At 53.6% G+C, this 230,686-nt stretch carries 226 protein-coding genes, 3 pseudogenes and 1 riboswitch (1 of these 230 cut by a window edge); of the genes and pseudogenes, 43 read left to right on the forward strand and 186 right to left on the reverse strand.

Annotation, left to right across the window (positions count from 1 at the left end):
* Window positions 1-129: 129 nt before the first annotated feature.
* From SK3146_RS05540 to SK3146_RS05575, 10 genes and pseudogenes are all read right to left on the reverse strand, one after another.
* Complete coding sequence (locus tag SK3146_RS05540) at window positions 130-342, reverse strand: hypothetical protein (RefSeq protein WP_249864142.1); 213 nt, start codon at window positions 340-342, stop codon at window positions 130-132.
* Between the two features lie 64 nt (window positions 343-406).
* Entirely contained in the window at window positions 407-1,060 is a 654-nt protein-coding gene (locus tag SK3146_RS05545; protein ID WP_249864143.1) for a flagellar brake protein, read from the reverse strand.
* 184 nt (window positions 1,061-1,244) lie between these two features.
* Entirely contained in the window at window positions 1,245-2,600 is a 1,356-nt protein-coding gene (gene ypeB, locus SK3146_RS05550; RefSeq protein ID WP_249864144.1) for a germination protein YpeB, read from the reverse strand.
* A gap of 280 nt (window positions 2,601-2,880) precedes the next feature.
* Window positions 2,881-3,042, reverse strand: coding sequence for a hypothetical protein (locus SK3146_RS05555; RefSeq protein ID WP_249864145.1), 162 nt, complete (start codon window positions 3,040-3,042; stop codon window positions 2,881-2,883).
* A gap of 52 nt (window positions 3,043-3,094) precedes the next feature.
* Complete coding sequence (gene prsW / locus SK3146_RS05560) at window positions 3,095-3,736, reverse strand: glutamic-type intramembrane protease PrsW (RefSeq protein WP_434006886.1); 642 nt, start codon at window positions 3,734-3,736, stop codon at window positions 3,095-3,097.
* Window positions 3,681-3,815: pseudogene (locus SK3146_RS35245) on the reverse strand (hypothetical protein); the annotation flags it as partial. The gene prsW and the pseudogene SK3146_RS35245, both read right to left, overlap by 56 nt.
* A 203-nt stretch (window positions 3,816-4,018) precedes the next feature.
* Window positions 4,019-4,193, reverse strand: a pseudogene (locus tag SK3146_RS35250) (glutamate dehydrogenase); the annotation flags it as partial.
* Between the two features lie 112 nt (window positions 4,194-4,305).
* The gene (locus SK3146_RS05565; protein WP_249864147.1) at window positions 4,306-5,817 is read right to left on the reverse strand and encodes a DnaB-like helicase C-terminal domain-containing protein; all 1,512 of its coding nucleotides are present in this window, start codon (window positions 5,815-5,817) and stop codon (window positions 4,306-4,308) included.
* A 120-nt stretch (window positions 5,818-5,937) separates the two neighbouring features.
* A complete protein-coding gene (locus SK3146_RS05570) occupies window positions 5,938-6,540 on the reverse strand; it encodes a genetic competence negative regulator (RefSeq protein WP_249864148.1) in 603 nt (200 codons plus the stop codon).
* Window positions 6,541-6,741: 201 nt separating this feature from the next.
* Complete coding sequence (locus tag SK3146_RS05575; RefSeq protein WP_249864149.1) at window positions 6,742-7,098, reverse strand: hypothetical protein; 357 nt, start codon at window positions 7,096-7,098, stop codon at window positions 6,742-6,744.
* A gap of 108 nt (window positions 7,099-7,206) precedes the next feature.
* On the opposite strand from SK3146_RS05575, the gene SK3146_RS05580 reads away from it, so the two are divergent.
* Window positions 7,207-8,127, forward strand: coding sequence for a polysaccharide deacetylase family protein (locus SK3146_RS05580; protein WP_249864150.1), 921 nt, complete (start codon window positions 7,207-7,209; stop codon window positions 8,125-8,127).
* 30 nt (window positions 8,128-8,157) lie between these two features.
* Here SK3146_RS05580 and SK3146_RS05585 read toward each other — a convergent pair whose 3' ends face one another.
* Together SK3146_RS05585 and SK3146_RS05590 are read right to left on the reverse strand one after the other, a co-directional pair.
* On the reverse strand, window positions 8,158-8,370 hold the full coding sequence (locus tag SK3146_RS05585; RefSeq protein WP_249864151.1) for a hypothetical protein: 213 nt from the start codon (window positions 8,368-8,370) through the stop codon (window positions 8,158-8,160).
* Complete coding sequence (locus SK3146_RS05590; protein ID WP_249864152.1) at window positions 8,371-8,964, reverse strand: CPBP family intramembrane glutamic endopeptidase; 594 nt, start codon at window positions 8,962-8,964, stop codon at window positions 8,371-8,373.
* Between the two features lie 198 nt (window positions 8,965-9,162).
* Between SK3146_RS05590 and SK3146_RS05595 the strand changes: the two genes are divergently transcribed.
* Complete coding sequence (locus tag SK3146_RS05595; protein WP_249864153.1) at window positions 9,163-10,086, forward strand: hypothetical protein; 924 nt, start codon at window positions 9,163-9,165, stop codon at window positions 10,084-10,086.
* A 109-nt stretch (window positions 10,087-10,195) separates the two neighbouring features.
* Here the strand turns inward: SK3146_RS05595 and SK3146_RS05600 are convergent, their stop codons facing one another.
* Window positions 10,196-10,522 carry a rhodanese-like domain-containing protein gene (locus SK3146_RS05600; protein WP_249864154.1) on the reverse strand — a complete coding sequence of 109 codons (327 nt, stop codon included), beginning with the start codon at window positions 10,520-10,522 and terminating at the stop codon, window positions 10,196-10,198.
* Between the two features lie 601 nt (window positions 10,523-11,123).
* Between SK3146_RS05600 and serA the strand changes: the two genes are divergently transcribed.
* A complete protein-coding gene (gene serA, locus SK3146_RS05605; protein ID WP_249864155.1) occupies window positions 11,124-12,710 on the forward strand; it encodes a phosphoglycerate dehydrogenase in 1,587 nt (528 codons plus the stop codon).
* Window positions 12,711-12,848: 138 nt separating this feature from the next.
* Here the strand turns inward: serA and SK3146_RS05610 are convergent, their stop codons facing one another.
* The 10 genes from SK3146_RS05610 to SK3146_RS05655 all read right to left on the reverse strand — a co-directional run bounded on the left by SK3146_RS05610 (window position 12,849) and on the right by SK3146_RS05655 (window position 22,736).
* Window positions 12,849-14,705, reverse strand: a complete 1,857-nt coding sequence (locus SK3146_RS05610) for a HAMP domain-containing sensor histidine kinase (RefSeq protein WP_249864156.1) — start codon at window positions 14,703-14,705, stop codon at window positions 12,849-12,851.
* Window positions 14,706-15,422: a response regulator transcription factor gene (locus SK3146_RS05615; protein WP_249864157.1), complete on the reverse strand. Its 717-nt coding sequence runs from the start codon at window positions 15,420-15,422 to the stop codon at window positions 14,706-14,708. It abuts the gene before it with no gap.
* Between the two features lie 38 nt (window positions 15,423-15,460).
* Window positions 15,461-16,696, reverse strand: coding sequence for a c-type cytochrome biogenesis protein CcsB (gene ccsB, locus SK3146_RS05620; RefSeq protein ID WP_249864158.1), 1,236 nt, complete (start codon window positions 16,694-16,696; stop codon window positions 15,461-15,463).
* Window positions 16,696-18,381: a cytochrome c biogenesis protein ResB gene (gene resB, locus SK3146_RS05625; protein ID WP_249864159.1), complete on the reverse strand. Its 1,686-nt coding sequence runs from the start codon at window positions 18,379-18,381 to the stop codon at window positions 16,696-16,698. The genes ccsB and resB overlap by 1 nt, the downstream gene beginning before the upstream one ends.
* Before the next feature lie 205 nt (window positions 18,382-18,586).
* A complete protein-coding gene (resA, locus tag SK3146_RS05630) occupies window positions 18,587-19,117 on the reverse strand; it encodes a thiol-disulfide oxidoreductase ResA (protein WP_249864160.1) in 531 nt (176 codons plus the stop codon).
* Window positions 19,118-19,183: 66 nt separating this feature from the next.
* Window positions 19,184-19,930, reverse strand: a complete 747-nt coding sequence (locus tag SK3146_RS05635; protein WP_249864161.1) for a pseudouridine synthase — start codon at window positions 19,928-19,930, stop codon at window positions 19,184-19,186.
* 21 nt (window positions 19,931-19,951) lie between these two features.
* Window positions 19,952-20,293: a peptidoglycan recognition protein family protein gene (locus SK3146_RS05640; protein WP_249864162.1), complete on the reverse strand. Its 342-nt coding sequence runs from the start codon at window positions 20,291-20,293 to the stop codon at window positions 19,952-19,954.
* A 58-nt stretch (window positions 20,294-20,351) separates the two neighbouring features.
* The gene (locus SK3146_RS05645; RefSeq protein ID WP_283942809.1) at window positions 20,352-20,885 is read right to left on the reverse strand and encodes a spore maturation protein; all 534 of its coding nucleotides are present in this window, start codon (window positions 20,883-20,885) and stop codon (window positions 20,352-20,354) included.
* 6 nt (window positions 20,886-20,891) lie between these two features.
* Window positions 20,892-21,512 carry a nucleoside recognition domain-containing protein gene (locus tag SK3146_RS05650; RefSeq protein ID WP_249864164.1) on the reverse strand — a complete coding sequence of 207 codons (621 nt, stop codon included), beginning with the start codon at window positions 21,510-21,512 and terminating at the stop codon, window positions 20,892-20,894.
* Between the two features lie 51 nt (window positions 21,513-21,563).
* A complete protein-coding gene (locus SK3146_RS05655) occupies window positions 21,564-22,736 on the reverse strand; it encodes a D-alanyl-D-alanine carboxypeptidase family protein (protein ID WP_375295510.1) in 1,173 nt (390 codons plus the stop codon).
* Window positions 22,737-23,023: 287 nt separating this feature from the next.
* On the opposite strand from SK3146_RS05655, the gene SK3146_RS05660 reads away from it, so the two are divergent.
* Window positions 23,024-23,500, forward strand: a complete 477-nt coding sequence (locus SK3146_RS05660) for a helix-turn-helix domain-containing protein (RefSeq protein WP_249864165.1) — start codon at window positions 23,024-23,026, stop codon at window positions 23,498-23,500.
* A gap of 153 nt (window positions 23,501-23,653) precedes the next feature.
* Here the strand turns inward: SK3146_RS05660 and SK3146_RS05665 are convergent, their stop codons facing one another.
* Together SK3146_RS05665 and SK3146_RS05670 are read right to left on the reverse strand one after the other, a co-directional pair.
* Window positions 23,654-24,955, reverse strand: a complete 1,302-nt coding sequence (locus SK3146_RS05665) for an IS1380 family transposase (RefSeq protein WP_024982794.1) — start codon at window positions 24,953-24,955, stop codon at window positions 23,654-23,656.
* A gap of 137 nt (window positions 24,956-25,092) precedes the next feature.
* Window positions 25,093-25,856, reverse strand: a protein-coding gene (locus SK3146_RS05670) for an IS5 family transposase (RefSeq protein ID WP_249864166.1) whose coding sequence is annotated in 2 segments (ribosomal slippage) — window positions 25,093-25,520 and window positions 25,520-25,856 — 765 coding nt in all. Because the reading frame shifts where the segments join, the coding sequence is not laid out codon by codon here.
* Between the two features lie 52 nt (window positions 25,857-25,908).
* Between SK3146_RS05670 and SK3146_RS05675 the strand changes: the two are divergent.
* A pseudogene (locus tag SK3146_RS05675) lies at window positions 25,909-26,793 on the forward strand (IS3 family transposase); the annotation flags it as partial.
* Window positions 26,794-26,870: 77 nt separating this feature from the next.
* Here SK3146_RS05675 and SK3146_RS05680 read toward each other — a convergent pair.
* The 22 genes from SK3146_RS05680 to SK3146_RS05785 form a co-directional block, all read right to left on the reverse strand.
* A complete protein-coding gene (locus tag SK3146_RS05680; protein ID WP_249866190.1) occupies window positions 26,871-27,557 on the reverse strand; it encodes an SOS response-associated peptidase in 687 nt (228 codons plus the stop codon).
* Window positions 27,557-28,654, reverse strand: a complete 1,098-nt coding sequence (locus SK3146_RS05685) for an HD-GYP domain-containing protein (RefSeq protein WP_249864167.1) — start codon at window positions 28,652-28,654, stop codon at window positions 27,557-27,559. The genes SK3146_RS05680 and SK3146_RS05685 overlap by 1 nt, the downstream gene beginning before the upstream one ends.
* A 386-nt stretch (window positions 28,655-29,040) precedes the next feature.
* Window positions 29,041-29,517 (reverse strand): GerW family sporulation protein, encoded by a 477-nt coding sequence (gene ytfJ / locus SK3146_RS05690; protein WP_249864168.1) that lies wholly within the window; start codon window positions 29,515-29,517, stop codon window positions 29,041-29,043.
* A gap of 194 nt (window positions 29,518-29,711) precedes the next feature.
* A complete protein-coding gene (locus tag SK3146_RS05695; protein WP_249864169.1) occupies window positions 29,712-31,247 on the reverse strand; it encodes a sulfatase family protein in 1,536 nt (511 codons plus the stop codon).
* Window positions 31,248-31,327: 80 nt separating this feature from the next.
* Window positions 31,328-32,872, reverse strand: a complete 1,545-nt coding sequence (locus SK3146_RS05700; RefSeq protein ID WP_249864170.1) for a type 2 periplasmic-binding domain-containing protein — start codon at window positions 32,870-32,872, stop codon at window positions 31,328-31,330.
* Between the two features lie 215 nt (window positions 32,873-33,087).
* Window positions 33,088-35,445: an AraC family transcriptional regulator gene (locus tag SK3146_RS05705; protein WP_249864171.1), complete on the reverse strand. Its 2,358-nt coding sequence runs from the start codon at window positions 35,443-35,445 to the stop codon at window positions 33,088-33,090.
* Window positions 35,446-35,525: 80 nt separating this feature from the next.
* Window positions 35,526-36,395 carry a carbohydrate ABC transporter permease gene (locus SK3146_RS05710; RefSeq protein ID WP_249864172.1) on the reverse strand — a complete coding sequence of 290 codons (870 nt, stop codon included), beginning with the start codon at window positions 36,393-36,395 and terminating at the stop codon, window positions 35,526-35,528.
* A gap of 45 nt (window positions 36,396-36,440) precedes the next feature.
* Window positions 36,441-37,403: an ABC transporter permease gene (locus SK3146_RS05715; RefSeq protein WP_249864173.1), complete on the reverse strand. Its 963-nt coding sequence runs from the start codon at window positions 37,401-37,403 to the stop codon at window positions 36,441-36,443.
* Window positions 37,404-37,446: 43 nt separating this feature from the next.
* Window positions 37,447-40,761 (reverse strand): glycosyl hydrolase, encoded by a 3,315-nt coding sequence (locus SK3146_RS05720; protein WP_249864174.1) that lies wholly within the window; start codon window positions 40,759-40,761, stop codon window positions 37,447-37,449.
* Between the two features lie 323 nt (window positions 40,762-41,084).
* Entirely contained in the window at window positions 41,085-41,762 is a 678-nt protein-coding gene (locus tag SK3146_RS05725) for a DUF2953 domain-containing protein (RefSeq protein WP_249864175.1), read from the reverse strand.
* Between the two features lie 140 nt (window positions 41,763-41,902).
* On the reverse strand, window positions 41,903-42,511 hold the full coding sequence (gene scpB, locus SK3146_RS05730; protein ID WP_249864176.1) for an SMC-Scp complex subunit ScpB: 609 nt from the start codon (window positions 42,509-42,511) through the stop codon (window positions 41,903-41,905).
* On the reverse strand, window positions 42,480-43,319 hold the full coding sequence (locus tag SK3146_RS05735; RefSeq protein WP_434006859.1) for a segregation and condensation protein A: 840 nt from the start codon (window positions 43,317-43,319) through the stop codon (window positions 42,480-42,482). The genes scpB and SK3146_RS05735 overlap by 32 nt, the downstream gene beginning before the upstream one ends.
* Window positions 43,320-43,379: 60 nt before the next feature.
* Window positions 43,380-43,847: a 6,7-dimethyl-8-ribityllumazine synthase gene (ribH, locus tag SK3146_RS05740; RefSeq protein WP_249864177.1), complete on the reverse strand. Its 468-nt coding sequence runs from the start codon at window positions 43,845-43,847 to the stop codon at window positions 43,380-43,382.
* Window positions 43,848-43,908: 61 nt separating this feature from the next.
* Window positions 43,909-45,117: a bifunctional 3,4-dihydroxy-2-butanone-4-phosphate synthase/GTP cyclohydrolase II gene (locus tag SK3146_RS05745; protein WP_249864178.1), complete on the reverse strand. Its 1,209-nt coding sequence runs from the start codon at window positions 45,115-45,117 to the stop codon at window positions 43,909-43,911.
* 55 nt (window positions 45,118-45,172) lie between these two features.
* Window positions 45,173-45,835: a riboflavin synthase gene (ribE, locus tag SK3146_RS05750; protein ID WP_249864179.1), complete on the reverse strand. Its 663-nt coding sequence runs from the start codon at window positions 45,833-45,835 to the stop codon at window positions 45,173-45,175.
* Window positions 45,835-46,953: a bifunctional diaminohydroxyphosphoribosylaminopyrimidine deaminase/5-amino-6-(5-phosphoribosylamino)uracil reductase RibD gene (gene ribD, locus SK3146_RS05755; RefSeq protein WP_249864180.1), complete on the reverse strand. Its 1,119-nt coding sequence runs from the start codon at window positions 46,951-46,953 to the stop codon at window positions 45,835-45,837. The genes ribE and ribD overlap by 1 nt, the downstream gene beginning before the upstream one ends.
* 244 nt (window positions 46,954-47,197) lie before the next feature.
* A riboswitch (FMN riboswitch) is annotated at window positions 47,198-47,355 on the reverse strand.
* Window positions 47,356-47,438: 83 nt separating this feature from the next.
* Complete coding sequence (locus SK3146_RS05760) at window positions 47,439-48,575, reverse strand: phosphodiester glycosidase family protein (RefSeq protein WP_434006887.1); 1,137 nt, start codon at window positions 48,573-48,575, stop codon at window positions 47,439-47,441.
* A gap of 192 nt (window positions 48,576-48,767) precedes the next feature.
* Entirely contained in the window at window positions 48,768-49,199 is a 432-nt protein-coding gene (locus SK3146_RS05765) for a peptidylprolyl isomerase (protein WP_249864181.1), read from the reverse strand.
* Between the two features lie 205 nt (window positions 49,200-49,404).
* A complete protein-coding gene (lysA, locus tag SK3146_RS05770; RefSeq protein ID WP_249864182.1) occupies window positions 49,405-50,736 on the reverse strand; it encodes a diaminopimelate decarboxylase in 1,332 nt (443 codons plus the stop codon).
* Window positions 50,737-50,879: 143 nt separating this feature from the next.
* Window positions 50,880-52,619 (reverse strand): spore germination protein, encoded by a 1,740-nt coding sequence (locus SK3146_RS05775; protein ID WP_434006860.1) that lies wholly within the window; start codon window positions 52,617-52,619, stop codon window positions 50,880-50,882.
* Window positions 52,620-52,677: 58 nt separating this feature from the next.
* Window positions 52,678-53,103 carry a stage V sporulation protein AB gene (locus tag SK3146_RS05780; RefSeq protein WP_249864183.1) on the reverse strand — a complete coding sequence of 142 codons (426 nt, stop codon included), beginning with the start codon at window positions 53,101-53,103 and terminating at the stop codon, window positions 52,678-52,680.
* Window positions 53,100-53,732, reverse strand: coding sequence for a stage V sporulation protein AA (locus tag SK3146_RS05785; protein WP_249864184.1), 633 nt, complete (start codon window positions 53,730-53,732; stop codon window positions 53,100-53,102). Before SK3146_RS05785 ends, SK3146_RS05780 begins: the two co-directional genes overlap by 4 nt.
* 162 nt (window positions 53,733-53,894) lie before the next feature.
* Here SK3146_RS05785 and SK3146_RS05790 point away from each other — a divergent pair, with 162 nt between their 5' ends.
* On the forward strand, window positions 53,895-54,104 hold the full coding sequence (locus tag SK3146_RS05790) for a DUF378 domain-containing protein (RefSeq protein ID WP_249864185.1): 210 nt from the start codon (window positions 53,895-53,897) through the stop codon (window positions 54,102-54,104).
* A 115-nt stretch (window positions 54,105-54,219) separates the two neighbouring features.
* On the opposite strand, the gene sigF is transcribed toward SK3146_RS05790, so the two are convergent.
* The 8 genes from sigF to SK3146_RS05830 form a co-directional block, all read right to left on the reverse strand.
* A complete protein-coding gene (sigF, locus tag SK3146_RS05795; protein ID WP_249864186.1) occupies window positions 54,220-54,975 on the reverse strand; it encodes an RNA polymerase sporulation sigma factor SigF in 756 nt (251 codons plus the stop codon).
* A gap of 11 nt (window positions 54,976-54,986) precedes the next feature.
* Window positions 54,987-55,433, reverse strand: coding sequence for an anti-sigma F factor (gene spoIIAB / locus SK3146_RS05800; protein ID WP_249864187.1), 447 nt, complete (start codon window positions 55,431-55,433; stop codon window positions 54,987-54,989).
* A complete protein-coding gene (gene spoIIAA, locus SK3146_RS05805; protein ID WP_249864188.1) occupies window positions 55,430-55,783 on the reverse strand; it encodes an anti-sigma F factor antagonist in 354 nt (117 codons plus the stop codon). The genes spoIIAB and spoIIAA overlap by 4 nt, the downstream gene beginning before the upstream one ends.
* A 154-nt stretch (window positions 55,784-55,937) precedes the next feature.
* A complete protein-coding gene (locus SK3146_RS05810; protein ID WP_249864189.1) occupies window positions 55,938-57,125 on the reverse strand; it encodes a D-alanyl-D-alanine carboxypeptidase family protein in 1,188 nt (395 codons plus the stop codon).
* Between the two features lie 132 nt (window positions 57,126-57,257).
* Window positions 57,258-57,635 carry a cupredoxin domain-containing protein gene (locus SK3146_RS05815; RefSeq protein ID WP_249864190.1) on the reverse strand — a complete coding sequence of 126 codons (378 nt, stop codon included), beginning with the start codon at window positions 57,633-57,635 and terminating at the stop codon, window positions 57,258-57,260.
* A 215-nt stretch (window positions 57,636-57,850) separates the two neighbouring features.
* A complete protein-coding gene (locus SK3146_RS05820; protein ID WP_249864191.1) occupies window positions 57,851-58,171 on the reverse strand; it encodes a flagellar protein in 321 nt (106 codons plus the stop codon).
* Between the two features lie 625 nt (window positions 58,172-58,796).
* Entirely contained in the window at window positions 58,797-60,314 is a 1,518-nt protein-coding gene (locus SK3146_RS05825) for a sensor histidine kinase (protein WP_249864192.1), read from the reverse strand.
* Entirely contained in the window at window positions 60,311-60,997 is a 687-nt protein-coding gene (locus tag SK3146_RS05830; protein ID WP_249864193.1) for a response regulator transcription factor, read from the reverse strand. The genes SK3146_RS05825 and SK3146_RS05830 overlap by 4 nt, the downstream gene beginning before the upstream one ends.
* A 265-nt stretch (window positions 60,998-61,262) precedes the next feature.
* On the opposite strand from SK3146_RS05830, the gene SK3146_RS05835 reads away from it, so the two are divergent.
* Genes SK3146_RS05835 through galU form a run of 7 tightly spaced genes read left to right on the forward strand, consistent with a single transcriptional unit; the run spans window position 61,263 to window position 67,807 of the window.
* Window positions 61,263-61,610, forward strand: a complete 348-nt coding sequence (locus tag SK3146_RS05835; RefSeq protein ID WP_249864194.1) for a hypothetical protein — start codon at window positions 61,263-61,265, stop codon at window positions 61,608-61,610.
* Between the two features lie 37 nt (window positions 61,611-61,647).
* A complete protein-coding gene (locus tag SK3146_RS05840) occupies window positions 61,648-62,661 on the forward strand; it encodes an FAD:protein FMN transferase (protein WP_249864195.1) in 1,014 nt (337 codons plus the stop codon).
* A 31-nt stretch (window positions 62,662-62,692) separates the two neighbouring features.
* Window positions 62,693-63,268 (forward strand): ferric reductase-like transmembrane domain-containing protein, encoded by a 576-nt coding sequence (locus SK3146_RS05845; RefSeq protein ID WP_249864196.1) that lies wholly within the window; start codon window positions 62,693-62,695, stop codon window positions 63,266-63,268.
* 48 nt (window positions 63,269-63,316) lie between these two features.
* The gene (locus SK3146_RS05850; protein WP_249864197.1) at window positions 63,317-65,470 is read left to right on the forward strand and encodes an ArnT family glycosyltransferase; all 2,154 of its coding nucleotides are present in this window, start codon (window positions 63,317-63,319) and stop codon (window positions 65,468-65,470) included.
* Between the two features lie 36 nt (window positions 65,471-65,506).
* On the forward strand, window positions 65,507-66,490 hold the full coding sequence (locus tag SK3146_RS05855; RefSeq protein ID WP_249864198.1) for a glycosyltransferase family 2 protein: 984 nt from the start codon (window positions 65,507-65,509) through the stop codon (window positions 66,488-66,490).
* A complete protein-coding gene (locus SK3146_RS05860) occupies window positions 66,483-66,884 on the forward strand; it encodes a GtrA family protein (RefSeq protein ID WP_249864199.1) in 402 nt (133 codons plus the stop codon). Before SK3146_RS05855 ends, SK3146_RS05860 begins: the two co-directional genes overlap by 8 nt.
* Complete coding sequence (gene galU, locus SK3146_RS05865) at window positions 66,884-67,807, forward strand: UTP--glucose-1-phosphate uridylyltransferase GalU (protein ID WP_283942830.1); 924 nt, start codon at window positions 66,884-66,886, stop codon at window positions 67,805-67,807. The genes SK3146_RS05860 and galU overlap by 1 nt, the downstream gene beginning before the upstream one ends.
* Window positions 67,808-67,891: 84 nt before the next feature.
* On the opposite strand, the gene SK3146_RS05870 is transcribed toward galU, so the two are convergent.
* The 4 genes from SK3146_RS05870 to ald (SK3146_RS05885) all read right to left on the reverse strand — a co-directional run bounded on the left by SK3146_RS05870 (window position 67,892) and on the right by ald (SK3146_RS05885) (window position 71,313).
* The gene (locus SK3146_RS05870; RefSeq protein WP_249864201.1) at window positions 67,892-68,719 is read right to left on the reverse strand and encodes a purine-nucleoside phosphorylase; all 828 of its coding nucleotides are present in this window, start codon (window positions 68,717-68,719) and stop codon (window positions 67,892-67,894) included.
* 83 nt (window positions 68,720-68,802) lie between these two features.
* Entirely contained in the window at window positions 68,803-69,777 is a 975-nt protein-coding gene (xerD, locus tag SK3146_RS05875) for a site-specific tyrosine recombinase XerD (protein ID WP_283942810.1), read from the reverse strand.
* A gap of 103 nt (window positions 69,778-69,880) precedes the next feature.
* Window positions 69,881-70,114: a DUF4227 family protein gene (locus SK3146_RS05880; RefSeq protein ID WP_249864202.1), complete on the reverse strand. Its 234-nt coding sequence runs from the start codon at window positions 70,112-70,114 to the stop codon at window positions 69,881-69,883.
* Window positions 70,115-70,161: 47 nt separating this feature from the next.
* Window positions 70,162-71,313, reverse strand: a complete 1,152-nt coding sequence (ald, locus tag SK3146_RS05885) for an alanine dehydrogenase (protein ID WP_249864203.1) — start codon at window positions 71,311-71,313, stop codon at window positions 70,162-70,164.
* A 214-nt stretch (window positions 71,314-71,527) separates the two neighbouring features.
* On the opposite strand from ald (SK3146_RS05885), the gene lepB reads away from it, so the two are divergent.
* A complete protein-coding gene (lepB, locus tag SK3146_RS05890) occupies window positions 71,528-72,079 on the forward strand; it encodes a signal peptidase I (protein ID WP_249864204.1) in 552 nt (183 codons plus the stop codon).
* A gap of 55 nt (window positions 72,080-72,134) precedes the next feature.
* Here lepB and SK3146_RS05895 read toward each other — a convergent pair whose 3' ends face one another.
* The 4 genes from SK3146_RS05895 to SK3146_RS05910 form a co-directional block, all read right to left on the reverse strand.
* Window positions 72,135-72,584: a ferric iron uptake transcriptional regulator gene (locus tag SK3146_RS05895; RefSeq protein ID WP_249864205.1), complete on the reverse strand. Its 450-nt coding sequence runs from the start codon at window positions 72,582-72,584 to the stop codon at window positions 72,135-72,137.
* 139 nt (window positions 72,585-72,723) lie between these two features.
* Window positions 72,724-73,365: a stage II sporulation protein M gene (spoIIM, locus tag SK3146_RS05900; RefSeq protein WP_249864206.1), complete on the reverse strand. Its 642-nt coding sequence runs from the start codon at window positions 73,363-73,365 to the stop codon at window positions 72,724-72,726.
* 104 nt (window positions 73,366-73,469) lie between these two features.
* A complete protein-coding gene (locus SK3146_RS05905; RefSeq protein WP_249864207.1) occupies window positions 73,470-74,657 on the reverse strand; it encodes an endonuclease Q family protein in 1,188 nt (395 codons plus the stop codon).
* A 1-nt stretch (window position 74,658) separates the two neighbouring features.
* Window positions 74,659-75,225, reverse strand: coding sequence for an NUDIX domain-containing protein (locus SK3146_RS05910; protein ID WP_249864208.1), 567 nt, complete (start codon window positions 75,223-75,225; stop codon window positions 74,659-74,661).
* A 202-nt stretch (window positions 75,226-75,427) separates the two neighbouring features.
* On the opposite strand from SK3146_RS05910, the gene SK3146_RS35255 reads away from it, so the two are divergent.
* Entirely contained in the window at window positions 75,428-75,700 is a 273-nt protein-coding gene (locus SK3146_RS35255; protein WP_434006888.1) for a Z-ring formation inhibitor MciZ, read from the forward strand.
* Here SK3146_RS35255 and SK3146_RS05915 read toward each other — a convergent pair.
* Entirely contained in the window at window positions 75,594-76,739 is a 1,146-nt protein-coding gene (locus SK3146_RS05915) for a DUF3866 family protein (RefSeq protein WP_249864209.1), read from the reverse strand. The two genes, SK3146_RS35255 and SK3146_RS05915, sit on opposite strands and share 107 nt — an antisense overlap.
* A 301-nt stretch (window positions 76,740-77,040) precedes the next feature.
* Window positions 77,041-78,174, reverse strand: coding sequence for a M20/M25/M40 family metallo-hydrolase (locus tag SK3146_RS05920; RefSeq protein WP_249864210.1), 1,134 nt, complete (start codon window positions 78,172-78,174; stop codon window positions 77,041-77,043).
* Window positions 78,175-78,242: 68 nt separating this feature from the next.
* On the opposite strand from SK3146_RS05920, the gene prli42 reads away from it, so the two are divergent.
* Window positions 78,243-78,341, forward strand: a complete 99-nt coding sequence (gene prli42, locus SK3146_RS05925) for a stressosome-associated protein Prli42 (protein WP_249864211.1) — start codon at window positions 78,243-78,245, stop codon at window positions 78,339-78,341.
* 30 nt (window positions 78,342-78,371) lie between these two features.
* On the opposite strand, the gene SK3146_RS05930 is transcribed toward prli42, so the two are convergent.
* The 4 genes from SK3146_RS05930 to lpdA form a co-directional block, all read right to left on the reverse strand.
* Entirely contained in the window at window positions 78,372-79,739 is a 1,368-nt protein-coding gene (locus SK3146_RS05930) for a dihydrolipoamide acetyltransferase family protein (protein WP_249864212.1), read from the reverse strand.
* 99 nt (window positions 79,740-79,838) lie between these two features.
* Window positions 79,839-80,819: an alpha-ketoacid dehydrogenase subunit beta gene (locus SK3146_RS05935; protein WP_249864213.1), complete on the reverse strand. Its 981-nt coding sequence runs from the start codon at window positions 80,817-80,819 to the stop codon at window positions 79,839-79,841.
* Window positions 80,819-81,832 (reverse strand): thiamine pyrophosphate-dependent dehydrogenase E1 component subunit alpha, encoded by a 1,014-nt coding sequence (locus SK3146_RS05940; RefSeq protein WP_249864214.1) that lies wholly within the window; start codon window positions 81,830-81,832, stop codon window positions 80,819-80,821. Before SK3146_RS05940 ends, SK3146_RS05935 begins: the two co-directional genes overlap by 1 nt.
* Before the next feature lie 108 nt (window positions 81,833-81,940).
* Entirely contained in the window at window positions 81,941-83,362 is a 1,422-nt protein-coding gene (gene lpdA, locus SK3146_RS05945) for a dihydrolipoyl dehydrogenase (RefSeq protein WP_249864215.1), read from the reverse strand.
* 175 nt (window positions 83,363-83,537) lie between these two features.
* Here lpdA and SK3146_RS05950 point away from each other — a divergent pair, with 175 nt between their 5' ends.
* Entirely contained in the window at window positions 83,538-83,807 is a 270-nt protein-coding gene (locus SK3146_RS05950; RefSeq protein WP_249864216.1) for a DUF2627 domain-containing protein, read from the forward strand.
* A 29-nt stretch (window positions 83,808-83,836) separates the two neighbouring features.
* Here the strand turns inward: SK3146_RS05950 and SK3146_RS05955 are convergent, their stop codons facing one another.
* The 4 genes from SK3146_RS05955 to SK3146_RS05970 all read right to left on the reverse strand — a co-directional run bounded on the left by SK3146_RS05955 (window position 83,837) and on the right by SK3146_RS05970 (window position 87,410).
* Window positions 83,837-84,769, reverse strand: a complete 933-nt coding sequence (locus SK3146_RS05955) for an MraY family glycosyltransferase (RefSeq protein ID WP_249864217.1) — start codon at window positions 84,767-84,769, stop codon at window positions 83,837-83,839.
* Entirely contained in the window at window positions 84,763-85,461 is a 699-nt protein-coding gene (locus SK3146_RS05960; RefSeq protein WP_249864218.1) for a glycosyltransferase family 2 protein, read from the reverse strand. Before SK3146_RS05960 ends, SK3146_RS05955 begins: the two co-directional genes overlap by 7 nt.
* Window positions 85,462-85,474: 13 nt before the next feature.
* Complete coding sequence (gene steA / locus SK3146_RS05965) at window positions 85,475-86,584, reverse strand: putative cytokinetic ring protein SteA (protein WP_249864219.1); 1,110 nt, start codon at window positions 86,582-86,584, stop codon at window positions 85,475-85,477.
* A 538-nt stretch (window positions 86,585-87,122) separates the two neighbouring features.
* On the reverse strand, window positions 87,123-87,410 hold the full coding sequence (locus SK3146_RS05970) for a hypothetical protein (protein ID WP_249864220.1): 288 nt from the start codon (window positions 87,408-87,410) through the stop codon (window positions 87,123-87,125).
* A 110-nt stretch (window positions 87,411-87,520) separates the two neighbouring features.
* Between SK3146_RS05970 and SK3146_RS05975 the strand changes: the two genes are divergently transcribed.
* A complete protein-coding gene (locus SK3146_RS05975) occupies window positions 87,521-87,835 on the forward strand; it encodes a hypothetical protein (protein ID WP_249864221.1) in 315 nt (104 codons plus the stop codon).
* A 96-nt stretch (window positions 87,836-87,931) separates the two neighbouring features.
* The gene (locus SK3146_RS05980; protein WP_249864222.1) at window positions 87,932-88,114 is read left to right on the forward strand and encodes a DUF2524 domain-containing protein; all 183 of its coding nucleotides are present in this window, start codon (window positions 87,932-87,934) and stop codon (window positions 88,112-88,114) included.
* 57 nt (window positions 88,115-88,171) lie between these two features.
* Here SK3146_RS05980 and SK3146_RS05985 read toward each other — a convergent pair whose 3' ends face one another.
* Window positions 88,172-88,438 carry a hypothetical protein gene (locus SK3146_RS05985; RefSeq protein WP_249864223.1) on the reverse strand — a complete coding sequence of 89 codons (267 nt, stop codon included), beginning with the start codon at window positions 88,436-88,438 and terminating at the stop codon, window positions 88,172-88,174.
* A gap of 102 nt (window positions 88,439-88,540) precedes the next feature.
* Here SK3146_RS05985 and SK3146_RS05990 point away from each other — a divergent pair, with 102 nt between their 5' ends.
* On the forward strand, window positions 88,541-88,783 hold the full coding sequence (locus SK3146_RS05990; protein ID WP_249864224.1) for a zinc ribbon domain-containing protein: 243 nt from the start codon (window positions 88,541-88,543) through the stop codon (window positions 88,781-88,783).
* A 175-nt stretch (window positions 88,784-88,958) separates the two neighbouring features.
* On the opposite strand, the gene SK3146_RS05995 is transcribed toward SK3146_RS05990, so the two are convergent.
* The 7 genes from SK3146_RS05995 to SK3146_RS06025 all read right to left on the reverse strand — a co-directional run bounded on the left by SK3146_RS05995 (window position 88,959) and on the right by SK3146_RS06025 (window position 98,334).
* The gene (locus SK3146_RS05995) at window positions 88,959-90,425 is read right to left on the reverse strand and encodes a sulfatase (RefSeq protein WP_249864225.1); all 1,467 of its coding nucleotides are present in this window, start codon (window positions 90,423-90,425) and stop codon (window positions 88,959-88,961) included.
* 2 nt (window positions 90,426-90,427) lie between these two features.
* The gene (locus tag SK3146_RS06000) at window positions 90,428-92,251 is read right to left on the reverse strand and encodes a cache domain-containing sensor histidine kinase (RefSeq protein ID WP_249864226.1); all 1,824 of its coding nucleotides are present in this window, start codon (window positions 92,249-92,251) and stop codon (window positions 90,428-90,430) included.
* A 13-nt stretch (window positions 92,252-92,264) separates the two neighbouring features.
* On the reverse strand, window positions 92,265-93,281 hold the full coding sequence (locus tag SK3146_RS06005; protein WP_249864227.1) for a response regulator transcription factor: 1,017 nt from the start codon (window positions 93,279-93,281) through the stop codon (window positions 92,265-92,267).
* 101 nt (window positions 93,282-93,382) lie between these two features.
* Window positions 93,383-94,249, reverse strand: a complete 867-nt coding sequence (locus SK3146_RS06010; RefSeq protein ID WP_249864228.1) for a carbohydrate ABC transporter permease — start codon at window positions 94,247-94,249, stop codon at window positions 93,383-93,385.
* A 1-nt stretch (window position 94,250) separates the two neighbouring features.
* Window positions 94,251-95,210, reverse strand: coding sequence for an ABC transporter permease (locus SK3146_RS06015; RefSeq protein WP_434006889.1), 960 nt, complete (start codon window positions 95,208-95,210; stop codon window positions 94,251-94,253).
* Between the two features lie 74 nt (window positions 95,211-95,284).
* On the reverse strand, window positions 95,285-96,820 hold the full coding sequence (locus SK3146_RS06020; protein WP_249864230.1) for an extracellular solute-binding protein: 1,536 nt from the start codon (window positions 96,818-96,820) through the stop codon (window positions 95,285-95,287).
* Window positions 96,821-96,846: 26 nt separating this feature from the next.
* Window positions 96,847-98,334 (reverse strand): sulfatase family protein, encoded by a 1,488-nt coding sequence (locus tag SK3146_RS06025; RefSeq protein WP_249864231.1) that lies wholly within the window; start codon window positions 98,332-98,334, stop codon window positions 96,847-96,849.
* A 263-nt stretch (window positions 98,335-98,597) separates the two neighbouring features.
* Between SK3146_RS06025 and SK3146_RS06030 the strand changes: the two genes are divergently transcribed.
* Window positions 98,598-99,974 carry a sulfatase family protein gene (locus SK3146_RS06030; protein WP_249864232.1) on the forward strand — a complete coding sequence of 459 codons (1,377 nt, stop codon included), beginning with the start codon at window positions 98,598-98,600 and terminating at the stop codon, window positions 99,972-99,974.
* 171 nt (window positions 99,975-100,145) lie between these two features.
* Here SK3146_RS06030 and SK3146_RS06035 read toward each other — a convergent pair whose 3' ends face one another.
* The 28 genes from SK3146_RS06035 to SK3146_RS06170 form a co-directional block, all read right to left on the reverse strand.
* A complete protein-coding gene (locus tag SK3146_RS06035) occupies window positions 100,146-100,571 on the reverse strand; it encodes a GNAT family N-acetyltransferase (RefSeq protein WP_249864233.1) in 426 nt (141 codons plus the stop codon).
* Window positions 100,572-100,787: 216 nt separating this feature from the next.
* Window positions 100,788-101,588: a sporulation transcription factor Spo0A gene (gene spo0A, locus SK3146_RS06040; protein ID WP_249864234.1), complete on the reverse strand. Its 801-nt coding sequence runs from the start codon at window positions 101,586-101,588 to the stop codon at window positions 100,788-100,790.
* 209 nt (window positions 101,589-101,797) lie between these two features.
* A complete protein-coding gene (gene spoIVB / locus SK3146_RS06045; RefSeq protein ID WP_249866194.1) occupies window positions 101,798-103,102 on the reverse strand; it encodes a SpoIVB peptidase in 1,305 nt (434 codons plus the stop codon).
* Window positions 103,103-103,244: 142 nt separating this feature from the next.
* Window positions 103,245-104,939: a DNA repair protein RecN gene (gene recN, locus SK3146_RS06050; RefSeq protein WP_249864235.1), complete on the reverse strand. Its 1,695-nt coding sequence runs from the start codon at window positions 104,937-104,939 to the stop codon at window positions 103,245-103,247.
* Window positions 104,940-104,954: 15 nt separating this feature from the next.
* Entirely contained in the window at window positions 104,955-105,404 is a 450-nt protein-coding gene (gene ahrC, locus SK3146_RS06055) for a transcriptional regulator AhrC/ArgR (protein WP_249864236.1), read from the reverse strand.
* 45 nt (window positions 105,405-105,449) lie between these two features.
* Complete coding sequence (locus SK3146_RS06060; RefSeq protein WP_249864237.1) at window positions 105,450-105,935, reverse strand: hypothetical protein; 486 nt, start codon at window positions 105,933-105,935, stop codon at window positions 105,450-105,452.
* A gap of 238 nt (window positions 105,936-106,173) precedes the next feature.
* Window positions 106,174-107,007 carry a TlyA family RNA methyltransferase gene (locus SK3146_RS06065; protein ID WP_249864238.1) on the reverse strand — a complete coding sequence of 278 codons (834 nt, stop codon included), beginning with the start codon at window positions 107,005-107,007 and terminating at the stop codon, window positions 106,174-106,176.
* A gap of 26 nt (window positions 107,008-107,033) precedes the next feature.
* Window positions 107,034-108,920 (reverse strand): 1-deoxy-D-xylulose-5-phosphate synthase, encoded by a 1,887-nt coding sequence (dxs, locus tag SK3146_RS06070; protein ID WP_249864239.1) that lies wholly within the window; start codon window positions 108,918-108,920, stop codon window positions 107,034-107,036.
* The gene (locus tag SK3146_RS06075; protein WP_249864240.1) at window positions 108,892-109,527 is read right to left on the reverse strand and encodes a CNNM metal transporter family protein; all 636 of its coding nucleotides are present in this window, start codon (window positions 109,525-109,527) and stop codon (window positions 108,892-108,894) included. The genes dxs and SK3146_RS06075 overlap by 29 nt, the downstream gene beginning before the upstream one ends.
* 445 nt (window positions 109,528-109,972) lie before the next feature.
* On the reverse strand, window positions 109,973-110,878 hold the full coding sequence (locus SK3146_RS06080; protein WP_249864241.1) for a polyprenyl synthetase family protein: 906 nt from the start codon (window positions 110,876-110,878) through the stop codon (window positions 109,973-109,975).
* A complete protein-coding gene (xseB, locus tag SK3146_RS06085) occupies window positions 110,875-111,129 on the reverse strand; it encodes an exodeoxyribonuclease VII small subunit (protein ID WP_249864242.1) in 255 nt (84 codons plus the stop codon). Before xseB ends, SK3146_RS06080 begins: the two co-directional genes overlap by 4 nt.
* Window positions 111,104-112,480, reverse strand: coding sequence for an exodeoxyribonuclease VII large subunit (gene xseA / locus SK3146_RS06090; protein ID WP_249864243.1), 1,377 nt, complete (start codon window positions 112,478-112,480; stop codon window positions 111,104-111,106). The genes xseB and xseA overlap by 26 nt, the downstream gene beginning before the upstream one ends.
* A gap of 3 nt (window positions 112,481-112,483) precedes the next feature.
* The gene (folD, locus tag SK3146_RS06095) at window positions 112,484-113,353 is read right to left on the reverse strand and encodes a bifunctional methylenetetrahydrofolate dehydrogenase/methenyltetrahydrofolate cyclohydrolase FolD (protein ID WP_249864244.1); all 870 of its coding nucleotides are present in this window, start codon (window positions 113,351-113,353) and stop codon (window positions 112,484-112,486) included.
* 53 nt (window positions 113,354-113,406) lie between these two features.
* Window positions 113,407-113,859, reverse strand: a complete 453-nt coding sequence (gene nusB, locus SK3146_RS06100) for a transcription antitermination factor NusB (RefSeq protein ID WP_249864245.1) — start codon at window positions 113,857-113,859, stop codon at window positions 113,407-113,409.
* A 108-nt stretch (window positions 113,860-113,967) separates the two neighbouring features.
* Window positions 113,968-114,207: a DUF2273 domain-containing protein gene (locus SK3146_RS06105; protein WP_249864246.1), complete on the reverse strand. Its 240-nt coding sequence runs from the start codon at window positions 114,205-114,207 to the stop codon at window positions 113,968-113,970.
* A gap of 14 nt (window positions 114,208-114,221) precedes the next feature.
* Window positions 114,222-114,782: an alkaline shock response membrane anchor protein AmaP gene (amaP, locus tag SK3146_RS06110; protein ID WP_249864247.1), complete on the reverse strand. Its 561-nt coding sequence runs from the start codon at window positions 114,780-114,782 to the stop codon at window positions 114,222-114,224.
* A 75-nt stretch (window positions 114,783-114,857) separates the two neighbouring features.
* Window positions 114,858-115,268, reverse strand: coding sequence for an Asp23/Gls24 family envelope stress response protein (locus tag SK3146_RS06115; RefSeq protein ID WP_249864248.1), 411 nt, complete (start codon window positions 115,266-115,268; stop codon window positions 114,858-114,860).
* Window positions 115,269-115,465: 197 nt separating this feature from the next.
* The gene (gene accC / locus SK3146_RS06120; protein ID WP_249864249.1) at window positions 115,466-116,824 is read right to left on the reverse strand and encodes an acetyl-CoA carboxylase biotin carboxylase subunit; all 1,359 of its coding nucleotides are present in this window, start codon (window positions 116,822-116,824) and stop codon (window positions 115,466-115,468) included.
* A 244-nt stretch (window positions 116,825-117,068) separates the two neighbouring features.
* Complete coding sequence (gene accB, locus SK3146_RS06125; protein WP_249864250.1) at window positions 117,069-117,575, reverse strand: acetyl-CoA carboxylase biotin carboxyl carrier protein; 507 nt, start codon at window positions 117,573-117,575, stop codon at window positions 117,069-117,071.
* A 262-nt stretch (window positions 117,576-117,837) separates the two neighbouring features.
* A complete protein-coding gene (locus SK3146_RS06130; protein ID WP_249864251.1) occupies window positions 117,838-118,638 on the reverse strand; it encodes a SpoIIIAH-like family protein in 801 nt (266 codons plus the stop codon).
* Window positions 118,639-118,674: 36 nt separating this feature from the next.
* Window positions 118,675-119,289: a stage III sporulation protein AG gene (spoIIIAG, locus tag SK3146_RS06135; RefSeq protein ID WP_434006890.1), complete on the reverse strand. Its 615-nt coding sequence runs from the start codon at window positions 119,287-119,289 to the stop codon at window positions 118,675-118,677.
* Between the two features lie 52 nt (window positions 119,290-119,341).
* Window positions 119,342-120,100 (reverse strand): stage III sporulation protein AF, encoded by a 759-nt coding sequence (locus SK3146_RS06140; RefSeq protein ID WP_249864253.1) that lies wholly within the window; start codon window positions 120,098-120,100, stop codon window positions 119,342-119,344.
* A gap of 32 nt (window positions 120,101-120,132) precedes the next feature.
* Window positions 120,133-121,365 (reverse strand): stage III sporulation protein AE, encoded by a 1,233-nt coding sequence (spoIIIAE, locus tag SK3146_RS06145; RefSeq protein ID WP_249866195.1) that lies wholly within the window; start codon window positions 121,363-121,365, stop codon window positions 120,133-120,135.
* Window positions 121,366-121,395: 30 nt separating this feature from the next.
* A complete protein-coding gene (gene spoIIIAD / locus SK3146_RS06150; protein ID WP_249866196.1) occupies window positions 121,396-121,785 on the reverse strand; it encodes a stage III sporulation protein AD in 390 nt (129 codons plus the stop codon).
* A gap of 18 nt (window positions 121,786-121,803) precedes the next feature.
* On the reverse strand, window positions 121,804-122,007 hold the full coding sequence (gene spoIIIAC / locus SK3146_RS06155) for a stage III sporulation protein AC (RefSeq protein ID WP_089199203.1): 204 nt from the start codon (window positions 122,005-122,007) through the stop codon (window positions 121,804-121,806).
* 41 nt (window positions 122,008-122,048) lie between these two features.
* Entirely contained in the window at window positions 122,049-122,567 is a 519-nt protein-coding gene (gene spoIIIAB, locus SK3146_RS06160; protein WP_249864254.1) for a stage III sporulation protein SpoIIIAB, read from the reverse strand.
* Window positions 122,561-123,673, reverse strand: a complete 1,113-nt coding sequence (gene spoIIIAA / locus SK3146_RS06165) for a stage III sporulation protein AA (RefSeq protein WP_249864255.1) — start codon at window positions 123,671-123,673, stop codon at window positions 122,561-122,563. Before spoIIIAA ends, spoIIIAB begins: the two co-directional genes overlap by 7 nt.
* Before the next feature lie 70 nt (window positions 123,674-123,743).
* Window positions 123,744-124,010: a YqhV family protein gene (locus tag SK3146_RS06170; protein WP_249864256.1), complete on the reverse strand. Its 267-nt coding sequence runs from the start codon at window positions 124,008-124,010 to the stop codon at window positions 123,744-123,746.
* Between the two features lie 175 nt (window positions 124,011-124,185).
* Between SK3146_RS06170 and SK3146_RS06175 the strand changes: the two genes are divergently transcribed.
* From SK3146_RS06175 to SK3146_RS06185, 3 genes are all read left to right on the forward strand, one after another.
* Entirely contained in the window at window positions 124,186-125,022 is an 837-nt protein-coding gene (locus SK3146_RS06175) for a phosphosulfolactate synthase (protein WP_249864257.1), read from the forward strand.
* Window positions 125,023-125,061: 39 nt separating this feature from the next.
* Window positions 125,062-125,799 carry a 2-phosphosulfolactate phosphatase gene (locus SK3146_RS06180; RefSeq protein WP_249864258.1) on the forward strand — a complete coding sequence of 246 codons (738 nt, stop codon included), beginning with the start codon at window positions 125,062-125,064 and terminating at the stop codon, window positions 125,797-125,799.
* 88 nt (window positions 125,800-125,887) lie between these two features.
* Complete coding sequence (locus SK3146_RS06185) at window positions 125,888-126,352, forward strand: DUF441 domain-containing protein (RefSeq protein ID WP_249864259.1); 465 nt, start codon at window positions 125,888-125,890, stop codon at window positions 126,350-126,352.
* Between the two features lie 38 nt (window positions 126,353-126,390).
* Here the strand turns inward: SK3146_RS06185 and SK3146_RS06190 are convergent, their stop codons facing one another.
* The 8 genes from SK3146_RS06190 to SK3146_RS06225 form a co-directional block, all read right to left on the reverse strand.
* Complete coding sequence (locus SK3146_RS06190) at window positions 126,391-127,647, reverse strand: aspartate kinase (protein WP_249864260.1); 1,257 nt, start codon at window positions 127,645-127,647, stop codon at window positions 126,391-126,393.
* Between the two features lie 87 nt (window positions 127,648-127,734).
* Window positions 127,735-128,310, reverse strand: coding sequence for a histidine phosphatase family protein (locus SK3146_RS06195; protein WP_249864261.1), 576 nt, complete (start codon window positions 128,308-128,310; stop codon window positions 127,735-127,737).
* A gap of 31 nt (window positions 128,311-128,341) precedes the next feature.
* On the reverse strand, window positions 128,342-128,803 hold the full coding sequence (locus SK3146_RS06200) for a VanZ family protein (RefSeq protein WP_249864262.1): 462 nt from the start codon (window positions 128,801-128,803) through the stop codon (window positions 128,342-128,344).
* A gap of 91 nt (window positions 128,804-128,894) precedes the next feature.
* Entirely contained in the window at window positions 128,895-129,527 is a 633-nt protein-coding gene (locus SK3146_RS06205; protein WP_249864263.1) for a histidine phosphatase family protein, read from the reverse strand.
* A gap of 338 nt (window positions 129,528-129,865) precedes the next feature.
* A complete protein-coding gene (efp, locus tag SK3146_RS06210) occupies window positions 129,866-130,423 on the reverse strand; it encodes an elongation factor P (protein WP_249864264.1) in 558 nt (185 codons plus the stop codon).
* Window positions 130,424-130,459: 36 nt separating this feature from the next.
* Window positions 130,460-131,533: a M24 family metallopeptidase gene (locus tag SK3146_RS06215; protein ID WP_249864265.1), complete on the reverse strand. Its 1,074-nt coding sequence runs from the start codon at window positions 131,531-131,533 to the stop codon at window positions 130,460-130,462.
* 2 nt (window positions 131,534-131,535) lie between these two features.
* On the reverse strand, window positions 131,536-131,982 hold the full coding sequence (gene aroQ / locus SK3146_RS06220; protein WP_249864266.1) for a type II 3-dehydroquinate dehydratase: 447 nt from the start codon (window positions 131,980-131,982) through the stop codon (window positions 131,536-131,538).
* Window positions 131,983-132,084: 102 nt separating this feature from the next.
* Window positions 132,085-132,588 carry a YqhR family membrane protein gene (locus tag SK3146_RS06225; protein WP_249864267.1) on the reverse strand — a complete coding sequence of 168 codons (504 nt, stop codon included), beginning with the start codon at window positions 132,586-132,588 and terminating at the stop codon, window positions 132,085-132,087.
* A gap of 263 nt (window positions 132,589-132,851) precedes the next feature.
* On the opposite strand from SK3146_RS06225, the gene SK3146_RS06230 reads away from it, so the two are divergent.
* Together SK3146_RS06230 and SK3146_RS06235 are read left to right on the forward strand one after the other, a co-directional pair.
* Window positions 132,852-133,733, forward strand: a complete 882-nt coding sequence (locus tag SK3146_RS06230) for a DUF1385 domain-containing protein (protein ID WP_249866197.1) — start codon at window positions 132,852-132,854, stop codon at window positions 133,731-133,733.
* Window positions 133,734-133,757: 24 nt separating this feature from the next.
* Window positions 133,758-134,030 (forward strand): hypothetical protein, encoded by a 273-nt coding sequence (locus SK3146_RS06235; protein ID WP_249864268.1) that lies wholly within the window; start codon window positions 133,758-133,760, stop codon window positions 134,028-134,030.
* 49 nt (window positions 134,031-134,079) lie between these two features.
* Here the strand turns inward: SK3146_RS06235 and SK3146_RS06240 are convergent, their stop codons facing one another.
* The 8 genes from SK3146_RS06240 to SK3146_RS06275 all read right to left on the reverse strand — a co-directional run bounded on the left by SK3146_RS06240 (window position 134,080) and on the right by SK3146_RS06275 (window position 142,685).
* Window positions 134,080-135,054, reverse strand: a complete 975-nt coding sequence (locus SK3146_RS06240) for a patatin-like phospholipase family protein (RefSeq protein WP_249864269.1) — start codon at window positions 135,052-135,054, stop codon at window positions 134,080-134,082.
* 194 nt (window positions 135,055-135,248) lie between these two features.
* Window positions 135,249-137,474: a transglutaminase TgpA family protein gene (locus SK3146_RS06245; RefSeq protein ID WP_249864270.1), complete on the reverse strand. Its 2,226-nt coding sequence runs from the start codon at window positions 137,472-137,474 to the stop codon at window positions 135,249-135,251.
* Window positions 137,471-138,718 carry a DUF58 domain-containing protein gene (locus SK3146_RS06250; RefSeq protein ID WP_249864271.1) on the reverse strand — a complete coding sequence of 416 codons (1,248 nt, stop codon included), beginning with the start codon at window positions 138,716-138,718 and terminating at the stop codon, window positions 137,471-137,473. The genes SK3146_RS06245 and SK3146_RS06250 overlap by 4 nt, the downstream gene beginning before the upstream one ends.
* A 2-nt stretch (window positions 138,719-138,720) precedes the next feature.
* Complete coding sequence (locus SK3146_RS06255; RefSeq protein ID WP_249864272.1) at window positions 138,721-139,680, reverse strand: AAA family ATPase; 960 nt, start codon at window positions 139,678-139,680, stop codon at window positions 138,721-138,723.
* Window positions 139,681-139,956: 276 nt separating this feature from the next.
* Window positions 139,957-140,307 (reverse strand): stage V sporulation protein AE, encoded by a 351-nt coding sequence (gene spoVAE, locus SK3146_RS06260; RefSeq protein WP_249866198.1) that lies wholly within the window; start codon window positions 140,305-140,307, stop codon window positions 139,957-139,959.
* A gap of 14 nt (window positions 140,308-140,321) precedes the next feature.
* Window positions 140,322-141,332, reverse strand: coding sequence for a stage V sporulation protein AD (gene spoVAD / locus SK3146_RS06265; RefSeq protein WP_249864273.1), 1,011 nt, complete (start codon window positions 141,330-141,332; stop codon window positions 140,322-140,324).
* Window positions 141,333-141,337: 5 nt separating this feature from the next.
* A complete protein-coding gene (spoVAC, locus tag SK3146_RS06270; protein WP_249864274.1) occupies window positions 141,338-141,811 on the reverse strand; it encodes a stage V sporulation protein AC in 474 nt (157 codons plus the stop codon).
* Between the two features lie 16 nt (window positions 141,812-141,827).
* Window positions 141,828-142,685, reverse strand: coding sequence for a DUF421 domain-containing protein (locus tag SK3146_RS06275; protein WP_249864275.1), 858 nt, complete (start codon window positions 142,683-142,685; stop codon window positions 141,828-141,830).
* Between the two features lie 182 nt (window positions 142,686-142,867).
* Here SK3146_RS06275 and SK3146_RS06280 point away from each other — a divergent pair, with 182 nt between their 5' ends.
* Window positions 142,868-143,074 (forward strand): DUF1657 domain-containing protein, encoded by a 207-nt coding sequence (locus tag SK3146_RS06280; protein WP_249864276.1) that lies wholly within the window; start codon window positions 142,868-142,870, stop codon window positions 143,072-143,074.
* Between the two features lie 353 nt (window positions 143,075-143,427).
* Window positions 143,428-144,696 (forward strand): glucuronate isomerase, encoded by a 1,269-nt coding sequence (locus SK3146_RS06285; protein WP_249864277.1) that lies wholly within the window; start codon window positions 143,428-143,430, stop codon window positions 144,694-144,696.
* Window positions 144,697-144,814: 118 nt separating this feature from the next.
* Here the strand turns inward: SK3146_RS06285 and SK3146_RS06290 are convergent, their stop codons facing one another.
* From SK3146_RS06290 to SK3146_RS06360, 15 genes are all read right to left on the reverse strand, one after another.
* A complete protein-coding gene (locus SK3146_RS06290) occupies window positions 144,815-146,422 on the reverse strand; it encodes a response regulator transcription factor (RefSeq protein WP_249864278.1) in 1,608 nt (535 codons plus the stop codon).
* Window positions 146,423-146,596: 174 nt separating this feature from the next.
* Window positions 146,597-148,264 (reverse strand): cache domain-containing sensor histidine kinase, encoded by a 1,668-nt coding sequence (locus tag SK3146_RS06295; RefSeq protein ID WP_249864279.1) that lies wholly within the window; start codon window positions 148,262-148,264, stop codon window positions 146,597-146,599.
* Between the two features lie 212 nt (window positions 148,265-148,476).
* Window positions 148,477-149,349 carry a DUF1932 domain-containing protein gene (locus SK3146_RS06300; protein WP_249864280.1) on the reverse strand — a complete coding sequence of 291 codons (873 nt, stop codon included), beginning with the start codon at window positions 149,347-149,349 and terminating at the stop codon, window positions 148,477-148,479.
* An 80-nt stretch (window positions 149,350-149,429) separates the two neighbouring features.
* The gene (locus tag SK3146_RS06305) at window positions 149,430-150,266 is read right to left on the reverse strand and encodes a carbohydrate ABC transporter permease (protein ID WP_249864281.1); all 837 of its coding nucleotides are present in this window, start codon (window positions 150,264-150,266) and stop codon (window positions 149,430-149,432) included.
* Window positions 150,259-151,146 (reverse strand): carbohydrate ABC transporter permease, encoded by an 888-nt coding sequence (locus SK3146_RS06310; protein WP_249864282.1) that lies wholly within the window; start codon window positions 151,144-151,146, stop codon window positions 150,259-150,261. Before SK3146_RS06310 ends, SK3146_RS06305 begins: the two co-directional genes overlap by 8 nt.
* 63 nt (window positions 151,147-151,209) lie before the next feature.
* Window positions 151,210-152,544, reverse strand: coding sequence for an ABC transporter substrate-binding protein (locus tag SK3146_RS06315; protein WP_249864283.1), 1,335 nt, complete (start codon window positions 152,542-152,544; stop codon window positions 151,210-151,212).
* 261 nt (window positions 152,545-152,805) lie between these two features.
* The gene (locus SK3146_RS06320) at window positions 152,806-153,504 is read right to left on the reverse strand and encodes a 4-carboxy-4-hydroxy-2-oxoadipate aldolase/oxaloacetate decarboxylase (protein ID WP_249864284.1); all 699 of its coding nucleotides are present in this window, start codon (window positions 153,502-153,504) and stop codon (window positions 152,806-152,808) included.
* A complete protein-coding gene (locus tag SK3146_RS06325) occupies window positions 153,504-154,241 on the reverse strand; it encodes a PIG-L deacetylase family protein (RefSeq protein WP_249864285.1) in 738 nt (245 codons plus the stop codon). The genes SK3146_RS06320 and SK3146_RS06325 overlap by 1 nt, the downstream gene beginning before the upstream one ends.
* A 32-nt stretch (window positions 154,242-154,273) precedes the next feature.
* Window positions 154,274-155,161 (reverse strand): DUF6282 family protein, encoded by an 888-nt coding sequence (locus SK3146_RS06330; RefSeq protein WP_249864286.1) that lies wholly within the window; start codon window positions 155,159-155,161, stop codon window positions 154,274-154,276.
* Between the two features lie 239 nt (window positions 155,162-155,400).
* Window positions 155,401-156,042, reverse strand: a complete 642-nt coding sequence (locus SK3146_RS06335) for a GntR family transcriptional regulator (protein ID WP_249864287.1) — start codon at window positions 156,040-156,042, stop codon at window positions 155,401-155,403.
* 372 nt (window positions 156,043-156,414) lie between these two features.
* Complete coding sequence (locus tag SK3146_RS06340; protein ID WP_249864288.1) at window positions 156,415-157,359, reverse strand: metallophosphoesterase family protein; 945 nt, start codon at window positions 157,357-157,359, stop codon at window positions 156,415-156,417.
* A gap of 236 nt (window positions 157,360-157,595) precedes the next feature.
* Window positions 157,596-160,448, reverse strand: a complete 2,853-nt coding sequence (locus SK3146_RS06345) for an RCC1 domain-containing protein (RefSeq protein WP_249864289.1) — start codon at window positions 160,446-160,448, stop codon at window positions 157,596-157,598.
* Window positions 160,449-160,497: 49 nt separating this feature from the next.
* Window positions 160,498-163,641: an efflux RND transporter permease subunit gene (locus tag SK3146_RS06350; protein ID WP_249864290.1), complete on the reverse strand. Its 3,144-nt coding sequence runs from the start codon at window positions 163,639-163,641 to the stop codon at window positions 160,498-160,500.
* Window positions 163,638-165,707: an efflux RND transporter periplasmic adaptor subunit gene (locus SK3146_RS06355; RefSeq protein ID WP_249864291.1), complete on the reverse strand. Its 2,070-nt coding sequence runs from the start codon at window positions 165,705-165,707 to the stop codon at window positions 163,638-163,640. Before SK3146_RS06355 ends, SK3146_RS06350 begins: the two co-directional genes overlap by 4 nt.
* A 294-nt stretch (window positions 165,708-166,001) precedes the next feature.
* On the reverse strand, window positions 166,002-167,231 hold the full coding sequence (locus SK3146_RS06360; protein ID WP_249864292.1) for a threonine synthase: 1,230 nt from the start codon (window positions 167,229-167,231) through the stop codon (window positions 166,002-166,004).
* A gap of 201 nt (window positions 167,232-167,432) precedes the next feature.
* On the opposite strand from SK3146_RS06360, the gene panD reads away from it, so the two are divergent.
* The gene (gene panD, locus SK3146_RS06365; RefSeq protein WP_249864293.1) at window positions 167,433-167,831 is read left to right on the forward strand and encodes an aspartate 1-decarboxylase; all 399 of its coding nucleotides are present in this window, start codon (window positions 167,433-167,435) and stop codon (window positions 167,829-167,831) included.
* Window positions 167,832-168,112: 281 nt separating this feature from the next.
* Here the strand turns inward: panD and SK3146_RS06370 are convergent, their stop codons facing one another.
* From SK3146_RS06370 to SK3146_RS06410, 10 genes are all read right to left on the reverse strand, one after another.
* On the reverse strand, window positions 168,113-168,526 hold the full coding sequence (locus SK3146_RS06370; protein ID WP_375295494.1) for a L,D-transpeptidase: 414 nt from the start codon (window positions 168,524-168,526) through the stop codon (window positions 168,113-168,115).
* A gap of 215 nt (window positions 168,527-168,741) precedes the next feature.
* The gene (locus SK3146_RS06375; RefSeq protein WP_249864295.1) at window positions 168,742-169,536 is read right to left on the reverse strand and encodes an AraC family transcriptional regulator; all 795 of its coding nucleotides are present in this window, start codon (window positions 169,534-169,536) and stop codon (window positions 168,742-168,744) included.
* 456 nt (window positions 169,537-169,992) lie between these two features.
* Window positions 169,993-170,826: a sugar phosphate isomerase/epimerase family protein gene (locus tag SK3146_RS06380; protein WP_249864296.1), complete on the reverse strand. Its 834-nt coding sequence runs from the start codon at window positions 170,824-170,826 to the stop codon at window positions 169,993-169,995.
* A 79-nt stretch (window positions 170,827-170,905) separates the two neighbouring features.
* On the reverse strand, window positions 170,906-172,066 hold the full coding sequence (locus tag SK3146_RS06385; RefSeq protein WP_249864297.1) for a dihydrodipicolinate synthase family protein: 1,161 nt from the start codon (window positions 172,064-172,066) through the stop codon (window positions 170,906-170,908).
* Between the two features lie 12 nt (window positions 172,067-172,078).
* Window positions 172,079-173,269: a Gfo/Idh/MocA family protein gene (locus SK3146_RS06390; RefSeq protein WP_249864298.1), complete on the reverse strand. Its 1,191-nt coding sequence runs from the start codon at window positions 173,267-173,269 to the stop codon at window positions 172,079-172,081.
* 322 nt (window positions 173,270-173,591) lie between these two features.
* Window positions 173,592-175,082 (reverse strand): L-arabinose isomerase, encoded by a 1,491-nt coding sequence (gene araA / locus SK3146_RS06395; RefSeq protein WP_249864299.1) that lies wholly within the window; start codon window positions 175,080-175,082, stop codon window positions 173,592-173,594.
* Window positions 175,083-175,110: 28 nt separating this feature from the next.
* Complete coding sequence (locus SK3146_RS34970) at window positions 175,111-175,239, reverse strand: hypothetical protein (protein ID WP_283942811.1); 129 nt, start codon at window positions 175,237-175,239, stop codon at window positions 175,111-175,113.
* A gap of 778 nt (window positions 175,240-176,017) precedes the next feature.
* Window positions 176,018-177,688 (reverse strand): ribulokinase, encoded by a 1,671-nt coding sequence (locus SK3146_RS06400; protein ID WP_249864300.1) that lies wholly within the window; start codon window positions 177,686-177,688, stop codon window positions 176,018-176,020.
* A gap of 100 nt (window positions 177,689-177,788) precedes the next feature.
* Complete coding sequence (gene araD / locus SK3146_RS06405; RefSeq protein WP_249864301.1) at window positions 177,789-178,478, reverse strand: L-ribulose-5-phosphate 4-epimerase; 690 nt, start codon at window positions 178,476-178,478, stop codon at window positions 177,789-177,791.
* A 125-nt stretch (window positions 178,479-178,603) separates the two neighbouring features.
* Window positions 178,604-179,707, reverse strand: a complete 1,104-nt coding sequence (locus tag SK3146_RS06410; RefSeq protein WP_249864302.1) for a GntR family transcriptional regulator — start codon at window positions 179,705-179,707, stop codon at window positions 178,604-178,606.
* Window positions 179,708-179,968: 261 nt separating this feature from the next.
* On the opposite strand from SK3146_RS06410, the gene SK3146_RS06415 reads away from it, so the two are divergent.
* Window positions 179,969-180,379, forward strand: a complete 411-nt coding sequence (locus SK3146_RS06415) for a ribonuclease (RefSeq protein WP_375295583.1) — start codon at window positions 179,969-179,971, stop codon at window positions 180,377-180,379.
* 23 nt (window positions 180,380-180,402) lie between these two features.
* On the forward strand, window positions 180,403-180,675 hold the full coding sequence (locus SK3146_RS06420; RefSeq protein WP_249864304.1) for a barstar family protein: 273 nt from the start codon (window positions 180,403-180,405) through the stop codon (window positions 180,673-180,675).
* A gap of 165 nt (window positions 180,676-180,840) precedes the next feature.
* On the opposite strand, the gene SK3146_RS06425 is transcribed toward SK3146_RS06420, so the two are convergent.
* The 9 genes from SK3146_RS06425 to SK3146_RS06465 all read right to left on the reverse strand — a co-directional run bounded on the left by SK3146_RS06425 (window position 180,841) and on the right by SK3146_RS06465 (window position 190,253).
* Window positions 180,841-181,560, reverse strand: coding sequence for a glycerophosphodiester phosphodiesterase (locus SK3146_RS06425; protein ID WP_249864305.1), 720 nt, complete (start codon window positions 181,558-181,560; stop codon window positions 180,841-180,843).
* Between the two features lie 15 nt (window positions 181,561-181,575).
* Window positions 181,576-182,703: a hypothetical protein gene (locus SK3146_RS06430; RefSeq protein WP_249864306.1), complete on the reverse strand. Its 1,128-nt coding sequence runs from the start codon at window positions 182,701-182,703 to the stop codon at window positions 181,576-181,578.
* 48 nt (window positions 182,704-182,751) lie between these two features.
* Window positions 182,752-183,582 (reverse strand): carbohydrate ABC transporter permease, encoded by an 831-nt coding sequence (locus tag SK3146_RS06435; RefSeq protein WP_249864307.1) that lies wholly within the window; start codon window positions 183,580-183,582, stop codon window positions 182,752-182,754.
* An 11-nt stretch (window positions 183,583-183,593) separates the two neighbouring features.
* Window positions 183,594-184,544, reverse strand: coding sequence for a carbohydrate ABC transporter permease (locus tag SK3146_RS06440; RefSeq protein WP_375295584.1), 951 nt, complete (start codon window positions 184,542-184,544; stop codon window positions 183,594-183,596).
* A gap of 20 nt (window positions 184,545-184,564) precedes the next feature.
* Window positions 184,565-185,875 (reverse strand): ABC transporter substrate-binding protein, encoded by a 1,311-nt coding sequence (locus SK3146_RS06445; protein ID WP_249864308.1) that lies wholly within the window; start codon window positions 185,873-185,875, stop codon window positions 184,565-184,567.
* A gap of 349 nt (window positions 185,876-186,224) precedes the next feature.
* Window positions 186,225-187,001, reverse strand: coding sequence for an MgtC/SapB family protein (locus tag SK3146_RS06450; RefSeq protein ID WP_249864309.1), 777 nt, complete (start codon window positions 186,999-187,001; stop codon window positions 186,225-186,227).
* A 14-nt stretch (window positions 187,002-187,015) separates the two neighbouring features.
* Window positions 187,016-188,656 (reverse strand): glycerol-3-phosphate dehydrogenase/oxidase, encoded by a 1,641-nt coding sequence (locus SK3146_RS06455; protein WP_249866200.1) that lies wholly within the window; start codon window positions 188,654-188,656, stop codon window positions 187,016-187,018.
* A gap of 227 nt (window positions 188,657-188,883) precedes the next feature.
* Complete coding sequence (locus SK3146_RS06460; RefSeq protein WP_249864310.1) at window positions 188,884-189,438, reverse strand: glycerol-3-phosphate responsive antiterminator; 555 nt, start codon at window positions 189,436-189,438, stop codon at window positions 188,884-188,886.
* 44 nt (window positions 189,439-189,482) lie between these two features.
* Window positions 189,483-190,253, reverse strand: a complete 771-nt coding sequence (locus SK3146_RS06465) for an HAD-IIA family hydrolase (protein ID WP_249864311.1) — start codon at window positions 190,251-190,253, stop codon at window positions 189,483-189,485.
* Between the two features lie 310 nt (window positions 190,254-190,563).
* On the opposite strand from SK3146_RS06465, the gene SK3146_RS06470 reads away from it, so the two are divergent.
* Window positions 190,564-191,316 carry an MBL fold metallo-hydrolase gene (locus SK3146_RS06470; RefSeq protein ID WP_249864312.1) on the forward strand — a complete coding sequence of 251 codons (753 nt, stop codon included), beginning with the start codon at window positions 190,564-190,566 and terminating at the stop codon, window positions 191,314-191,316.
* Here SK3146_RS06470 and SK3146_RS06475 read toward each other — a convergent pair.
* From SK3146_RS06475 to SK3146_RS06495, 5 genes are all read right to left on the reverse strand, one after another.
* Window positions 191,306-192,295, reverse strand: a complete 990-nt coding sequence (locus SK3146_RS06475; protein ID WP_249864313.1) for a serine hydrolase domain-containing protein — start codon at window positions 192,293-192,295, stop codon at window positions 191,306-191,308. The genes SK3146_RS06470 and SK3146_RS06475 overlap by 11 nt on opposite strands.
* A gap of 133 nt (window positions 192,296-192,428) precedes the next feature.
* Window positions 192,429-193,613: an alanine racemase gene (gene alr / locus SK3146_RS06480; protein WP_249864314.1), complete on the reverse strand. Its 1,185-nt coding sequence runs from the start codon at window positions 193,611-193,613 to the stop codon at window positions 192,429-192,431.
* A 27-nt stretch (window positions 193,614-193,640) separates the two neighbouring features.
* Window positions 193,641-194,753 carry an alanine dehydrogenase gene (gene ald, locus SK3146_RS06485; RefSeq protein ID WP_249864315.1) on the reverse strand — a complete coding sequence of 371 codons (1,113 nt, stop codon included), beginning with the start codon at window positions 194,751-194,753 and terminating at the stop codon, window positions 193,641-193,643.
* Window positions 194,754-194,928: 175 nt separating this feature from the next.
* The gene (locus tag SK3146_RS06490; RefSeq protein WP_249864316.1) at window positions 194,929-196,179 is read right to left on the reverse strand and encodes a PucR family transcriptional regulator; all 1,251 of its coding nucleotides are present in this window, start codon (window positions 196,177-196,179) and stop codon (window positions 194,929-194,931) included.
* A 203-nt stretch (window positions 196,180-196,382) separates the two neighbouring features.
* The gene (locus tag SK3146_RS06495) at window positions 196,383-198,155 is read right to left on the reverse strand and encodes a glycoside hydrolase family 35 protein (protein ID WP_249866201.1); all 1,773 of its coding nucleotides are present in this window, start codon (window positions 198,153-198,155) and stop codon (window positions 196,383-196,385) included.
* 454 nt (window positions 198,156-198,609) lie between these two features.
* On the opposite strand from SK3146_RS06495, the gene SK3146_RS06500 reads away from it, so the two are divergent.
* Window positions 198,610-199,506 (forward strand): helix-turn-helix domain-containing protein, encoded by an 897-nt coding sequence (locus SK3146_RS06500; RefSeq protein WP_249864317.1) that lies wholly within the window; start codon window positions 198,610-198,612, stop codon window positions 199,504-199,506.
* Window positions 199,507-199,523: 17 nt separating this feature from the next.
* Here the strand turns inward: SK3146_RS06500 and SK3146_RS06505 are convergent, their stop codons facing one another.
* The 3 genes from SK3146_RS06505 to SK3146_RS06515 form a co-directional block, all read right to left on the reverse strand.
* Entirely contained in the window at window positions 199,524-201,947 is a 2,424-nt protein-coding gene (locus tag SK3146_RS06505; RefSeq protein WP_249864318.1) for a S9 family peptidase, read from the reverse strand.
* A gap of 76 nt (window positions 201,948-202,023) precedes the next feature.
* Window positions 202,024-202,806: an MFS transporter gene (locus SK3146_RS06510; RefSeq protein ID WP_249864319.1), complete on the reverse strand. Its 783-nt coding sequence runs from the start codon at window positions 202,804-202,806 to the stop codon at window positions 202,024-202,026.
* Window positions 202,788-203,258, reverse strand: coding sequence for an MFS transporter (locus SK3146_RS06515; RefSeq protein WP_249864320.1), 471 nt, complete (start codon window positions 203,256-203,258; stop codon window positions 202,788-202,790). Before SK3146_RS06515 ends, SK3146_RS06510 begins: the two co-directional genes overlap by 19 nt.
* A 172-nt stretch (window positions 203,259-203,430) precedes the next feature.
* Between SK3146_RS06515 and SK3146_RS06520 the strand changes: the two genes are divergently transcribed.
* Both SK3146_RS06520 and SK3146_RS06525 read left to right on the forward strand, forming a co-directional pair.
* Window positions 203,431-203,889 (forward strand): MarR family winged helix-turn-helix transcriptional regulator, encoded by a 459-nt coding sequence (locus tag SK3146_RS06520; RefSeq protein ID WP_249864321.1) that lies wholly within the window; start codon window positions 203,431-203,433, stop codon window positions 203,887-203,889.
* Window positions 203,890-203,926: 37 nt separating this feature from the next.
* On the forward strand, window positions 203,927-205,186 hold the full coding sequence (locus tag SK3146_RS06525; protein ID WP_249864322.1) for an MFS transporter: 1,260 nt from the start codon (window positions 203,927-203,929) through the stop codon (window positions 205,184-205,186).
* 225 nt (window positions 205,187-205,411) lie between these two features.
* Here SK3146_RS06525 and SK3146_RS06530 read toward each other — a convergent pair whose 3' ends face one another.
* The 3 genes from SK3146_RS06530 to SK3146_RS06540 are packed head-to-tail and all read right to left on the reverse strand — an operon-like array spanning window position 205,412 to window position 209,482.
* The gene (locus SK3146_RS06530) at window positions 205,412-206,929 is read right to left on the reverse strand and encodes a LysM peptidoglycan-binding domain-containing protein (RefSeq protein ID WP_249864323.1); all 1,518 of its coding nucleotides are present in this window, start codon (window positions 206,927-206,929) and stop codon (window positions 205,412-205,414) included.
* Window positions 206,930-206,966: 37 nt separating this feature from the next.
* A complete protein-coding gene (locus SK3146_RS06535; RefSeq protein ID WP_249864324.1) occupies window positions 206,967-208,043 on the reverse strand; it encodes a nucleotidyltransferase domain-containing protein in 1,077 nt (358 codons plus the stop codon).
* A 5-nt stretch (window positions 208,044-208,048) separates the two neighbouring features.
* Window positions 208,049-209,482: a serine hydrolase domain-containing protein gene (locus SK3146_RS06540; RefSeq protein WP_249864325.1), complete on the reverse strand. Its 1,434-nt coding sequence runs from the start codon at window positions 209,480-209,482 to the stop codon at window positions 208,049-208,051.
* 167 nt (window positions 209,483-209,649) lie between these two features.
* Here SK3146_RS06540 and SK3146_RS06545 point away from each other — a divergent pair, with 167 nt between their 5' ends.
* Entirely contained in the window at window positions 209,650-210,969 is a 1,320-nt protein-coding gene (locus SK3146_RS06545; RefSeq protein WP_249864326.1) for an ATP-binding protein, read from the forward strand.
* 33 nt (window positions 210,970-211,002) lie between these two features.
* Here the strand turns inward: SK3146_RS06545 and SK3146_RS06550 are convergent, their stop codons facing one another.
* Window positions 211,003-211,242, reverse strand: coding sequence for a hypothetical protein (locus SK3146_RS06550; RefSeq protein WP_249864327.1), 240 nt, complete (start codon window positions 211,240-211,242; stop codon window positions 211,003-211,005).
* A gap of 205 nt (window positions 211,243-211,447) precedes the next feature.
* Between SK3146_RS06550 and SK3146_RS06555 the strand changes: the two genes are divergently transcribed.
* Window positions 211,448-212,455, forward strand: coding sequence for an aldose 1-epimerase (locus tag SK3146_RS06555; RefSeq protein WP_249864328.1), 1,008 nt, complete (start codon window positions 211,448-211,450; stop codon window positions 212,453-212,455).
* Between the two features lie 131 nt (window positions 212,456-212,586).
* On the opposite strand, the gene SK3146_RS06560 is transcribed toward SK3146_RS06555, so the two are convergent.
* The 7 genes from SK3146_RS06560 to SK3146_RS06590 are packed head-to-tail and all read right to left on the reverse strand — an operon-like array spanning window position 212,587 to window position 215,037.
* Entirely contained in the window at window positions 212,587-213,042 is a 456-nt protein-coding gene (locus tag SK3146_RS06560; RefSeq protein WP_249864329.1) for an Hsp20/alpha crystallin family protein, read from the reverse strand.
* A 43-nt stretch (window positions 213,043-213,085) separates the two neighbouring features.
* Window positions 213,086-213,298 carry a spore germination protein gene (locus tag SK3146_RS06565; RefSeq protein ID WP_249864330.1) on the reverse strand — a complete coding sequence of 71 codons (213 nt, stop codon included), beginning with the start codon at window positions 213,296-213,298 and terminating at the stop codon, window positions 213,086-213,088.
* Window positions 213,299-213,327: 29 nt separating this feature from the next.
* Window positions 213,328-213,705 (reverse strand): spore germination protein GerPE, encoded by a 378-nt coding sequence (locus SK3146_RS06570; protein ID WP_249864331.1) that lies wholly within the window; start codon window positions 213,703-213,705, stop codon window positions 213,328-213,330.
* A 24-nt stretch (window positions 213,706-213,729) separates the two neighbouring features.
* Complete coding sequence (locus SK3146_RS06575; RefSeq protein ID WP_249864332.1) at window positions 213,730-213,903, reverse strand: spore gernimation protein GerPD; 174 nt, start codon at window positions 213,901-213,903, stop codon at window positions 213,730-213,732.
* 1 nt (window position 213,904) lies between these two features.
* Window positions 213,905-214,570, reverse strand: coding sequence for a spore germination protein GerPC (gene gerPC / locus SK3146_RS06580; protein ID WP_249864333.1), 666 nt, complete (start codon window positions 214,568-214,570; stop codon window positions 213,905-213,907).
* Between the two features lie 18 nt (window positions 214,571-214,588).
* Window positions 214,589-214,786 carry a spore germination protein GerPB gene (locus SK3146_RS06585; protein ID WP_249864334.1) on the reverse strand — a complete coding sequence of 66 codons (198 nt, stop codon included), beginning with the start codon at window positions 214,784-214,786 and terminating at the stop codon, window positions 214,589-214,591.
* Window positions 214,783-215,037: a spore germination protein gene (locus SK3146_RS06590; RefSeq protein ID WP_249864335.1), complete on the reverse strand. Its 255-nt coding sequence runs from the start codon at window positions 215,035-215,037 to the stop codon at window positions 214,783-214,785. The genes SK3146_RS06585 and SK3146_RS06590 overlap by 4 nt, the downstream gene beginning before the upstream one ends.
* 193 nt (window positions 215,038-215,230) lie before the next feature.
* Between SK3146_RS06590 and SK3146_RS06595 the strand changes: the two genes are divergently transcribed.
* The 3 genes from SK3146_RS06595 (at window position 215,231) to SK3146_RS06605 (ending at window position 219,257) form a co-directional block, all read left to right on the forward strand.
* Window positions 215,231-215,473: a hypothetical protein gene (locus SK3146_RS06595; protein WP_310944679.1), complete on the forward strand. Its 243-nt coding sequence runs from the start codon at window positions 215,231-215,233 to the stop codon at window positions 215,471-215,473.
* Between the two features lie 222 nt (window positions 215,474-215,695).
* On the forward strand, window positions 215,696-217,453 hold the full coding sequence (locus SK3146_RS06600) for an ABC transporter ATP-binding protein (protein WP_249864336.1): 1,758 nt from the start codon (window positions 215,696-215,698) through the stop codon (window positions 217,451-217,453).
* Window positions 217,434-219,257, forward strand: a complete 1,824-nt coding sequence (locus tag SK3146_RS06605; protein WP_434006861.1) for an ABC transporter ATP-binding protein — start codon at window positions 217,434-217,436, stop codon at window positions 219,255-219,257. The genes SK3146_RS06600 and SK3146_RS06605 overlap by 20 nt, the downstream gene beginning before the upstream one ends.
* 343 nt (window positions 219,258-219,600) lie before the next feature.
* On the opposite strand, the gene SK3146_RS06610 is transcribed toward SK3146_RS06605, so the two are convergent.
* The 3 genes from SK3146_RS06610 to SK3146_RS06620 all read right to left on the reverse strand — a co-directional run bounded on the left by SK3146_RS06610 (window position 219,601) and on the right by SK3146_RS06620 (window position 222,668).
* Window positions 219,601-221,298, reverse strand: coding sequence for an alpha/beta fold hydrolase (locus tag SK3146_RS06610; RefSeq protein ID WP_249864337.1), 1,698 nt, complete (start codon window positions 221,296-221,298; stop codon window positions 219,601-219,603).
* 161 nt (window positions 221,299-221,459) lie between these two features.
* Window positions 221,460-222,032 (reverse strand): YdcF family protein, encoded by a 573-nt coding sequence (locus SK3146_RS06615; RefSeq protein ID WP_249864338.1) that lies wholly within the window; start codon window positions 222,030-222,032, stop codon window positions 221,460-221,462.
* A 27-nt stretch (window positions 222,033-222,059) separates the two neighbouring features.
* Entirely contained in the window at window positions 222,060-222,668 is a 609-nt protein-coding gene (locus SK3146_RS06620) for a zinc dependent phospholipase C family protein (RefSeq protein WP_249864339.1), read from the reverse strand.
* Between the two features lie 488 nt (window positions 222,669-223,156).
* Between SK3146_RS06620 and SK3146_RS06625 the strand changes: the two genes are divergently transcribed.
* The 3 genes from SK3146_RS06625 (at window position 223,157) to SK3146_RS06635 (ending at window position 225,713) form a co-directional block, all read left to right on the forward strand.
* A complete protein-coding gene (locus SK3146_RS06625; RefSeq protein WP_249864340.1) occupies window positions 223,157-223,606 on the forward strand; it encodes a hypothetical protein in 450 nt (149 codons plus the stop codon).
* 81 nt (window positions 223,607-223,687) lie between these two features.
* Window positions 223,688-224,989 carry an IS1380 family transposase gene (locus SK3146_RS06630; RefSeq protein WP_024982794.1) on the forward strand — a complete coding sequence of 434 codons (1,302 nt, stop codon included), beginning with the start codon at window positions 223,688-223,690 and terminating at the stop codon, window positions 224,987-224,989.
* Window positions 224,990-225,281: 292 nt separating this feature from the next.
* Window positions 225,282-225,713: a phosphotransferase gene (locus SK3146_RS06635; protein WP_434006862.1), complete on the forward strand. Its 432-nt coding sequence runs from the start codon at window positions 225,282-225,284 to the stop codon at window positions 225,711-225,713.
* Between the two features lie 78 nt (window positions 225,714-225,791).
* Here the strand turns inward: SK3146_RS06635 and SK3146_RS06640 are convergent, their stop codons facing one another.
* The 5 genes from SK3146_RS06640 to SK3146_RS06660 form a co-directional block, all read right to left on the reverse strand.
* Entirely contained in the window at window positions 225,792-226,592 is an 801-nt protein-coding gene (locus tag SK3146_RS06640; protein ID WP_349655213.1) for an ExeA family protein, read from the reverse strand.
* Complete coding sequence (locus SK3146_RS06645) at window positions 226,585-227,940, reverse strand: DDE-type integrase/transposase/recombinase (protein WP_249860729.1); 1,356 nt, start codon at window positions 227,938-227,940, stop codon at window positions 226,585-226,587. The genes SK3146_RS06640 and SK3146_RS06645 overlap by 8 nt, the downstream gene beginning before the upstream one ends.
* A 37-nt stretch (window positions 227,941-227,977) precedes the next feature.
* Window positions 227,978-228,628: a DUF6431 domain-containing protein gene (locus SK3146_RS06650; protein ID WP_349655214.1), complete on the reverse strand. Its 651-nt coding sequence runs from the start codon at window positions 228,626-228,628 to the stop codon at window positions 227,978-227,980.
* Between the two features lie 551 nt (window positions 228,629-229,179).
* Window positions 229,180-229,584, reverse strand: coding sequence for a hypothetical protein (locus SK3146_RS06655; protein WP_249864341.1), 405 nt, complete (start codon window positions 229,582-229,584; stop codon window positions 229,180-229,182).
* Window positions 229,585-230,271: 687 nt separating this feature from the next.
* A protein-coding gene (locus tag SK3146_RS06660) for a GNAT family N-acetyltransferase (RefSeq protein ID WP_249864342.1) crosses the window boundary here: on the reverse strand, window positions 230,272-230,686 show its 3' portion. 68 nt of this gene lie beyond the right edge of the window; only the last 415 of its 483 coding nucleotides appear in the window; the start codon falls outside the window, past its right edge — the gene reads right to left on this strand; its stop codon occupies window positions 230,272-230,274.

Here is a 230,686-nt window from a genome sequence, read left to right on the forward strand (position 1 = left end):
AAAGTAAACGATGAAGACAATGAAGAACGAAACAGGCCCTGCCTGTGACCAAAGAAAATTATACCATAGGTGAGAGAAGGATTGCAAAAAACTCTTCACGCCGTTTCGTCACGAAAGCGTCGAATCTTATCATGATGAACGCGAAAAAGGGATTCCTTCCAACTGCTCCACCTTCACCATATAATAGCGAAGAAACGGCACCTGCAGCAATAATTGCGATGCGACCAGCAAACAAAGCAGCAAAATGAGTATTCGTTTGGCCCACATTTCAATAATGGAAGAAAAAATAAGAAATAGGTCTTCGTACCTATCCGAAGCATTAGGCTTTTCGTTTCGTTTCATGGCTACCACTCCGTAGAACGCATTCTTTTGGTGGTAGCTTGTCCATCCTTCGACAAATTATGCGCTATCTTTTACGAAATTCCAGCTGGCGTTCGAAGCAATATCGAATAATTTTTTGTCTGTCTCTATCCGTGATCTCGGCAAACTGCAGCATCACCAGCTGCCTGCCGGTTTCCAGCGGCTTGATCCGCACAAGCTCCCCCTTGAACGAAACATGCTCCAGTATGCCGTTCTTGTACTGGATAAGCAGCCAGCATTGAACGGTTTGCTGTGCTGCCAGCGGAATGTAGCCGTCGCACAGAAACGATACGCCTCCGCCCCCGACGTCCTCGGTGACGGCGACGAACTGCAGCTGTTCGGAGTAAGTCACGGCGATATCCAGCTCAGCGGGCACCCGCAAAAAATTGCGCCGCTGCACCTTCGTGATCGTCTCGGGCTCCGGCTTCTTAATATGAACCAGGCGGATGACATCGTCGGAGAATCCAAGCACGGACGTTGTAAAATAGTTTTTGATTCCGCCGTCGGTAAGGAAATAAGCCGACATCTCGTCTCCCGCAAACAGCCGTTTCAATCTTCCGGTATGCTCGTTGATGGGCACCTCCATGCTGATGACGCGGTCCTTGATATCGGCGATTCTCGACTTGTACTCCTGCTTGGCTTCTTCCTCGTCGATCGAATTGATTTGTATATGTAAAATCTGATTAACTTTCGGCAGCAAATAAGCGCACCTCCCCGTGATGTTGACCAAAAACCAGTACCTAAGCACTATTTTATCTTTAATATTATAACATGCGGCTCCATATTGGGAAGCGAAAAAATGCCCCGGCACCGCAGAACCCGCTGACGGCGGCCGCTCGCACAAAAAAAAGAAGGAGCTGCGCGAGCCCCTTCTCTCTTCCGGCTTACGTTTGGGTGACCTGCTGCTCGTCTTTGCCCAAACGTTCTATTTTCTCCTCGACGCCGGTATCGCCGTTAATATAGACTCTGTACACTCCGCCGTTGATGCGGCCGGTGTATTGATAGCAGAGAACTTCCTCCCGCAGGTCGTTGCGAATGAGAGCCATAGCTTCGCTATCTACTTTCATGTTCGGATTGAGCACCTTGCGCGCCTCTTCGGCCTTTAATTTAGGCGCTTGAAGCTGGCGCTCTTTATGATCGAATACATAATCGTTAGCCTGCATGCCCAAAATTTCGCCGTTGTCCATTGCGACCTTGACCGCAACCTTGTCCAGATAATTGATTACGTCGTTGCTGCGGCTGGCAAAGGTAATGTTTGCGGTGTTGCTGTATTCGTCGTAGCTGACGGCCGTCATATTTTTATAGTCGTGCCCGTCCAGAAATTCGGCGGCCGTATCGCGCGCCCGGCGCAGATCGAGCTTCTTCTCCGGAACGTCGCGCGAGGCGGAGAACCACAGCAATTGCCCGCCTTTGGTGCTGTAATCCATATGGACCCCGTCCGGGCGGTCGCTTCTGGGCGCGGACACGCTGAAGGAATGATACTCCGTCCCGGCCCCGTTCTCTACTACCTGCAGCGAGGCGGCATCGGTATTTAAGAACTTCGCCGCTTTTTGCCGAATTTCCTCGGCCGTAACGTCGCTGCCCGACAGCATATTCATATCCCGCGTCTGAAACGCGCTTAATACCGAGGGACTCCATTTGACGTCGGAATATTCGGCGACCTTCTTATCCACAGTCTGGAACCCGTCGATGATCGTATTATCGAGCGGCTCCTTTTGCGTCGCCAGCGCTGTCTCCACGTCCATCCAGCGCAAATTGTTCTGCATTACTTTCGTCTGCATCGCGCGCAGATCGGTCGAAATCTCCGACGCGTGAGAATACAGCGCATTGAGATTGGACAGTTCTTCCTCGGAGAGCGGCTGCTTGTTCAAATCGCGAGTCGCCGCGCGGTACGAGAAATTGGCCATATTGGCCAAAAATTCTTCCGTCTTGTTGAAGGGCAGCAGAGATAAAGGCAGCTGATTGATTTCGCTTTGCGCCTGATTCGTTATGCGCCATACGTTGACAAGGCCCTTCCTGTAGCTGTCCTGGGAAGCCGTATTGTAAGCCAGCGTATTGCCCAGCTCGCTTTGCAGCTTATCGACATGGAAGGACAGATCGTGAAAGGCTCTCTGGTATTGATTTTCCGCTTTGATCAATATAGCATTCTTCTCCTGATGCTCCAAATATCCCCAGACCCCGGCTCCGATCAAGGCAACCAGCAAGACGGGAAACATGACGATGCTTAATCTTTTGTACATGTTCGTGAAATCTCCCTTCATCAGCCAAACTTGGCTTTAGTTTTCGCTCAAGGAAGAAGTCTTATGCACGAATACGCTGTTAAGCAGAATAAGAAACCGGCTTTGTCTTAAGTATGATAGCAGCAGAACAAATCCCCCAAAAGCCATCCATGCCGCTACGCGGCACCACAGACAATGGAAATGGGGTACCAAGAGTAATTTCCAGGGTAGTGACATGTGTCAAAAAAGCCCGCGCCGGTCTCCCCCCTTCAGCGAGAGGATGACCGCGCCGGCTTTCCGGTTAAAAATCGTGAGGCTCGATTTCGAAATCACTTTCGTTGTTGCAGATGCATTGTTTGAACCCCGTATCGATTCTGCCTTTATCCCGCCTGCCTTTCAAGATAAAGCGCTCGCCGCACCAGTTGCAGCGGATAGTTACTTTCACTCTTTCGTTTAACGCCATGCATACCCTCCGGTTTTTTTGGAATCTATACTGCTAAGTATAGACAAACCGGTCAAATTTTAACCTGCTCTTCGGAACGAACCACGCGCAGAGGCGAGGTGGCGTTGGCCCGGTTCACCTTCCGCAGGCTGCGGACCCACAGGAACGCCATGAGCGGTATCATAAACCAGATCCAGTACGTTTTGGTCGTCGCAAGCACATAATCGAACACTCCGTGCCAGAAGATCGGCAGCATCAAGGATAACGCCAAGTGCCTTCTGGTCAAACCCGGATTAAATTTAGCCTTGCCCAGATGATATCCCATGATGACCCCGAACATCGCATGACCCGATACGGGGAGCAAAGCCCGGAACAACAAGCTGGAAATCGAGGCCGAGTTGAGCAGGGCGTAGAATACGTTCTCCAGCGTAGCAAAACCGAGCGAACCGGCTACGGCGTATACGATGCCGTCATAAGGCTCGTCGAACGAAGTGTGCTTATATATTACGAAATAAATAAGAAACCACTTGAGAAACTCTTCGACGCCGGCCGAAATGATAAAGCTGAAGACAAAGGGATTGTCGCCGAGCCCGTGCACGAACGCCCTTTGCAGCACCATGACCGGAAACACAAGCAGCACGCCGAAGAAAAACACTTTCATCACAAGATGAACAGGTTCCGTATCGTAACGATCCTTCAAGTAAAAATAAGCCAATAGAGCGACACCGGGCGCTATCGCCGCCGCTAGGACTGAAAAGACGCTCACGTGTCCCCCTCCATTCCCGGTTTTTGATAACAGAAGCGCGCGAACTCTCAGGTTAAGAACAAGAACACCGGCCTCCGGCCGCTGTTGAAAATGGATTCATCTGAACGACGATAAAAGTTACAATCCATTTTCAAAGGCTGCACGTAAACTCTCCGACTTGCTGTTCTGTTCTCCGCCTTTTCGTTCGGCAGGAGCTTCATGTCAAAAACCTGCCGTATTATTATAATGAACCTACCCTCTGAACCGGGCGGCTTCTGCCATTTTACGAACGCCGACCCTATAAGCGGCCAAGCGCGTATCGACATTTCTCGCAATACGAATATTATAGACATTTTCAAAGCCTTTTTCCATCACTTCTTGCGCTCTGGCATGCACTTTTCGCTTCCGACCAGTAACATCCTTGATTCCTCGCCTCTAGCGTCGGAAATTCCGACCGCCTTGGCGCGCCCGGTCGTTACGCCGTTCGCCCTAAGCCTTCTTGCTGCCGCGCGAAACGCCGAGCACCATGCGTAAAACGTTTATTGCTCCGTAAACACGGCTTTTTGCTGCTGAAAATCGAGCGGAATATGCGCCGGAGTGCCGTTTCTGTTTTTAACCAGATCGAGCGATACGGAGTGAACGTTATCATGATGAGCCGTCCCCTCACGCTTCAACATCATTATGACGTCCGCGCAGGCCTCCATTCCGTCGGGAATGCGCTGCTGCTCGTATTCTCCCGGCAATGCGGCGACGATCACGGCGCTGCTCTCCTTGGACCACTGCTTCAAGGCATAAGCGATATACGTCTGCCGCTCGGTTAAGGTCGCCGCGGGAGCATGATCCTGGACCATCCGAACGGGAACCCGCTTCAAGTGATCGATGAAGACGACGGGCGTTTTGCCCGCCAAACCGGCGATTTTCCCGATGGAGGCCAGCACCTTGTCCAGCGTCGTGTCCGGCGAGCATTCGAGCGTCCACATATTTTTGCTGACCGGCATATAGCTTTGGATCGCCTCGTTGATTCGTTCCGGGTCCAGCTTGCCGTTCAATATTTGTTGCGGCTCGACGCCAAGCGTCCGGGCGATGCTGCGAGCCCACAGCTCGAAGCCGGTCATATCCCACGATACGTATACGACCGGATTTTGCAAGCCGGCTATATGATCGGCCATCTGCTTCATCAGCATCGTCTTGCCGCTCGACGCGGCTCCGCATATCAGATACAGCCCGCTGCGGAACCCTCCGTAAAGCGCCTTGTCGAGTCCGTAGAATCCGCTGGACAGCCCGTAGACTTGTCCGCGGTACCGCTTCATGTACTCCTCGGCGTAGACCGTCAAATTTTTCACATCCGGCGCGACCGGAACCAGCATCGCTTCTTCCATCGTATGATTCAAGATCTGCATGAACGTGTCCAGCGGATTTTGCGCCCTGACAAAGAAGTCGTTAAGATCGCGGATCGTTTCCGGCAAATTCACAATATAAGCTTCTTGCGCCGTTTCGTGAAGCAGGGTCTGTATTCTTACACTTTCCCGGCGGCCTAATTCATCGTTTCCGAGACAAATAAATACGCGCTTGCCGCTCAGCTTGACCGCATGCTGTTCCTTAAAACCGAACCAATGGGGTACGCATACCGCCGGCAACCGGGCTTGGTACAGACTGAGAACGTCAAACACGCCGTTGCATAAAATAACGTCCTCGGTTTCCGCGAGAATCTGCTCATTGAACATGTAATCCTCTACGCCGATCAAGGTTTTATACTTCGGCTCGCGGTGATCGATAGACCTGCCTATCAGATCAACGGTCTCCTCGTCCGCGTTGGTAACGGGAATAATAATCCGGTTGGCAAAAAAATCGCTGACGAAATGCTCGCTGACATGAAACCCGATTTTGCCCGGGGCGTATCCGATCCGGTACTGCTCGATCGTCTCCAGCTCGATCCCTCTTTTTTCCAAATAGGCATAAGCCGCCTCGCCCAGCTGCTTCTGATATTGACCGACCATTTCTTCAAGGTCGACTGACGATTTAACGGTTTCCATACTTATGTTTTTTACCATAGTGCGCCCCCTTGTCCGAACTTCGCATCCGCATCGCAAAAAAGGCACTCCGCAAAAACAAGACTGTTTTTGAAGAATGCCTTCGAACATTGTGATCGATTCTGTAAAGCACCAAGATCATTATTTAAAATGTGCGCATAGCACTTTAACGGCGTTTTCAGCAATGACCGTCTTCCCATACTCCTCCAGCACAGCTCTAGTCACAGTAGCAGCCTCACCGAACTCCGACAACACGGCAATGACAGCCTGGTATCCGTTCTCATCCATTTCGTCGGCATTAAGCAGCAAGAACCATTTGTTCTTATAAGCAAACAGGCTCCCGCCCTCTGTGACTAACGGATTCAAAACCTTAGCCATGCGAAGCATATCTTCAAAATCATGGAACATGTAGGAAATCTGATCGGTTTGCTCCAGCGTCACTTCAAGCTCATACATCTCCTCGACTTCCTCGTCATACGACTCGACGGTTTGCTGGAAATCGACTTTGCCGCGGGTTACGATGACAACCATGCCCTGAGCAGGAAGCTGCAGCACCTCCACGGCCAGCGGGCCGGACGGTTCAAAGCCCAGCTCGGTATAAGCCTGGTCCATCATGTCGCTGAACAGTTCGTGCACTTTAGGAATTTCTCTCCACATGTCATCCTTTTGAATGCCTCGCTCCGTCAAGTCGTCGAATGTGAGGAAAATCCGTATCTTGTCCTGACTTAAACGCTCCATTTTCATACAGGATTCCTCCTTGCCGACGCGTATATTAATAGCTTATGAAGTAAGGTTAAAAAGGTGAGTAAGCAATTATAGCTTGTATTCAATTATATGTCTATTATATCACAACATAACAATAAATGTACGAATGACTGTAAAAAAACAAAAAGCACAAGCAGCGCTTTCCTGCCTGTGCTCTTTGCAAGCGCCCGCTCCAGACGGTCACTGCGTATGATATACTTCTTTTTGTTGATTTTCGGCCAAAATTTCGTCGACGGTCGACTTCAGCTCGGGGTCTTGGCTGATGATCTCCTCCACCTTGCTGAGCGTCGAGCCGGAATGGCTGCCGTCCTTCTCATGGGAGGAGCCGGAGTCATGGGAAGCTGCTGCAGACGCAGGCTTATGCTTCTCCTCGTGCACCGAGTCCTTGCGCCGTTCCTTCGATTTGTCCGTCATTTGTCCGAGCGACTGATTGTTGCTGCTGAAAGCGGAAAATAGCATGGATTTGCTTTTATTATTAAAATACATAACGGCAGCCGCGCCGACCAAGCCGCCTAGCAAGAACGAACCGATCTTCATGGTATCCATCCCTCCATCAGTTTGCTTACAATCGTATTTTCCGCTATGAAGAGGGGAACCATGCATGATAAAATTAGGAAACCAGCAAAGAATAGGAGTTTTTATGCGATGAAAAACAAACTGCTCTGGGCGCTTGCCGCCTGCCTGATTTTAACGGCAACCGCCTGCCGCAATTCCGCCGAACCATCCGCCGCGCCTCCGGCCGGACTAGCGCAGCCTGACAGTACCGGCACAGCGTCCTCCCCTGCGTCTTCGAACGCAATCGATCAAGCAGCGCAGGCTCAGCCCCCGCAAGCGGGGCAAGGAGGCCCTCAGACCGGACAGGCCGCAGTACCTCCCGCCGGGCAAGACAAGCAGCAGCAAGCGGCCGCCGAGAAACCGGCTCCCAAACTGTACAAGTTGAACGCCAAAAGCTATGATATCGTTCCGATCGATCCGGAAGCGACGAGCAAGAAGGTCGTCCTGCTCACCTTTGACGACGGCCCGAAGGATAAAGACATGCTTGAGCCTCTGCTGGATACGCTCGACAAACATCATGCCAAGGCGATTTTCTTTGTGAACGGGTACAGGGTCAAGCAGCATCCCGAGCTGCTGAAGCTCATTCAAGAACGCGGACAAACGATAGGCAACCATTCCTGGGATCATATCGATTTGAAAAAAGAGGGTGAAGAAAAAGTCGATCAACAAATCGGGGACGTACAAGCGATCGTGAAGGAAGCGACCGGCAGCTCGCCGCAGTTTTTCCGGCCTCCGTTCGGGTCGGGAGGAGATATCGTTCGCGCGAAGGTCAAAGAAGAGAACATGCTGTTTATGACGTGGTCCAACGGTTCGAAGGATTGGGAGATGTCGACCAAAAGCAATGATCCGGATAAAGTGGTCGCGAACGTGCTTGAACAGCTCCGGCCGGGCAGTAACATTCTGATGCATGAGCTTCCCTGGACGGTCAAAGCCCTCGACAAGCTGCTTACCGAGCTGGAGGGGAAGGAATACGGATTCGTAGACCCTTCCTCCATTGATATCGGCTTGTAATCCGAGCCGGACGCGCTTCAATCCTCAAGGTCATGTATGGCTGCGGACGTAACGCCAGCCCCATACCAGTAAGCTTACGACAAGTAAAATGAACAGCCAAAGCAAGGTCCGGTAAAAAATCGGGAGATATTTTTCTCTTTCCGTCGGGTGCACCGTTTTGCGCGGCGGGAGGAAATGCTCCTCCCGTTCTTCTTCCGGTCCTTGCTCATTCGGCATGTTCAGCTCTTGTTGTCTGGAATACATTTAATCCTCTCTCCTGTAACGAATGATACAACCCATGATGAAATCGATGACGAAGTGCGCAATGATCGGCGCCCACAGAGAGCCGGTCTGTATATAGATCCACCCCAGCCCGTAGCTGATGCCGAACACCAGCCCCGTCATCAGCCAATGCTGCAAATAGCGGATATGGATCGCCGCAAATAAAATGCTCGTCCAGTAAGGCCCCCAGAATGATTGGATCGCTCCCCGGAACAGCCATTCTTCGCAAACCGCCACAATAAACGACATGACCGTAATATGCCACAAAGGGCGGTTTCTGAACAGCATTTCGTTGATGCCGCCGTCGTCGGTGACCTCGGGCGGAACCCACCGCGAGATCAGAACGTCCACGATCAGCACGACGGCCGCCAAAGCGACGCCCCAGAGCGGAATGGCTATCCCCTGCTTCCATGAAAACATCGCGGCAAGCGATGGCCTATGAAACAGCATAATGATGGACCCAAGAACCAATACCAATAATTGCGTTACGTACAAGTTCATGATCAAGTATCGTTCGTCGATTTCATCCACTCTCAGCGACCGAAACTTGAACTGCTTGAAGTTAAATTTTTTCATCCGGATTATTCCTTTATTCGACAAAATCACCTATACTATCAGTGGGGTGGCCGCCGCTTCGCGCCTGTACGCGACAGCTGCCGCAAGCAGTGAAACCGCAGATTGCCGGTCACCCGGACAATGGGTTCGCCGCAGGCAGTCTCGCGGACGCGAACCCCGCTTTCCTACGCGCAAAAAAGACTACAAGGAGCATGCTTAATGGAGAAACAGTTGACCCGTTCTGATTACTTATTTGTTCTCATCTTTATTTTTATGCTGGTACTGGCCCTCGGAACTTTTTTCCTCGGCGTACGATTGGGTCAGGAACGTTCCGAAGCGAAGTATGCCGAACTGTTCTCCAAACAGACAAATGCCGCCCAAGAGTATTCCGCCTATCATCAACAGTATTTGGTGTCTTATTATCATACCATTTATCAGCCGTATAGGGAATTTCAGAACAGCTGGTTCGATAAATTAAACGCGCTCGAGCTGAACCGTTCCGCCGACGTCTCCTTGATATTGAAAGATTTGGCCAAGCTGGCCAAGGACAAATACGGCGAAGTCAGCAGCGCGTCAATGCCGGACTCCTCGCCTTTGCTGCAGGAAGGCCAGCAAAACTATGCGAAAAGCCTTAAGCTCTTTAACGAAGCCTTAAGCGGATTTCAATCCAAAGCCAATGCGATTCCCGCCGCTCAAGCGCTGGATGAGCTGAACAAGGACGCGTATATTGTCGAAGCGAAAAAGTTCGCTCTGACCGCACAGCAAAATTATTACGACGCCATCGTAAAATGGAATGCCGCCGATCACCCCGACATTAAGCTCGCCGACCCGGCCAAGCCGCTCAATGTGACGGACTGGAGAGCGCTGTCGTTAAACGCCAAAAACGACTACGTCGCCGCCATGCTTGCCGCTTCACAGACGTTCAGACCGTTTACGCCCCAGGACATGACCAGCCGGATCGATGAGATGGTGGCGACGGGGCAAGCGGGCAAAATGAATTTGAATCAGGTGCAGCCCGTAGCGGACGTTCTGCTCGCCACGGACGCCGTTCGCGCCGGCGACTTTATCCGCAGCAAGAGCAGATGGTATGCGGGCGAAACGCTGCCGCAGCTCCCCTTCTTCATCGACGAGCCGCAGCCGTGATTCGCGCGGAAGCCAATGTGCCGCGCCATTACAGCAAAAGCCGCCTCGCGGGCATCGCAGTTAACCTGCTTGCCGCTAGCGGCTTGTTTGCCGTTCTAACATTTCGGCCTCAGTCGTATTGAAAACCGCGCAGCATGGCCACGGCCGCCATCCCGCCTTCCACATTGATCACCTGCTCATACCCGTGCTGCCGCAAGTAATAGCATACGTTTGCGCTTCTCAGGCCATGCGCGCATACGATGTACAGCGGCTTGTCCTGGGGAAGCTCGGGCAAGCGGGCGGGAATCGTATTCATCGGTATCAGCTTGGCCTCTTCCAGATGATAATAATCCCACTCCATCGGCTCCCGGACATCAATAATCAGAGCATCGCCCAATCGCTTCCCGTCCACCTTCTCCAGAAACTCTCTTGGCTCGATATATTCGAACGATTCCATAAGGCTGGTCCTCCTTTTTTCGCGGCTGTAATGAAGAATAACGAAAAATTCACAATTGATCAAGTAAAAACCATTGCAATCTAAAGCAATTTGCCATAAAATATGGTTTGTATCCGGATAAAGACGAACAATTAGCAGTAAATATCCGGTAAGCGTACGTAGATTGCCCTAAGAGGTCTAGGCTAATTCAACGGCTGAAACAATCGTTTCGACACCTATTGACACGACCTGAAAGGCATGGTACGCTAATGAAAAATTTCAACTAGCCAGCAATGACATTGACGGAGACAATGTAAACCGGTAATGCGCAGAGAGCCGACGATCGGTGCGAGTCGGACATTATCATTTACGTGGAGCACTCCCGAGTCGCTGTTTTCGAAATGGCCTTCGCTTTAAGCGAAGATCTGTGTAGACTCAGCCGCCTAGAACCCGTTATCGTTCCGAGTCGACAGACTCATGAGGCTGCGCGTGCGAGCGTGCAGCGAATTAGGGTGGTACCACGAGAGCAGCTCTTCGTCCCTTTTATACGGCAATCGTATGGGGATGAGGAGTTTTTTTATGTTCTTTTTTCAAATTATAATAAAATGGAGGTCTGTAAACAATGTTTAAAGTGTTAGTTATGGATGGCATCAGCGATATGGGGATTCAAATGCTGTACGACGCGGAAGATGTCGAGGTTGACAAAAAATCCGGCCTTTCCGAAGCCGAGCTGGTCGCTATCATCGCCGATTACGACGCTTTGATGGTACGCAGCCAAACGAAAGTGACCGAGAATATCATGGCTGCAGCTTCTAAGCTGAAAGTCGTCGGCCGCGCCGGCGTCGGCGTCGACAACATTGATCTGGAAGCCGCAACCAAACGCGGAATCGTCGTCATCAACGCCCCCGACGGCAACACTATCGCCACTTGTGAGCTGACCTTCGCTATGATGATGTCGGTCGCTCGTTCCATCCCGCAAGCGTACAAGAAAACCGTCGGCGGCGAATGGGACCGCAAAACGTTCGTAGGCGTAGAGCTTCGCAACAAGACGCTGGGGATTCTCGGCATGGGCCGGATCGGCAGCGAAGTAGCCAAGCGCGCCAAAGTGTTCGGCATGGACGTGATCGGCTACGACCCGTTCCTGACGGAAGAACGCGCCGAAAAAATCGGCGTAAGACTCGGCACCGTCAACGAAATCGCGGCGCAAGCCGACTTCATTACCGTGCATACGCCGCTGACTAACGAGACCCGCCACATCATCTCCCGTCCGCAATTCGAGCTGATGAAAAAAGGCGTAAGAATCGTTAACTGCGCGCGCGGCGGAATTATCGACGAAGGAGCTTTGGTCGAAGCGATCGACGCAGGCATCGTAGCCGGAGCGGCATTCGACGTATTCGAAGAGGAACCGCCTCGCGCCGAGCATCCATTCCTGAACAATCCGAAAATTATCGTAACGCCTCACCTCGGCGCATCGACCGTAGAAGCGCAGGAGAACGTAGCGATCGACGTGTCGGAGGAAGTGCTTCACATCTTGCGCGACCAGCCGTTCAAAAACGCGGTGAACATGCCTCCGGTACCGCCGACCGTGCTCAACAAGCTGCAGCCGTACTTCGGTCTCGGCGAGCATCTCGGACAATTTGCCGGCCAAATGACCGATGGCGCGGTGAACGAAATCGTCGTCAATTACTCCGGCGATTTGAGTGACGTCGACACCACTCCGCTCACTCGCTACATCGTTAAAGGCATTCTCGCCAATCAGCTTGAAGGCGTCAATATCGTTAATGCCATGCACCTGGCCAAAACTCGCGACGTGAACATCGTAACGCAAAAATCGACGGCATCCAAAACGTTCACCAACCTCGTATCCGTCACCTTGAAGACGAAAAACGAAGAGCGCACTTTGGCTGGAACGCTGCTGTCCGGCTACGGCGAACGGATCGTGCAAATCGATCAATACCCCGTCGATATCGCGCCGCAAGGCAACCTGCTGTTGATCTCGCACAACGATAAGCCGGGTATTATCGGCAAAGTGGGCACGCTGCTCGGCAGCAACGACGTCAACATCGCGACGATGCAGGTAGGACGCAAAGTATACGGCGGTTCCGCCATCATGGTGCTGACAACCGACAAACAAGCTTCCAAGGATGTCCTGGATCAGCTGATCAAGCTCCCCGAGCTGACGAACGTCCGCGAACTGACTTTGGAATAGTACGGTTCGGCCCCGATTTGTTTCACGGACAACAAGATTTAGCTTCTTTTTTCAACAAAAATAGCGAGCTTCCGATATCGTATCGGAAGCTCGCTTCGTTGTTTCGAGCCGTTTCGCGAAAATGTCTGAAAATTCCCATTAGTTAGAAAACGACTGTTGTTTTGGCAAAATGACCGTAAACGTCGTGCCCTGCCCTACGGCGCTCTTCACTTGCACCGTGCCGCGATGGGCTTCCACGAGGTTGCTGACGATGGACAACCCCAGCCCCGTCCCTCCGGTAGTCCCGCGCGTACGCGCTTTATCCGCCTTGTAGAAGCGCTCGAATATATACGGCAGATCCCCGGCCGGAATGCCTTGTCCCTGATCGGTAATCTCCAGTATTACCGCCTCTTTGCCTTCATACACGGAGGGGGCCGCCTTCATCTGAATTTGCGCGCCGGCCGGCGTATGCCGGATCGCGTTATCCAGCAGATTCGTCATCACCTGCTCCAGGCGGTCTTCATCCGCGTCCGCAACCAGCGGCTCGCCCTCCGGCAGCTCGCAGGTCATCGTAATGTCCTGCTCCTTCGACAGCACGGCGAACTTGCGGTGCATCCGCCGCATGAAGCCGGCGATATCAACCTCGCGGAAGTGAAGCTCCAAATTGCCGTTTTCCATCTTGGCGAGGTCGAGCAAATCTCTGACGAGTCTGCCCATGCGGAGCGACTCGTCGTGTATAACCTGAGCCAGCTCCTTGCGCTCTTCCGGCGACGAGGCGATATCGTCGATCAGCGCCTCGCTATAGCCTTGCAGCATCGAAAGCGGCGTTCGCAGCTCATGCGATACGTTGGCTACGAAATCTTTGCGCAGCTTGTCGAGCCGAAACTCCTCGGTTACATTGCGCATGACCGCAACGACGCCTCGTACGACATCCCGCGAGTAGAGCGGCGCCATCACAATGGACCATACCTCATTTTGCACATGCAGCTTCGTGGCAATTTCCTTGGCTTCGTTGATCACCTGCTCGAACAGCGGTCTTACCGGCGCAGGAATCGTATCGACCCGAATCCCGTCGCCCGCTTCCTCCCCGCCATCCGTATCGAATTCTTCCCACTCGATTTGGTTCCAGTCCCTGACGATCATATAGCCTTGCGGATTGGTCAAAATCACCATTCCGTCCGCATCGAACGTAATCACCGCATCCGCCATACTGCGCAGCACGCTTGACAGATGTTCTTTCTCATGGTTAAGCGCCTTGATCGTATCCGACAGCTCTTCTCCCATCCGGTTGAACGTTTTGGACAGCTCGCCGATTTCATCGTCCGAAGAGATCGGCACCCGCGTACCGTATTCTCCATGGGAAATAAGATCCGCCGCTTTCCTAAGCTGCTGCAGCGGCTGCGTAATCCGGGTGAGCAAGAAGAACGCGAAAAACGTCGTCATCAAAAACCCCGCCATCGACACATAAGCGAATAGTCTCATGACATACGCCTGCGTCGCTTCGACCGATTGCGTCGATTGGTACAGCACGGCGGCTCCGATCACCTTCTGCTGCGCCGAATCCCTCAGCGGCACGGCGACTGCGGAATACAAGCTGTTCGTGCGCTGCTTCACGCCGCCTTTGCCGGCTACCTGATTATCGATGATCGTTCCGTTAAATACGTTCTGCATATCCTGCTTGCTGAAAAAATCATTATAATGCAAATCATCCAAGCTGCCCGCTTCTTCCGAAAACCCGGATTGGTTGAAATCCGTATCGACGATAAATACGGTCGCCTCTTGAGCGCTTAGCAAATCGTTGACCATCATAATATAATGGTCGTCCTCGCTGTGAACCGAAATCCCGTTCGACACCTTCAAAGCGAGCTTATGCAAATTCTCGATCTGGTCCTGCGACTTGGGAAAGGAAGTTTGGATATATTGAAACAGAAACAAGCCCAATACCATCAAGATGACGGCGACCAGGCCGATAATCGTGATCCACAGCTTACCGACTATGCTTCTGAGTATGAACACTTATTTAGGCACCTCAAGCTTGTAACCGACGCCCCAGACGGTGGTGATCATCGAAGCGGCGTCCGGAGAAACCTTATTGAGCTTTTCGCGAAGCCGTTTGACATGCGTGTCGACCGTCCGCAGATCGCCGAAAAATTCGTAATTCCATACATCCTTAAGCAGCTCCTCCCGGGAAAATACTTTATCGGGAGATACCGCCAAGTAGTGCAGAAGCTCGTATTCCTTCGGCGTCAGCGCCACTTCTTGCCCGCCCGCCGTAACGCGGTGAGCGTCGTGCTCGATGACGAGATTCGGGAAGACGATATTGTTGCTCGAATTTACCTCTTTGGACAAATAGGCGGTTACCGACGATCTGCGCAAAATCGCTTTGACCCGATAGATCACTTCGCGCGGACTGAACGGCTTGACGACGTAATCGTCGGCTCCTACTTCAAAGCCCTGCACGCGGTTCGTTTCCTCCCCTTTGGCGGTTAGCATGATGACCGGGGTAGATTTGACCTGGCGCAATCTGGCGCAAACTTCATTGCCGTCGATCCCCGGCAGCATAATATCGAGTAAAATGAGGTCGTAGTCGGTTTCCAACGCTTTCTTGAGCGCGCTTTCGCCGTCTTCCGCTTCCTCGATCGTGAAATTTTCTTTCTCCAAGTACATTCTCAGTAAACGGCGAATGCGCTCTTCATCGTCGACTACCAAGATGGTCATTTTTCTATCCGACATCGGCCCCAACCCTTTCTAAATGAAATGCACTCTCTTCATTATACGCCTGCATACGAGTGAAGCCCAGCGATGACCAGATTAACGCCGATCAACGTGAACATCACGACGAGAAATCCGATAACGGACAACCATGCCGATTTTTTGCCGATCCATCCTCTGGACAAGCGAAGATGCAAATATGCGGCATAAAATAACCATGTAATTAAAGCCCATACCTCTTTGGGGTCCCATCCCCAGAAGCGTCCCCATGCTTCCGCCGCCCAAATCATGGCGAAGATGAGCGCTCCCAGCGTAAAGATCGGATAACCGATCGCAATCGCGCGGTAGCTGATCTCATCGACATCATCCGCGTCGATCCCGTTCATCAGCGGGCTGATGGCAGCGGACAGCGACCGGCGCGCGATTAACCGAAGCAATCCGTACAGGATCAACCCGCCGAGCACCGACCAGATGACCGTATTCAGCTTTCTGGCGGCATTGCTGCCCTTAAGCCATGAAGGGGATTCCATAGGAGGTGTCGTCATGCCGAGGAACGGCTTCATCTCCAGCACCTGAGCGTCCGCAGGCTGCACGAGCGGCGGCAAAACGTAATCGACCGTCTGCTGCACCGCCGTTTCCGCGCCCTCTTCCATTGGCAGAGCGAATTTGGCGTGATAGCCCGACGCATTGAAGCCGAAAATCGTAACGACGAAAGCAATGATCACGACAAGGAAAAACATCGTGAACTCGACGCCCTTTTGTTCCCGGCGATCCGTCTTCGAGGTTCCCTTAAAATTAACGCTGCGCAGCAGGTACATAAGGCCGGCCGCGAAGCCGACGGCGAAGAACGCCTCTCCCGCCGCCGCCGTCGTCACGTGGATTTTCAGCCAGTAGCTTTGCAGCGCCGGAATGAGCGGCTGCACTTCTTTCGGGAATACCGACGCGTACGCGATAATGATAATGCCCACCGGAAGCGCGAAAACGCCGAGCACCGGCGCGCGGTAGATCAAGTAGACGATAATAAACGCGAGCATGATCATCATGCCGAGGAAGGTCATAAATTCGAACATGTTGCTCGTCGGAATATGCCCCGCCTCAGCCCACCTTGTGAAGAAGAAGCCGGCGTGACAGGCTAAGCCGATAATGGAGAAAATAAGTCCTGTTTTCCCCCATCGTTTCACATGCCCTTCCGGATCGTCCCGATTCCAACTTTTCCCGGCAATAGCAAGAACGAAGATAAGAAACGCTACGTTGTATACAATGAAAGCAAGTAGCAATAACGTGCTGCTGTTCACTACGACACCCCTCCAGCCTCTAACGTTTTGGGATCCGCGTCAATCCCCGATTTGTGAAGAACCTGGGCGACCTCCTTACGGATGCCGAACCAGTTTTTGTTCGTATGCGCGCCTAACGACAGCTGTCCGTCGTCGATGCGCAGCCATATTCTGCGGTGATGCCAGTAAAAGCCCATGACCAGCCCGATCATGCTGATTCCCGCCCCGACCCATATGAACGGAAGCGCGCGGTCCACGCGAATGTTCAAGTAGCTCGTATATTCCGAGAACTGCACGTCATCCATCGAGTTAACGGACAGCTCGAACTTGGAAGCGATAGCTCCGTTAATTTGATCCTGGGAGAACGCTTCTTTATCCACCTGGCGCGGGAAATACATGTACGGCTGCCCTTCGGGAGCCAGTCCCGGCCCTTTGATGTAAAAAATAAACGCAGGCGCTTTCGGCTCGTTCGATTTGGTCATCGGCAGCCCTTTTTCGTCCAATCCGAATTCGGGGAAGTAGCCCTTCAGCGTCAATTCATACGGTCCGGCCTGATACTTGTCGGCAGGACGGGTCATGGACAGGTCCAATGCGCCGTACACTTCTCCGGTCTGTTTATTTTTCAGGGACGGCTTGACCGAAATCAGCAGCGGATCTTGCTTGAAATCGTACTGATAGGCCAGCAGACCTTTATAATTCAACGGCTCGTTCACGATAATATTTTGCCGGTGCACCTCTTCCAGCTTCGGCTGCTTGAGAGGATCGTCGCAATCGGCCGTGCATTTGTACAAAACCGCTTTCGTTTCGTAAACTTTCGGCACGGCCTGCTCCTTCGCCCGGAATCCCGGCGACATCTCGTCCTCGCTATAAAACTCCAGCGTAAACTTCTCATTTTTCAAATAATAAGAGGTTTCCGGAATTTTGACGATTTGCCCTTCGGGAAAGGCGACGTATTGGTCCATATTCCATCCGGGAAGACTCCTCATTAAGACGGCCAACAAAAAGATAATAAGCCCGATATGGTTAATATACGGCCCCCAGCGGCTGAATCGGTTTTTCTCGGCCAACAAGGCCGTTCCGTCGGTATGTACGCGATAATGCTGTTTCCTTAACGCTTCGGCCGCTTGCTCGACCCATACTTTTGCAGCCTCGTCCGCGCTTTCACAGGATGGACCGCTCGTCGGCAGCGGCCCCTTGTAGGATACCTTCTGGCGCAAAATAAAGTTGGTATGCTTGCGAATCTGCTGCTTGTTCAGCGCGCGGTACAACGGAAGCACCCGGTCCAGACTGCAGACGACAAGCGAGGTGCCGAGCATCAGCAGCAAAGTAATAAACCACCAGGATTGATATGTATGAGATAGCCCCAACTGGTAATAAATCTCGCCGATCGTTCCGTAGGTGTCTTTGTAATAGGTGGACGGATCAAAATTGACGAAGTTGCTCTCCTGGGTAAAGATCGTGCCCAGCGCAGCTCCCAGCAGAGTAATGATAATAAGATAGATGGCAATTTTGACGGAGGAGAAGAAGTTCCACACTTTGTCGAGCAAGCCCGGATTTTCCCTCTGTGAACGTCTTGCCACGCCATCGTAGCGCATCTCCAGCGGAGCCGACCCATCGTCGTCGAACAACGGCTTCCCGCACGATTCGCAAAGCACGGTTCCGAGCAAATTCTGGTGACCGCATTCGCATTTGGTATTCTGAATCATGATGTCCTCCTAAAGCGTCTGACTGATGGCCGAGCGGCCGGCCCGCGCTTCTGCCCCGTTCATGCCTTTCGTTCGCCGCAAAAGAGGGCTCCTGTTCACGGCAACGGTCGGAAACCCTCTTTTCATAGACGAATAGTGCGGATGAACAAGAATTGCGGCACAAAACGCCGCTAACGATGGACTGCCATCAGACGTAAGCCAGCCGTTATTTACTCGAAGCGGCAATGGTTGCAAGTGTTTGCTCTATGTAAGCTTCATCCATTTCGCCGATCCTGATCGTAGCGATTTTGCCGTCGGGAGCGATGAAAAAGGTTGTAGGATACTGCATGACGCCATACCGCTTCCGGGTTTCTTCCTTGTCGTCAAGCAAAATCGGAAAATGAATCTTGTACTGGTCGATGAAACTTTGCACCGTGATCTTGCTCTCTCCAAGGTTGACGCCAAGAAAATCGGCGTTCTGCTTATTCAGCTTATCGTACTGCTGCTGAATGGCCGGCATTTCGTTCTTGCAGGGCGGACAAAACGTCCCCCAGAAGTTGACCATAACCGTTTTCCCCTTATAATCGGAAAGCTTATGCTGTTTGCCGTCCAGTCCGACGAGGGTAAAGTCGGGGGCCTTGGACCCTTCGACAGGCTTCTTGTCCGTGGCGTATAAATTGTTGAACAGCGTAAACGCCCCGATCACAACGACCACGGCAAAAATGGCCAACTGCACCCAACGTTTATTTTTTCCCATTATGTCACACCTCAAACAATCGCTATTCGAGTCTAACCTCATTATATCGAAATTTGACGCCAGCGCTTATTTGCCTTTTTGAATTTTATGTGTCTTGAGAGCGCTATCGATAAGCTCCTTCACTTCCTGCGGCTTTAAATGACGGAATTTGCCCCGAGGCACGCCGGTCAGCGGAATCGGCCCGAATTGAACGCGTCTCAGCTTGATTACGGGATACTGAATCGCTTCGAACATACGCCGGACCTGGCGGTTACGCCCTTCATATATCGTAATCGAAACTACAGTTTCATTCTTTTCCGGATTGATGTCATAATATTCAACCTCGGCGGGGGCGGTCAGACCGTCCTCCAGCTCGATTCCCTCTCTCAGCTTGTCCAACAGCGTTCCGTGCGGAACTCCCTTGACCGTGGCATGATAAGTACGCGGGACATGATGCTTCGGATGCGTCAGCAGGTTGGCAAATTCTCCGTCGTTGGTTAGCAGCAGCAAACCTTCGGTATCGTAATCGAGCCGCCCTACCGGATAGATCCGCTCTTTGACCGCTTTAAGAAAATCCGTAACGATTTTTCTTCCGCCCGGATCGGATGCGCTTGTAATAACCCCTTTAGGCTTATTAAACAGAACGTACACTTTCTTTTGTTGACGAATAGCCCGTCCATCCACTTTGATCACATCCTTCTGAGCGTCGACCTTCACTCCCAAGGTTGTGATCACTTCATCGTTCACCTGCACGCGGCCTGCAGTGATTAATTCCTCGCACTTTCTTCGGGAGGCCACTCCCGCTTCTGCCAACACTTTTTGTAGTCTTTCCATTGGACTCTATTCACCTCAACCCTAATGATACCTATCATCGGGTGAAATCACAAGCTGAGACCAAGGGAAATAACCGCCGGGACACGAAATCGTATGCGGAAATATGTCGTCGGACTGAAATTCGTGCTTCTCCGCAAGCCGAAGAATCAGCTTATTCAAGACGAACAGCTGCTCCTTCTCCTGGGCTGTGAAGGCTCTGCGGGGCTCGGAGTAATCTCCTTCCAGGCAAATATGGATATATAGCGGATCGGTCTGCTCGGAGGCAGGAATAATGGACCCGTCTCGGGCTATAAAAAAATCATAGCCTTTTCCGTTAATGGAAGAACATGCGGAATGATGAATGACAACGCCGTAAAACTGCACTCAGCTCACCTCTTATCCGTTCGCTGGTACAGTATATGTGCGGAGAAAATCGGGGGTTCTAGGCGAAGACCAAATAACAGATGACGACCGAGGCGAGAAAGCCGACCGCGTCGGAGATCAGACCGACCTTGAGCGCATAGCTGGCCTTGCGGATGCCGATGGCGCCGAAGTACACGGTGATGACGTACATGGTCGTGTCCGTGCTGCCTTGAATCGTCGAGGCGATCCGGCCGATCAGCGAATCGGGGCCGAACTGCTGGATCAAATCCGTAGTGAAGGCCAGCGAGCCCGCTCCTGTAATCGGCCGCAATATGGCCAGCGGCAGCACCTCGCTGGGCAGCCCGAGCATCTCGCAGAACGGGCGAATCCAGCCGATAAGCAGCTCCATCGCTCCGGATGCGCGAAATACGCTGATGGCGACCATCATCCCAACCAGATGCGGAATGATCCGGATGGCGGTATCGAAGCCGTCTTTGGCTCCTTCCACGAAGGACTCGTAGACAGGGATTTTACGGTAGGCGGCGAACAGGGGGATAAACACGATAATAACGGGAATCGCCCAGGCCGAAATCATATTTATCCAAGAGTACAATGGAGATCATCCTTTCCCTTTCGGATTGTTCCTCCGGTTCTTAGGTATCACGGTGCTGCGCTGCCGATACCACTTATCCACGAGGATGGCGGCGAGCGTAGAGATAAAGGTTGCAAGCAGCGTCGTGCCTACGATCTCCGCCGGATTGGCGGAATTGAAGTTCATCCGGATCGCGATCAGCGTCGTCGGTATCAGCGTAATGCTCGCCGTATTCAGCGCAAGCAGCGTGCACATCGCGGGACTTGCCGTATCCTTGTCCGGGTTCAGCAGCTGCAGCTCCTGCATCGCCTTGATTCCCATGGGAGTGGCCGCATTGCCGAGACCGAGAATGTTGGCGCTCATGTTCGACATGATGTAGCCGATGGCCGGATGATCCTTCGGAACGCTCGGAAACAGGAAGCGGACGATCGGGCGGAGCAGGACGGCCAGCTTCTGCAGCAGCCCCGCGTCCTCCGCAATCCGCATCATGCCGAGCCAAAACACCATAATGCTGATAAGCCCGAAGCATACCGTCACTCCGCTTTTGGCTCCGTCGAACGCCGCCTGCGTGACGAGCTCGATCTTCCCCTGGAAGGCGGCGACGGCGAATCCCGCTACGATGAAAAACAACCATATAAAATTGACCATTTCCGCTGGCTCCCTTCCCGCCGGCATTTGGCGCTTTGGCTTAGCTTTGGCTTAGATCGCGCGTCCCGTAAACAATACGCGGACGAGAAATTGCATAATATACAGCCATTTCTCGGTGAACGACGCTTCCCATTCATCGCTCGCCGAAAATGACATGGACGAGCTTTCCTTTTCCTTCAGACGGGAACTGCCCTTCTCGTACAGCGGAACGTTTCCGATAGGCTTGCCGTTCAAACTGAACTCCAGTTTTCCCATCTCGCCGAGCCGGTAGTTGATAGAAGCAGGATCATTCAACTGCACCTTGGAGCTGAACTGGCCTTGCTCCGAATCCAGAGCCGGATAAGAGAAGGCGTTGCCCGCGACATAATCCGTCCCCTGCACAGGATCGCCCTTGGCGGTCAGTTTCTTCAGGGGGAAGTTCTGAAAGCCGTAATCGAGCAGCTTCGCATGATCCGCCCAATCATCGCCGTCGTTGAGCGTAACGACAGCGAGCTGCTGGCCGTTGCGCGTAGCGGACGAGACGAGACAGCGCTTGGCTATTTTCGTGTAGCCTGTCTTGACTCCGTCGGCTCCTTCGTACAAGCTGAGCATCTTATTTTTGTTCATCCACGTGTAATCCCACGGATCGTTCGGGTTCGGCGCCTTCTTCACTTTGGTTTTCACGATATCCCGAAATACCGGATTTTTGAGCGCATAGGCGGCCAGCAGCGCCATATCGTTGGCGGTCGAATAATGCCCCTCCGCATCCAGTCCGCTCGGATTTTTAAAGCTGGAATTGCGCATGCCGATGAGGCGCGCCTCTTCGTTCATCATGTAGGCAAAGCCCTCGACCGTTCCGCCGACATGCTCCGCTATCGCCGTTGCGGCGTCATTGCCGGAGCGGAGCATCATGCCGTACAGCAAATGATGCAGGCTCATTTCTTCGCCCAGCCGCAAGTAGATCGACGAGCCTTCTTTGCCGAACGCGTTTTTGCTCACTTTCACCACGTCGGACAAATTGCCCTTTTCAATGGCGACGATCGCCGTCATAATTTTGGTCAGACTTGCGATGCGCATCGGTTTGTCCCCCTGCTGGCTGTACAAAATCCGCCCCGAAGTAACATCGATCAAAGCCGCCGTCTCCGCGTGGGTCGATACGGGCGGGGCTGCTTCTGCCGGTGTTGACCCGTTCATTACGGTAAAGGTCAAAACGATTGCCATGATGAGCGATCCCAATCTTTTCATGTGGCTCCGGTCCTCCTAAACTTGAGTACTCCCCGTCTTACTCCCTGCTTGTACTTTTTGTCGGGACAGCGCAGCGGCGGCTCCCCGAGGAAACTATTCTTAAGTCGGCAAGCGGGACATCTTGTACATGTATATGCTTAAAGAGCCGCGTTATGTCCTCTTCCTTATCGGCGTATGAAACCGGCTTTATTTCGAAACAGCGCAAAAAAACCTACGGGGAACCGTTAAAGTTCTGAACTGCACCCCAATTGTTAGACACAAGCTAACAATTGGAGGTGCAGTTTTTTATGAGTAGATTCAGTGTGAAGGAGAAGTTCCAGACCGTACAAGATTATTTGTCAGGAAAAGAATCCTATTCTGAGATCGGGGCACGCATTGGAATCGATTACAAGTCCGTTATTAAGTGGGTAGCTTTCTATCGTGCACATGGTATGGAAGGTTTAGCTGCACGGTATACAACGTACTCGAAAGAGTTTAAAATGGACGTACTTCGATTTATGAACGAATCAGGAGCGTCTCTTTTAGAAACTGCCGTAACGTATAACATCGCGGCACCTTCAGCCATATCGAATTGGAGAAGGATTCTGGAAGAAGAAGGCGAAGACGCCCTGGAACCAATGAAAAAGGGGCGTTTATCTATGAAAAAAGAAAAGAAAGCAACTCCTGTTGAAGGTTCGATTGAGGCATTACAAGCCGAAATACAGCATCTGCGGATGGAGAATGCTTATTTAAAAAAGTTGAACCTGAATTTCGAAAGCGCATAAGAATGCGGTGGCGATCATCCAGGAGCGGATCAACAACTGTGAATAAGTGGGAGTGGGACCAGCGAAATTTTGAAACCAATATCCACATGGGGATAACTCCCCCCTCCCCAGAAAAGGGGCATTGTTGTTTTCCATGTGAAATGTTGGAAGCCGTCACTCCAATTGAACCACTTTGGCTTCGATTCGTTTCCATGCATGACGACCGTCGAAATCCTTGATCAGCTTGAGCACGACCGCGCGACTATGCCGAACAAGCGTCGCCGCGCAATGAAAGAACTCCAGTCGGAATCTTGCAATCGTATAACCCTGATGCATCGGTTCGCAACAATCGCGCTTAAAGCGTTCGAACAAATTGTAGGCCAGCAACTTGATCAGCAGATCGACTTCATTCGCTTCAAAATCACTGGTCGCGATCCGGTCCATGGAAAAACCGTCTTTCGCCTCTTTGATGTAATTTTCCATGCAGCAACGCTGGTTGTAAAAGCGCCATAGGTCAATTGGTTCCCACTCCAGGTTGGTTACAATCGCTTCATACTGCCAGTCCTCGTCGAATACGATGCGGCCTTGACCGTCTTCGCAGACTTGCGTCTTACGAATGACCGCTACGCGACGGGGCTTTTTCCAGGACGTAGCTTTGTAAATCAAAGTGATGCCCTCGATGATCCAGTCCTCGTCGACATAGCGCGTCCAGTAGCGACAAGCCGCCACGTCGCTTGCGAGGCGTTTGGTCCATTTCATTTTGCCGACGTAACCGATCTTGCGGCCTTCCCACAGTTGGTAGAAATCCTCGCCGCCAAAGCCTTTGTCGAACCGGGCGTACGCCACTTGGCGCTCGCCGAGCAGTGCGAAGGTTTGCTGCAAAAAGTCGATTGCGTCGGTTGAAGAATGCGTGTTGCCGGGGCGAAGCCTCGCATTCAGATTCAAGTGGGTTTGCCCTTCAAAAGCCAGCAACGGATGGTAGCTGTTTCGTCCGGGCTTATGCGGATTGGTGCCTTTGGCCGCGCCGGCCTGCTCCCCGTATACCGTCTCCACCGAGGAGTCCAGATCAAGGATTGGCTTGGACGGCAAGCAGAGATGAATGATTTCCATATTCAGCTTGCGCAGTTCCGTCGGGAGCTGCGGGCAGGATCTGCCCAGACGCGCGAGCTCCTTGTACAGCAAACTGTGATGCGGCAGACGGCCTCCCAGAAAACGACAAAGCAACACATCGTGCTGTAACTTGCGGAAATGAAAAATACGCCCGCAGCCCAGCATCCAGCCAACCATTAGATAGAGCAGGATGCGATGAACAGGAAAAATGGCGTTGTGCGCTTTGCCGCCGGAAAGGCGCTGCATGGCCTCGGCGAGCTTGATTTTTTCGAGATAGGCCAAAAAGATTTTGACGCCGCCGAAACTCGTGGCGTTCTGCAGCGAAAATTCGCTCTTGATTTTGCTGACCGGTGTGGTAGACTTCACCTAAAAGGTGCTCCTCTCTTTGGGTGATGTTGTCCTGGACAAACACCATTCTACCAAAGATTTGGAGCCCTTTTTATGTTTTTAATGCGCAGTACTTTCGAAATTCAGGTTGAATGCCTTAGAGCCTGTCTTCAAACTTAAGCCATCCATATCATAATCGAAACTAATGTCAAAAAAGCCTTGAACGTACAGGCTAATTTCTCAAACCGTGTAGCAATGCGACGATAATGCTTAATTTTATTAAAAAAACATTCTACCCCGTGGCGTTCTTTGTAAAGCCACCAGTCGCAATCTCGCTGAACACGGCGAGACTTTTTACTGGGAATCACGGGATTGGCTTGTTGACCCTGTAGAAGATCAAGGATTGCATTCGTATCGTATCCTCGATCCGCCAAGACATTGGTTCCAGTAAGTTCCATGGACTTCAGCATTTCGTAGCCCGTCATACAATCATGACTTTGTCCGCCGGTGAGTTCAAAACGCAAAGGGTTACCCAGTGCGTCTACGATGGCGTGGATCTTGGTCGTGAGTCCGCCTCTGGATCGCCCGATGGCTTGAAATTGCTGCCCCCTTTTGCCCCGGCTCCATGCTGATGAACGCGAACGATGGTTGCATCGATCATCACATTCTCGAAGTCGGGTTCTATCGAAACATGCTCTAAAATCTGCTCCCACACCCCAGACATTTGCCAGCGGCGAAATCGGGTGTATACGGTTTTCCAGGAACCATAATACTCCGGTAAATCGCGCCAAGGCGCGCCGGTTCTTGCAATCCACAGCATGGCATTCAACATCGTCCGATTGTCTTTTGCTGGCCTTCCGCCTTGCTTTTTTCGCTCGGAGGGCAGCAAGTCTTTAATAATTTCCCATTGTTCGTCGTGTATTTCGTATCGTCTTCTCATACCCTGATTCTACCATTATTTTTACTTGATTAATAGTTTGAAGACAGACTCTAGTTCAAAGCAAGGAAAAGTTACAAAACAAGTCAAAGCGCAAGTAGTGTTTGAACTAAGGCATGAATTCCCTATTACAGCCTTGCTGCAGCTGGCCCAGATTCCACGTAGTAGCTACTACTATTGGGTAGCCACCTTGGAAAGGCCGGACAAAGATGCCGATGTAAAAGCCCGCATTAAAGCCATATATGATGAGCATCGAGGCCGATATGGATACCGCCGTATTCGGGATCAATTACACAATGAAGGGCACCAGATCAACCATAAGAGGGTGCAGCGAATGATGGGCGAACTCGGTCTGAAATGTACGGTCCGGATGAAAAAGTACCGCTCGTATAAGGGGAATGTCGGGAAAATAGCACCGAATGTTTTAGATCGAAATTTCAAAGCGAAGAAGCCCAATGAGAAATGGGTAACCGACATTACAGAGTTCAAATTATTCGGTGAGAAGGTTTACTTATCCCCGATGTTGGATTTATTTAGTGGAGAAATTATCACCTATACAATAGAATCACGCCCTGTCTATTCCCTTGTTTCCAAGATGCTGGACAAAGCGTTTGAACATATAAATGACGGAGATCAACTGATGATTCATTCAGATCAAGGCTGGCACTATCAAATGGGGCCATATCAGCAGGCATTAAAGAAACGTGGGATCACACAAAGTATGTCACGCAAAGGAAACTGCTATGACAATGCGGTTATTGAGAATTTCTTCGGTATCTTAAAATCCGAATTTTTATATAGACAAGAGTTTGAAAGCATGGAACACTTTAAGAAAGAGCTCAAACAATATATCGATTACTACAATCACAAACGGATTAAGGCAAAATTAAAGGGTATGAGCCCGGTTCAATACCGGATTCACACCCTAAAGGCTGCTTAAACTTTATAGTGTCTAACTTTTTGGGGTCACTTCATTCCTCATAGGTTATCGAGTTAGCTCATAGCAAAAAAATACGTTTAAAGCAGCGTGCGCATAGGTTCTATGCAGTCCGGTGCGTCATAGCGCGAATTGCCGACCCTCGCATCCACTTCATAGGACGTCATCTTATCGGCCGGATAAGGCGTTAGCAGAGGCAGCAGCGGGCGTACATCGGCAACGGTTCTGTCGAGCCAAATCTTTTCGGCTTCCCGCGGCAGGATGACGGGCATCCGGTCATGCACGCCGGCGACGACCTCGTTCGGCGACGTTGTGATGATCGTACAAGTATGAAGCTTGCCGCCGCTCGGATCGACCCACGTATCGTACAGCGCAGCCATGCCGAACGGGGAGCGGTCCTTCATGACGAAGCGGACGGGCTGCTTCGCTCCATTGCCCGTTTTCCTCCACTCATAGAAACCGTCGGCCGGAATTAGACACCGCTTGCGCATGAGCAGCCGCTGAAATCCGGGCTTCTCGCCGACCGTCTCCGCACGCAAATTGATCGGCTTGGGACCGCCGCCCGCTTCTTTCGTCCAGCCGGGCACGAGTCCCCAGCGCAGCTCTCCCAACCTTCCCGGCGCTCCCTCGCCGCCTCCGAGGATCGCCGGAATCCACTGTCCGGGAGCTACGTTATAACGCGGGCCGTAACTTGCCGGACCGCTGCCCAGCAAAAAATGGAGCATCAGCTCCTCCAGCGAAACGGTTATGGTGTAACGGCCGCACATCAGCTTGTCCCCCATTCATCCACTTTGCTTACAAAAACAGTCAGCTTTTCGGACAAATCGATCTCGTACAGCTGAGTCAGCTTCCTTCCGTCCGCCTCTTCCAGCACGCGAACCGTCGGCCTTTGCGGAACCGCCGGATTGATGCGAACGACGACGCCTTTTTCCCCGGTGCTTAAGGTGACGGTAAGTCCCAGCGGATAGATCGCTACATTATCTCTGAACAAAGCGACCTTCTTATGCTCGTAAAGGGTACCCACTCCGGCAAACAATACTTCCATCGCCTGATGCGGCAGCATCGCCAGCCGATGCGGACGATGCGTCGTCATCGAATCGTAGCTGTCGACGATAGCGATCCATTTGGCATATTCGTGAATCTCATTGTCTTTGATTCCCCGGGGATAACCGCTGCCGTCCAGCCGCTCATGATGCTGAAAGGCGCAATGCGCCGCCAGCAGCGGAATATTCGGCTCGTCCTTCAGCAGCTTGAAGCCGAATTCGGCGTGCTTCTGCACCTCCGCCTTTTCTTCGGCCGACAGAGGGCCCGCTTTTTTTATAATATCCGGGTTGATTTTCGTTTTCCCGATATCGTGCAGCAGCCCGCCGAGCCCGATCGTCGCGAGCTCGTCGCGGCCGTAGCCGTACGCCATGCCGAGCATGGTGGCGTATATGCACACGTTCAACGAATGCTGATACAAGTAGTTGTTAAGCACGTTCATATTCAACAGCATGATCAGCGGACTTTCCCGCGAATCCAAATCGTCCATAATCATCTTCATCACGTTGCCGAACGCCTTGCCCATAAACTGGCTTTTGGAAAATTTGGCCTTGCCGCTGCTCTCGACTATCATTTTGAAATGATTGCGAATTTCGGACAGCGCCTTGATACGGGTTTCATCGGAAATAGGCTCTTCTATGACCACGTCCGCCGTCGCTTCGTCTTCGATGTATAAAAAATCAATGCCCAGCTGCTGCAGCCGATTGATCAGCGTTTGCGATAACTGAGCATGCTCCTTTAATAAAATGATGCCCTCTTCGTTAAAAATACATTTCCCCAGCTTCATGCCGGGAACGCAGGAACGCGTGGGAATTAACCGCACAAAAATACCTCTTTCGTCGTAGGCTTTAGCTTAAATATAAAAGAAAGCCAGGCAAAGAGCAACTATTTTGCACGCAAGGAACAAATCCCCCAAAAGCCATCCATGCCGCCGACGCGGCACCACAGACAATGGAAATGGGGTACCAAGAGTAATTTCCAGGGTAGTGACGTGATGCTCTGAAGCTTATTCCGTTCGCATCCAGGCTAAGCTGGATCGGCGTCTAACCATTCCTCTGGGATCGTTCTATGGTTAGACATTCCAATCGGGGGAGGATATCCACTAGAAATTGCTGCGCATCATTTCCTAAACAACAAAGAAAGCCGCCCGGAAGAGCGAGCGGCCGAAAGGTAAGATGAATCCGGTGCAGAAGCGGGGACGCTCCTGCTTTAAACGATAAAGTTTTGATTCTCGATATTATTGGTGACATGCGCTCCGTTGGCCGGATTCTCTGCGCCCGGCTTGGAGTTTTTCATCATGCTCTGAATCCGGTCAACGACCGTCGGAGCGGAATCGATCAACCGTTCAAGCAGATGGGTTTGATTATCGAGCGGCACAATCTTGACGCCATGCTTGCCTACAACGAGGAAGGCGATCGGCGTAATGGACACTCCGCCGCCGCTGCCGCCGCCGAACGGAAGAGATACTTGGGCGTTCATCGAGTCGTTCTTATGCGTCCCGGACCCTTCTTCGCCGGAAAATTCGCTGCCCCCCGCCGCAAAGCCAAAACCGACTTTGGAAATAGGCATAATGACGCTGCCGTCGGGAGTTTCCACCGGATCTCCTACGATCGTATTGACATCGACCATTTCCTTAATGTTTTCCATGGCGACTTTCATTAAGCCTTCGATAGGATGTGCTGTCATATTTCCTCCTCCGTTTCGTGTAACTGTGAAAAGCATAAGGATTCCTTTTGCATCATTAGCTTTTCCCCTAACGAAAGAAGCTATGTATCCATACCGAAATTGCTGCGCATCATTTCCTAAACAAAAAAAACGGGCGTTCATCGAAACCAGAGGCTTCGTAAACGTCCCGGTGCAGGCAGCATCCATATAATCGCTTATTGAGCCGCGTTCTCCAATGCTTCCAGGCCGTGCCGATCGTAGAAAAACGGCCCTTTCGCCCAAACGCATGCCAAATGCATCAGCAGCTCGGCCGTCATCCGTTCCCGGATCGCCGAATACGCTTCATCGTCATATAAATTATTCCATTCGTTAGGATCATCCGTCAAATGATACAGCTCGCCCTGAAACCGATCCACGCGGCCGATGGCGTCCTCGATGGCTCCCGGCAAATACATGATCAGCTTCCACTCTTTTTTGCGCCACATAAGAGACGGCGCCGAATGAACGGACAGCTTGTTCGAATATCCTTTGCCGTGGAACTCGCAGAACGTTCCCGCCCGCTGTCTCGCTCCCAGCAAATCCAGCCCCGGCAGCTGCGGATTGCGAGGCGATCCGGCTACTCCGGCAAGCGTCGGCACCAGATCGACCAGCTCGGCCGGGCGCTCGTCTATCGTTCCGCGCAGCGGTTCGGGAATATACGAGCCCGACAAAATCATCGGCACCCGAACGCTGCTGTCATACAGACAATATTTGCTGAATCGGTAAGCCCGTTCTCCCAGCATCTCTCCGTGATCGGATACGAATACGATCAGTGCGTTATCCAGTCTGCCTTGGCTCTCCAGCTTCTCCAGCGCCCGCCCGAAATAATGGTCGAGCCAGGAGCAGTTCGCCCAGTACCGCAGCGTCGTGCGCTTCCTCTCTTCCGGTGTCATCTCGCTCCACACTTGCTTTTTCTCCAAATACTGCTGCCGGCTCGACTCGCTCACTTCATCGGTTGCAGCCAGGTGAGTGCCGTTCTCGTCCTCCCATGGCGGCTGGGGAATATCCGGAATATCGTTGATGTCGTATAAGTCCTCGAATTGTTTGGGTACATTAAATCCTGCATGGGGCTTCAAAAACGATAAATACAAAAATAACGGCCGCTGCGGGTCAAGCCCCTCGTCAAGAAACTCGAGACACTGCTCGGCTACCCAGCCGTCGCGGTGAAGATGCATGGGCAGCTCGCTCGTGCAGCCGATATACCCGTTCGCATTTTCTTCTCCGCCTCCATAGGATTTCGTCTCTTCATAATATTGCCTGAGCCCTTCGGGTTCCACGTCGCCCATCATAACGGCGCCCTCTTCATAATGCCCGCTGTCTCTGGCCAGTCCGACCGCCCGGACTTCGAACCCTCGGGCCGACGGATTGTCCGTCTTCAGCCCGTGATTCCAATGCGTCTTGCCGAAGCCCGCCGTCTGATAACCAGCCTTTCTCATTAATTCGGGCAGCGGGTCGCTCGGCAGCAGCTTCTCGTCGTACAATCCTCCATGGTTCGTTCTCACTCCCAGTTGGGAAGGGTAATAGCCGAACATCATCGAGCTGCGGCTCGGCACGCACATCGGAGCCTGGCAAACCGCCTGGCTGTATACGATGCCCCGCTCCGCAAGCTTGTCGAGCGTCGGCGTTTTAATATGCGAATTGAACTTGCCGATACAATCCCAGCGCTGCTGGTCGGTCATAAAAAATATAATATTCGGTTTGGACGTTTCCATATCTTCCTCTCCCCTGTTCCGGCAGCAATGAAAACCAGCACCCTCGGCATGTCTGCCAAGGATGCCGGTTGTTCCCGGTATTATTTTCCTATGCGTTTGTTATAAGCATCGGTCATTTCCTGAGTCATTTTCACAACGTTCGGATCGTTTTTCATTTTGTTCACATAATCGTCCCACGCTGTGATCGGAGCGGCGCCGAGCAAAATTTTCGTTTTCAAATCGGTCATATTTTTAATGAATTCCGGCAAAAACTGCTGGGCCGTCGGCGAGTACAAGCCCGTCGAAATGTCTGCTACGCTGTTTTTCGTACGCTCGTCTTGAATTTTGGCATACAGCTCATTCGCTTCTTTGGAGAAGAAGTTTTTCGTCGAGCTCGCGTAAGGGTCGGCGACATAAACAATTTGGTTGAACTCCGGACCGTGGTGTTCGGACAGCGCCTTCGAATCGACGACCTTCACGCCGTCCTTCACGACATGATCGACCCCTTCAAAACCGTAAGTTTGAATATCGAACACATCGTCGTTCATCCATGTATCGACCATCTTCAGAATCTGTTTCATTTTTGCCTCAGGCACCGTCTTAGGAATAGCGAGCGTGCCCGCAAAGCCCGGTCCCTTCGGATTGTAATTGTTGATGGAGGTCAAAGGATAGAAATCGGTATCTTTGAACGTCGGCGTAATTTTGTTGATGTCCGGATAATAGTTTTGCATCGTACCGGCTTTTTCCGCGATCATTCCGGCCTTGCCCGCTTTGAACAAATCGCTGACTTGCGTACCCTTCATGGATGCAAAATCTTCAGGAATCAGCTTTTCTTTTACCAGCTTGCTCATAAATTCAATAGCTTGCTTCTCTTCGGGAAGGAATGCGGCGAATACCATTTTTCCGTCCACATATTTCCAGTTCCCGTTCACGCCTGTGAAGGAATTTTCGATATGGCCCAAAGAACCCATCGGTGCTGCGGAGTTGCTCGGATCGATATTGGCGGTAAACGGAATCGTATCGTTTTTACCGTTTTTGTCCGGATCTTTTTCTGCAAACGCCTTCAGAACCGTGTACAATTCATCGGTCGTTGTCGGCGGTTTCATGCCGAGCGCATCCAGCCAATCCTTACGGATAATGAAGAAGGAATCGGCTTCGGACGGACGAGGACGCGGAATCGAATAATTTTTGCCGTCCTCCATTTTCGTCAAATCCCATGCGGTTTTGGATATTTTGCTCGAAAGATTCGGATAATCTTTTACCAGATCGGTAATATCCCAGAATCCGCCCTGCTGCACCATCGTACGGAATACAGGAGAGAACGGATCGTTAATATAGATCAAATCCGGAATATCTCCCGAGGCCAAGGTCACGTTCAGCTTGTCGGGATAGCTGTTACCCGAAACCCACTGAATGTTCATCTTGGAATTGGTCGCCTTCTCGATGGCCTGCTTAATCGGATTGTCGTCCGGCGGCGGTGTAGGAGTTAATAGAATCGTCATAATACTTACGTTAAGCACGTCATTTGCCTTGCCGCTTTGATTGCCCGCGGATTTGGATTCGCTGCCGCCTCCGCAAGCCGACAATAATCCGCTTAGCAGCATGATTGTCGATAAACTTAGCGCAACTTTTTTCTTTCTCTTCATAATCTTGTGACTCCTCCTTTTGATGGCTGATGCTGATCTGATGCTGATTCGTGTTGATGTAAAGCGCTTGCTGTGACTCCACTGTAAGACAAGGGGCGTCTTCGCACAATCAGACTTTCTTGCAGCCGCCAAAATCGGGCTTTAAGACTTTGTTGCAGGACCAGTAGTAAACGGAAAACGCGCGTTTTCCAGCAGAATACGCGCGTTTCCCCCGTTCATCGTTCCCTGACCCTTTCCCTGAATTGGCTCGGCGTCACGCCTTCGTATTTTTTGAAAATCCGGTTAAAATAGCTCTGCTGATAGCCTACCCGCTCTGCGATCTCCGTAATTTTCAATTCGCTTTCGCGCAGCAGCTGTTTGGCTTTGGCAAGCCGGATATTGGTCAAGTAGTCGATAAAATTGAGTCCCGCGATTTGCTTGAAGGCGCGGCTCAGCGTATAAGGACTCGTGCCGAAATGGTCGGCGCACGAATCAAGCGATACATCCGTCATAAACCGTTCGTTCAAATAGAGCATCACTTGCTCGACCATTTGCTTAAGATGAAAATCCTGTTTGCTGATCAGCTCCTGCACGAACGTCCCGATCACTTTATGCTTGAACCATGTCAGCATTTCCTCCGGCCCCTGCTGCATGCTCAAATGGTCGAACAAATTCGCCCCTTCGAACAGCTGCACCGGGTTCAAGCCGGATTGCACCATGGCGTTCAATATGCTGCCCAGCAGCTGCAGCATCCCCTGCCTGATGACCAGTTCGGTAGAGCCTGCCTTCGAAAGCTCCCGCAAAAACTGCTCGATCAGCTCAGCCGCTTCCTCCTCGGAGCCGAGGCGGATCGAATGAATAATTTCTTTTTCCAGCGCAAAAGGATACGTAAATTGACGCTGCGAGTCGGCCTTGTTCAGCTGTTCCAGATCGATAATCGGGTTCTCCTCGGATAATTCGCGGTAACTGAGCGCCTGGCGCGCTTCGTCGAACAAATAAGGAATCTGCTTCATATGCGGCGTCGGCCCGCTGACCGAAACGATCATTTGCAGCTTGAGCGTCCGGTCCACCGCCGAAACCAGCTCCTGCAAAAACTCAAGCAGCCCGGCCCGCACTTGTTTGGGGGAACGATCTTGCGGTTGGAACAAAAGCATTCCTATCGTCAAGTCGTGAAAATTGACAATTTCCGCTTCGATTCCCCAACTTTCCTTCAATTCTTCGACAATATTCGCAACCGCGAACGCAACAAGCCCTTCATCATCCGATGAAAAGCGCCCTTCATGCCCGGAAAGCCCTCTTACCTGCAGCAGAGCCGCAATAAACAGCCGGTTTTCGGTATTTCTGCCGAAATGCTGAAGCCGGTCGCGAATATCGCGCTCCGAATACGAGAACAAATATCCTTGAACCAGCTGCAGCATGTACCCTTCGCGGACAAGCGGCATTTGCTGGCTCAATGTGTTGCGCAGCGACTCGCTCTCGCTCATGAGCGATTTCCAGTGATTGCTGATAAGCTCAAACTCGTCTTTATGATCGGACCGGGCCGACAGCCCTTCTTCGTCATCGGCAAGAAGCCCGATCAAGCGGCCGACCGGCGTATACAAACGATACGTGCCGAGCCAGGAGAGCGTGAGCGCCAGCAGCAGCCCGGCCAAGCTGATAACTAGAATGATCTTGGAGATGAACAACACCGGCGACGTAATCGCCGTAACAGGCGCTGCAGACAAATAAGTCCAGGTACTGCCGAGCCGCGGGAATGATCCGGAAGAAACGGAATACGTGATTTTGTCGTGCGTAAACAGAAATGAGCTCTCTTGGCCCTCGCGCTTCTCGTACTCCTGCTTCAAGGCGTAATCCAGCTCGGATGGCTTGCCGCCGCCGGTGATAAGCCAGCTCCCCGTGTCCGCCATCAGAATGGACGACCCTTCGTCATAAGGGGTGAGCGTCCGGAGCAGCTTGCTCAGCTTGCTTTCGTCCAGCGAAGCGACCAGGACGCCGAACGGCTCCGGACTGCCGCCGGGGAATTTGGTCACCAGATTCAGGTTGAATTTCCCGTCGCTGTCTTCCGGCGAGCCGGCCGACGCATCCGTCCAAAATATCGTTTTCGGCTGTTTCAAGTAATTGGCATACTTCTTAATCTGATCCGGATTCAAATAAACGTACTTTTCCTTATTCATGACAAACGGCCGGGGCTGGTTCAAAAAAAACTCGGCCTTCTCAATCAACGGATGAGAGCCCTCGATGACGACCATCGTCCGGTAAAGCTCCTGCACTCTGTCGTACTTGTCGGTAAAATTGATGTCCTTTAGCTTTTGATCGAACTTCGGATCGAAGGACCAATGGGAGAAGGTCATCTCCAGGAAGGAGAGCTGATCGTCTATGTTCTCGGCGCGCTGCTTGATCTGGTTCTGATGCAGCCGCTGCAGCTCGCCCTCGATTTTACCGGTGGTAAGCCAGTATATGCCTGCCCCCGTAATTAATCCGGGAATGCAGGCAATCAGCAAAATCATCATCAAGCTTCTGCGGTAAAAGCTGTGCTTGCGGCCGTAAATTTTCTTTCCCGCCGTCAGCCAGCGTAGCTTCGTCTTCTGGTACATCTGCACACCTCCATAGGAGTTATCACACTGCTTGAGAGTGGTTAACTTCTACGAAGGTGTGATAAATCCCTTTATTCAATCTACCCCTTAACCGAGCCAACCATGCCTCCTTTGGCAAAATGCTTCTGCAGGAACGGGTAAATGGCCAGGATCGGAGCGGTAGCGATAATAACGGCGGCCATTTGCAGAGTCGTCGACGGAGGCGCTTGCGCCGCTGTAGAAGAGATCATCAAATCGCTGTTATTGGCGCTCAGCAGCATATTTTGCAGCATTACCTGAATCGGCCATTTGGCCGCATCGTTCAAATAAAGCAGCGCATTGAAATATTGGTTCCAATAGCCGACCGCGTAAAATAATCCGAAGGCCGCGAGCGACGGCAGAGACAGCGGTAAAATAATCCGGAAAAAGGTAGCGATATCGCTGCTTCCGTCAATTGCCGCCGATTCTTCCAGTTCCACCGGAAGGCTGTCAAAAAAGCTTTTCATCAAGATAATGTTCCAACCGCTCGCCAGAGAAGGAATAATCAAAGCCCATACGCTGTTAATGAGTCCGAACTGGCGTACGATCATATAGTTCGGAATAATGCCGGGGCTGAACAAGATCGTGATCAAGATCAGCAGCATGAAAATTTTGCGGCCTCTAAGACGCTTGCGCGACAAGGCATACGCAATTCCCGCAGTAACGACCAAGCTGAGAGCCGTCCCTACCGTCGCCAGAAAACCGCTGTTGCCGATCGAGCGGATAAACGATTTGGAAGACAGCATGTACTCATACGAAGCGAGAGACCAATGCTTCGGCAGCAGCACGAAAGGCTTTTGCAAAAATTCCGAAGGCTCTGTAAAAGAAACGACAATAACGTAATACAGCGGGAAGAAAGTAATGGCGCCAATGATCGCGAGCAATGCAAGATTGGTTATATTGATGACACGGTCGCCCATGTTCTCTCTCATACGGATTCACCCCTGAACCTATTATGGTGCCGGCCGAAGCCGGTATTAATATACGCCTTCTTCGCCGAATTTTTTGGCCACTTTATTGGACAGAATGACCAAAACGAGGCCGACAAGCGATTTGAACAAGCCGACGGCCGTGCTGTAGCTGAACTGCGCTTGCTGGATACCGACCCGGTAGACGTACGTATCGAATACCTCCGCTACCTGCGACACGGCCCCGTTATACATCAGGAAAATTTGTTCGAAGCCGACGTCCATAATATGACCTAGCCGCAAAATCAGCAGCACGACGATCACGCTGCGAATGGCGGGAAGCGTAATGTGAAACATTTGCCGGAATCTCCCGGCGCCGTCCATGCGGGCCGCCTCGTAGAGCTGCGGGTCGATGCCGGCCATCGCCGCCAGGAAGATGATGGTGCCCCAGCCGGCTTCCTTCCAGGCGGACTGGATCGTGACCATAATCCAGAATATATTCGGATTGGTCAGAAACCCGATTCGTTCCATACCGAAGGCTTCGAGCATTTTGTTCACGACGCCTTCCCCTTTGGCCAGCAGCAGGAAAGTCAAGCCGGCAATAATAACCCAAGAGAGGAAATGCGGCAAGTAAACGATGGATTGCACGACTTTTTTATAAATTTCGTTTTTCACTTCATTGAGCATAAGCGAGAGCAGAATCGGCACCGGGAAGAAAAAGACCAGATTCAGCAAGCTGATCGCCATCGTATTGCGAAACAGCATCATGAAATCGGGGTTGGAGAAAAACCGGATGAAATGATCCAGTCCAACCCATTTGCTTTTGAAAATTCCCAGCAGCGGCGAATAGTTTTGAAATGCGATCACAACCTCGGCCAGCGGGATATATTTGAATAAAAGCAGGAACAATAGCCCCGGCAGCGCGAGCAAATATAAATATTTGTCCCGCCTTATATCCTTCCAAAACCTTCTCTGCGAAGACGCTTTATCTGCTGCTCTGTGTACAACCTTCTGAGTATGTGCTTGATTCATAGGGCCAGCTCCCTTCCTTAAGTTCGTGTAATGAGATATGCCTTCATGTCTGCCGGCCTTCAACCGGGTCGACGGAATGGTCGCGATAGTTGAAATATTTGCCTTCCAACAATCCGATCAACGTTCCGGTAACCCGAACTTCGACGGTATTGGAGCCGCTGCGCAGCATCGATGCAGGACCGCGCCATACATACGGCGACCAGGAACGAACGCCCAAAGCGCGCCCGTTGACCGTCACTTCTACCGTATCGTGCTGCTCCCAATCCGGGAAGCTTAATTCGAACGAATCGCGGGCGTGCGCATCCGTTATTTCAAAGGATCTCTCGTAGCGGATGGCGCCTGCGTAATACGGGTATCCGGCACTGTATTCCGACGGCAGCGACGCCGCCGATTCCGGCTCGGCCGTCAATGCCGGCAAACCGGAAGAATCCCACTCGACGCCGAACGGTCCCTGCAAATAAATCGCATCGACAACGCCGTCCCAATCATGCTCCACCTGCACGTTGACCTTTATTTCGTTGATTCCCGGTTGGATAAACGGGAGAATGTCGCAGGCTATATTTTGATAATCGTATATTTCATGCTTGGCGAAGGAAGCGCGCGTCAGCGTATGCCCGTTAATGCTCAAGGTCCATTCCCCGGAAATCGCCGATGTGTCCATAAACATCCGGCACGCCTGCGGCATCCGGTCGATCCGCACCTCGGTACGGTAAGCGCAAGCGAACGGATAATCCATACTTAGCTTAAGCGGAGTCCCGAACATTTGCCGCAGCTTGACGGGGAACTCCCGTTGTCCGGCGATGTCATCGCACTGATCGATGAACGTTTTGGCTTTGACCTCGTAAGCGGGCAAATCCTCGCCCGGCTCCCCCGCTCTGCCGATCGTGAGCCGGAATGTTTCCAGCCGGAGCGTATTGTCGGACTCGGCTTTCATCGTCCACGGCCCGCGGCTCTCCAGCTCCAGCTGCAGCGACGGTGGAACGAGCGGTCTTTCTTCCTCCGTCTCCCGGTCCGCTTCATTCGCCTCCCATTCTACGGCATAAGACTGGTATGGCGCGAAAGCCAGCGGCAGCGCCCATTCGCCTTCGCGAAGCGTGGCCTCGACCGGATGAGCTTGTCCCGTCTCCAGATTGAGCAAGCGGAAATGGAGGCTGACCGGCGCGCTCTCTTCCGTCCCCACGCCGCGCAGTCGCTGCGGGTCGATACATAGCTGCGCCGAATGGCTGCCGCCCTCCTGATTGCTTACAAAGACGACGCCGCGGCGTTCCGTCAGCTTGCGGCTCTGCATCAGGAACGGCAGCGTATCGCTGTCGGCCGTCAGGCGAACGGCGGACGGCGCGACAAGCTCCAGCAAGGAAAGCAGCACAGCCGGCATATTCTCTGTATTCTGACCGGCAAACGCAGGAATGAAGTAAGCCTCGCGTTTCCCTTTGGTCCAGCCTGGCTGCGGCTTCAAGCCGTTCTCGTTCGACGGCCCGCGGCCTCCCCAATACTGCTCCTGCGTCCGGAAGCCCTCGGCTCCGAACAGTGCAGCCGCTTCCCGCTCCGCGGGACTGCCCGCTTCAATCGCTTCATGCGGAAGCAGGCCGAGCGCGATCACGATGCCGCCATGTTCCGCGAATGCTTGGATTTGCTTCCAAGCGAGTGCTTCCAAATTCGTTATCGGCGGAATGATCAGCACCTCATAAGCCGCATCGCCTATGTTCAGACGGCCGTTCGCAAGCTCGGCCGACGCCAGCAGCTCGGGATCGAGATGATCGAAATCCCGGCGGTTTCGGAGCAGCTCGATGCCGATCGCTTCCCAATCGCCGCGCAGCCGCTCCAGCCGCTGCTTCTCGGCCGGGTCCTCTCCCCCGTATCCGAAGTTATGGAACGGATTGCCGAGCTGCGTCCACAGCGAAGTCGTCGGGTCCAATACGGCGATGCGGATGTCGGCGATGCCTTCGCTCATCAGCCGGCTGATGCGTCCGGTATAATCGCCCAACTGGCGGAAATACGGCCAGTACGGATTTTGCAAAAACTGCGACGGCGGCGCATCATGCTGGGCCAAACCGTCCAGCGTATAGAAAAAGGCGTGAAAGTTATAAAAATTGGCGCCCAGCGCAGCCAATCGGTCGATCATCCATTTGGCGTCCTGAAGCGTCATCGACCAGCCGACGCTGTGGAAGCATTCCACTAGATTGCGCTTGCGGCCGAGCTGCCTAGCCAATGAGCTGATCATCTTCGGGTTATACCGGAGGCTGTTGGCATACCGCTTAAGAATCCATTCCAGCGGCCGGCCCAGCTTCTCGTGTCCCGAATCCCCTCCCGGCACATGGCTGAACGCTTGCGTCGTCATCCGTACGGAAGGCACTTCGGCCACATACTGAAGTCCGTGCTCCTCGCACCAGTCATGGACCTGCTTGTGGTAGGCCTCCCGCAGCAGCAAATGGATCGACTGGTAATACTCGTAACGGATTCGGGCCGCGTCCGGGCTGTCCGCATAGGCGAGAGCGGTCAGGCGCTCCTTCAAATCCAAGCCTGTCCGTTCCTTGAAGTAGCCGGGAAGCTGGTTGGACCATGGCATATTGCCCAGCAAGCCAATCTCGTCCGTAAACATCCCCTTGATCGTGTGCCCGAAAAACTCGCCGACGTAGCGGGCGTACTGTTCATGGGTCATGCGGATGAACGCAGCCATCGCCTCGCGGTTAAGCGGGTCGACGAAGGTGCCGTAATATTTGAAATCCTCGATCTCTTTCTCCAAAAAGACGACCACTTCCCATTCACCCGGCGGCACGTCCCAAATCATTTTATAAATTGTGCGGTAGGTGAAAAATCGTTTGGCGTTGTAGGCGGTCAGCCCTGCTTTTTGAAATAAAGGATCGGCCTGATAATTGCCGATGGTATGGCGGACATCGATCGCCTCTTCCCATCGCTTCTCGCCGTTTTCCGAAACCGGCACCGCCTTGGCGGACAAGATCCGGGCCCAGGGAAGCTCCATCGTATGAGTGGTTCCTCCCGATACGCGTTCGGCTTGATGAACCAGATAAGTATGCTTCGCCTCCGGATGCTCCAGGGTAACCTCGCCGCCCGCAATGCCGCTCGGATACGGGTATTCGTCGTACAGCCATACATGCATGCCGTACCCTTTGGCGCATTCGGCCGCCGTGCGCACCTTCTCAAACCAGGCCTTCGACAAATAAGGAATTTTCAAGCCTTGGCGCGGGCATATAAAAAAACCGCCGACCCCTTTATCGTTCATCTCGGCAATTTGCCGCCGAATTTGTTCATCCTCCATATCCCCGTTCCAAAACCAGAACGGATGAATACGATATTCTGCAGCCGGGTTCTCCATCCATTCTATTGTATCCGCATACATACCGGACAGCCTCCTTCATTGCAATGGCCGTTTCTCGCCTTGCTTCTTATTTCTTATGCTACTCACTGTACCGAATCATGTTCCAAGCGGCAATTGTACTTTTCTTGTAGAGGACCAAAGGGGTTGTGCACTTTCTTGCACAGATTAAACATCCTTGCAGAAGGCCGGTTTTTCAGGCTTTTTACTTGTTGTCGGCTTCTTCCCGCAAATAAAAATGCACTCTCTGGAATCGTCAGCGGAGCATCCGGTGACCGTTTCCAAAGAGTGCTGCTTATTGCGCGTTGATGAATAATTAGATGTCTTGGCTTATAACCGGCGGCAGGCTACGATGCTTTGAACAGCACCCGGCGCCATGTTCTGAAGCCGCCCTTCACTTTCAATATCCGCGACAGCAGGCGCAGCATCGCCAGCAAGACATAAAACACGCGGATTTTGGCTAAAAATTGAATTTCCGATGCCAGCATAACTTTATTATATTGCGGCACGACTTGAATGACCGGCCTCGTTTCCAATTGGATGTAACGAAACAAAAATCCGAGCAGCGATGACTTAAGCCCCCACACCATTCCGGCCGTCATTGCCGTCTCCGCCGCGTCGCCTACTCCCACATTGGTTTTCCAGTGCAGTCGCGTACAGCGGAGATGACTCATCGTAGAGCGCAGCCAATGGTGGAATTGAAAGCAGTTCGCCAGCAAAATCTGCATATTCTCGAACGCTTCCCTAACTTTTTTGCTCGTAATATTCTCTTTCCCGTCCTGTTTCAGCTGCTCGTTCATCTTGTCGACAACCTCGGTTTTCAGCTTTACGCCTTCCTCCATATTCAAAAACTTAATGACCGGAATGGCCAGTTTTCTCTTGACGAGTCCGTACATCGTATGCACGTCCAATATGATCTCGTCATCCTGTTCCATGCGCATGATCGTGAACCGCAGCTGGATGCTGCTGGAAACAAAAATGATGAGCAGGACAACCGCCGCACCTGCAATCCAAGGCCAAATCATGTTCTACCTCCCACGGGCGCTACCTTTCCCGAATACGCCAAAAAACCCCTCATGGCGAAGCTTCGCTTCCGTACATTCAGGAGTTAGTATAGCCCAGCGATGGTAAAACATTCGCAGGAATTATATGTATCGACCGCGATCTATTCCGGTTTGCCGATATCTTCGAAGGTCATCTGCTGCGCGTCGAGCTTCTCGAACAGCAGCCTGGTTTCCTCCTCCAAATTATCATCGGTCTGGAACATCGTCGTTTCCGGCAGCTCTTCGATGCTGCTTAAGGCGAAATAATCGAGAAACGCTTTCGTCGTGCCGTATAAAATAGGCCGTCCCGGCGCATCGGCGCGGTCCACTTCGATAATCAAATCTTTGGCGACCAGCGTCTGCAGCGCTCGCTCCGCTTTGACGCCGCGAATTTCCTCGATTTCCACGCGGGTAATCGGCTGTTTGTAAGCGATAATGGCGAGCGTCTCCAATGCCGCTTGCGACAAGGACGAGCGGGATGGGGAGTAAGCCAGCCGTTCAAAGTAAGGGGCGTGAGCAGGAAGCGTCGTCAATTGAAATGCGCCGGCCATCTCGACAATTTGCAAGCCGCGGCTCTGACGCCGGAAATCCTCCTGCAGCTCCAGCACAAGTTCGCGAATGAAATCAGCATGCTGATCCAACACCTCGGCGAGCTGCTTGGCATCCAGACCTTCGTCCCCTGCCACGAACAGCAAGCCCTCAATAACTGATTTCATCTGTTGAAAATCCATGTGCCTTTCCTTCCTCTCTAGCCTGTATGACAATATCCTCAAACAATCCGTGCTGGTAACAAACAATCGCTTTGACCTTCATAAGCTCCAGCAATGCCAAAAATGTCGTTACGAGACCTTCTCTGGATTCGCTGCGGTCTATCAGCCGCGAGAACATGATCGAGCCGCCGGATTGCTCCAATATGTCCACGACCTCGCGCATCCGGTCTTTGACCGAAATTTCGTCCTTGCGGATTTTGGCGACGAGATTTCGGCTCTCCATCCGCCGCAATGCCCGCTGGAACGCGTACACCAAGTCCGCAACATGAAGCCCTTTCACAGGATTCTCCACGACTATAGGCACATAAGGAGTCAAATCCTCAGGCTCGCGGGTATAAATAAGACTGCGTTCCAGTTCCTTGTCCCGGAGATGGTCCGCAATCGCTTTATACTTCCTGTATTCGACCAGCTTGGCGACGAGTTCTGAACGAGGATCGTAATCCTCGTCCATCATGTAGTCGTCATATTCGAACTCGATGACAGGCGGCTTCGGCAGCAGCATTTGGCTCTTGATCGACAGCAGCGTCGCCGCCATCACCAGAAATTCGCTTGTAATGTCCAGCTCCAGCTCCTGCATAGCGTCCAGATATTCCATGTACTGGTCGGTAATCTCTTTAATCGGTATGTTATAGATATCGATCTCTGATTTGTCTATCAGGTGAAGCAGCAAATCAAGGGGGCCTTCAAACATATCCAGCTTGTATGTCACTTTCTCCAAGTAGAATTTCCCCCTAAAAGTTTTGCGAAGCAAAACTGTCTTCGTAAGCATAAGCTTTGAGTTTTGCGAAGCAAAACCGCCGATAAATTTCGACATCTTACCTATTGTAAATTAGGAAAGCTGTTTGGTCAAATTCGCCATCTCGATAGCCGTCGTGGCAGCCTCCCAGCCTTTGTTGCCGGCCTTCGTTCCGGCGCGCTCCACGGCTTGCTCGATCGAATCGGTCGTCAGCACGCCGAAGATCGTCGGAACGCCCGTCTTCAGACTGATTGCCGCCACGCCTTTGGCCGCTTCGTTGCAGACGTAATCGAAATGAGGCGTTGATCCGCGAATGACCGCGCCCAGCGTAATGACGGCGTCGTACTTGCCGCTTTCCGCCATTTTTAGAGCGATCAGGGAAATTTCGAACGCGCCCGGCACCCAAGCGATTTCCACTTCATCATCCGTTGCGCCGTGACGCTTGAGCGCGTCCAAAGCGCCTCCGAGCAGCTTGCTCGTAATAAATTCGTTAAATCTGCCGACGACGATGCCGTACTTTAATCCTTTGGATACTAAATGTCCTTCGTATACTTTCGCCATGTTTGTTCAACATCCTTCCGAATATCATGTTATTTTTTACGCTGAGTGCAGCCGATCGTCGTTAAAAACGGAGCATGTGACCGAGCTTCTCCTGCTTGGTGTGCAAGTAATTCGAATTCGATTCGTTCTCTTCCATCTGGATCGGAACCCGCTCGACCACTTTCAGACCGTAGCCTTCGAGCCCTTTAATCTTGCGCGGGTTGTTGGTCAAAAGCCGGATTTCCGTGATGCCGAGATCCTTAAGAATTTGCGCGCCGATGCCGTAATCCCGCAAATCCGGGGCAAAACCGAGCTTCAGGTTGGCGTCGACCGTATCCAGCCCCTGCTCCTGCAGCACATACGCTTTCAGCTTATTGATCAGCCCGATGCCGCGGCCTTCCTGACGCATATACAGCAATACGCCTGAGCCCGCTTCGTCGATCTGCTTCAGCGCGGCATTCAGCTGCGGCCCGCAGTCGCAGCGGTGCGAATGAAACACATCGCCGGTCAAGCATTCCGAATGCACCCGCACGAGCGTCGGCACACTGCCGTCGATCGTTCCCTTGACCAGCGCGACATGCTCCTTCTGATCGAGCACATTCGTATAAGCGATGGCGGTAAACTCGCCGTAATCGGTCGGCAGCTTGGCCTCGACTTCGCGCTTGATCAGGTTTTCCTTATGATTGCGATACTGGATCAAATCTTGAATCGTAACGATCTTCATATCGTGCTTGCGGCTGAATTCCATCAGCTCCGGCACCCGCGCCATTTCGCCGTCTTCCTTGATGATCTCGCAGATGACGGCCGCGGGATACGAGCCGCACAGTCGCGCCAGATCCACCGCCGCTTCCGTGTGGCCGGCTCTTCTGAGCACGCCGCCCTGCTTGGCGATCAGCGGAAAAATATGCCCCGGACGGCGGAAGCTCTGCGCCTTGGTCGTCGGATCGATCAGCGCTTGGACCGTGTGCGAGCGCTCGGAAGCGGAGATACCCGTCGTCGTCTCCGCATGGTCTACCGACACCGTGAACGCCGTTCCGTGGTAGTCGGTGTTGCGCGTCACCATCGGCGGCAGCTCCAGCTCCTGCGCGCGCTCCTGGGTAATCGGCGCGCATACGAGTCCGCGGCCTTCCTTGATCATGAAGTTGATCACCTCCGGCGTCGCTCTCTCCGCCACCGCGATAAAATCGCCTTCGTTCTCGCGGTCCTCGTCGTCGACGACGATCACAATTTTGCCCTGCTTCAAATCTTCGACGGCTTCCTCGATCGTATGAAATTGAAACGAAGTATCCATGGTCCTTCCCGCCTTTCGTTCGTATCGGTTCGTTAAATTCGCTCAGATGCAGCCGTTACATGAATCCGTTCTCCGTCAGAAAAGCTTCCGTAAGCCCGCCCTGCCTGCGCGCCGGCTCCTGTTTGGACCTGCCGAGCAAAAGCTTCTCCATATATTTGCCCAATACGTCCGCTTCAAGATTCACTTCGTCCCCGGGCTTTTTGTTCTGCAGCACGGTTTGCGCCAGCGTATGCGGTATGATCGATACGGTAAAGCTCCGTTCGGTCACATCCACCAGCGTCAGGCTGATGCCGTCGACCGTGATGGAGCCGTGGGGAATCATATACTTCAATATGCCCTTATCTTCGGGCTCGATTTGAAATACGACTGCATTCTCCTCCGGCGTCCTTCCCGCAATCGTTCCCGTCGAATCGACATGCCCCTGAACGATATGCCCTCCGAAGCGTCCGCCCGCCAGCATAGCCCGCTCCAAATTGACCGGGTCCCCTGCATGCAGCTTGCGCAAGGTCGTACGCCGGAACGTCTCCGGCATGACATCGACGGTAATCGAAGCCTCGTCGTACTGAACGACCGTCAGGCAGACGCCGTTCACGGCGATGCTGTCGCCGAGACGAACGTCCTCCAGAATCGTCCGGGCCCCGATGGTCAAGATCATCGCCTGCCCCTGCTTCGAGATTCTGCGCATCGCGCCGATCTCTTCGATGATGCCTGTGAACATTAGCTGGCTCCCCCTCGCTTTTCGTAATTAGGATACCCGGCTATGCAGACATCCTCTCCGAATTGCCGCACCGTCATCCGCTCCAGCCGGACGGCATCCTGCATCCGTTCGAACCCTTCGAACTCGAAATTCCCCGATGCGTCCTTTCCTCCGATGATCTTCGGAGCAAAGAACAGCAGCAGCTTATCGATGAGCCCTTGCTCCAGCATCGATCCGTTTAACCGGCCTCCGCCCTCCAGCAGCACGGAGGAAATCTCGTGCTCGCCGACAAGCGTCATCGCCCGCTTCAGGTCGACTCGGGGGCCGGCTCCCGCCGCCCATACCAGAACCCCGGCCTGCTCAAGCTGGCGCCGCTTCGTCTCATCGGCCCGCTCCGTCGTCAGTACAATCGTCTGCGCCGACCGGTCCCGGACCACCTTCGCGCCCAGCGGCAGCCTTAAGCCGGAATCGACGATAAGCCGGGTCGGATTCAAAGCCGGCACATCCAAGCGGGTCGTCAGCAGCGGATCGTCGCTGAGCACGGTTCCGATGCCGACCATAATGGCTTGATGGCGATGCCGCAGCGTATGTACATACGCTCTCGATTCGGCGTTCGTAATCCATTTGCTATCCCCCGAACGCGAAGCGATCTTGCCGTCCAGCGTGCTTGCCGTCTTCAAGGTGACGAACGGCTGCTGCGTCCGGATATACTTGTTGAACGCTTCGTTCAAACGGCACGCTTCCTCCTGAAGCACGCCCGTTGTGACTTCGAGCCCGTGCTGCCGTAATCGCTCGATCCCCGTCCCGGCGACGACCGGATTCGGATCGGTGCAGCCGACGACCACGCGCTTCACCTTTTCCTTGATCAGCCGGTCGCTGCACGGAGGCGTTTTGCCGTAATGGCTGCACGGCTCCAGGGTGACGTAGGCGGTGCTCCCTTCCGCTTCGGGTCCGGCCATCTGCAGCGCGTGAATTTCCGCATGCGGCGTGCCGCGCTTCAAATGGGCTCCCATGCCGACAATGCGCCCGTTCTTCACGAGGACGCAGCCTACGGCAGGATTGATTCCGGTTTGGCCTGCAGCCCCTTCGGCCAGCTGCAGGGCCAGCTTCATGTAATATTCGTCGTTTAACAGCTCCACCGGAACCGCCCCTTTCCTTCGATCGCATTTCGAATCGTACTCAAATAAAGCCCGCTTCTCCAATCAGGAAAAGGGGCTTTGACTTTTTGACAGGCATACGCAAAAACACAGAACCGTAGCGTCAAGCTGCGGCAGCCTTGCAACCAATAACGGACAACGCAAAACTAAACAGTGCAAACTGCCTGTTTTGAAAAAAAGTCCGTTCTGTTTCAAGAACATCCGCTGCAATACAACGCCGTTCGCATTTTTCCTTCTCCCATCCAGACTATACTGTCGGTCTCGGAGTTGCACCGAGTCAGCCGGCCGCGGATACCGCGGCTCGGGTCACGGACTGAGCGACAGGCGCAAAGCGCGCCTCGCATCACCGCCGGTGGGGAATCTCACCCCGCCCCGAAGGAAACCTTTATTCAACTAAACGATACCGCCGGCCGAATCACCGACGTTGTGAGAAATAATATCATCAACACCGCAAAATTGCAACATGTTTATGGTTTGCTTGAACCGCTGCCGTCGGCAAAAGGTTTGTACGACGAATTAAAATGATCCATGTCGATGCCGTCCCAAATGTTCTTGACGTTGACCTTTCCGGGATCGGCGAATACAAGAAACGCCGTGGGCAAATAGCGCATTCCGTAGCTGCTTGAAGGCTTGTTCACGACCTTATTGTCCTTCACCAGCACCGAAGAGGAGCCTCCGTCCAGATTGGCGGCCGTCACCGCCCCGCGCTCCAGCAGCAGCTTCTGCACGTCATAGAGCGTGGCCCCGATCGAATATCCCGGCTGTCTGCCGTCGATGACGACGAACATGATCGTGCCGTCCTGCTTCTGCGCCATGCATGTGCGCGGAGCGATCCCCCAGCCGTCGGCCTCGTTCTTGATCAGGCCTTTGCCGTTCACGATAAATTTGGGCTGAAACGTTACGGCGTCCCGCACGCCCATATCGAGCAGCTCGGACGGCTTGTACCGGCCCGCCACCATCAGCCCGTTGCGGTCGATGCCGACGACATTGACCGGATCGTTCATCCCAGCGTCGCTGTACAGCAGCTTGCCTCCCGACATGACGATGCCTGCGGGCTTAAAGCCGTTGCCGTCCCAGTTCGGATCGTCGAAGGCGCCGCCGTTCACCCCGGCGATAGCTCCCGTCCGCTGCACCATGCTAAGAATTTGCTCGCCCTGCCCGACGATGCTCGTCGTGACGACGCGAATCATCTTCGGATCGTGCACATACAATATTTGGCCTTTAAAACTTTTCCCTTCGACCTGCTCCACTTCCACTTGCTTGCTCGCCTGCGCAGCCAAATCGATATTGTGCTGATCCTTCACCTGGGCCATCTCATCGAAGCGCTTCTCGTAATCGGCCACGCGCCGGTCCAGTTCCGCCTGCCCGATCAAATATTTGGCCCACTGCCGATGCTGCGTCGTAATCAGCGTATCCGCAGCCATATAGCGCAAGGTCGAGCCCGAAGCCGTCAAATAGAACCATCCGACGCCTCCGAGCCCTACCCCAAGCAGCACGATCAGCGCGTACAGGAAACCGCGTCTCTTCCGCCTGCGAACGGCCTTGCGTTTCCTCTTGCCGACGCTTGTTTGAACCGATAATCCTTGGTTGCTTTGCAAGGAAATAACCTACTTTCATTCTAGTAATCTGGCTGCCTAATAGATATTAAAACAATACCATGAAAAAAACATGAAAATGAACTGGTAATGAAATGAATCATAGCGTTTTCACAAGAAAAAGGCCGAGTCATCCCTTGAAGACAAGGGTCTCGGCCTGGCTTGTACAGCTTAAAAAGATGCGCAGAATGCGCCTTTTACTTATACTTCGACGACTTTGACCGATTCCATACGGTCTCTGCCTTTGAACTCGTCTACGAGCTCCATGCCGGAGACGACTTTGCCGAACACAGTATGCTGTCCGTCCAAATGCGGCTGCGGCTGATAGCAAATATAGAACTGGCTGCCCCCGGTATTGCGGCCTGCATGCGCCATCGCGAGGGAGCCGCGCTCGTGCTTGTTCGGGTTGATTTCGCAGTTGATTTGGTATCCGGGACCGCCTGTGCCTGTTCCTTGCGGGCAGCCGCCTTGAGCTACGAAGCCGGGAATAACGCGGTGAAACACCAGCCCGTCGTAGAAGCCTTCGTTAGCCAGCTTCTCGAAGTTCGCTACCGTATTCGGCGCGTCCTTTTCAAACAGATCGATAACGACTTCGCCGCCAGCGGCGAGCTTAATATGTGCTTGTTTTGCCATAATGTATGTACACTCCTTTTAGAGGCCCGGTAATGTGCGGCCGGCGGCCGCCTTTTCCCGGACTTTTATATGTTCAATGCTTCTTATTGTACTATAAACGGGGCACCGTTCACAAATCGTTTGTTTACAACAAAACAAAACAGCCGGTCCCTTGCTGTTAGCGCAAGGACCGGCTGCTCTAGAATACGGCGGATAGGCGCCGCGGTTAGACGGTTTTGGACACCTGCTTCATGCGCGACGGAACGACGTCGTTGCCGACGATATTGTCGTAGGACTCCCGCTTGACGACGATGTCCGCTTCGCCGTCCTTGACGAAAACGACCGCCGGACGGCGAATCCGGTTGTAGTTGCTCGCCATCGCGTAATTGTAGGCTCCGGTGCACGATACGGCCAAAATATCGCCGCTGTTCACCTTCGGAAGCTGAATGTCCCAAATCAGCATATCGCCGCTTTCGCAGCATTTGCCGGCGATCGAGACGAGCTCATCCTCGGCCTCGCCCGCGCGGTTGGCCAGCATCGCCTCGTAGCGAGCTTCGTACAAAGCCGGCCGCGGGTTGTCGGCCATTCCTCCGTCGACGGCGACATATTTGCGAACGCCGGGAATGTCCTTGTAGGTTCCGACCGTATACAGCGTCGTACCGGAATCGCCTACGATACTGCGGCCCGGCTCCACCCAAATTTCCGGAACGGGATAGCCGTACTTCCCGAAATTTTCTTTGACGGAGCTTGTAATAGCCTCCACGTACTTCGCTACCGGCAGCGGCGTATCGCCATCCACGTAACGGATGCCGAAGCCTCCGCCAAGGTTGACGACCGAGAACAGCACATCCAGCTCATCGCGGACTTTGGCGGCGAAAGCGATCACTTTATCCACCGCCAATTGAAAGCCTTCGACTTCGAAGATTTGCGAGCCGATATGGGAATGCACGCCGAGCAGCTCGATGTAAGGAAGCGCGATCGCTTCCTGCACCGCGCGGTAAGCGGAACCGTTATCCAGATCGAGACCGAATTTGGAATCGATCTGGCCTGTCGAAATATATTCGTGCGTATGCGCTTCTACGCCCGGAGTGAGACGGAACAAAATGTTCACCTTCTGCCGCTTCTCTCCGGCAATCGCGTTCAGCATATGCAGCTCTACCATATTGTCTACGACAAAGCAGCCGATTTGCGCGTCGATCGCCATCTCGATCTCCTGAGGCGATTTGTTGTTGCCGTGAAAATGGATGCGTTCGGCCGGAAATCCGGCCTGCAGCGCCGTATACAGCTCTCCGTCGGAGACGACGTCAAGGGACATTCCCTCCTCTTCGGCGATGCGGCACATCGCCATGACGCAAAACGCCTTGCTGGCATAGGCCACCTGAAATTTCAAGCCCGATGCGCGGAACGCCTCCACGTATTCGCGGCAGCGCTGACGGATTAACGCTTCATCCATCACATAGAGCGGGGTGCCGAAACGCTCGACCAAGTCGATGGTGTCGCAGCCGCCGATTTGCAAATGCCCTTTGTCGTTGATTTTACTGGTTCCATGTAAGTACATTATCCGTTTTCCCTCTTCCCCTGAACATTAACTCTAAGGTACCATAATCGGCGGCCGGCTGACAATGAGAAAAACCGGAGCGGCCGCCCAAACTGTCGGCCGCTTCTCCGGTACAACACACTTCCCCTTCTCCCGCTTGCCGATCATACCTTCGGCTGGCGGGTGCTGTCCTGCGTGCGGGTCAGACTCATCCGCGTTTTCGCGGTCAGGAACGGACGGCGGACCAATATTTCGTTCAGCGCCTTGAAGTTGAACGGAATGAACGGCCACATATATGGCGCGTTATACGATCTGCGGCTTGCCAGGTACAGCAGCCAGACCGTGAAGCCGATGACGACTCCGGGCACCTTGAAGACGGCGGCGGCGACGAGCAGGACGAGCCTGGTCAGCCGATTGGCGAGACTAAGCTCATAGCTCGGGGTTGCGAACGTCCCTACTGCGGCGATCGCCAAATACAGAATGACCTCATTGACGAACAAACCGCTCTTGACGGCGACATCGCCGACCAGAATGGCCGCCACCAAGCCCATCGCGGTAGCCAGCGGGGTCGGGGTATGGACTGCGGCCATCCGCATCAGATCGATCCCAAGCTCGGCGATCAGAAACTGGGCCAAGAGCGGCAGCCGTCCGTTTTTCTGCGGCCCGATGAATTCAAGCCCGGCCGGCTTCAGCTCCGGCGAAGTCACGAGCAGAAACCATAGCGGCAGGAGGAAGATCGAGGCGGCGATCCCGATAAACCGCACCCAGCGAAGATACGTGCCGACGGTCGGCGTCTGCCGGTATTCCTCGGCATGCTGTACGTGATGGAAGAACGTCGTTGGCAAAATAATAACGCTCGGCGACGTATCGACGAAGACGGCGACATGCCCTTCGAGCAAATGGACGGATACGATGTCCGGCCGCTCCGAATACCGGACCATCGGATACGGGTTCCAGCTTTTCCCGATGATAGCCTCTTCCAGCTGCTTCTCCGCCAATGGCAAGCCGTCCACATCGACCTGCTGGATTTTGTCGCGGATCGCCTCCACGAGCTCGGCATCGCAAATGTCGTCGATATAAGCCATGCAAATATCGGTATGCGTGCGGCGTCCGGCCCGCAGCATTTCCAGCTTCAGCTTGGGGTCGCGAATCCGGCGGCGGACGAGCGTCACGTTCGTCAGCAGCGTCTCGACGAAGCCGTCTCTGGCGCCCCGGACCACGCGCTCCAGATCGGGTTCCTCCGTCGAGCGGACCGGGAAGGACTTGGCGTCCACTACAATCGCCGTCGTCGAGCCTTCGAAGAAGAAGCCGGAGGCTCCCATCGACACGTTATCGATCACTTCGCTGAGCTTATCGGTCTCCTTAACCTGAATGTGCGGGATGATCGCATCCATGAAAAATTGGACCGCGTCCTGACCTTCGCCGCTTTGAACCGTATGGGCCACCGGCGATTCGCTCAAATCTCCGTCCAGCGTCCGGTTCCCGATTTCGGCTGCGGACATCCGGTCCAAAATCATCGTCAGAACGGTATCTTTAGCGAAGCCGTTATAATAGAAAATGCCTGTCTTATGCCCGCCGAACACCATTTCGCGGAAGACGACGTCGAAGCTTTGATTCAGGCCGACCTGTTTTTCCAGCTCTTTCTTCAGGTCCTTGAAATCCGCAGCGATGCGATCCTTCTCATCGTCTGGGCCCTTGCGCTTCGCCGAGCGTTCCGAATCGTCCCGTTCCGGCTCGCGGCCTTCCCGCTTCTCTTCCTCATCCTCTTCTTTAAATTCGGGCGGACGCCAGTCGTAGGCAGAGGGGAGAATATTGCCTTCGCGATCGATTTCAAGCTTCGGCTCCTCCGCGGGCCGGTCTTCATGACCGGACAACGGCTTCGGTTTGATAGGCATTTTTTTCATAAGCAAGACAACTCCCTTCTTCTGGTAAATAAATCCGCAGCTTGCTGATCAGCCGCCGTCAGCCGAGAAAATTAAGCCAATCCAGCAGAGAACCGAGCACTTTCCCGAAAATCATCGCCATAAGCAGCCAGATCATGTAAGATCCCATCCCTATTCGCTTGGCCAATATAGGCAGCACGTTGACGACCTCGGTAAGCGCTCCTGCCAGCATTCCCACGAAACAGCCGGCCAGCAAGCCGAATAAAGCCGCAGCCAGCGGAAAGAAGGAATAAGACCAATTGAAAAAATCGGACAGCGTAAAAAACAGCGAGCCGACAATGACCGAGCCTTCATACCACCGGATCATATGGTACGAGCGCGATATTTGGGCCAGACGCGGAATCACGTCCAGCACGACGAGGAAAGCGACCATCCCGCTGCCGACGGCGATTCCTCCGGCCAATCCGACAAATAGCTGCAGCGGCACCGACCACCATCCGCTCATGGCCTTTCCTCCGTTTCGTGAATTTTGGCGTATTCTTCGGTGATCACGTAAGTGTTGACATTTTCCTGATACAGGAACATTTCAACCTCCAGCGGGCTCGGCTCTTCGTTGAATTTCTTTTTGAACAAATGGTTGAAAAAAATAATCATCCCGACGCCGATTCCCACCGAATACGGAATTTGCAGCAGCAGCGGATGCTCCACCCATCGGCCTGTAAGCAGTTGATAAATGCGCTGGTGAACCTCGGCCATGCTGACGTCGGCATGAAAGTTCATAATAGCCAGACCCGAGCCTACAAATAAAAGAAGCCAGACCGCAATAATCTGGATCATATTAGGCGGCTTCCGCGCTTCATATACTTCCACAAGACAGTGAGGCTCGCCGAACAGCTCGATTTGCATGTGCGGCTGCAGCCTTCTTACTTTTTCCGCAATCAGCATCATATCGATTAATATTTTGTTACCCTCGCGTTCCTTGGGCTGATGAAGCAGCAGCCGGTTTAGCGGCGTTTCGTATTCGGGATCGACCAACAGCTGTGCTATCCGGCCAAGGTAAATTGGCTCGCCCCGGCGTACGCAGATTCGTTTGCGCAAGCGGATATACAAGGTTGGATTGGAGTTTGTTGTCATCCCATTCACTCCCTTGTGCATTTATCCCATAGTATGAATAGATCGGCGCTCCCGTAGTCGCTTTTGGCCCCTGCCAATAATTCACTTATCGCCGTGTATAATGGAGCCGTTTTTTTGAAAAATTATAAGCAACACTCCATTTCCCGAGAAAGGATGTTTCTTATGGGTAAAGTCGCATTGACATTGGTGATTATAGGGGCGCTGAACTGGCTGCTTGTCGGTTTGTTTCAATGGGATCTGGTGACGGCCATTTTCGGCGGGGAAATTCATCGGACTTCGTCCGGCATCAGCCGAATCGTATACACGCTCGTCGGATTATCCGGCTTGTATTGCCTGAAATATTTGTTTATGGACGAATCGCGGGCCAGATAACGCGCTCCTGCCGCGATTGGCCGGACAGCGCAAACAGACCGGGTGAACGGCAAGAAGGCCGCGACCGGTCTGTTTAACGGCAACGCAAAAGGCACGAGAAAAAACCAAACAGCCGCTATTGGGCTATTTGGTCCTTGATGGATTGCAATATTTTCTTCTCCAGCCTTGACACCTGAACCTGGGAGATGCCGAGCCTGCTTGCCACCTCGGACTGCGTCTGGTCGCGGAAATAGCGCAAATAGACGATCAACCGCTCCCTCTCCGACAAACTCCCTATCGCTTCGTTCAAGGCCAGCTTCTCAAACCATTTGTCCTGGGCGTCGTCGGCAATCTGATCCATCAGCGTAATCGGATCTCCATCGTTCTCGAAAACGGTCTCATGGATCGAAGACAGAGGCTTGTTCGCCTCCTGCGCAAAAACGACGTCCTCAGGGGAAATCTGCAGTTCGTCGGCCACTTCCGTAATCGTAGGCAGCCGGCCGTGACGCTTGGACAGCTCATCCTTCGTCTTGCGAATTTTGTTCGCGAGCTCCTTCAGCGATCTGCTGACCTTCAGCGTCCCGTCATCCCGCAGAAATCGTTGTATTTCGCCAATGATCATAGGCACTGCATAAGTAGAGAACTTGACGTCGTAAGACAAATCGAATTTGTCCACCGATTTCAACAATCCAATGCAGCCAATTTGGAACAAATCCTCGGCTTCGTAACCCCGATTCAAAAAGCGCTGCACTACGGACCAAACCAGACGGATGTTGCAATTCACCAGCGTCTCTCTGGCAAGCGCGTCTCCGGATTGACTTAAAGCAATTAACCTTTTGACTTCGGCATCATCCAAATAGCTGTGGGAGGCATGTTTCAAATCGACATCCATAGATCAGACCCCTAATTGAACAAAGCTTTTTTAGATTCAATTCGCTTTTTCATTGTTATTTTGGTACCCGCTCCAACGGCAGTCTTGACTTCGATCTCATCCATGAAATTTTCCATAATCGTAAAGCCCATTCCCGATCGCTCCAGCTCCGGCTTCGAGGTGAACAGAGGCTGTTTGGCCTGCTCCAGATCCTCGATTCCGGCTCCTTGATCCTCAATGGTCAAATAAACGGTGTCGTCGTCCATTTCGGCGTGAATCGTTACGATGCCGTCCGGGCGGTTGTCGTACCCGTGGATAATGGCGTTGGTAACGGCTTCGGAGACGACGGTTTTCAAATCCGTCAACTCATCCAGAGTCGGGTCCAATTGAGAGAAGAATGCGGCGACAGTAACGCGGGCGAATGACTCATTCTCGGAACGGCTGGCAAATTGCAATGTCATAAAATTTCGTTCACTCATGATACGACCTCCAAACTGGTGAGAGCTTGTCTTTCGTTATCCTGGATGGACAAAATTTTAAACAAACCTGACATTTCGAACAGACGGTATACGGACGGGTTGACATCGCAGACGACCATCTTGCCGCCCCTGGCCGTAATTTGCTTGTAGCGTCCGAGAATGACTCCCAGCCCCGAGCTGTCCATGAAGGACAATTGCTTCAAGCTCAGGATAATATGGCTCGTTTCGCCTTTCTCCAAGGCTTCCTCCATACGCGCTTTCACGATGTCCGCGGTATGATGGTCCAGCTCACCGCTCAGCCTGACGATTAACGCCTTGCGGTGATGCTCCAGTTCAATATGCAGACTCAAGCTGCTCACTCCTTCCCTTTCATGCACACTCATTTCTACATCCGTTTTGCCTTTTCCTGCCCCCCGACAAAACTAGAAGAAATGCGCTACAAAAAGAAGAAATGCGACATTTTGCGCTGCAAGAGCTTGCGCTTATGGAACCGGAGCCTTCCGGTTAATCGATAAAGAACAAATGCTTGGCCGACCGTTTCATCAGCAGCCAGAAGCCGGCCTTTTGCACGTCGACCGGAGAGGTGAGCGGGAACTCGCTCAGCATTTGATCGCCTTTGTACACGACGATTTTGCCGATATCCTGGCCTGCCGCGATTGGCGCCTTCAAGTTATCGTTCAGCTGCACCTCGTGGCGGATTCCTTCGCCGGCCTCGCCTTTTTTCAGCAAAATGCTGTAGCGCTGCTCAGCGGTCAACGGAACCTCAGGCTGGACGCCTTTGCTGACCTTGAATTTTCCGAGCGAATCTCCTTTGTTGAAGATCGGCACATTCGTGTATTGCGAGAAAGCGTAGTCGAACAAATTGGATACTTCGGAATTGCGCGTTTTCGTATCCGGCTCGCCCATGACGACGCTGATGACGCGCAGATTATCGCGTTTGGCCGTGGCGGACAAGCAGAACTTCGCTTCGCCGGTATAACCTGTCTTCAGGCCGTCCGCTCCGCTGTAGAAGCGAACCAGCTTGTTCGTATTGACGAGCCAAAACGGCTTCGGCGTATCTTTGCGCAAATAATCCTGGTACGCGCCCGTAAACTGGGTGATTTCCTCATGTTTTAGCAGCTCACGGGACATGATGGCAATATCTTGGGCGGAGGAATAATGATTGTCCGCAGGGAGGCCGTTACAGTTGGCAAAATGGGTGTTCTTCATCCCTAACTGCTGGGCGCGGTCATTCATCATTTGGACGAAGGCTTGTTCGGAGCCGGCTATCTTTTCCGCCATCGCTACCGACGCATCGTTCCCGGATGCCATGGCAATTCCCTTGAGCATGTCCTGAACCGTCATCTCTTCCCCGGGCTCGAGGAAAATTTGCGAGCCTCCCATGGACGCCGCATACTCGCTCGTACGCACTTTATCGTCCATTTTGATCTTGCCCTGATCGATCGACTCCATGATGAGCAGCATCGTCATAATTTTCGTAATGCTGGCCGGAGGAAGCTTGGCGTCTTTATTTTTCTCAAAAATCACCGTCCCGCTATCCGCATCGACCGTAACGGCCGACATGGCGTTCGGAGCCAGATCAACCGCAGGACTTGGGGCCGGGGCCTTCTTCTCCTCAGCAAACGCCGCCGGCCATGCTAAAGACGCAAGCAGCGAGATAGAAACGAACAGCTTAAGCACCTTGTTGAACATACCTTTCTACCCCTCCAAAATGAGTTATACTACTGCTTATCAGTGTTGACGATTTTCATTCAAAATATTCCCAGATGAAGGAAAAGAAAAAAGGAAGCCTCTGATTGAGGCTCCCTTTTGCTGCCGTATGTATTATTGAACGATCAATTTGGTCTTCATGTCCTGGTGGCCAGGTCCACAAGGAAGAACGCAGTGCACTTCATATTCGCCCGGCTTGTCGAATGTCATATCCACAGATTTGGTATTGTTGTCCAGCTTAACATCCAATCCGACGATCTCCATCGCATGAAGACCTTCTTTGTTCAAGAACGAAACCGTTACCTTCTCGCCAGCTTTCACTGTATATTCAGGCTTGTCGAATTGATAGTTCGAGGCTATGAATTTCAATTGCGGTCCGGCATGAGCTTCCGCGGCTTGCTCTGCTTGACGTACGGAAATCTGTTGGAATAACACTCCTGCGCCTAAGAGACAGGCTACGATGAACAAACTAAACATGATCCACTTTTGCATTTCGGAAATATCCCCCTTACAGTTTTGCCATCCAATGTATAGCCTTATTTTACATAATGAAACGTGCTTTACCTATTCCTTTTCGAGGGGTTCCGGTGAAAAATTTGTGACAATTTTTCGTCTTGCCCGTTTCATATGCCATTCTAACACAATTTTTTGTAAAAACAAAAAGCCCTGCAAAACGGCTGCAAAGGCTTGATTTCTTAATGAGCGCGTCAGCGGAAGCTATGGAAACCGACGCCTTGAACGGTTTTTCGCTCATCGAGCCATTTCAATCCCCTGATTTCCTTCGTCAGATTCGTGCTGCAGGAGACGCATAGCCGGTGCTCGCGGATCGGAGAGGAGCAGCTGCTGCAAGGATAAGTCAGGTTCGGAAAATCCGAAGTAGACAACCGTTTGTCTCTGATCCATCCGGTCAACCGCTGAACCGAAACCCCGGTCGCCCGACTCAATTCCCCGGTGGAAGCTTTACGGTTATGCAGCATGTATCGATAGCAGGAATCAAACTCATTGTCGATCGTGGAAATACAATCCATGCAAAGATTACGCAGGTTTCTTTGGAACACTCTCCCGCAACCCGGACAATTGGCCACCGCCAAAATGCTCATAACCATCACTTCCCGCCGCTTTTTTAGTTCTTAATGCCCAGATTATAACATGAACGCAACAAGGATCAAAGGCCTATGTTAGATTTTTTTCCCGCTTCGGAGCGTTTAGGCTCATCCAAGCATCAGAGCCAAACTGAAAATCATCTCCCAACGGCATAAAACGCCGCCTCTTGCACACGGTCCTGCAGCCTGGAACGGGCTTGCCTCGTCCGCTCATAGTCATGTATATGCGCAAAGACGGCTTGTCATACTATAAAAGCTTGTTCCACGATAATCAAGCAGCTGCGGAGGTGACTTCTTATGTCGGATAAGCAACAAGGACACGGCAACCAAAACACGACGACCCGTACAAGCGACAAGGGCGCTAAAAAATCTAACAAACGATAAGCGAAGGCGCGGCGGAGCAAGGCGTGTTCCGCCGTCCATCGCGGCTGCTTGCAGCAAGCTTAGAGATAACAAAAAGAACCTGGCTTCCGTGACGGTGCCAGGCTCTTTTTGTTCATCGCTGCGGGAAAACGATGCGCTTGGGTATTGCAGAGCAAGTCCGGGAAGGTCATGCCCTGCCGTCTTCCGGTTCCTTCGCGCGTTCTTCCTCCTGCCCTTCATAATGCTCGGGAATCCAGATTCGAAACGCGCTTCCGCGCCCTACTTCGCTCTCAACGTCGATGGTTCCTCCGTGTATCTCGGCAATGGTTTTCGTAATGGATAGACCTAAGCCTGCGCCGCCGTATCTGCGCGCGCGCGAAGTATCGATCCGGTAAAACCGGTCGAACAAATGAGGAAGATGCTCTTCCGGTATGCCCGAACCGTTATCCCTCACGGTCAATTCCACTCCGCCCCGGACGCGCCCGAGCTCAACATCGATATGACCGGTCGCGGGATTCGTATGCTGGACCGCATTATGGAACAGGTTGAGCACGACCTGCTTCATTTTATCCTGATCGAACATGCAAGTCATATGCGGCTCCAGCTTGAAGCCGACCGAACGCTCTCCCGCCAAAAGCCGCAGCTGCGGCTCCATGCTTTGGATGACCAAGTCGAGCTCCCCCTCCTCCAGTTGAACCGTTGGGGAACGGTCGAGCCGCGCCAGCATCAGCAGATCCTGCACCAGCTTATTGATTCGCTCGGATTCCGAATACATGCTGGATAACGCTTTATGCAGCTGATCGGGCTGGCTAGCCGCGCCGCGCAGCAATATTTCCAGAAACCCGTGGATCGAGGTGAGCGGCGTCCGCAGCTCATGCGAAGCGTCGGCGATAAACCTGCGCATCCGTTCCTTCGCTTCTTTCTCCGCCTCGAAGGAGGCCTCCAGCCTCTCCAGCATATGATTGAAGGAAAGGGAGAGCTTATCGATTTCCAGTTGGTTCTGCCTCTCGGGCAGCCGTTCGTCCAAATTGCCGGCATCGATCCGTTCTACGGTTCCGACCATTTTGGACAACGGCACCAGCGTCCGCTTCAATACAGGCAAAAACGTAAACAAGCCGAACACAAGCGCGATCGTCGCCAGTGCAATGAACGTCAGAAGCTGGCCAAGCAGCACTTCCTTCATCGGTGCCGTCCAGGAGCTGACCTGGACGAGCCCCGTCGTCTTGCCCCTGCTGTTGATCTGCTGGAGCACGACGAGCTGCTCGACGCCGTCATCGCCTTTGACGATCAAATAGCGAAAATCCGGCTTGCCCTGCAGCGCATTTTCATACTCTTCCTGCGAAAGCTGGACGGACGCTCCGCTGTCCGGCGGTTCTACAATAAGAGTATATTTCCCTTCCGTATCGATAAAGGCTACCGAAGAGTCGGGCGAGAAAAACATGAGCCGCATCGGCGGATCTCTTCGAGCTCCCTGATTGTTGTTGCCGCCCATCATAGGCCAAGCTTCTCGAGGTATGGACATAATCTGGCTGTGGATGCTCTCGGCCTTGTTTTTATAAATAAACTGCTTCATGTACAAATATTGAAAAAAACCGATAAGCAGCAGCAGGCAGGCCAGTATGAGCAAGGACCGCGATAAAAGCTGGTAGCGCAAAGAGCGCGGAGCGATAAAGCGGGTTATGCTGCCGATGGCTTTTTGCTTCATGGCAAATCGACCCTATACCCCGCCCCGCGCAAAGTACGTATCAGACGGTGCTCCTTGTCGCTCAGCTTGTCCCTCAAGGAGCGAATATACACCTCGACGATGTTTTCTTCTCCTCCAAAGTCATAACCCCATACTTTATCCAATATTTTACTTTTGCTTAACACAAGCCCGTGATTTATGACCAGAAACGACAGCAGCTCATATTCGGTCGGCGACAGCTCAAGAACCCGGTTATCGTAGCTGATTTCCTTGCGGCGGTCGTCGATGCGAAACGGACCGATCACTACCTCGCCGAGCAAATTCGGAAAGTGATTGCGGATTCTCGCATGAATGCGGGCCAGCAGCTCTTCAAAGCTGAAAGGCTTCACCATATAATCGTCCGCGCCCAGCGTAAGTCCTTTCACCCGGTCTTCGACTTCCTCTTTGGCCGTCAGCATGATGACCGCGATATTCTCCGTTTTCTTCAGCATACGGCACACCTCGAAGCCGTCCATGCCCGGCATCATAACGTCCAAGATCGCCAAATGCGGCTGGAACTGTCTGGCGACCGTAATAGCCGCAAACCCGTCTTGAGCCGTTTCCACATCAAAGCCCTCGTTTTGCAGCCCCAGCTCCAAAAATTGCAATATATTAGGTTCATCGTCTACCAATAAAATTTTAATTCCTTTTAACTGATGGTTCATGCCCAATCCCCCCGAATTCCATTGTACACCATTTTTTCCGAATTGCCTTCCTATTATCCGACACCGAGCTGAATACCGTCTGAAGCTAAGCTGAACGCCCGCTGAAAATGTTTCGCCCCCGCGTCCTTCGGCATTCTGCGGTCCGGGAAGACGCTTCTCAGCAAACATTCAGCGCAGACTCAAGTTGGATTAAGGTTGCTGATTCATAATGAAAATCACTTGGAAGCAATGTATTGCAGCCGCAATCAAAATGAGGTGTTCCATCATGAATAAGTCCAAATGGTTTAAATGGAAGATCGGCGCCGTCAGCGCATTATGCATGGGAATCGTCTTCCATCAAGTGAAAGCAGGCCCGGCCTTTGAGTCTGCTCACGAAAAGGCGGTTGCCGAAAAATCAGGCGCTGCCGCCCAGGAGCAGTCATCGGACAAAGCGACAGGACAGCCGCAAGTAAAGGGTCTGGATCGTGCGACCGGCGATGCGCGTTCCCGCAATCATCGCGGAATCGCCGGCGGAGACGCCTCTTCCGAAGGCGGACAGAGCTGGAGCGGCTCGCCGGGAAGCGGCGATCCGTCGCCGCAAACACGTACGCAAACGCGCACGGGACGTTCTTGAAAATAAGGTATGAAGCGATGCGAAGGAGGAGTACACAATGACCGACACGACGGATCAAAGCAGCTTCATTATGCACCGGTTCCGCTTTCGCGCAATGGGCTCCAACGTTGAAATAGCCGTACGCTGCGAACCGGCCGATATTCAGCGCGTCGAACAATTGGCCAAAGACTGGTTCGAAGCGGCGGAAATGCGATTCAGCCGGTTTCGCCCCCATAGCGAGCTTTCCCGGTTAAATCGCTTGGAAGGCGGGCGCTTCCTGATTTCCGACGCCATGCTGGAGGTGCTTCTGCTCGCCGAAGCATTCCATCTTCAGACTGAAGGGACTTTTGACCCGTTTATATTGAATGCACTGCGCCATGCAGGCTATGATCGGACATTCGATGAAGTCAAGCGGCGAACCGAGCCGCCGGCAAGCTCAGCCCCGGTCAGGCCGGACACCAAACGGCAACTGCTCGTTGATCCGGTCATGAAATCGGTCAGGCTTCCGCTGAACATGGAGATCGATCTGGGCGGTATCGTCAAGAGCTGGACCGTCAAGCGTCTGGAAAGCTATTTTCAGGATAAGCTGGCCATTACCCGCGGCTTCATTAACGCAGGCGGCGATTTGACCGTCTGGAGCAAGCCCCGGGGCGAGGATGAGCCTTGGCTCATCGGGATCGAGAACGCCTGGAAGCCTGAAGCCGATATCGGGACGCTCGCGATTTCGAACGGTTCCGCAGCCACATCAAGCAAGCTGGGAAGGACATGGCCGGCGGCAGACGGAATCATGCGTCATCATCTTATCGATCCGTCCACGATGCGGCCGAGTCAAAGCGACGCAGTGCAATGTACGGTCAGCGGCTGGGATATTATCGGCTGCGAGATATGGGCCAAGACGATCTGTATTTTGGGAGTAACCGAAGGGCTATCCCTCTTGGCCCGCAATAGCCGCAACTATGAAGCGCTGGTATTTACCGATAAGCATGAGGTCGTCTACTATGGCAGCAAGCTGTCCCTCGGCAAGCAGTGGAACGGTCTGACGATCGACCACTATCATTACGCGGATGCATAAATCCGCTGATTAACAGAATGGAGAGATACCTATGGCGGAATGGATAGCCGCTTGGCCTTCATGGCAAATCATTCGCACACTGGGCGTTATCGCCTATATGCTGCTCGCAGCCGGCATCTGTCTGGGCATTGCGTACAGCTTCCCGATCTGGTCCGGCAAACGGAAGGCGGCTTTATACAAGCTGCACATGTATGTCACCAGCACCGCGATGATCCTCGGGTTACTGCACGGCAGTATCACCGTCATCGACGCCTACGCCCCGTTTCAGTGGAGGGAAGTACTTGTCCCGTTTACGGCCAGATCTTCACCGATGCTGACCGGGATCGGATCGCTGTCCGAATACGGTTTGCTGCTGGTCATATTCACTTCGGATTTTCGCCATAAATTGAAAAAGAAGCTGTGGCGCTGGATTCATTTGTTATCTTATCCGATTTTCGTCATGTCGTTCGTACACGGTTATTTCCTCGGAACCGATACCGCTTCGACCGGGATACGCTGGATGTATTTGCTCACGATCATGGCTGTGATCGCGGTGACGCTGACCCGTTTCCTCGCTTTTCCGAAGCAGGGCGAGTCTATGAGCTCGAAACGCAAATGGGCCTCATGACTTCCGGCATATAGAAGCTTAAATTGACAATCAGGAGTGGAATTCGAGATGAAACGACAACGAACCCGGAAAGCGGATATGGTTCTTCTTGCTATTGCGCTCCTGTCCGCTTTTCTTAACCTGTTCGATATATGGAAGGAAAACTACGTCAATGCTTACTACACTTCCGCCGTACGCAGCATGCTGCAAAGCTTTCACAACTTCTTCTACGCATCGTTCGACCCGGCGGGATATGTTACGGTCGACAAGCCTCCGGTAACCTTCTGGGTACAAACCTTCAGCGCCTATTTGTTCGGGCTTCACGGCTGGAGCGTCATCTTACCGCAAGCTTTGGCCGGCGTAGGCTCCGTTCTGCTGATTTACTTTCTCGTCAAGCCCTCCTTCGGCTTGGCGGCGGCCCGGCTGGGCGCTCTGGCTATGGCCGTCACTCCCGTCGCTGCGGCGGTTGCCAGAACCAATAACGTGGACAGCCTGCTCGTCTTCACCCTTCTGGTTGCCGCCTGGCTGTTGTTCAAAGGCGTGCAGAAGCAGAAAGCAAGCTGGATGATCGGCGCCTTCACCGTCATCGGCGTCGGATTTAATATGAAAATGATGCAGGCTTATATGGTCGTGCCCGCTTTCGGCTTATTGTATTTGCTCGCCTACAAGGTAAACTGGAAAAAGAAGCTGAGCATCGGCGCCGCCGCAGCGGCCGTGCTCCTGCTCGTGTCGATGTCCTGGGCCGTCGTCGTCGACTCCGTTCCCAAGGAAGACCGCCCGTATATCGGCAGCAGCCAAACGAATTCGGTGCTGGAGCTGGCCTTCGGTTACAATGGGATTCAGCGGCTCACCGGACGGGGCGGAGGCAAAGACGGCGGAGGCGCGATGAACGAGAACCGCTCGCCGGGGGAACGCCCGCAGAGCGGGACCGACGGCGAACGCCAGATGGGATCGCAGGCGGAACGCACGGCCGGCGGCAGCCAAAACGGGCAAATGCAGGCGCGCCAGGATGGCGGAAGCTCATTCGGAGTTCAGCCCGGACAGGATGGCGGCGCTCAACCCGGGCGGCAGCAGCCGGACGGCGCACGCGGCCAGATGCCCGATGCTCCCGCAGGCGGGACGGACGGCCGCATGAACGGCGGCCCTATGGGCGGAGGTGCCGGAGGCGGCGGAGGCATGTTCGGCACCGGCAATCCCGGCCCCCTTCGCCTGTTCCAATCCGGGCTGTCCGGTCAAGTCAGCTGGCTGATCCCTTTCGCGGCCTTCGGATGCGTCGGCCTGCTGGCCGGGATGCGAATCCGCAGAGGGTTCCGCTTCACGGATCAGCAGAAGCAAACCTTGTTCTGGTTAAGCTGGCTGATCCCCGGCATGATCTTTTTCAGTGTTGCAGGCTTCTTCCATCAATATTATCTCATCATGCTGGCTCCTCCTGTCGCGGCGCTCGCCGGCGCGGGCTGGACGCAGCTGTGGGGTCTGTACAAGCTGCGCTCAGGCTGGGCGTCCTGGCTGCTTCCGGCGGCGGTGCTGGTCACAACGGCGGTTGAGACGATCGTGCTGTATGAAAATCGTCAAGCGATCAGCGCCGTCTGGATGTACGGCGTCGGAGCGGTCGGCGCCGCCGTTACTCTTGCCCTGCTTGTGGTAAGACGGAAACAGCCGTCTTGGACCTACTATACGGCCCTGGGCAGTCTGTTCATCCTGCTGATAGCGCCTCTGTACTGGTCGGCAACGCCGATCCTGTACGGACAAAACAGCAAGCTGCCGCAAGCCGGCCCTCAAGCGTCCGGCGCCAGAGGCGGCATGCAGCCGGGTGCCGGCGACGATCAGGTCAATGCGAAGCTGATCGAATACTTGACCAGCCACAACACGGGCGAAACGTATTTGTTCGCCACGACCAACGCGACGACGGCGGCGCCGTATATTATCGAAACCGGCAAAGCGGTTATGGCCATGGGAGGCTACAGCGGCAGCGACCCGATTATGACGGTCGACAAGCTGAAGCAGCTGGCGGCAAGCAAGCAGCTCAAATACGTCCTGCTTTCCGGCGGCGGCTTTGGCGGTCCCGGAGGAGGAGGCAGCTCCGAGGCGCTGCAGTGGATCAAGGAGAACAGTACTGTAGTGCCGCAATCCGAATGGCAATCCGCGGCTCAGGACGAATCCTCGGCGGGCGGGCGATCGTTCGGAAGAGACGGCAATATGACTTTATACGAACTCAAATCTTGACGGCCGATAGCCGCGTAAAGAAGGAGGCGCAGGAAAATGGGCGCACAGATACGCTATTCCGTTGTTATTCCGGTATATAACGAAGAAGCGGTCGTTCACGAGACATACCGCCGCCTCAAAACGGTCATGAACGGCATGGGCGAAACGTACGAGCTGCTCTTCGTCAACGACGGCAGCCGCGACCGGACGGCGGAAATCTTGATGGAATACAGTCAGATTGACGATACGGTGAAGCTGCTCGATTTCTCCCGGAATTTCGGACATCAGATCGCCATTACGGCGGGCATGGATTATGCGGCCGGAGACGCCGTCATCGTGATCGACGCGGACCTCCAGGACCCGCCTGAGCTGATTCCGGATATGATCGCCAAGTGGAGGGAAGGCTTCGACGTCGTCTATGCCAAACGGACGAAGCGCAGAGGCGAATCTTGGTTCAAAAAACTGACCGCCCGGATGTTTTACCGCCTCCTCCGTTTATCGACCGATATCGCCATTCCGCTGGACACCGGAGATTTCCGGCTGCTCGACCGGCGGGTGTGCGACGAAATGAAACGGATTCCCGAGAGCAACCGCTTCGTGCGCGGACTGGTCAGCTGGATCGGCTTCCGGCAGACATCGGTCGAATACGAGCGGGATGAACGCCATGCCGGACAAACCCATTATCCGCTGAAGAAAATGCTCAAGCTGAGCTTGGACGGCATCACTTCTTTTTCCTACAAGCCGTTGAAGCTGGCCGGCTATCTCGGCTTCCTGCTTTCCGTCTCGGGCTTCATGTATATGCTGTACGTATTTTACGCGAAGCTGTTTACCGACGCCGCCATTCCCGGCTGGACGTCCATCACGATTATTCAGCTGATCTTTAACGGCTTTATTCTGATCATTCTCGGTATCGTCGGCGAATATATCGGACGCATTTACGACGAAACCAAAGGACGCCCTCTTTACATTATCCGGAAAAGCAGCGGCATCGATATTAAGCAGCATCGGCTGCCGAAGGCGGCGGGGTCCGGCTATGAATAAACCGTATGTCCGCTTTCTAAAATTCAGCGCCGTCGGGGTGATGAACTCCTTAATCGACCTGGCGGTGTTTACCGTTCTGACGTATTTTCAAATGTATTATCTCGCTGCCCAATGCATCTCGTTTTTGTGCGGCGTGCTGAACAGCTATGCGTTCAACCGGTCGTGGACGTTCCAGCGCACCGGCCGCATCGATCGCAGGGAATTCCTGAAATTTCTGACGCTGAATACAACGGTGCTGCTCCTGACTTCAGGCGTGCTGTCTTTCCTTTATACGCAGCTGGATTTGCCGCTGCTCGTCAGCAAGCTGGGCTCTGCCGCCGCGGGCGTCTGCATCAACTTCGCCGGAAGCCGGCTCTGGGTGTTCCGATTATCTCAAGATAGGAGTGGACCATGATGAAGATTAGAAAAGCCGTCATTCCCGCAGCCGGGCTCGGCACCCGCTTTCTCCCGGCCACTAAGGCGCAGCCCAAGGAAATGCTGCCCATCGTCGACAAGCCGGCGATTCAATATATCGTCGAGGAAGCCGTTCGCTCCGGCATTGAAAGCATTATTATCGTCACCGGCCGCAACAAGAAATCGATCGAGGATCACTTCGACAAGTCTTACGAGCTCGAACAGACGCTGCTTGAGAAAGGCAAGCACGGCCTGCTGAGCGAAGTGCAGCGCATCTCCGACATGGCTGCGATTCATTATATTCGGCAAAAAGAGCCGCTTGGACTCGGTCACGCCATCCTGTGCGCCCGCCAGTTTATCGGCGACGAACCTTTCGCCGTTCTGCTCGGCGACGATATTATGGTGTCGGAGAAGCCGGCGCTGCAGCAGATGATCGACGTGTACGAAACCTATGACGCCCAAGTGATCGGGGTGCAGTCCGTCGAGCTGTCCGATGTGAGCAAATACGGCATCATCGCCCCGGCCAACGCCTATCAGCCGATATACGAGGTCAAGGATTTGGTGGAAAAGCCGCAACCGCAGGACGCGCCCTCGCAGATTGCCGTAATGGGACGGTATATTTTGAAACCGTCGATTTTCCCCGTCCTGGAGCAAATCGACCGCGGCGCGGGCAACGAATACCAGCTGACGGACGCGCTGCGGGAAGCATGCCGGCGGGAGCCGCTGCTCGCCCTGGATTTGACGGCGGACCGCTACGACATCGGCGATAAATTCGGCTACATGAAGGCGATCGCCGAAATCGGCTTGCGGCGCGAAGAGCTTCGCCCCCAGCTGCTCGCTTATTTGAAGGAGCTGGTGCGGCGGGAATCGGAGAAGGAACGGCTGCAGCTCCGCTATCGCGGCCATTCGATCGAGGTGTATTAATATGAACATGTCAAAAGGACGAAGAGCCGCCCTTCTATCCAAGAAGCGGCATCTTCGTCCTTTATCCTTGCTATGGCATGCGCTTTACAATTTGCCTACGATACCCAATATAAGCTGGAGAAACTTCGGCTTCACGCGTTCCGTCGTCTCCATCACTTCCTCATGCGACAGCGGCTGATCCAGAATGCCTGCGGCCATATTGCTGATGCAGGAGAAGCCCAGCACTTCGATACCCGCATGACGGGCGACGATGACTTCGGCCACTGTGGACATTCCGACCGCGTCGGCGCCAAGCGTGCGCATCATACGGATTTCAGCGGGTGTCTCATAGGACGGACCGAGCAGGCCGATGTAGACGCCTTCTTGCAGCTTCACGCCCTGCTCCGCGGCAACCTCCTTGGCGGTTTGACGCAAGGAACGGCTGTAAGCCTCGGACATATCCGGGAAGCGCGCGCCCAGCTCGGGATAGTTCGGTCCGATGAGCGGATTGCGGGACGTAAAATTGATATGGTCCTTGATCAGCATCAAATCTCCCACTTCATAGGACGTATTGATGCCGCCGGCCGCATTCGTTACAATGAGCTTCTGCACGCCCAGCTCTTTCATTACCCGCACAGGGAACGATACGACGTCGACCCCGTACCCTTCGTACATGTGAAAACGTCCCTTCATCAAAAGCACATGCTTGCCTTGAATCGTGCCGAGCAGCAGCTCGCCTGCATGTCCTTCAACCGTCGAAACCGGGAAGTGAGGGATGTCCTCATACGAAATTACCGTTGCATTTTCCACCAGATCGGCGATAACTCCAAGACCGGAGCCGAGAATAAGCCCGATTTGCGGGGCATCCGCGTACTTGCTGCGAATATAAGCGGCGGCCTCTTTAATGTTGTTTAATATGTTGGAGTTTTCCATCGTTTTCTACCTCTCCTTGATCGTGTTTTAAGGTTTAGTGATTGATTAGAGCGCCATCCGCTCTCATTTTGCCATCTTATGTATTATCGCAAATCGACCGTTCGTTTGCAAAAGAAACAGCCTGCTCTCTGCAAGCAAGCTGCCCTGTTACCGGTCGGCCGCGTCCCGCTTCGCTCGGGATGAGCCTTATCGTATACTTCCTTCATTTTCCCCCGGGCTACCTGGGCGTAAATTTGCGTGGTAGATATGTCGGCATGACCGAGCATTTCCTGGACCGACCTCAAATCCGCTCCGTTCTCCAGCAAATGCGCGGCAAACGAATGACGCAGCGTATGCGGCGTAATTTCTTTGACGATTTGCGTTTCGGCGGCATAGCGCTTAATAATTTTCCAGAAGCCCTGCCGCGTAATCCGGGTGCCCAAATGATTGACGAACAGCGCTTCCTCTTCTTTCGATTGCTTAAGCAGTTTCGGACGCATCGTTTCAATATAACGTCCGGCATATTCGGAAGCGATTGCTCCGAGCGGTATAATCCGCTCCTTCGCCCCCTTGCCGATACAGCGGAGAAAGCCCATATCAAGGCGCACATGCTCCACGTTCAGCGATATGAGCTCGGAAACGCGGATTCCGGTGGCGTAGAGAAGCTCCAGCATCGCCTTATCCCGCATACCGTTAGGCGCGGAAATTTGCGGAGCGTCGAGCAAAGCTTCCACCTCCCGGATCGTCAGCACCTGGGGCAGACGCTTTTCTATCTTCGGCGTTTCTATATGTACGGTAGGGTCTTGATCCAGTCGACGCTCTCGAACCAGAAACTGGTAAAAAGCCCTTAAAGACACGATAGTGCGGGATTGCGTCGCTGCGGCTCGGCCTAATCGTTTCAAGTGCAGCAAATAATTTGCGACTTGCAATTTTTTCGTATCGGCGAGAGAGGCGATGCCTTGCGATTGCAAATAATCGAGATACTGGACGATATCTCTTTCATAGGAATCCATCGTATTTTTCGCCAAACCCCGTTCGTCGGATAAAAACCGGACAAACGAGTCCAATTCCTTTTTCATGCTAATTTCCCTTTCTATGTCAGTCCCCGTGTTTGCCCGTGTTTGCACAGTCAGTTAGTAAATTCAACGCGCGCGAAAAGAATCCTGCTTGCGCTTCAAAAGCTTATTCTCCGATCCAGTAAAAAAGCTTCAAACGTTCGCCCATCGGAACGCTGTCGCCGAGCGGAACATGCTCCTGAAACACTTTGACGGCCCTGCCCTCGGGCTGCTTGTACCTCTCGGCGGGATCGATCCAGTGACTGACGGCAAGCAGCATATGATACAGCGCATACGTGAAGACGATAAAGACCGCGGCAAATTTCGCCCGTTCCACAAGCTTGCGAAAAGAAAAGATCATAGCCTGTACCTCCCTCTTAAGGTTAGACTATGATCGATAGGGGTCAATTATGATGGATCGTTCATCGTGGTTACGAGCAGCCGGTCCAGATCGATATAAGCCCCTCCCACCGCTTCCGCGACGGCGGCATGAGTGATATTCCCTTGGAACGTATTGACTCCGCGCTTCAGCTCCGGATGCACCATCAGCGCATGGACGACCCCTTTGTCGGCCAGCTCCACCGCATAGTTCAGCGTCACGTTCGTCAAGGCCAGCGTAGAAGTGCGCGGCACGGCGCCGGGCATATTGGCTACGGCGTAATGGATGACTCCGTGCTTGACATAGACCGGATCGCTGTGCGTCGTTACGCGGTCTACGGTGGCGATCGTGCCGCCCTGGTCAACGGCTACGTCGACAATCACCGCTCCCGGCTTCATCTGTTTGACCATATCCTCGGTCACCAGCTTGGGCGCTTTGGCTCCGGGTATCAGCACCGCGCCGATCAGCAAATCCGCTTTTTGCACGGCGCTTGCGATGTTGTAGGGATTGGACATCAGCGTGCGGATGCGGCCGTGGAACACATCGTCGAGGTAGCGCAGCCGCTCCGCGTTCCGGTCGATAATGACGACATTCGCTCCCAGCCCCAGCGCCATCTTGGCCGCATTCGTGCCGACAATGCCTCCGCCCAAGATGATGACGTCCGCAGGCGGAACGCCCGGGACGCCGCCGAGCAGAATCCCTCTGCCGCCGTAAAACCGCTCAAGGAACTGCGCCCCGACCTGAACGGACATTCTCCCGGCCACCTCGCTCATCGGCGTAAGCAGCGGCAGGCTTCCGTTTGCCAGCTGAATCGTTTCATAAGCGATCGCCGTTACTTTACTGTCCACCAACGCTTCCGTCAGCGCCGGCTCCGCCGCCAGATGAAGATAGGTGAACAAAGTCAGATGCTCGCGGAAATACCCGTACTCGGAAAGAAGCGGCTCCTTCACCTTCATGATCATATCCGACTGCGCCCAGACATCGGCCGCGTGTTCTACGAGCTCTGCGCCCTCTCTCGCGTAATCCTGATCGCTAAACCCGCTGCCTTCTCCCGCACCCGCTTCGATCAAAACCCTGTGCCCGTGCTGATGAAGCATCCCGGCCCCTCCTGGCGTTAAGGCGACGCGGTTCTCGTTGTTCTTGATTTCCTTGGGTACTCCGATAATACGCTGTGTATCCATTCTTGACCGCTCCTTCATCATAGCGTTCGTGCAAGCTCCTATGCGTTAATTTCCCCTGCAACAGGGCAATTTAACCGCCTGAGACCGCGTCAGTGAACTTGGCCGATGATTAGGCGCCGTCCGTTTGGAGAGAGGCCAATCATCTCCTTTGGCTCTTTGCGCAGCCTCATGGTATACTCTATTCAGCAGTTCAATTCGGGGAAGGGGAACGATCATGAAAAATTTAGGTGCCGAGATTCGAAGCTGGGCAGGTTCTATAGGGGCTGCCATCGTCTGCGCGCTGCTTATAGGCATATTCGTTATACAGCCGACCAAGGTGATGGGGCATTCAATGGACCCGACGCTTCACGACCAGCAGCGGATTTTTATCTCCAAGCTATCGCATACGTTCCGGTATGAGCCCAAATACGGCGATATCGTCATTATCGACAGCCGCGTAGACCGCAGCCGCACTCTTATGGACGATATTGAAGAGCATCCGCTCATTTCTCTGTTTACAGGTGAAGGCGAGAACGAAATTATTTATGTCAAGCGGGTCATCGGCAAGCCGGGGGACGCTCTTGAGTTTAAAGACCATAAGGTTTACCGCAACGGCGAAGCGCTGGACGAGCCTTATCTTAACGAAACGATGAATTATTCCAGCAACGAGAAGCTCGTTGTTCCCGAAGGCCATATTTTCGTCATGGGCGATAACCGCAACAACAGCAAGGACAGCCGCAGTATCGGATTCATCCCGCTCGATCATGTGCTCGGAATCAAATTATAAGGGAACGTAAAAAACCTCCTGTCCCGTTGGCAACGGAATGGAGGTTTTGTTCGATTTAGCTTTTGTTTTTATCCCTGCAGCGGTGGCAAATTCCTTGAAAATCGAGACGGTGGTCCAACACCTGGAAGCCGTACTCCTTCTCAAGCCGCTCTTCCAACGGAGTCAGCCAGTCTTCCATAATCTCATCCACGGCGCCGCATTGCACGCAGATCAAATGATGATGATGATGATGATTGCTGTCGCTGCGCAAATCGTAACGGGCTACGCCGTCGCCGAAATTCATTTTCTCGACTACATGCAGTTCGCTCAATAATTCAAGCGTCCGGTATACGGTAGCGAGGCCGATTTCGGGAGCTTTATCCTTTACGAGCATAAATACGTCTTCCGCGCTCAGATGATCTTCTTCGTTTTCAAGCAGCACACGAACCGTAGCCTCCCGTTGAGGAGTTAGCTTGTAGCCCTGTGACTGCAGCTGTTGTTTGATTTTTTCAATGCGAGATTCCATGCTACTCCCCCTACGGGTTTTGCCCAATGCAAAACCTGCTGCGTAAGTCTGCGCCCAGAGAAATGAACAAAAAAAGCTGTAACAGCTTTTGGGGCTTCATCTTACATTATAGGTGGTGGTCGGCCGGAAAGTCAAACATTTAAGGAGACATTGTCATCAGCATCGGCGTTACCCATTTCATCATGACCGGCGAAACGTAGGCTTCGAACATCGCCACCCCGGCCAGCAAAGCGCCCGACAACAGGATCGTAGCCGAGTAACGCATAAAGGGCTCGTAGAACGATCCCTTGCGCATCATAAAACGGTGTTTCACCATGTGAATCGAGAAGGCCATTGCGGTTACGCTGCATACGATAAGAGCCGGAATAATAACGATATTTTGCGGCGCCACCGATACGAGCGCGAACAGCAGCCCTTTCCATGACAGCTGTCCGACCAGGTAACCGACGGAAAAGCCGACCAGAACCCCCTTGAGAAAATCAAGAATCAATATAAGAGGAAGCCCGATCACGGACATTCCGAGTATCCATATGATAAGAATCCATTTGATATGCAGAGCGAAGGATTGCTCGAACGATTGTCTGACATCCGTAAAATCGCCCTGTTCGACCGAAGAAAAAAAATTGCTCAAATACCGCATCATTTCCTGCTTTTGTTCCAAAGACAGCGCATTGACCATGACCGCTCCGAATACGACTCCTATTATAAAAATGATTCCGACAAAAACGTACAGCGACAGATGCTCCTTGATATAGAGCTGTAGCGAACGATTACGGTTCATGCTGCATTCCCTCCCCTGCATCATTAGTACAAGCATATGAGAGGGAAGACCGCGATATGACCGTAAGATGCCGCCCGCTTTTCGCCGCTTCCTCGCGGTCGCCGTTATTTGCCGGCTACTTTGCCGTATTTGCCGCCGCCGCCGACCTCCAGCACGAGCTTATCCTCGCGCGCCTTCATGATGAAGTCGGCGATGTCCGGCCCCGCCGTGCGCTCCAGATCTTCCCGGGCGACGCGGTGCAGCAAATTCATCTCGGTGCCGTATTCCGCAAGCAGCGCATCCAGCTTTTTCGGGCCGAGGCCGGGGATATATTCGAGCGGCACCTGATAATAATAGGGCGGCCGGTTTTGCGGCACGAACGGCCCGGTCTCCTTGCGGTCGCTAATGTCGAGGATGCGGTCCATAACGCCGCGGACGATCTTGGCGCTTCCGCAGTCCGGGCATCGCTCCGGGGCCAGTTCTCCTTCGCCGGCAACGGCGTTGCAGACGGAGCAATAGGTGCGGTGGTATTTGCCAAGCCGCGGATTCAGCCCGTAATTGGCCAGCACGCCTCTGCCATTCTTTCCGGCCAGCGCCTGCCGCAATTCGGCGAAGCTCGGTTCGGCGAGCTGGAGTTTATTGTATTCCCTGCCGATTTTGGCCAGCGAATGGGCATCGGAATTCGTCAGGAACGTATAGCGGTCCAGCTCCGACAAATAGCCGGCCATTTGCGAATCGGCGCTCAAGCCGAGCTCGACGGCGTCAATGCCGTCCAGCTCCAGCAGATGCTCCATCCGCGAGGAGCTGCTGCCGTAGACGCTCTTGTGCGGCGTGAAAATATGAGCCGGAACGAACAGCCCCCCGCGGCCAAGCACTTCCTCCTGAAGCACCCTCGCCGGCACGTAAATGCGCTGCGAGCTGAGCCCGACATTCTTCATATGCTTGTCAAGCCAGCCGGTAAAAGCCTCCATCGCTTCCAGCGTTGGCATATAAGCAAGCAGATGGGCCGGGCCCATGCCGGGGTCGCGAACCTCGATTTCACTCCCCAGAATGACGGTGCTCCGGTGATAACGGATGCCGCCCCCGGGCAGTTCCTCCATCTCCCCCCGCTCCAAATAATGGCGGATGTCCTTCTGTACGGAAGGAGACTGGCAATCGATAATGCCGATCATATCCATCCCTTTGCGGGAGGAAGCTTCGTGAGCGATATTATAAAAAGTTAACTGGTCCGATGCGCTGATTTTTACGGCCTTTCCTTCTTCGGTTCGTCCAATGTGAATGTGCAGATCGGCGTAAAACGGTCGCAATGTCATCTTAGAACCGCCCCGTCAGCGTATAAGCCTGCCAGGCGTACACCGCGGTAATCGTCTTCGCGTCGCTGATACGCCCCTCCCGGATATATTGCTGCGCTTGTTCGAGAGTGAGAGCCTCGCATTCGAGAAACTCGTCGTCATCGAGACGAACCTCGCCTTTGGTCAGTTCCTCCGCCGCGAACAAATGCAGAATTTCATTGGCAAATCCCGGCGACGTGTAAAAAGAACAAATAGGCCGAATCGTGCCCGCACGATAACCGGTTTCTTCCTCCAGCTCTCGTATCGCGGCCTCCAAAGGCGCTTCTCCCGGATCGAGCTTGCCTGCCGGAATCTCAACCTGGCTTTTCTCCAGCGGCTTACGGTACTGCTCGACGACCAGCATCTTGTCGTCCTTCAGCGCCAGCACGGCCACCGCGCCCGGATGCTTGACGATTTCTCTCTGTGCGGTTTCCCCGTTAGGCAGTCTGACCGTATCCACTTGAAGAGAGATGACTTTTCCTTGAAAAACCGGCTGCGAGGAGATCGTCACTTCCTCGAATTTTTTGGCGTTATGCTTTGTCTCGCTCATGAAGCTGTTCCTCCTTATATGTTTAGGCAGCCGAAGCAGCGCTTCAGCCGCGGATATCTATAACTGCTTTCCTGTCTATTATATCATATTCGCGCATTCATAGTTTTCCCGGTAAGGTTTAGCATATCTTGTCCTTGGGCAGCATAGGGTGTATCAGGTGAAATCAATTCGGGAAAAGAGGGAACAATCTATGAAAACGTATATGTCCGAAAAGCAAATTCGTCTGGTAGGCCGCGTTTGGGAGATTCGCCGTTATTTGAAAATGGCTCAGCAGCATTTGACGACCGATGTGAGCCTGCTCGCCTTCCTGTCGCAGCAGACCGGCCATTCTCATCAGCGTGCGGGCGGATTGATGCTGGACGGAGAGCTTACCCTTCCCGCCTGCTCCGAAGGCTCCACGCCCTATCCGCCGCAGCGCCAATCGCCGCAAAAAACGCCGGATCTTCGCGTAATCCCCTTCCCATCGAAACAATAGGCTCTCCGTACGCCTCAAGCGCCGCGAGCCATTCTTCCTCTCCCGCCGGCTTATGCCAGGTTACGGTATGCTTGCCGCCCAGCCCCGTCCGCTCGATCTGCTGCCGCAGCGCTGCGCCCTGGGCCGAAGCCAGCTCAGGCAGAGCCAGCTCGGCGGGGAGCAGAGCAATCTCCAGCAGGGCGGTGATCGTATGATGGCTGATTCCCTGATGCCGTTCGCGCCGGTCGGCAAAGCCGATCCGGGGAATTGCCACCGGTCGTCCGTGAAGAAGCCCCGCCGCGTTGATCAATTCCCCGGCCTCCGTACCGCTAAAGCCGAGCAGCGTATTCGTGCCGACCGTGCCGGGGCCGGGAAGAACGATAGCCAGATCCGCAGCCAGAATATGTTTGGCCGCAAGCAGAGCCGTAAATTTGTTCACCGTCTCCACATCGCCGCCGTAAGCCTGGCCGTAAGTGACGGTACCGTCCAGCCAGCCGAGCTGGCGGAGACGACGCACATGGTTGCTGAAGGCAAGCGGGAGCGCCCCGCCGTCGGTCATAATATAAGCGATGCGCAGCTGTGCCGATTCGCGGTGCATTCGCTGCCGGAGGCGGCCGATCGCGGCCGGAAGCATGCTGTGCAGCTCGCCGATCAGTACCGGCATGCCTTCCAGCGAACGCTTCCCGGCAAACACCTCATGGTGCGGACTCGCAGGCTCCTCCGCCGCCAGTACCGGCCGTTGGAGGGACGTATATTTGAGCTTCATAATATGACCCGGGCCTCTTTCCGTTTGATCTTCGGCAGGCAACCCGCCGGCGCGGGAAGCCCGCGACAGCAGCGCATGGACAAAATGCACGCCGCCGGTGCCGAGTCCGAGCTTACCGGCCGTCGTATTCAGCAGCACCCGATCCCCCGGCACAAGAACGGGGATCTGCTCGCCGTAATGAATCGCCGTCCCGACCGAGCCATCCTCGCAGCGCACAACTACCACCTGCTTTCCTGCCGCCGGCCTTTCCGTCTCCGCCGCTTCGATCACTTCCGCCGCCACCCAATCGATCACTGCGAACCTCCCCTTACCCGTTCCTGTACTCTATCATCTCCAATATATGCCGCCAGCCGTATCTGCATGAACAAAACGCAGCCGCTAGTGAGTCGTACACAGGATGCGCGCTTCCCATCATTTTATCCCACTAGGCGCTATCGCTATACTGGCGTTAATATGCTAAAATAACCCCACAAAGTGAGGCCTTGGCTTCGAAGCTGATTCAGGTAATTTGCGGGGAGCCCCGAAATTTGTAAAATCTGGCTGTCAAAAAAACCGCCACCTGTGAAAGTGACGGTTCCGCATGATGCTATTGGTTTTAAGAACGGGCGACCTGGCGGATCAGCTGCACGACGACTTCGGCGACTTTGACCAAATCCTTGATCGCGATATTCTCCTGCGTCGTATGGATGTTCTGGTAGCCTACAGCAAGGTTCACCGTCGGCACGCCCAGTCCGTTGAAGACGTTAGCGTCGCTGCCTCCGCCGGTATGGAACGTCCGAGGCTTGCAGCCGACTTGCTCCAGCGCCTGCATCGCAGTCTTAACGACCGGAGCGCTCTCGTCGTACATATAAGCGGGGTAGATCACATCGGCCTGAAAATCGACCTCGGCGCCCATCTCGGCAGCGACGTCGATGCACGCCTTGCGCATCGCTTCCACCTGGCGGTCGAGCTTCTCCTGCACGATGCTGCGCGCTTCGCCTTCCAGCTCCACGCGGTCGACGACAATATTCGTCGCGCCGTTCACGCCGCCGGCGAAGCGTCCGATATTCGCCGTCGTTTCCTTGTCGATGCGGCCCAGCGGCATTCTCGCCACCGCTTTGCTGGCGACGGTAATCGCGCTTACGCCCGCCTCGGGATTGACGCCGGCATGGGCGGACCGCCCGGTGAAGGCAATGTTGATTTTGGCTTGCGTAGGCGCGGCCACGGCAATGGCGCCGACTTCGCCGTTTGAATCGAGCGCGTAGCCGAAGTCCGCCTGGAGCCGCTTGGCTTCCATCGCCCGCGAGCCTTTAAGCCCGGATTCTTCTCCCGCGGTAATGACGAATTGAACTTGACCGTGCTTAATATGATGCTCCTTCAGCACGCGAATCGCTTCGAACATCGCGGCAAGCCCCGCCTTGTCGTCGCTGCCGAGAATGGTAGTTCCGTCGCTGCGGATGATGCCGTCTTCGCCGATGATCGGCTTGACTCCGCGGCCCGGCGTCACCGTGTCCATATGCGACGTGAAGAACAGTCTTGGGCACGCTTGTTCGCTCGTTGCCGCCAGCGTGCAGATCAGATTGCCGGAACCGTGTCCCGTTTTGGCCGCGGAATCGTCCTCCTCCACCGTCAATCCGAGGGCGGCGAATTTCTCCTTCAGCACCCGGCTAATTTCCTGCTCGTGGCGGGTTTCGCTGTCCACCTGCACGAGTTCGATAAATTCGTCGACCAATCGTTTTTCCTGAATCATCTCTTTCCTCCTATGTACCATTTAAGTTAAAATAGAATTGCTTGTACCGCAATAAAGAGGAGTTGATTATGATGCGCAATAAATTACTGTTTAAAATCATCGTTTATGTGATGCTTGGCTGCATGCTGTTATCTTCGATATTATTTACCGTTAACATGTTTATTTAGTCCTAGCCCGATTCATGCAAAAAGAAACCGTCAATACAACTTGGTTTCCTGATTGTACGATTCCATGTTTTCCTTCACGCGCTGCAGGAAGCGGCCGCATATGACCCCGTCCAAAATACGGTGATCCAGGGACAAGCACAGATTGGCCATAGAGCGGACCGCTATCATGTCCTGAATGACGACAGGCCGCTTCACGATCGATTCGAACGTAATAATCGCCGCCTGAGGGTAGTTAATAATCGGCTGCGTCGAAATCGACCCGAACGAACCGGTATTGTTGACGGTGAAGGTACCGCCCTGCATATCGTCGAGCGACAGCTTGCCGGCTCTGGTTTTGCGGGACAATTCTTCGATTTCCCGCGCTATCCCGGCGATATTCTTCTGATCGGCGCGTTTGATAACCGGCGTTAAGACCGAATCCTCCGTCCCGACGGCCAGCGAAATGTTGATGTCCCGCTTCACGATAATTTTGTCGACCGCCCATACGGAGTTCATGATCGGGTAATCCTTGATCGCGCTGACGACCGCCTTCATCATAAAGGAAAGATATGTCAGATTGACGCCTTCCTGCCGTTTGAATTCATCCTTCAGCTTATTGCGAAGAAGCACCATATTCGTTACGTCGACCTCGATCATCATCCAGCCGTGAGGAATTTCCGTTACGCTCTGACGCATGTTCCGCGCGATTGCGCTGCGGATCGGCGTCACATCCACCAAATATTCTCCCCTGCCTTCAAGCGGCTGCCCCTCCACTTCGATCCGCGGCAGCGGCGGATTTTCCGACAGATGGATTCCCGTCGAACGCAGCGGCCCCTTCGGAGGGCTGGAGAGAAACAGTTCCTCTTGCGCCTTGGCGGCAGGACGCTCGGACGGCGCCGGCGCAGCAGGCTGTTGCTTTGGAGCGGCGCCGGCCCGGCCTTGGCTTCCCGAAGCGACGAACGCCTCGATATCCTTGCGCGTAATTCTTCCGCCGAGCCCCGTGCCCTGAACATCCTCCAAGCGAATCCCATGCTCGCCCGCCAGTCTTAACACGGCCGGGGAGTAGCGGCTGCGCATCGATTCGTCCGACCCGGAAGACGGATCTTCGGCCGCTGTCTGAGAATGGCCCGCCTGCGGCGTCCCTGCCGCTTCAGCCGAACCGGAAGACGGCTCCTGTATGAGGCAGATCGCTTCGCCTACGGCCGCCGTCTCTCCTTCGGCTACCAGCAGCTTGGTTAGCCGTCCGGCTACCGGCGAGGGCATCTCCGTCGTCACCTTTTCCGTAATCAGTTCGCACAATACGTCGTACTGCTCTATGTAATCGCCCGGCTGCTTCAGCCATTTGCCGATCGTCGCAGAGACAAGACTCTCCGCAAGATGCGGCACAGTAACTTCGGTTTCCCGTTGGTTTTCGGTCATTGGGTTCATTTCCTCCTATAACAATGTGATGAATAAAACCGCTATAAGCATGAACTGAGCTTTGCCGAAGCAAAACTCAGTTTCATCATGCGGGCCGTCTTAAAATGCGGCGAGTTCTTCCATCGCAGCTTTAATTTTGTCGGCGCTGAGCAGGAAATATTTTTCCATGCTGGGGTTCATCCCTACGGCAGGAACATCCGGCGCGCACAGACGCTTGATCGGCGCATCCAGCTCGAACAGCAGCTCTTCGGCGATGATGGCCGAAACCTCGGAGCCGACGCCTCCGGTTTTATTATCTTCGTGAACGATCAGCACTTTGCCTGTCTTCGCCGCGGCCGCCAAAATAGCTTCCTTATCGAGCGGTTGAATCGTCCGCAGGTCGAGAATATGCGCGCTGATCCCTTCCTTGGCCAGCTCTTCGGCCGCCTGCAGCGCATACTGCACGGTCAGGCCGTAGGAGATGACGGTAATGTCCGTCCCTTCGCGCTTCACATCGGCTTTGCCGATCTCCACGATGTACTCGCCGTCGGGAACTTCTCCGGTTACGCCCAAATAACATTTTTTATGTTCAAAATAAAGCACGGGATCTTCGTCGCGGATCGCCGCCTTCATTAGCCCTTTGGCATCGTAAGGATTGGAAGGGGCTACGATCTTTAAGCCCGGCGTTCCGAAAAACACCGATTCCGGACATTGCGAATGATACAGCGCCCCGCCGCTGGTCGCCCCGTACGGAGCGCGAACGACGATCGGACAGTTCCAGTCGTTATTGGAACGGTAGCGGATTTTGGCCGCTTCGCTTACGATCTGGTTCGTCGCCGGGAAGATAAAATCGGCAAACTGCATTTCGGCAATCGGCCTCATCCCGTACATGGCCGCCCCGATAGCGCTGCCTACGATCGCCGACTCCGACAGAGGCGTATCCAGAACGCGTTCCTCACCGAACAAATCCCGCAGTCCTTTGGTAGCGTTCAACACGCCGCCCTTGCCGACGTCCTCCCCAAGAACGAATACATTATCGTCCCGTTCCATTTCTTCCTTCATTGCGGAACGAATGGCTTCCAAATAACTGATGACCGCCATTACCGCACCTCCCCTTCTTCCGCATACACATGGCGCAACGTATCCTCGGGCAGCGGATAAGGAGCCTGATCGGCGTACTGGGTCGCTTCGTTGATTTCCTGCTTCAACTGCTCGGCCAGCTCGGCTTCCTGCTCCTCGCTCCATAAGCCGCAATCGGTCAAATACTGTCTATATTTAGGAATGCCGTCCTTCGCCCGGTTGGCCTCGACTTCTTCCTTCGTCCGGTACAGCATATCGTCGTCCGACGTGGAATGTGGGGAAATCCGGTACATGACGGACTCGATCAGCGTCGGCCCCTCGCCGCGCACCGCGCGCTCGCGCGCTTCCTTCACCACCCGGTACACTTCCAGCGCATCGTTGCCGTCGACCTTAATGCCCGGGATGCCGTAGCCTGCGCCGCGTTCCGCCACGCTTCCCGCTATTTGTTTATGCAGGGGCACCGAAATGGCGTATTGATTGTTTTGGCACAAGAAAATAGCAGGAAGCTTATGCACGCCGGCAAAATTCAAGCCTTCATGAAAGTCCCCCTGATTGCTCGAGCCTTCTCCGAAGGTCGCGTACGATACGAAGTCCCGTTTCTTCATCTTGGCGGCAAGAGCGAATCCGACCGCATGAGGAACCTGGGTCGTGACCGGGCTCGATCCGGTAACGATATTCAGCTTCCTGTGACCGAAATGGCCCGGCATTTGCCGGCCGCCGCTGTTCGGGTCTTCGGACTTGGCGAAGACGGACAGCATCAATTCCTTCATGGTCATGCCGACGGAGAGAACGAATCCATAATCGCGATAATAAGGCAAAAAATAGTCCTTTCCTTTCTCCAAAGCGAATGCAGCGGCAACCTGAGTAACCTCTTGCCCGATACCGGATACGTGAAAAGCGATTTTACCGGCACGCTGGAGAAGGTATGATCTCTCATCGAACTTTCTTGCTTTCTGCATAAATCTATACATATCGACTGCCTGTTCGTCAGACAATCCAAGCTTGCGATGCTTCATAAGCTGGCCGATGGACATGGGTTCAACCCCCTTGTTCAATTGGAATTATTACTAGGTACTAATACTAGCCCCTATAAGTATATTATAAACGGTTTCCGGTATGAATACAATTTCAAAAAATCGGCGTTATATCCCCATCGATCGGCCGTCCACCGCAAGCATCGCTTCGCCCAAAGCTTCCGATAACGTCGGATGAGGATGGATCGCTTGTCCCACTTCCCACGGCGTAGCGTCGAGAAGCTGCGCCAGCGCCGCTTCCGAGATGGAATCGGTGACATGCGGCCCGATCATATGAACGCCGAGAATATCGTTTGTTTTCTTATCGGCGATGACTTTCACGAAGCCTTCCGACTCGCCGTAAACGACCGCTTTACCGACGGCCGAGAACGGAAACCGGCCGATCTTCACATCATAGCCGCGTTCGGCGGCCTGCTGTTCGGTCCATCCGAGCGATGCCACCTCCGGTCTCGTATAGACGCAGCGGGGCACCTGATGCTGGCCGAACGGATGCGGCTTCAAGCCGCAAATATGCTCCACGGCGACGATGCCCTCGTGTCCGGCGACATGCGCCAGCTGCAGTCCGCCGTTGACGTCGCCGATCGCGTAGATATGCGCCTCGGCCGTCTGCATCGTTTCATTGACGCGAATGAAGCCGTCCGTCATTTTCACGTCGGTGTTTTGCAGGCCGATGTCTTCGATATTCGCCTGACGGCCAACGCATACAAGCGCTTTGTCCGCCTGCAGATGCTGCAGGTCTTCGCCGCGCTGCACGTCCAGCGTCACCGCGCCGTCATCCTTCTTCACCGTCTCGGAGAGCACCTTGGCGCCGGTGACGATCCGAACCCCTCGTTTTTTAAGCAGCCGCTCCAGCTCGCGGGATATGTCCGCATCCTCCGCAGGCAGCAATCTCGGCGCATATTCGACCACAGTGACCTGTACGCCGAAATCGCTTAGCATGGAAGCCCATTCGACGCCGATCACCCCTCCGCCGATAATGATGATCGACTTGGGAATCTCCTCCATTTGGAGCGCGTCGTCGCTGTTCAATATGTATTGGCCGTCCGTCTCCAGCCCCGGAAGGCTCTTCGGTCTTGAACCGGTGGCGATAATCAGCTTCTCCGGAACGAGGGTAATGATGTCGCCGTCCTCTCGCTCCACCGATACGGACCCCGAACGCGGCGAGAAGATGCTCGGAGACAGCAGTCTGCCGTTGCCGTAAAACACTTGTATATTATGCTTTTTCATCAGAAACTGCACGCCCTTGTGCATTTGCTCGACGATGCTTTGCTTGCGGGCTTGTACGCCGGGAAAATGAAGACGCACCGAGCCGGCCTCTATGCCGTACCGCTCGCTCTCTTGCATCGTTGCGTACACCTCGGCGCTGCGCAAAAGCGCTTTGCTCGGAATACATCCGCGGTGCAGACATGTGCCCCCCAGCTTGTCGCGCTCGACGACGGCTACCGATTTTCCCAATTGCGCAGCGCGGATGGCGGCGATATAGCCTCCGGTTCCTCCGCCGAGGACGACGATATCAAATGCTTGCGTCATGTTCCAACCTCCTGAAATCTATCATTCTTTCTTTCACTCATGTTTCTTTATTGTAACCTCTTTCGATGTGATAAATATAGCACAATTTGCGAAAGATCATGAAATGTTGCCGATTATATGATAACTTAATGGATGAGATATTTATACCGCGACCGCTTAAGGTAAAGGAGTTCACATGAAAACGATGTTTTTTCGTTTTGTTGCCGTCATGCTTCTGGTCATTCCGGGAGTTATGGCGACTTACGGGTTTTTGGCGATGAAGGACGCTTGGTTCGCCCAATTCGGCCCCTTGGAAGCGAATCCGCACGTGCTATGGGGCAAGCTGGCGCTCGGTCTCGTCTTATTTTTGTGCGGCGTCGCTTTTATCGGCGGCTGGATCTTTTTCCGCGACCGCAAGCGCAACTATGTCGCCCCGCGCTTTAAAGCCAAACGCCCGAAAAAATAGGAGCCGTTCCGCATCCCGCGGAAGGCTCCTTATATTTTGCCGGCCGTATCTCTTCCGAGCCAATCGACCCATTGCAAAAAACGGTTGCGCTCAATCAGCTTCGACAATGAAAGCCGCCATGTTACCGCGTGCAGTCCCGCTAGCAAAAGAACGGCGGCAGCCTGCAGCTTCCATCCGAAGCACAGCGCGATCCAGGCCCCGAGCAGGAAGCCGAGCAGATTGGAGCCCGTATCCCCCAGCATCAGCTCCCCCTTCAAATCGGGCTGCGCGAGAACGGCGCAGGCGGCTATGACCGGCAGCAGAGACGGTATGATTCCGCCGCCGAAACCTTCCTTGTTTGCGGACGCCGCCATGACCGCCAGCAGGACGGCCGCGATCAGGGCGAAGCCCTTTAGCGCCCGTCCGGGCCTCGTATCCAGCAGATTGATCGCATTGGTCGTCAGGCCGATCAATAACCATTGCAGCGCAAGCCCGAGCACCGCCGGACCGGCTCCGCTGCCGCCCCCCTCGGGGACGATGATCCATAGCGCCGCTATCCCCGTCGCCCCCGCTTTAACGGCGCCGGTGCTGATAACTCTGCGCTCCTTCCACAATCGGAAATGGCCTGCGAAGCCTTTGTAGGCTTTATGCCCTACTGTGTCGTCAATAAAACCTGCCAGCGCTACCATGCTGGCCGCCCCGGCCAGAGAAACGGGCAGCTTCTCCGCCAAAGATGCGGCCCCGGTGCCCATTGCGGCTTCGGTCAACCCGAAGGCAGCCGCAAGCTTATACCAAAGCGCCTGACATACTAGCAGCAGCCAGATCATCAGCCCTCCCGACGTCGGGATCGACTCGCCCCTGTAATTGCGGTCGGTCAGGCCGTGCGCGCTCATAAACTTCATCGCCGCCGGGAGCAGCGCTTTGCCCAGCATAACCCAACAGACGAATTGCATCGCCCAGCCCATCCAGACCGTCCCTAGCATATCGGCTGCCTCCAGCGGCTCCACAGCGTTCCGCCGACGGCGCACAGCTGCTTGCCGCGATGCATCCAGCCTCCGATATCCCGACCCGACACTCTATGAGCGAACGGCACATCCAGCTCTTGCACGCGGTAGCCGAGCTTAACCGCATCGATGGTGAGCCCTACCTCCACGCCGAAGCCGCCGGCAAACCGGCCGATATGCTCCAGCACCCCGCGATGCGCGGCGCGCTGGCCGGATAAAGGTGCGACCGGCTCGAAGCCGGACAGGCGATGCACGCCTTTCCTGGCGAGCTTTTTAACCAAGCCGAAGCCGCTTTTCTTCTTCACCGGAGGCAAACTGGCGATCACCATATCCGATTGTCCCAGCAGCAGCGGTTCAACCAAGGAAGGGAACCGCTCGGCCGTCGCTCCAAGATCCGCATCAAGGAAGACGAGTATGCGGCCATGCGCCATTTTGCAGCCCGTGTGAAGAGCCGTTCCTTTGCCGTACGACCGGGGATGCTGCACGACCAGATCCGAGAGCGGCATCGCCAGCTTGAACGTGCCGTCGCGGCTTCCGTCATCGACCACAACGATCTCGGTACGCCTGTCTCTCAGCGCCGCGCACGCCTTGCGGATCGAACGCAGCGTCTCTTCTATGTACCGCTCCTCATTGAACGCCGGTACGATGACCGACACTTCTGGCATCATCATAGTTTGACCCCCCTCACGTTTTGCTAATCCGCAGTTTGCGCAGCAAGCTGCGGGCCGCTTGTTTCCATGAAGCTTTCTTCCATAAAGCTTGCTTCCGGAGCCGCTTATCCAAGCCGCAGTTCAGCAGAGCAATGCCCTTGGCGTCCGTCAGTTTGCTTCCGATTTTCATCCGGACGAGCACGGTGCTTCCCATCCCTTTCCGCCCTTTTTCCAGAAAATCGAACATATGGCTGTGCCCGCCTACGGTCACGATTTTTTCGCATTGATGATCGTATGCCAGGAGTAAGGCAATGTCTTCGCTCGTTCCGCATGAAGACAGCACCGCCGCCTCCAGGCCCAGCTTCCTGATTCTGCCCAGGCCCGGAGCCTCCCCGTCCGGATACGCGTGCACGACCAGCTCCGCTCCGCAGCGCAACGCTCGATCCGACGCGCTGTCCATATCCCCGATAATCAGATCGGGCCTGTAGCCTTGCTCCAGAAGAGCGTCGGCTCCGCCGTCCACTCCCACGAACACCGGCGCATAAGCTTCTATGTATCCATTGAGCGCTGCCAAATCCTGCTTGTAATCGCGTCCTCGCGTCACTACCAGAACATGGCGGCCTTCTAAGCGAACCCGCAGCTCCGGGCAATATAACGGTTTCAGGACAAGGTCTTTTTCTTTGTCTGCATAAGCCAAAGTATTATCGATAAACTCCCGCAGACGCTCGTGATGACCGTGGTGCGCTTGCTTGTAAAAGTACAGCCAGCGCTCTCTAGTAAACGCCGCGCATGGAATCGTCCGCTTCCCCGCCGTTATGCTTTCGGCAGTTACCGTCAATTCTTCATCATCGTTAATGAAGGACAGCGCGGAGCCTTCGATTTCCATAACGGGCACTCCCCGCTCAAGCAGCAGCAGCGGTCCGGTAACCGGCGCTGTTCCCGTCATAGTCTGTCCCGCGTTGACAACGCAGGTCACGCCGGCGGCAATCAGGCCTTCCGCAGCCAGATCGTCCAAGTCGTCGTGATCGATGACCGCTATGCAGCCGGGCCGTATGATGCGCAGCAGCTCCTTCGTCACGCGATGCTTGCGCGCCGTACCTTTCGCGATCGGAACTGCCGTCGTTTTGCTGTTGGTTATAGCCATATTACCAGCACTTCGCTTTCTACGCCATGAGATGATCTCGCTTACTATTTTTCGTCGTTGCCGTCATTCTCATACATGGGGAGCGAATCGTTTTCTTAAGTAGGAACAAATCCCCCAAAAGCCATCCATGCCGCCGACGCGGCACCACAGACAATGGAAATGGGGTACCAAGAGTAATTTCCAGGGTAGTGACGTGATGCTCTGAAGCTTGTTCCGTCCGCATCCAGCCTAAGCTGGATCGGCGTCTAACCATTCCTCTGGGATCGTTCTATGGGTAGACATTACTTTCGGGGGAGACCCCGGATATCCACAGGATATTGCTGCGCATCATTTCCTAAACAAAAATAAAAAACATCCCCGGCGACCTGCCGAAGATGTCCTCATATTCATGCTGTAAAATGATGGAATGCATCCGCCCGCTTAGACATATGCTCTTTCATGTGACGACTGCATCGAAAGCGTCCCTAGCCAAAGCATGGCGATGCGGCGTCGTACCCATAACCATGTCGCTTAAGGGGGACAAACTTATTCATGATGTTTATTCATCGATTAGCGTCAGGCCGCCTTGAAACCAGTTAGCGTATTCGGAGGAGTCGAGCGCTTCCCCGACATATTGCAAAACTGCCGCTTTCTCCTCAGGCTTGAAGTTGTATTTGCAGTCCATCCTATTGAAAACGAGCCGCAGTTCTTCCAATCGGCCGTCCTTATGTCCCTTCAATTGAACGACGTAGAGCTCGTCCGGCTCATCCGTAAATTTGCAGCCGATATCGATCAGCAGCGTATCCCCGCTCGAATCCGCTTCCATCTGACAATAATCGAATTCCATGATGTCCTCCCAAAAATATACTTTTTTTAGAGTTCAGCAACAATATTCTACATTTTGTGCAAAATTTCTATGCTATAATGATACTTATCTTAGCGTAAGGAGTAGGGTCAATGCAAAAAACATGTCAGAAAATTGTTCGTGTTCAGAACGGTCTTATAACGGAAATTTATGATGGCTTACTGTACCGCGACTTTCAGGACAATGATAGCGCATTGAAGGAATTGCTGATGGATGACGTCGGTCTTGATTTCGACTCCATACTCCACACCTATGAAGAGTTAATTCAGGAGTTGGCGACAACCTTTCCGCACCTTCGCGATTTTATTGGCAGCCGTCTGCCGGAAGGGTGGCTCAGCTGGGCGGAGCAAACGTATCAGCCCGTGCCTGCGCTGCCGGCCGGTTCGTCGTCCAACCGTCAGCCGTAAAGCGGGCAAGGCAGGTTATGATTTTGAGCGGCAGGCATAATCCTTAACGGACCATCCATACTATACTTGATTTCATCCGCAAGGAGGCTAACCACTATGGTCCATAATCTGGAAAGCAATTACGATTGCTCGAACGCAGGCAGCGATATTCACGAGCTGCAGGAGCAGCTTCAAGCGCTGAAGAGCGGTTCCGACGGTTCCAAGGAATCTGCGGAACAAATCAACCGGCTGGAGAACCAAATCCATTTTATCAAGAACAAATGCGATATTCACCCGTAAGGCAATCTGTTCGTCGCCCATGGAAAGCACAGCCGATCTTGCGAAGCTGTGCTTTCTTTATTGTACGGGCTCTTCAATCAGCGAGATATCTACGATGTCGTCAAGCAGAATCCAAGAGTATTCTTCATCATTCTCTATTTTGATCTGTCTTTGTTTCTTATCCAGCAGCGTTATTTGGCCCTGGAAGGTCTGATCCTCCCGGTCCGTACGGACGGTAACGACAGACTCCAGCTTTGCCGACATGATGGTATTCAGCGATTGGTCCCAATCACCCGGATGCATCTTCAGGAAGTCCGTCCGCCATTCCAAACTTGTCATTTTCACGTGATCCCACCTCAAATAAAGAACATATGTTCCTATTATATCGAATGTTCGATAATAAAATCAACCGGAATATGTGAACTCTAACCGATAAGGAGGTTAACGATGAATATTGAAAATGCGATTCGCGAAAAATTTAAATGCGCCAAGTGCAGTACAACCTCATGCAGAATCAAAGAAGTGGCGATGACCGGCACCGGTCTTAGCAAAATGTTCGACATCCAGCACAACCATTTTCTTTTCGTATCTTGCGAGCATTGCGGTTTCGTCGAAGTGTATAACCCGTCCATTCTCGAAGGTAAAACGCGGGGGCAGCTGGGTACGGTGCTCGATATTTTATTCGGCTGACCTTGCGTGAGAAAGGCGTCTTGGCCACAGATGTCCGGGCCGCGTTCTGCGGCGGTTTAAACCTGCTTATGCGGCAAAGAAGCCGCTATCCCTTATGAACGGGCAAAAGACCCTATCTGCGTCGGCAGACAGGGTCTCTTCATTGCGGATAGAGCAGGCAGGCCGTATCCTCTTGTTAATCCAGCCCCAGGCGCGCATACTGCTCCGCCGGAGCGTCGCTGTCGGCCATCAGCCGCTTCATCAGTTCGATCATTCTGCGCTCCGTCTCCGGATGAGCGGTCAGCGGCTTCTGCTGATACGGGTCGTCCTGCACATCGTACAGCAAGGTGCCGAAGGCATGGTAGTGGTTGTAACCGGACGCCCGGATCTTCATCGTTCGCACGCCTTTGGTAAATGAGAACGGCTCCTGCAGGCTGATTTCCTGAAGCTCCGGCACCGAGAAGCGGCTGCGCATATGGGTCGGCATCAGCGTGTAGTTGTATAAAGGCGTATTATCCTCGGACACCGGCGCCCGCATATATACGTACCTTCCGTCGGTCACATTGACATGCGCCCCGTGCAGGCCGAAGAGCGCCGCCTCGCGCACCGCCTCGTCCCGGGCAATCGTATGCTTAAGCGGCTTCCCCTGCATATCCGGAGGAATATCCGCTCCGAAGTATTCCAGCAGCGTCGGCGCAAAGTCGATCGTCTGCACGAGGCTCTGTCTTCGTTCGTTGCGCGCTCCGCTGCGAGGGTCCCAAATAAATAAAGGGATATGGGCGATTTCGTTGTAAAACGGCATGATCGTCTTGGCCCACCAATCGTGTTCGCCGAGCAAATACCCGTGATCCGTGTTGACGATAAGCATCGTATCCTTCCACAAATCGAGCTCATCCATCGTATCGAGCACCTTGCCCAAATAATGATCGCACATGCTAAGAAGCGCGGCGTACTCGTAACGGACATGCTCAATCTCTTCCTTCGTCTCCTTCACGGGGCCGTACGGCGGCCAGTCAAAGTGCTTCCCGTCATACTTGTGGGGATATAAGTCCCGGTATGCCTGAGGCGCATAGAACGGCTCATGCGGATCGAACGTTTCGATCTGCAGAAACCATCTGTCCGCATCGCCGTTGCGGCGTATGAATTCAAGCCCCTTCTCCATCGTCTGCGCCTGGGGAAAGTCCTTCTCCTCGCGGATATACTGCCGGTTGATCCAATCCTGGCGGATCAGCTGATGCATCTGCTTCATCCCGATCATATCGGGAAGCTCGGGGTCGCCTACTTCCCCCTTCCACGGATCGCCCTCCTGCCCGCGGATCAGCTCGAACGAGCTGTAGCGCGTATGATACGTTCCCCCGCCGTCCTCCCAGTAATGCTGATGATCGGTGACGATATGGGTATACACGCCGTGCTGCTTCAATATTTCCGGCATCGAGTCGTCGAACGGCTCCATCGGCCCCCAGCTGCGGTGCAGGAAGTTGTACCTGCCGGTTTGCAGCTCCCGCCGCGCAGGCATGCACGGCATACTGCCGACGTAGGCCTGGTCGAAGGTCACCGTCTTTTCGGCCAGCCGCTTGAAATTGGGCGCGTGAATCCAGTCGCAGCCGTAGGGAGGCAGCATATGTCTGTTGAGCGTGTCGAACATAAGCATGATCGCTTTCATGATTAACCCTCGCTTTCGTTATGGTTCTGCAATAAGTGGAGCGGCAGCCGCAGCGACGCGACCGTTCCGCGCCCCTCGAAGGAATCCAGGCTCAGCCCGTAAGGCGCGCCGTACTGCAGCACAATGCGCGCATGCACGTTCGCAATGCCGAGGCTCGCCTGCTTGCCGTATTCGCGCAGCGCGTTTTCGGAGAGCTTGCCGAGCATCGCTTGAATGGACTCCAGCCGCTCCCGGCGAATACCCGGTCCGTTATCCGCCACCTCGATAACAAGATCGTTCTGATCGTCGAAGGCGTTGACGATGATGCTTCCTTTGCCTTCCTTAGGCTCAATCGCGTATTTGACCGCATTTTCCACGAGCGGCTGCACGATCAGTTTAGGGATCAGACAATTCATAAATTTCTCGTTGACGCTGATCTGGCTGCGGAACGTTCCCGGAAACCGGATATGAATGACGGACAAATAATGCTTGAGCTGCGCAAGCTCCTCCTCCAGCTTCACAATCGCATTCATATCCTGCGCCGTATAACGGTAAAAGTCCGCCAGACTTCGCGCCATCGTGACCATCTCCGGCATATCCTCCAGATATGCCATACTTTTGATAATATCGAGAGAATTATATAAAAAATGCGGGTTGATCTGGGTTTGCAGCGCCTTCACCAAAGCTTCCTTCTCCCTGAGCTGAAGGCTGACCTCCTGCAGTTTCAAGGTGCTTACCGTTTCCAGCAAATGATTGACCTGCTCGATCATCATATTGAAGCTTCGATTCAAATACTGAAATTCGTCATAGCCCGAGGCGTACGTGGCACGCACTTGCAGATCGCCCCGCTCCACGCTGCCCATCACCTGCCGCAGATGCAGGATCGGCTTCACGAACGCGCCGGATAGAAAAGGAACCACCAATATAATACATACGGCGATGATAAGAAAAGCGAGAAGCATCGTGTTGGGCGTATGCTTGGACGCGGAAGCCATCTCCTCGTACGGGACGACGGAGACGAACGTCCAGCCTGTCGTATCCGACCGGGTCACGGCGACCAGCGTCCGCTGTCCTTCCCACTGCTGAATCGAAGCGTTCTCGTTATCGGACAGATCCAGCTGCCGCAACGCGGTCTGCTCCCGCGGCAGACCGAGCCATTTGTAATTGGGATAATAAATAATACTGTCCCGATCGGAAATAATGAAGAACCGCCCCTGGGGCGCAAGAGACGATTTCTCGAAGGTGCGCTGAATTTCGTCCAGTTGAAAATCGATCACCAATTTCCCCAGCAAATCCATATTTTCCACACTGTAAATCGGCATTTCCAAGGAAAGCACCCTTACATCCTCGTTCACATACTTGACGGCATGGGTTGAGATCACCGTCGTCTTTTCCGAAATGCCGTTATGATACCACGGCTCCTGAGCAAGCAGCTCCTCCGATCGGAGCGCCAAATTGGTCATAGCCAAGGTGCGGTTATCCGCAGACAACAGGAACATCCCTACGATCTCGGGATAATTGAGCGCCACGTATCTTCTGAGCACGGACTGAACCTCAACCTGCTCCTCAAGGGTCGCCGCCTGTCCGTATTTCATCCACTGCTGCACATGCTCATCCTTGGCCACGGAGGAAGTCGATTTGGTCAGCTGGTAAATGTAAAAGTCGATATGATGGTTCAGCCTAAGCGTAGCTTCCTGGGAGATGCGATGGAAATCCCGTTTAATCCCGCTGCTGTATAAGTGAAACGATAAGAATCCCATCAGCAAAATCGTCAGCAAGCCTACCAGCAAAAAAGCGACGGTTAGTTTCGTTTTAATGGAGAAATGAAGGTGGAAGCGCTTTAACATTGGCTTCATACGCTCACACGCTTAACCATTTCCGGTATTCCTTAGGGGACTGTCCCGTCATTTGCTTGAACACCCGGTTAAAATGAGGCAGCGACTGAAAGCCTACCTGTTCGGCAACCTCGTACACTTTGCGCTCTCCGTCGACGAGCAGAAGCTTGGCCTGCTGCACGCGCAGCGCATTAAGGTAGTTAATAAACGACTGCCCCGTATATTTCTTGAACAGCAAGCTGAACTGCGAGACGCTGATATGGAAGCGCTGCGTCATATCCGACACGGAGAGCTCCTCATGATAATGAGCCTGCAAATAATCGCACACCTTGCGGATAATTTGCCGCATTTCGCCGCTCGTCATCGCGTTATAGCATTGCAGCCATTCCTCGGTAAGCTTGAGAAAATGAGCCCGGATCTCCTCCGCCCGTCCCCCCGCCGCGGCCGGAATGCGCGCGTAACCGGGCTGCATGCTTTGAATGAGCTCGTTATATTTGCCGGAAAAGGTGCGCAGCAGCACGTTCTTCTCGCTTTCTTGCAAGTCCGCGGCATTGATGATGCGGCTGACGAGGCCACCCTGCTCCTCGAACAGCGACTGAGCGTCATATTCGGTTATTTTATCGAAATACAGCTGGATGCCCAAATAATACTGCCGCAGCTTATGAAATTGCGGAATCCGTTCTTTGGCCTTCTCCAGCGCCTTGCTCAGCTCTTCCTCCAGAACCGGCTTCAAAAGAAAATCGCTGACGTCGTATCTCAGCGCCTGGCGCGCATATTCGAATTCGTTGTATCCGGTAAGAATGATCGTTATGACCGGCAGCCGCCGCTCGGCGATCTCCCGCACAAGCCACAGGCCGTCTTGAACAGGCATCATAATATCGGTAATGACAATGGTCGGCCATACTTGATAAATAGCCTGCAGCGCCTCTTCGCCGTTGCCCGCCTCGGCTGCGACCTCGAAGGCTCCGCCCAGTTTTTCCACCATTTTGACGACAGCGCCGCGAATCCATTGTTCATCCTCTACGACCATAACCTGATACATAAGAACACCATCCCATTGTTTAGTAATGACATGACGGTATGATGCAGAAGGGACATGTCCTTCCCATTATAGCACGCCAGGAGGCTGCTCCCGCCGCCGGCTTACCCTTTCACGGAACCTACGAGCATGCCCTTGTCGAAGTACTTTTGGAAGAACGGATACATCACGATCATCGGCAGCGAAGCCATCACGACGACCGCCATTTTAACGGGAGGTCCGAATTCGTAGCCGTTGGATATCGACTCCAAGGAATTTCCCGACTCCAGCACGATTTGACGCAAAAAGACCTGCAGCGGAATCAGCTGCGAATCGCTGATGAAAAGAATCGCCTGAAAATACGAGTTCCAGTAAAATACGGCGTAAAATACGATGAAGGTCGCTACCGAAGTCATCGACAACGGCAGCATCACCCGGAAAAACAGCATCCACTCGCCGCAGCCGTCCATCCGCGCCGCTTCCTCCAGTTCCTTGGGCGTATTCTGGAAAAAGCTGCGCATGACAATCAGGTTAAAAGGCAAAATCAAATTGTTCAGAAACAGCGACCAATACGTATTGAGCAGCCCCAGCTGGCTCGTTAGCAAATACATCGGAATGATCCCGCCGCTGAACAGCACGGTAAACACGACCATAATATTGAGCGTTTTCCTGCCCTTCAGCCATGTGCGGGATAGCCCGTAAGCCATCAGCGTCGTCGTCGAAATGCTGAGCGCCGTCCCGACGATCGTAATTTCGAACGCATTTTTAAACGAGGTCAGAAAGTTATGATTGTTAAACAAGTAACCGTAGGCATTGAGCGTCCAGGTCTCCGGGATCAGGAAGAAGCCTCTGGATAGCATCTCCTGTTTGGTGGAAAACGAGCTGAGCAGGACATACAAGCAAGGAAGCAGCACGCCCAGCAAGACGACGGTCAGCACCGCGTAAACGAGCGCATCGAAGAAGGACGCCTTCCGCAGCGTATAAGTTTTCATATTAATAGACGCCCTCCTCGCCGATCTTATGGGATGCGCGGTTTGCCAAATAGACAAGCCCCAGCCCGATAAGCGCCTTAAACAGACCGACCGCCGTCGTGTAGCTAAACTCCGCCTGATTGATGCCGACGCGGTACACATACGTATCGAACACTTCGGAAACCTGAATATTCAGCGCATTTTGCAGCAGCAAAATATGCTCGAAGCCGGTATCCATCACATGCCCGAGCCTCAGGATAAACAAGATAATAATGGTTGATCTCAGCGCCGGCAGATTGATGTGCCAAATTTGGCGCAAGCGGCTCGCCCCGTCCACCCGGGCCGCCTCGTACAGCGTAGGATCTACCGAAGCCAGCGCGGCGAGGAAGATGATCGCGCTCCAGCCCGCTTCCTTCCAGATGACCTGCAGCAAATACAAGGCGCGGAACGAATCGGGATTGGTCATAACGTCCAGGCGCTCGTAGCCCCATGTAGAAATAAGATTGTTAATGCCCCCGTCCTGGGTGGAGAACAGCAGCGCCGTTATGCTGACGATAACGACCCAGCTCAAAAAATGCGGAACGTACAGCAGCGTCTGCGCTCCCTTCTTGAACCACTTGAGCCTTACCTCATTCAGCAGAAGAGCCAGAACGATCGGCATCGGAAAAAACAAAAATAAATTCAAGCCGCTAATGATAAGCGTATTGCGGAATATCATCCAAAAATCAGGGTCCTGAAACAGCGTCCCGAAATGGTCCAGTCCCACCCAAGGACTGCCCATAAATCCTTCAAACGGATCGTATTGCTGAAACGCAATGAGGATTCCGGCCATAGGAACATATTTGAATATAATAAAGAACAGAAAGCCCGGCAAAATCATCATATAGATCGGCAGCCCGCGCTTCCACTCGTACCAGCGGCTGCGAGCCGCCGTCTTGGTGCTCACTTTCTCCGGATGTACGGCAGCAGTTCCCAAGCGAATAACCTCCCTTTCATGTCGGAGAGACTCGGGAGAAGACGCCTCCGCCCTCCCCCGCTCCGGTCCCTCCTGCCCGTTTACTTCACCTTCTGGTATTCTTCGTTCATCTCTTGAATGATTTTGTCGCCGCCGCCGGCTTTCCAATCCGCAATCGCCTTATCGATCGCATCCATAGGCTCTTGACCGGCAATGACCTTCACCATCGTATCCATCCACTTCTTGTCGATGTTGGTACCGAGCTTGATTGCCGTATCGGATACGAGCCCTGCCGCCGCATCCTTGACCTTCACTTTTTCGTTGTTGTCGAAATACGTCTTGATCGTGTCCACTTCCTTCGGGTCCATCCACTTGTAGATCAGGAACATCGGGTCGTAGCGCTTGAAAAACCAGCCTAGCAGCAGGAACTGGCGATCCTTCACCGATGCCTCGAGCTGCTCGTATTTCGTGTCGCTTATTTTCTTATAATGAACGCCTTCGATGCCGTGCTTGACGAAATCGTAGCCTTCGTCCGACAGCATATAGTCCATCAGCTTCAGAATACGCTGCTGCTTCTTGGCGTCGATTTTGGCGTTAATCGCAATCCGGTCTCCCGATGTCGTAGCGGGAATTCCGCTTTTGCCGTCCGGCCCCTTCGGAGGCATCAGTTGGGCAAGCTCCGCCTTGGGATCGGTCTTGAGCAGCGGGGGCAGCGTCTCCGTGTATAATTGCTGCGGATTCACATAGGCAATTCCCGACTTGCCCGCCTCCAGTTTATTCAAGGAATCGCGCGATTTCAAAATCGGCGAATCCTTGTCAAGTACTCCTTCGGCATAAGCCTTGCGCATGAATCCGATGAAATCCTTAAGCTCCTTGCTCTGGGTTTGCATCGGCGTCAGCTTGCCGTTCGCGTCCAGCGTCCAGTTGTTGGCAAGCCCGAAGCTTGCGGTCAAAAAGTTCGCCGTGCCGCCAAATCCGAACTTGCCGTTCGGACTAACCTCAAGCGAGAAGCCTACCGTGTCCTGCTTTCCGTTGCCGTCCGGGTCCTTCATAGCGAAGGCTTTGGCCACCTCGTAAAACTCGTCGATCGTCTCCGGCATCTTCAGCCCCAGCTTATCCAGCCAATCCTTACGGATCGCCAGCGAATCCCGCGCCTCCTGGTAATAGAACGGAATGCCGTAATACTTGCCCTTCGGATTGAACTGCTTCAGCGCATCTTCGGGGATATACTTCGTAATGTTCGGATATTTTCCAAGTTCAGGAAGTACATCCATAAAAATATTTTTTCCCTGCCATTTGACGTATTCGGCGTTCGGCACATAGAACACATCCGGGAAATTGTTCGAGGCGGCCAACACGTTCAGCTTCTCCTGGTAGTTCGCGGACGGAACCCACTCAACCTTCAAATCGATGTTCAGACGCTTGTTGATCTCTTCGATCATCGGATGATTGGGGGCCCAGCCTCCCCCGGCATAGCTTCGCGTCATCAGATTAATTGTAATTTTTTCATTAGAATCGTCCGCCGTTCCCTTTCCGTTCCCTTCTTTGCTCTTGCCGGGATCGGAAGTGTTGGCGCAGCCGGCTAGCGCCGAGGCGAGAAGCGCAGCGGTTAAGGTCAGTGCCGTCATCGTTTTCATTATCTTAATAACCTCCCATAGCTTAATTAGTGCTTTTCTCTGGAATCTCTGACATGAGGCACGACATCGCAGGTTTCCTGATAGAAATCCAGCATCCGCTCCCTTAGTTCCTCCCTCACCCGGGCCAAAGAAGCGTCATGGATTCGGTTCTGCGTCTCCATAGGGTCCTGCTCCAGATCGTATAACTCATCCGTTTCGTAATACCGGCGGACGTACTTATATCGATGCGTCCGAATCATCGTCGCCTTCGTATGCTCGGGCCCCTCGCTTCGCTGCATTTGGCCGCGAGGCCAATATAGCATGGAAGGAGCTTCATTGGCAGGAGCCGACTCGTTGCAATGCGTTTCTCCGTGCAGCCGCCCTCCCTCGCAGAATACGGCATCCCGGTGCTCCTCAGTCTCTCCCTCGATCAAAGGAGCCAGCGATTTTCCGAAGAGCGTGTAATCCGGCGTAATTCCCGCATAATGGTGTACGGTGGCCGTCATGTCGATCAATTCGACGAGCGCGTCGGATACACCCGGCTTCACCTTTTCGGATGCAGGAGGCTTGACAATGAACGGAACGCGCGTCAAGCAATCTTCGAACGTATTCTGGTTTTTCTCCACCAGGCCGTAATCCCCTGTGAAATCTCCGTGATCCGAGAAGAAAAATACCGCGGTGTCATCATAGATTCCCGCATCTTTAAGCGCTTTCATCAACAAGCCGAACTGGTGATCCACACGCGCGCACATCCCATAATACGTCGCTCGAAGCTCCGCCCATCGCTCTTCGGACCAGCTCTGCATCTGGTACAGCTCGCGCAGACCGGATAAAATGGACGGCTTATCCTCGGACAGATATTCCGGACGAATCCGTTCCGGGAGCAGCAACTTGTCGATAAGGTCGTACCAGGACTTCTCTACGGCATACGGCGGATGGGGATAAAGAATCGGCAAGTAGATGCATAGCGGCTGATCCGCCGGCGCGTTCTTGATGAAATCGATCGCTCCCAAAATATGGGCCCAGTCCGAATCGTAATACATATCTTCCCCTTGCGTGTCCAGCTCTCCCGCGAAGAACGAATAGTACTTATCGCTGCCGGGATCTCCGCGCCAGTTCCCTCCCGCTGCCTGGAATGCTCCGCCGAACATCGGGCGCGGCTTGCGTTCCGGCTCATACTTGATATCGCAATAGGCGTCAAAGCCGCTAGTAGGGGGAATCAGATCGTTCTTCCCGCCCCACCAGACAAAGTACCCTGCATCCTTCAGCGTCTTGAGCAGCACCGGCTCCTCGGGCCGCATCATATGGTACATCGTGCGGTGACCTCGGACATGCGGATACCAGCCCGACATAAAGGAGCAGCGGCTCGGGGTGCATACCGGATTTTGGCAAAAGGCGCTGCGGAACGACACAGCCTCCGTAGCGACAAGCTCATCCAAATGCGGCGTGACGGCAGCCGGGTTGCCCAAATGCCCCATAACGTCTCCGCGCCACTGATCGGGATTGAACAGGATCATATGAGGTTTCTTTTTCAATTGACTTGCTCCCCCCTGGGAATCTCGGATTGATGTGTGTTGAAACAACTTAACTATACCGTGAACACGGTAGGAAAGTCCTTAACGCATTATCCGATTTGTTTGCATTTTTTCCGCGGATGCAAAGCGGGCGGGACAACTTGCGATAATATGCGAATAAATCGGAAAATCCGCTAACGAATCCGCAGCCTCTCTTTGCTATACTCGGGGATGACCTATAGATCAAGAAGGGATGATGCCGATTGAACCATCCGAATATTGTTATGATTATGGTTGATCAATTTCGAGCCGATTGGCTGAGCTGCGCGGGCGCCTCTTTCCTGGAGACGCCGAATATTGACCGGATTGCCGCAAACGGGATACGGTTCGTGAAGGCCGCGTGCAATAGTCCCGTCTGCGGACCGAGCCGCTGCTCGCTGGCCGCGGGGAAGTACCCGCACCGGCTGGGGAACTTGGAGAACTTCGTGAACTTTCCCAATGATCAAGCCACCTATTATCAAGCTTTAAGACAAGCCGGCTACCGCGTGGGGATCGTCGGGAAAAGCGATTTGCACAAGGGGGATCATTTCTACGGCATAAACGGCAATCTTCCGCTGATGTATCATCTCGGATTTACAGACCCGCATGAAACGGAAGGCAAGATGAACGCCGCGTTTCAACGAAATAACCTGATGAGCTTCGATATCGATCCCGGTAACGACGAGCATATCGCCGGGCCGTATCAGAACTACTTGCGAGAGCGGGGGCTGCTTACCGCCTTCGTTCAGGATTACAAGCAGCGCTTCGCGGATTGGAAATATTGGAACGCATGGCCGTCGCCGCTGCCCGCCGAGCATTTCCATGACAGCTACATCGGGCGCAAATCATGCGAGTTTATCGAACTGGCCGGCTCGGAAACACCGTGGCATTTATTTGTCAGCTTCGTCGGCCCGCATGATCCATGGGATGCCCCGGCGTCCTATGTTGACGCCTATCATCCGGAAGCATTTCCCGCTTCCATTCAGGACGATCTCAGGAATAAACCGGAGTGGATCAAGAAAAAGGCAAACAAGCAAACGGGCGGGATGTCAGAGGAGGAGCTGCACCGGGTGAAGCGTCATTACGGAGCTGCTATCAAGCTTATTGACGACTGGGTAGGACATATTCTGGACACTTTGGAAGCCACGGGAGCGGCAGATCAAACGGTCGTCATATTTTGTGCGGATCACGGGGAAATGATGGGAGATCACGGTTTATTTCAGAAAAGCACGATGTATGAAGGCGCTTTGCGCATTCCGCTTATTATTGCCGACCCGCGGCAACCCCATGCCGGAACCAGCGATGCCTTGGCCGAGCTGATGGATTTGCATCCTACCATGTTGGAGCTGGCGGGCATAGAGCGTATGGAGAGTACATTGGACGGTAAATCGCTAGTTCCGCAGCTAAAGGGGGAACAGGCGGAACATAAAGCTTATCAGTTTAGCGAGCTGAACAATACGCGCATGATCTTTGACGGAAGATACAAACTCATCGAAAATCATAATGACATCAACGAATTATACGATCTGCAAGACGATCCGCAAGAGCTTATCAATTTGATTCCATCTCGCCCGGAGCTGGTCCGGCCCTTAATGAAGCAGATGCAAGAGCTTAGAAAATAAGCGGACATAGGCCGCTGATCTCTTTTTTCTCAGAATATAACAAGAAAAAACCGCTTATTTGTTGGCTTTTAGCTGAACCCATCAATAAGCGGTATTTGTGATTTCGCTATATTAATTCGTATTTAAATCAATATCGATCGGCTCACCGCCTGCCAACCTCTACTTGAACATTTATAGCTTCAAATGAAACACTTGCTGCGCCTTTACATTGTCATATCCAATCCTTTTATAAAACTCATGCGCTTCCTTTCTCTGATCGCTGGAACGCAGCCGAACGGCAGCATATCCTTTTTCTCTGGCCCATTGTTCACACTGACGCATCAGTTTCTCTCCGATTCCTTTGCGCCGATGGGCAGAATCAACAACCAATCCGCCAATTTCCGCAAACGCCGGGCTTTCCAATAAGTGCCTGCCATGAATATGCACCCATCCGGCGACGGAATTTTCCGTTTCCATCACGAAAACAGCATGATCCGCTTCGTTGAAAATCTTGCCCAAGCGGGCTGCCATATCCTCTGGCGTAACTGTATAATCCAGTTGTTCTGATAAAGCCGATAAATGAGCAGCATCAGATAATTCCGCTTTCCTTATAAACATAATCGTCACCAGGTCCTTAAACGTTACATTCTTTGAATTTAAAAGACAAATTCCTCCTACTCATTAAGGTTGGTTATAACCCAATGAATAAGAGGAATTAGTTGGTTTACCAATAAGAATTTATTGGTTTTCAAAAGCTATTAGTTGGTCTTTCCGTCTGGCTGTAAGCTGCTTCCAACTCCAAACCGCCTTGCTAATTCGTTACTCCTTCCCCTTTCACGACACCTTGTGCTCAATTCTCAGCTTATCCGCGACCATCGCAATGAATTCGCTATTGGTGGGTTTTGCTTTCGAGATATTAATCGTGTAGCCAAATAAGTGACTGATGCTGTCGATGTTGCCGCGGGTCCAGGCGACTTCGATCGCGTGGCGAATGGCGCGCTCGACGCGGCTTGGCGTCGTTTTGTATTTTTCGGCAATGGCCGGATAGAGCGTTTTGGTGATCGCGCCCAAAATTTCGATGTTGTTATATACCATCGTAATCGCTTCGCGCAAATATTGGTATCCTTTGATATGAGCCGGCACTCCGATTTCATGGATGATGGTCGTGATGTTAGCGTCAAGATTTTTGGTTTTCGGCAGCTGCACCACATTTGCTTTTGGAGAAGAATGCGTTGTTACCGATGTGGTCTGATTGTTGGAAACAAGCTGACGAATGCGATTCGTCAAAATTTCCATGTCAAACGGCTTCAGGATATAATAGGATGCGCCTAGCTGAACAGCTTTTTGCGTAATGTTCTCTTGGCCGAAAGCTGTAAGCATAATAATTTTGGGCTGCGGATGCAAATCCATTTCGCGCAGCTTCTCAAGTACTCCCAATCCGTCCAAATGAGGCATGATAATATCCAAAATGAGTACGTCCGGAATTCGATTTCCTTGCTCGATCAAACGAAGCACGTCATTTCCGTTATATGCAACGCCCGTTACCTGCATGTCGTCTTGTTCATCGATAAATTCGGAAAGTAAATTCGTGAATTCGCGGTTGTCATCAGCCAACAATACTTCGATCATTTGCAACGTAACATCCTCCTTCAAATGGCGACAAATAAGGTTTAGCATTTTTTACCTAAGTATACTTTCGACAATACGAATAAAATTCCTTCTGTCGAAAATTATTTTTCTAGATTTTTTTTGATTTTTATCTTATAATAATTTATTTAATTCAAATAAATACAGATTTCGACAAAAGCGGTCTTCGCTCTACAAAAAAGAAAAACTAAAGGCAATTAGCTTGCCTTCAGTTCACCTGTTGTGTTCCTCAGCATAATTCCCGCATCTTGAAGCATCCATTCGATAAAGCAGCCATACCCGCTGGTCGGGTCATTAACAAATACATGGGTTACGGCTCCGATCATTTTTCCGTTTTGGATAATGGGACTTCCGCTCATACCTTGTACGATGCCACCGGTTTTTTCAAGCAGCTTTTGATCCGTAATTTTAATGACCATCCCTTTGGTAGCCGGGTAATCCTGTTTTGCGACATGTATGACTTCAATATCGAATTTTTCTACTTTTTGACCGTTCAGCACGGTGTAGATCTGCGCTGGGCCTTCTTTAACTTCTTCGGCGAAAGCGACCGGGATCGGTTCTTTCATTAACCCGTGATCGGGAAGAGCGTCCATTTTGCCAAAAATGCCGAATGGCGTGTTTTTCTCGATATTGCCCAGTACCTTGCTTTCTTTAGAGAACTGCGCTCTTTTCTCTCCAGGCTCTCCGTTTTGGCTTTTGGATATCGAGGTTACGTTGGAATGCACGATTTCGCCTGAGCCTACCGCAATCGGAGTTTGCGTGTCCATGTCGGTTATGACGTGTCCCAGCGCGCCGTACACTCCTTGATCTGGAGCGTAGAATGTCAAGGTTCCTACCCCTGCCGCGGAGTCGCGAATATAGAGGCCCAGCCGGTAAGCTTTATCCACGATATCGTAGACCGGTTGAATTTGCAGATCGATGGTTTCGTTATTGCGGCGCAGCGTCAAGGTCAGAGGCTTCTTATTCTCTCCCGCTTCGGCTGCCAATTCAGCTACTTTGGAAATGTCCTTCAGCGGCTTGCCGTTAATTTTGACGATCAAATCACCCAATTGAATTTTGGCGTCCTCGCCGGGGGAGATCTTTTTATCCTCGGCTACCGCCACTAAATGATGGCCGACCACCAGAACACCGGATGATTTCAGCTTCACCCCGATTGTTTGTCCGCCTGGAATGACTTTCAAGTCCGGCACTACGCTCACTTTGACCGTCTTCAGCGGAATTTTGCCGAATAGCTTTAGTTTCATTTCAGCTTGTCCTGCTTTGTAGGATTCCAATGAAATCGGATGGTGCAGATCAACTTGAAATGAGTGCCTTGCCGATCCGTTTACTTTCAATATTTCCGGATCGTTAACCGTTACTTGCGCACTGACGGGCATTGCCAGTTGAAGATGGGTTTGCTGGCCAGTAAAGAGCCGCAGTTCTGCTGGAAAAGAGGCAAAGCTTTGGAAGGGCGTCGATAGGCTACCCAAACAAACGAAGAAGACGAGCATTAATCCAATCATTCTTTTTCTTTGGTTGGAACTCACGGTGTCACGCTCCCTTACTTCCTTCGCTCGGCGGTGTTGTATAACCGCCGCTTGTGTAACTATAAGTTAACCTTGTGCCCACCGTTTTATAAGTGAAAATGATGCCACGCTTGACCTTTTACATCCTCGATTTCTTATCAAACGCCAGATCGAGCATTTCCTGAGCATGCTGCAGCGTCTTCTCCGTAACCTCTACGCCGCCCAGCATTCGCGCCAACTCATGCATACGACCGACCTGCGGCAGATCATCTACATTCGTATAAGTGCGCTCCCCGTCCGTAGACTTATGTATCCGATAATGCGCGTCCGCCATGCAAGCGACCTGCGGCAGATGAGTAATCGAGAAAACCTGACATCCCCTGGAAAGCCTGGACATTTTCTCGGCAATCGCTTGAGCGGCCCGTCCGCTGACTCCGGTATCGACTTCGTCGAATACAAGTACCGGAATCCGGTCCATTCTTGCAAAAATCGATTTGAGCGCGAGCATCACCCGCGAAATTTCACCGCCTGAGGCAATCTTGCTGAGACTGCGCAGAGGCTCGCCGGGATTGGCCGAGATCAGAAACTCCACCTCGTCCGCTCCGTCGATGGTAAAATGATCGTCTCTGGACACGATTTGAACCTTGAACTGCGTACGTTCCATATGTAAGTCCCTGAGCTCCGCTACAATCTCCTGAGCCAGCTTGTCGGCCACTGTCTGCCGTCGATCGGTCAATCGCCGGGCCAAACTCCGCACCTGCTGCAGAGCCTCCTGCTCCTGCTTGTGCAGCTCTTGAAGCTTCTCATCCTTATTCTCGATCAAGTCGAGCTCACGCGTCACCTTGTCAAGATACTGCAAAATATCGTCGACGTTTTCGCCGTACTTTCTTTTTAAAGAAGCTATCGTATCCAGCCGCTGTTCGATGAAATCGAGGCGGACCGGGTTGAATTCGACCTCGTCGCGGTAATCGCGGATTTGGTAAGCGGCATCCTCCAGTTGATAAAAAGCGCTCTGCGCCTGCTCGGCCAAAGCCTTCAGCATATCAGGATCGAGGGCCGCTATTTCCTCCAGCTTTTGTACGGCTTTGCTTATGGCATCGAGCCCTTTGTTGCCGCCGTACAGCAAATCGTATGCGTCCGCAGCATTTTGGTATCGTTTTTCCGCATTTGATAGTTTGCGCTTTTCTTCTAATAATAATTCATCTTCATTGCGTTTTAATTTGGCCGAAGTGATTTCTTCGACCTGGAAACGGTACAAATCCATCATCTGCAGCGACTGCTTGCTCGTTTCTTCAAGCTCTTTGACCGTCCTGCGAATATCGGAGTAAATTTGAAAAGCTGCTTCGTAATCCCGCTTTGCCGGCGCAATCTCCTCGTCACCGAACAGGTCGAGCCAGCGAATATGCTCTTCTATATGGAATAAGGATTGATGTTCGTGCTGACCGTGAATATTCACCAGCCACTTTCCGATTTCTTTCAATCCCGATAAATTGACCAGATGGCCGTTGATCCGGCTGGTGCTTTTCCCTTGCAACGTAATCTCGCGGCGAATGATCAGATGCCCCTCGGAATCGGCTTCAATCCCGAGGGACGCCAATACCGCCCACACCGGATGCCCTTTATCGATGACGAACAGCGCTTCGATCGTCGCTTTGTCACTGCCGTAGCGAACCAAATCCGCAGAGCTTCGGCCGCCGGCCACAAGCGTGAGAGCATCGATAATAATCGACTTGCCCGCCCCCGTCTCCCCTGTCAGCACATGAAATCCTTTGCGAAAATGCAAATGGACAGCTTCGATAACCGCCAAATTGTGAATGGATATTTCTTGCAGCATTCCCATCTCTCCCGTTTAACTCAACATGGACAGTATTTGGTTTACTACCGTACCGCTCTGCTCCTTGTTGCGGCAAATAATCAGAATGGTGTCGTCACCGCAAATCGTTCCCATTATTTCGCTCCATTCGAGGCTGTCGATCAAAGCGCCGATGGCGTTGGCGGTTCCCGGCAGGCTCTTCATTACAACCAAATTTTCGGTGTAATCGATATGAACGAAATGATCGTTCAAAGCTCTTTTCAACCGATGCATCGGATTGTAGCGCTGATCTGCAGGAACGGAATATTTGTAACGCCCGTCATCCAGAGGCACCTTCATCAGATGAAGCTCCTTGATATCCCTGGAAATCGTCGCTTGCGTGACCGGAAATCCGGCCGCCCTCAGCTGCTCGACCAGCTCGTCCTGGGTTTCGATTTCGTTGTTCGTCACGATTTCCCGAATCTTTATGTGGCGTTGGCCTTTCATTGCTTACCTCCTAAGGAAAACTACCCTATTTCGTGAATAGCGGTCTCAGCTTATTTTATCTTCTTCCTCGTCATGTTCCAAATCCATCTCAAATACGAATTGCTTCACTTTCTGCTGCTGAAGATCAAGGTAAAGAACGCCGGATGTTTGGGGGTACAACAGCTGGTAGATCAGAAGATGATCCCGAACCGAGCTGCCGGTCATCTCCATAGGCTTGCGGTCTTTGGCGATTTTGGCCGCGTAGTATAAGCCATCGCGTTCGGCAAAGTAATCGATAAACAGGCGGCTTTGCAGTTGTTCTCCATCATCCACAACAATGTTCAGCGGCACCTTTTGCTTACCGCTTATAACCGAATATCCGCTTTGCTCCAGCAAACGGGTAGCCTCGTCTTCCGGAACGTCGTCCGCTCGCGGCAGCTCCTGCAATCCATACTCCACCGTCTCCCGCATCCGTCCCCGGACATAATAAAACAGCCAGGTTCCCAATACCAGTAAAATGAGAAAGATAATCAATCCATCTCCGCTTTGCATGGCATCCCTTCACCTCAAGGCATAGTATTCGAGACAAGCAATGAATTTCCTCCAAAACCAGCAAAAAAGCTCGGGTACACTGATCTTACCGTCCCGTCTTGGTGCGGCAAAACGAAATGAACCAAACACTTGTTCCTGTAAACAGATCATACCAGAACAAACGTTTGTAAATCAACCATTTTTTTAGACGGAACTGGTCAGTAATTCCAGGAGGAGCAGAAACTATAAAAAAAACTCATCATCCAGATGAGTTTTGAAGTTTCTGCGCATCGTCCACCACTTGCCGTATCCGCTCGTCCATATTTTCCGGCAGCGCCGAAGCTTCGTCCGTGTTCACGCGGAAATAAGCGAGAAATTCCACATTGCCTTCCCCGCCCTTAATCGGCGAGAACGTCAGCCCTTTCAGCACATAACCGTGATCGGCGGCAAAGCGCAAGGTCGATTGCAGCACCTCGGTATGAACTGCCGGCTCCCGAACGACGCCCGTCTTCGGCACTTTCTCGCGCCCTGCCTCGAATTGCGGTTTGATCAGAGCAACCACTTCCCCCCGCTCGGCCAATAGCAGCTTCAGCGGAGGAAGAATCAGCTTCAGCGAGATGAATGAAACGTCGATGGACGCGAAGCTGGGCTGCGGCCCTTTCAAATCGCCCGGCTGCATGAAGCGGAAGTTCGTCCGTTCCATGACGTTCACCTTCGGATTGCTGCGCAGCGACCAGTCCAGCTGATTGTAGCCGACGTCGACGGCATACACGTACGATGCGCCGTTCTGCAGCGCACAGTCGGTAAAACCTCCGGTAGACGCTCCGATATCGAGCATCGTCACGCCGGTGACGTCGATCTCGAACAGCTTCAGCGCTTTTTCCAGCTTGAGGCCGCCGCGGCTGACATAAGGATGTACGGCTCCTTTGACGACGATCTTCGCGGTTCTCGGAATTTTGGTTCCGGCTTTATCCAGGGGCTCGTCGTCGACCAGCACAAGACCGGCCATAATGGATGTTTTAGCCTTTTCCCGCGATTCGAAAAATCCCTGCTCTACGAGCAATATATCCAAACGTTCTTTATCTGCTGCCATTTGTTCAATTTCCTACTTTCCAGAAGTCAGGCATGCTGCCGTTTGCGCGGCATCAGCGCATGCACCTCGGTTACGACGCGTTCCGCCGTAAGTCCGACTTCTTTGCGCTGCTCCGGTACGGAGCCGTGCTCGACGAAATAATCGGGAATCCCGACAATTTTGATCTGTAATCCGTGCAAGCTGTGGCTCGAATAAAACTCCAGCACGCCGCCGCCGAAACCGCCCGCCTGCGAGCCTTCCTCCAGCGTAATGATCGGCAGATTTTCTTTGGCCAGTTGCAGCAGCATCGCTTCGTCCATAGGCTTGATGAATCTGGCGTTCACGACGCGAAGCTGGATGCCTTCTTTGGCAAGCTGCTCCGCCGCTTCCATTGCAACTTGAATCATCGGGCCCACGGCAAGCACGACCGCGCTGTCGCCCGCTCTAAGCACTTCCCACGTGCCGATAGGAATCGGACGCATCGTCTCCTCCATCGTCACGCCGAGGCCGGCTATACGCGGATAACGGACGGCGATCGGACCGTCATTGTAGTCGACCGCGGTCTTCATCATATGACGCAGCTCATTCTCGTCCTTCGGCATCATAAGCACCATGTTGGGAATGCTGCGCAAGTAAGCGATATCGTATACGCCTTGATGCGTTTCGCCGTCCGGACCGACGAAGCCGGCGCGGTCTATGGCGAAAATGACGTTTAAATTGGCACGGCAAATATCATGCACAACTTGGTCGTACGCTCTCTGCAGAAAGGTCGAATAGACGGCATACACCGGCTTCATTCCTTCGCTCGCAAGCGCCGCACACAAAGTAGCCGCATGCTGCTCGGCAATACCTACATCGATCATCCGTTTCGGGAATTTCTCGGCAAATTTCATTAAGCCCGATCCGCCGGGCATCGCAGGCGTTACTGCGACAATGCGCTCGTCCTGGCTTGCCAGCTCCATGATGGCGCCGCTGAACACCTCCGTATACATCGGAGGACCGACCGCTTTGAGCATTTGGCCGGATTCGATCTTGTACGGACTGGCCCCGTGCCAAGTGTGAGAATCTTTTTCCGCAGGGGTATAGCCCTTTCCTTTCAATGTCAGAACATGAACCATGACCGGGCCTTCGACTTTCTCGGCCTGCTTCAGCGTTTCCAGCATAAGCGGCAAATTGTTGCCGTCCACAGGTCCCAAATAAGTAAAGCCCAGCTCTTCGAACAACACGCCCGATACGACCATGTATTTCAAAGAATCCTTCAGCTTCTCCAGCGTTTTGGCCAGAGTGCCTCCGATCGCCGGAATCTTCTTGATCAAATATTCCACTTCTTCTTTTACTTTTACGTAGTTGCGGTCGGAGCGGATTTTGCCCAGGTAATTATGCAAAGCCCCGACATTCGGAGCAATGGACATTTCATTATCGTTCAAAATGACCATCAGATTCTTTTTCTCATGTCCGATATGATTCATTGCCTCAAGAGCCATACCGCCGGTCAGCGCGCCGTCGCCGATAATGGCAATGACGCGGTTATGCTCGCCCTTCAAATCGCGGGCCATCGCCATTCCCATCGCCGCGGACAGAGAGGTGCTGCTGTGTCCAGCCTCCCAGACGTCATGCTCGCTCTCGGAACGCTTGACAAAACCGCACATCCCTTTGTATTTACGCAGCGTATCGAACTTGTCCTTCCGGCCGGTAAACATTTTATGAACATAGGATTGATGCCCTACATCGAATATAAATTTGTCGTAGGGACTGTTAAACAAGTAGTGCAATGCGATAGTTAGCTCGACGACTCCAAGGTTAGACGAGAGATGTCCGCCGGTGACCGAAAGCTTCTCAACAAGAAACTGTCTGATCTCGGCAGCCAGCTGTTCCAGTTGCTCTATCGATAATCGCTTTAAGTCCTCAGGCTGATTGATTTGTTCGAGCAGCACGCTTGTTCCCTCGCTTTCCTTGTTTGGATTTTTTGCGTTTCGGATAAAACCATGTAATACCTAATCGATGCTCCAATATATATAAGAACTTCCCGATAATCAGCATGATCGCGGTAGAGTGATGCGCGGCGAGCGATTTGCCCATCGCTTTGCCTCCCGCCGTCAAGCCGGATACCAACGCTGTAAATAAGACGATAACCGCCGTCCTCGGCGCCTCGTCTCCAGCGCCCATTCCCGCCATCAGTTTGAAGATGACGAGCGCGCTGGCCGTTCCGCATACGACAGCGATAATATCCCCGATAACGCCGCTGCACACATAGGAGACTCTTTCGGCGTTTCGGGCTATTCGGGCGGCGTGTCTGGCGCCTCTGACCCGCTTGGAAGCCATCGCGTGAAAACGGGCTTCGCGAGCTGACGCCGCCGCCGTTCCGAGGATATCAAACGCAATTCCGACGCATATCAGAAGCAGGATACAGGCCATGCCGGCGCCCCAAGAAAGCCCTTCGAGCGCAATCGTCGAAGCCGTCGTTAACATACAGGCCGTGATGAAGGTTACCATGAATATAAAAATACTCCATCGGATGGAGTGAATAAAAGAAAACTTCATCTTTGGGTCGGACTCTCCTATTAGGTAAGTCGTGCCGTATGTACGAGTGGTAACTTCCTGAGTAAACGCTGCGGCTTAGGTCCAGTAGGTTTTCCCAAGCAGGACACCTCCAGCGTCGCCGCAGAGGCGGTTCCCCTTTACGCCCGCCTTGACGCCGTCGCCGGACGCCAGACTGGATTGCCACTTAGTCCGCACTTTAATCCCCAGAAAGTCTCGCCATGAAGCGAACAGTCTAGGAGCTTTCCTCGGGCGTCCCGGCCTTCCTGCAGCCTATAATGCCAAGCTGGATGCGTACGGCTTAACGGGGGGAGGGACCGACTAGAATACTGCACCACTCCCAAATACTGCCCCCATTATAACACACGAGTCAAGAAGCGCTCAAACGGAACATAGGCCGCTAGTACGACGGACCGGCCGTTTGCCGGACAAAATCGCTTCTTTTTAGCTAGTGGTCCCGGCTCATCATATAGTCCGCGATTTGCAGAAGCCGGTCTGGATACGGAAATCCCGCGTCGATGATAGCTTGCTTGCCCTGATCTGTCAGCTGAACGACCTTCTCTTTGGAAGCTTCGATCCCGACAAAGTAAGGATAAGTCACCTTGTGCTGCTTTTCGTCGCTGTTTACCGGCTTGCCGAGCTTCTCTTCATCGCCGATGACGTCAAGAATATCGTCCTGAATTTGGAAGGCGAGACCGATCTTTTCGCCGAATTTCTCCAGCGCCTGCAGCTGCTTCGGCGTCGCTCCTCCCAAATGGCCGCCTGCCTTTAAAGAGAATACGATCAGATCGCTCGTCTTATGCAGATGAATATACTCAAGCTGCTCCAGCCCGGTAATTCCCTGCTCTCCGAGCATATCGGCCGCTTGGCCGCCGACCATTCCCGCGGCTCCCGACAGCTTCGACAAATCCTCGACGATCTCTACGATTTGCTCCGCCGGGACGCCGTAAGCACGGTAAGACTGCACGATGGAATAGAACGCATGGGTCAGCAATCCGTCTCCGGCCAGAATGGCCATCGCTTCCCCGTACACTTTATGGTTCGTCAGCTTGCCTCTGCGGTAGTCGTCGTTGTCCATCGCAGGCAAGTCGTCGTGAATGAGCGAATACGTGTGGATCATCTCCACGGCACAGGCGACGGGGAGAGCCTCCTCCGAGCTTCCGTTCAGCGCTTCTACAGCCGCAAGCACCATGATCGGACGCAGCCTTTTGCCGCCGGCCATTAAAGAATACATCATGGATTCCCTCAAGCTGTCAGGAATGTTCCACACGGGCGGAAGAGATTCCAGCAGTTCGGATTCGATTAACGCCGCTTTTTGTTCTAAGTATTGCTTTATGGAACTGTCCGTAATCATCCTATGTCACCTTTCTCATCAGCGGGACTGAAAGGCTTCTTCACCAAGCCGCCTTCCTGTTCAAGCAATATTTCAATCTTGCGCTCGACCTGTTCGAGCTTTTGGCCGCACAGCTGCGATAGCTTCATCCCTTCCTGAAACAGCTCGATCGCCTGTTCCAAAGGAACATCGCCGCTCTCCAGCCGGGCCACAATCGTTTCCAGCTTATCCATCGCCTGCTCAAAGCTAGGCGTCGTTTCCGGTTGTGTCATTTTGCTTCTCCTCCATTGACCACACATGACAATCCACGCGTCCATCCATCAGTCTTACCTTTAAGACATCCCCGATCTGCACCTGCTGAATGGACTTCACCAGTTTTTTCTCGCCCTCGTCGTAGATCAATCCGTATCCGCGCTGCATCACCTTAAGCGGACTAAGCGCATCCAGATGGCGGATGACGGAAACGAGCTCCTGCTGCTTTTGTTTCCTCACCTGCTGTATCGTCGACTGCAATTGGCGTCCGGCGGCGTCAAGCCGTTTGCGGGCATAAATGACCTGCTCCTTCGGATTAAACGCGGACAAATGCTTGTCCGATCTCATCTTACGTTCCTGAAGCTTGGCCAATTTGCTGCGGAGCTGGAACACCAGCTGCTCTTTAGTACGGTCCAGACGCTCCATCGGTTGCACAAGCAGCTGCCTGCGGGGGTTCACCAGCACTTGCGATTTCTGCGCCCGCGTCAGCCGCTCTCTCCCCTGCTTAAGCCTGCTCGACAGCGCGCCGTACAGCTGCTGATTCAAGAAACCGAGCTGCTGCTTCAGCTCCATATGATGCGGAACCGCAAGTTCGGCTGCAGCCGTAGGCGTAGCCGCTCTCAGATCGGCCACAAAGTCGGAGATCGTAAAATCGGTTTCATGTCCGACCGCGGAAATCACCGGTATACCGGAGGCAAAAATAGCCCGCGCCACGCTCTCTTCATTAAATGCCCACAGTTCCTCCAACGAACCGCCGCCCCGTCCGACGATCAGCACGTCGACTTCATTCAGCGCGTTCATCGTTTCGATCGCCTTCACGATCGACGGAGCCGCCTGTTTCCCTTGCACCAGCACGGGATACAGCAGCACCGGCATATTGGGATGACGCCGCTGAAGCGTAATCATAATATCGCGCACAGCCGCTCCTGTAGGCGAAGTTATAACGCCGATCGCTTTCGGGAAACGGGGTATCGGCTTTTTCCTGGAGACGGCGAACAACCCTTCGCTCTCCAGCTTTTTCTTCAGCTGTTCAAAGGCCAAATACAGGCTGCCGATGCCGTCGGGCTGCATCTGCGACACATAAAACTGGTACTGCCCGTCGCGTTCATATACCGATACGTTGCCGCAGGCGAGCACTTTCGTGCCCTCTCGCGGAATGAAGGCGAGACGCTGGTTGTTCGAAGCGAACATGATGCTTTTCAAACGACTGTCTTTATCCTTCAACGTGAAGTACATATGCCCGCTGGAATGATGGGTGAAATTGGAGATTTCCCCTCTCACCCATACGTCCTGAAGCACATGATCGCTTTCCAGCTTCATTTTGATATATCGATTTAAATCTTTAATAGAAAATATTGGCTTTTCTTTCATCGTTTATACATTCGCTTGCAGCTGCGCCGCCGCGCGTTTGGCCGCTTCCAGCGTATTTTTCAGCAAAATGGTAATGGTCATCGGCCCTACGCAGCCGGGTACGGGAGTAATATAGCCCGCCGTCTCCAGCACGTCGTCGAAATCGACGTCACCCGCCAGCTTGCCGGTATCGAGCCGGTTAATTCCTACATCGATGACGATGGCTCCCGGCTTGACATGCTCCTTCTTCACCATTTTGGCTTTGCCCACCGCGGCAACCAAAATGTCCGCCTGACGGGTAATTTCCGCCAGATTAGGCGTTCTGGAATGGACGACGGTAACCGTCGCATGCTCTCTGAGCAGCAAAATCGCCATCGGCTTGCCCACGATATTGCTCCGGCCTATGACGACGGCATGCTTGCCGGCGATGTCTGTGCCGATATGCTTCAAAATTTCGATAACGCCAGCAGGCGTACACGGGGCCGGGCCTTCCTTGCCGATCATCAGATTGCCTACATTAACCGGGTGAAAGCAGTCCGCATCCTTGTGAACGGCGATTGCCTCGACGATTTTCTCCTCGGAAATATGCTTCGGCAGCGGAGACTGCACGAGAATGCCGTGGATTCGGTCGTTGACGTTCAATTGCCCGATAAGGGCGAGTACTTCCGATTCCGGAGTATCTCCCGGCAGCTTGTGCACTTCGGAATAAATGCCCGCTTCTTCGCAAGCCTTGGCTTTGTTGCGCACGTAAACATGAGAGGCCGGGTCGTCTCCGACGATAACTACCGCGAGGCCGGGCTGACAGCCCCCTTCCGTCAGACGCTCGACTTCCTCCTTGATTCGCGCCCGGTAAGCAGCGACGATTTCTTTTCCGTTAATGACTTGCGCTGTCATGATTTACAATCCCCTTCCCATATAATGTAAGGTAACGGTACGTCTATCCAGTGCTACAAGCTTTTGGACTTGATGGCGTCGAGCTCCTTGATCATTTTCCCCAATACGCCGTTAACGAATTTCCCCGACTCATCCGTTCCGAAATGCTTGGCCAATTCAATCGCTTCGTTCACGACCACCTTCGGCGGAACATCGTCGCGATATACCATTTCATAAGTCGCAAGCCGCAAAATTTCCCGGTCTACTTTGGACAGCCTGTCCATCTTGTAGCCCTTCAAATAGTCCATCAGCAGCTCGTCAATGCGTTCTTTGCGCGAAGCGGTGCCTTCCACCAGCTCTGCTATATCCTCGGCCGCGATGTTATCCTGGTCCTTGGTGAGCTGTCCTTCGTCCTCGGTTTGCGCTTCTTCCACCACATGGGCTATCGCTTCTTTGGAGCTGACTTCGTTCATTTCCATTTGGTACAGGCTTTGGAGCGCCAGTTCCCTTGCCAATCTTCTTCTCATTGCGTTTGTTTTCCTCCTAAGGGCTTTTCGAAGAAAAGCCTGCATCGTAAGCATTTACATCATAACCTATCCAGCAAACAAAAAAATCCTTGGATAGAACCAGGGATTTCATCTAAACAATCTCCATTTGTCCATTAACCAGCGCCACATTTCTTTTACGGGAACGGCCCGTTCGCCACGGTCCACTCTTTTCCCTATATGATAACAAGTATATACGATTAGGACAAAAATTAACATATGCCATAGACCGCAAATCAAGTAAATAAGTCCTAATACCGCTCCCAATAGGGTGAAGAGCGTTTTCCCTCTATGCGCCTCCCATAGTTGTTCCCACAGCCGAATCCACATCTGGGCGATCACCTCTATTCCACTCTACTTTTAAAAGTGGGGGATGCCTGCTGAATGTTAGCGATGAATACGGAAACGAGAGCTACGGGAATGCCGGTAATTTCTTCGATATGGGTTTTGATGCCGGCCTGCATCTCCTCCGTGAGCTGCGGTATCGAGCTCTCCCCGTCCACGATGGCGCGGATAATAATTTCCAGTCCCGCTTGGCTGACTCTGATGCGGGCTTTCAAATCCTTGACGCCGCGGGAACGCCGTGCCGCCTTCAAAGCCAAGTTTTCCACCGTCTCGATGGAAATGCGAATATCCCCGAAATCCGTACGCTGATCGATAGAAGGAACGTCGGCTTTGCCTCTGCGCACCGACACGAATAAAAAGCGTATGCTGATAAGCGCGACGATGACGGCCAGCGCAATAAAGATCAGCGCCGTATCCATATCGTAATAAACGCTATGTATGAAAGATATGGCGGTTTCATAAGAAATCCATCCGAATGCGCCTACAAGCAAAAATCCGCATCCGATCAAAATAGCCAGGCTAAACAAAAAAAGCAGCAGTCTGTCGATAACTTTGATCACACAACCGGACTCCTTCCAATTAGAGGAAACCCCCTTGCAGGTTGAAGGGGGTTTGCCAAGTGCATATTTACGTGTCTACTTGACTCTGGTAGGCGTTACCTCAACCTCTTCCACTTTGTCCGCACCCTTGAAAATGACATCATGAATGTGCACATTCACTTGAACGACGCTGAGTCCCGTCATGGATTCAATCGCATGTTTCACATTTTGCTGCACACCGGAAGCAACTTCAGGTATTCTCGTGCCGAACTCGATGACTATGGAGACGTCAATCGCCGCTTCTCTCTGGCCTACATCGACCTTTACGCCCTTGGACATGTTTTTGCGGCCCAGCAGCTCGGCGATGCCGCCTGCGAATCCGCCGCTCATCCCCGCCACGCCCGGAACCTCGATCGTTGCCATTCCGGCAATAATTTCGATGACCTCGGGGGCAATTTGAATCGTGCCCATATCAGTCTTTTCATAATCGGCAGCAATCATTGTCATAAAAGGAACCTCCTTGGAAGTTTTGCGGTTGCAAACCATGCTCCGCAAACGCCGGCAAACCGATGACCGGATAAGTATCCGACTCTCCCGGCTAGTTCATCAATCAATCGGCGCTTACTTAATGCATATGCGTCATTTCACAAAACTTGTCTTATCGTAACTATACCATTATCCAAAAAATATGACAAATAACGGTTTTAAGAATTCGGATCGTTCACATCATGCTCTTCGAGGAACTTGATGTCGAAGTCGCCCGCTATAAATTTCTTATGCTCAAGCAGCTTCAAATGAAACGGAATCGTAGAATGAATCCCTTCGATCGTAAATTCCGAAAGCGCCCGTTTCATCCGCTGAATCGCTTCCCCGCGATCTTTGCCCCAAACGATGAGCTTCGCGATCATCGAGTCGTAATGCGGCGATATCGTGTATCCCGGATACGCGGCGCTGTCGACGCGGACGCCGAATCCGCCCGGCGGCAAATAAAACTGGATTTGTCCAGCGGACGGCATAAAATTGCGCGTCGAGTCTTCGGCGTTAATTCTGCATTCGATCGCCCAGCCGTCGATTTTGACCTCGTCCTGAGTAAAGGACAGCGGCTCACCTTCGGCTACGTGGATCATCTCTTTAATAATATCGATTCCGGTAATCAGCTCGGTAACCGGATGCTCTACCTGGATGCGCGTATTCATTTCCATGAAATAAAACTGCCCGTCCGGGCCGAGCAAAAATTCAAGCGTTCCCGCTCCCGAATATTGCACGGCTTTGGCCGCGCGTACCGCCGCTTCGCCCATCGCAGCGCGGGTTTCCGGCGTTAAGACCGGACAAGGAGCTTCCTCTACCAGCTTCTGGCGTCTGCGCTGCACGGAGCAGTCGCGCTCGCCCAAATGCACGACGTTGCCGTGCTTATCGGCAAGAATTTGAATTTCCACGTGCTTCATGCCGGTCAAATATTTTTCCAAATAGACGCCAGCGTTGCCGAAAGCCTTCTGGGCTTCCTGCTGAGCCGTCGTAATTTGCTGGATCAGCATTTCTTCGTTGTCGGCGATTCGGATTCCCTTGCCGCCGCCTCCGGCCGTCGCTTTAATGATCACGGGATAACCGATCTCGCGTCCGAGACGAATCGCATCCTCCATGTCCTCCACAAGCCCGTCGGAGCCTGGGATGACCGGTACGTTCGCTTCCTTCATCGTCTGTTTGGCTACCGATTTGTCGCCCATGCGGCTGATCGCGTCGGCCGATGGTCCGATAAAGGTAATATTGCAGCTCTCGCAAATGTCCGCAAAGTCGGCGTTCTCCGCCAAAAATCCATACCCCGGATGAATGGCGTCGGTCTCGGTCAGAGTCGCTACGCTCAAAATATTGGTCAAATTCAAATAGCTGTCCTTGGACAAAGTCGGTCCGATGCAGTATGCCTCGTCCGCGAGGCGAACATGCAGCGCTTCACGATCCGCTTCGGAATAGACCGCGACGGTGGAAATGCCGAGCTCTTGACAAGCCCGGATGATCCGTACGGCGATTTCACCGCGGTTAGCTACTAATATTTTTTGAAACTTCAATGGGTTCTCCTCCTGAGAGCTTTGCGTTAGCAAAGCTTTCTTCGTAAGCACTCGCTTTTGAGTTTTGCTGAAAGCAAAACTGACTTCGTAAGCATTTGCTGAGCTTTGCGTTAGCAAAGCTTTCTTCGTAAGCACTCGCTTTTGAGTTTTGCTGAAAGCAAAACTGACTTCGTAAGCATTTGCTGAGCTTTGCGTTAGCAAAGCTTTCTTCGTAAGCACTCGCTTTTGAGTTTTGCTTAGTGCATTATTCCGGCTTCACCAGGAATAACGGCTGGCCGTATTCCACAAGCTGCCCGTTCTCAACCAGCACTTCTACGATTTCGCCTTTGATTTCGGCTTCGATCTCGTTCATCAGCTTCATCGCTTCGATAATGCAAACGACCGTTTTCTCTTTCACCGCGCTGCCTTTGGATACGAAGGCCGACGCGCCTGGAGACGGGGCTTCGTAGAACGTACCGACCATCGGAGAAACGATCGTATGTAAGCCAGCGTCTACATTGGCCGCTTTTCCGGCAGCAGAGGCCGTAGCCGCTTCCGCTGCAGGGGCTTGTACCGCCGGCTGTTGTACGGACGCTTGTCCGATAACCGGAGCGTAAGCAGATTGAACCGGAGCTGCAGCTACAACAACCGATTCCGTTTTATTTGGTTTACGAATCAAAAGGCGGGAGCCTTCGCTTTCAATTTCTAACTCTTGTAAAGAGGTTTGATCGATAAGTTTGATCAATTCCTTGATTTCGCTTAGTTTAAACACAAGATTCACTCCTTCAGACATTGGTGAAACAACGACGTTGTTATTATATCATAAAGTTTGTCCAAGGAAAGAGTTTCTTGGAACATCGCCTGAATGCGACTTTTATCGACAAGCTTGAGGCCGCTTCCCGTCCGCCGTTAGCAATCCGATCTTACTCTTCAGGAGATTCACCCGGAGGAGGCGCGATTCAATTGGCAAAACAGCAAGAGCCCGGCGCCTGGCCGGACTCTCGCAACCTGCTTATTTCGGTTCTTTTGCCCGCTTACGGGATATATTGCACGACGACTTTGTCGGGGCCGACGTTCATTTCCTGCATGACTTTGTCGACGATGCTGACGGCTTGACTTTTTTCCAGCTTCGTGCTTTGTACGGTCACTTTCCATTTGGAGCCTTCTTCGGTGATGACCGCTTGCGGGAAGTCCTTCATCAAGCTTTCTTCGAGATCGCTGACTTTAGCCGAGTTTTCTTCGATTTTTTTCAGCTCTGTAGCCGCATTGGCCGCCGCTTCCGCCGTTTGCTTCGTATCGGACAAAATCGTTACCCATTTCTCGGACTGTTTCGCCAAATCTTCGTCGCGCTTCAGCCCCAGACTAATGAAATAATCGGTTCCGGATTTGGCTTGCGTTTGAACCTGCTGCAAAACTTTGGCGTCGGCCGCGCTCACTTGCTCTTCGTTAGCTTTGCTTGTCGCCTGCGGGTCGGCTTTGGCGTCCTGCTTGGCACCGGTATCCGCATTCGTTTTGGCATCGGTGGACGTTTCGGCTTTGGCGCCGCTTGCTTTTGCATCCGTCTTCGTCGAATCCGTCGTTTGCTGCTTGCCGGCCGGAGCCGCCGCATCGGTCTTGACATCTGTTTGAGCGCCGGATTTGGCGTCTGCGGCAGGCTGTTTGCCGTTCAAATCATTCGTATTGACGACGATTTCTTTGGCCGAAGGATCGGTTACAGTGCTTTCTGCGGCAAAATCAAGCTTGTTGACATCCTCTGTGAACAAATAGTAGGCAGATAATACGACCATCAGGCTGAGCATGGATACTAACCAAATTGTTTGTCTTTTCGTATTCATTGTAAATCCTCCTTGATTTGGTTTATATTTGGATAATTATTGTTTGCGAGGCAAAATCGATATTTTGTTGGCAGGAACGTCAAGGCCTCGTTCGACCGCTTCCGTGATCATTTTTTTCACCGTCAAATTTTCCGCGCCTCTGGCGACGACCAAGACACCCCTTATTTTGGGCTTAATATATTTGAGCACGAGCGGCTGCTTGCCGTTAGACACTTCGTAGAGAACAACCTCGCCGCTTCGCGTTACATCGGTGACATGGCGCGTGGCGCCGTGCTGATCTTTCTCGTCGGTCACCTGCTGCGATTCTTTCGTATTCCGTTCGACTGCGACCTCCTCCGTCGAATCGATCGTAACCAGTACTTCCACGTCGCCTACCCCGACGATTTTGGATAAAATCTCTTTTAACTGCGATTCATACGCATCCTCGTATTCCCGAAACGCGGTGCGTTCCTTGCTGCTCCCGGAGGCGAACGCCGGCTGCGACTGCGGTTGCGGCGACGCCCTCCCCTCATTAATGGGATCGACATCCTTCACGGTAATATAAGTATTGAGTATCATAAACGCCGCACCCGCAAGTCCCATCAACAGCAGCCAGCGGAAGGTCTTGACCCGCTTCGTCCCGTTAGGTCCTCCGCCCAGCCATTTTTCCATCCATTTCATAAAACTGCCCAATCGGCTCACCTCCTTATTGCAAACCGGTATTTCACGATTTCGTTTTATTTGCAGCCACTTCGACGGCAATGCGGTCAAGCGGCACCTGCCATTCTTTATTTAGCGCCATTCGAATTTTCGTCCGCTGCTGCTCGTAATCCTCGCTCCCGTCAGAGCTTGCGGGGGTATCGCTCGCCGCAGCCGGGCTTCCGGGGCCGATCTGGATCGTTACAGGCTTTACCGGCTCAATCTGCACCGGTTTCACCGGCTCTTTCGACGTCCCCGCGGAAGAGGCTTGCCGCTGCGCCGCTTCCTTGTCCGCAGGGACTGCGTTTACGCTGACGCTCATGATTTGGAGTTGGCCCGAGCTGTCTTTGCCCGTCTCGACTTTGATGCTTTGTACGGTGACCTCTCCTGTCGTCCGCTCGATGGACTTCTTCATCAAATCTTCGATCTGCTGCTCCATAATCCGCTGCGACTGCTCTTCCTGCCGATTTTTCAAATCCTCGGCTTGCTGCTGGATCGTTCCAAGAGACGCCATCTGCTGCGTCCCGCCTTGCACCGGTCCCGATGCCAGGAGACTCCCGCTCCGGGAGGTCATTGAATTCATCGCGTCGGCCAGCAGCTGGTCGATCGAAGCATTTTTTTGCACGATGGAAAACAGCGGCTGCAGCAGCATCAACAGAATGAACAGACTCATGACCGTCTTGACGTAGCGCTGCATCGACTGGGTGGGCAGCAGGATGTCCACGAACGTGGCAAGCAAGATAACGACGATAATGGATTTGAGCAAGCCGCCTAACCATTCCAAGATCAACGCCCCTCTCTGGCTTCGTTAACGATTCAGCGCATCATGACCGATAAATTGCCCGCCGTGATCAAAATCGTGATCGCCAGAAAAAACATCAGCCCTACGACCGCCAAGGCGGCGAATACGTAGATCAAGCTTTTGCCGATCGTTTCCAGACATGCGATCATCGGATTGTCTCCAAGCGGCTGCAGCACCGCGGCGGACAGGTTGTATATCAAGGCGAGAGCCATTATTTTCAACGCCGGGAACGCGCAGAGCATCAGGATGATGACGACGCCCGCCAGTCCGATCGCATTCTTGACGAGCAGCGAAGCGCCGATTACCGTCTCCGATGCATCGGAGAACATCCGTCCCACTACAGGGACAAAATTGCCCGCAATATATTTGGCCGTTCGGATGGTCACCCCGTCGGCTACGGCGCTGCCTGCGCCCCTGACGGAGATGACCCCCAAGAATACCGTGACGAACATTCCGAGACACCCCAGGCTGATCGTTCTTAACAGATTGGCAAGCTGTGTCACTTTATATTTGTCCGATAACGAGCTGACGATGTGAAGCACGCTTGAGAAGAACAACAGCGGGAACACGACCAAATATATTGCGGTCCCTACAGCATGAACCATGAACACGATGAGCGGATGGAGCACCGATACGGATACGACATTCCCCATCGAAGCGAGCAGCGTCAGTAAAATCGGAATCACCGCCACCATAAAATGAATCATCTCCGAGATGGCATTGTTCGCATAGCCGATGGCGACGCTGAAGCTGTTGACGGCCATGATCATCAGGACCATGAAGCAGATAGCGTAGGCTACCTTGCTGACCGTATTTTTTTCAAAGGAGCTCTGCAACGTTTCGAGCAGCATGCTGAAGATCGTCAGGACGACTATGGCGGCCAGCAGCTTGCCGTTATACAGCAGCTCGTGAAAGAAGTAGCGGAAGATGCCGGAAAAAATAGAGCCGATGCCGATATCCTTACCGCCCGTCAAGAGCTCCATAAACGTTGGCGTCTTGTTGTCGGGGAAATATCCGCCGTATTGCTTCATCAGTTGATTCCAGTACTGTTCCACTTGATCCGTATTCAGCCGCTCCGCCTGCTCCTTGACAATCTGCTGCACCGGCGTGGAGCTTGCGCTTGCCGCCGAGCTCTCTTTGGCCGAAGCCAAAGCGCACGTTAAGCTTGAAAGCAGCAGGATCATCAAAATGATACGGAAGGCTCCCCTGCCGTGCCCTCTGCTGACGGAAGTCCATTGTCGCTGCATCATTAGGCTTCATCTCCTGGCACGTATACTTTAAGCGGGCAACAGCTTGACTACGGTCTCAATGATGACGGATACGATCGGTATGGCCATGACCATAATCAATATTTTTCCGGATAATTCAATCTTGGAGGCGATCGATTCCTGTCCGGCATCGCGGACGATTTGCGCTCCGAACTCGGCTATATAGGCGATACCGATGATCTTCAATATCGTTTTCAGAAAGATCATGTTGATGTGCGCATTGTTCGCCAAATCCTCCAGCACTTTAATAACGGAGGCGATCTTTCCGATCAGAAACAAGAAGATGACGATTCCGGTAAATGCGGCCAGCAGAAAGGCGAACATCGGCTTTTGCTCTTTGATGATGAGAATCAGCACGGTAGCGATGAGGCCCAGTCCGACGATTTGTATAATCTCCACGGTTTGCTTCACCTGCGCCTACTGGAATAAGAAGATGGTCTTGATTTCCTTAAAGAGACTGTCGAGAAGGCTGACTACCATAAACAGAACGACGACAAAACCGATGACTGTAACCCAATGCGCCATATCTTCTTTCCCCATTTGTTTGAGGACGGTGTGAATCATCGCGATAATTATTCCGATTCCGGCAATCTGAAATATCGCGTTTACATCTACGTTCATTCGTGGCACCTCACCCCTAGCCTGAAACTGCTTCTTGCCGACTAATACATCAAAATAACGATCAAAGCGCCCATTAACAGCCCCAGACTCCTCCACATGCTCTCGTAACGCTTGCGTTCCTCCTGAGCGCCCTCCAGCTCCCCTTGAAGCTGCTGCAGCGCAAGCCGGAGATGCTTCACCTGATCCCCGCTATCCGACAAACCGAGCGTAAATCCCAGTTGGCGGACGATCTCCTGCTCGCCGCCTTTCATGGACGTATTCTTCCAATGCTCGGCGATCGCATGCTGCCATATATGCTGAACCGACCGGCCGTTCGCCTGAGCCAGCTCCTCGGCGGCGCTGCGGAAGACGGCGTTCACAGGCTGCGGGCAAGTCGCCTCGACCTTCCTTAGCGCCTCTTCCAAAGGCGTATGGCCGTAGACGATCTCGGTCTCCAGCCGCTGCAGGGAACGGATCATATCGGCGATTTGCTTCGGCCTCCGGGAATACTGCTGCGCCTGATAAAATCCGAACAGCGTTCCCGCCAGCAAAATCATCATCGCCCCAAGCAGCTTCAGCATGATGTTCCCTCCCTCCCTTTCATGGACGGACTCTGCACGTACAAGCTGCCGTTCCTCGTCCAATCGAGGGGCGCCTCCTTGCCGGGCGCCGGCCCGCTGCCGGTTTTCTCCCTCCCGCCGGCGCCGCTGCGAACGGATTCCGGATGAGTCAGCTTCGCTCCAGAGGCGTCATAGACGCCCTCCAGCGTTCCCGGTTCCCCGGATCTCGCCAGCACGACGATGCGGGTAAACACCTCTTCCTGCAGCAGCTCCTTAAGCACGGGACGCTTCCGAACATCGGCAAGGTGAAGACCGTGCGCCGTCGCGATCACGCGAATGCCGGCATGAATCGCTTCGTGGATGGCCGCGGCGTCCTCCGCCCGCCCGATCTCATCGACAATCAAAATTTCCGGCGACATCGAACGGATCATCATCATCATCCCTTCCGCCTTCGGGCACGCGTCCAGCACATCGGTACGCGGTCCCAGCTCGAATCGGGGAACGCCTTTGTCGCAAGCGGCGATTTCGGAGCGTTCATCGACGATGCCTACCTTGAACCCCCGCTCCAGCCAGCGGTTCGAAGGGTCTGAAGGTCCGCTGCTGATCATTCTGGCAAGATCCCGAATCAGCGTCGTCTTGCCCTTCTGCGGAGGCGATACGACCAGCGTATGGTGGACGCTTCGGCCAGTCCGGTCGACCAAATAAGGAAGCGTCTTTTCCGCGGCTCCTTTCCTTTCGCTCGCAACGCGGATATTGAAGCTGCTGACTTCCTTCAGATGCTTGACCTTTCCTTGCTCAAGCACCGCCCTGCCGGCCAGTCCGATCCGGTGGCCGCCTTGTACTGTAATGTAGCCGCGGCGCAGTTCTTCGTCGAAGGTATAGAGCGAATGCTGCGTGAGCATCTCAAGCAGGGTAGCGCAATCTTCCCGGGTCGGCTTGTAAGCGAGATCCGGATCGACGCATAACCCCGAAGCCTCAGCGACAAAGCTGTAATGCTGTCCCCATACAATTTCCAGCGGCCGCGCTTCGCGAACCCGGATCTCTTGTATTTGCTGTATCACCTGATTTGGTAGAGTTGCTAGTCTTTGGCGCAGAGGGACAGAAAAAAGCCGGAGAAGCGAATGCATACCTTTCATCCCCCCAAGCTGTCCATCTTTAATAATTATGTGTATGCTTGGCCGACTTAAATATGACTGTTTACTTCTTCAATATTCCTATAAAAATGCAGCTGACGCCGACCAGCACCCACAGCATTTTGCCGTAGGACAGCTTCTCCGCCATCCCTATCAGCCCGAGCGTCGTCGTCGTCAACAGAACGAACGGACCGACCATGGCCAATCCCGTATTGACCAGCAGCGCTTTGTCAATTTGATTCAGCCGAAGCATGATCAGCGCCGCTATAATCTCGATGCTTCCCGAAAGCAGCCGCAGACTCGCCATACTTAGCACAATTTTGTTGATCATCGTTCTCCCCCAGTTTCCTCCGAATATAGTCGCCGGCGCTAGTTCACGCTCAGCTTCTCTATCAATCTATGCAAGCTCGTCTCATTTTAGGCATCATGGGCACACCCCTAAATTAAATTGCATATGATGACCTAGTAATGGAAACCAAAAATTGTTAACAGCGAGGCGATAGGACATGGAGGTAACGTCACATCTCAAGTGGCATCCCCTGCTCAGCGATCCGACAGGCAAACGAACCGAAAAACCGAGAATCTGCGGCAAAACGATGATCATTGACAAAGGCATGGGCATTTACGCGCTAGATGATATGCTTCAAACTGCCGGAGCTTATGTAGATATGTTGAAATTCGGTTTCGGCACTTCACCGCTCTATACGACAAAGCTGCTCAGACAAAAAATTGAGTTGGCCAAAGAACACGATATCCTGGTTTATCCCGGAGGTACGTTCCTCGAAATCGCCATACGGCAAGGCGCGGTTGACGATTTTTTCGACATGGCCGCTTTTTTGGGATTCAGCGGACTGGAAATATCCGACGGAACGATCGAAGTCGATCGGAGCTTACGCAGCGAACTGATTGACCGGGCTTGTCAATCCGGCTATACCGTCATTACGGAGTATGGAAAAAAATGCTGGGGATCGTCGATCGAGATTGATGAACTGATCGAAACGGTTGTGATCGATGCACAGATGGGAGCCAGCCTGATTACGATTGAGGGAAGGGAATCGGGAAAAGGCGTCGGAATTTACGACGAGAACGGAGATTGCAAGGACAAGGAAATTGAGCAGGTGCTAAAGCAGGTTCCGAGCAAGCACTTGCTGCTGTGGGAAGCTCCGAATAAAGACCAGCAGGTGCATCTGCTGAATTCCCTTGGCACAGATATTAATCTGGGCAATATTTTACCTGCGGATATTATCTCATTAGAGGCGCTGAGGAGAGGTCTGCGCTCGGATACGTTCCATCTCGGGCAAACCAATACCCGCGATGACGGCAGCGGCAACTGGGAAATTTAAACGGTTGCTGGCGCAAAAAAAAACTTAGGAGGCATCCAAGTGGAAATATTAGTCATACCCAGCGTCAACGAGGCAAGAGCCGATGACCTGGTGAACAAAACCGTCATCGTCATCGACGTCCTTCGGGCGACAAGCACGATGCTGACGGCGTTGACCCATGGCTGCGCAGCCATTTACCCGGTAGAGACGGTCCTCCAAGCTAAGCATCTGCATCAGTCCGGCTGGCTGCTGGGCGGAGAACGCGCTTGCCGGAAAATCCCCGGATTCGATCTCGGCAACTCGCCTCTCGAATATACGGATGCGCGGATTGCGGGCCAGACGATCGTCATGACGACGACCAACGGCACCCGCGCCATCCAGAAAGCGCATAAGGCGTCGGCGATCCTCGCCGGCTCGCTGCTGAACGGCAAAGCCTGCGCCGCGGAAGCCGCCGCGCTCAACAAGGACATTGTCATCCTTTGCTCGGGCACGCAGGATGTATTCGCTTTGGAGGACGGCGTCTGCGCCGGCCTGATCGTAGAGGAGCTCGCCCGAATGGCCGGCTCTTCCGGCATCGAATGCGATATATGCGATTTCGGGCTTAGCATGCAATATGCTTATAAACAAGTGCAATCCGACCTGACGCAGGCTTTGCTTCATTGCTCCAACGGCAGAAGGCTGAGCAAGCTCGGCTTCCGGGAAGATGTCATCTACTGCTCGCAGGCCAACACGATTTCGCTCGTGCCGGTCGTACGCGAAGGCAAATTGCTCGCGACTTCTCTCTCCCGGCTCTCCTAATGCAAGGCGAAGGCGGCAAAGCCGGGTTCTAAATTCGGCTCCTACTCATACACTAAAAAAAGAAATCTATGAGACAAGGAGTCCTACGATGAACGGTGACATCCTTCTGGTAGTCCTCATCATTATCGGCTTGCTCGGACGCTCGCATATTATTACGACCGCCGCCTGCGTCCTGCTTATTGTGAAGCTGATCCATCTTGACCGCTATTTGCCTACGATCGAGCGCAGAGGCTTGGAGCTGGGGCTTTTGTTTTTGACGATGGGCGTACTTGTCCCTTTCGCCAGCGAACGGATCACGTTCAAGGACGTCACCAGCATGTTTACGACCTGGCCCGGCATTCTTGCGCTGCTGGGCGGAGCTATTGCAACCTACATGAACGGTAAAGGCCTCGAGCTATTAAAAATAGACCCACAATTAATTGTGGGTCTTGTCATCGGTTCTATCTTTGGGATTATCTTCCTGAAAGGAATTCCTGTCGGCCCTCTGATGGCCGCGGGAATTACAGCCTTTTTGTTTAAGCTGTTTACGCTTGTGTTCGATAAGCTGAAATAAGAACGGTTTATATGACGCTCGGAAGCAGGGAACGACGATTAGCGTCTTTCCGCAGGGCCGCCGACGAATGCCTGCGAATCGGTGTCCAAGCCGTAAGCCGTATGCAGCGCTTGAATCACTTCGTTCAAACGGCTGTTATCGATGACGCAGGACGTTTTAATTTCGGACGTGCTCACCATGTTGATGCTCAATCCGAGGTCGGAGATGGCTTCGAACATTTTGGCGGCTACTCCCGGAGTGCTGACCATCCCTGCACCGACGATGGATACTTTGACCAGATTTTCCTGCGACGATACTTCGCGGAAGCCGACTTCGTCGCGGATGCCTTGAATAACTTCAAGCGCTCTTTCTTTATCGCTCAATGAAACGGTGAAGGAGAAATCGGCCAGCCCGTTCATGACGCCGCTTTGGACGATAATATCCACATCAATTTGCTCTTTGGCCAGAGCCGTAAATACTTTGGCCAATTGGCCCACTTTTTCCTCGACTCCGAGGATACTGATTCTTGCCACATTTTTATCGCTTGCAATGCCGCGAACTACGATTCCTTGCTCCATCGCCGCTTCCTCCTTCACATTCGTACCTTCATTATGGTTAAAGCTGGATCTTACGACCAGCGGCACATTATAATTTTTGGCGTATTCGACGGCTCTCGGGTGGAGCACGGCGGCGCCCAGATTAGCCAATTCCAGCATTTCGTCATAAGTGATCTCAGGGAGCTTGCGCGCACATTTGACAATGCGCGGATCGGTCGAATAAATACCGTCGACGTCGGTAAAAATTTCGCATACGTCCGCTTGAACGGCTGCAGCCAAAGCAACGGCAGTCGTATCGGAGCCTCCGCGGCCGAGCGTCGTAATCTCGCCTTCCTCCGTCATCCCTTGGAACCCGGCAACGATAACGACATTTCCTTGCTCCAGCGCCTTGAGTATGCGGTCAGGCTGAATATCGGAAATTCTCGCTTTGCCGTGAACCGCCTCCGTATACATCCCGGCCTGCCAGCCGGTAAAGGATACCGCAGGTTGTCCCAGGCTTTGGATCGCCATCGACAATAAAGCTACGGATACTTGTTCGCCGGTGGAAAGCAGCATATCCATCTCGCGCGCTGGCGGTGTAATCGTACAAATTTGCTTAGACAAGTCTATCAAATCATCCGTAGTATCTCCCATGGCAGAAACGACAACGACACACTTATTGCCTTCCCGCTGTCTCTCTACTACCCGATTGGCTACGCGCTTCATCCGTTCCGCGTCACCAACGGAACTGCCGCCGAATTTCATCACAATAAGAGACAAAGCTGTTCACTCCCTACCGAAACTTTTGCATAACAATGTATCATTATACCATAAGAATGTCTATCATTGAAGTAGAAAAATGTCGAATCATACCGATACGGGAAACCACTCCGCCTCGCTCAGCATATCGATTCGAGTAAGGGTACGACCGGTAATATACTGCATATAAGAAGCTATCGTCCCGTCGTGGGAGACGACGTACACCTTTTCTTTGCCGAGACGCTTGCACCATATCAAAAACTGCTGAGCCCAAGTCTCAAACAAGACGATCGGCAGCGTATTGACGCCCTGCAGCCAAATATAATCGGGAACATCGGGAGGCAGCAGGAAATCCGCAAATTCCGCAGCGATCCGTTCGCGATCCATCGTCCTGTCGCAGACGAGCGTCTGAAAATCGTATTTGAGAGGAAATTGTCTCGGCCCTACGGACGGATGCGCAAAGCGGCTTGCCGACGAATCCCCGCACCAAATTGCGGCGGTTTGCAGCGTCCTCCTTGTCGGGCTTGCAATGACCGCGTCGTCAATAGTAAGCGGCAGCCGCTCCCTCAGTTCCGCAGCCTGCCTCCGGCCCGATTCCGTCAATCCCGGATCATTCACCTGATAGCTTTGCGGGATGTTCTGCGTATGCTCCCCCTGACCATGACGAACGAATACAATGTCCATCTTCCGCCACCTCGCATCTTGTTGTTGTATATCATTGTATGCTTCCGCGGCCCGTCTTACATCCCATCGCCGCGACAAACAATGCAAATCCAAGCAAGCCCCCGAGCACATTGAGCAAAATATCGTCGACATCGAAGCTGCCGACCTTAAAGACGAACTGCAGCGTTTCGACCGCAAGAAGCAGCCAGAACAGCAGCTTGGCGACAGCCAGCCAGCGGTTAAACGAAGGGAACAGCCAGGGGATGAAAAATCCGAACGGCACGAAAGCCGCCACGTTGCCGAACACATTGATGATCCAAATATCCAAATCATAATGCCGGAAATAGACGAAATAGCTCCATACGGTTTTGAACGGAACGATATTGTACGAGCGTTCCGTTCGGCCCGAGCGGGAAAATCCGAAGAACAACAGATAAATGATAAACAGCGTATAGCTTGAGAAAATAACCCAAGCCGCCGCCCGGACAAGCTGCCTTGGCCGATATGTATTCACGAAGCTCCCTCCTCCGCAGGAAAGAAGCGGATGCCGACGATCTTATCGCCGCAGGACCGATGCGCCGTCTTCTCGCCTGCCGCCAGTCCGATCATAGCTTAAGCTCCCGGTAATGCGACGTATCCCCGTGAAGCTCGATGCATTCTTTGCCGTCTTGAATCACGACTTTGCATAATGCGGTCGGCTCCAATATCGGAGGGCTCCATAGCTCGGCTAGCGGCCTTCCTTCGAAGTAGGCCATCAGCAGCTTCAAGGTAATCGCGTGGGTAACGATTAGAATTTGCTCGCCCAGATGAGAAGCGGCCGCCTCCTTGATCCACGGAATCACTCTATCATAAAGCTCATAGAACGATTCCCCTTGATTCGCAGGCTGATATAAATGCGGTTCGTTCCAAAACATCCGGTACGCTTCGGGGTCTTTCTCGCGGATATAGCTTCCGGTCTTCCCTTCCCATTCTCCCAGGCGAATCTCTCTCAGCGCATCCTGCGCAATAATGGCAGTCTGCCTGCTGCCGCGGATGACTTCCGCCGTCGCAACTGTCCTTTTACTGGAGCTGGAATAGATGGCATCGAACGGAACCGTCCGCAGCGCATCGCCGAGACAGGCCGCTTGAAACACGCCGAGGGGCGTTAACGGAGAATCGCTGTGCCCTTGCATTCGCTTCTCTACGTTCCACTCCGTCTCCCCATGTCTCGTTAAGTACATCGTCGTCTTCTTTTCCATTATAGGGATTACCCTCTCTCAAAAACCTATATTTTCCAAATATAACATTTTGCAAGTTGCCTTGTAAACGTTTAAATGAAGAACGAACAAATCCCCCAAAAGTGACGTGATGCTCTGAAGCTTATTCCGTCCGCATCCAGCCTAAGCTGGATCGGCGTCTAACCCTTCCTCTGGGATCGTTCTATGGGTAGACATTAACTTTCGGGGGAGCCCACGGATATCCACAGGATATGGCTGCGCATCATTTCCTAAACAACAAAAAAAGCCCCTGCACGGGGCCGCCGGACAAAACGGATCGTCTGTCTTTATGGCTTAGCAGGAGCTTGTACCGCATTGGCTTAGGCGCGGGAGATATATTTACCCTCGCGCGAATCGATCAGGAGCATATCGCCTTCGTTGATGAACAAAGGAACTTGAACGTTCAAGCCGGTTTCCAGCTTCGCGTTCTTCGTTGCGCCGGTAGCCGTGTTGCCTTTGATGCCTGGCTCGGTTTCCACGACCTTCAGCTCGATGCTGTTAGGCAGGTTGATGCCGAGAATTTCGCCTTGGTAGCTCATGATGTGGATCATCATGTTTTCTTTGAGGAAGTTCAGCTCCCATTCCAATTGTTTGGCAGGCAAGCTGAATTGATCGTAAGTTTCGGTATCCATGAACGTATGGTCTTGACCGCTGGCATACAAATATTGCATTTCACGGTTTTCGATATGTGCGCGGCCTACGTTTTCGCCTGCGCGGAACGTACGTTCAACAGTGTTGCCGTTACGCAAGTTTTTCAGCTTGGAGCGTACGAAAGCGGCGCCTTTACCCGGTTTGACGTGTTGGAAATCGATTACAGTGAACAAGTCGCCGTCCACTTCGATAGTTAAGCCTGTCTTAAAATCGTTTACTGATACCACGTAAAAAAACCTCCCTAAAAATGTGAGCAGTTGTTGTTAATCAAGGACAATGAAGTCTTTGCTTGATTTCGTTAATATTTTAATTCCGGTGTCTGTAATGACGATGTCGTCCTCGATCCGAACCCCGCCAAAGCCTGGCAAGTAAATACCGGGCTCTACCGTTACAGTCATGCCGGGCGTTAAAACCGTATTCCCTTGCTTGGACAGCCGCGGCGCTTCATGGATCTCCATCCCGAGCCCATGGCCGGTGCCATGTCCGAAGTGGTCGCCGTATCCATAGCGGGCGATGATGTCTCTGGCGATCGCATCGGCTTCCTTTCCTGTCATCCCCGGCTTGATTTTATCCAGAGTTTCCAGTTGGGCTTCCAGCACGATGTTGTAAATTTCCTTATGTTTATCTGTCGGTTTTCCCAATACGACGGTTCTCGTAATATCGGAGCAATACCTATTATAATAAGCGCCGTAGTCCAATTTGACAAATTCATTCGTCTGAAGGATGCGGTCGCTTGCTTTGCCATGCGGCAGCGCGGACCGTTCTCCCGAAGCTACGATCGTCTCAAACGAAGTCGAAGCGGCCCCGTTCCTGCGGACGAACATTTCGATTTCGAGCGCAATATCGGCTTCCTTGGCTCCCGGCTTCAAATAGCCCAAAATATGCGTAAACGTGCGGTCGGCCAGATCGGCCGCCTCCTGCATAACGGCAATTTCCGCTTCGTCCTTGATCATTCTCAGCTGCTCGACCAAACCTTCCGTCGCCGCCAGCTCGATGCCGGCGAGCGCCTTGGCGGTGCCGAGATAAGCCCCATAGGTCATATCGTTTTGCTCAAAGCCGACTTTGCCGATTCCTTGCTTGGTTAGCAGCTCCTTGACGGTATCCATCGGATTCGGGGCATGCTCTACGACTTCATAGCCCGCTGCCTGCGCCGGAGCCTGCGTCATATAGCGGAAATCGGTGAGCAAATACGCCTTGGCCTCCGAGATCAGCACGACGCCGGAAGAGCCTGTGAAGCCCGTCATATACATACGGTTCGTCGCATTCGTAATGAGCAGCGCCTGCAGTCCTTGCTGCTGCAACAGCGCGCGCAGCCGTTCAATCCGTGCTTGCTGCATGATCATCCCTCCAAAGCATTCAGATGGCTTACTATGGCGCGCAGGCCCAGTTCATAGCTCTCAACGCCCAGGCCGGCGATTTGCCCTACAGCTACGGGAGCGATCACCGAAACATGGCGAAACGCTTCTCTCTTGTGAATGTTCGATATATGTACTTCAATAGTCGGAATCTGAACGGTGCTGATCGCATCGCGAATCGCGTAGCTGTAATGCGTAAACGCGCCCGGATTCATCACAATGCCGTCTTTGACCGAATAGGCTTCATGGATCTTGTCGATCAGAGCGCCTTCATGATTCGATTGGTAGCATTCCAGCTCCACACCCAGCTCACCGGCCAGCTTGAACAATCGTTGTTCAATCGAGTGCAGCGATACGGAGCCGTAAACCCCGGGTTCGCGGATGCCGAGCATGTTCAAATTCGGACCGTTCAATACCAATATTTGTTTCAAGACGGTCCCTCCATCACCAGTTTACATGCTGTGCCAAAGAACGCACCCGATTATTTTACCATAACTTTCTTCTGTTTGAGAACTGTTTTTTGCAGGAATCGGTTACTCCGGCGCAGGATCGGCGTTCCCGCCGGCGACAGGCTCTCTCTTATGCTCGCTTGTAAATTCCAAAGAGATGCTGTAGCCGATGAACAACCCCCATACGATAAACAGGCAGAAATCGGTAATAATCGTGTTCCAGTCCAGATAGGCGATCCAGTTCATCATCCCCGTAACGGGGCCGATCAGCAGAAAAATAAGCATCCACCATATCGCTCCGTACGCGACTCCGGCCCACGGGCCGTTCGCTTTGGCCAAAAGCAGCGTATACACCAGCGAGGCGAAGATCGAGAACAAAATGAAAATGAGCCAGCCCAGCAGATAGCCCTGAAAACTGAGCAAAAACGACCGTTTGAAAAAAGGCTCCACTAAAAATCCCGGAGGCAGGCTTGTAAAATGCAAATAATGTTCGAGCATTTTCACCGCTCCCCAAATAAGACCCGCAAACAATCCGATATATACTGCAAACGACCATCGGTTCGTACGGCGTTCACCATTATTGTCCATACTGGTTCCTCCTAAAATCAGTTTGCGAATAAGCGCCTAGATGCCCTGAGAAGCGTTAAGCCGACAATTTTCCGCATCTTATCGGCCGCATACCGTTAGTATATGCAAATATTTGTCCCCTAAACGGTGGCATTCTCTCCTTGAATCCGATACAATAATGTAAGAATCCATTTTATCCTTAGCAGAAGAAGGTGTACTCGTTGTCGCAACCAAAAGAACAGCCATGCGCAATTTACGGCGGTCAAGCCGTGATCGAAGGGGTCATGTTTGGTGGCCAAAGCGTGAACGTTACGGCCGTCCGCCGAAAAGATAATTCGATTGACTTTTTTGAAGTGCCCAAAACCGAGATCGGCTGGGTAAGAACGCTTAAAAAAATTCCGTTTGTCCGCGGCATCGTCGGCATTGTCGAAGCGAGCGCCAAAGGAGCGCAGCATCTGAACTTTTCGGCGGAAGCTTTTGCCGAGGAGGAAGGCGAAGGCGCGGCGCCCAAGGAAGAGAAGAAGGAATCCGTAGCAGGCCGCATTTCCATGATTCTCGGCGTCGCCGTCGTCGGGATTTTGTCCTTCTTGTTCGGCAAATTCGTGTTCACGCTCGTTCCCCCGGCTATCGAGCAGCTGTTGTTCGCCAAAGCGTTCCAAAATCAGATCGGACACAACCTGCTGGAAGGCCTTATCAAAATTATTTTGCTGGTCGGCTACATTTACTTCATTTCGCTCACGCCGATGATCAAACGATTGTTTCAATATCACGGAGCGGAGCATAAAGTCATCAGCGCCTACGAAGCGGGCGTGGAGCTTACGGTGGAAAACGTGCAGAAGTTCAGCACGCTTCATTACCGCTGCGGCAGCAGCTTTATCGTCTTTACGGTGCTGGTCGGCGTCATCATCTATTCCTTGTTCACCTACGACTCCTTCCTGGAGCGGATCGTACAGCGCATCATTCTGCTCCCTGTCGTCATCGGCGTTTCCTATGAGCTGCTGCGTTTCACGAACAGCCTGCGCGAAGTGCCCGTGCTCCGCTATCTCGGATATCCGGGGCTGTGGCTACAGAAACTGACGACCAAGCAGCCGGATAACTCGATGGTGGAAGTATCGATCGCTTCTTTTAACCGGATGAGGGAATTAGACGAACAAGCAAGAGCATAATATGGATCAAAAGGAGGAGCAGCGATGAAACAGCGATATTCCATTGCCACCTATGTTATCTTAGGGTTAGCCTTGATCGGGGTCGCCTCTAAAGCGTTGACGCTCATCATACCGATTCTGGTATTCGGCGTTATCTTCCTGTTGTATAAATATCCGCCAAGCCGTTGGCGCAAACCCGCATTCACCGGCAAAGGAGGAGCGGGCGGACGCAGCAAGGACCGGCGCACCCGCAATGCTACCTTCCGCGTCATCGACGGCAACAAAGGGAATTCGGACGAACCCCCCAAATATCATTGAACGGCAATAAACCGGCGACAGATCGCCGGTTTTTTTCTTGCGCGCCGGATCAGCTCTGCGGCTTGCGCAGCACATGCTCCATGTAGCCCTGCTTGTAATCGTTCAATTTCCACTTATTGAAGAAATGATCGCCCGCCCGCTTGCCGGCTTCATAGAGCTCCAGACTTTTTTCGTTGCCGATATCGAAATCGGTCACACTGACGCCAAGCGTCGGTATTTTAATCGTTCTGAACCGGTTCGCGTCTTCGATATACCGTTCGTCGTGCGCCTCCATCATCGTGGAGAACAGTGCCTTGAACATCGTCAGCGGTCCGACGATCGTGTTGGGCTGCCCGCTCCCTCTGCCGACCAGCTGAAATCCGATCGTCGGAACAAGCTGCTCGATCGCCGAGCTGTTCTCTTGATCGAATATCCAGAGCGGAAAATTGCTGAGCAGCCCGCCGTCGACGATATAGGCGAACTGGTCGGCGAAAGCCTCTTTCTTCCTGCGCTTGTCGGGAGCTTTGCGGATAATGACCGGATCGAAGAAATACGGGATGCTCGTGCTCATTCTGACCGCTTTGGAGATGAGAAGCTGCTTAGGATCGATGCCGTATTGAGCGATGTCGTCAGGCAGTACCAGCAGCCTCCGGTCGGATATATCGGAAGCGATAATACGCAGTTGGTTCCACTTAAGATCCCCGAACGTCCTGATTCCTTTGGCAAGAAGCAGCTGATGAATCCAATGCTCAAGCGCTTCCCCCGAGTAAAGCCCTTTCTTGAGAAACAATCGGGCCAGCGGCCCGATCACTTTCGTATTGAATATCGGCGCACGCTGCATAAAAGCGCTGAACGGAGTGGCGATAATAACCTTCTTCATTTCCTCGGCCGTATAGCCCGCAGCGACCAGAGAAGCGACGATGGCACCCGACGACGTCCCCGCCACCTGATGGAAGGTCAGCCCCCTTTGCTCCACAGATTGAACGGCACCGGCCAAGGCAATGCCTTTCACCCCGCCGCCTTCGAACACCGCATTGATTTTCACGAGCATCCCTTCTCCCGCAGTAATGTCCGCCGCTTACTTCCTTTACAGGAAATGTATGCGCCCCAGGATTGTACCTATGCCATCCATCCTCATCCAGCGGAGCGGGTTTGAAATCTTCCTTTTCTCTGCTTCGACATAAGAGAAAGAGACCTATGCCGCAAAAAGGCATAAGTCTCTCCTGACCGAAAAGGCTATTAAAATTGCGAGCGCAGCTTCTCGACGATGGCTGCCGTGCTCTGCCAATCTTGCTCGGTTATTTCCGCGTTGCTGTACTTGGCTTTCTCGAATGTGCCTAACACCTGCTCAAGGTCCGCCTTCATCCATTTGCTTTGCTGCGACCAGCGTCCGATCGCTTCGCGCAGCGTTTCATGCTCATGACGGACGTAGCCGTTGCGCTTGCATATTCGAATCAGCCTTTCGCATTCTATAATTACTTTTTGCTTCAGCAATGACGCCCGGCGTCGCTCCAGCTTCTCATGCAGCAGCTCGGCGACTTGCAGCTTTTTCAGCACGAAGGCGGCGGCCGCCGCGGCCAGCAGCACAATACCGGAGATCACGGCTTTCAGACCGTGCCGCTCCAGCACCGTCGGTTCGGGAGCGGCAGGCGCAGCCTCGGGAACCGCGGAGGTATCGAAGGTAATCTCTTCTTGAGGCACGGCGCGCGGAAGCAGGAAACCGCTTGTCGGCTCGAACGGGATCCAGCCCCAGCCGCTAAAGTAGACCTCGACCCACGAATGCGCATCGGCGTTGCGCACGGTGTACACACCGGCCGCGTCGGGGTCCGTCATCTCCGGTTCCCCGAACATGCCGAACATTTCGTCATAGGAGGCCGATTGCCCTGACGCGTAGCCTTTCACCCAACGGGTCGGCAGACCGACGGAACGGGAGAGAACGGCCATCGCCGAAGAGTAATAATCGCAGTACCCTTCTTTAATCTCGAACAAAAAGCGATCGACGAAATCGCGGCTTTTTCCTTTGGTCAAGTCCGGCTTGTTCGTATAAGGATAAGTAGTGCGCAAATACTGCTCGATCGCCTTCGCCTTATCGTACGGATCGGCCGCATCCTTCGTAATATCCGCCGCCAACTGGCGAACGCGGGCCGGCAAATGATCGGGAAGCTGCAAATATTCCGCCAAATCCGTCCGGTTCGCGGCCTCGGGAGCCTGCCGCAAGCCTTCCTCATCGATAACCGGCATCTGAGAGACGACGGTATAGGTTTTGGGATAAGCCTGGCTCATCTGTTGATTGATTCTAATCTCCGACTGGGAAGGAGCCCATAAGAGAGATTCGAAACCCGTCTTGCCGCCGTTCATTTCCTCGACCTTCTGAATGTCGAACGCCCCGAACAGCACGGGATATTTATCCTCGGATAAAATACTGACGACCTGCTTTACTTCAATCGTCTTTAGCTTGCTTCCGGCTTTGCGCGGATCGGGACTCAGCGTGTTGTCCGCCCGCACGGAAGTCGTCAGCGACCGTCTATCGGAATCGCCGGGCTCCCAGCCTTTGCCGGTATACAAGGAGCGAGTCTCCCCCCGCCAATAGCTGCGATGCGTCGTATCGACCGTCATAACAGGGGTGTAATCGAACTGGAAGCCGCTTCCGAGCGCTGCATCGCTGCGGCTGTAGCCCGAAGACGTATCGCTCGCGGAGACGGCTACCTCCACGCCCTTCCCCGTCGTGAAATTGACCGCTTCGCCCCGGTATGCGCGCCATGCCGTATACGGGTCCGTAACCATCGGGCCTACCTCGGGCATAATGGCGCCGACGACTACCGTCATACTAATGAGCAGGATGACCGGAACGGCAATCGATGCCGGATAGTCGGCCAAGTAGCTCCAAGCGGTCGGATCTTTTTGGCGCATCGACTGGAAATGGCATAAGATCAGCAGAAACAAGCCGCATCCGACCGTCATCGCCACCTGCGGCCATAAGTAGACGCTGGAGAACGAATCCCGGATACACATGGCGACGACGCTGGCGACCAGCAGCACATAGACCCGCCATTTAGCCGCAACCCACCAGATTAGCGTTAAGTAAGCCGCCCACGCCGCCAAGCCGAACCATAAATACGGAGTCAAATTGTATAAATTAAGAAATAATTTCGATGAGAAGAAGCTCGACAGTTTCATTTTCTCGATAACGCCGTATTCATGCAGCACCTGAACGTGAACCGCGATAACCGCGATAAGCTGAATCAGGCCGCGAATCGCCCAATGAAGACGGGTCACATGCTCGACAACACAAATGATCAATAGTACCAGTTCAACGACGACAACGGTTTCCGGAAGCCATAAATGATCTTCTTTGGCAAACCAGAACACAAACTGCAGCATAAACAACCCGACTAACAATACGGTTAACCGATGAGGCCAATTGCTCCACAGCGCGCGCCGCCACCAAGACATCGATTCGTTCATCCGCTTCGACCTCCTAACAAAGAGGACAGCTCATGCAGCGATTGAATCGCGTAACCGGCGATTCCCCGGGATTGCAGCTGCTTAAGCCACCGCTCCTTCTTATCCGGCTCCGAACAGAGCCAAAGATGGCATGGATTGAGCTGAAGCTGCTTAAGCCAGTTGCAGATTTGCAGCATCGATTCGCCGTACGCCGGCGTGATAAGAGCGACAAAGCTGCCCGGAACGAGGTTCTGCGCTTTCTCCCGGAGCACCTGCTTCAACGCGTGGACGCCGTCCGCTTCGACATGAATAAAATGCTGCTGCACCGCCTTCTGCTGGTTGCCGCCCGACTTGGGCTCAAAGTAAATGTCATCCGCTCCGGTCGACAGAAGGCCGAGAGCCAGACTGCGGGCTGCGCCGTATTGAAAAAGCGACGCCGCCACCGATACCGCCAGCTCGAACGTTTCGGGATCGCCGTACGCCTTGCGCTCCCGGTCGAGCACGAGAAAAGTTTTGGGCAGCGATTCCCGCTCGAACTCCTTCGATTTCCACGTGCCGGTCTTGGCCGTCGCATTCCAGTGAATCCTGGACAGCCTGTCGCCGTAGATGTATTCGCGGACGCCGTTGATCTGCGTCGTCTCGCGGACGGCGCGCGTCGTCGTGGAATGATGGTTGGTGCCTTTCATCATCTGATGAAATTGCTGCCATTCGCGGATCGCTACCGTCTTCGGCAGTACGACGATGTTATACGGCAAGTTCAAAGTGCCGCTATGCTCGAACAAACCGAATACGTCCTCCGTCACGCATTCCGTCACCCCGAACGTATAGGAGCCCCTCCGAAGAGCGGGCGTCCGGTATTCCCATTCGCCGCGGCGGCGCCAGTCGGGCACGATCGTGGCTTCGAATTCAAGCTCGCTGCCGTTGCGGTGATACAGCCGATCTTTGACGAAAATATACGGCATCGGCCAAAAGCCGGGAATTTGCAAGTGAATCGTTACGCCGAGCGTGCTGCCCGCTTCCAGCGCGCCTCCGTGGTCGATGCTGCCGAGCGTCCGCGCCCCTTGCGTGCGCTTGATGCCGCTCCATTGGCCGAGCAGCAAATACAGACTCAGCACGCTCATGATCACAAAGAGCATCAGGGCCAGCTTGCCGCCTTGAAACAGCAAGAACCCGAGACTGCCGAAGAAGCTGATCAGCACGGCCCAGAACTGCTTGCTGAACCGCGGGCGTTCCGTCCATTTTTGCACGAATGATTCTCTCATCATGCTCATTTCTCCAATCGGATCGGCACTCGCACCTGTTGAAACACCGATTGCAGGACGGAATGCACCGACGCCCCGTCCATACGCGCCTCGGCATGCAGCAAAATCCGGTGTCCCAGTACAAAAGGCGCCAAATATTTAATATCGTCGGGGATGACATAATCCCGCTCCTGAAGCAGCGCGTACGCCTTGGACGCCTGTACCAGCGCCAGCGTAGCCCGCGGACTGGCGCCCAGGAATATCGCCGGATGCTCTCTCGTCTGCCTTATGATCGACACGAGATAGGAGGCTACGGCATCATCCATATGAACCAGTCTGGCCCGCTGCTGGATAGCTCCTATTTCTTCGACGCCCGCAACAGGCTGGAGCTGCTCGATCGGGTGAACGACGCTCTGCGACATAATCATCTTCGTTTCCGTAGCTTCGTCCGGATAGCCGAGGCTGAATTTCATCATGAAGCGGTCGAGCTGCGCCTCCGGCAGCATGTAAGTGCCTTCAAAGTCGATCGGATTCTGGGTCGCCAGCATGAGAAACGGCTGAGGCAGCTCGTAAGTATTGCCGTCTACCGTAATATGGCCTTCTTCCATAGCTTCCAGCAGCGCGGATTGCGTCTTGGTCGTCGCCCGGTTGATCTCGTCGGCAAGCAAAATATTCGTCATAATCGGGCCCGGCCGGAAAATAAATACCTCGTCTCTCGGATGATATATGGAAACCCCCGTAATATCGGTCGGGAGTAAATCAGGATTGCACTGGATACGGCGGAACTGCCCGCGGATCGATTTGGCGAGCGATTTGATCAGAACCGTTTTTCCCGTTCCGGGAACGTCCTCAAGAAGAACATGGCCTCCGGCCAGCATGGCCGTTAACAGAAGCTTGATTTCATCCGTTTTGCCAAGGATGCAAGATTCCAAATTCGCTTGAATGCGTTTAATAATCTGTATATCTTCTCTTACGGTAGGCTCCATGATCCTGATCCTCCTCGGGGTAGTTTTAACTTTTCTATAGCAGCAGTTGGAAAGCCCTTATTCTATTTTACAAGATTCAAATTTGGGCGTATACATGCAAAAATGCTAAATTTATTTGTAAAATTACACATTTTGGCATATTATCTGTCATATTCTCGCTGCCATAGCAAAAAGCCCCAAGGATCGTCTCCTTGAGGCTTGGATAGACAAACTTATTATTTTATACGCGACATTCTTCAGAAGGTTGCAGCGGCAGCTTCCCGGGAAGGCCAAGGCTCAGCCCTTCGGCCTGCACACCAAGGCTGCAAGAAACGAGAAGATGATCGCCGCCGAAATTCCCGCGCTGGTTACCTCGAAAATTCCCGTAATGATCCCGATGGGCCCGTGGGTTTTAAGCTCCTGCATCGCCCCGTGAACGAGAGAGTTGCCGAAGCTCGTGATCGGCACGGTCGCCCCGGCTCCCGCGAACTTGATGAACGGTTCGTACAGGCCTACGCCGTCGAGCACCGCTCCGGCTACGACCAGCGTACTCATCGTATGGGCCGGCGTCAGCTTGCCCACATCCATCAGCAGCTGGCCGATGACGCAGATCGCGCCGCCGATGACAAAAGCCCACACAAAATGCATAAACGTATCCATGGTCACTCCCCGCTTTCTATAGCTACGGCGTGGGCGATACATGGGATGCTCTCCCCTTGCTGGAACGACAGCGGGGATAGCAGGGCCCCCGTCGCTACGACCAGCACCTTCTTCAGCTCGCCTTTGCGCAGCTTCTTCATAATATGTCCGTACGTAACGACGGCCGAGCAGCCGCAGCCGCTGCCTCCGGCCATGACCGCCTGCTTGTCGACATCGTAAACCATCAGCCCGCAGTCTTTGTATGTCGTTTGGTTCATCGGCACTTTATGCTTGTCCAGCAGCTCGTTGGCAATGTCGTATCCGACCTTGGCCAAGTCGCCCGTGACAATGAGATCGTAATAGCCCGGCTCGCGGTGAAAATCGCGAAAATGCGCCTGCAGCGTGTCGACGGCGGCGGGAGCCATCGCGGCGCCCATATTGAACGGGTCCTTGATCCCCATATCCACCACCTTGCCGATGGTCGCTCCAGTGACAACCGGTCCGTCGCCATGTCTGGCAAGCACCGCCGCCCCGGCTCCGGTCACCGTATACTGGGCCGTCGGCGGCTTCTGCGAGCCGTATTCCGTCGGGTAACGGAACTGCTTCTCCGACGTGCAATTGTGGCTGCAGGTTCCGGTCATCGCATATTTGGCGGAGCCCGAATCGACGATCATCGAGGCGACCGCCAGCCCTTCCATCGATGTCGAGCAGGCGCCGAAGATGCCGATATAAGGGATGCTCATCGTTCTCGCCGCGAACGTATTGCTAATAATTTGGTTCATCAGGTCGCCGCCGACATAGAACTGAACCTGCTCCTTCGTAAGCCCGGCATTTTCCACCGCCAGCTTGCCGGCCTCCTCCATCAGCCGCCGCTCCGCTTTCTCCCAGCTATCCTGTCCGAGCGTCAAATCGCCGTGCACGATGTCGAAATCGTTGACGAGCGGACCTTCGCTTTCATCCGGTCCCACTACCGTTGCCGTCGCCTGAATGACCGGCTTGTTGCGAAATATCCAGCTTTGATGTCCCTGCAGCATACTCGTTACCTCCCCATTCCAAACAGCAGATGGATGATGCCGATAACGAACGCGGCTACGGTGCCGAAGACGATGACCGAGCCGGCCAGCTTGAACATATTCGCGCCGACGCCGAGCACGATACCCTCGCTCTTATGTTCCAGCGCGGCCGAGCACATCGAGTTGGCGAAGCCGGTAACGGGAACGGCCGAGCCGGCTCCGGCCCATTGGGCTATTTTGTCGTACACCCCAAAGCAGGTCAGCACCACCGCTATGAAAATAAGAACCGCCACGGTCGGATTGCCGGCGGTTTTCTCCGTAAAGCCAAAGACGCGCATGAACAATTCCATGAAACCTTGTCCGATCAGGCAAATCAATCCCCCGACCAAAAAAGCTCTCAAGCAGTTTTTGACGACGGGTCTTGCCGGTTCCTTCCGTTTGGCCAGCGCCTGATATTCTTGCTGCGTCCACGTTAATTTTTGCTTCGCTTTCGTAGCCATAGCTCTTCTTCCTTTCTCAACGTTTTAATAAAGGAACCAGCACGGTAATTTGTTCGCGCAGCTGCTTGACGCACTGTTCGTACGTCGCCTTGGCGTCCTTGCTTTGGGTTGCAAGAGCGTACAGCGTCAGATCGGCCTCGCACTTCTTGAGATTGGCCAGCAGCAGCAGCTTTTCGTTATTGGCCGGAACCTGCAGCATATCGTCGTACAAATCGACGAACAAAGCGCCGTAGGAATCCACTTGTCCGAGAAACACATTATCTTTGGTAACGCCTATTTTCTCCAACTCGGCGTTTAACCATGCACGGCTGAATCCCGCGGTAGCGAGCGGCTCGTCCATAATGTTGCCGTCGATAATCACCGTCTGAGGCTCCTTCTCGGGACCGACCTTGATTCCCAAATGTTTGGGGGTAAGCGGCTGGTTTTCTTTTTTGAGCAGCACGTTCAGCTCTCCGCTCGATTCGAGAACGGCAAATTCGACGTCCGCCACGTTAAATACGCTTTTCTTGCGGAGCTGCTCCAGCAGCTCGTCCGCCGAATAACGTTCCTTCTTCAGATTTTTCCCCATCACTTTGCCGTCCTTGATCATGACCGTTCCGTTGCCTTCAAGCCATTTGCGCAGCGTCACGCTTTTTAAAGTGACAAGCTCGATGGTAAACGGGACGATAAACCAGACCAGCAGGGCCGTCAGGCCAAGGGTGTAGTGGCTTTCGATATCCGTTGAAATGAACCCCGCAAGCTCTCCCAAAGTAATTCCCGTTATATATTCGAAAAAGGTGAGCTGCGATATTTGTTTCTTCCCCAGCAAGCGCGTAATAAGAAACAGCACGGCGATGGCGCCAAGCGATCTGAGTGCAATGTGTAACCAATCCATCCTAATGTCTCCTTTTTTCCAAAACGGATTACTTGTCGATTAAATTATTTGTTAAAACGACGATTGTTATAAAAGGAGACAGCTTCCATTTTTACCAAACAATTTACCAGCTACTCCCAGCTATTAGATGACAGCGGAATGCGCACATTAGTATCTGACTTATTCATGAGGAGGTGAAACAGATGACCGTAGCATCCAACGTAAAAACGACACTGGCTTCTCTAAAAAGCGCTCAAGCGAGCCTGGAAACTTTCGCTCTGAGCACGCAAAACCAAGAGGCTAAAAAGATGTTCGAACAAGCAGCCAAAACGACTCAATCCGTCGTAGATCAAGTAAGCGGACGTATCCAACAGCTGGAAAACGAAGAACCACAATATAAAGGCTTCTAATGCGACCGTCTAAACCAAAACAGCCCTGTCGCCCTGCCGGGTGCGCAGGGCTGTTTTCATTGCTGGGAAGGAAACGGCGCGAGGGCGGTTTCCTTAGGCTGGCCGGGGAATCCGGCAAACCGGCTACAAAAATAACGTCAGCAGCATCGCCAGCAATACGAAGAGCACGAGAATGACGACTATGGATGTCGGCTTATCCATCGGATCGGCTCCTATCCTGTTGGATTCATACATAACTAGGATATTCCGGCCGATTGACATGGAATGTGTATATGCCTAATCGCAAAATAATGTTATAATAAGTTCATTGTTCACGTTAACATAAACTTATTTTGCGGGAGGTTCACTTTATTATGACGATTCATACCGAAGATCAGCTCGTTTCCTTCATCAAGGAAACCGTACGCAGCACGCAAGTAACGGACATACATACGCATTTGTTTGCCGAATCGTTCGGCGATCTGCTGCTCTGGGGCGTCGACGAGCTCTTGACCTATCATTATTTGATCGCGGAGACGTTCCGCTTCCGTCCGGAGTTGTCCTACGACTCCTTCTGGAGCATGAGCAAGCGGGAGCAGGCCGATCTGATCTGGCAAACGCTGTTTATCGAGCATTCGCCTTACAGCGAAGCATGCCGCGGCGTCGTGACCGTACTGAATCGTCTTGGCTTCGACCTGAAGACGCGCGACTTGAACGCCTACCGCGAATATTTCGAATCGGTCAGCGCTTCCGACTACATCGACCGGATTTTGGAGCTGGCCAAAGTGAAAACCGTCGTCATGACCAACGACCCGTTCGATGCTTACGAGCGCTCCAAATGGGCGGAGAACGGCAATACCGACCCGCGCTTTCTGGCGGCCCTCCGGATCGATCCGCTGCTGAACCTGTGGGATTCGAGCTGGAGCAAGCTGGCCGAGCAAGGCTACGCCGTTTCATCGGATTTGTCCGGCGATACGATGGCCGAAATCCGCCGCTTTCTCAGCGATTGGATCTCCCGTATGAACCCGCTGTATATGGCCGTTTCGCTGCCGAACGACTTTGCTTATCCCGAGAATTCCGTGCGCGTGCGCATCATCGACGAGTGCATCATTCCGGTGGCTCGGGAAGCCGGTATTCCGTTCGCTATGATGATCGGGGTTAAGCGCAAAGTAAACCCTTCGTTGAAAGATGCCGGAGACAGCCTCGGCAAGAGCGATATCGGAGCCGTCGAGCGGATTGTCAGCAAATATCAGGACGTCAAATTCCTCGTGACGATGCTTTCCCGCGAAAACCAGCACGAGCTCGCCGTAACCGCACGCAAAAACCGCAATCTGCTTATTTTCGGCTGCTGGTGGTTCCTGAACAATCCGAGTCTGATTGAAGAAATTACCCGTATGCGCCTTGAACTGCTCGGCGGCAGCATTATTCCGCAGCATTCGGATTGCCGCATTCTCGATCAGCTGCTGTATAAATGGGATCATTCGCGCGAGATCATCGCCAAAGTGCTCTGCGACAAATACAGAGATCTGCTCGCTGCCGGCTGGCGCCTGGAAGAGGAAGAGATTCGTCGCGATGTCGAGGATCTGCTAGGTGGAACATTCTGGAAATTTCTTGGAAAACCCGATCCGGCTTTGAATCGCTAAGATCGGTGCTTCTTCGCCGGTGTTTCGTTTCGTTCTGTTTCGTTTCGTTCCTTCCGTTTCGTTACGCCGCAGCAACTTCTAATAAAAAAAGAGGGTCGCCCTATTGCGATCCTCCCCCTCATTTTCCAAGCGTATAATCGGTCGGGCTGATGCCCGTCACGTTTTTAAACATTCTGCTGAAGTAAGCCGGGTCGGAATAACCGACCATCTCGCTGATCTCGTAGATCATGTACCGCTGCGTTTTCATCAATTCTTTGGCCCGCTCAATTCTATACAACGACAAATAATTGGAAAAGCTGTCGCCGGTCACGGCTTTAAAGATGCCGCTCAAATAATTCCTTGTCAAATGCAGCTCGTCGGCCAGTTGGCTGAACGAAATATTGTGCATATACTGCTCGGAGACAGCCTTTTTTACATACTGCACATAAGTGTGCTGCTTGCCGGCATCGTTTTTTTGATCCAGCAGCCCGTGCAGCTGCTTCAGCATGTCCGAAATATGGTTCATCAGCGATTGCTCGTCCTGGGCCGATTGCAGCGTTTGCAGAAAACCGGCGAGCTGCCCCAACTCCGGCTTGGCCGTGCCCTCCTCCATGAAGGACAACACAAGCGCGTTGATCATCGTGATGCATACGGTTTTGACGTATTTCAGCGAATACCGCTGTTCGTGAAGCAGCGCCGCTTCGATTTTCGCCCACCGCTGCATGACGTAAGGCAAATCGCTGCGCAGCAGCGCTTCGGACAGCTGGCGAATCTGCTCAAGCGGATACGCCGGCCAAGCTTCTCCGGGATATTCTCCGGCATGGCGGGCGTCGAATATTTGCTGGTAGCCCTCGTATTCCGACATCATCAGCAGCTCCCGCGATTCCTTGCAGGACAACGGATACGAGCTCATCTCCCCGTACCAGTGCCCGATGCCTACATTTGCGTTCAACTCCAAATAAGTGCCGATGCTCCCGATCAGCTCTTCCGCGACCCGTTGAGCTCTCGACAGCGTCTCTTCCCGCTCCCCGAACATGACGATAGAGAGCCGGTCTTCCATATAACGCAGCACATAACCTTGTCCCGCCTTTGCCACGATCTCCTGCGCTACATTGTATACGGCGAACTTATACAGCTGCCAATCTTTTTCCAGCTCGGTTTTCCGCTTCCGTTCGCGGTGAAGCAGCAAGCTCATGACGAGCCCGCCGTGAAATACGTTCTCCTCCAGCTGCAGAAACTGAATTTTGCTGTCCGCCGCATCTTTGCGCTTCATCCCGATGGTGATCATATCGAATAAAAACTGTTCACGCAAAATCGGAACGCTTTGCTCAAGCTGTTGAAGCAAGCCGTTGAAGTATTGCTTTTTCCTGTCGGCGAGCGCTTTTTCGCTTAACACGTCGTTTAAGATGTTCTCGATTTCCGTAAAAACCGCCGGCTTCAGAATGTACTGCGCCACGTCGAGATGGATCGCTTCCTTGGCGTAGTCGAATTCCCCGTATCCGCTCAAAATAACGACCGGCAGCTCCGCATCCACCGTTCTTATTTGCTTGATCAGCTCAAGCCCGTTCATTCTCGGCATATACACATCGGTAATAAGCAGATCGGGCTTGCCCCGCTGAAACTGCTGCCAGGCGTCCTCCCCGTCGTACGCCGTCGCGATTTCGTCGATACCGTACCGTTCCCAGCCGATCATGCTTTTTAAGCCGTTCACAACAAATGCGTCGTCATCGACCAGCAATACCTTCATTGCGCTTCACCTCTCGCATTATCGCTCTGTCATTTCATATCGATTTATTAAACTGATTCGCCTTTTCGAATGAGTCCAAATAAGGCAACGTCATCACAACATTGACCCCTCCGCCGTCGCGGTTTTCGATTCTGAGCCCGTATTGTGCCCCCAAATACAATTCGAGACGTTCTCTTACGTTTTTAATTCCGTATCCCCCGAGCCGGATACATAAAGCGAGCTCGTCTTGCGCCTTTCGCTTTCGTCTCTGGACTGCTTCAGCCCGACCCCATTGTCGGCAATGACGATTTGGAAGCGATTCTCATCGATGCGCTCCGCGGATACGGAGACCTCGGCCTTTTGTCCCTCCTGCAATCCGGAAAAACCGTGGATGATCGCATTTTCGATAAACGGCTGCAAAATAATTTTCGGGACATAATATTGTTTAAAAGAAGAATCTATATGTTCGTTGTAAACAAAGCGATCCGCCAGCCGGGTTTGCTGAATTTGCGCATACAGCCGGGCATGCTCAAGCTCGTCCTTGAGCGGGATAAACGTGCTGCCGCCGCTCAAGCTGATGCGGAACAGTTTGGCAAGCCGGGCGGCCATAAAGCTGACTTCGGTATTGCCTTTCACCGCTGCCGCCCAATTGATCATATCCAGCGTATTGTAAAGAAAATGCGGATTGATCTGGCTTTGCAGCACCATCAGCTCCAAATCGTGCTTCAGCCGGTTTTTCTGCTCCAGCTCTTCAAGCATCGTTTTTAGCCGGCCGGTCATATAGTTGAAGCCGGTAATGAGCTTATTAAATTCGACGATAAAATACTGCTCCACATTCGCGTCAAAATTGCCGTTTTCGATTTTTTGAAACCCTTTCAGCAGCAGCGGGACAGGCCGAATCATGCGGCTGGCCAAATAGGAGGCTACCGGAAGCACGCAGAGCAGCACGATTCCCCCGATCAGCAGCACGATATTGCGGATCTTATTGACGTCCCGGTACAGCTCGTCGCTTTCCAGAAATTCGACGATCCGCCACTTCTCCTGGCTTTGGCTCGTGAAGATCATCAAATATTTGTTCCCGTCCAGCTCGACGGGCTTAAATCCGGCATCGCTCGCCAAGGCCGCCGTATAAGCTTGGAACGAATCCATCCGCTGCGAATTGACCTGCGCAGACATGCGGGACATGACTTGATTGCCGGCATCCAGCAGCAGCAGCGAGCGGTTGGTCGGGGAAGATAGCGTATTTTCGCTGAACAGCAAGCGGGTGAGCGAACTTTCATCGAGATTGATCGCCACGAATCCGGCCGTCCCGCCTTTCCTGTTATATATTTTCAGAATGTATGTCAGGACCGGATTTTCGTTGTTTTCCAGCATGCCGTCCCGGTGAGCGGGAATCCAGATCGCATCGACTTTATCGAATAAAGACAAGGTCACAGGCAGCTTGGCCAAAGGCAGGATCGTATTTTTGCCGGCGGGGCCGATTCTCTGATACTGCACATATTGATCGGTAAAAATCTGTACGCTGCTGATAAACGGTTTGATAAAAGTGAACGTGCTCAGCCACTCGTTGACATTGCGCTGTATTACTATGTATTCGTATAAATCGATGCCGCCGTTTTCCTCCAGCACCGCTTTCATCGTCTGATGGGTGGATATCGTCAAGGCGGTTCCTTCAATGTCCTTCAGCCTTTCGATCAGCTGCAATTGATTGCTGTGCAGCCCTTGCAGACGGGCTTCGCTGATTTGCTTCGTAAAATAATAGCTGACACTGAAATAAATCGCCACCGTAATGACGATCAGAAATAAAATATTCGACAGCACCAGCGAGCAAAATAAAAACGGCTTTAATCTCCACTGCCTCATGTACGTATGCAACCGCCTTTTTTCAGGATTGTTGCCGCTTTCATTTTTTTATAAAAAAGACAAGAGGCGTACCCGTTTGCACCAAGCACCGCCTCGTTAATCCTATCATACTAAAAGTTGCCGTAAAAGCACAATGAAAATTGCCGATTTGCCTGCCGAACAGGCAGCAGCGCTGCAGCCGCAGCGGTCACAAGGCGCATGGACAGACCGATTTAAGGCCGTATGGCTTCGATGACCTCAAGCCAGCTGCCGGGTATGACGCCTTGGAATTTCTCCTTTAATTGGTGAGATGCAACCCGCTTCAGCTTCGCCTTGACCGCTTCGGACATAACCGAGTCGATGTCCGATTCCCGCAGCATCTCGATCGAGCCTTCCAGCTCGACGATTCTTCTTTGCGCATGAATGGCTGTGCCCGTAACCATCCGGTTGAGCGACCATTCGAAGCTTTTGCCGTCCAGCGAATCGCCGATGCCGCTGATGACAAGCTGCTCCACATTAAAATGATGTGCGGCTTCCAGCAGCTCGATGCCAAGTGCGGCAAAGCCTTTCATAAAAATACTGCGGATCAGCTTAATCGCGCTGGCGTCGCCGGGAGTTTCGCTGACCTTCGTAATATTCATGCCAAGCGGCGTCATCAGCTCCATGAACCGGTCCGTTCCGCTGCCGCTGGCCAAGATCGGCACCTTGTGCTTATCGACAAGCAAAGCGCCGACCATCGCCGCATCGACCAAAGCCGCTCCCGTTTCCCCGATCGTCTCCCAGATCGCTTTTTTTACTTTTGGGCTGGCCGCCGACACGTCGATATACAAATCGCCGGCCTTCAAATGCGGCTTCACCGTCTCGCTTACGCCGAGCGCCTTATCCGCCGGAACGGCCACGATCAGCACGTTCGCGCGCCGCAGCACCTCCTCCGGCGTCTTCGCCAGCTCCACCTGCGCGGTTTCCGCCCGGCCCTGCACCTGCGCGCCGTACGTCGGGTGGTCCCACACCGGATCGTAAGCTACGAGATCGCCGATGCCCTGCTCCTTCAGCCCGCACGAGATCGAAAAAGCCGCCTCTCCAAAACCGATAAATCCAAGTTGCATTGCAAGGTCACCCCTATTGTTTTCGTTGATCATGTTCATTTTGTCATGGAACAAGTATTCTCGCACTTCATCGGATAACCCTATCCCTTAACTCCGCCCGAAGTAAGTCCTTCGATCAGAAAACGCTGGAAAAACACAAAGATCGTAAACACCGGCACAAGTGACAGCACCGACATTGCAAACAGCGAGCCGAAGCTCGATTCGCCGCTTGAATCCAGGAAGACGCGAAGCCCGAGCGAAACGGTAAACTTTTGTGTTTTGCTCAAATAAATGATTTGGCTGAAAAAGTCGTTCCACGTCCATATAAACGTGAAGATCGCCGTCGTAACGAGCGCCGGAAGCGCAAGCGGCAGGATGAGCCGCCAATAGATTTGAATCGGGCCGCAGCCGTCGACGATCGCCGCTTTATCGAGCTCGCGGGGAATGTTACGGATGAACTGCACCATCAGGAAGACGAAAAATCCTTCCGCAGCCGTAAATTTCGGCACGACAAGCGGCAAAAACGTATTGATCCAATCGAGCTTGTTGAAGATGACATATTGCGGAATAATCGTCACGTGGTGCGGCAGCATCATCGTCATCAGCATCAAAGCGAACAAAGGAGTCTTGAAGCGGAATTCCAGCCGGGCAAAGGCGTAAGCAGCAAGCGAGCACGATACCACGTTCCCGGCAATCGACAAGCCGCTTACGATCAGCGAATTGCTGAAAAACAGACCGAACGTTTGCGAGCCGAGACCTTTCCAGCCCGCGATGTAATTGTTCAGCGTAAAATGCTCCGGCCATAGCCCTTTATCGGTAAAAATATGCTCCGGCAGCTTAAACGAGCTGCTCAGCATCCAGATGAGCGGATACAGCATGATCGCGGAAACCGCGATGTTGACGACATGGCGTACGAGCTGATTCGGCATATTATTCATAATGCACCCACTTTTTCGACGACAGGAACGTCAAGCAGGTGAAAATGGCGATGATGACCAGCAATATCCAGGCCAATGCCGACGCATATCCCATCTGGAAGCTGACAAACCCTTTTTGATACAAATACAGCGTATAAAACAACGTGGAGTTCAGCGGTCCGCCAGTGCCGCCACTGACGACGTATGCCGGTGTAAACGCCTGGAAAGCGTGAATGATCTGCATGACCAAATTAAAAAATATGATCGGCGTCAGCATCGGAATCGTCACCCGGAAAAACTGCGACCGCTTGCCGGCGCCGTCGATCGCCGCCGCTTCGTACAGCTCGGTCGGAATTTGCTGCAGGCCTGCGAGGAAAATGATCATCGGCGAACCGAACTGCCATATTTTCAGCGCGATTAATGTATACAAGGCGTACTCCGGCGTTGCGATCCAGCTGACCCCGTCAAGGCCAAAATACCCGAGCACCACGTTAAACAAGCCCTTCGCCCCAAACACCTGCCGCCAGAGCAGCGCAATCGCCACACTTCCTCCAAACAGCGAAGGGATGTAATAAACCGCACGGTAAATCCGTAGGCCTGCCAGCCCTTTATTCAGCATCAGCGCGATGGATAACGCAAAGGCAAGCTCCAGCGGAACCGCGATCAGCACGTAGCGGAATGTGACGCTTAACGCTTCCAGAAACTGCTCGTCGTTAGTAAATATGTTCTTGTAATTGTCCAGGCCGACCCACTTCGGCGAATTGAACATTTCGTAATCCGTGAAGGAAAAATAAAGCGAAAATACGATGGGAATAAACGTAAAAGCCAACATGCCGATGATCCAAGGGCTCAAAAACAAGTACCCGATCCCGTCTTTTTTCAAAAAGCTGCTTATGCGCATCTCGTCCACTCCTGTTTTAAAACTGACAGAACGCGCAGCCGCCCATTCTGTCTGATCGGTCCGTTACTTTAATATTTTGTTCGCCTCGTTGAAGAAATCATCGACGGCTTTCTCAATTGTTTTTTTGCCGAACGCAATCGCTTCGCTTGTGACCGTTACCTGCTTGAAAATCTCATTGTTGCCTGCCGGCGGAGTATTCGGAACGCTGAAATATTCGTTCGCTTTTTGCTGGAATTCGATCATTTTGACGCCGGCCGGCTCAAGCACCTGTTTGACCGCTTCGTTGATTTTTTTGGAAGGGCTTGGGCCGACATCGATTTTAAACAGCTTGGCGCCGTCCACATCATTGATCAAATAGTTGACAAACAACGCCGCTTCCTTCGGATATTTCGATTTGGCGCCGATCGCCAGGAACAAGCCGCCGATGTCTTCCCCGTTTTTGCCGCCCGGATTCGTGGGCACCCTGCCGAATTCCAGCTGATCCTTCATATACGTCTGGTAGATCGGCAGATTGCTGCTGCCTCCCGCGGACAACGTCGCCGCTACCATGCCCTTGACAATCATCGATTCCTGATGCGATTTGCCCTTATATTCGGCCGTCAAAGCTGCCGGAGGAATGATGCCTTCCTTGCGCAGCTTGTCCCAATATTGGAACCATTCGATCATATCCTGCTTTTCAAAGCCCAGCTTGCCGTCCTTGGAATACACGTCCTTGCCTTTTTGCCGCAGGAAGTAACCGAAAATTTCTTTGCCCGCATCAATCCCGGAAGGGTCTTCGACAAAATAAAGATCCGGGTTGTTCACCGCTTTTTTGTATTCGGCTCCTTTGGCCGCAAATTCTTCCCATGAAATATCGAATTTCGGCGGCTGCACGTTATATTTTTTTAGCAAATCGGCATTGTAAAACAAGCTTTTTGAGGTGTTGCCGTTGGCAACCATCACAATTTTGCCGTCCGCTTTACCGGCGTCGATCATTTTCTGGGTAAAATCAGACACGTCGATCGTCTTCGACTGAATGTAATCGTCGAGCGGCAGCAGCTGGTTGCGATTGGCGTAATCCATATACCTTGTCACCTGCAAGCTCATGACGTCCGGCATATTGCCCCCGGCCGCCTGCACAGCCAGCTTGTCGTAATACGGATTGCTGTCGGCAAACTCCTGCTCGATTTTGATGTTCGGATACTTTTTCTCGAAGTCGGCGATCGTCTGCGTATACTTCTTGTTGCGCAGCTCCCCGCCCCAATAAGCGAAACGCAGTGTAACTTTTTCTTTGGATGCGTTATTAACCGCATCTCCTTTAGCGGCTTCTTTGTGCCCGCCGTCGCTTCCTCCGCAAGCAGCCAAGCTAACGGCAAGCAATGCGCTGACTCCTGCTGTAAGCCCTTTCTTAAACAACATCGGTGAATCCCCCTCCTAGTTATTGCGCCGGTAAATCCGGCCTCGTATACGTATTGGATACGCTACGACGTTTAACCTAACTATACTAGGTAAAGCATTTTGTTGTGAATGGAGAAAGTTCCGCTCAAGTTGGACTATTGTAAAGTGGACGCAGGCAGGGTCAACGGCTGCGCCGATAAGCGCTTTGGTTATGAAGGCCGATTAGGGCTAACCGCAATGCATTCCGCAGCCGGCAGCTTGGGATGAACAAGCTCGAAGCCGCTATCCGGGCAGCTCGGATTCGTCCTCGTAGTAGACGACGTGCTCGCGCGCAAGCGTTTCTCTTAAGCCGTAGAAATCGAGGCTCAGCTCGCCCCGGGCAATTTTCTCCTTCGTGCCTTCTTCTTTTTGCAGACGCAGCCTGGATGCCTCCAGAGAGGACAGTAAATCCCCTTTCTTGACCACAACGACGCCGTCGTCATCGGCCATGATCAGGTCGCCAGGCGTTACCAGAGCGCCTCCGCAAACGGCGGGGGCGTTGACCCAGCCTCCCCGGTTTTTCGTCGTTCCTTGCGAATGAACCGCTTGGGTCCATACCGGGAAGCACAGTTCTCGCAGCTGCGCCGCGTCGCGGACGCCGGCAGCCATGACGACTCCTTGAACTCCCCGCTTCATCAGCGCTCTGACGATCAGCTCGCCGATCATGCCGTGTTCGCTGTCGCCCAATGTTGTAATCACAAGCACATCGCCCGGCTTGCATACCTCAATGGCCGCGTGGATCATCAGATTATCCCCGGCAGGGCAAATGACGGTTACCGCCGGGCCGCATATTTTGCGGTTTTGCTGAATCGGCTTCAGCGACGAGCTCATCAAGCCGATCTTGCCCTGAGCTTCGTACAGGGTCGAAGTGTCGAGCTCGGCGTATTGCTTCACAATGTCTTGCGCCGGCCGGTCGATGTTGCGAACGACATATTTTTGCATCAGACCAGCTCACCTCCGACATACGGGAAAAACCGGCTGAACGCCTCGGCGTATTTGTATTCGTTATTGCCCGAGCAGCGGCGTGCATGATTTCCGCGCAGCTTCGCTTTGGCCCCGTAATAGTCGATCAGATGCTGCTGGGCTTTAAAGCAGTTCATCGCCGCTTCCTTCTGAGCGTACACTTCCGTAATGTCCAGAATAACATCCGGTTTGAAATCGCTGATTTCCGATTGATGCGGCTCGAAACCGAACAACCGCGCCTGCTTCGCTGTCGGATAGCCTTCCAGCTGCACGCCGTTGGACGTAGAAAGCACGCTGGCTCTGAACACGTAGTCGGAAACCGTCTCGTGATCCGGATTAAAGGCGTCTTTCGGCCCGTGGCTAATAATATGATGCGGCCTTACTTCCCGGATTTTTTTGGTAAGCCGTTCCATGCGTTCTTCCGTAATTTGCATATGGTAATCTTCAAAATCCCATAGCTCGATATCTTTTACGCCCAAATGCCGGGCCGCTTGTTCCAACTCGCTGCGGCGGACCGCTTTTACATTGTCTGCGGTCTGCCCCGGAACGTTCCATAAATCGTTGGATTCCCCTCTTACTCCGTAACTCAAAACGACCAAAGACACGTTGGCTCCGTGCTTTACGTATTTGGCGATCGCACCCCCGGCTCTCCAGACAAAATCGGCGGCATGAGCGCTGACAACAAGCACATTCACATTGGAATCGATCATATCCATAATTCCCTCCAGCAGTATTAATCAAATTTAGCTTAGCTTTCAACCAAAAAAGCGGTATTGACGGCGGTCATTTGTTTAATTTCCGGCACAGTGAAACCGTTGGCAAGCAAATTGGCGATAAAGATGCGCAGCCCTTCATCGGGATACGGTCCGTTCGGTTGTCCGAGATCGGTGGAAATGATGCAATTTGCCGGATCTACATAACGGATTTGCTCGTACACTTCGTCCCAGGTCGTTTTCCCCGAATACGGCGTCGTAAAGCAAAACTCCATCCAAGCGCCCAGCCCCGTCAATTCCTTCTGCTGCTCCTTGGACAAACGGATGGAAGGGAAATTCGGGTGTGTGATGACGATTTTCCGAACCCTATGCTGTTTGGCCGCCTTGACTACGGCATAAATCTCCCCGATGCCCAAATGCCCCGTTGCCAGCACCAGGTCATGCTGTGCAATCGCATCCAAAATATCGTGCACAACCGCCTTCAGCTTGCCGTTCTCCAGCACCGATATGCTTGATTGCGTTTTCCCCTGCGCGATCAGCTCCATTTGCAGCTTAGCCCAATGCGGCAGCTTTTCCGGCTTGTTTTTGTGAAAATGCTCCTGCTCGTTGGCTGCGTCAAAAGTCGGCATCCAGACGATTTTCGCTCCACCGCGGGCCGCCATTTCTACGGCCAGCGCATTTAAGCCGCCAATCGAATGATTCAATGCGACCGCCCCGACGGCATGAAATCCGGGATGCAGCTTGTTAATGATCTTTGCCCGCTCCGCCGTGCAAAAATAATGCGATTTGATGCCATAACCTTTCATGCCTAGTGTGGCCAGACGTTCGGCCATCTCCAAATCGTCCACTTTACGGTCCAAAATATCGGGTCCCGAATGAACGTGAAGATCGTATGCCCCTTGCAGCAGCTCGATCGCATCCATTGTGTCCAGTCTCCTTTATTAAAATTATACAATATTGTTGAACAATCTTGTATTACGTATTTGATTATACTTATCCCTGAACTTGATTGTCAATCCATAAAATTCCGTGTTTTAAACGCCGTTTAACGACAAAAAGGCAAAAAACCGCCCCTTGCGGCGGTTTTTTGCCCTTCCTCATATCGTCCCCTTTATGCCCGTAACGGCTGGGACAGCTTTTTCGTTTCATAGATTGGACGGTTTTACAGCAAATACCGGTAGTTATCCTTAATCGTCCGTCTTACATTGGCGACATGCTCCTTGACCCGTTTCTCCGCCCCGTCTTCGTCGCGCGAGCGCAGCGCGTCAAAAATCCGCGTATGCTCCATATACGATTCATGATTTCTTCCCGGCACCAGAATCGTTTTGAAGTGGAAGCGGTTCAGCTGCGTCTTAATCGTATCGATCATCTCTACGGCCTGCCGGTTTACCGACGCCGCATAAATCATTTCGTGAAAGCTTTTATTCAGCTTGGAATACTCGTCAAATCTGCCGTTCTCCAGCATGTCTTTCATATCGCGCAGGATTTGCTCCAGCAAGCCCAAATCGCGATCCGTAATGCGGCTGACCGCCGAACGGATCGCAAGCCCTTCAAGCGCCTCGCGGATTTCCAAATAGTTCACGACTTCCTGCAAAGAGAACGATTTGATCGTAGCCCCTTTGTTTTTTTCGATCGTGATCAAATTTTCCTGCTCCAGCTTGAGCAGCGCTTTAATTACCGTATTGCGGCTGACCCCGATTTCTTCAGACAGCTGAACCTCCGTCAGCTTCTGGGAGGGACGATAGGTTCCGTCCAAAATTCTCGTTTTTATAAACGTATAGGCAGTATCCGACGGCTTGCTCATAGTAATAACCTCTTCGCAATATTGTTGAACGAAATAGCTCATCATTGATAATAAACCTATAATATTTTGCAGACATTGTCAATGCTCGCTCTTGTTTCCAGACCGCGGCACAGGGACTTCCGGGCCATATTTCAAGGGGAGCCGTCCGCAAATCGCCCATATAGCGAAGCGCCTCGTTAAAGCGGCTTGTGACAAGGTTCACAAACAAGAGGTCAATCATGTGCAACAGACGGTACGACATGGCCGCTGGATAAGAGACGGCCGTCGCGCGAATCCCAAGTGCGCGCCCCCAGTGCTGAGCGGCGGCCGGTCGGACCTACGCCGCTCAGCGCGCCCAAATAGGGTATCGACGGCTTGAGAGCCGCTCGTATGCTATCGCCGCTCTGCCGGCTCATCCGGCCGGTGCTCGGGCTGATTCGCTATTACGGTCCCGTCGTCCAGACGCAGCCAGGATTCGAAGCTTCGCTCGCCTTCGCGCAAGCGGATTACCCGCGCTCCTCTCGGGAACCCCTCTCGCCCGTAAGTGTTATACCCTGTCGCCCGCCCGTAGCAGAGACGGATTCCGTGCAAACTGCCCCAATAGTCGTTCGTATGGTCGTGACCGGCAAACGTGCCCATCACATCCCCCATCTCCACCATGGCGGCGAACAACCCGGTATTTACTTTCGGGCAGCATACCCGTTCATACTGATGCCCGTAGCATAATTCGTTCTCCCACACGTCACGGTATTCCGGAAGCGGAATATGAAAGAAGGCTAGCGCCGGCAGCGGCGTTCCTCCGTTATCCGCGGTTTTGCGGCGGGAGTCATGTTCGTACCAGGCGATCTGATCGCGGTGAACCCATCCGTAGCCCTTAACCCGGGGATTCGGAGATACGCTGCCCGAATCAAGGAAATACAAAGCGGCGGCCGGGCGATTGTCCGCTCCCGTAACCGTCAGCGCGTAGTTGCCTTCCCCGCTCGCCGAGTCAGGACCATGCTCCGCCACCGACCAATGGAAAGAAACCGCCTTATCCATAAGCTGTCGGCGGGTAATGCGGGATTCCGTGTCATGGTTGCCAAATACGATCGCCCACGGTGTCGACGTCCGTTCCACGACCGATATCGCTCCGGTAAAACGGGCTATGGGATCGTCGCAAGCGTTAGCTTCGATCACGTCCCCGGTAAACACGACAAGATCCGGCTTCTCGGCCTCCAAAATCGACTCCATCAACGCGGTCGTGGCGAGATCGGCCTCACCGCCCGCTTTCATATGTACATCGGTAAATTGAACAATAGTAAACGTGCCGTCCGGGCGAAACGATAACGGATGCTTCATCGGAATCTACTCCTTATCAAAATGTTGTTTCTTGATAATTTTTGTGGTTTTTTGTTTATTTTATGGCGCGATTTCCGTTCTGTCAACGATTATTTTTTAGGCTGCAGCATCGCGTAAACACAAAGAAAGCAGAGACCGACTTCGGCTCTCTGCTTCTTCGTCATTCTATATGGGACCGCCTGCACACGAGGCGGCACGCTGTCCGCCCTTCCCGTCACCCGGGAAAGAGCGGTCCTCTACCGCTTGACTCCGGCGTTCGCAGCCAGCATGCGCTCGATGATCGTCACCGCCTGGGCCCGGGTCGTCGTTTCTTCCGGCGCCAGACGGCCGTCGTCCAACCCTTGAAGCAGACCTTGACGCACCGCCTCCTGCACGGCGAAATCCTCGGTCACGACCGTATGGTCCTTGCGCAAATCGGCGTTCGTTGCCCGGACCGCAATCGCCGCAATCTCCCCGCGCGTGATCGGCTCGTTCCAAGCGGCTTGAGCCGCCTCATCTTCGGTATAATAGCCCGCCCCAGTCAAAGCGTCGGCATACGGCTTGTACCAAGGTTGCCCGTCCGCCGCCGGAGCTGTCTTCAAGGAAGCGGCGGCAGCGATCATCTTGGCGAACTCGGCGCGCGTCATCGCGCCGTCGGGCCGGAACGTGCCGTCGGGATACCCGTCGGCATAGCCTTTCTCCAGCGCGGAGGCAATCGCAGCCTCCGCCCAGTGACCGGCCGTATCGCTTAGCGCGCGCACGAAGCCGGTCACCGCCGCGGGCACGGTACGGTTCTTGTACGTACCGTCGCCGAGCTGCCCGGACATGTTGCCGCCCCATGTCCACACCGTGCCGTCCGCCGTAATCGCGGCGGAATGTGCGCTGCCGGCGGCGACTTCCACAGCGCCGCCGAGGCCTTGAACCTGAACCGCATGATTGCGGTTCGTCGTCGTATTATCGCCCAGCTGGCCGAAGGCGTTATAGCCCCACGACCATACCATGCCGTCCGCACGGATGGCCAGCGTATGGAACGCGCCTCCGGCGATAGCGGTGACCTTGTTCATGCCCGACGTCTGCACCGGATGCATCCGGTTCGTATTCGTATCGTCGCCGAGCTGGCCGAAGGCATTATAGCCCCACGACCATACCGTGCCGTCGCTCTTGAGCGCAATCGCGTGGCTCTTGCCGGCGGCAATGGCGGTTATTCCGTCCAGACCGATGATTTGCTGCACGCTGCGCCGCATCATCGTCGTCCCGTCGCCGAGCTGGCCATTGCTGTTGTCTCCCCACGCCCACACCGTGCCGTCATCGGCCAGCGCCAGACCGAAGTTAAACCCGGCGGCGACCGCTTTAATCCGCATCAATCCGGGAATTTGCACCGGGGCGCTGCGGCTCACGGACGTGCCGTCCCCCAGCTGACCGAACGTATTGTCGCCAACGGCCCATACGCTGCCGTCCTTTTTGAGCGCCAAAGTGAACGCGTTCCCGGCCGCGACATCCGTGACATCGCGCCACTGCGCCAGCGCCGCGGGCGTACCTCGGCCGAGCGAAGCTTCTTCGCCGAGCTGGCCGCTTAAATTAAGCCCCCAGCCCCATACGGTGCCGTCGCTCTTCAACGCGGCGGTATGCCCGCTGCCGGCGGCCAGCGCCGCGATTGCGGATAAGTCCGCGGCTTCGCCCGGCTTATTGTGACCGGCGCTGCCGCTCTGTGCGAGCTGCCCATATATGTTCTCGCCCCAAGTCCACAGCTTGTCGTTCTTTACGACGGCCGTAAAGCTGTCACCGGCGGCCAGCGCACGCTGCCGCACTTCATTCTCGTAATGGTATTTCCCTTCCATGGAAGGGTCGGGCGGTTTTACCAGAAGGGAGAATCTGGGCATTAACGTCGGTAAAATCCGGCTTGTCGCCGCTCCGTCGCCGAGCTGGCCGAGCGAGCTGTTCCCCCACGCCCATACGGTGCCGTCGGCTTTGACTGCGAAAGAATGAAATGCGCCTGCGCTAATCAAGACGACATCCTTCAGACTGTCGATATTCAAATTGATGGTGCTCTCTTTGTAATCGCCGGTGCCGAGCTGACCGTAATTGTTCAGCCCCCAAGCGCTGACTTTTCCGTCTTTATGAAGCACGAGAGCATGTGAATTTCCTGCGCTGATGGCTACGGCGTCGGATATCCCCAGCACGTCGGCGGCGAAATTGCGGTCCGTCGTATTGCCGTTGCCGAGCTGACCGGAGCTGTTATAGCCCCATGTCCATACTTTGCCGTTCTCCTTCAGAAGCATCGAGAAATTGCTGCCGGCGGCAATCGCTTTCGTATCGTAAGTGTAGTTGACCCGAGTCGGGCGGTCGGTTTTCGTCTCCGTCACCGCATTGCCGAGCTGGCCATACGTATTGTCTCCCCAAGCGATCACGCTGTTATCGTCGAGCAGCGCGAGCGCGTGGCTGCTCCCTGCGGCGATAGCCAGCACATTCGTCGGATAAGCCAGCTGATTCGGCGCGAGCTTGTCGGTGTAGCTGCTGTCGCCGAGGCCGAGCTGACCTTTGGAATTGTCGCCCCACGTAACGAGGGTACCGTCCTTCTTAAGCGCCATCGAATAATTGCCTCCGGCGGATATCGCCACGACATCGCGCAAATAGGGGATTTCGAAAGGCTCAGGACGATCGGTCGTCGTTCCGTCGCCGAGCTGCCCTTTATCGTTTTGACCCCAGGCCCATACCGTGCCGTCCTTGCGCAATGCCAGCGTATGGTTCATCCCTGCGGAGATGGACTTGATATCGAACAATTCCTTTACCTGACTCGGCGCGTAACGAAACACATTGGGTCCCGTACCTAATTTGCCGTGAAGGCTATCCCCCCACGTCCACACGCTGCCATCGCTTTTTAAAGCGACCGAGTGGCTTAAGCCCCCGGCAACCTGAACGATACCGAGCGACGGAAGCGCCGTCTGCGCCTGCGCTGCGGACGATTCTGCAGCCGGAGAAGCCGGTTCGCCGGCGGAGGTGTCCTCCGCCAAGGCCATGCCCGTACCCAACCACAATTGCATCAGCAAGGCCGCGATCAGCATATAGAAGGGCGCTCGGCTGCGTATATTTTTCCGATGGTTCCTAACCATTTTTCATTCTCTCCTCCATGTATAGAATATCTCGTATCCCCTATGCGGATCAGACATTCGGACGATCGGCAGGCAGGGTTGGAGGGGCTTGGCGCTTCAATTTGCTGCGGAAGAAATCCATCATGCCGTCCATGAGCGTATACACAACAGGCACCAGAAGCAGGGTAACCATCGTCGACAGCGTCAACCCGAACGCGACGACAGTAGCCATCGACGCCTGCGCTTCCGCGCCTTCCCCGAAGCCGATGACCAGCGGCAGCATGGCCAGCACGGTCGTTGCCGTCGTCATCAGAATCGGCCGCAGACGAATCCGGCCCGCTTCCATAAGAGCGTCGAAAAGCGTATAGCCCCTCTTGCGAAGCTGATTCGTATAGTCCACGAGTACGATCGCATTGTTAACGACGATCCCCATCAGCATGATCATCCCCATCACCGAGTTCATATTAATCGTACGGTGGGTCAGGAATAGACCGAGAATCGCTCCGATAAACGTCGGAGGCAGCGAGAACATAATAATGAACGGGCCGTAGAGCGACTCGAACTGGCTCGCCATAACCATATAAACGAGTACGACGGACAGGCCGAGCATCATGTACAAGCTGCTGAACGTGCTGTTCGATTCGCTCTTGGACGTCAACGAAATCGTGTACCCGTCCGGCGGCTGAATCGTGTCCAGCTTCTCCTGCACCGCCTTCTCCACATCTCCGATCGCCGCTCCCGATACCGATGCCTGCACCGTAGTAAGCCGCTGTTGATTCGTATGGCGAATTTGCGCCGGACTTGAACCGGGTACGACTTTGGCGATCGCGCTGAGCGGAATTTGCGCTCCGGAGGAGGTAGTAAGCACCACTTGATTCAGGTTTTCCAGATTGTTCGTAAATTCCGTCGGATACTTCACCAGTACGGAAATTTGCGAATCGCCGGTTTTGAAATTCGTTGCGACCGAACCTTGATAGGCGGTACGCACCGCCGTCATTACTTCGCGGACGGAGATGCCATAATACGCTGCCGCATCGCGGTCGATCGTCATATCGTAGGCCGGTATGCTGCGTTCCAGCGTATTCTGCACGCTGCGCAAAGTGGGAATATCGCGCAATTCGTCGGCCACCATGTCCCCGAGCTTGCTCAGGACGGCCGTATCCGGACCGTTCAAATTGACGGTAATGTCGGCGCCGCCTCCCCCTCCTCCGAGTCCGGGCAGACGGACGGATGAACGGCTGTTAACATTAATTTGCGCTCCCGGGTTGCCCTGCGTCATATTGCGGATTTGCTCCACAACCTGATCCGTATTAAGCTTCCGTTCATCCAGCGGCTTGAGCGTTACGCTGATGTTGGCGGAGTTGGTCGCGGAGCTCTGGAAGGCTCCTCCTCCCGAGCTGCCGACGGTCGTAAAGATCGTGTCGATATCCGGGATGCTTTTGAGCTGCTCCTCGATTTTGGAGGTGAGCGCATTCGTAATTTCAAACTTGGTCCCTTGCGCCAAGCTGATGTTAATATTTAACTGGCCTTCGTCCGATCTCGGCATCATCTCGGTGCCGACGAATTTCGCCAGATAGACGCTGCCCCCGAGCATGCCCACCGTAACCAAAATAATGATCCAGCGGTGGCCGAGCGACCAGCGCAGCAAGCCGATATATGCGCGGGTGAAACGATTCATCCCGCGTCCGAACCAAACGGCCGGATTATAGGAACGCCCTTCCGGCAGCGACTCGTCATGATGCTTCGTCAAAATTTTGGCCGCCAGCATCGGAACGAGCGTAATCGCCGCGAACAGTGCGGCAATGTGCGAGAAGCTGACCGTCAGCGCCATCGGGACGAAGAAATTTTTGATCATGCCGTTAATGAATAGCGTCGGCGCGAATACGGCGATTTGCGCCAAAGCCGACGCCAATACGGCGGTTCCAACCTCGGCCGTCCCCTGCTTGGCCGCTTCCGCGGGCGACAACCCCTCGTCTTTTTTCCGGTATATACTCTCCAGCACCACGACGGCGAAGTCGACGAGGGAACCTAAACCGAGAGCCAGACCGCCCAGCGTAATCGTGTTGATCGTCTGATGGGAGAAGTACATCATGCTGAACGTACTGATGACCGAAATCGGGATGACGACGCCGATAATCAGCGTCGCGCGAATGCTGTTTAAGAACAGCATCAGAATGATGACGGAAAAGATCGCTCCGAGCAGCGTATGCTCGATCACCGTATTAATGGAGCTTTTAATGAATTTCGACGAATCGTTGAGCACGGCAAGCTTCACGCCGTCCGGCAGCTTGCTTTGAATCTCGTCCATCGCCTCGCGGATATTATCCGCTACCTTGACCGTATTGCCGTCGGATTGCTTCAGCACGGAGATGCCTACGCTCTGCTCTCCGTTCCGACGGGAATCGTATGTAACGTCCTGGAACGAATCGACAATTTGTCCCAGCTCGCCGATCTCGATGGATTGACCTCTGGCCAGCGACACCCTGACCTTGGAAATCTCGGCGGTGGACTGGAACTCCCCGCTGATCCGGAGGGGAACGAGCTGCTCGCCTTTATAGACAAGTCCGGCATCCGTCGACTGATTGTCGTTGCCTAGCGCCTGGGTAACCTGGCTAAACGTAATTCCGTAATGAGTCAGCTTGTCTTGATCCAGCAGCAGCTGAATTTGCCGCACGCGCCCGCCGCTTACGCCTACCGAAGCGACGCCCTCGACGCGCTGTACCGCCGGGCTGACTACGTTGTCGGCAAGATCGCGCAGCGTGATGAGGTCCACGTCCTTGCCGTAGAGCGACAAACTCAAGATCGGCTGGCTGTTCGGGTCCGCCTTGGAGACGACCGGCGCCTCCGCATCGGCCGGAAGCTGGCGGCGGACACGGTCGAGACGGTCGCGCATCGTCAGCGTCGCTTCGCTGATGTCCGTCCCGAAATTAAACTGGACGGTGACGTTACTGCTGCCCGTCCGCGACACGGACGTAACCGACGACACGTTGGCTATCGTCGCCATGGAGGCCTCGATCCGCTTCGTCACCTGATTCTCCACTTGGCCGGGAGAAGCTCCGGACCAACTGGTCGAGACGGTCGCCGTCGGTATCTCCATGTTAGGATACAAATCAACCGGCAGCAGCGGCGCAGCGATCGATCCCAAAATCGTTAACGCAATCATAATCATTAAAATCGTGACTGGACGATTGACGGAAAAATTCGCTAAATTCACTGTCCTCCACCTGCTCCCGCTTGGCCGGTCGATCCGGAGTTCGAGTTCGGTTGACGATTGCCCTGCGGCCGCTCACCTTGAGCCCTCTCGCCCTGCGCTTTCGCCTTTTCCCCTTGCTCTCCGCCGGATTGCGGTTTCTCGCCTTGGGCTTTCTCGCCCTGGGTTTTCTCCTGCTGTCCTTGGCCCTTTTGCCCTCCTTGTTGTTGGCCCTGGCCCTGCTTCTGGCCGCCTTGCTGACCTTCCTGCCCGGGCTGCACCACTTGAACGGACGCTTTATCCGACAACAGCTCCTGCCCCTTCACGACGATTTGATCGCCTTCGTTCAGACCGCTTGTCACCTCGAACTGGGCACTGGTCATCGTACCGATCTTGACCGTGACTTTCTTCGCTTTCCCATCCTGGACTACGAAGACGGCGTTTCCGTTAGGCTGGCTGAGCACGGCGTCGGCCGGTACCATAATCGCTTGGCGTCCCTCGCTCTTCATGCTGGAGGAAGCGAACATTCCGGGAAGCAGCTCGCCCTTCGGGTCGTTAACTTGAATATCGACGCCATAGGCCTTGGTTACCGAATCGAGCGTCGGCCGAATCGCAGAGATAACCCCTTCGAACGATTTGTTCAGCGTCGGCACGTTCACCTTCATTTCCATACCGACCTTAAGCTTGCCGATGCTGGATTCGGGAACGTTGACGGAAGCCTGCGTCGGGTTCGTCGCCGCAATGGACACGATATTGCCGTTGTTGCCGGCGTTTTGGCCGACGGGCGTGTTAATCGCCGTGACCACTCCGTCGACGGGGGACAGCAGCACGCCGTCCTGCAGCTGCTCGGTGAGCAGGCGCAGATTCGTTTCCGCCTGGCTGTACTGCGCGCTGCTGACGGTGATCGCATCCGTCGATTGCGCCGTTTGCAGCGCTTGCTCCGACTGTGCGACCTGCGCTTTGGAGACGTTCAAGCTGAGCTCCTGCGAAGTTTCGGCGTTAGACAGCGCGAGCTGATCCTTTTGCAGCGTTTGCTGGTTCGATTCCAAAATGACGGCCAGCGTATTTTGAGCGTTCGCCAAAGAGATGCTGTCCCGGTTCAACTGCTCCTGAGCGACTTGAACCGTCTGTGAGTTTTCGGCCGCTGCCAGATCGCCTTGAGCTTTCAACAGCGATGCGGTGGCGTTGGTCAAAGCGCTCGGCGTCGTCTGCTGCGCCTGATCAAGATCCAGTTGAGCCTGCTGCAGTTTCTGCAGAGCGTTATCCAGATCGCTCTGCTTGTTCGCCGACGATTCCTTCACGTTCTGGTAATTGATAATCGCCTGCTGCAGCTTCAGCTGCAATGATTCGACGGAATTGCTGGAGTTGACTTGAGACGTCTGAAGACTGTCCTGCTGCGCATTCAGCGTGTTCTGCGCATTCGCTACGTTCGTATTGTATGTAGTGATCGCATTGTTCAAGTTCTGCTGCGATATGGCGACCTGCTGCTTCGCCGTGGCGATCGAGTTTTGCTGGTCGTTAAGCGCTTTATTATAGTTGGCCTGAGAGATGGCAACCTGCTGCTTGGCAGACGCCACCGCATTTTGCTGGTCGGCAATCGCCTTCTCCAGATTGGCCTTCTGAACCGCCAACTGCTTCTCCGCCGTCGCCGCGCTGTTCGCCTGATCGTTGGTGGAACGCTGCAGCTGTGCTGCGCTCACCGCTAAAGCGCTTTGGGATTGGGCGATCTGCTGCTCCAATTGCGTCGTATCGATTTTGGCAAGCGGATCTCCCTCTTTGACACGGTCCCCCGGCTTAACCATCAATTCCGTCACTCGGCCGGAAATACGGGAAGAAACGTTCGTAGTATAAAGGGGAGTGATCGAGCCGGTAAACACTTGGCCTCCGCCGACATCCGATTTTTTCACGATTTGCGTTTCTACGGGAAATTGTCTGGCTGCTCCTCTCTGCCCGCCGCCCGGCGCCGCAGATTGTCCTTGCTTCGGACCTCCCCAATTCGTCAGCGTTCCACCTACGACGGCAATGATCGCAATCACCGCGATGGTAGTGAACACCCACTTCTTGGATACGTTCTGGATCCACCTGATCATTTACATACCTCCATGTATTCTTGTCCGTATTCCTTCCTGCGGGAAACGCTCCCAAAGAAGAAATGCCTTGTTGCTCAAGGTCCATCGAATCGGGGTGCTTATGTTACAGCGCACCAACATAACATCAACATAGCCTACATTCATGATAAAACTATGATAAAAATGTGAAAAATGTGTAAATAAATCGGAATTTTGACATGATTCGCCCCATCCTACCCCCACAAATCCGAACTTGGCTTGTTTCACTGCCGTCAGCCTTCGTCTTCAATATCAAAAAAAAGAGCAGGACGCCCGTTACCCGCGCCGCCTGCTCTCATACAAAGGCTTCAAATCGTTGTAAGTCCTGACCACCGCAGGAGCGACCCGCGGAATCCAATCGATATATTTATCCGCATGGGAAGTATTGAACACGACGGCGGTTTCCGCCGGTTTGATCCATCCCGCTTCCCTCAGCCGGGCAAACCCGGCCCAGGCCGCTGCCCCTTCGGGGGATGAAGAAATCCCCTGGAGCCCCAGCTCCGTCTGCGCTCTGCGGATATCTTCCTTGCTCACGGCAACGGCTGTGCCGCCCGTCTCCCTAATAATCGACACAACCAGATTGCCGTCCGGCGGCTTCGGCACTCTAAGGCCCGTCGGGCTGGATGTGGCGTTCTCGCTGGCGACCGCCCCTTCGCCCGCCGATCCGGCCTGCAGGGCATCGACGATCGGCTGGCAGCCGGCTTCTTGCACGCTGACCAGCCGCGGCAGCTCGCCTTCGATCCAGTTCATTTCCCTAAGCTCCTGGAACGCCTTCCACAGCCCGATAATTCCTGAGCCCCCACCGGTCGGATAAATGATCACGTCGGGGAGCTTCCAGCCCAATTGCTCGGCGATCTCAAGGCCCATCGTCTTCTTCCCTTCGACGCGGCCCGGCTCCCGCAGCGTTCCTGCGTTAAACCATCCTTGCTCTTGCTTGCCGTCCTCAATGATGCGCCCCGCATCGTGAATGAGTCCGTCAACTTGATACGTATGGGCTCCATAGCGTATACATTCCTCGATGATCATGCCCGGACAGTCGCCCGGTACGATGACGACCGCTTCCATTCCCGCTCTGGCAGCATAAGCCGCTAGCGCGGAAGCGGCATTGCCGTTCGACGGAACGGCCGCTTTTGCAACGCCCTTCTCCTTGAGCAGCGACACGGCGGCGGCAAAGCCTCTCGCTTTGAAGCTGCCGGTAGGGTTCTGCTCCTCCCGTTTGACATAGACGCCTTGCACGCCGTACCGCCGCTGCATAGCGTCCATCCGCAAAAGCGGCGTTCCGCCTTCGCCCAAGCTGACGACGGACGCCGGATCGGAAACCGGCAGCCATTCCGCATACCGCCACATCGAATTGCCTCTCGTTAACAAGTCAGCCTTTTTTACCGTTGCGGCAATGCTCTCCAAATCGTACTTGACGAGCATTGTGCCTCCGCAATCGCAAACCGCCTTCAGCTGTAGCGGCTCCACCCGCCCGCAGCGTGAGCAGACCAGCAGCCTTTTTTGCATGAATGCATCACCGCTTTTTTTCAAATTCGTACCAGTATTAACTTGAAGGGATGCAATTGCTATGGACCCTCTATTACGATACACAAGGATCTCCATTTGGGAACGGCTGGTACCTAACGGATAGGCGGAAAATGCGAACATCGGCGCGGGCTGCTTCATACAATGGGAGCATAGACTTTTTGGGGCAGGAGTTGACCGCAGTTGCTTAGAATGATGTGCAAGGGAAAAATTCACCGCGCGACCGTCACCGAGGCTCGGCTCGATTACGTCGGCAGCATTACCATCGATGCCAAGCTGATGAAGGAAGCAAATATCCATCCGTATGAGATGGTTCAAATCACGAGTCTGCGGAACGCGACGAGATGGAAAACATATGCCATCGCCGCTCCCGAAGGGTCGGGCAAAATTTGCTTGAACGGCCCTCCGGCCCATCTGTTTCAGCCGGGAGATATCGTCATTATTTTGAGTTTGGGCTTGTTCGACGAGCGGGAGATTAGCGGGTTGCAGCCGCGGGTTGTTTTCGTGGACGGGGCAAACGGCATAACGCGAGTCGAGACGCATGATCTCGTTATTGCGGAGCAAGATGAGCCAGAGAAATAATCGCTGCAAAGAAAAAGAACCCTTCGCAGGGTTCTTTTCGCGGTGAATTGATTTTGAATCTTGCCTCGATACCTTCCAAAAGCTAGCGATTACCTCATTCACTTTATTGCAGTACGTGTACTACACTAACGTGTCTTTGGCACATCCCTCCGCTTCTATCTGGAGTCTATCACAATATTCCCGGTTTGTTTCGTTGAAACGTTCAACGGAACCACACCTCTCTTTTCACCGCTGATAATAGTATGTCCGATTGCCGTTCTTCTATACGCGGGTTCCGTTCGTTATTTTTCTTTGACAATGACTTTGGTTCCAAGAGGAATATGGCGATAAAGCCATTCAATATCGCGGTTATGCATTCTGACGCATCCCGAGGAAGCATGGCTGCCGATCGAGTAAGGCCGATTCGTTCCATGGATTCCGTACATGTATCCTCCGGTTCCCGGAACGCTTAACCCAAGCCAGCGCGTGCCGAGCGGATTGTTCGGATGACCGCCTGCAATCTGTTTGCGCACGTAGTACGGCTTTACAATTTTGGTCACAATATGAAATTCGCCGACCGGTGTAAGCTCCTTTCTTCTGCCCGTCGCTACCGGAAAATAATACTGCGCCCGCCCGTTAACGAATACGATCAGCGAATTGCTGCGCTTGTTGATTTCGATATAAACCCCTTCCTCTTGCAAAGCCTCAAGCGGCATTGAGGAAGGAGCGGCGGACGCCGGATTCGGCCGAGGCAAGCTGAGAAGCAGAGCCATGATGACAATAACCGGGATTCTGATAAGGTTCAATACGATCTCATCCTTTGTCTTTTATGCATCGTTATTGTTCTCCTATCAGACGCTTTTATGCGAAGCCGGCGTGAATGCCCTACTTTTTTGGAAAGCGGTTTCACAACGACATTATTCTAGATAAGTTATTCGGCCGTCGTCTGATGCTGCTGGCGGTATTTATTCGGCGACATGCTCATCGCCATCTTAAATGCCCGGTAAAACGTCGGCAGCGACTCATAGCCCACCTCGAAACAGATCGACACGATATCCTTGTCCGATTCCGCAAGCAGTTTTTTGGCCAGCGCCATCCTGACTTCCGTCAAGTACTGCATCGGGGTCATTTGATATTCTTTTTTGAAAATTTTGTTCATCTGGCGAATGCTGATCCCGAGCTTCCCGGAAAGCTCTTCGGAAGTGATCGAATCATAATAATGCAAATCGATATAATTGCGTATCCGCTCGGCCCTTAGGCCGTTCGCGTCCTGAACCTGCCTGGACTGCTTGGCCCGCACCAGCAGCAGATAAATATCCTGAAGCAGGTTATGCATAGCCCAGCCGCTGAGCGGATCGGCCTGCTTTTGCTCGAACAGCAGCTTGCGCAGCAGCAGCCGCATCTCACTGGCTTGGAACGAATTCAGCTTCAGATGCTCCGAACGCGAATACAAATACGGCTTCCAACGCTCGTATACGCCGTCTTGCCCCGCCGGATCGTCGAACGCCAGCACCAGCAGCGTCAAGTGGGAATCGGAAGAGACGGCATGCTCCGAATAAGGTACGATAAAAGCGGCGTTGTCCTGCGCAAAATCATGCTGCTGTCCGTCCAGCCATATGCTGCCCTGCCCTTCGATCGCATATAAAATTTGCACGCTGTCGTGATGATGAATTTTCACTTCGTAGCTTTCCGTATGTTTGCTTTCGTAGAGATGAATCCCATTCATAATCCGGACCGCCTTGAGAGCGTATTCAAACGGTCTTGAATCGGGCACGCGCCCGGCTGCCGTTTGTTTCCCTATTTTACCTTGTTTCCCTTATCGCAACAACCCGGCAGACGACAAACCCCCGAATCCGAAGATCCGGGGGCCGATCCATCCGCTATGCCGCAGCCTATTTCACTCTTCTTAAGCGGGGGCCGGACTTTCTCCCCCACCAGCCGAAAATTTTGCGTTTCACTGATGCGGAAGCCTTCTTCCGGCTTTCCGCAATGCCGCCGTCCCGCATCTCGTCCTGTGCGCTATCATCGGGCCAATAATAATGACATACGAAATCCGCATCCATAAGCCGACACCGCCTTCTTCAAAATGAAGAGATCACCAATGTTCCAGAACTCGCCGTCTTCTTCATGAGGACTGTTGCTTTAAGCGGGACAGGCAGACGGCTGAGCCGGTTGCCTATAATCAGACATGCTCCAAATAACGCTGCTTCATAAGCGCCAACGCTTCGTCGCCCGGCATATCCCATATGGTCTGATTAAAAATCTCCACCTCGATCGGGCCGAAATAACCGGCCGTCTCGACGGCTTGGCGGATGCGCCGGAAGTCGATTACGCCATCGCCCATCATTCCCCGTCCCATCAGCAAATCGGGTACCGGCACGAGCCAGTCGGAGACGTGGAAGCCTAGAATCCGGCCGCTTGCTCTGGCGATTTGCGCGTATAAATCGGGGTCCCACCATACATGGAACACGTCTACGACTACGCCGACTTGCTCGGGCTTATACCGCTCCGCAATGGTATTGGCCTGCGCCAACGTATTGATAACGGAACGCTCGGCCGCATACATCGGGTGCAGCGGCTCGATGCCCAGCTTGACGCCGCAAGACTCCGCATAAGGCATCAGCTGCTCGATGCCTTCCTCGACCATCCGCCGCGCGGCGGCGATATCCTTGTCGGGCGCAGGCCCGCATACGAGCACAAGCACGTCGGCGCCCAGCTCGGCCGCTTCGTCGACAGCCCGGCGGTTATCATCGATGCGCGCCTGGCGTTCGGCCGCCGTAGCCGCCGGAAACATTCCGCCGCGGCACAGGCTGGACACGCGCAGCCCGGCATCCTGCACGAGCCGCTTGCTCTCCGCCAGCCCCGCTTCGGCTACCTTGTGACGCCATAAGGCAATCCAGGGCACCTCCGCCCGCGCGCAGCCTTCTACCGCTTCGCGCAGGCTCCAGCGGTCGGTCGTAATTTGGTTTAAGCTTAATCGTTCTATCGATTGCAATGGCTGTGCATGCTCTGCCATCCGTCATTCCCTCCCGTGAACATATTATATAGAAACATTGGCTTTTGGGGTCGGCCCCTCCTACCAGATAATGGAATACTTACAGCCCGGCAAGCTTCAATACATGACGCATCCGTTCCGCAGCGCGGTCCGGATCGGTCAGCAGCCCCGCTTTGTCCGCCAATACGAACAATTCGGCCAAATGAACGATCGATCGGGCTCCCTCCGCTCCGCCGATCATCCGGAAATGGTTCTGATGGCCGTTCAAATATGCCATAAAGACGATCCCGGTTTTATACGCATAGGTCGGCTTCTGGAATATATGCCGCGACAGCGCGACCGTCGGCTCCAGAAGCGCGCTATAGCGCGTCTCGTCGCCGTTGTCGAGAGCATGGATCGCCGCGGCCGCCGCTGGAGCGATCGCATCGAATATGCCGAGCAGCGCATGGCTGAAGCCCTGCTCGTCCCCGCGAATCAGCGCCGGATAATTGAAATCGTCTCCGGTATACATCTTTACGCTTTCCGGCAGAAGACGGCGCATCCGAATTTCTTTCTCGTCGTCCAGCAGCGATATTTTGATCCCGTCCACTTTGTCGGCATGGGCTCGAATGACCCGCAGGCATACGTCCATCGCCGCATCGACATCCCGTTCGCCCCAATAACCGGCGAGCGCAGGGTCGAACATATCCCCGAGCCAATGCAGAATGACCGGCTGCTTCACCTGGCTCAAGATGCGACCGTATACGCGCTCGTAGTCTTCCGGACTTTGGGCGCATGCAGCCAATGCCCGGCTGGCCATAAGAATAACCTGGCCGCCTTGGCCTTCCACAAAGCCGACCTGTTCTTCATAAGCCTGCTCCACCTGTTCCAGCGTCACCTGCGGACCCGGAGCCAAGTGATCCGTTCCCGCCCCGCTGGCAATCCGCCCGCCGACCGATTTGGCTTCGGTAATCGAGCGGCTGATCAGCTCCTTGGCTCTCGCCCAATCAAGCCCCATTCCGCGCTGGGCGGTATCCATCGCTTCGGCGACGCCCAGCCCGAGCGACCATAAATGACGGCGGTAAGCAAGCGTACCGTCCCAATCGATCTGCGCGTGATTCAGCGGGTCCGCGTCGGCAAACGGGTCGCATACGACATGGGCCGCCGAGAAGGCGATCCGGCTTTGCAGAGGCTTATCCGGCAGCTCGATCACCGCGGATTGCCCCGGGGTGTAGGAGTACAAAGCGCCTCCGGCGCGGGGCAGCTTCAATTCCTGGCTCATCGCGCTCCCTCCTTATCCTTTGGCCGAAGCGATAGGTTGCCCGGATACTTCAGGCAGCTTCAGCTCCGGAACGTCCAGCCAGCGGCGCTCATCCCACGAACGCAAGCCAAGCTCCGCAAGCTGCGTACCCTTCGCCCCTTCAAGCAGGTCCCAAGGAAACGGCGAATCGGTGACGATATGCTTCAGGAACAATTCCCACTGTATTTTAAAGCCGTTGTCGAACAGCTGGTTATCCGGCACTTCCTGCCACTGCTCCATGAACCGGAACGGATTCGGTATATCCGGATTCCATACCGGCTTCGGCGTATTGATGCGATGCTGAGCTTTACAATCGCGCAGGCCCGCTACCGCGCTGCCTTCCGTGCCGTCCACCTGAATCGTAAGCAAATCGTCCCGGTTCACTCTGACCGCCCAGGAAGAGTTCGCTTGGACGATAATGCCGCCCTCCAATTCGAAGGTGGCGTATGCCGCATCGTCGGCGGTGCATTCATACGCGTTGCCCTGCTCGTCCACACGTTCAGGAATATGCGTAACGCCAAGGCAAGAAACCGACCGGACTTCGCCGAACAGGTTGTCGAGCACATATCTCCAATGAGCGAACATATCGACGATAATGCCGCCGCCGTCTTCTTTGCGATAGTTCCAGGACGGACGCTGCGCCTGCTGCCAGTCGCCTTCGAACACCCAGTAACCGAATTCCATGCGGACGGATAAAATTTGGCCGAAGAAGCCTGAATCGACCAGACGCTTCAGCTTAAGCAGACCCGGGAGGAACAGCTTATCCTGCACGACCCCGTTCTTCAGCCCCGCTTGACGGACAAGAGCCGCCAGCTCCAGCGATTCCTCAAGATTCGTCGCCGTCGGCTTCTCGCAATAAATATGCTTCCCTGCGGCAATCGCTTTGCGGATGCTCTCTGCGCGATGCACCGTCGTCTGCGAATCGAAGTAGATCGTATTATTTGAATCGGCCAGGCAAGCTTCAAGATCCGTGCTCCAGCGAGTCAAGCCATGCGCCTCTGCCAACGCTTTCAATTTATGCTCCTGACGGCCTACCAAAATCGGATCGGGCATGATCACATCCCCGTTCGCCAGAGCTACGCCCCCCTGCTTGCGGATCGCAAGAATCGAGCGGATCAAGTGTTGATTCGTTCCCATTCGTCCTGTAACGCCATTCATAATAATTCCTACGTTATGCACTGCCATGCGACAATCCCCTTTCGTGATTACGAAGTAATTGCGTACCCTACTCTCATACTAGCCGCAGGAAGCCGGTTTCGTCTTATCACATTGAGAACCTCATTCTAACTATCGGAACCAAAAGTACGGTAAAAAAAATCCGCAGCAGTGTCCGTTCGATGCCTTCCTTAGTGAAACCCGCAGCCACTTTAGCCGGAGCAAAAAGCCCTCTGCCGCAGCTAGCGGACAGAGGGCCGTTCCAGGGCCGGCTCTCTCTAATCGAGAGCTTCGGACCCGGTGCGCCGTGAAGAAGCGGCAGCTTAAGCTAAAGCTTCCGCCGACGGCGATATTAACGAAGGCGATAATACATATCGTTCCATCTTAGTTCATTGCGCAATGCAGCGATCGTAGTGTTGTTGTCGATCAGCACGCATTCGATGCCCGTCAGCTCCGCCCAGTCGGCCAGCTGCTCCGGCGTCACCACATGGGAGAAGACGGTATGATGGGCTCCGCCGGCGTGAATCCAAGCTTCGGCCGCAAGGCTGAGCGACGGCTGCGGCTTCCACAGCACGCGAGCGACCGGCAGCTTAGGCAGAGTGCGTTCCGGCTTCACCGCGTCGACGACATTGACGACGAGCCGGAAGCGGTTGCCCATATCGATGATCGAGGCGTTGAGCGCCGCTCCCTCGCCGCCGTCGAACACCAATCGCGCAGGATCGGCCTTGCCGCCGATGGACAGCGGATGCACCTCGATTCTCGGGCGCGTCGCCGCCACGGTCGGACACACCTCCAGCATATGAGAACCGAGCACCAATTCATTGCCGGGCTCAAAATGATACGTATAATCTTCCATAAACGACGTGCCTACGTTGGAGGCGATCAGCTTCATCGTGCGCACCAGGGCCGCCGTCTTCCAGTCGCCCTCCCCGCCGAAACCGTAGCCTGCCCCCATCAGCCGCTGCACCGCCAGCCCGGGGAGCTGCTTCATACCGTGCAAATCTTCGAACGTAGTCGTAAAAGCCCCGAAGCCGCCTTCCTCCAGAAACGCCCTCATGCCCAGCTCGATGCGGGCCTGCTCCAGAATCGCTTCGCGGACGGGACCGGACTCGCGACCTTCCGGCGCGATGTCGTACAGATCGGTATATTCCTCGAACAGCCGGTTTACTTCCTGCTCCGATATGTCGTTCATCCGCTGAACCAGATCTCCGATGCCGTAGCCGTTGACCGCCCACCCGAATTTGATTTGCGCTTCGACCTTATCTCCATCGGTCACGGCCACTTGACGCATATTGTCGCCGAAGCGGGCTACCTTCAGATTGCGCCCCTCCGTGAAGGCGACGGCGGTGTTCATCCAGCCTCCGATGCGGCGGCGTACCTCCCCATCCTCCCAATAGCCTACGACGACCTTGCGCGCGATGCCCATCCGCGCTCCGATAAAGCCGTATTCGCGGTCGCCGTGCGCCGATTGATTCAAATTCATAAAATCCATATCGATGCTGTCCCACGGAATGTCCCGGTTGTACTGCGTATGCAGATGAAGCAGCGGCTTGCGCAGCTCGGACAGCCCGGCGATCCACATCTTGGCCGGCGAGAACGTATGCATCCACGTAATAATGCTCGCGCAGGTATCGTCCGAGTTCGCTTCAATGCATAGCGAGCGGATCGCTTCCGGCGTCGTCAGCACCGGCTTGAATTCCACTTGGAACGGAATCGCCGCGTCCCTATCGAGTCCTTCGGCGATCCGTTTGGAATGCTCATCCACTTCCCTCAGCGTCTCCGGCCCGTATAAATGCTGACTGCCCGTAACAAACCAGAATACGTACGGCTTCGTTATAATCATCGATAATGCCTCCCGTTTTTATATTTGTTTAGAAGAGCGGTGATTTGTTCGCGGCCTGCGGCCGGTAGAGGTTTCCACTCGCTTTTAAAAGTATGGTGAAATCATCTGCTGCGGTGCCCGTTTGGTCTTCCAATCGTTGTTTGAAGTCCAGCTTCAAGCGGCCTCCCTCCGCTCTTTTTTCACAGGGCTTTACAAGTGTGTTCACGGCGTTTAAATCATTCAAGGAACACGAATGACTTTAACGGCGTTCGGAATCCGTTATCCCATTTCCTCTTCATGCTCCAACGTACCCGTTTAGACAATAGCTTGGCTGCAGGCCAGATTTTCATTGCGAAAATGGCGTTTTCAAACACTTCCCCAACCGTCTTTCTCCGAAGCGGGTAAGCGCTCGAACGGTCAGGAAGAAAGCTGCAGGGGGTGTAAGCCTCCGGAACCGCGCCATCGAATAGTTTTTTCTAAATCTAACGGACACCGGGGAGCTAAAGTCGTCGCAAACAGACGTTTTTGAAACGTAACGGACGTCATCGCGCTTACATAGCTCCGAATCGCTTTCTATGGAAGATTTTCCAACAAATAGCTGCATCTGTGTCCGTTAGAAATCCAAAATGGCCGATAGGGTTGATATAACGGCGGCAGTGTCCGTTACATCCGATCGCTGTTGAAATCGGGGGGCCAAGGCGACCGCTGCGTTTCTCCGGAGTGCCCTCGCTTGCTCCGCCTGCTTTTTCACCGTTTTCATTTAATATGGTGATTTCGTCGTAGCCTGCGGTCGATAGAGGCTTTCCCTCGCTGTTGTAGCCGGATTTTTTTCATTTTGAACCCTGAAGCGGGGAAAATCCGTCTGTCTACAAAAGCGACCGCTTACGCTTCTCCAACTCTATCGTCTCTCCGGCCGCTTGTTCCCCACGCTTTTAAAAGTATGATATAAAGGTTCGCTACCGCGACGCTTCTTTAATCGCTTTCAGCCGCTTCATCACGTCGTTGCCGCCCCGTCCGAAATAATCGTGCAGCCGGTTGTATTCCTCATACAGCTTCTCGTACACGGCGACATTTGCCGGAATCGGCTTGTATGTCTCTTCCCTGACGCGCGCCATGCGGCTCGCCGCTTCAACGATCGTGTCATATCCGCCTTGGGCAGAGCCCGCGGCAACGGCGCCGAACATCGCCGCCCCCAGCGCCGGAGTCTGCTTGGAGTCCGCAATCTTGATCTCGCGGTTGGTCACGTCGGCATAAATTTGCATCAGCAGCTTATTTTTTTGAGGAAGCCCGCCGCAAGCGTACAGCTCGTTGACTTCTACGCCGCTATGATGAAAGGCGTCTACGATTTTGCGCGTTCCAAAAGCGGTTGCTTCCAGCAGCGCGCGGTAAATCTCTTCCGGCTTGGTCAGCAGCGTGCAGCCTACGAGCAGGCCGGTCAAGTCGGTATCGACCAGCACCGACCGGTTGCCGTTCCACCAATCGAGCGCCAGCAGGCCGGTTTCCCCGGGCTTGTAGGCAGACGCCCTGCGCTCCAGCCATTCGTGCACGTTGACGCCTTCCGCCTCGGCCGCCTCTTTCACATAGGCCGGTACCCCCTGCTCGACATACCATGCAAAAATATCTCCGACCGCCGACTGTCCCGCCTCATAGCCCAAATAACCGGGGATGATGCCGTCTTCGACGACGCCGCACATGCCTTCGACCTCGCGCTCCTCGGTTCCGAGCAGCATATGGCAGATGGAGGTGCCCATAGCCATGACCAGCTTGCCCGGCGTAACGACGCCGACGCCCGGAACGGCCGCATGCGCGTCCACATTGCCTACCGCGATCGCGATGCCCGGCCTAAGCCCCATCAGGCTTGCCATCTCCGGGGTCAGCTCTCCCGCCTTCGTCCCGAGCGGCACGACTTCTCCCCGCAGCTTGGTGCGGGTCAAGTTCTCCAGCCTTGGGTCCAGTGCCTTAAAAAAAACGTCGCTCGGATATCCGTCCCGCTTATGCCAGATCGCCTTATACCCGGCCGTACAGCTGTTGCGCAGGTAAGTTCCGGTCATTTGCGAAACGACCCAGTCCGCCGCCTCCATAAATTGATCGGTCTTATCGTAAATATGCGGGGCCTCGTTCAATATTTGCCATACTTTGGCGATCATCCACTCGGAAGAAATTTTCCCGCCGTACCGCGGCAGGAATGCTTCTTCCCGCTCTTTGGCGATCTCATTGATCCGGCTTGCTTCCTCCTGCGCCGCATGATGCTTCCACAGCTTCACCCAGCTGTGCGGATCGTCGCGCAGCTCCGGGTTCAGGCACAGCGGCCTGCCTTCGGCGTCGACGGGCAGCATCGTGCATGCCGTAAAATCGATGCCGAGTCCGATCACGTCGCGCGGGTCCACTCCCGAAGCCTTCATGACGGCCGGAACGGAACGCCGCAGCACTTCGATATAATCGCCCGGATGCTGCAGGGCCCAATCGTGCTTCAGCTCAATATCCGAGTACGGAAGCCGCTCGTCGATCACGTTATGCGGGTACGGCGTCACATGATCGGCAACCTCCGCGCCGTCGGACAAATCGACGAGCACCGCACGGCCCGATTCGGTTCCGTAATCTACGCCAATCGCATACTTTTTGCTCATTGCCTCATTCGAACCTCCTTGTGTAGGGGACCCATCCCCTCATATGTAATCGCATTCATCGTTCCAGCCCGGAAGTCCGGGATTTAGTTCTGCATCCAGCTTACTTTTGTCCGTAATACGCATTCACGCCGTGCTTGCGCAAAAAATGGCGGTCGAGCAGCGTCTGATTCATGGCCGGAACTCCCGCCTGCAGCGAGCACGTCCGATGGGCGATCTTAGCCACTTCCTCCAGCACGACGGCGTTATGAACGGCCTCGTGAGGGTCCTTGCCCCAATTGAACGGAGCATGGCAGTGCACCAGCACGCCCGGCATTTGATTCGGATCGCGGTCCTTGAACGTTTCCACGATTACATTGCCCGTCTCCAGCTCGTAAGCTCCCTGGATTTCGGCCTCCGTCATCGGTCTCGTGCAGGGAACCTCCCCGTAAAAATAATCCGCATGAGTCGTCCCCAACGCCGGAATGCCGATCCCCGCCTGCGCCCAGGAGGTTGCCCACGGCGAATGCGTGTGCACGATCCCCCCGATGTCCGGAAACGCCTTATACAAAACGAGGTGGGTCGCCGTATCGGATGAAGGCTTCAGCTTCCCTTCCACAATGTTTCCGTCCAGATCGACTACGACCAGATCCTCTACCCGGAGCCGTTCGTAAGGAACGCCGCTCGGCTTAATGACGACGAGGCCGAGCTCGCGATCGATACCGCTTACATTTCCCCATGTAAACGTAACAAGGCCGTACTTCGGCAAATTAAGATTCGCTTCCCATACGGCCTGTTTGAGTTGTACTAACAACTTGTATCATCACCTTTCAATAAATGAATGATATCGATACATTTATTATATAATTGTACGTACAATTTTACCACATTTTTTTTCGGATGATTCCTATTGTTTTTTCAAATGGCTCTCCGAACCTGTCAGACCGGAACCGGTCCCGTCGAATCTCTGACGATCAGTTCGGGCTCGAATACGACAGGCTCCGCCGTGTTCGTTCTCCGCTCGATCATCTCCGTCAGCAGCTGCGCGGCAGCGGCCCCCATCTTCTCCTTCGGATGGGCCAGCGTCGTCAGCTTCACCTCGGTAGCGACGGCCAAGGCCGAATCATCGAAGCCGATGATGGATAAATCCTGCGGCACGCTAAGCCCCGCTTGTCTTACGGCGTCCAGCAGCATGACGGCAAGCTCGTCGTTGTAGCAAACCAGCGCCGTCGGCCGCTCGCTGCCCGCCGCCAGCATGGCCAGCGCGGCTTCCAACGGTTTGCTGCGTTTGGTCTCCGTCGTATAGTGGATTACCGACTCCGGCAGCAGCGGAACCTTATACTCCTGATGCGCCCTGATAAAACCCTTCAGCCGGTTGACGCCCTGCAGATCGTCCATCTTGAAAAATCCGGCCAGCCTAAGGTGGCCCAGCCTGATCAAATGCTCGGCCGCTTGATAACCGCCCGCTTCATCGTTCATCTTAATGTACGGACAACTAATTTCAGGATAGCTTTCGTTAATCATAATATAAGGAATTCCCTGGTAATTTAGCGATAAATAATAATTCAAATTGGGATTGCCCTCCGCGCTCTTGGTCGGCTCGATGATCAGCCCGCTCAATGGCTCGCTCATCATCATTTGCAGGCTCTCCTGCTCCTTCCGCTTGTCGTTATCCGTACTGGAAAGCAGCATCCTATACCCTTTGCTGCGGAGAGCGGCCTCGGCTCCCCGGACAATATGCGGGAATATGTAATCGGATATGTACGTCGTAATGATACCGATCGTCTGGACATCCGGATTTTTCTTCGCGGCTTGCGGACTCGATACGAAGGTACCTTTCCCCTGCACGCGATAGATCCACCCGTCCTGCTCCAGAACGCCGAACGTCTGCCGGACCGTTTGCCGGCTCATTCCGAACTGCTCGGCGATTTCATTCTCCGTCGGCATCCGGTCGTTCGGCTTAAGCTTGCCGGATTGAAGCCAGGACAATATCTCCTGCTTCAGTATCATATATTTGGGCTGCTGCTTGCTGCTGTCTGTCATAGGTCACCTCAGTAAGAACCGCTGTCAAGGCTGCTCGTTCGAATTTTTTTTTACGTACATTATAACATTATTCAAAGTTGTATGTACATATGCGCCCTTCCACACTTTTCCATCCCATACGTGCGCATCTTCTTTTCGCAACTTATTTGCGGTATGCTCGTAAATAGGTATCGGAGGATTTTGGCAAGATCATCTGGAGAATACTTAGATATAGAAGCGAGGATGAAGTCATTGAAAGCACTACGATGTCTATTTTTGTTCATGTTAAGTTTACTGGTTCTGGCCGGCTGCGGTTTGTCCGCAGGCCAATCGCCGGCAGCCCCGACAGCCCCGGCCGTCCCGCAAGCGCTCACCAGCTTTGAAGCGGTCGCAAGCTACATACAAGAGCATCACAAATTGCCGGATAATTTCATTACAAAGGAAGGCGCCAAAAAACTCGGCTGGGACCCGCAAAAAGGCAATCTGAACAAAGTCGCGCCGGGCAAAAGCATCGGAGGAGATGTCTTTCAAAACCGGGAAGGCAAGCTGCCGAGCAAAAAAGGGAGAGTCTGGTACGAAGCCGACATCAATTACAAATCGGGACAGCGAGGCAAAGATCGAGTCTTGTTTTCCAACGACGGTTTAATCTATAAGACGGAAGATCATTACGAAACGTTCACACCGATCAAATAAACGGCGAGGGGGGTTCTGGAACTATGCGCAGCATTATATTGGACGGCACAAAAATCGAAACCCGCGAGCAGCTTCATGCCGTGTTGAAACAATCGCTGGCATTGCCCGATTATTACGGCAATAACCTGGATGCGTTATGGGATTGCATGACCGGCTGGGTCCAAATGCCATTAACGGTCCGCTGGCTGCATTTTGAGGAAAGCGAAAAAAAGCTAGGCGACTACAGCCGGCTATTGCTCCAGCTCTTGGAACAGGCGGAACAAGAAATCGCGGGCTTCCGCCTGCAGCTTGAATAACGGCTCGACCTTCTCTTGATGAAAAAAACGGCACCTCCCGGTTCAGCTCCGATGCTGACGGGAAGTGCCGTTTTTAAGCGCTGCGCAGTCGCAGTCGGCGCATACGCTGCCGCGTATCGCCTCGCCGCCGGTCTTCGCGAACCGGCTTCGTGCCGCTTCAGACCGTTAGTTGGAAGACGCCGTTTCCAGCACGCACGCCTTCCATTTTTCCAATTCGTTAGTGCATATCCAAACCTGAGGGTATTTGCGCCTCAGCTCGCGCATGTCCGCCTCATCGTCGATCGTCCAGGCGATCACCTGAATCCCCTGCTCCTCGCACAGCCGCACGTAGTCGTCGGTCAAATAAATGTATTTGACCGAAATATACCGGGCATCGAGCTCCCGGGCGAACGGGAATACCGAAGGCGTCGCTCCGTAAATGACCAGCCCCAGCTCAATATCCTTGGACAGCTGGCGCATGCGCTGGATGGAATAGTGATCGAAGGAGGTCACGAAGACCTGATCCTGAACGCCGCATTCGCGCACGGTTTCCAGCACTTTTTCTTCCAGACCCGGATACAGATCGCCGCTTTGCTTCAGCTCAATGTCCACCTTGGCTCTGCCCTTAGCCAGTGCGAGCACGTCCTTCAGCAGCGGAATTGATTGCTCTCCGCCAGTGCGAAGCCGCTGAAGCTCCTCCCACGTATAATCGACCACGCGTCCTTTTCCGTTTGTCGTTCTGTTGACTGTAGGATCGTGAATGACAACCGGGACGCCGTCCTTGGTCAAGTTCACATCCAGTTCCAAATGGCTGAACGACAAATCCAGCGCAGCTTGAAAGGATACCAGCGTATTTTCGGGATATTTCTTAGGATACCCGCGATGGGCCAATCCGATGATGCTCATGGTTCACCCTCCTGCTTATTCGTTCATTTTCAACATTTGAATGCGGTCCAGCGCATAGCTGGACGATTGCTTGTACATGCTTGCTCCGGATTCGAACAACATATAGAGCGTGCCTTGAGAATAGACGATCCCTTCGGACATCGGCGGAACCGGCTTCGTTTCCTGCTTGTTCTTGCTGTCCAGAAACCATACCGGCACAGATTCGGAGCCGATCGCCGCCTGCGTATGAGGCTTCTCCGACAGCACGTTGGCATGCTGGATAAGCGAGCTGGCCGCATTGCGGCCCGACGATTGGCTGAGCAGAATTTTATTTTTCAAGACCGCCATCCCCTGCACGCTATCCGGCAAAGACAAGATGTAATCCGGCGTGACCGGCTTGCCGTCGTCTTTCGACTTGCCTGCGGGAAGATCGTCGGTCTGCTCGTCGAGCTTATATCCTACGGCCCAGGCTTTATATTCCTTATCGTCGCGGTTTGTCATATAATGCGACTTCTCCGTAGGATAATCCTTGCCGGCAAATTCGCCGGCCCATAACACTCCGTCGCCGTAGGTCGTAAAGGAAGCCCTCGTCTCCGTATGGATCGAGCCGCCGAAGGTCAGCTTGCCCTCGCTGCCCGCCTGAACGATATCCTCCAGCTTAAGCCGGTATATATCGTTATCCGATGAAATCCATACATGGCTTCGGCTGACCGTTACCCCTCCGGCATGACCGGTGTAAGGTTTATCCGCATCCTTATACAGCTCCAGCACCTTTATCATCGAACCCGTTGCGGCATCGATCACGGTAAGAAGGCTGGGAAGTCCGTTCTCGCGATAATGGCTTACCAAAATCCAGTTTTTCTCCTCGATGAAGCCGATTCCTTGCGGAACCGCCTTTTGCATCAGAGCCGGAACGACCGGTCCTTGCTTGGCTTCCTGCAGAAAAGGCTTAATCTCGGGAATATCGACGCGGATCTTGATGCCGGCTTCTTCCTGCGTAATCTTGCCGTTCGCCGCTCCCGCCTGACTCTCCGGCTTCTTGGCTTCGGCGCCGGCCGCCTGGGCCTGCGGTTTCCCCGCGGTCGCCTGCTGAGCTTGCTGGCAGCCGACCGCACTCATACACAACAAACCGGATACTATGATCATAACCGCTTTTTGCTTCACTGGACAGTCTCCTTTTGAAAAATGCGCATTCAGCTGGTGTAAATCCCGTTATTTGAAGGTCGAATTGGCCATCGCCGCCACGATATGCTTTTGCGCAAAGACGAAGACGACAACGATCGGCAGAATAACGACGACGCTGGCCGCCATCAACAGATGGAAGTTGAGCGCTTCGTTCCCCGCAATCGAATCCCGCATCATCGCGATACCTACGGTAAGCACCCGCATCTGATTCGAGTTGGTCATGACCAGCGGCCAGAAATACGAGTTCCAGCTGTGAATGAAGCTGATGACCAGCAGCGTAATGACCGTCGGAAACGCCATCGGCAGCAAAATCCGGTAGAGCACCTGGATGCGGCTCGCGCCGTCCACCTTGGCCGCCTCGATCACGTCGTTGTTAATCGAGCGGAACGTCTGGCGCAGCAGGAAGATGCCGTAGGCCGATGCCGCATGCGGGATGATGAGCGCATAGAACGTATTGATCCATCCCAGCTTCGACATCATGACATAGACGGGCACGAACGTAACTTGATCCGGCACGATCAACGCCGCAAGAACGAGAATAAACAGCTTCTCTCTTCCTGGAAAATTCCCTTTGGCAAAAGCGTAAGCGGCCATCAAGCCGATGTTGATCTGCAAAAAGATGATGCCTACGGTCTGGATCAGCGTATTGGATGCGAATCTCCAAAACGGAATCGCGTTAAAAGCGTCAATAAAGTTTCCCCACATCAGCTTCTCCGGCCAGAAGGTCGGCACGGCCAGCCTCAGCTCGAACGGAGTTTTGAGCGCGGTAATCAACATCCAGTAAACCGGAAAGAAAATGAGCACTGTAATCAGAATGGCAACTGTATACCGGGAGGTTACCCATAGAGATTTAGTCATAGATCTATAACCTACCCTTCATAATGAACTTTCTTCTTGGACACATACATCTGTACCATAGTCAGCAGCACGATGATGAGGAAGAAAATAATGACTAGCGCCGAAGCTCTGCCTGTTTTGAACTCGGAGAACGCCATCGTGTAAATCCAGTACACCATTGCCTTGGTCGACTCCAGCGGTCCCCCGTTTGTCATAACGTCGACGGATTGGAACACCTGCATGGAGGAAATGAAATTCGTAACGACCAGGAACAAGGTAATCGGCGATAGCATCGGCAGCGTAATATGCCTGAATTGCACGAACTTGCTCGCTCCGTCGATGCTGGAAGCTTCGTAATACTCGACCGGAACGCTGCGCAGGCCGGCGATGAAGATGATCATCGCGAAGCCTACGCCCTTCCATACCGATACGATAATAAGCACCCAGAGCGCCGTGCGCGGATTTTGCAGCCATTGTACGGGCTCCAGGCCGAACAGCTTGATCAGCTCATTCATCAAACCGTACTGCGAGTTGAATATCCACAAAAACACCATCGATACGATAACCATTGAAATGTAGTGCGGCATAAAAATCAGCATCCGCAGGAAGTTGAAAAATTTCGATTGAACGTTGAACAGCAGCGCGAGCAGCAGTCCGATGCCGAGCGTCAGCACAACGTCCAGAATCGTGTAAGTAAACGTAATTTTAAGCACATTGTAGAACGTATCGTCCGTCAGCAGCTTCGTATAGTTTTCCATCCCGATAAATTTCTTTACCGGTTTCGTCATATTCCAGTTCGTGAAGCTAAGATAGAACGAGTTGACCAGCGGGTAATAGATAAACACAATCAGGAACGCCAGAGCAGGCAAGGCGAACGAGAAATCTTTCAGCGCCTCCATCATGCGGAAGGCGGACCGTCTAGGCTTGCTCTTGTCGATGGCCTCGGTCTTGGAATTCAATTGGGTACTGCCGGAAGACTTCATGGTACCGCTCCTCTCGGGGCTTACTTATAATCTGCTATAATCTCGTTGATTTCTTTAACGGAATCTTTCAACAATGGAACTGGGTCCTCGTTGTTCAAAACCATCTTGCCGACAATTTCTTTATACACGTTGCTGAATTCCGGATAGGCAGGATGCTGCACGCGCGGTGCTACGTTGTCGAAGTTTTCGAATACGGCTTTGTATTGCGGCCATTTTTCAAAGTATTTCTTGCCTTCTTCCGTATTGACGACCGATTTATGAGTCGGCAGGTAGCCCGTGTAATCGGCCCACTTGATGTTGTTTTCCGCTCCGACCATAAACTTGACGAATTTCCATGCGGCTTCTTTTTGCTTGGCCGGCGCGCCGTCCATAATGACGATCCCCGCTCCGCCGATATGCGATTTTCTTTCCTTGTCGCCTGGAATAAACGATACGCCTACTTCGAATTTCGCGTTTTGCACATAGGTCTTGATGATTGCGGAAGAGTGCTGAACCATCGCGACTTTGCCTTCCAGGAACATTTGTCTCATAACGTCGGATGCGCCTTTGCCGTAGCCCATTTGCATCGAGCCGTCTTTAATCCATTTCTGGAAGTTTTGAATCCATCTCATGCTGTCCGGTTGATCGAAGCCCGACTTTTCGTCTTTGGTCAAGATCGTGCCGCCGCCGTTCGTAATCCACGGATCGTAGTACCACGTATCCCAGCCGGGAACGGAGAATGCGTATCTGGTCGTTTTGCCGCTCTCCTTCACGGTCACCTTTTTGTTAAAATCTTCGATTTCGCTCCATGTTTGCGGAGGCTTCACGCCCAATTGATCCAGCATCGTTTTGTTGTACACCATTACGCTCGTGCTGACGATCAGCGGGAATCCGTATTGCTTGTCGTTATAGGAATACGCTTGGAGCATCCCTTTGGAGAAGTCGTTCAGATCGACGTTATCGCGTTTGATGTACGGAGTCAGGTCTGCGAATACGCCTCCGTCGGCGAAGTTCGGCAGCGCCGACACTTCCACGTTCGTGACCGCCGGTACGTCCTTGGCCGCCACCGCAGCCTGCAGCTTTTTATGCAAATCGGTATAAGCGCCCTGGAAGACAGGCTCTACCGTGATGTTAGGATATTTTTTGTTAAATTCCTGAATCATGTAATTGACGCCGGCCATCTGCTCATCCGAGTGGGAATGCCAATATTGAATCGTGATGGGGGAGTTGTCCTCCGCCGCTGCTTTGGCATCTTCGATCTTTCCCGAGTCTGCGCCTCCGTTGGAACATCCAACGATGGAGCCGAATAATGCAGCTGATACCGCCAAGCTTACCCATTTCTTGTTTTTCATGCTTGTTACCCCTCTCGTTTTTTAAAGAATGCGTTTTCATCGACTTACACCAAGACTTCACAAGCGATGCATTTGCGGACATTTGCTAAAAAAGACAGCAAAAAAAGATCATAGAGAACAACAAGAGACACTTACTGCGTGTGCACAAATGGCGCAGTCAAACCGGTGTCCCTTGGATTATCTCATGATCTCCGCATCCAAGTGAAAGTATATGAAGTTTTGTGAACCGCTTACTTACCTCAAAAGTATGACATATGGTCTGTAACTTGTCAATGCTTTGTCATGTTAATAAATTATTAATCATACCATTAATCCAAACCACATACAACTTGAATGTTTATTTATGGCATTAACTAACCTGCGAGCGCGAACGCGTTTCGAAGCTTCCCGGCATTTTCCAGTGGCTGGATTCGAGCGAGATGACATCGCCTCCCCCGGCAGCGGAAATATTTTCAATCGCCTTCGTCAGCTTCTCGGCATGGGTCGTCTTGACGCTGAATTTGAGCTCCATGATCATATCCGTCCAGCCGGAGCCTTGCGGAGATTCCTCGGATTTCATTTTGACGTTGACGATCTGAACGCCTTGTTCGCCGAATAAAGACGATATTTTGCCCATGACGCCGGGCCTGTCGAATACCTTGATGATCACTTCCTGCTGCCTCCGGTTGCGCATCAGATGCTTCTCCCACTTGTTCAAGACGAACAGGCTGAGGAGCACCATGACCGTGGCCAGAGCCGCGCAATAAAAGAATCCCGCCCCTACGCACAAGCCTATGGCCGCCACGACCCAGATCGAAGCGGCGGTCGTAAGTCCGGAAACGGTCGAGCCGGTCCTGAGAATCGCGCCGGCGCCGAGGAAACCGATCCCGCTGATCACCTGAGCCGACAACCGGGCCGGGTCCGTCCTGACGTTGGGCTCCGCTATGAACTGGCTGAAGCCGTAAATCGACAGCAGCATAATCGACGCCGCGCCGATGCAGACGAGAATGTGCGTGCGCAAGCCTGCCGCATGGTTGCTCCATTCCCGCTCGAAGCCGATCAGCCCGCCCATGACGGCCGCAGCCAAAATGCGCAAGGTCAGCTCCAAATGCGTAATATGCCAAATCGGATTTAATACCGTATACATATGCCCGCCCCTCCTTAAGACGAGACCGTCTGCAGCTTCTTCTGGGTGGAAGGAAGCTCGTGAATATTGCGGAACAGCTGATTCAGCATATCCAGCTGCATATCTTTCTGCATCGGGTCGAGCTGAAGCATATCGTTCATCAGCTTCTCCACGATGTTGCGGTATTTCTCCGCCTTGGCCAGATGAAAGTACGACCAGCCGGAGCGAAGCCGCAGAAAGTCGGCGGCGGTTACCGTCATCTCCTCCTGAACGGAGTACGTAAGCTGCGCATGAAGCCACTGCAGCTGGGCCGGGAGATTCTGCTTCCGCGACTCGGGCAAGTAGTTCAGAATCCGCAGCGCATTCGATCCGTACGTATCGACCCACTCCTGCATCGTCTGCCCGTCAATGCCTTGGGAAATTCCCGACTGAAGCATCTCCCGCTTCCACTCCGCGAAGGTGACGCCGTCGCGCTTCTCGCCCCCGGTAATCGTAATTTGATCCGTCGTGCATGCCGGATACGAGCGCCCGGTTTCCCGCTTCAGCTCTTCCGCAACCAGGTCGACGACCTTCTCCGCCATTTTGCGGAAGCCTGTGAGCTTGCCGCCGGCGATCGTAATCAGCTTGCTGTCCGAGACGAAAATTTCGTCTTTGCGCGAAAGCTCCGACGGCCCTTTGCCTTCCTCGTAAATCAGCGGTCTTAAGCCGGCCCAATGCGATTTGATATCCCCCGGCGTCAGCTTGATCGCAGGAAACATCGCATTGACGGCACGGATCAAATAATCCCGGTCCTCCAGCGTCGTTCTGGGCTGGTCGATCGATTCCGAATAAGCGGTATCCGTCGTTCCGACGTAAGTAATGTTGCCACGCGGAATGACGAACACCATCCGCCCGTCCGGCGTATCGAAGTAAGCCGCCTGCCGCACCGGAAGACGATGATAATCGACGACAAGATGCACGCCTTTGGTCAAAAACAGCCGTTTGCCCTTCAAGGAGCCGTCGAGGCTGCGCACCTGATCCACCCACGGCCCCGCCGCATTGACGATATGCTTGGCCCGAATCATCTGACGCAGCCCGCCGATCCGGTCGTGCACCTCCACGCCGACCGCCTTGCCGTTCTCGTAGATGAACTTCACCGCTTCCGCATAATTGACGATTCGCGCTCCCCGCTGCACCGCCGTCTTCATAATATCCAGCGTCAAACGCGCGTCGTCGGTGCGGTATTCGTAATAGAGACCGCCGCCCTTCAGCCCTTCCTTCTTCAGCAGCGGTTCCCGCTCGATCGTCTCCTTGCGCCCGAGCATTTTTCTCCGCTCTTTGCGGGCGACTCCAGCCAGCCAGTCGTAAATGTACAGTCCGATGGAGGAAGCGAAGTAACCGTAAGTGCCTCCCTTATACACCGGAAGCAGCATCGGCGCGGGAATGACGAGGTGCGGCGCGTTTTTATACAATATGGCCCTCTCCCGCCCGACCTCCTGCACCAGCTTGATCTCGCCCTGCTTCAGGTAACGCAGCCCGCCGTGGATCAGCTTGGTCGAACGGCTGCTCGTTCCCGATGCGAAATCGTTCTTCTCCAGCACTCCGACCCGGATTCCCCGGGTAGCCGCATCCAGTGCGATGCCCGCACCCGTAATTCCGCCGCCGATGACCAGCAGCTCCAGCGGCTCCTCCGCCATCGACTGCAAAATGCCCCGCCGGTTTTTTGCCGAAAACTCGGTCTTCCCATTCAAATTGATTCGCCTCCGTTACAAATAAAAAAACCTCCGCGAAAAAGAACAACCTGGCATAAGCCGGCCGCACTTTTCCAAAGAGGTTTCTCCATAGTCTCATCCCGCTTTGAATCCGATGCACATCAAACCATATGCAATTGTCTGACTCTCTCGCTGCCCTTGCAAGCGGGCGCTCACCATAAATCCGACTTGCCGGCCGATACGGCCAGAGCGCCGGCTCTCAGCGCTTCGTCGATCTCTTCCTGGTTGCCGACGAGTCCTCCGGCGATGATCGGAAGCGGCGTCATATTCGTCATCTCGCGGACGATTCTCGGCATGATGCCGGGCATGACTTCGATCGCATCCGGCTGGCTCTGCTCCACGGCCTTGATCCCTCTGGTCACGGCGCTGCGGTCGATCAGAAAAATACGCTGAATCGCCATCAGCTTATGATCCTTGGCAACCCGAATCAGATTGCTCTTCGTGGATATGATGCCCGTCGGCTTAATGTTCTGGGCCATGTACGCGACGCCGCTCTTGTCGGGCGCGATCCCGTCGATGAACTCCATGTGAGGAAACACATGCTTCCCTGCTTCCTTAATGCGGTCAACCAGTTCTTTCATATTAAAAATGGAGCCGGTCAGTAAGAAAATGATGTTCGCCTCGCTTTTCAACGCAAGCTCCAAATCTTCTTCTCTTTGAACTGCTGCAATGGTCTGATGCTCGACCAGATCGACAATCGGATACATACGTCTCCTCCTTTCAAAGGTGACACCATTATACCACGAAATGTCTACAGCCGGACGATTTCTTTGATGCTCGGAATAACATGCGCCGGCTTGTATTCCGATGAGGCGGCCATTTCGGCGGTGGCCACGCCGGTCAATACGAGCACGGATTGCATCCCGGCGTCGTTGCCCATTCTGATGTCCGTCTCGAGCCGGTCTCCGATCATGAAGCAATCGGCATACTGGAGACCCAAGTGCTCGACCGCCGCTTCGGCTGCGATCAGCGAAGGCTTGCCGACGACGAGGTCGATCGATCTGCCCGTAGCCGCTTCCAAAGCTGCGATGAACGTTCCCGTATCCGGGATTTGACCGTGATCCAGCGGACAGGTGGCATCCGGGTTGGAGGCGATAATTTTGGAGCCGCTTACAGCGGCCTGGTACACGATGTTCAGCTTGTCGTAAGTAAATTGCCGGTCCCAGGACAGAACGACGTAATCGGGATTGACGCTGTCGCCGGTTAAGGCGATGCCGTGGCTTTGCAGCTCGTCGTGAATCGGCTGCTCCCCGATGACGTACACCCGCTCGCCGGGAGCCATTCTTTTTTGCAAATAGCGCGCTACGATCAGCGAAGAATTAAGCACATCCTCCACACTCGTCGGTATCCCCATCTTGGTCAGCTTCTCCGCATACGACTGCCGGGTAGCGATCGGTTTATTGGATAAAAAGACGACCCGGTCCCCGCGTTCCCGCAAAATTCGAATGGCTTCGGCTGCGCCTTCGATCATTCTATCTCCCAGATAAATGGTGCCGTCCAGATCAAATACGTATCCCCTCATGCTCTTCTTCCTCGCTTTTATTTAAAAATAATACAAAAAACCCCTATCCACAGTAAACACACCTGTTCCCCGCAAGGGAAGGCATGATTACGGATAAGGGTTTCTCCATCTACTCGAACCTACCGTATTTCAATGCATTGAATTGATTTGAATTATAGAGGGGAACTCCCCGTTTGTCAACGAAAACTTAACAAATTATTTTCATCCCGTTCTCCTCTTGCCAAAAACCGCATTTGGATTTATTGTATGTTCCATGACATGGGAGCTAATTTCTCATATCGTCAATCCATGAACCAACAGGAGGCCGAAGATGAATATTATTTGCATGGGAACCGCCAGCGCCGCGGGCAGCGCGGACAGGGACAATACGTATTTGCTCGTTCAACACGAAGAGGACTGTATTCTGATCGATGTCGGCGGCAATCCGCTCGGCAAGCTGAAAAAACTGCGGATTCCGTTAAACCGCATCAGCGAGGTTGTGTTCACCCATTTCCATATCGACCACATTTACGGCTTGCCGTCGCTTCTATGGGGAATGTGGATCGCCGGACGGGAAGACGCCTTGACCATCCGCTGCTCGAAGAGCAACGAAGCTCAGCTCCGCAGCCTGCTGCACAGCTATCAGACGGCAAGCTGGCCTATTCGTTTCGACATTCGCATCGCTCTGTTCGATGACGGCGCCGTAACGCAGCTGTTCGACAGAAACGGCCTGACGATGACCGCCTTCCCGAGCCTGCATGCCGGACCGACCGTCGGACTCAAGCTGGTTCACGACGGAAAGGTAACGATCTACTCGGCCGATACCCGGCCAAACGAATGGATTCGCGAGCAATCGCCGGTACATACGCTCATCCATGAAGCGACGACGGCGGCGGATTCCTCCTCCCAAGCGCACTCCAGCCTGGACGCCGTGCTCCGGTACTATCCGGTCGAACGCATCGAGCGCATCGTCATCGTCCATTTGAGCGATGACGAGCCTTACGAGGCCGTTCTGGATTCGTGTCCCGAACAGCTGCGCCGCAAGGTTACGCTCGCCAGCGATCTGATGACGATCAGCTTGTAAGCGCTATTTCACCCGTGCGATCGAGAATTTCGTTCTCCGCCGTAAAATCGTGATTGGACAGCATAATGAGGGCAAGGCCCTGCTCGGGGTATTGCCTGAATTTGCTCCAGCAGCCCGGCAGCCAGCCGCCATGCCCGCGGAAACGATCGTATACGGACCAGCCGTAGCCGTAATGCCGGCGCGGGCTGGCCTCGGCATGACGTCGGAACATCCGGGCGAGAGCGTCTCCGGAAACGATCGGATTGGCATAGAGCGCCCGGTCCCATAAAAGCAGATCTTCCGCAGTGGAGTACAAGCTGCCCGAGCCTTGGAAATTATGGATTTCATAGTACCGCGCTTTCGTCAAAACTCCGGCTCCATCCTTCGTATACCCGTCAGCCAACCCGGATACGATGCTTTGCGAATAAGCGCTGCCGGTCGAGGTCATCCCGAGCGGTTCCAAAATCACGCTCCGCAAAAATTCCCCGTAGCTCTGCTCCGAAATTCGCTCGATCAACGAGGCGAGCAGATTGTATCCAGTGTTGCCGTAAGACCAGCCCTTCCCCGGCTCGAACAGGAGCGGCACATCCTTGATCAGCGCCAGCATGTCTTCCGTTCGAAGAAGGCTGCGCTCCTCTCCGTTCACAAAAGCCGGCAGCTTCTCGAAGTCGGGAATGCCCGACGTATGCGTCAGCAGATGATGCAGCGTCGCCTTCACCGGCAGCCACGGGCATGTGAAATAGCGCCGGACGGAATCGCCCAAATCCAGCTTTCCCCGCTCGGCCAGCCATAAGATGCTCATCGCCGTAAACGATTTGGAGATGGAGGCGATGCGAAACTTCGTATCCGGACGGTTCGGTACGGCATGCTCGCGGTTTGCCCATCCGTAAGCCCCGCTTAGGATAACCTGTCCGTGCTGCGCCACGAGTACGGTACCGCTGTATTGCTGCTCCTGAACATAATCCGCAAAAAGCTCGGCCAGCCGCTGTTCAATCGACATCCTGAATCACTTCCCCCGATGGTTTGGTCTGAGAAAAACGTCTATCCATATGTATGGCGATGCGGTACGTCGAATTCCCGTTACTTTGCGCAGGCGCCGATCTACCTCCGAAGCTTTGCCGGTGCCGCATGGTTTAGCGGGAACCGGTGCGCAGGACGGCATTGCAAAAGCCGGCCTCCCGCCGGTGCCTGCGGTACACCCTCGGCACGCGCTTCGCTACGGCGCATACGATTTCGTAGTTAATCGTGCCGGCGAGCGCGGCAACCTCATCGATGGAGGCGCCCGCGCCGTCCCTCGGATCGCCGCCGTACACGGTTACTTCATCGCCTACGCGGACATCCGGCAGGCCGGTGACGTCCACCATCGTCTGATCCATGCAAATCCGGCCGATGATGGGGGCCTGCCCTCCCCGGATGAGGACGCAGCCGCGATTGGAGAGCGAGCGCGGCAAACCGTCCGCATAGCCGATCGGAATGGCCGCGACCCGGATGTCGCGATCCGGCCGATACGTGCAGCCGTAGCCGACCGGCTGCCCGGCGGCAACCGGCTTCAGCGAGGCGACCGCCGTCTTGAGCCGGAACGCCTGCTTCAGCTCCAGCCCGGCGGCGTTCGCATCCGGAGCGGGAAGCAAGCCGTACAGGCTGATCCCGATCCGGATCATATCCAGATGCATCTGGGGAAAGCGCAGCGCCGCAGCGCTGTTGCAGCAGTGGGCTATCGGCACGGACAGCCCTTCCCGCCGCAAGCGCTCCACGATGCCGGTGAAGGCGGCGAACTGCCGCTCCGTATACGACGGATCGGGCGCGTCGGCATCGGCGAAATGGGTAAATACGCCCTCCAGCCTCAAGCCCGGAATGCTCGCCGCCTTTCGCGCCAAAGCGAGCGCTTCGTCCGCTTCCGTCACGCCGAGACGGGACATCCCCGTATCGATTTTCAGATGGACCGCAGCTTCCCGCTGCAGCCGCTGCGCGCAAGCGGCAATGCAATCCAGCGCCTCGCCGGTGAACACGGTCAAAGCCACGCCGCTTCGCACAGCGGCTTCCGTCGAACGAGGCGGCGTATAGCCCAGCACGAGGATCGGCAGCCCGATCCCGGCCTCCCTTAGCTGCAGCGCCTCGTCGAGGAAGGCGACGCCCAGATAGTCCGCCCCCGCTTCCATCGCCGCAGCGGCGGCCGCTGCCGCTCCGTGGCCGTAGCCGTCGGCTTTGACGACGGCCATCAGCCGGCAGGACGGCGACGCGCAGGCTTTGAACGCAGCCGCATTATGGTAAATCGCGTCGAGCGATATTTCCGCCCGGGTATCCCGATAGCTGTACATTCCTGTTCCTCCCCGTCTTGCCGCCCGCTAGATTGCCTTCTCTACAGGAACGTACTCATACTGCAAATCCTTGGCTACGGCCGGATGCGTAATACACCCGCCGGCCGTATTGACGCCTTTGGCCAGCGCCGCATTGCCGCCCACCGCCTGCTTGACGCCGTAATCGGCGATTTGCAGCGCGTAAGGCAGCGTCGCATTCGTAAGCGCAAATGTGGATGTTCTCGGCACCGCTCCGGGCATGTTCGCCACCGCATAGTGGACGACGTCATGCTTCACGTATACGGGATCGTCATGCGTGGTGATGCGGTTGGCCGTTTCCACGATGCCTCCCTGGTCGATGGCGATATCGACGATCACGGAGCCCGGCGACATCGAACGCACCATCGCCTCGGTAACCAGCTTCGGCGCTTTCGCTCCGGGAATTAATACGGCCCCGATAACGAGGTCGGATTGCTCTACCTCCTGCGCAATATGCTCTGTATTCGACATCAAGGTTTGAACTTCCCTGCCGAACAAATCGTCCAAATACCGCAGCCGCTCCGGATTGACATCGATGATCGTCACCTCGGCGCCGAGCCCTGCGGCAATTTTGGCCGCATGAACCCCGGCCACGCCGCCACCGATCACGGCGACCTTCCCCCGCTTCACCCCGGGAACGCCGCCGAGGACAAGCCCCTTGCCGCCGTGGGGCTTCTCCAGAAACTGCGCGCCGATTTGCGCCGACATACGCCCCGCGATCTCGCTCATCGGGACGAGCAGAGGCAGCGCGCCGCCTTTCTCAACCGTCTCGTAAGCGATCGCCGTGACGCCTTTGTCCGCCAATGCGGCAGCCAGCGCAGGCTCTGCCGCCAGGTGCAGGTAAGTGAACAGCGTCAAACCCTGCCGAAAATAGCCGTACTCCGCTGCAATCGGCTCCTTCACCTTCATAATCATCTCCGAAGCGGCCCAAACCTCCTCGGCCCGGTCGCAAATACGTGCCCCCGCCGCTTCATACTGCTCGCTGCTGAGACCGCTTCCAATACCGGCGTTCTTTTCTACATAAACGACATGTCCTCTGCGGACCAGTTCCGCTACGCCGGAAGGCGTGAGAGCGACACGGTTCTCATTGTTTTTCATCTCTTTAGGCAAGCCGATTTTCATTCCAGTATTCCTCCTCCAGTCGGGAACCCTACTCGCTTTACGCATGACTAATAGCAGGTTGCGAAGGTGTGTTCCGCTCGTACAGTTAGGATTATAGGATGAATGGAACGCTTTGGCTTCGTGGAAATTTGAGAAAAATCGACCGGCTTTTTGTGGAAAACCAACAAATGGCTTTTTAACGGGCCAGCCGGTCGAGCTTCAGCTCCAAATACGCGGTCACTTTATGATCGGTGTTTTTCAGATCGATTCCGCCGATGTCCGAAATTCGTTTGAGCCGGTAATTGAGCGTGTTGATGTGAATATGCAGCGCATCGGCCGTCTCCTTCAAGCTGCCGTCATGCTGCAAAAACGCGGATAACGTTTCTACCAGGCAGCTGTGATGCTCCCCATCGTACGCCTTTAGTCGAGGCAAAAAACGACTTTCATGACGCCGCGTCCGATCCAGCTCCGCCATCGCCGGCAAAAACCGGTAAAATCCCAGCTCTCCGTATTGACGCGTATGCGCCAGCGCTTCCGGAAACCGCTTCTTCAGCTCGAGCACGGCAACGGCTTCCTGCCAGCCCTGCTCGACCATCGTATAATCGCCGTACTCGCTGCTGCTCGCGCCGTCCTTCGGCCCTGTGCCGAACCGCTCCGTCATTTGTGCGATAAAATCGCCGATAAAATCGCCTAAGCCTGCGGCGGCGTTCTCCCTTTCATGCGCTTTGCTGCCGCCGCCCGCGGCCGTGAGCAGCACAAGCTGCATGCCGTCGGGCACATGGAACAAAATTTTCACCCGCTGCGTCGTAGTTATCATATATTGAATACGCTGGAGCAGCTCTCCGGTAATTTCCCTCGCGAATTCGAATACGCTCACCCGGTAGCTTGCAGGCAGCGCAATGTGCAGCTGCTCCGCCCGCTCCCTGATCGCCCCGGCGGATTTTAAATGGCCTGTCAGCAGCTGCCAAAACAAATTTTGCTGCCCTTCCTCTTCCTTGCGCTTCTGAATTTGCAGCTGCAGCATCAAATGCTTGGACGCCTCGGACGCCTTCTTCAATAGCGAATAATCGGCTTGATCGAGCCGGCGGTTTTCCTCCATCACCCAAATATAGCCGAGGATTTCGCTCGCTTTGCGAATCGCTATCGCAATCCGGTCGCCAAGACCGACATCGCGTACGGCCGCAATGCGCACTGGCTCCTCGCTTTCCATCAGCCGCTGAATGACGCCGTTTCTCCACAGCGCCCCGATGACCTGCTCAGGGACGCGTCTTCCGATAATCGTCGCTATCCGCGCGGGGTCGGTATGGGGGCTGTGCGAGCTGTAGGCGATCAGCTGATGATTGGCATTCTCAATCGTCACCGGACATTGCAGCACGTCACATATCATATCCGCAAGGGTGACGAAGCTGTCAAAACGGCGGTCAAACGGGTCTTTCTGTATCGGCATATACGGCTTGCTCCCCGGTCTCACGTTAATTTCTGGTCTGCTCCCATTGTAAGACAACGGACGTTTCGGAAGCAATATGCGAAATGGACAAATAGGACAAACAGGACTTAAGCGATGCTGCCGCTCAAGTCCTGTCCGTTTCCTCTCGCAGGCGGCAGATCAAGCCTCCTAGGGCATCCCGTTTCCGCTCCTCCTTACTCCTCTTACTCCTCGTCCGCAAAACTGATGACGGCCGTGTCGACTCCCTTCGCCTTCCCTAAATCGGGCGTGTCCACCAGGGCCACTGACGAAGCTTCGGCGCCATGCAGCTCAAAGACGATAATTTCATTGGCGCCCTTCTTAAGCAGCGGGCCAGGGACATACAGCGTCTTTTGCGGACCGCGCTCCCAATAACGGCCCAGATGAAATCCGTTCACGAAGACGATGCCTTTACGCCATCCGTCCAGACGGATGAACGTATCGGCCGGCTCCTCCGCCTCTACCGTCCCGCGGTAGAAAGCGGGGCCGCTCAATTCTCTCGTCTCCTGGGGAATGTCCGACCATTCCAGCGCCGATGCCCAAGACCCGTTCAGCGGAAGCCGATAAATATCCCAGCCGAACAAAAACTGATTATCGAGTCGGACTCCTTCGGTAATCCCTTTATAATCTTTCAGCAGCGGGCCGTAGTTGATACGGCCCATGTTCTCGACCAGAATCGTCAAGCTCGCTCCTTCAGACGGAATGTCCACTATGAGCGGCTGCAGGTTCCATCGCTCGACGACGCCGACGGGAACCCCGTCCACAAAGACCTGCGCCCGGTCGTGAACCTCCTGCAGATGCAGCTCTTGCCCGCGCCGGGGACCCGAAACTTGCGTCGTGTATACGATATACCCGTAATTTTGTCCGAGCTTCTCCATCGGCTCCGGATTCGTACGGGCGATCTTCGCGGACAGCTTCTCCAGCTGTCCGAATAGCCCGGCGCAGCTCGTCATGGCGACCTGACCGTAGCTTCGGCGCGGAATCGGCTCCGGCAGCGGGATATCGCGGGTGAAGATGCCGTGCTTCCTGAGCACCTCACGCACCGCCCAATATTTGGGCGCAGGCTCGCCCCACTCCGTAAGCGGAGAATCGTAATCATAGCTCGTGACGGTCGGCTCGTACGTCTTAATATGATTAGCTCCGTTGTAAAAACCGAAGTTCGTGCCGCCGTGGAACATATAGAAATTGACCGAGGCGTCCGCCTCCAGCATCTCGTCCAGCACGGCCGCCACATCCGCCGCATCGCGGGTATGATGCTCCTCCATCCAATGATCGAACCAGCCGTTCCAATATTCCATGCACATCAGCGGCTCGTCCGGGCGGTACTGCCTGAACTTCGCGAACGATTCCGCCGCCTTCGAGCCGAAATTGACGGTGGCGAGCACGCCGTCAAGCGTACCGCCCTGCAGCATCTGATCCGTCGGGCCGTCGGAGGTAAACAGCAATACGTCGACGCCGCGATCGATCAATCCCCGGCGCAGGTAATCCAAGTAGCCGTGATCGTTGCCGTAGCTTCCGTATTCATTCTCGATCTGCACGGCGATAATCGGTCCGCCGTTCGTGCAGAGCAGCGGCTTCAGCTGAGGAATAAGCGCGTCATAATATGCGTCGACCTTGCTTAAATAGAGCGGGTCGGAGCAGCGCAGCCGCATGTCCGTATAACCGAGCAGCCAGGCCGGCAAGCCTCCGAACTCCCATTCCGCGCAAATATACGGGCTGGGCCGGACGATGACATGCAATCCAAGCTCGCCAGCCAGCCGGATAAATTCCGCGACGTCCGCGATGCCGTCGAAGCAGAATCGCCCTTCCTCCGGCTCGTGAACATTCCAGGCCACATACGTTTCCACCGTATTGAAGCCGCATGCCTGCAGTTTCAATAAGCGGTCTCTCCAATATTCCGGCACGACGCGAAAATAATGAATAGCTCCGGAGATAATCCGAACCGGTTCTCCGTTCATAACAAAGCGGTTTCCGTTTACTTCAAACTTTGCGCTCAAGGGCACACCTCTTTTCCGAAATCCGGGCCATGGCCGCTCCGCTCTTGTTTCACCGAACTTTTAGAGCCGCCGTTCTTCCGCCCGGATTTCTGCTCTGTATTCATACTAGCTCTATATTAAAAAGAGCCGGCGGGAAGAACAATGACCAAACGTGGCGACTGCATAACCATTTGTGCAGCAAAACATGCTATACTGTACCTTATTGGAACATCCGGTGAAAAAGTCTGCTGCGGCGTCCATTTGATCCTCCAATCGCTGTTGAAATCGGATTCTTTGGATTATTTTTTCGTTTTTCTGCGGAGAGAATCCGTTTTCAAAGGCGAACGCTTACGCTTTTCCAGATTCAAATGGCCCCTCCGCTCTTTTTTCACCAGACTTTTAAAGCTGCTCCAAAAAAGAAAGGAACGGAATCGATATGGATGCGCAATGGACGTTCCAAAGCATCACGAGCACCTTGCAGGTGACCGGCTGCCATTTTGGCATCAAGCCGCCCGGCTGGTCTTACCCGAAGCATCACCACCATCTGACCGAGCTGGTCTATTGCATCGACGGAGAAGTGACGCAGCAGATCGGACAGGAGAATGTCCTAATGAGACGGGGCGACTTGCTGCTGATCAAATCCGGAATCAAACATGCGACGCTCAACGGCGCTTCTATACCTTATGTGTTCTTCAATCTGCATTTCGACCTGGACGACTCGGATATGCGGCGCATTCTCGGCGCCGAGCCGTACCGGCGCATACCCGGGGATGCCGCCTCCCGCAGCAGAGTTCCCGGCTATATCGGCGAGCTGGAGCGGCTGCTGTGCCGGGGCATCGCCGATAGCCGAACGCGGGGCGCCGCTTCGGAGCAGCACGTGAGCTTGGACGCAGGGCAGCGGCTGGCCGTTCAGGCGCATACGCTGCTGCTCGTCAGCGAGGTCATGGACTTGCTCGGCCAGCCGGACGGACATGCGGAAGAGGCGGCCGGACCTGTGCCGGACGCCTCCCACTTCGCCGCCGATGTCGCCCATCGGATCGAAGATTTGCTGTCGCAAAACGTCTATTCGGATATTACCGTCGCGGAAATCGCCCAGGCGATGAATATGAGCCGTTATCAATGCTCCAAAGTATTCGCCCATGTCTACGGCGTCTCTCCCCGCCAGTTTCTCAGCCGGTTGAAGCTGAACGAAGCGAAGAAGCTGCTCGTGACGACGGACAAACCGGTTGCCGCCATCGCGGAGCTGCTCGGCTTCCACTCGGCGACTCATTTCTCGCGCCAGTTCAGGCGCTGGACCGGGCAAGCGCCGCAGCATTATCGCCCCAAGCAGTAACGGCTAGCGCTGCAGCCTCATGGCTTCAGATGCATGCTGAGAAATTTCAGCAGCGCGTTGTAGAAGTCCATCCGGTTCTCATAATTTTGGAAGCCGTGGCCCTCGTCCGCTTTGATCATATAAGGGGAATCGATCCCCCGCTGCCGCAGCGCCATGACCATTTGATCGGATTCCTTCTTGCTTACGCGCGGATCGTTGACGCCTTGGGCAAAGAAGATCGGCGCCTTGATCTGGTCGGCATGGAGCAGCGGAGAGCTCGCCTCCAGCATCGCCTTATCCTTGTCGGGATCGCCGACCTGCCTGTACATGACCTGCCGGTCCGGCTCCCAATAAGCCGGCATCGAATTCAAGAACGTAAACATGCTGGAAGGACCTACATAGTCGACCGCAGCGACATACAAGTCCGGAGTATAGGTAACGCCGGCCAGCGCCGCATAACCCCCGTACGACCCTCCGTAGATCGCGACCCGCTTAGGATCGGCGATGCCTTGGGCGATCAGCCAATTCACGCCGTCGGTGATGTCGTTTTGCATCGCCCGGCCCCACTCTTTATTGCCCGCGTTTAGAAACTTCTTGCCGTAGCCCGTCGACCCGCGGAAATTCATCTGCAGCACGGCGTACCCCCGGTTGGCGAGCAGCTGCACCTCCGGATCGAAGCCCCAGGAATCCCGCGCCCAAGGACCGCCGTGCGGCAGTACGACGACGGGCAGCTTGCCGCCCGCCGCTCCCTTCGGCAGCGTCAAGTAACCGTTAATCGTGTAACCGTCGCGCGATGCGTAGCTGATCGGCTTCATCTCCGCCATATCGTCTTCATGTATCCACGGTTTGACGTCGGCGTATTTCTCGAGACTTTTAGTCTGACGGTCGTAGAAATAATACGCCCCCGGCGATTTGTCGCTGTAGGTGCGCAGCGTCACTTTTTTATCGGGAAGCGGATTGCCGACAATATAAAATTGCTGGTTCTCCGGAAGCTGCCCGGCAATATCCTTGTTAAGCCGCTCGAATTCCTCGTCCAAATAATGGTAGTGGACCTTATCCGTTTCGTATTCAACCGCCAGAATCGCCTGCTTCTTGTAGGATACGACGATATCCGTCACATCGGCGTCTGGATTTTCATAGATCGTATCGCCCATCGTCTTCGTATTCAGATTGAAGGCCACGAGCGCAAGCTTGTCCCGCCCGATATTCGAGAGAGCGAACAACTGTGAGTTATCGAACGAAAACATGATCGGGACGAAGGAATCCCCGAATTTCACATCGAGAATCGGCTCGAACGCCAGCGAAGTCGATTTGCGGTACAAAATTTGCGTGTCGGTGCCGACCGTGGCTTTCGCCAGCTTGACTTCCCCGTACAAATCCGTCATCCAACTCGTGATGTTGCCCGGGTTGTTAGCGACAATCTTGAATTCGCCCGTCTTGACATTGACCTCGTACACGTCGAACAACTGCTTGGACATATGGTTCAAAGAAATCAAAATGTCGTTCTCATGACCCGGAATATAAGATAAAGACTCCATGTACTGCGCCTTTTCTTTTTCAAACGGCGTCAAGTCCTTATCGGACGAACCGTCGGCGCTGACGGCATGAATATGATAATCCTCATCGCCGCCCCGATTCGTCATATAGAGCAGCGTGCTGTTATCGAACCAGAAGAAACCTGTGATATCGCGATCCTTGACCGTCGTGATGCGTTCCGCGTCCTCTTTCTCCTCGCCTTTCTTGTAGACGAAAATATGCTGCTGGTTATGATACTCCTTAAGCAGCGCCGTCCTCTTGCCGTCGGGCGACACCTGGTATCCGCCGAGCTCGGAGCCGCGCATGAAATCCTCCAGCGGAAGCTCTCCCCGCTCCGGCTCGCCGATCATAATGGCGCGGTACAAAAATAAGGCGAGCTGGGCTCTCGTCACCTTGTTCTTGGGCATAAACTCGATCTGGTCGGTCAAAAAATATTGCTTGAGCCGGATGATGTCCTTAAAATGACTCTCTCCCATCTCCGTTTCATCCTTGAACCAGACGTTCATGCCGTTGTCCTTCAGCTGAAACGCGCGAACCAGCAGGCTGGCCATCTGCTCGCGGGTCAGCGGCATGTCGGGGAAGAAGCGGCCTCCGTCTCCCTGGATGATTTTCTTCTCCGCCAAAGCGTTGACGGCAACCGCATATTCGCTAGTCTCCGGTACATCGGTAAAGCCTTGCAGCGAGGCGGGGTAGCCGAGCTTCAGCGCCTTGCTCAGCCAGAGCGCCGTAACGCCCCGCGTGACCTCCTCCTCCGGCTTGAACAAGCCGTCGCCGGTTCCCTGTATGATCCCCCTCTGCGACAATGCTTCAATTTCTTTGCTTGCGTAATGATCCTTCGGTACGTCCGCGTACCCTTGCGATGAAGCATTCGTTTCGGAAGCGCTTACCGGAAGCGCTGCGGCGCAAATCCAAATAATCGCTGCCATAAGGACGGATGCTGCTCGAAACAATCGGCTCTTCATTTTGACGGCTCCTTATTTTTAACAAATAATAGCAATACGCCTATACTATATCACCTGAGGAATCCGCCGGTAAATAGCGATTTTTGTACCGGACCATAAGCGCTATGCTAAGTAGAAAAGCAACGCAGATGAGCGCAAACGGGACGGCCGGATGAAGCGCATACGCCCAACCGCCGATCATTCCCGAAGGGGCGATGCAGATCAAAATCAGCACGGTCAGGATGGAGAAAGATGCCGCCCGCTTCTCGTCGTCCAGTGAGTTGGCCACGGCCGCCTCCAAGTAGGCATAGGTCAATATCGAGCCCGACGCCGCAAGCACGGTGCTGAGAATAAGCCAGAACAAGCTGCCCGGACTTTGGAATATGAGGATGACGTTGGATAGCAAGGACAGCGCGAAGCCGCCGATCATATAGCGTACCGCATGCGCCTCCTTCAGCCTGGGAACCGCTTTGTACATCAACAGCAGCATGACGGCGGAAGTCACCGCGGGAAACAGCGAAACTGCAGCGGCGCCGACCTGCAGATGCTCGACGAGAAATAAAGACAGGAACGTATTTTTCATCGTCTGCTGAAATTGAAACAGGACGTACACGCAGAAAATAATCATCAGCGGCGCATTGGCAAACAATTCCTTCGTTACCTGCCTGTATTCCTTGAGGCTGCCCAGCAGACTTCCGTTCCGGCTCTCCTGCCGCTTGCGGACGCCCATCTCCGATTCCCGCGTAAACCGGTGCCTGCCGAAAAACATCGCCGTCATGCTGACAAAGGCGATCGCATACATCAGCCGAACCGCCGGAACCAGCGTCAAATGCTCAACCAGCAATCCCCGAGCGGTGCAAACAAGCCGCCCACCACCGTGATCAGCTGCAGCACATTGAATACGTAGGAGCGTTCCTTCGGCTCCGTATCCTCTACCAAGAGGCAGTACCAGGCCGTATTCGGCACCTTGAGAAAGCTGTTGAATACGGCGGCCGCAATGAAAAACCATACGTTCTGGGCTATCGCCCACAGCAGCGTGGCGGCGCTCCAGCTGACGAGATCGTAAATGAGCAGCGCCCGCTTGCGGCCCATCGAATCCGTCAAGAAACCGCTCGCAAACGAAGTGAAAATTTGCAGTCCCAAACACAATGTCGTAATGTATCCGATCCCTTGGCCCGTTACCCCGAGCTCTCTCATATATAAAGCGGCATAAGGCAAATAACAGCTGTACGGCAAAATAAACAGCGGCTCGAACATCAGACAGCCTCTGGCATTGCCCTGTAAACGCTTGAACATGATCCCCGCCCTCCCTTCCGTCGATCCCTTCTCTGACTCTATATTAAAAGGATATGGATAGCTTTGGAAAGGAAAATTTAACGGCGCAAAAAATAGTTGCATATCCAACAAACCCGCCCTTATACTAGGAGTCGATAGTGGCAAGTGCAACGATTATCACGGGAGGGGTCGAATGAACGATCCAAAGTATACGATTTCCCGCTGGGTCTCGCTGTTATACCGCTACGGGCAGATGTATATCGGCGACCGCTTGAAGCATCTGGATATCGGTCCTGGGCAGCATATTTTTCTTAACGCCTTGTACAAAGAGGACGGGCTCAGCCAAGAGGAATTATCCGGTTATCTGAAGATCGATAAAGGAACGACGGCCAAAGCGCTGAAGAAGCTGGAGGAGCAAGGCTACGTCTTGCGGCAGGTGCGCGATGAAGACAAACGCTCTTACCGCGTTTTCTTGACGGACAAGGCGCTTATGATCCGCGAAGAGGTCCGCTCGGTGCTGGCGGATTGGCGGGGGATCATTTACGAAGGCTTGACGGAAGAAGAGCAGCGGATGGCTCTGGGCATTTTGGAGAAGATGGGAACTAACGCCGCGAGATGGAATCCCGCCCAGGATAAGAACAACAACGAATAACCCGCTTTCGAGGGATGCTTACAGGAAGGTGACCCGCTTGAATATAAAGGCGATGGGCGAACGTGTGATCAACAATCATTTTCACGCCCTCACACATCAAAATTACCGTTATTTCTGGTTCGGCCAATGTATCTCGCTGATCGGCACGTGGATGCAAAACATCGGCCAATCGTGGCTCGTCTTGACGCTGACCGGCTCCCCGCTCTTGCTCGGACTTGTCGGCACGATACAGTTTTTGCCGATCACCTGCTTCTCGCTGTTCGCCGGAGCGCTGATCGACAAATTCCCGAAGAAACAAATTCTGATTGCCACTCAGACGATTTCCATGATTCTCGCCTTCGTCCTGGCCATCCTCGTCTTCACCGATACCGTTCGTTACGGCTACGTGATTACGCTGGCGTTTATTCTCGGGCTTACCAACACGTTCGATATGCCGACCCGGCAGTCGTTCAATATCGAAATCGTAGGCAAGGAAGACTTGATGAATGCGATCGCCTTGAACTCGACTACCTTCAATCTGGCGAGAATATTGGGGCCTTCCATCGGGGCGGCTATGATGGCGCTGCTCGGCCCCGGCTGGTGTTTTCTGCTCAACGGGGTGAGCTTCATCGCGGTAATCTACGGCCTGCTGCGCATTAAGACGACGCCTTACGTCAGGCAAAAGAAAAAGGATGTCGGCATCCTCAAGGAAATTAAAGACGGCATGGTCTACATATCGCAGGACAAGCGGCTGCTGCAGACGCTGCTGCTCGTCACGATCATCGGTACGTTCGCCTACAATTTCAGCGTGCTGATTCCCGTCTTTACCAAAAGCGTGCTTCATCTGCAAGAACGCACCTACGGGACGCTGATGTCCTGCCTGGGCGCAGGCTCGCTGATCGGCGCTCTCACCGTCTCGCTCCGCAGCAAGAAGGGGCCGAAGATGAAGGTTATTTTTGCCGCGTCGATGATGATTTCCGTCTTTCTCTGCCTGACCGGGATGACCGGTTCGCCGTATTGGACCGGCTTGTTTCTGGCCTGTACCGGCGTGTTTAACATTTTGTTCGCCACCAACTGCAATTCGTCTCTGCAAATTTTCTCCAAGGACGAGTACCGGTCCAGGGTGATGAGCGTCTATTCGCTGGTATTCGCAGGGTCTACGCCGGTCGGCAACCTGTTCGCCGGGTTCGTCGCGGACCGCTACGGCGCCGACGGTGCTTTCATCGCCTGCGGCCTGCTCTGTCTGGTGCCGTGCCTGGCGATCATTCTGCTGTTCCGCAGCAAAAACCGCGACACCGAGAAACAGGCCGCAATTTGACGGGATAGCGTCCAAACGAACAAAGGTAACAGCCCGAGTGAATCGGCCAGATTCATCGGGCTGTTTGCCGTTCCCGGCGGCGCGGCTTCCTACGGCTGCTCCAGATGCTTGCCCTCGGCATAGCCGCTCCTTCCGGGCGCTCCATAGCCGATCTGCCGGCGGCTCCATTATTCTCCTCCTTGCAGGCATCTTTGCCTCGCATCGCCCACGCGCTATGTCAGATTGCTACATGACACTTTTGCGAATGACGAAATGCTCTTCCATCATCGTCCAAATGGCCGGGTCTTCCATACCGAGCCGCCACAACGCAATGCCTCTGATACCCAGCCGGTCGGCGAGGTCCATCTTGGCCCGTATGCTCTGCGCATTCTCAAACCAGACTTCATGCTGATTGCCCGCTTCATCGGTATAAGCGAACATCGGCGTCTGAGTCTCTTGGTCGAACTGGACCTCGCGGTTATATTTGCGGGCCAAATCCATCGCCATCGCATAGGTGGCATACGTATTGCGCTTCGTCGTCAGATTGAAGTCGAAGCCGAACACGGAGACGGCGGCGGTCATTTTGCTCGCAGGCATTTTGGTCAGCGCATAATTGACGACCGTCTCCATCCAGCCGATGGAAACGACCGGTCCCGGGCCGCTGCCCGGCCATCCGTGTTCGTTATACAGCATCAGTACGACCTCGTCGGCTACGCTGCCGAGCACTGCGTAATCGAACGGATCGGAGAACGGATTCGTAGGCTCATCCGACGTTCTGGATGGGACGTCCACGGAAAAATAATATCCCCGCTGCTTCAGCGCCCGCCCCAGCTCCCGGTAAAATGCGGATAACCGGAACCGGTCTTCATAGTTGACGTCCTCGAAGTCGATGTTGACGCCGTCGAACGAATACGTCTCAATCAACTGCAAAATGCCGGCGATAAACGCCGCTCGCGTCTGTTCGGTTTGCAGCATGCCGCCGATCACTTCTTTATTGGCGTTTTGGTTGCCGCGCTCGTACAGCAGATTATGGACCGTAGGCAGCATTTTAATATTATGGCGATGCCCGAACGCGACGACCTCTTTCATATAATCATCGGTAAAGGTTGCGGGAAATTTCTCGATTTGCGCCGGATCTTCGCGCAGAATCCGGAAATGGAACATCCCGACATTGGACAAGTGAGCCGCCTGGCTTGTGAACACTTCATGCGAGCTTGGCAGCGTAGGCCCCTCTTCCTCCGTGTAGAAGCCGAAAATCTCCTGCACGGGACGCTGTCCGTCATGCGGAACCAGACGCACCGCCGCTCCGAGCAGCCAGCCTAGGCGCCCGTCGAACAAGCGGACCTGAATCCAGTTTCCTACGATGCCTGTGACAGGCAGCCTCGCTCCTCTGGCCATTTCGGCCACCGCCGGAGCATCCGTGCTGGCATAGCCGCGCACATACAGCCCCTCTACATGAACGATAACTTCCGTATAAATCGGAATGATCAAGGTTTGCCCGATGTAGAGGGCGGAGGAAGTAAGCCGGTTCAGCATCATGACCGCTTCCGCAGTCGTATTGAACATTTTGGCGATGCCGTAGATCGTATCTCCGGCCTTGACCGTATACGTCACAGGCGCCGGAACGGGAATGTTGACGATTTGTCCCACATCCAGAGCCGGGGAAGCGAGCCGGTTCGCCTCCATCAGCGCCTGAACCGTCGTACCGAACTTTTGGGCGATCGAGTACAACGAGTCTCCTTGTTGAACGATATATTGAATCACTTTGGTTATCCCCTTTATGCAGCTTCTTACTCTTATGCTATTCAGAGAGCCCAAATAAGGGGAGCGATAAAGGGAAATTTTTTTGCCGCAATGCGTCAGCCGTCAAGAACGGTCGCCAACACCCGCTCCGCAAGCCGGTTGCGAATCTCAATATATTGCCCGATCCATCGATGCACCCCGTCCGCCGTGATATCCCCGAAATCGAGGAATCGGTGCAGCTGCGGGTACGATTCGGCAAACTCGCCGTATCGTACGGATTCCTCTGGCCGCCGCTCAGCTGCATCCGGTGAACGCAATATTTGTACACGTAGACGATGCTCCGGTCATGCCCCCATTCCAGATTCCCATCCACCGCGTGCTCCAAAAAGACCGGCGTATTGCTTCCCCAGCTCGCTTCGGCTATAGCGAAGATAGCCGGCTGAGCCTGAAGCAGCCGTTCCTTCAATTCCTTGTGCGGACGGTTCAGACCGAACGCCTCCACGAACAGATCATACAACGGCCGCAGCTGCGTCCGTCCCGGAGCTTCCGAATTTTTCTTCAAAAAATAGATCGTCCGGTTTTGGCTGCGCGGCAAAATGCGGTAATGCCAGTAGGAAGCGAGCAGCAAGAAGTTCAGACCGATTCGCAGGTGGCCGGCCGCGCCGCCCACCTCTCCCGCTTCCGCCAGTTCCCGGGCGTCGCCGAGCCGCAGATCGGCCTGCTGCAGCGCTTCCTTTTGCTTCAGCGCCGCAACATCGTCATGAAACAGATAGGTGTCGTAAATCTGCTTGAATTCTTCGAGCATATTCTCCGGATCGTAGACGATGCGGCACCGGTAAATTTGAATCGGAAATGCGAGCAACGACTTGTCCGGCTGCCTAAACCCGCGGATGAACTCTGCCATCCTGCTTCGGGTAATTTGAATAATTTCCACGCCCATATCGTCGATATAATTAAAATGCTGGTATTGCTCCATCCGCTGTTCCACGACAAGGCAAAGCTCCAGATCGGAATGCTTCCACATCTGTCCTCTGCCGATGCTTCCTCCGATTGCAACGGCGGCTACGTTCGGATGGCCGCGAAAGGAACCGGCGATCCGGTTCGCCGTTTGGACCAGCTGCGCTTTCCAATGCATACGGGTTATCGCTCCTTTGTTCCTGCCAGTAAGATCGGCTCGCCGACATCAATTTTGTTGACTTGATGCCGTATTTGAATCGATGCGCGGTCCCCGGCGAATTTGCAGACCGCATGAATGATAAAGGGCGTCTCAATGCGGCGCCACTCCATCTCGAACGTATCGGCCTCAAGCCATTGACCGCTCGCCGCCATCATCGGATAGGAATCGAGAGGACTCCGCTCTATCGCCCAGCGGCCCATTCCGCATTGAATCTGATGCTCGCCTGCGCCGTTCGTGTAAGCGATGCGGCATAAATCCGGCTCAAACCGGAACGAGATGGTCTTATAATGGTCGTTGGCATCCATAACGTAGGCTGCCCCGGACACCTTTGCGGCTGTATCCGTTTTCAAATCGGATTGCAGCGGAGCGTAAGCCAGCGATTGCGCCGTGTCGGTCATGATGCCGAATTGTTCGTCGTCAGGCGGAAGCTCGCCTTGCTTCATTCCCGGCAGGAGATGCGTCCAGACCAGATCCAGTACGTCCTGGAGATTTTTCCGCACTCCGGACGTAATCGCAATGACCGCCTCTTGCTCCGGCAGCACGACGCAGAACTGCCCGTAAGCCCCGTCGCCTCTATAGGCCCCATGGCGGCATATCCAGAACTGATAGCCGTAGCCCTGCTTCCAGTCGCTCTCTCCGCCGTCTCCGTTAGCGATATGGCGCGAGGTCGCTTCCTTGACCCAAGCCTTGGGCAACAGCTGTGCGCCTTCCCACTGTCCTTGCTGCAAATACAGCTGGCCGAACCGGGCGATGTCTTCCGTCATCAGGCTGAGCCCCCAGCCTCCCGCGTGAATACCACGCGGGCATGTTTCCCATTCGGCTCCGTCAATGCCCAGGGGCGCAAGCAATCTCGGTTGCAAATAGTCGAGCAGCGGCTGCCCCGTAACCCGCTGAATAATGGCCGACAGCATATAGCTCGCCCCGCTGTTGTATACAAAGCGAGTGCCCGGCTCATGCTCCACTTCCAGACTCAGGAACGATTGGACCCAATCCCCGTCCTCCGCCCCTCTTAAACGTCCCATCGCATCTTCGGCATGCCCCGTCGACATGGAGAGCAGATGCCTTACCCGCATCGCCCGCATATTCGGGCCGTCGTTCAAGCGCTTCTCCGGAAAGAAGGAGATCACCGCGTCGTCGACAGTCAGCAGCCGTTCGGCAACGGCGAGTCCGATCGCCGTCGACGTAAAGCTTTTGCTCAAGGAAAACAGCATATGCCGTAGCGCAGAATCGTAGGGACGCCAATGAGCTTCAGCCGCCACTCGTCCGTGCCTTAGCAGCATGAAGCTGTGCAGACCGGTCGGACTGTCGCTTGCCGCTTTCATAAAATCAGTGACGGACGAGGGAGCTATGCCGACCGACTCGGGTCTGACGCGTAGAAGAGGTCTGGAAAGTGCCATGAACGAACCACTCCTTATGAATTGGATTAAAGAGTTTCCATTATACCCCAGCAAAAGGAAAACAGCTACAAATTTCTTGAGAGATCGCCTTTGCCGATCCTCTCTTTGCCTAACATCCCCGGACCAAAAAAAAGGGGAAGGCGGTGCGGCGTCGAATGATTCTATGTATGGTCGCGAAGCTTATCAATGGACGGTGGGTTTGTTTGATCATTTTATTAAAAAATATGATGCTGCAGCTGTTTTTTGCGCTCATTCCCTTCGTGTCGTTCAACATCTATTACCGGGATAAACTGACAAACTACAGCCGGTCGTTCATTACGGTCACCAGCTCCATCTGTCTGCTGGTATCGATGACGTTCGCCAACAGCGTCGTGGACGGGGTCATTTTCGATATCCGTTATGTCATCGTTTTTTTCGGGCTTGTGTTCGGGGGGACGTTCACAGGGGTCGTGCTGCTGGCGGAATTCGTGCTCTACCGGTTATACCTCGGGGGCGAAGGCACATGGGTCGGTATGCTGATTCTCCTCTGTGTATTTTTCATCTCTTTGCTGCTGAGCAGACTGTACCGCACGACAACCCGCCAGACGCTCGTCACCGCTACCGCCGGATGTCTGTTCTCGCTGATTCCGTTGGCGCTTGCGTATGCGTTCTTCCCTCATTATGTCACTGCTCATTGGATTTTCCACATTTTGGCTATTCCGGTTCAAAATTTGCTCGGCATCCTGCTGCTCATGTCCTTGTTCAGCAAGTCCGTATCGGATAAAGACATGTTCATCAAGCATGCCCGCAACGAGAAGATTGAGGCTATGAGCCATGTCGCCGCCTCCCTCGCCCATGAAGTGCGTAACCCGCTCACCGCGGTCAAGGGCTTCCTGACACTGATGAGCCGAAATCCGCACGACCCTCATAAGACCGAGCAGTACATCCGGATCAGTCTCGACGAAATTCAAAGAACCGAGTCCATTCTTTCGGAATATTTGGCCATTACCAAACCGTTTACCGAACGGAGAGAGCGAGTGGATCTGTCCGAGCAGCTGCAGGCCGTTTATAATGTCATGACCCCGTATGCCACTATGTATAATGTAGAATTGATCCTTCGCGACGCAGAGCCCGAACCGGCTCCAGGATCGTTTCATGTGCTTGCCAATCCCGATGAAATCAAGCAGCTGCTCGTCAATTTTGTCAAAAACGCCGTCGAAGCCTGCTCCGACACGCACGGGGGCCGAGTGATTCTCAAGCTGAAGGCCGAGGAGAAATCCGTCAAACTTCTGATCAAGGACAACGGCGCCGGGATGAGCGAGGAGCAGATCAAACGGCTGGGCTCCATCTATTTCTCGACCAAATCCAACGGCACCGGGCTCGGCCTCACCTATTCCTATCAAGTCATTCATGCCATAGGGGGGCAAATTTCCGTGTCGAGCAACCCTCTGGCCGGGACCGCCTTTATCATTACTTTGCCCGCAGCCGGGAAAGGAGAAAGCGGATGACGGCGGCATTAGCATGGCAGCGGGAGAACGGCGTTACGCCATAGCGGAATGCAGTGTTTGCTTTTTAATCTGCAGGGAGGATTGCATCGCTTGCTTGCGGAGGAGAACGGAGCGAGTCTTGGCGTCCGCGGTAAAAAAAGCGTCCGAACGCGCGAGAGCGCACAGCGCATGCTGAGCCGCTTCGCACGCCATTTGCTCGGATTGCAGCAAATACAAGCACGCGCCGTAGCAATCAGGCTCGTGCTGTCTTAACAAGGCTATGCGTTCCTTCATATCCATCATGGCTCACCGACTTGTCGTAGTCATTGCTACCTCTATTGTATAACGCCTCTCGCTGATGAATAGTACTATATTGATCTAGTACCCTTGCCGTCGGGGATTTCGTTTCCCTTTTCCCTACATATTTGTATGGTTTCAAAAGGGCCCGTTATGGTATGCTGAAGTAGCAATATTTACCTAATGAAAACAGGAGGCATATATGGTCACGACTGAATCCAACGCATATGAGGGGCTTTACCAAGGAGAACGGGCCATCTGGCTGACATACGGCCGATATGAAGCGGCGGTCCTTCCCGAAATCGGCGGCAATCTGATCGCTTTCCGCGATACGGACAAGCAGTACCGTTTCCTGCATGAACCGACTCCCGAGGAGATGGAATCCTTTAAAGAAAAGCCGATCATTCACGGCATTCCTGTACTGTTCCCTCCCAACCGGTACGAGGACGGCAAATTTCCCTGGAACGGCAAATGCTACGAGTTTCCGGTGAATGAACCGAGCACAGGCAACCATCTGCACGGATTTTTGCATAATATTCCTTGGTCGGTAGAGCACTTTGGCGCAGACAAGGCGGCAAGCCGCGTTACGCTTGTCCAGAAGGTGGACGCAGAGCATCCGGTTTACCGCTATTTCCCTCATGAATTTACGATACGCCTTAGCTACACCTTATCCGAGCTCGGGCTTCAGCAGCAGGTCGCGGTGCGCAATGACGGCGGTGAATCCATGCCTTGCCTGCTCGCCTTCCATACGTCGATCAACGCGCCTTTCGCGACCGGCAGCACGGCGGCCGATTACCGCTTTACCATGACTACCGGCCAGCGCTGGGAGCTAAACGAACGAATGCTGCCGACCGGGCGCTATCAGGAGCTTACACCGGATGAAGAGCGAATGAAGTCGACCGGCATTTCGCCGTTCTTCGAAGCGATGGACAATCATTACACGGCTGTGCCGCAGCAAGGGCGCAACCGGATGGAACTTACGGACACCCGCGCCGGGGTTACGCTGGTATATGACGTAGGCACGGCGTTCAAGCATTGGATGATCTGGAACAATAATGCGACGGAAGGGTTTTTCTGCCCGGAACCGCAAATTAATCTGGTGAACGCCCCTTCGGTTCAGCTGCCTTCCGAGCAAATCGGCTTGTTCGCGCTGGAACCGGGTGAAATTTGGGAAGCGTCCGGACGTCTGTACTGCATTAGCCGCGCTTAGCCGGAACAAGCCGGGGAGCGGCCGCCCGGCATCTGACGAACGGGAAGAAAAAAGAAGCTGCATCCTGATTGCTGGCTTGCCTAACAGCCAGGACGCAGCTTTCATATGACTTTTACGTACGCTGTCCACGGTTACATAAACCGGATATCCACTTCCCGAAACTGCTCATCCATATCATCCTTGCGAATATGTATTTGCAGGATGCCTTCCTTATACACGGCTTTGCAGCTGGACGGTATGACAAGCTGGGGCAGCCGGATCAGCTGAATCCCATGCTCGCCCTTATACTCTATCTTCATCTGCCTCGGAGCGACGTAGACTTTCAATTGCTTGGCCGTGTTCGGGTCCGGAACCTGGATGTTCACCCGGACATGCTGATGCGTTTCCTCGATTTCCGTCTGATAAGGGCCGGTGCGGGCGGCATAATCGGTATTCGGAAGCGTCTGCTCCAATACGTTGCGAACATAGTCCTCCACCCAGGTCGGAGCCCCTCTCCACTGCTGGGACAGCTCATTCATTTGGCTGCCGAACGACTGCTCGAATTGCTTCCAGTCGAAGCCGTTTAGCGGATTATGATTTTTATCCATCAGGGAGTCCCCTTTCACCCGTGATGACTCGCGAAAATGAAGATTAAACCGCAACGGTCGGCTGATCCAGCAGTGCCGCATCCGATACGTTGTTAATGCTCACTCCGTTTAACGTGTTGACCACATTGCCCGTATTGCTCCCGCCTTGTCCGCTAACCTGCTTGGAATTGGTCGTCGGCGAAATGCTGAGCGTATCTCCGAAATTCACCGTACCGGAGTTGCTGTTGATGTTGACCGACTGTACGATAGCTGGCAAGTGAGCCCCCTCCCGTCCTGTTCAACCCGTCATACGGGTCTTTCTCTCAGTAGATGCCGGATATGTTTAATGCGTGACTGGGCTTTCAAGCTTTGGCTCGAACCGATATGAACGATGGCGGATGCCGACGTAAGAAACACATTGACCTTGCGGACGGTAATATTGGGGCACATGTTAATGCGGTTCATAATAAGCGGCTCCCGCGGGTCCGGCGGAATGAGCGGCTGGTAAAATATATTATAATCGGCGAAATCGAATTCGCTCTCCAGAAAGATCGCTTTCTCCCGCTGAACCGCGATCGTATAATTGGAGGGAGAAAGCCGCTCCGTATCGCCGACCTCTAGAGCCGTCACATCCCCCACCGTGTTGACATGAAGCGTTCCAACGCAAGATATTCTCTGCTGCATGCCCGCTTCGCCCCTCTCGCTGATTTATCCGATAATCGGGATGGTCACTCCGATGATCACCTTCTCGGGAGGCGTATCGAACGCGCTGGACAAAGCGATGCTCCGGATATCTCCTATCATAAAAGTAGACGAAGTGCTCACATACGTAACGTCTGCATAGTCCACGACGAGTTCGCCGTTAATAACGGTAAATTCCATCTCAGTTCCAGTCCCCCTTTTTGGGCAAATTTTGAATAAACGCCTCAAATGTCTTCTCTATATCCCGTTTCACTTCTTCGATAATCGCTTCCTGTACGTTTTCGGATGAATCCGGGTATTTGCTCAAATAATAGCGGATACGTTTGTCGATTTGCTTGCGGACGTCCTCGACAATAAATTTGCGGTAAGGCTCATCGAGCGGATAACGGTATTGACGTTCAATCGATTGAAGAACCCTGTACGCATCGGAGTTTAAATAATCGCCGACCTGCTCTTGGATGTCCTGAAACATTTGCTCGTTTTGCGGCTCCGCCTGATCCGGCGTTTGCAGCGTCTGCCCGACGGTGAATTCATCGATGGACGAATCGTCCTTGCCGGGATTCGGATTCAGTCCGATGTTGAGCGTCCCTTCCAGTTTCTCCACTTTGAACAGATCGAAACGGTATTCGTTGCGGATCACGGGGGGCTGCGCGGGTTTGCTTTTCAATTCCTTGATTTCCTTATCCATCTCTTGAATTTTAGCGTTCATTTGCTCGATTTGCTGGCTCTGAACATTCAAGCATTCTTGAATCTGCTGCATATAACGCATCAAATCCGGGTTCAAGTAGTACATATCATTCAACCTTTCCCGCAATAATCGCTTGGAGACCGCCTCTCGATCGAGCATAATTAACGATGCTTATAGCTATATTCTCGGTTCCGACAAAGGGATAAAAGGAATCGGTCCCGCGGCGGGCGCGGGCCCGGTGAAGCCTCCCGTATTGTAGAGATGGGAGACAGGCTTGATAATGCCCGCGCTGCCGATTTGCAGCACCGATGAATTTGAGATCGCATCCACTTTGAACGTATGGATGACGATATGTTGCTGAATGAAGAAATTCATTTCCTTTTATCCTCCTCCCGGACCCCTTGATCTGACTGGCGGCGGCTGACATTCAGCTGCTCGAATGCTTCGGAACCGTACACATTGATGACGCTGGGCAAGTTGTTGATATTCAACGTATCGCCGGAATTGAACGATCCTCCTCCGGCATATGTTTTACTATAGGTGGTGGGAGCGATGGTTCCGACGTCGCCTACATTAAACACACCGTTGACAGCATTGACGTTGATAGCACCCACAATGGCCGGCATACACGACATCCTTTTGGACCTTTAGAGGAACGCAGCGCTCCTTCTCTCGCGGAGTACGCCCGTTCCCTGCAAGGGCGGTAAAAGTGATTCGGACAGCAGGGCAGCCTGGCCTGATCCCCGGTATAACGTCCTTAATGTATTTTATGACTCAGGTTTCCATGTATTCATCCATTTGCAAAGGAGAGAACGAACAATGAAGATGACCGTGAACAATAAATGCATTCATGTAGGAAATATCAAAGTCGGCGGGGTCGGCAGCGCGTCCGTCTTTCTGATCGGAGATGCCGAAGTCATAACAAGCACCTCCTATTTCGACACGCCCGCCGATTCTCTCGTATACAGCCCGAATATTCCCCTTTATCCGTTAAATCTGAACCCGGCCCGGGAAACGGAACTAACGAAGAATAGCCGTAAAAAGGAGATAATGGAAGAATGATGGGGATTCTATTCTTATTCTCCGGCTATCGCGGGAAAAACAACTGCTGGCGTAGGCTGAACGCAGATGAAATATTTAGGTTGCCGAAGTATAATTGAACAATACGTCTACCGATGAAGCTCGCGGGCATCATTTTCAACCGCTTGACGCTTTGCCGCTTTACCGGGAAGAACGATCTGCAGCGGCTCATCGGGGCGAACAAACTAACAGGATGTGGAGTTATTGAAAGATCGGCGATTGCTATCGGATTATGTCAAAGCTCACTGGTATTTTTACGTGCTGGCCCTTCTGTTCATCAGCATTGCAAACATCACACAGTCCTACTATCCCAAAGTACTCGGGGACTTCACCGATCAGCTGCAATCGGACGGCATTACAGTGGCGGTCATCGAAGATTACAGCTTGATGCTGCTGGCTATCGGGCTGATCTACGGAATTTTGGTCGGAGTAGGCCAATACACGGTCATGCGGCTCGGACGACGCTTTGAATTTTTCACGCGCAGGCGCCTGTTTCGCCATTTCACCGCGCTCAGCGAAAACTATTACTCCAAAAACGGAATCGGGCGGCTGCTCAGCTATGTCATGAACGATGTTACAAGCGTCAGGGAATCGATCTCGATCGGCTTCAACCAAACGACGAACGCCGTCATCCTGCTTGTGTCCGTTATCGTGATGATGGCGCTGAGCGACATTCCGCTGTACTTGATCGGGACCTGTATTATCCCCTTGCTCGCCATTCCGGTCGTCGTCGTCTATTTCGGACCGGCCATTCGCAATCGATCGATGAAGGTTCAAGAATCTTTGGCCAAAATGACCGAATCGGCGGAAGAACAGTTCGGAGGAATCCGGGTCACGAAAAAGTTTGCGGTTGAGAGCATCATGAGGAACCGGTTCGGCCAGACGGTCGACGCGATCATTGAAAACCAGCTGCGGCTCGTAAGAATGTCGTCGTTGTTTCAGGCGGTGCTGCCGTTTCTCGGAGCGTTGTCGCTGATCGTCTCGATCTTGTTCGGCGGTTATTTGACCATTCAGCATCAAATTTCTTTGGGAAATTTCGTCTCATTGACCTTGTACTTGCGTATGATGGTTAACCCGCTGCAACAAATTGGCAACGTTATCAACACGATGCAGCGGTCGCGCGCCTCTCTGGAGAGAATTAACAACCTGCTTGCCGTGCAGGCCGATATTCAGGAAAATCCGCAGGCCAAGCCGCTGCAGCTGCAATCGGCAGGCATCCGCATCAAAGGTTTAACGTTTGCATACCCGGATTCGTCCAAGGCGGCGCTGCGCGATATTGATCTGACAATTGCTCCCGGGAAAACCGTCGGCATTATCGGCAAAACCGGCAGCGGCAAAACGACGCTGGTGAAGCTCTTGCTGCGGATTTACGATCCGCCCGCAGGAACGATCCAGATCGGGAATGAGGATATCCGCACGATTACGCTGGAAAGCTTGCGCAGCGATATCGCTTACGTGCCGCAGGACGGCTTCTTGTTCAGCACGACGATTCGCGACAATATCGCCTTCCATCAGCGGGATACCGCCTTCGAGCATGTAGCCAAAGCATCCAAGCAGGCGCAAATTTACGATAATATTATGGAGTTCCCCGACCAGTTCGAAACGAAGCTCGGGGAGCGCGGCGTCACTTTGTCCGGAGGACAGAGACAGCGGACCAGCCTGGCCCGCGGCTTCATTAAGAACGCGCCGATTCTGATCCTGGACGACAGCGTAAGCGCGGTAGATGCCGTAACCGAAACCAAAATTATCGAAAACCTGCGGCTGAACCGCAAAAATAAAACGACGATTATTATCGCGCATCGCATTAGCGCCATTAAGCATGCCGATGAGATTATCGTCATGGATGAGGGAACGATCGTGCAGCGAGGAACTCACCATCAGCTGATGGCCGAGGACGGGATTTACGCGAAGCTCTATTCCATCCAGGAGGAGGGAACCCGTTATGCCGAAGGAAATCGGTAATATGAAGCCGCAGGACGAGATCAGCAGCGCCTATAACGTCAGCAAGGAAGATCGGCGGGCCGCCTTCCGCGCAACGCTCGCTTACGCGAAGCCGCATCGCTGGAAGTTCCTGATCATCTTCTGCTGTACGATGCTCGTCATCGCCGCCGATTTGCTGCAGCCTTACCTGGTGAAAATCGCTATCGACAACAACCTGCTGATCGGGAAAAACGATTTCAGCATGCTGCTTCTCATCTGCGGCGTCTATCTGGCGCTCTCCGTTATCAGCTTGGTGTTCACTTACGTGCAGAACAATCTGCTGCAGTATACGGGCCAGAGCATCGTCGGCCGCATCCGCAAAGAGCTGTTCGAGCATATAAGCAAGCTGTCGATGCCATTCTTCGACCGGTTCCAGAGCGGCTCGCTGGTAACGCATGTATCCAGCGATACGGAGTCGCTGAACCAGTTTTTTACGCAGGTGTTCTTGAGCCTGATCCGCGACGGGATGACCCTTGTCTTCATCATCCTGATGATGTTCCATCTCGATCCGGTGCTGGCGGGCTACAGCATGATTCTGCTCCCTATCATTGCCGGCATCGCTATCGGCTTTCGCTCGTACATGCGCAAGACGTATCAGATTACGCGCACCCAGCTGTCGCGCCTGATCGCCTTCATCGCGGAAAATTTGGCGGGGATGAATCTGATCCAGGCGTTCCACCAGGAGAAAGAGCAGGAGAAGCGGTTCACGGACCAGAACACCCGGTATTACCGGGCCAACCTGCGGGAAATCCGCACTAACGTGCTGTTTAACCGCTCCTTCGACATTTTGGGCAACTTGTCCGTCGCCTTCCTGACTTGGATCGGCGGGCTCGCCGTATTTCATCATACGATCGAATTCGGGGTGCTGTACGCTTTTATTACGTACATTCGGCAGTTTTTCCAGCCGATCAACTCCATCACCCAGCAGTGGAATACGCTGCAGTCGACGACGGTGTCGATGGATCGGCTGCACCGGATTTTCTCCATTCAGCCGGACATTCAAGATTCGGAGACGCCGGCCAAGATCGACCTTGCCGAGGTGAAGGGATGCATCGACTATAATCACGTGCAATTCGGGTATCAAGACGGCATTCCGGTCATCCAGGATCTCGATCTGCATATTAGGCCGGGCGAAATGATCGGCATTGTCGGAACGACCGGCGCAGGCAAAAGCTCGCTGATGAGCCTTCTGTGCCGCTTCTACGACGTCAAGCAGGGCAGCATCCAGATCGACGGCACGGATATCCGCGATATTCCGCAGCATACGCTGCACCGGATGATCGGCCTCGTGCAGCAGGAGCCGTTCCTCTATTCCGGCACTATCGTCGACAACGTCCGCTTATTCGACGAATCGATCACGCGCGAGCAGGTCATCGAGGCTTGTACGTTCGTCGGCGCGGACTCGCTGATCAAGCGGTTGAAGGACGGCTACGATACGAAGCTGTCCGAGCGCGGCAGCGGGCTGTCCGCCGGGGAGCGGCAGCTGATCTCCTTCGCCCGCATCGTCGTCTTCCAGCCGAAAATTCTTATACTCGACGAGGCGACGGCCAATCTCGATTCGCAGACCGAGCAGCTCGTTCAATCCGCGCTGCAGGTCGTATCGGCGGGCCGCACGACGCTCGTCATCGCCCACCGGCTGTCGACGATCATGCAGGCCGACCGCATTATCGTGATGCGTCAAGGGCAGATCGTGGAGCAGGGCAATCATACGCAGCTGCTGGAGAAGCAAGGCTACTACAATCAGCTGTACAAACATTCACAGGGCAAAATGGCGGCGGGCACCTAGTGCGGGTGTCTGGCGCCGGCCGCCGGTTCGCGTTATGTCGGTTCGAGCTGTGCACGATGGCTTGCCCCTAGTAAGAGGCGGCTTATCATACGCAGGGTGAAGCCGTGAGAAAAAGGCAGAACGTTAACGAGATTAACTCGTTATACGTTCTGCCTTTTTCATTGGATACGGCCGTTTTTGAAGCCGGCCTTGGAGCAGGATGTTACGATTGGAACCTATGAAGCGGAGCACATTCTTGCATTAAGGCCGCCGCTGCGGCCGTTCCAGCTCCATCTTGACGATTCCCGGCCGCTTCCGCTTTATCAGCCCATTACTGGCAGAGCGTTCTCGCCCGGCATATCCCTTACACCCGCCCGTTCCAAGCCTCGGTTATAAAATCGACGATCGGCTGCGGCTGCTCCAGGCTGTGCGGATGATGCCCTCCGCCGGGCTTGACGATCAGCGTCGTCTTGCCTCCGAGCTCCAACATCCTGTACGCCATCAGCGCCGCGTTCTCTTCCATCGGCACTTCGACGTCTTGGTCGCCCGAGATGAGCAAAATCGGGATGCCCGCTTCTGCGATCAGCCGGAGGCGATCCAGCGGATTGCCGTCAAACTGCGGAGCGGTTTGCTCCGTCAGGCCGTAGACGGCCAGGCAATCCTCCCATTCGGCCGCCGAGCCGGGGCCTTGGCCCAATCCGCCGGGCCAGCTGCGGATGTCCAGCACCGGCGCGTCCAGATAGAGCGCCAGCACCCGCTCGGGATGCGCGGCGGCATAATGGACCGCGTACAGCCCGCCGCGGCTGAACCCGAACAGCGCCGCCTGCGGCGCCAGCGCGAACCGCTCCCGCACCTGCTCGCGGAAGCGCTCCATCCGCTCGACGGCTCCCGGACAGCCGTACATATGGCTGAGGCGGCAGTATGCGATATGCCAGCCCTGCGCGAGCAGCGCCCTGTCGGCGTAATCGAAGGCGCCGAAAAACTCCGTCCGCCAGATCCACGGGCGGCCGGCGGCCGGAACATGCGGAGCGATCACAATCGCTTCCCGCCCATGGACCGTGAAATCGGTCCGTGGGTAGCCGCTCCACTCCGACACCTTCGTATCGGTCATGCGATGGTACTCCGCAGCCAGCGCCACGATCCGCCGCTGCAGCTCCTCGCCCTGCTTCATCGCCTCGGCCAGCGGCAGAGCGTCGGCGGCCTTATTCGGATTCGTATGACCGACATGCTCCTTCCAGGCCGCCCCCAGCAGACGATGCCGCCGCAACGTGAGCGCGAACCATTCGGGCAGCTCAGCATCCGCAAGCAGCGCATGCTCCGGCATGCGTTCCAGCGTAATGTTGAACAGTCTGCCGAGCAGCGTCTTCGCGATCACCCAATGACCGCGAGGGTTCGGATGAATGCCGTCTCCGGACGAATACTCCGGATCTTGCTCCCTCATCTTCTTCATATCCCGGAGCAGCGGATCGCGGATGTTCACGACCGCATCGGCCTCCTCCCCCAGCGACAAACACCATTCGGCATACCGCTTCAGCACGTCGTCATAGGAAGCGTACGGCTGCTTCCAGCTGTACGACGGCAGGTGTTGCGGCATCTCCCCCTCATCCGATGAACCGCTTACAACTTCCCCCCGTACGGACCGGACATCGAACGGAGGCGGCGTCATCACAATCGCCTGCGCCCCGCTTCCGCGAATTTGCGCGATCAACCGGCTCATCCCGTCCTTGTAAGCGGCAAACCGCTCCTCCGAGAACGGATGATAGATGCCGTCGTTCATCCCGTAGCATACGACGACCCAATCAGGCCGGCTTGCCTGAAGCGCCGCTTCGAGCCGCTCGTGCACGCAAGGCCGCGGAAACGGATGATCCGGCTCACTCAGACCCGAAGCCGTCTCGCTGCTGACGCCAAGATTGATCAGCCGCACATCCCGATCCGGCATATGCTCGGAGAAATAGGCGTGCATCAAGGCGATATACCGCCCGTTATCGGTGATACTGTCCCCTAAGAAAGCGACGGTTAAAGAACGCGGAACGTCCGCATTCCGTTGAAACATGGTCCCCATTCGGCATCCTCCCCTAGATGGCTTTTCCCGTATTATACCATGTTTAACGTGAACAATAACCATTTTCTTGAAGCGCGGCAGCAAGCTGCCTCCCGTATGGGATTTTGCACAGAAGCCGCTTGCCGGATGGATGGAGTTGCGGATAGGCACCGATCTTTTCGCTAAACTTCATCCCTATGCGAGCTCGCCCAGTTCTGGATTTGACGTCCAAAGTAGGCGCCGATCTTCTCCACTTCCTTCAGGGTACGGCGTATCCCTTCCTCAGACAGAAACCAGTTGTCCCTGCCGATTCCCAAGGAGTCTCTGACAGGCGCGATAAAAAACTCCGTTTCTTGCGGAAACGCCGTTTGGTAAGTTAACAGCGCCCGCCGGGAATGCCATGACTTGCAGACCATAATCACTTTTCCGTGGCGGATTCCCGCTTGCCGCAGCACCTCCAGCGAATAACGCGCATTCTGAAACGTATTCTGCGCCCGATCCTCTTTTAGAATAGCCGCTTCCGGCACCCCGTGCGCCATGCCGACATCCCGCAGAAACTCCCATTCCGTCGTTTCCAAACGCGGGTTCGCTCCGCCCGAAGGCAAAATATACGGCGCTAAACCGTGCCTATACATGGCCGAGGCTTTTTCCATCGATTGGGGATAGCTTCCTCCGGGAACTACAATCACATCGGCCGGGGCCAACCCCGTCTCGACGAAAATAAAATCGGTTATGCAATCGTATGGGGATGGCATCGCTTAAACACTCCTTTTTCACATTCGCTATGGCAGGTTCGGTTTTACATATAATAGTCCTTTATCTACGGATGTCTCGATATAGCCGATGATTTGATCCCATGTAAAAACATTCAGGTTTTCATGAATGGCTTCCTTATCGTACTCCATATCGCCCAATACATAAGGAATTAATTGCGCCACATCCGCAGCCTTCACCTCTTGCAAATCCGGGACGGCAGGAAGATTCCCGAACATGGTTCTCAGTTCATCCATACAGCCGTAGTATTCCAGCAGTTTTCCATTCAGCAATCGAAAATCGTTATGATATAAACGATATAGATCCGGATTCGCCTCCATTCTGTTCTTCAACCACGGAAGATTAAATCCTCTCAGCCATAAATCATCAGCGATTAAATGCGTATAATAGCCGAGAATATACAAGTCCTTTTTCTGCCGGCCGTATTGCTCCAGAAATCCTGCATAGTCGATGCTTCTGGAATAGTCCCGCAGCTCGCCTCGAAAGAAATGAGACAGCTCCTTGGGCGAGACCGCGTCGGGAGCAATCCCTCCGAGCAAAAATAACGGTTTATCTGCTATCGACAAATAGCCTGCTATTTTATTAGCGATGATCAGATGCATGATTCTTGAACCCACAGTGTCTCATCTCCTTTTTGCATTAGACTTTACGACATTATTCCATATAATTGAAATAAAACCAATGAATTAAGGATGATAAGTAACTGATATGATTGGATGATTGGAATCGAAGTAAAAAAACACAACACGAGGTTAGTCCTGTTCAAATACACCATTCATATCCAAATCATTCTTACTTAAAATATAGATCAAATCATCCAGTACCCTTACTTCCCGAAGCAATCTGCCGATTTTTTGTAAGGACTATGCCCTTCCACAGCCGATTGAAAGATTCGCTGCACAATCGAAGCGGTATTCTCGTCTGCTCTCTCCGCTTTGCTCGTCATTTCGAACTTGGACAACGATAAATCGCAGTTCGAGTTCGCTGCAAAATATTCCGTGTGATTTTTTTGACAATTCCAGTAAGCGTTAAAAAGTACTTTACATCCAACGGTAAAAGAAATAATCTTTATTTCAATGAATCCAAGTATTTAAGGAGGTAACGAATGACAAAAGAATTTGAAAATTACAATAAAGTGGTTATGGAAAAAAAAATCAAAACACTAGAACTGAGTGCTTACTTAGAAAATGGGTTGTATACTTTTGATAAAGACCTTAGAACTGTTTTTAATACAGCAAAAACCAATCACCCTATGATTAATCATCTAAAAAATACACAAAAAGAGGATCAACTTTCACTAGTAGTTGAAGATTCGGGGCCGAAGTATTTCAATGGGAGCATCTTATGGTTTTGTATTAATGGCGATGTCAGGATTTTCTCGGATGATAAAATACTTGTCATTTGTACCAATAAAGAAAGTTATCAACGGAAAATAGCAAACTATACTTATTTTTCATCTTTCTTTCGTATTCCTGCATACATCAATCAAGATCCCAAACACAATATATTAACGGAAGCATTCATTAACCTGAATTTCGAAAGTACTGCGCATTAAAAACATAAAAAGGGCTCCAAATCTTTGGTAGAATGGTGTTTGTCCAGGACAACATCACCCAAAGAGAGGAGCACCTTTTAGGTGAAGTCTACCACACCGGTCAGCAAAATCAAGAGCGAATTTTCGCTGCAGAACGCCACGAGTTTCGGCGGCGTCAAAATCTTTTTGGCCTATCTCGAAAAAATCAAGCTCGCCGAGGCCATGCAGCGCCTTTCCGGCGGCAAAGCGCACAACGCCATTTTTCCTGTTCATCGCATCCTGCTCTATCTAATGGTTGGCTGGATGCTGGGCTGCGGGCGTATTTTTCATTTCCGCAAGTTACAGCACGATGTGTTGCTTTGTCGTTTTCTGGGAGGCCGTCTGCCGCATCACAGTTTGCTGTACAAGGAGCTCGCGCGTCTGGGCAGATCCTGCCCGCAGCTCCCGACGGAACTGCGCAAGCTGAATATGGAAATCATTCATCTCTGCTTGCCGTCCAAGCCAATCCTTGATCTGGACTCCTCGGTGGAGACGGTATACGGGGAGCAGGCCGGCGCGGCCAAAGGCACCAATCCGCATAAGCCCGGACGAAACAGCTACCATCCGTTGCTGGCTTTTGAAGGGCAAACCCACTTGAATCTGAATGCGAGGCTTCGCCCCGGCAACACGCATTCTTCAACCGACGCAATCGACTTTTTGCAGCAAACCTTCGCACTGCTCGGCGAGCGCCAAGTGGCGTACGCCCGGTTCGACAAAGGCTTTGGCGGCGAGGATTTCTACCAACTGTGGGAAGGCCGCAAGATCGGTTACGTCGGCAAAATGAAATGGACCAAACGCCTCGCAAGCGACGTGGCGGCTTGTCGCTACTGGACGCGCTATGTCGACGAGGACTGGATCATCGAGGGCATCACTTTGATTTACAAAGCTACGTCCTGGAAAAAGCCCCGTCGCGTAGCGGTCATTCGTAAGACGCAAGTCTGCGAAGACGGTCAAGGCCGCATCGTATTCGACGAGGACTGGCAGTATGAAGCGATTGTAACCAACCTGGAGTGGGAACCAATTGACCTATGGCGCTTTTACAACCAGCGTTGCTGCATGGAAAATTACATCAAAGAGGCGAAAGACGGTTTTTCCATGGACCGGATCGCGACCAGTGATTTTGAAGCGAATGAAGTCGATCTGCTGATCAAGTTGCTGGCCTACAATTTGTTCGAACGCTTTAAGCGCGATTGTTGCGAACCGATGCATCAGGGTTATACGATTGCAAGATTCCGACTGGAGTTCTTTCATTGCGCGGCGACGCTTGTTCGGCATAGTCGCGCGGTCGTGCTCAAGCTGATCAAGGATTTCGACGGTCGTCATGCATGGAAACGAATCGAAGCCAAAGTGGTTCAATTGGAGTGACGGCTTCCAACATTTCACATGGAAAACAACAATGCCCCTTTTCTGGGGAGGGGGGAGTTATCCCCATGTGGATATTGGTTTCAAAATTTCGCTGGTCCCACTCCCACTTATTCACAGTTGTTGATCCGCTCCTGGATGATCGCCACCGCATTCTTATGCGCTTTCGAAATTCAGGATTAATTTTAAAAATATAACGGATAACGATGAAACATTCATTTTAAAAACAATATATGATGATTATCGTAGTTATTTCAATTATCTAACTCTTCATTCAACGATTGATTATCAAACTTTGAATAGCTTATTAGATACAAGTTCTCATGCGATTCATATCCATCAATTTGAAAAAATAATAGAACAAGTTACCCCGGAATTGTTTTCTCTGAATTTGCCGTTTATCGACTTACATGGCGATTTGTGGTCTGATAACATTCTTTTAAACGATGAAGCAGGAGAGAAAACTTTATGGTATATCGACTGGGAGACTGCAGGTAAATATGTTTTCTTCTACGATTTGTTCAAGTTTATGTGGAACGAATTGGACGTACATCATAACTATTCCTATTGCAAGAGGTATATCGCAGGGGAATTTGACGAAGAGTTCAGGGGTCTTTTTGCTATTTTTAATCTAAAGTTTCAGCCAAAATTTAGACAATCTTATTTTTGTCTCTTTTTCCTAAATTCTATTCTCAATGATACAGATAATGTTACTGCTAACGCATAATGTCCGACAGTTGACGGCGTAAGTTTTCCTGCTGGTGACGGTCAATCTGTCCGCGTGAGATACAAAAGGAAGGGAGAATTATGACAATTCTCCCTGGATGACGCGCTTCACCATATGATCGTCGATGATCCGATGTTTGTTCTGTGCCCCGTAGATCAGAGCGTGTGTACATACTTTGTTAATCAACCGGGCAGCGCCACTTGAGAAGCGGTAAATGTCGTCGATTGCGCCGTCGGTAAAGATATCATGCTCTGCTCCGGCGAACGCCAGATGGCGGCGAATATAATCACCGGTCTGTGCACGATCATAGTGCGGCAGCTTGCACTGCAGATCGATGCGCTGACGAATGGCGGCATATGCCTGCAAATGTAGACGATCCCACAGTTCGCTTTGGCCGACAAGGATGAGCGCCATGGGGCTTTGTGCATCCATCTTGAAATTGAGCAGGAAGCGGACTTCCTCCAACATCTCGCGATCCAGCAGATGCGCCTCGTCAACGACAACGACCGGTTGCAGCCTGTGAATGCCCCGCATGAGCTCGATCTCGCGATGCAACTGCCGCTTGGCGTCGCCGCGGTAGAACTTCGACTCGCAGCCGAGCTGTTCAAGTAGCCCCTTGTAGAAGTGCCGCGGCGTCAGCTTGGAGTCCGACAAATAGAGTACCTTGTAGCTTGCTGGATCGAGCACTTCGGTGAACCGACGGATTGTCGTCGTCTTGCCTGTACCGCAATCGCCGGTGACGACGGCGAACCACTGACGCTGGGCGGCGTATTCAAGACGCCCGAGTGTTTCGTCGAGAATCACCGACTCATACAGTTCACCGGTCGGCACATCTCGAGAGAATGGTGACCGGGGGAGGCTGTAGAAGGACTCAAACATGGCCATCATCCTCCTTGTTCACCCGCCGATAGGCTACAGCCGGAGCCTGCTGCGCTTTGCGGTCGCGGCTCCGTTCTTCCGCCGCCGTGAGTAGCCTTGACGTATCTGCCGGTACGGGGTCTAAATGCTCCGGTCGCGGCGGCCGCTTGCCAGCACGTTCGCCGATGACAAGCTCACGCACGCGCCACGGCGCATGACCTTCATACTCGATCGTGAGCTCCGAGATATCTGCCGGATCGAAGACTACATCCACCGTACAGCCCATGAACGGCAAACCCACCTCGTACTTGCGGTCCATGAAGCTGATACAGCCGGACTTGTCGACCTTGCGCGTTTCGCAGTGCAAGAAGGCATTCGTGAGCACATCCGGATCGACAAACCGAAGAGGCTTTTTGTCACTTCGATAGGCGGTTTCCGGGCTGATCTTATTCTCCAGTGCGGAATGTGGCTTGTTCTGGTAGCACTCCGACAGCCAGACCTGGAACAGTTCATTGAGCCGCTGCAGCGTCTTGGGTTTCTCCAGCGCCGCTTCGCTCAAGAACGCGTCGACCACGCGATTGAATCGTTCGACCTTGCCTGTAGCCTCCGGAGAGTAGGGCTTCGCAAATAGCAGGCGGACGCCAAGCTTAGAGCAGGTGCGAGTCATCCATTTGGTTCTGTATTGCTTGCCATTGTCGAAGTAAACCGCCTCGGGCACGCCAAACTTCCCGATGGACTGGCGAAAGCAATCCTCCACGATGCTCTTGTCCATCACCGGATAGAACTCGCCGTGAAGCACGAGCCGCGTTGCGTCGTCAATGAACGTCACGAGAAACACTTGCTTCATAGCGCCGCCGGGGCCGATGGGCAAGTACGGGCCATACTTCAAGTCCGAGTGCCACAGCCGATTGCGATGCCGCTGCTGGAAACGCCGAGCGGCAATACCGGATTCGGCGTACATGCGCATGTGGCGCGTACTATACCCTCGCGCCGCCAATCGCTCTTGCAGCGTGCTGCGTTTGATCTCGCCGGGCTGGATGCGACCTTCCCATTCCAGAATCTGAATGAGCTGTGCAACACTTCGGCCAGGTACCTCCCGTCGCAGCAGAATGGCCTGCTCAAGCACTTCTGGTAGAATGGTCGCTTCCGCCGGTTGGCGCCCTTTGCCCTTGGGTTGTAAACCGCTGAAACCTTCCTGGCGATACTTCGCCAAGTAGCGTCGCAGTGTCCGCTCAGAGAGCCCGGTCTGTTCACAGATCCTCTGCTTGATCTCTCTAGCTCTAGCAGGGTCAAGCCCCTCAGCGAGCAGCGGCGACAACAGCTGTACGCGTTCCGATGCAATCGCTTCGGCTTTCTTCTGATCTTTCATCTATTCAACACCTCGCTTGGTAGACTTCGAGATGAGTCTACCGCAAGGCAGGGGTGGACAAACATGCAGAACGGGTATGTAGCCACAAATTTGAATTGGCCACGGGGCGGACAATTCGAGCCAGCCAGCCGGAGGCATCCCCGACAACGTGTCCGATGGGGTGATGTGCAGACTGTGAGGGTACGGACGTTTTCTCTACAGGGTCTTGGTGAAAGCGAATGGCGATGGACTTCAAACATCCGAGCAAGTACACGGTTTGCTCCCGAAACCAAATCTTCCAGCGCCGCAGGGTAGCATCATCTGCTGCCACTGTGGAGGGTACCTCCGACTCTGAAACGACTTGTTCCACGCATGCCGATTCGTACCGCTTGTACGGTACAACACAATCCGGAAGCTCGTGGTGAATCTTCCGGCACCCCTTGCAACGCAACCGGCGAATGACAAGCAGGCGGCAATCCCCGCCCTCATCCACTAATTTCCGTTTCCGGCTGCCAATGACGCTAAGCGCTTCTCCACAGCAGGGAGATGGGACCACTTCTGCACATCTAACGAAAAACGCTGGGTGACTTCTCATCCAGCTCATACTTTGATACAATGACCATGTTGGGTAGGGGATGCATCCCGTGAGCCTGTTGCAGCAGGCCCACATACATGGGGGCATCCTTTTCCTTTTCTGTGATACGGTCATTATATTCAGCAACTCGCGGACAGGCAATCCCGTCAGCAATTGGACGTTATCTTTCAGCAGCAACAAGATAATATTGCGTTTAAATACAAAAGCCAGGAAATCATTGACTTTGAACGTAAAGTTTTACCGTTAATGACTTAATGAGGTTTCCATACTTTAAATGTACAGGCGTTTAACAATACATAAAAAAGGGCTTGATTTGCGTCGCCGGCTGGTCGAGCTTGTTGAAACTACTTTATCTGGCGACGATGGACGGCTGTGCAAGTGGGCGGGACGCGTACAGAATTGGAGGCAGATCTTGCTTCAGCTTACTGTATTTTATCCGGAGCGCGTAGGCTTATTCGCGCTCCGGCTCCGCCTATCAGGCCCGCCTCCTCCGCCTTAGCGAACTAGCTGTAGTATGTCCAACTTTTCTCAATTTCAAAGGTTCCATCTTCTATTTTACAGACCCAAACCCGCTATAATATTTATACCTTCGAGAAGACCATATCTGCTCTTCATACGAGCTAGTCGGGTCAAAATCAAGGTCATTTAAGACAACTATACCGCCATTACTCATCCAATACCCTTACTTCGTGAAATGCACATTCATGTTGGAATGCATCGATATTTTGGGGTTCTACATGAGCATAAAAATCACCGAGAACTGTAGAATCGGGTACGCAAAGGAATACTCCTCTCCGGATTGAAGCTGTTTCGATAAGCAAATCCTGTAATTCCGTAAATGACGCTGCAATGAATCCTTCTTTCTGAATTTTAGACATAAAGTTATAAACTAACAGGCGTGGCTCTTTCTTTCCTGTCGGATGGTAATCTCCGAAATACTTTGGAACAATATCCAGGTCACTTAACAACCAGACGATATTTTTCTGATGATGAGTAAGCAATCGCACAATACCTAGTATTTCATCGCTATTGTCATTAGGACAGTTGGATTCTATTGTATAGAAGTTCATTCCCATCCTCCTCCAAAAACACTAAATTGCTCCCCTAACATGAATTTTAATTTATACTGTCATTTACAAATAAAATGAATTTATAAATACAAGAACTATCATTTGATATTATTAACTCATTTGTCTGACTTAATGTTATTACCTCTATCCCTTTCTGACTTGGGTCTGCTAGACGGAGAGGAATTTATACTTGTTCACAAGTTCCTGAATCGCATGCTAACTCCAAAATATACGGGTGGTACAGGCCATATGGGTGGCACAGGCCATACGGGCGGTACAGGCCATACAGGTGGTACAGGCGGTACAGGTGGTACGGGAGGTACGGGCGGGAAGTGAGCCGAACCTCTCCAGAGATCTCCGGCCACAGCAAAATTGTGATGATTCTCAAGCATCTCAGACTGCATGATCTACACAATTCCTTTCCGATGAGAGGTGGATTGCCAGTTGGTTCACTATATGCCCGAGTCCACCGGAAAGTTAATCGCCTGCATCTTCTATAGATCGCTGGATCAAACGAGCCCTGACGACAGGCTCAGAGAAAAATAGCCGCTGAAGAGGCCACGGCCAACCAACACCTTAAACCGTGAATTTGACCAGACGGAAGCCAAGCGTTGTGTAGTCAGCGACCTGACGTATGTGAAAATAAGTCCCGAACCGCCCCATCCTCTCTCCTAACCCCAGGCACACTCAACCCCCCCGCACATAATAAACAAGCGTCGCCCGCTCATTTAACGCTTTCTGCACGCCGGTCCTGCGAAAGCCCATCTTCTCATACAAGTAGCAGTTGCGTTCTTCCTCCGCTATCGTTGCCAGCTCCCAAGAGGCGGCTTGAGGGAACATGTCGAAGATGCCGGCGATGCTTTGCTGAGCAATGCCTTGGCCTTGATATTGCGGGTGGAGAAACATCGGACTGATCCAGAAGCGCAGCCCGTCTTCTTTCCAATAAACACAGATGGCTCCGGCAAGCTTCCGGTCGGCCATAATTTTGTAGAAACCGCCGCTAGGATTCGCGATCCTCCTGATCACTCGTTCGATGGTTTCGTTCGCGGGATTGGTTGCGAAGTCCCGGTACTTGGCCAGCAGCGGCAGAAACGCTTCGATC

Source organism: Paenibacillus konkukensis (assembly GCF_023523925.1).
Lineage (GTDB): Bacteria > Bacillota > Bacilli > Paenibacillales > NBRC-103111 > Paenibacillus_S > Paenibacillus_S doosanensis.

Coding starts and splice junctions, on each gene's coding strand:
- SK3146_RS05540 (WP_249864142.1), bottom strand. CDS start 342: ATGAAACGAAACGAAAAGCCTAATGCTTCGGATAGGTACGAAGACCTA.
- ypeB (WP_249864144.1), bottom strand. CDS start 2,600: ATGTACAAAAGATTAAGCATCGTCATGTTTCCCGTCTTGCTGGTTGCC.
- SK3146_RS05555 (WP_249864145.1), bottom strand. CDS start 3,042: ATGGCGTTAAACGAAAGAGTGAAAGTAACTATCCGCTGCAACTGGTGC.
- SK3146_RS05565 (WP_249864147.1), bottom strand. CDS start 5,817: ATGGTAAAAAACATAAGTATGGAAACCGTTAAATCGTCAGTCGACCTT.
- SK3146_RS05570 (WP_249864148.1), bottom strand. CDS start 6,540: ATGAAAATGGAGCGTTTAAGTCAGGACAAGATACGGATTTTCCTCACA.
- SK3146_RS05575 (WP_249864149.1), bottom strand. CDS start 7,098: ATGAAGATCGGTTCGTTCTTGCTAGGCGGCTTGGTCGGCGCGGCTGCC.
- SK3146_RS05580 (WP_249864150.1), top strand. CDS start 7,207: ATGAAAAACAAACTGCTCTGGGCGCTTGCCGCCTGCCTGATTTTAACG.
- SK3146_RS05585 (WP_249864151.1), bottom strand. CDS start 8,370: ATGTATTCCAGACAACAAGAGCTGAACATGCCGAATGAGCAAGGACCG.
- SK3146_RS05590 (WP_249864152.1), bottom strand. CDS start 8,964: ATGAAAAAATTTAACTTCAAGCAGTTCAAGTTTCGGTCGCTGAGAGTG.
- SK3146_RS05595 (WP_249864153.1), top strand. CDS start 9,163: ATGGAGAAACAGTTGACCCGTTCTGATTACTTATTTGTTCTCATCTTT.
- SK3146_RS05600 (WP_249864154.1), bottom strand. CDS start 10,522: ATGGAATCGTTCGAATATATCGAGCCAAGAGAGTTTCTGGAGAAGGTG.
- serA (WP_249864155.1), top strand. CDS start 11,124: ATGTTTAAAGTGTTAGTTATGGATGGCATCAGCGATATGGGGATTCAA.
- SK3146_RS05615 (WP_249864157.1), bottom strand. CDS start 15,422: ATGTCGGATAGAAAAATGACCATCTTGGTAGTCGACGATGAAGAGCGC.
- resB (WP_249864159.1), bottom strand. CDS start 18,381: ATGATTCAGAATACCAAATGCGAATGCGGTCACCAGAATTTGCTCGGA.
- resA (WP_249864160.1), bottom strand. CDS start 19,117: ATGGGAAAAAATAAACGTTGGGTGCAGTTGGCCATTTTTGCCGTGGTC.
- SK3146_RS05635 (WP_249864161.1), bottom strand. CDS start 19,930: ATGGAAAGACTACAAAAAGTGTTGGCAGAAGCGGGAGTGGCCTCCCGA.
- SK3146_RS05650 (WP_249864164.1), bottom strand. CDS start 21,512: ATGGTCAATTTTATATGGTTGTTTTTCATCGTAGCGGGATTCGCCGTC.
- SK3146_RS05655 (WP_375295510.1), bottom strand. CDS start 22,736: ATGAAAAGATTGGGATCGCTCATCATGGCAATCGTTTTGACCTTTACC.
- SK3146_RS05660 (WP_249864165.1), top strand. CDS start 23,024: ATGAGTAGATTCAGTGTGAAGGAGAAGTTCCAGACCGTACAAGATTAT.
- SK3146_RS05680 (WP_249866190.1), bottom strand. CDS start 27,557: ATGTGCGGCCGTTACACCATAACCGTTTCGCTGGAGGAGCTGATGCTC.
- ytfJ (WP_249864168.1), bottom strand. CDS start 29,517: ATGACAGCACATCCTATCGAAGGCTTAATGAAAGTCGCCATGGAAAAC.
- SK3146_RS05695 (WP_249864169.1), bottom strand. CDS start 31,247: ATGGAAACGTCCAAACCGAATATTATATTTTTTATGACCGACCAGCAG.
- SK3146_RS05700 (WP_249864170.1), bottom strand. CDS start 32,872: ATGAAGAGAAAGAAAAAAGTTGCGCTAAGTTTATCGACAATCATGCTG.
- SK3146_RS05705 (WP_249864171.1), bottom strand. CDS start 35,445: ATGTACCAGAAGACGAAGCTACGCTGGCTGACGGCGGGAAAGAAAATT.
- SK3146_RS05710 (WP_249864172.1), bottom strand. CDS start 36,395: ATGAGAGAGAACATGGGCGACCGTGTCATCAATATAACCAATCTTGCA.
- SK3146_RS05715 (WP_249864173.1), bottom strand. CDS start 37,403: ATGAATCAAGCACATACTCAGAAGGTTGTACACAGAGCAGCAGATAAA.
- SK3146_RS05720 (WP_249864174.1), bottom strand. CDS start 40,761: ATGTATGCGGATACAATAGAATGGATGGAGAACCCGGCTGCAGAATAT.
- SK3146_RS05725 (WP_249864175.1), bottom strand. CDS start 41,762: ATGATTTGGCCTTGGATTGCAGGTGCGGCGGTTGTCCTGCTCATCATT.
- scpB (WP_249864176.1), bottom strand. CDS start 42,511: ATGGATTTTCAACAGATGAAATCAGTTATTGAGGGCTTGCTGTTCGTG.
- SK3146_RS05735 (WP_434006859.1), bottom strand. CDS start 43,319: ATGCTTACGAAGACAGTTTTGCTTCGCAAAACTTTTAGGGGGAAATTC.
- ribH (WP_249864177.1), bottom strand. CDS start 43,847: ATGGCGAAAGTATACGAAGGACATTTAGTATCCAAAGGATTAAAGTAC.
- SK3146_RS05745 (WP_249864178.1), bottom strand. CDS start 45,117: ATGGATACTTCGTTTCAATTTCATACGATCGAGGAAGCCGTCGAAGAT.
- ribE (WP_249864179.1), bottom strand. CDS start 45,835: ATGTTCACAGGCATCATCGAAGAGATCGGCGCGATGCGCAGAATCTCG.
- SK3146_RS05765 (WP_249864181.1), bottom strand. CDS start 49,199: ATGGCAAAACAAGCACATATTAAGCTCGCCGCTGGCGGCGAAGTCGTT.
- lysA (WP_249864182.1), bottom strand. CDS start 50,736: ATGTACTTACATGGAACCAGTAAAATCAACGACAAAGGGCATTTGCAA.
- SK3146_RS05775 (WP_434006860.1), bottom strand. CDS start 52,619: ATGAAAAAAATGCCTATCAAACCGAAGCCGTTGTCCGGTCATGAAGAC.
- SK3146_RS05780 (WP_249864183.1), bottom strand. CDS start 53,103: ATGAGCGGATGGTGGTCGGTGCCGCTGCAGCTATTTGTCGGATTGGCC.
- SK3146_RS05785 (WP_249864184.1), bottom strand. CDS start 53,732: ATGACAACAAACTCCAATCCAACCTTGTATATCCGCTTGCGCAAACGA.
- SK3146_RS05790 (WP_249864185.1), top strand. CDS start 53,895: ATGGGTAAAGTCGCATTGACATTGGTGATTATAGGGGCGCTGAACTGG.
- sigF (WP_249864186.1), bottom strand. CDS start 54,975: ATGGATGTCGATTTGAAACATGCCTCCCACAGCTATTTGGATGATGCC.
- spoIIAB (WP_249864187.1), bottom strand. CDS start 55,433: ATGAGTGAACGAAATTTTATGACATTGCAATTTGCCAGCCGTTCCGAG.
- SK3146_RS05810 (WP_249864189.1), bottom strand. CDS start 57,125: ATGTTCAACAAGGTGCTTAAGCTGTTCGTTTCTATCTCGCTGCTTGCG.
- SK3146_RS05815 (WP_249864190.1), bottom strand. CDS start 57,635: ATGCAAAAGTGGATCATGTTTAGTTTGTTCATCGTAGCCTGTCTCTTA.
- SK3146_RS05820 (WP_249864191.1), bottom strand. CDS start 58,171: ATGGATTGTATTTCCACGATCGACAATGAGTTTGATTCCTGCTATCGA.
- SK3146_RS05825 (WP_249864192.1), bottom strand. CDS start 60,314: ATGAAGCAAAAAGCCATCGGCAGCATAACCCGCTTTATCGCTCCGCGC.
- SK3146_RS05830 (WP_249864193.1), bottom strand. CDS start 60,997: ATGAACCATCAGTTAAAAGGAATTAAAATTTTATTGGTAGACGATGAA.
- SK3146_RS05835 (WP_249864194.1), top strand. CDS start 61,263: ATGAATAAGTCCAAATGGTTTAAATGGAAGATCGGCGCCGTCAGCGCA.
- SK3146_RS05840 (WP_249864195.1), top strand. CDS start 61,648: ATGACCGACACGACGGATCAAAGCAGCTTCATTATGCACCGGTTCCGC.
- SK3146_RS05845 (WP_249864196.1), top strand. CDS start 62,693: ATGGCGGAATGGATAGCCGCTTGGCCTTCATGGCAAATCATTCGCACA.
- SK3146_RS05850 (WP_249864197.1), top strand. CDS start 63,317: ATGAAACGACAACGAACCCGGAAAGCGGATATGGTTCTTCTTGCTATT.
- SK3146_RS05855 (WP_249864198.1), top strand. CDS start 65,507: ATGGGCGCACAGATACGCTATTCCGTTGTTATTCCGGTATATAACGAA.
- SK3146_RS05860 (WP_249864199.1), top strand. CDS start 66,483: ATGAATAAACCGTATGTCCGCTTTCTAAAATTCAGCGCCGTCGGGGTG.
- galU (WP_283942830.1), top strand. CDS start 66,884: ATGAAGATTAGAAAAGCCGTCATTCCCGCAGCCGGGCTCGGCACCCGC.
- SK3146_RS05870 (WP_249864201.1), bottom strand. CDS start 68,719: ATGGAAAACTCCAACATATTAAACAACATTAAAGAGGCCGCCGCTTAT.
- xerD (WP_283942810.1), bottom strand. CDS start 69,777: ATGAAAAAGGAATTGGACTCGTTTGTCCGGTTTTTATCCGACGAACGG.
- SK3146_RS05880 (WP_249864202.1), bottom strand. CDS start 70,114: ATGATCTTTTCTTTTCGCAAGCTTGTGGAACGGGCGAAATTTGCCGCG.
- ald (WP_249864203.1), bottom strand. CDS start 71,313: ATGGATACACAGCGTATTATCGGAGTACCCAAGGAAATCAAGAACAAC.
- lepB (WP_249864204.1), top strand. CDS start 71,528: ATGAAAAATTTAGGTGCCGAGATTCGAAGCTGGGCAGGTTCTATAGGG.
- SK3146_RS05895 (WP_249864205.1), bottom strand. CDS start 72,584: ATGGAATCTCGCATTGAAAAAATCAAACAACAGCTGCAGTCACAGGGC.
- spoIIM (WP_249864206.1), bottom strand. CDS start 73,365: ATGAACCGTAATCGTTCGCTACAGCTCTATATCAAGGAGCATCTGTCG.
- SK3146_RS05905 (WP_249864207.1), bottom strand. CDS start 74,657: ATGACATTGCGACCGTTTTACGCCGATCTGCACATTCACATTGGACGA.
- SK3146_RS05910 (WP_249864208.1), bottom strand. CDS start 75,225: ATGAGCGAGACAAAGCATAACGCCAAAAAATTCGAGGAAGTGACGATC.
- SK3146_RS35255 (WP_434006888.1), top strand. CDS start 75,428: ATGTCCGAAAAGCAAATTCGTCTGGTAGGCCGCGTTTGGGAGATTCGC.
- SK3146_RS05920 (WP_249864210.1), bottom strand. CDS start 78,174: ATGATTCAGGAAAAACGATTGGTCGACGAATTTATCGAACTCGTGCAG.
- prli42 (WP_249864211.1), top strand. CDS start 78,243: ATGATGCGCAATAAATTACTGTTTAAAATCATCGTTTATGTGATGCTT.
- SK3146_RS05930 (WP_249864212.1), bottom strand. CDS start 79,739: ATGACCGAAAACCAACGGGAAACCGAAGTTACTGTGCCGCATCTTGCG.
- SK3146_RS05935 (WP_249864213.1), bottom strand. CDS start 80,819: ATGGCGGTCATCAGTTATTTGGAAGCCATTCGTTCCGCAATGAAGGAA.
- SK3146_RS05940 (WP_249864214.1), bottom strand. CDS start 81,832: ATGTCCATCGGCCAGCTTATGAAGCATCGCAAGCTTGGATTGTCTGAC.
- lpdA (WP_249864215.1), bottom strand. CDS start 83,362: ATGACGCAAGCATTTGATATCGTCGTCCTCGGCGGAGGAACCGGAGGC.
- SK3146_RS05950 (WP_249864216.1), top strand. CDS start 83,538: ATGAAAACGATGTTTTTTCGTTTTGTTGCCGTCATGCTTCTGGTCATT.
- SK3146_RS05955 (WP_249864217.1), bottom strand. CDS start 84,769: ATGCTAGGGACGGTCTGGATGGGCTGGGCGATGCAATTCGTCTGTTGG.
- SK3146_RS05960 (WP_249864218.1), bottom strand. CDS start 85,461: ATGATGATGCCAGAAGTGTCGGTCATCGTACCGGCGTTCAATGAGGAG.
- steA (WP_249864219.1), bottom strand. CDS start 86,584: ATGGCTATAACCAACAGCAAAACGACGGCAGTTCCGATCGCGAAAGGT.
- SK3146_RS05970 (WP_249864220.1), bottom strand. CDS start 87,410: ATGGAATTCGATTATTGTCAGATGGAAGCGGATTCGAGCGGGGATACG.
- SK3146_RS05975 (WP_249864221.1), top strand. CDS start 87,521: ATGCAAAAAACATGTCAGAAAATTGTTCGTGTTCAGAACGGTCTTATA.
- SK3146_RS05980 (WP_249864222.1), top strand. CDS start 87,932: ATGGTCCATAATCTGGAAAGCAATTACGATTGCTCGAACGCAGGCAGC.
- SK3146_RS05990 (WP_249864224.1), top strand. CDS start 88,541: ATGAATATTGAAAATGCGATTCGCGAAAAATTTAAATGCGCCAAGTGC.
- SK3146_RS05995 (WP_249864225.1), bottom strand. CDS start 90,425: ATGAAAGCGATCATGCTTATGTTCGACACGCTCAACAGACATATGCTG.
- SK3146_RS06000 (WP_249864226.1), bottom strand. CDS start 92,251: ATGTTAAAGCGCTTCCACCTTCATTTCTCCATTAAAACGAAACTAACC.
- SK3146_RS06005 (WP_249864227.1), bottom strand. CDS start 93,281: ATGTATCAGGTTATGGTCGTAGAGGATGAACAATGGATTCGCGGCGCT.
- SK3146_RS06010 (WP_249864228.1), bottom strand. CDS start 94,249: ATGAAAACTTATACGCTGCGGAAGGCGTCCTTCTTCGATGCGCTCGTT.
- SK3146_RS06020 (WP_249864230.1), bottom strand. CDS start 96,820: ATGAAAACGATGACGGCACTGACCTTAACCGCTGCGCTTCTCGCCTCG.
- SK3146_RS06030 (WP_249864232.1), top strand. CDS start 98,598: ATGATTATGGTTGATCAATTTCGAGCCGATTGGCTGAGCTGCGCGGGC.
- SK3146_RS06035 (WP_249864233.1), bottom strand. CDS start 100,571: ATGTTTATAAGGAAAGCGGAATTATCTGATGCTGCTCATTTATCGGCT.
- spoIVB (WP_249866194.1), bottom strand. CDS start 103,102: ATGATTGGATTAATGCTCGTCTTCTTCGTTTGTTTGGGTAGCCTATCG.
- recN (WP_249864235.1), bottom strand. CDS start 104,939: ATGCTGCAAGAAATATCCATTCACAATTTGGCGGTTATCGAAGCTGTC.
- ahrC (WP_249864236.1), bottom strand. CDS start 105,404: ATGAAAGGCCAACGCCACATAAAGATTCGGGAAATCGTGACGAACAAC.
- SK3146_RS06060 (WP_249864237.1), bottom strand. CDS start 105,935: ATGCAAAGCGGAGATGGATTGATTATCTTTCTCATTTTACTGGTATTG.
- SK3146_RS06065 (WP_249864238.1), bottom strand. CDS start 107,007: ATGGCAGCAGATAAAGAACGTTTGGATATATTGCTCGTAGAGCAGGGA.
- SK3146_RS06075 (WP_249864240.1), bottom strand. CDS start 109,527: ATGAAGTTTTCTTTTATTCACTCCATCCGATGGAGTATTTTTATATTC.
- SK3146_RS06080 (WP_249864241.1), bottom strand. CDS start 110,878: ATGATTACGGACAGTTCCATAAAGCAATACTTAGAACAAAAAGCGGCG.
- xseB (WP_249864242.1), bottom strand. CDS start 111,129: ATGACACAACCGGAAACGACGCCTAGCTTTGAGCAGGCGATGGATAAG.
- xseA (WP_249864243.1), bottom strand. CDS start 112,480: ATGAAAGAAAAGCCAATATTTTCTATTAAAGATTTAAATCGATATATC.
- folD (WP_249864244.1), bottom strand. CDS start 113,353: ATGACAGCGCAAGTCATTAACGGAAAAGAAATCGTCGCTGCTTACCGG.
- nusB (WP_249864245.1), bottom strand. CDS start 113,859: ATGAGAAGAAGATTGGCAAGGGAACTGGCGCTCCAAAGCCTGTACCAA.
- SK3146_RS06105 (WP_249864246.1), bottom strand. CDS start 114,207: ATGTGGATTCGGCTGTGGGAACAACTATGGGAGGCGCATAGAGGGAAA.
- SK3146_RS06115 (WP_249864248.1), bottom strand. CDS start 115,268: ATGACAATGATTGCTGCCGATTATGAAAAGACTGATATGGGCACGATT.
- SK3146_RS06130 (WP_249864251.1), bottom strand. CDS start 118,638: ATGAATACGAAAAGACAAACAATTTGGTTAGTATCCATGCTCAGCCTG.
- spoIIIAG (WP_434006890.1), bottom strand. CDS start 119,289: ATGGAAAAATGGCTGGGCGGAGGACCTAACGGGACGAAGCGGGTCAAG.
- spoIIIAE (WP_249866195.1), bottom strand. CDS start 121,365: ATGCAGCGACAATGGACTTCCGTCAGCAGAGGGCACGGCAGGGGAGCC.
- spoIIIAC (WP_089199203.1), bottom strand. CDS start 122,007: ATGAACGTAGATGTAAACGCGATATTTCAGATTGCCGGAATCGGAATA.
- spoIIIAB (WP_249864254.1), bottom strand. CDS start 122,567: ATGCTGAAGCTGCTTGGGGCGATGATGATTTTGCTGGCGGGAACGCTG.
- spoIIIAA (WP_249864255.1), bottom strand. CDS start 123,673: ATGCATTCGCTTCTCCGGCTTTTTTCTGTCCCTCTGCGCCAAAGACTA.
- SK3146_RS06170 (WP_249864256.1), bottom strand. CDS start 124,010: ATGATCAACAAAATTGTGCTAAGTATGGCGAGTCTGCGGCTGCTTTCG.
- SK3146_RS06175 (WP_249864257.1), top strand. CDS start 124,186: ATGGAGGTAACGTCACATCTCAAGTGGCATCCCCTGCTCAGCGATCCG.
- SK3146_RS06185 (WP_249864259.1), top strand. CDS start 125,888: ATGAACGGTGACATCCTTCTGGTAGTCCTCATCATTATCGGCTTGCTC.
- SK3146_RS06195 (WP_249864261.1), bottom strand. CDS start 128,310: ATGGACATTGTATTCGTTCGTCATGGTCAGGGGGAGCATACGCAGAAC.
- SK3146_RS06205 (WP_249864263.1), bottom strand. CDS start 129,527: ATGGAAAAGAAGACGACGATGTACTTAACGAGACATGGGGAGACGGAG.
- SK3146_RS06215 (WP_249864265.1), bottom strand. CDS start 131,533: ATGCAGCAAGCACGGATTGAACGGCTGCGCGCGCTGTTGCAGCAGCAA.
- SK3146_RS06225 (WP_249864267.1), bottom strand. CDS start 132,588: ATGGACAATAATGGTGAACGCCGTACGAACCGATGGTCGTTTGCAGTA.
- SK3146_RS06230 (WP_249866197.1), top strand. CDS start 132,852: ATGTTTGGTGGCCAAAGCGTGAACGTTACGGCCGTCCGCCGAAAAGAT.
- SK3146_RS06235 (WP_249864268.1), top strand. CDS start 133,758: ATGAAACAGCGATATTCCATTGCCACCTATGTTATCTTAGGGTTAGCC.
- SK3146_RS06245 (WP_249864270.1), bottom strand. CDS start 137,474: ATGAACGAATCGATGTCTTGGTGGCGGCGCGCGCTGTGGAGCAATTGG.
- SK3146_RS06250 (WP_249864271.1), bottom strand. CDS start 138,718: ATGATGAGAGAATCATTCGTGCAAAAATGGACGGAACGCCCGCGGTTC.
- SK3146_RS06255 (WP_249864272.1), bottom strand. CDS start 139,680: ATGGAGCCTACCGTAAGAGAAGATATACAGATTATTAAACGCATTCAA.
- spoVAE (WP_249866198.1), bottom strand. CDS start 140,307: ATGCATTTTGTGTGGGCTTTTGTCATCGGCGGCGCGATCTGCGTCATC.
- spoVAD (WP_249864273.1), bottom strand. CDS start 141,332: ATGCTGCAGGGACATCAAAGCTGGATATTTCGCAACAAGCCGGTCATT.
- spoVAC (WP_249864274.1), bottom strand. CDS start 141,811: ATGGCTACGAAAGCGAAGCAAAAATTAACGTGGACGCAGCAAGAATAT.
- SK3146_RS06275 (WP_249864275.1), bottom strand. CDS start 142,685: ATGGATTGGTTACACATTGCACTCAGATCGCTTGGCGCCATCGCCGTG.
- SK3146_RS06280 (WP_249864276.1), top strand. CDS start 142,868: ATGACCGTAGCATCCAACGTAAAAACGACACTGGCTTCTCTAAAAAGC.
- SK3146_RS06285 (WP_249864277.1), top strand. CDS start 143,428: ATGACGATTCATACCGAAGATCAGCTCGTTTCCTTCATCAAGGAAACC.
- SK3146_RS06290 (WP_249864278.1), bottom strand. CDS start 146,422: ATGAAGGTATTGCTGGTCGATGACGACGCATTTGTTGTGAACGGCTTA.
- SK3146_RS06295 (WP_249864279.1), bottom strand. CDS start 148,264: ATGAGGCAGTGGAGATTAAAGCCGTTTTTATTTTGCTCGCTGGTGCTG.
- SK3146_RS06300 (WP_249864280.1), bottom strand. CDS start 149,349: ATGCAACTTGGATTTATCGGTTTTGGAGAGGCGGCTTTTTCGATCTCG.
- SK3146_RS06305 (WP_249864281.1), bottom strand. CDS start 150,266: ATGAATAATATGCCGAATCAGCTCGTACGCCATGTCGTCAACATCGCG.
- SK3146_RS06310 (WP_249864282.1), bottom strand. CDS start 151,146: ATGCGCATAAGCAGCTTTTTGAAAAAAGACGGGATCGGGTACTTGTTT.
- SK3146_RS06315 (WP_249864283.1), bottom strand. CDS start 152,544: ATGTTGTTTAAGAAAGGGCTTACAGCAGGAGTCAGCGCATTGCTTGCC.
- SK3146_RS06320 (WP_249864284.1), bottom strand. CDS start 153,504: ATGCAAAAATATGTCGTTCGCAACATCGACCGGCCGGCGCAAGACATT.
- SK3146_RS06325 (WP_249864285.1), bottom strand. CDS start 154,241: ATGGATATGATCGATTCCAATGTGAATGTGCTTGTTGTCAGCGCTCAT.
- SK3146_RS06330 (WP_249864286.1), bottom strand. CDS start 155,161: ATGGATGCGATCGAGCTGCTGCAAGGGGCATACGATCTTCACGTTCAT.
- SK3146_RS06335 (WP_249864287.1), bottom strand. CDS start 156,042: ATGAGCAAGCCGTCGGATACTGCCTATACGTTTATAAAAACGAGAATT.
- SK3146_RS06340 (WP_249864288.1), bottom strand. CDS start 157,359: ATGAAGCATCCGTTATCGTTTCGCCCGGACGGCACGTTTACTATTGTT.
- SK3146_RS06345 (WP_249864289.1), bottom strand. CDS start 160,448: ATGGTTAGGAACCATCGGAAAAATATACGCAGCCGAGCGCCCTTCTAT.
- SK3146_RS06355 (WP_249864291.1), bottom strand. CDS start 165,707: ATGATCAGGTGGATCCAGAACGTATCCAAGAAGTGGGTGTTCACTACC.
- SK3146_RS06360 (WP_249864292.1), bottom strand. CDS start 167,231: ATGCAAAAAAGGCTGCTGGTCTGCTCACGCTGCGGGCGGGTGGAGCCG.
- SK3146_RS06370 (WP_375295494.1), bottom strand. CDS start 168,526: ATGCCGCTTGAGGCTTTGCAAGAGGAAGGGGTTTATATCGAAATCAAC.
- SK3146_RS06375 (WP_249864295.1), bottom strand. CDS start 169,536: ATGAATGGGATTCATCTCTACGAAAGCAAACATACGGAAAGCTACGAA.
- SK3146_RS06380 (WP_249864296.1), bottom strand. CDS start 170,826: ATGGCAGAGCATGCACAGCCATTGCAATCGATAGAACGATTAAGCTTA.
- SK3146_RS06385 (WP_249864297.1), bottom strand. CDS start 172,066: ATGAGCCAGGAATTGAAGCTGCCCCGCGCCGGAGGCGCTTTGTACTCC.
- SK3146_RS06390 (WP_249864298.1), bottom strand. CDS start 173,269: ATGGCAGTGCATAACGTAGGAATTATTATGAATGGCGTTACAGGACGA.
- araA (WP_249864299.1), bottom strand. CDS start 175,082: ATGATTATAACGAAGCCGTACGTATTCTGGTTTGTTACGGGCAGTCAG.
- SK3146_RS06400 (WP_249864300.1), bottom strand. CDS start 177,688: ATGAGCAAAAAGTATGCGATTGGCGTAGATTACGGAACCGAATCGGGC.
- SK3146_RS06410 (WP_249864302.1), bottom strand. CDS start 179,707: ATGACAGACAGCAGCAAGCAGCAGCCCAAATATATGATACTGAAGCAG.
- SK3146_RS06415 (WP_375295583.1), top strand. CDS start 179,969: ATGTTAAGTTTACTGGTTCTGGCCGGCTGCGGTTTGTCCGCAGGCCAA.
- SK3146_RS06420 (WP_249864304.1), top strand. CDS start 180,403: ATGCGCAGCATTATATTGGACGGCACAAAAATCGAAACCCGCGAGCAG.
- SK3146_RS06425 (WP_249864305.1), bottom strand. CDS start 181,560: ATGAGCATCATCGGATTGGCCCATCGCGGGTATCCTAAGAAATATCCC.
- SK3146_RS06435 (WP_249864307.1), bottom strand. CDS start 183,582: ATGACTAAATCTCTATGGGTAACCTCCCGGTATACAGTTGCCATTCTG.
- SK3146_RS06440 (WP_375295584.1), bottom strand. CDS start 184,544: ATGAAGTCTTCCGGCAGTACCCAATTGAATTCCAAGACCGAGGCCATC.
- SK3146_RS06445 (WP_249864308.1), bottom strand. CDS start 185,875: ATGAAAAACAAGAAATGGGTAAGCTTGGCGGTATCAGCTGCATTATTC.
- SK3146_RS06450 (WP_249864309.1), bottom strand. CDS start 187,001: ATGTATACGGTATTAAATCCGATTTGGCATATTACGCATTTGGAGCTG.
- SK3146_RS06455 (WP_249866200.1), bottom strand. CDS start 188,656: ATGGCGGAGGAGCCGCTGGAGCTGCTGGTCATCGGCGGCGGAATTACG.
- SK3146_RS06460 (WP_249864310.1), bottom strand. CDS start 189,438: ATGTATCCGATTGTCGATCTGGTCGAGCATCAGACCATTGCAGCAGTT.
- SK3146_RS06465 (WP_249864311.1), bottom strand. CDS start 190,253: ATGAGGGGATACGTATTTGATCTGGACGGCACCATTTATCTGGGAGAT.
- SK3146_RS06470 (WP_249864312.1), top strand. CDS start 190,564: ATGAATATTATTTGCATGGGAACCGCCAGCGCCGCGGGCAGCGCGGAC.
- SK3146_RS06475 (WP_249864313.1), bottom strand. CDS start 192,295: ATGTCGATTGAACAGCGGCTGGCCGAGCTTTTTGCGGATTATGTTCAG.
- alr (WP_249864314.1), bottom strand. CDS start 193,613: ATGTACAGCTATCGGGATACCCGGGCGGAAATATCGCTCGACGCGATT.
- ald (WP_249864315.1), bottom strand. CDS start 194,753: ATGAAAATCGGCTTGCCTAAAGAGATGAAAAACAATGAGAACCGTGTC.
- SK3146_RS06490 (WP_249864316.1), bottom strand. CDS start 196,179: ATGCCGATACAGAAAGACCCGTTTGACCGCCGTTTTGACAGCTTCGTC.
- SK3146_RS06495 (WP_249866201.1), bottom strand. CDS start 198,155: ATGAACGGAGAACCGGTTCGGATTATCTCCGGAGCTATTCATTATTTT.
- SK3146_RS06500 (WP_249864317.1), top strand. CDS start 198,610: ATGGATGCGCAATGGACGTTCCAAAGCATCACGAGCACCTTGCAGGTG.
- SK3146_RS06505 (WP_249864318.1), bottom strand. CDS start 201,947: ATGGCAGCGATTATTTGGATTTGCGCCGCAGCGCTTCCGGTAAGCGCT.
- SK3146_RS06515 (WP_249864320.1), bottom strand. CDS start 203,258: ATGTTCAAGCGTTTACAGGGCAATGCCAGAGGCTGTCTGATGTTCGAG.
- SK3146_RS06520 (WP_249864321.1), top strand. CDS start 203,431: ATGAACGATCCAAAGTATACGATTTCCCGCTGGGTCTCGCTGTTATAC.
- SK3146_RS06535 (WP_249864324.1), bottom strand. CDS start 208,043: ATGCATTGGAAAGCGCAGCTGGTCCAAACGGCGAACCGGATCGCCGGT.
- SK3146_RS06540 (WP_249864325.1), bottom strand. CDS start 209,482: ATGGCACTTTCCAGACCTCTTCTACGCGTCAGACCCGAGTCGGTCGGC.
- SK3146_RS06545 (WP_249864326.1), top strand. CDS start 209,650: ATGGTCGCGAAGCTTATCAATGGACGGTGGGTTTGTTTGATCATTTTA.
- SK3146_RS06550 (WP_249864327.1), bottom strand. CDS start 211,242: ATGAAGGAACGCATAGCCTTGTTAAGACAGCACGAGCCTGATTGCTAC.
- SK3146_RS06555 (WP_249864328.1), top strand. CDS start 211,448: ATGGTCACGACTGAATCCAACGCATATGAGGGGCTTTACCAAGGAGAA.
- SK3146_RS06560 (WP_249864329.1), bottom strand. CDS start 213,042: ATGGATAAAAATCATAATCCGCTAAACGGCTTCGACTGGAAGCAATTC.
- SK3146_RS06570 (WP_249864331.1), bottom strand. CDS start 213,705: ATGCAGCAGAGAATATCTTGCGTTGGAACGCTTCATGTCAACACGGTG.
- SK3146_RS06575 (WP_249864332.1), bottom strand. CDS start 213,903: ATGGAATTTACCGTTATTAACGGCGAACTCGTCGTGGACTATGCAGAC.
- gerPC (WP_249864333.1), bottom strand. CDS start 214,570: ATGCTCGATCGAGAGGCGGTCTCCAAGCGATTATTGCGGGAAAGGTTG.
- SK3146_RS06585 (WP_249864334.1), bottom strand. CDS start 214,786: ATGAATTTCTTCATTCAGCAACATATCGTCATCCATACGTTCAAAGTG.
- SK3146_RS06590 (WP_249864335.1), bottom strand. CDS start 215,037: ATGCCGGCCATTGTGGGTGCTATCAACGTCAATGCTGTCAACGGTGTG.
- SK3146_RS06595 (WP_310944679.1), top strand. CDS start 215,231: ATGAAGATGACCGTGAACAATAAATGCATTCATGTAGGAAATATCAAA.
- SK3146_RS06605 (WP_434006861.1), top strand. CDS start 217,434: ATGCCGAAGGAAATCGGTAATATGAAGCCGCAGGACGAGATCAGCAGC.
- SK3146_RS06610 (WP_249864337.1), bottom strand. CDS start 221,298: ATGGGGACCATGTTTCAACGGAATGCGGACGTTCCGCGTTCTTTAACC.
- SK3146_RS06615 (WP_249864338.1), bottom strand. CDS start 222,032: ATGCCATCCCCATACGATTGCATAACCGATTTTATTTTCGTCGAGACG.
- SK3146_RS06625 (WP_249864340.1), top strand. CDS start 223,157: ATGACAAAAGAATTTGAAAATTACAATAAAGTGGTTATGGAAAAAAAA.
- SK3146_RS06640 (WP_349655213.1), bottom strand. CDS start 226,592: ATGTTTGAGTCCTTCTACAGCCTCCCCCGGTCACCATTCTCTCGAGAT.
- SK3146_RS06645 (WP_249860729.1), bottom strand. CDS start 227,940: ATGAAAGATCAGAAGAAAGCCGAAGCGATTGCATCGGAACGCGTACAG.
- SK3146_RS06650 (WP_349655214.1), bottom strand. CDS start 228,628: ATGACCGTATCACAGAAAAGGAAAAGGATGCCCCCATGTATGTGGGCC.
- SK3146_RS06655 (WP_249864341.1), bottom strand. CDS start 229,584: ATGAACTTCTATACAATAGAATCCAACTGTCCTAATGACAATAGCGAT.